The following is a 227,260-nucleotide window of genomic DNA, read 5'->3' as shown; positions in this document are numbered from 1 at the left end:
GATTTCAGTGGATGTGACCCACGCCCGCAGCGACGCCATGGGCCATGAAAAAACCAGCGCCAGCGGCCAGTCGTTCCGCTTTCGCTATTCAAAATCCCTGGCGGCCACCGACACCAATTTCAGCCTGATCGGCTACCGCTATTCCACTGGCAGCTACTACTCGTTCAACGAAGCGCTCAACAGCCGCAATGCCGGGCAAACCCTGGACACCTACCGCCGCGGCCATATGAAAAGCAACTTCACCGCCAACGTGTCCCAGCAACTGGGCGGCTACGGCGGGGTGTACGCCAACGTGTCGAAAACCGCGTATTGGGACAGGGGCCATGCCGACACCTCGATCCAATTGGGTTATAGCGTGAGCGCCGGGAGTGTTTCCTACTCCCTCGGGTTGGGCCTGAACAAAGGTGCTGACAGCAACGATCGCAGCCTGTCCCTGAGTGTCAGCATGCCCCTGGGCAGCCCGCGCAACCAACGTGTCACCGCGAGCATGAACCAGAGCGCGCGCGGCGCGGCGTCACGCACCGCGACCCTCAGTGGTAACGCTTTTGACGATGACACCCTGGCTTACAGCGCGGGCGTGGCGCAGCAAGTCAACGGCGCCCAACGCCAGACGGGCGGCACGTTCGCCGCCCAGTACGACGCGCCGAGTGCGATTGTGCGCGGCGCTTACAACGAGTCCACCGGCAACCGCCAATTGGACCTGGGCGTAGAAGGCTCAGTGGTGGCGTACGGCAGCAACCTGATGTTCAGCCAGCCGCTGGGCGAAACCAACGTGATCGTGGCCACGCCAGGAGCCGCCGATGTGGCGATCACCAACAAGCGTGGGGTGCGCACCAACGCCAATGGCTACACGGTGGTGCCGTCCGCCCTGCCCTATCGTAAGAACCGCGTGTCCCTGGACACCCAGTCGATGTCCGCTGACATCGACATCGCCGAGCCGGTGCAGGAAGTCACGCCCAATCGCGGCGCCTTTGTGCTGGCGGACTTCGACACTCGGCGCGGCAAACGCATTCTGTTCCGCATCAGCGACACCCAGGGCGAAGCCGCGCCCTTTGCCGCCCGCGCCGAGCTCTTTGCGATAGACGGGCGTTCGCTGGGCAACACCCTGGTGGCGGACAAAGGTCGCCTGTTCCTGACCGGCGTGCCGCCAGAGGCGCGACTGATGATCAGCGTGGACGGGCAACCGTGGTGCAGCCGCGACTTGAAACTGAACGACGACGGGCCCGCCGAGGGCGGGATTACGCAGATCAACCTTCAATGTGAGCGCGCGGCCGGTGGGTCGGGCGCCAAGGATTCGTGACCATGATCGTGAATATACGCAACCGCGTGACACTGGCGCTGTGGGCCGGCGTGCTTTGCTGCCTGTCATTTCAGGCGCAGGCACTGATCGGCGGCAACGTCGAATGCGGAACGCCGGGCTACCCGACCTATGGCTACCGTTTCCAGCCGGGTGAAGCGATCAATGTCGAGTACAGCGCCACGTGCACGATTCGCCGTGCCTTTCCCTACGCGGCAGGCGTGAACACCAGCATTACCTACGGGACGGGCTACAACCATGCCGCACTGCAGTTTGTAGACCCCTCCAGCTGGACCGTTCTGCCGCAACTTGATATTGGTAAATTCAGTGGAATCTGCCTGGGTGGTACGTGCCAGCGATTGCCCCTCAACACAGTGGTGCGCTATCGCTACAACCTGGTGGGCACCGCGCCCAGAACCACCGGCACGCGCAACGTGCAAGTACGTATTGGCGTGACCTCACTTAACTACCTGGCATGGGCCGAATGGTTCCTGGATATGCCTTTTGTGTACACCGTCTACACACCGGCATGCACGCTGAGCTCGCCCAGTGCCGTCAACCTGCGCTTCGGCAACATCAGCAACGCCGACCTCAGCAGCCAGGTGCAATCCACCACGGTGTCGGTCAAGTGTGCGACCGCCGTGCAAGCCACGGCCACCCTGAGGCCGAGCCAGGCCGTGGTCAACGCCACAACCGGGGTATCACGCACCACGCTGGCCGGCTTGAACATGCAGGCGATCTGGACCGACTCCTACAACCCGGTGGACTTCAGCGGCGTGCGCAACCTGCAACTGAAGACTGGCAGCAACAACGTCAATCTCAGTTTCAAACCGCAACTGGTCGCCGGCCAGTCGCCCACCGGTGCATTCCAAAGCCAATACACCCTGACCATCGATTACCGCTGAGGCCCTCGTCATGAAAACTTCGCTGTTCGCCCTGGCGTTGTTCAGCGCCACCGCCCAGGCCGCCGACACGGTGAATATCACCGTCAGCGGCACCCTCACCCGCCCACCCTGTGCGCTGAACACCGGCACCACCCTCACGGCTGCGTTCGGCAATGTGCGCACCGACCAGGTGGCAACCACCGAAACCGTAGCGTTGCCGGTACGCATGACGTGCCCGGCGGGCTCATCGCTGAACGTCAGCTTCACCGCCAACAACGGCACCTACACCGCCACCGTGGCCAAGACCACCGCCGACAATCTCGGTGTGTCGTTACTCTGGGCGGACGACACTGCAGCGAACCTCACCGGCACCACCAAGACGTACAGCAACCTCAGCGGCACCGTGGACATCAGCCTCAAGGCAAAGCTGGTCGAGCGTGGCACGCTGGCGCCTGGCGCATTTACGTCGTCCATGGTCATGACCCTCAATTACCTATGAAGGCGCTCACCTGGATTCTGCTGATCGTGGCCGGCACCGCCCTCGCGCAACCGGCGGAGCAAGCGCAGATCGACGTCACCGGCAAGCTGATCACCCCACCCTGTACGGCGCGCTTTCCAAGCACGCAACAGGTGGAGCTGGGCAAGGTCAACCTCAACCAGTTAGCCGACGACAGCGCCGGCGCCACCGACGTGCCGCTGGTGTTCGATTGCCAAGCCAACAGCCACGTCAGCCTTACGCTCTCTGCCGGGCTGGGAAGCGTCGACAGCCACACCCTGCTCACCAGCCGCCCGGCGCTGGGGTTGCAGCTTGGTTTGCTGAATAAAGGCGCGAAGGCTGATTTCAGCCTGGGTAAAACCGGCACCTGGCCGATAATCGACGAACCCTTGGAACTGACCCTGCGGGTCAAGCCCGTGTCCCTGGGTGAACTGCCCGACGCGGGCAGCTACAGCGCGCTGTTGTTGATGCAGGTCACCTACCGCTGACTACTGGAACTGCCGGGCCTCGATGCAATAGGTCAGCAATGCCTGGTCGCTGTCGACTTCCAGCTTGCGCATGGCCGAGATTTTCTGCGCGCTGACGGTCTTGTTGCTACGGCTCAACTGCCGCGCGATGTCACTGACGCTCATGCCCGTCACGAATAAACGCAACACTTCCATTTCCCGCGGCGACAGGCTCTGGAAACGCTCCTGCACCTGGTACGCGCTGCCCAACACCGACGTTGCCGCAGGCGCAGGCGCCTGGTAATTGCGCTGGGCACTGATGGCGCCCAGGGCTTTTTCGATTTCGCCGTGCAGGTGGTTTTTCTGGATCACGCCTGCCACCCCCAGTTCCTGTAGACGGGTGAGGATCAGGCTGTTGGAGATCATGGTCAGCACCAGCACCTGGGTGTCGGCGAAGTGCCGCAGGATGTACTCGATCAGTTTCAAGCCATCGCCGTAGGTGTCGTCGCCCGGCATGTTGAAATCAGTGATCAGCACTTGCGGCCGGTGCGCGCGTAACAGTTCGATCAACTGGCTGGAACTGACGGCCTCGCCCACCAGGCGATAACGTGAATCACGTTGCACAATCTCGCGCACGCCCACCAGTACGATCGGGTGGTCGTCGGCAATGACGACATTCATTTCTCGCATTATTTATCTTCCTTGTAGTGAGCTTTCGACTCTGCCAGCAAGCAGTGCGCCACCGCCGTCAGCCGCGCACACAACGCCCTGATCTGCGTGGTCGCGTAGTGATCCAGGGGGCCTTCGTACAGCGTGTTTTCCCAGGTCTGACACGCATTGGAGAGCAACCCGGCACGTACACTGGCCAGCGCACCGTTGAGGCTATGCAGGCGCTGGCGCACCCGGTCGGCATCGCCGGCGGCCAGGCCCTGTTCGATGTGCTGCACATCCTCCAGCAAGGTATCGCCCATCAATTGGCGCATGGACGGGGACAACTCGATCCAGCCGTCGCGGTCACGCTCCGCCGGAGGCACCGCCAGGGCGCTGGCGCGGCGACAGTGCGCCATCAAGGCCTGACGCAGCGTGCTCATGCTCAGCGGCTTGACCACCCAGGCGTTCATGCCGACCGCCAGGCAACGCTCGCCTTCCTCGCGCAGGGCGTTGGCGGTCACGCCAATAATCGGCACCTGCACCCCCTGCTCACGCAGTGCGCGGGCCAGGTCATAGCCGTTGAGGCGCGGCATGTTGATATCGGTGATCACCAGGTCGAACGGCTGCGAGCCCCAGATTTGCAAGGCGTGCTCGCCGTCCCGCGCTACGGTGGCCTGGGCGCCGAGGGCTTCAAGCTGCTCTTGCAGCACGGCCTGGCTGACCGGGTTGTCTTCGGCCACCAGCACCCGCACGTTCAGGCAAGGCGCATCCAGGCACGGCGGCACCAGTTCGGGGCTGGCCACCAAGGGGGCACCGTCAACGATTGGCAAGGTGATGAACAGCGAAAAGCTGCTGCCCAACCCTGGCTCACTGACCACGCGCATGCTGCCGCCCATCAACTCACTCAAGCGCGAGCAGATCGACAGTCCCAGCCCTGCCCCGTTGCCATCCTGGCCGCCCGCCACTTGGTAGAACGGCTTGAACAATTGATCCAGGGCCTTTTCCGGAATGCCCACGCCGGTATCGGTGACTTGCCATTGCAGGGCGACTTCATTGGCGAGCAGTGCCTGCACGGTCAGCCGCAAACGCACGCGCCCCGACTCGGTGAACTTGATCGCATTGCCCAGCAGGTTATGCAGGATCTGGCGGATACGCCCCGCATCGCCCAGCAGTTGGTGGGGCACTTGCGGGTCGATTTCCGCATCGATCTGCAAACCCTTGTTGCGTGCCGTGGCGGTAAAGCCCAGCACGGCCTCCTCCACCAGTTGCCGCGGATTGAACGGCGCCGCTTCCACGGCCATTTGCCCGGACTCGATCTTCGACACGTCGAGTATGTTGCTGATCAGTTGAAACAGCACGGTGGACGAGCCTTGGATAATTTCCAGGTACTGGCGCTGGCGCTCGCTCATGGCGGTCAGGGCCATCAGTTCCAGGTTGCCCAGCACGCCGTACAGGGGCGTGCGGATCTCATGGCTCATGGTGGCCAGGAACACGGTCTTGGCTTCATTGGCGGCCGTGGCTTCCTGGCGGGCCTGGTTCAACTGCAAGGTTTCGTCCACATGGCGGGTGATGTCGTTGCAGCCGCACAGAAACACGTCTTCGCCTTCGTAGCGCGCGGCCACCACCACAATTTGCAGGTAGCGGCCCTGCACGGCCAGGCACATCTCGCCGGGGGTTTCCGGGCCGTCGTTGGCCTTGAGCACGGCCACCAGCGGTGCGGTGCCCCCCAGGAGCAAGGCACGCTGGTTTTCCAGCAACAACTGGCAGTCGCTGCGCCGCACCACACACAGGCCCGCCGGGGCGTTGTGCAGCATGATGCGGTTGAACGCCTCGCTATCGAACAGACGCTCCTGGGCACGTTGGGCCGGGCTGACAATGCGGGTCTTGTACCAATGGTTGATCCACCAGCCCAGCAGCACGGCCGCCAGAAACGTCAGGCCCAGGCCCAACAGCGGCCACTTGGCGTAGCGCAGGAAATCCTGATAGCTGATGGCGTACAGGCCAGTCCAGTGCTCGCCGCCCTCGCTGAGCATCTTGAAGCGCAACCCCTGGCTGTTGAAGCTCAGGCCCAGGGGCGCCATGTGTTCATCACCCAGGCTGCCGAGCAAGACATCGCCTTGGGGTGAGATCAGGGTGAACTGGTTGTAGACCGAGCGCTGGAGCACCCGCTCGAACTCATCGACCTGGGAGGTATCCACCACGGCCGCCAAAGTCAGCAGGCCCTGGGGTTGATTGGCCGGGAGCACGGCGGCGGGCGCATCGAGGCCGATCATCGCGACCACGCTGCGGCTGCGTGGATACAGCTGCAAGGGCGCACGCATCCAGCGTACGCGGCTGTCGGTGAGCAACAGGCTTTGGCTTTGTTGTAACTGGTGCAGGCGGCTCACCACCTCGCGGTAGTGTTCGCGCAACAACGGCTGATGCTGGCGCAGGCCGCCAATGCCCGGTACGGCCAGGCTGGCGACGTCATTGGGCGTAAACACGAACACCTGCGGCGAGGCATAAAAGGAACTGGCCCAGTAGCCGCCGTAGTAGTCGGTCAATTGCACGCCAAACGCCAGCGCGCGGCGCGTGTCATCCGCCGAGAACCCCACCGCGTGGGACAAGGTAAATGGCAACGACAAGGCAAAGCCCTTGGCTTGCACCACCACGTGCCCGGCGTCGCGCTGCAGCTCCACCACCTGGGTGGATTGCACCGACGGCAGCGGCGGCGCATTGCTGCGGCTGTAGCCAACCGCGACGTTGCGCAGGAACGCCTCGTGCTCGTGAATGATCTCCACCACGCGGGCGAAGTGAAACTCGACCTTTTCCTGCTCGGCATCGAGCAACCGCGAGACCGCCCAGTAGCAACTGCTGGACAGCAACAGGACGAGCCCGGTGAGCAGCAACAGGGCGGTGTTCAAGCGCTGGGAACTCTGTGCCAGCTTATCCAGGCGCAGGCTTGCATGTTTCATCGTCAGTACCGCAGAAGCCTGAATCAGGACGTGGAGCCTATGCATGATCCCGGCATTGGCCAATAACGCCCGGCTGACCGGGCGACCCTTCCTTCGGGCTTCTTGAGTGTGTGACCCTGGCCGCTCAGATAAGTGCTGGCGCAGGGCCATCTTCTATCAGCAACGCACTGAATTTATCCGCGGCAACCCCTTGAGAAATCAGGAAGCCTTGCACCTGGTCGCAGCGAATTCGCCGCAATACCGCCAGTTCCGCCTGGGTTTCGGCGCCTTCGGCAATGGTGGTCAGCCCCAGCTTGCGGCCCAGTTCGACGATGCTTTGCAAGGCGGAGGCCAGGCTTTCATTTTCTGCACAGCCATGCACCAGCGAGCGGTCGATCTTCACTTCATTGAACGGCGTGGAGACCAGGTTGAAGTAGGAACTGAAACCCTTGCCAAAATCGTCCTGCGCCAAGCCGAAACCCATCATGCGCAAGCGGCATGCTCCAGCGTAGTAGTTACTGGACAACTGTGTGGTGGAGCTTTCCATCAATTCGAAGGTGATTTGCCGGGGCTCGGCATCCCGGTGCTGAACCTGGGCCAGCAGACGGTCGACCAGGTCGCACTGGTCGAGCAGATGGGTAGGCAGGTTGATCGATACCGGCAGCCGGTAGCCGAGTTGCGCCCACTGGGCCTGGGCCGTCAGGGTCTGGGCGAGGATGCAGGTCAGCAGTTGGGTTTCCAGGCCCAGGCGTTCGATTTCGCCCAGGAACTCACCCGGCATCAACAGCCCCTCCACCGGGTGGACCCAACGCGCCAGGGCTTCGGCGCCGACGATGCGCCCGTCCTGCAACGACTTTTTTGGCTGGAACCAGGCCTGGATCTCTCCGTTGGCCAAGGCGCGCACCAGGTTCTCCCGTGGCAGGTTGACGCCGCGATGACAGCACGGCGCGCGCGCCTGTTCGGCGAGTTTGTCGAGGCAATCGCGCAGGGTGCGCACCTGGGGCTCGCGCACCGGTTTGGAGATCAACCCGGCGACGGTCAGGCCCAGGTTCCCCGCGACCTGGCCGGCACCAACGAGCATGCGTCGCGAGGCCACGCTCATCAGCGCCAGGGCCGGTGGGGCTTTAAGGTGCGCCAGTTGCTGGATCAATTGCACGCCGTCCATCCCCGGCATCATCAAGTCGCTGAGCAGCAGGTCGTAGCGCTGGCGGGCCAGGCGCTGCAACGCGCTCGCGCCGTCCCACACCACGTCGACGTCAAAGCCGCCGATGGCCTGGAACACGTTGATCAGGTACTCATGTTGAAAGGGATGGTCCTCCACGATGAGCACGCGATAGGCACTCAAACCACGCTCCTCTGGTAAGGCTGCAGGCACTGGTAGAGCGCGCGCAGGGTGAAGGGCTTGACCAGGCAGTGGTCCATGCCCGCATTGAGACAGCGCTCGGCTTCATCGAGCATGGCATTGGCGGTAGCGCCGATGATCGGCAGCGAGCATCCCAGGCGGCGCAGTTGCTCGGTGAGTTCGTAGCCATTCATGCGCGGCATGTTGACGTCGGTGAGGATCATGTCGAACGCGGTTTCGCCCCACAGCGAGAGGGCTTCAATGCCGTCGCCGGCGAGCACCACCGTGCAGCCGAGTTCTTCGAGTTGATCACGCAGGATCAACTGGTTGATCAGGTTGTCTTCGGCCACCAGCAGGCGCAGGTTGAGGTTGATCTCGGCCGGTGCCTCGCAGGGGATGGGCGAACGGTTTTCCTCGATGCCCTGCGCCCGGCTGACCGCGCGATTGAGGGCCTGCAGGTTGTTCAAGCCGATCTGCCAGCAGGCCACGAGCCCTGGGTAGACGCCATGCTCATCGGTGCCCACTATCACCCGCGGGCCACCCCAATGCAGCCGTTGGCCCGAATCGACCGGGCCGGGATAGAGCTCAACCAGCACCGCGCCGGGATCGGCCTCGGCCGAGTGTGGTACACCCAATTGCGCCCGTGCGCCCCAGCGTCGCAACCAGCCGCCCATGCTCTCGGCCAACTCGCGCACCGGCGACACCACGTAGACCCGCTCGCCCAGCAACGGCAACGCCCACGGCTCATCGGCGTACTCGTCAACCTGTTCCAACGGCAGGGTGAAGGTAAAACTGCTGCCCAGCCCTGGCTCGCTGACCACGCGCAGCGTGCCGTTCATCAAGTGCACCAGGCGCTTGCAGATCGACAGCCCAAGGCCGGTGCCCGCGACCACATTGGCATTGCCACTGGCCTGGAAAAAAGGCTCGAACAGGTACTGCTGGTCGTGCGCGGCAATCCCCTTGCCGGTGTCGACCACTTGCCACTGCAACAGGGCGCGCTCGCCTTCGCGGCTTTCCAGGCGCAAGCGCAATACGATGCGCCCGCTCTCGGTGAACTTCAGCGCGTTGTTGAGCAGGTTATTGAGAATCTGGCGGATACGCGTGACGTCGCCTCGCACATGGTCCGGCAGTTGCGGGTCGAGGCAGGCAAACAACTGCAAGCCCTTGCTCTGGGCCGCTCCCGCATACCCTTGAATCACCTCTTGCACCAACTCCAGCGGGGAAAACACGCTGAGTTCGAGGGACAGTTGCCCCGCCTCGATTTTCGACACATCCAACACATCGCAGATCAATTGCAGCAGATTCGCCGACGAGCCCTCGATGGCATTCAGGTAGCCACGCTGCTGGCTGTTTAGGTCGGTGCGGGCGAGCAATTCCAGGGTGCCCAATACACCGTACAAGGGCGTGCGGATTTCATGGCTCATGGTGGCCAGGAACAAGGTCTTGGCCTCATTGGCCGCATCCGCCAGGGTGCGTGCCTGCTGCAAGGCCAGCTCCACCTGCTTGCGCTCGCTGATATCGCTGAACGCGCAAATCAACACTTCTTCACGCTGGTAGCGGGTGGGTGCGAAACTCAGGAACAAGTGGCGGCCGTCGGCCATTTGCAGTTCTTCGGTGTTGCTTTGTTCGGCGGCGTGAAAGGCCCGGCGAATCCAGTCGTGACACAGTTGCTCGCGTTCCCGAGCATTGCCCAGCCATTGGCGCGACAGGGGGTTTTCCAGCACCACCTCGCCGTCACTGCGGCGCAGTACGCACAGGGCAACAGGCGCGATACGAATCACTGCGCTGCTGAATGCCTCGCTTTCCACCAGGGCTTCAATGCGATTGGCCGCCGGGATGATCAATCGCTGATCGATACGTCGTACCAGGCGCACCATCAACACGCTCACCAGCACGCACAGCAGCAGGCACACCAGCATCGGCACGGCCAGGCTGGGCAACAACGAACCCAGCTCGAGGCTGTAGACGATCTGCCATTGGGAAAAACCCAAGTGTTTGCGGATGGCCAGGCGGTCCGGCAACCAGCGACTGCCCTCCCAGCCGAAACAGGCCGTGGCGTGATACTGGTGCAGCGCCGTCGCCGCCGATGGTCGCTGGGGCGTACTGCTGAAAATCAGTTGGCCCGTGCCGTCGAGCAACATGAAGTCCCCGGCTTTTTCATGCTGCAGGGCGTTGATCAGGTCGGGGGCGTCCACTTCCAGGCCGAGCCAACCCGAGGCAGGGCTGCGCTCGTCCAGACGCGTAAAGATATACAGCGGCGAATCCTGCCGGCTTTGCTCGGTGAGCCACAGCTCATCGCTGAGCGACTCGTTGCCGGTATCCACCGCCATCAGCCGCTGCAACACCGTCTGTGGCACAGCCTGCGGTGCAGGGCCGACGGCATACAAGCGTTCCACCCCAGGCTCGGCACGCTGGGCCACATAAATCAGATTGACCTGGTTGGCCTCCAGATAGTCGAGCATGCGCCGGGTCAGCCACAGGCTCCAGATATTGCCCGCCTCGCCCAGCGTAATATGCACCTCTTCGGCGGGCACGTTATTGAGGTTGCCCACGGGCGCCGTCACATGCCGCACCGTCGACAGGCCCAGGCTTTTCAGCAGCGTCTGGCGGCTGACAAAGAAACTCTGGGCATCGGAAACCGCCTCATTCATATAGCTGCGCCGCAACGAAATCTCCTCGCTGAGCGCGGCGCGCAAATAGCTGTAGGCGCCCGCGTACACACCCAGCACCAACGCCAGGGCGAACAGGCGCAACAGCTTGCGGGCCGCTTTGGGCGTGGAGAAGGACGAGTCGAGAGGTTGCAGGAAATGTTTGAGTTTCATCATCGCAAGCGTACGGCGCGCATGCGAGCCGGAGAATAAGACGGATCTCAAAGCGCCGTTGAACTCTGCCGTAAATCGCTGTTCTAGACAGGTTCGCCGCTGCGTGCGTAGCATCGGCGGCTCTCCTTCGTGTTATCCATCTCAACAGAGCGATCCATGTCTATCCACCAAACTCCCGGGCACGTGCTGCCCGCGCGCAGTGCCGCCAAAATGGAAGCGGCCATGGCCGTGGGTGCTTTCGCTATCGGCACTGGCGAATTCGCCATCATGGGCTTGATGCCCGACATTGCCCAAAACCTCGGCTTAAGCGAACCCCAGGTCGGCCACGCTATCAGCGCCTACGCCCTGGGCGTGATGGTCGGCGCGCCACTGCTGGCGATCCTCGGCGCCAAGCTGCTGCGCAAACACATGCTGTTGTTACTGATGGGGCTGTATGCCCTGGGTAACCTGGCCACTGCGTTCACGCCGACCTTCGGCTCGCTGGTGGCGTTCCGCTTTATCAGCGGCCTGCCCCACGGTGCCTACTTCGGTATTGCTGCGGTGGTCGCCTCCAGCATGGTGCCCAACGATAAACGCGCCGGCGCCGTAGCACGGGTGATGATGGGACTGACGTTAGCCATGCTACTCGGCAACCCTATCGCCACTTTCCTGGGCCAGCACCTGGGCTGGCGCTCGGCGTTCGCGTTGGTGAGCTTGATTGCCCTGTGCACCATCGCCTTGGTCTGGCAGTTCGTGCCCCACCGCCAAGACGAACAGCGCAGCGACCCGCGCAAGGAACTGCAGGCTTTTACCAAGCCGCAGGTGTGGATGGCCCTGGCCATTGGTGCCATCGGCTTTGCGGGCATGTTCTGCGTATTCAGCTACCTGGCGCCGACCATGCTCGAAGTGACCAAAGTGTCGCCCCAGTGGATTCCGTTTGGCCTGGCCGCGTTTGGCGTCGGTGGGATTATCGGCAATATCGCCGGGGGCAAGCTGTTTGACCGTATGCAATTCCGCGCAGTCGGCTTGATCCTGGTGTGGTCGATGGCGGTGCTGGTGTTCTTCCCGTTTGCCGCAGGGTCGCTGTGGAGCGTGCTACTTGGCATCGGGCTGGTCGGCACCATGGTGTCGTTGGCAGCGCCGTTGCAGATCCGCTTGATGGATATCGCCCACGAAGCCCCTAGCCTGGCGGCGGCTTCCAACCATGCCGCGTTCAACTTGGCGAACGCGCTGGGCCCGTGGTTTGGCGGGATGGCGATCACGGCTGGGTTGGGATGGACGAGTACCGGATACATCGGTGCGGTGACGGCGTTGGTGGGGCTCGGCATTTATCTCATCGCACGGAGAATGCACGGCGGGCATTGAGCGGCGGTATCTGAATGAATGCATCGCAGGAATGATCCTACGGCAGGTGGAGTGGGTCGGCGCAACTCTATAAGAGAGGCCCGCCGAACCCACCAGGCAAAAACTATTTGCATCTAATACAAAGCGTACTTTTACATGGGCGCATTGTGTTTTTTCTCTACAATTTGAGAATGCAAATAAAGGAATTTTTTGTGAGCAGTCCAACGAATTCAAACGTCCGTTCCAATGATGATGATGAAATCGATCTGATACCACTTGTTCAAGCTCTGTGGCATAGCAAGATTACAGTTATTGTAACCACCGCAGTGGGCACTGTTGCTTCTCTGGCCCTTTCTGCAACTTCGCCTGAACAGTGGACTGCCAGCACTTACATCACCAAACCGTCGCTCTACAGCTTATATAAAGAAATCAATGAAAAGGATGCGCCAGCCAAAGCCAGTCCACTGTCATTGGAAACCAAGCTGTACAGCACCATACAGAATGATATTTTCTACTCTGCCATGGGTGTGATGGCAGCCAAATCCGTTACCTTGAAAGACGCTCCACCTAAATCGGGTGGGAATTAGCCAGTCCTGTATGTTGCATCAACCACCGCAACGACGGCAGCGGCGGCGTCTGCCCAGCTGAAATCCGCCATGGATATTGCCAACACCGAAGCGATAGCGCTTAACCTGCCAGCATTGGCCGCAGGCAATACGCTAAAAGCATTCAACACGCTTGATGATGGAAATACCTCCACGAATAAAAGCACCAAAAAGTTTGCCTTTATGGGTGCCTTTTTAGGACTGGTTTTAGGCAGTGTCTTCGTACTCGACAGGTTCTTCATTCGACAATACAAACAGTCACACTGAGCATGAACAACGCTACGGAAACTCATAGATAAGAAAATAAACAACGCAGACCAGCAGGGAAGCAATAAAAACAATAAACAATTTCGCGAAAAAGGTTGTTTTCATCAAGAGTACTTACGAAAGTAACATAATAGCCCTAAGCCATTAGGGCACCATGCCTGATATCTTTCACGGTAATTTTTTGCTGAAAATGACCCACACGCCATTCGCCCACAATCGAAATGGCTCAGGACGCTCAAGCCGAATCAAGAAAAAAAAGGCGATTGACGCCCTTATTTAATTTCCGTTCAGGAAAGGTTCAGGTTGGATCCAATGCCGCCAACCTGTAACATATTTGTCATATTTATGAATGACAAGGATGTGTTTTGAGCTTTCCCGACAGCTGCGTGCTAAAGAGCTTCCCATCGACACTCACCCATCGCAACGCTACGGTCTTCACTACGCAAGGCGCTGACGACAGCACCCAGCAAGCGATTCAGAACCTGATCGACACGCGCTACCAACTGACAGACCGCGTCAGCGCCCCGCTGAAAGGGATGGAGAACGACCTGTTCGCCAAATCCCAACCACTCGATAGCCTCCGGCCCAAACTGCGCGTCACGTTCGGCCGCTCCAAGCGCGACGGCACGTTCGACTGGCCGGTCGAAGAAGTTCTCAACACCTACACCGCACACAAACGCGGCGCTCCTGTCGCCAGCCTGTATGGTTTCGGCTACAGAAAGTCGGTGTTTGGCCTGATCCAGGAATTCTTCATCTTCACCGAGCTGCTCGACGGCTACCTCAACGGACTGGAATGGCTCAAGCAAAAGCGCGACATCCGCAGCCTGATCACCGTGTCATTCAAATTACTGCATGCCCTGCACGGCAAGGGTGTCGTGCACATGGATTTCTGGGCCAACAATGTGATGGTCAACCTGGCGCACCCCGAGCACACCAAAGCCATCGACCTGGAAAACTGCTTCCTCAGCCCGACCGAACACTTGAGCGAGGTGCTGGCCTTTCAGTTTGGTTTTTTCTATCGGCGGGAGATTTTCCGGTTCGTGATCGAGCAGGATTACGATCAGATGGTCATGGACGCATTGGGCAACTATGAAGGGATTGATCGCAGTCGTTTTGATGAACTCTATGCGCTGAGCAAACACGAAAACATCAGCCGCCGCGCTCGACGCGAGATCTTCCATAGAGGCACGGTCACTGCCCGCTAACCCCCCACTGGCGAGATCCATCATGGCGTGAGCTTGGGCATCTACCTGTGCTTGCCCAGGCCAAAGCCTAAACCCCCCTCCCCTTTGTGGTGAGCGGGCTGCCCCGCGTTGGGCTGCGCAGTAGCCCCATGCTTAATCAGTCATCATGCAACAACCCCGACCCATACTCCCCATAACTGCTGCCCAACCCACTGCCACCAAAACTCATCTTGGCCGCCTTGCCAGGGCTATGGTCGCCGAACGCCTGGCATCCCCCAGTGAAACAAGGGTCGCTGCTCACACCCGACGACCCCGACGAACACGCACTCAACAGCAACGCGCCGGCGATCATCACGACTTTGACGAGATTCGAGATCATTGTTCAATTCCCTGTGGGCTGGAGGCGCGAGGGGCCCCTATTAAGAGTGATCGTAGGCCTCAGGGCCGTTGGGAATCATGAAATTTTGCTGAGTGACAGGATTGGTTCAGGTTGACGCTTGGGGAAGGCGTCTGGGCGGAATGCTCGGCAACGACGGGCGAAGAGGTGAGAAACGCAGCGCACCCCCCCGGCACCCAACACCCATCCCTGATAAACTGCGCCCCATTCGCCTCGCTAACTCAGATCCCCCATGCCCCTACACACCGCCCCACTCTCCCGCCGCTTCTCCGTTGCTCCGATGATGGATTGGAATTACTAATCCTGTAGGCCACGTATTCCTTGCTCTACAGAGCCGACCTGAAAGCCGCGTACCACTTTCGTACCAACACTACTTTTCAAGCAGTCACGCCCTGCGCCTCAAGACAGGCGGCAATCGGCCAAAAGCGACCATTCGCGAGAACTTCTCCAATGCGTGGATACGCACGCCAGTCTGTTTCTGACCACTGGCATTGCTTCAATTGATTGGATCGCCGAACAAATGGGGCATACCAACACATGATCCGTCAGCACTATGGCACGTGGATCAACCAGGACGGGCCAGACATGGTGGGGATGCTGCAACTGGCGTTGAAGCTATCACCGGTCACAGCTCAACACTGATCCTATTGAGACCCACCGCTTCGGCGAACCGGCCTACGGCCGTGAGACTCGCCCAGGTGCGTAACGGCTCACGTCGCGAACGCACTGGTATCAGGCGCGCCGTAGGACCACCCAAGCGGATGGATAAAGTCCACTGGCTGTTATCGCCGGCAACGCGGCCCACCACGGCCTCACGCACCGCGTTTTGGCTGACCAATGCTATCAGGGTGTCTGACTGTATCGCTTCGCCGATCATGGCGTCAGCTCCAGGCGGCGCGCCAACGCCGCTTCCTCAACCGCAATAAGCAGCGCCTCGATGGTGGCCGGAGTCAACGCACGCGCCGCCTCCACGCCTTCTATAAAGCCTTCCGCGCGATCCCGGGCTAGCTCCAGGGCGCGCAAATCCTCAACTCGGGCAAAGCGCTCCAGGTGGTTGGCCAACTTGGTGCGTATCAGGTCAGGCAGGCTGATTCCGTTCAGCGTAAAAATCAAACTCATGGCGTCACCGGACGGAGCGCGTCCAAGGCGGCGCGCAACTCCAACAATGGAAATTGTTCCCTACGATTCAAAGCTGGGCATTGGGCTAGATGCGCACGGAAAGGCAACTGCGAACTACCGCCACGGTAACTCTGCAGGCCTTTGCAGTGCCGGCATACCAACCAACTCTTGCCCAGTTCCCAGTCACGGGCCCATTCCTCCAAGGGAGCCGTCACGCTTCCCTCGTTATCGTCAAGCACGCTCATGGTCGACCTCTTTAGGCCCATCCAGAAACGCTACGTTTGCGGAACACGCGCCGAGGGACCTCAGGCGCTCCGCAAAGTACGGCGTAACGGGTAACGGCATGGCGCGATTCCTTATCGAGTAGGTGTCAGGTGTTGCGTGACAGCACTTTAGGGGGAGTCGGTCTACCAGTCTAGGGGGTTCTGGTTTGCGTGAGCACACAAAAAGGCCCCCGTACTTGGCTAAAGTGTGGGGGCCTTTTGAACATAAGCGGCGTTATGTCGATTCAGGCAATGCGCAAATCTTAAAAATTCGCAATTTCAAAGAGACGCTTTTCAAGCGCCACTTTGCTCAGGATTCGTAGGTTTTCAGCGTCGAGTCCGGAAATTGTCTCTTCCTCATGAAGATTCAATATCAACTCACGCGTGAGAATCTCACAATCCCGTGCTTCAAATCCGGTGACTGCGTGCGCAATCCTGGCGAGTGAATGAGCAGAACGGCTCTCTGCGGGATGACTCTTGTTACTGGCGCCAAACATGACTTCCTACCCAAGCTTTCAAACAGTTGAAGACGGGGCACACGAATTGGCCCCCTTCTGTAACGAGTGGTGGGTTTAACATTAAGTTCACAGAGAGAGCAATTGCCCCCTATCTGGCGACCCAAAAGCGCACCAAAAAGAAGTGCCAGTCTCATGGTGGTCCCATGGGGCTATATTTTTGACGTAAAAAACCACAAATTCCCGACTTTCTCTAGGAAAATCAGTTGTTTGTTTTTTTTGAGTTTGGCGGTGAAGGGGAGGTTCGAACCCACATCACACCAGACGCTCACCGCTTCCCATTCAGCATCCGCGCAGTGACTGCTTTTGGCCGACTGCTGCCGGTCATGAGCGAAAAACATCAGCCTTTTCGGTGATGGATTGGAACAGCTAATTCTGCAGGCCACATCAAACGTGATGTTCCAAGCATCTCAGAAAATTCCGTACCACTTTCGTACCAACACCACCCCCATGCACTGACGCTCCGCCCTTTTTTTCGACCTTCGCAACTATGAGATTTGCCACTGCTATGCTTGAGCTCTTTGAGAACGAGTCGCATACCATGACAAGCGAATACTCATTGGCAGATGTGCTGGAAAGACTTTATCAAAATCAACTGGCGCTCGAAGCGGCTGTGATGGAGCTGACTATTTGGGCTGAGCAGCAAAACAATTTTGAAATAGGAGAGAACGTGCGGGGGGCACTTCACACACTCGATGATAACGCCGGCCACATAAAGCAGGGCCTAGCGAGGTTGAAAAGGTTGGGCCGCCCCTGAGCTGGTCGTGCCCAAAGCAGAAAGGACCTGACTAGTAAAAAGGCAGTACGCTCTTCATTGATCGTCAAAATATTAGATCGCAACTTATTGATTCAAAAGACAAATGAATAGATTTTGGTTTCTGGCGCATGCAGATCTTCTATCAAACCACCATGATATTGCCTGCCTATGCAGGCGAGAAAACTTAAGCAAAATCGAGGTCCCCCACGGACGCTTCTCTTTGCTGGAAGCCCCGCCTGTATCATCGAACGAAATCTCGCCTTTGAGGTGATGGCATTTTGATTGATCTGACTGCTATCCTCTAAGAGCATACGAATGGAGTCGATGACGTGCCCACCGAATATCCCCAATCCGACGTACTCTCCAGAATCCAGGAAAAACATCCGTATATCGAAGAAGCTTCGATGGGCCTTGTCTCGACTGTAGAAGATAGAGGTACAACTAATTTTGGAGTGGCACCTCTGAAACGCTGGCGACTTTTCGCAGAGACGCGAGATATTTCAAGAAAAAATTGTGCTCAGAACTGAAAATAATTCTATAACACCCTCTACAAAGAAGGTCGCAAAATGGATTTCGAAGAATTTGAATTGCAAAAACTGTTCGGCCATGAAGCTGCCGAAGATGAAGATCCAGAACGCCTAAGGGAATATTACTTCAAAGGCAAAACTTACGCTCAAGTTGTTAACGACCTGCCACTAAGAATAGTCGTCGGACATAAGGGTGTAGGAAAATCAGCACTGTTTCAAGTCGCTATAAACGAAGAATCATTAAAAAACCGCCTTACCCTTTTAATTAGGCCCAATGATATTGTCGACATCGGAGAAGATAGCGACGACTTTTTGAAAATGATTAGAGATTGGAAGACTGGAATAAACGAGATTATAGCTAAGAAAGCCTTAACATCATTCGGGATGTTATACGATGGTTGGAGAGGAAAACTAAACCAATACGGTGGTGCGGCCTTAGACTTCCTCTCATCAACTATCAAACAGGACAAAGCAGATCTTACTCCGGCAAAACAAGCAATCTTGAAAGACTTTCTTCAACATCAAAAAATTTCGGTCTACATTGATGATCTTGACCGTGGATGGCAAGGACGCAAACACGACATCCAACGAATTTCTGCACTTTTGAATGCCATCCGAGATATTTCTACTGAGAATCGCGGCATTTATTTCCGAATCAGCCTGCGTTCAGATGTTTATTACCTAGCACGGACATCTGATGAATCTACCGATAAAACCGAAGGCTCGGTAATCTGGTTCTCTTGGAGTAATCATGAGATCCTAGCGTTACTATCAAAAAGAATTGATAGCTATTTTGGTGGAAAAGTTACCGAAGCCGAATTCTTAGAAAAACATCAGTCACAGATGATGCACTACTTAAGCCCGATCATCGAAGAAAAATTCTCCGGCAAAGGTCATTGGCAAGATGCACCCATGTATCGAGTGCTAATGTCCCTTATTCGAAAAAGACCCCGGGACTTGGTAAAGCTTTTGACTCTAGCTGGCCGCGAAGCAAAGTCAAAGAACTCCACAGTAATTACAACGCGCAATCTAGAAGCTGTTTTCGAAGAGTACTCTCAGGGCAGACTTCAAGACACCATAAATGAATACAGATCTGAGCTTCCGACTATCGAGAGATTGATTTTGGGAATGCGTCCTACTAAGGCCCAAAGAAAACTGGGACAGGGTTATATCTATACAACCGACCTATTACTGAAAAAACTTAAGGGCATCGAAGAACAAGGCAAATTCCGCTGGGCTAACAGCGGATTAATACAAACCCAAGAACTCGCCGCCTTTTTATTCAAAATAAATTTCATCACCGCTCGCAAGGCAACTGCTGCCGGTATTGATCGTAAGTATTTCGAAGAAAATAGGTATCTCTCTAATAAATTTGTAGACTTCGGTTACGACTGGGAGGTTCATCCCGCTTATAGGTGGGCTCTCCAACCAGAAGACCCTATGCAGATCTTCAACGAGTTGGAATTGAGTGCACCATAAGTATAAAGTCGCTGCCTCTACTTAATGTAGACGGCAGCGATCCTGCTTATGCATGATGTACGTGCTTTACCACAAGTCTCTCTCACTCCAATCCCAATGCCCTCTGCAAACACCCACATCCTAAGCTTGTAGGTGATAACGCGTGTGCGTGAACGTAAGGGATGTGAGCACTCCGCAATGCAATACGCAGCTTCAAAAGCCACCGCCCTAGGCGCATCTCGCGTTTTCATGTTGACCCACGGCAAAGAGGTTAGGAGGGTTAGTTTTTTACTGGATGCTATGAAAGCCTTGTCTGGTACGGGTTTGCGAAGGACTGGCAAAGTTAGCTTCTGGTTAGCACTGGTAATTACCTAACCGTTATTGATGTTAAATACTCAACACATTATTTCCTTTAAAAACATATAGTTACAGACTCCTAACTTTTAATCTAACCCAACCTAACCCATCAAAGTTAGGTCTCAAGCCCAATAAATACGGGGCTTCCAGCCGAACACGCCCCACTCAAAAAAAACCTAACCCTTTTCCCGAGGCAGCAACTGGATCCGGCTGCTCTCACACGGTTGTGAGCTTTGCGCCCCCCCCACCTTCGCAGGGTTCCGCAGGCTTCCCCCCCCCCACAACGACGATCAGAGCCCCAAGCTGGGCCGCTGCGAATGGTCCGAAGGTGCGCAGAAAAAACGACCCATTTAGCCCGCAGGCGAGGTGGGGGGACGACGGCGCGCGCCGGGTGGTGAAGCACGCCAATGCCCCCGGTGTAGCACGCCTGTGGCCCTAAATGTGGCACGCCAACTCCCCACGCAGCCGGCAGCTCGCTGGGTTCCTCCAGCGCAGCCCCCGAAGCCCCGTGTTTATTGGTCCTCGCGGCCGCTTTGGCTTGCCGTGACACCCTGCAAATGCTATATTGAGCTGGGTTTTTTCATGCTACTGAAAGGCAAACCTTCATCTATCCCAGCTGATTTTTTCTGACCCCAAGCCCCCCTCACTCCTACAGTTCGTCGCCTCAAATCGCGTCATGAGCTAACCTCGACTACTGTATGCGCATACAGTATTGGATTCGCACCCATGAATAACGATGAAGACACCCTCGGCTGGCTTGGCCTCCCTACCCCATTGCAAATGTACCGGCAGCACTGCCGCCTCCTGGAGAACGAGATCCAGGACCTGAACGTGCAACTGCGCAAAGCACGGGAGGATGTCTTTGGAATCAGCCAGATGCTGCTGGCTACCCAGGCCAAGAACGCCGAGTTCGCTGGATACCTCCGTCAGAGAGGCGGTGAAGCGGCTGAGATGCGCAAGCAGATCGACACCCTAACGACGTCACTGACCGTAAGTCAGCGTGAAGCCGAAGGCCTGAAGCGAATCGTCAACGAGATGAGACCTCGACCGACCACGATTGTCTAAGATCAAACGGAAGGAGGGCTTGGCTATGTGCGGAAGGCTGTCGCAGTACAGGGGAATCCATGACTTCGTTGCGGCGCTGAGCATGCCCAACGCCCTGGCAAACTCGGTGGGCGACCAACCTATCGAGCGGTACAACATTGCTCCGACGACCCAGGTGGCATTGCTGCACCTGCAAGGTGAAATGCTGCACGCTGATCCAGTTCGCTGGGGGTGGCGACCGCATTGGGCGAAAGACCGCGCCGCACCGATCAACGCACGCGTCGAAAAGGTCGCCCACGGCCCTTTCTTCCGGGCGATCTGGCCGCACCGGGCAATCACGCCTATCGACAATTGGTTTGAGTGGGTGGATGAAGGTGGGCCGAAAAAACAGCCCTACCTGATCCGCAGGAGGGACGGCGCGCCGATCTTCTGCGCGGCCATCGGCCAACTACCAGACCCCTATGAAGGCCCAGGCGAGCATGACGGCTTTGTGATCATCACCGCCGACAGCGCTGGCGGAATGGTGGACATTCACGACAGAAGGCCCGTGGTTCTGACGCCGGACCTTGCCCGCGAATGGCTGGACCCGGCAACGCCAAAAGAACGTGCCGAGCAGATGGTGTTGCACCAGGGCGAGCCGGCCGAGGCCTTTGAATGGTTCAAGGTCAGCACCGCCGTGGGCAACGTGAGAAACAAGGGCGCCAGTTTGATCGAGCCAGTGCTCTAGAACAGCCCACCCAGTGCTGCTGGCTCCCAATTCATGATCACCAACTCGCCGCTCACCTCGGTTTTACCCTGCCGTTGGTTCGCCGTGCTGTAACGGATGTCCACCGTTTCAAAGTGAAACCCATCAAACACACGGCGAATATCGGGGTGGTCGTTGATGCTGACCATTACCTTCCCCTTGCAGCGCCGCATGAACTCGGCCATCCGCTCGTAGTTTTCAAAGGCAAAGTCCACTCCGTAACCGGCGGTCTGCCAGTAAGGCGGGTCCATGTAGTGGAAGGTGTGTGGCCGGTCGTAGCGCTCAGCACATTCCAACCAGCCCAGGTTTTCAACATAGGTCCCGGAGAGCCGCTGCCAGGCAGCGGATAGGTTCTCCTCAATCCGCAGCAGGTTTATCGCCGGCCCGGTGGTGGCCGTGCCAAAGGTCTGCCCGCTGACTTTCCCCGCGAACGCATGGTGCTGCAGGTAGAAAAATCGCGCAGCCCGTTGGATGTCGGTGAGCGTTTCCGGCCTGGTCATCTTCTGCCATTCGAACACCTGGCGGGAGCTGAGTGCCCACTTAAACTGGCGCACGAACTCTTCCAGGTGGTTCTGCACCACGCGGTACAACGTCACCAAGTCGCCATTGATGTCGTTAAGGACTTCAACCGGCGCAGCCTGGGGCCGCATGAAGTAAAGCGCTGCGCCGCCGGCAAAGACCTCGACGTAACATTCATGTGGTGGGAACAGCGGAATAAGGCGATCTGCCAGGCGACGCTTGCCGCCCATCCACGGGATTATCGGTGTGCTCATAAGTGATCCTTGTTTCGACAATTGGATTCGCTTAGGCTTCGCACCCCCTGCGCAGTGGGGCGAGGCCTTGGTTGGAGCACTCGGCGTGTTCGAGTGTTTCAGCGTCGAACCGGCGTTGACGCACCGGTTCGTCGCCTCGTTTGCTGCGCAGGGGGTTTTAGCCCCCCACGGGAATTTCATAGGGCTTGAAGCGCACGACCTCTTCCCCGAGCCAGTCATTCACCTGCGCCATACGCGCCTGAATCGGCTCCAGTTCATTGGCCGCATAGATCTGCGCCGCCTCCCTGATCGACCCAAAACCACCCGCGTTTTGCGGCACGATGCCCATCAACTGCGGCGGAATGCGCAAGCTGGCCAGCACGTCGTCGCGGGTCTGGTTTTTGATCGAGTTGAATTCGTCCTTGGCCGTCACTTCACTGACCGGGATGATCTGCAACCCGTCCTTTTTACCGTTCGGCGAATACACGAACAGGTTGCGGAAGTTACCTGGCCCCTTGGAATCCTTGAGCGCCTTACGCAGTGAATCGACATCCGCTTCGTTCTGCGCGGCATCGGTCATGTAGAGGATGAAGCCAGCATGACTGCCGTTCTCGTAATACTTGCGGCGAAACAACGTGGCCGACTCATTCAGCAACGCCGACTGCAACGCGCTGATCCACTCAGGCAGCCCGTACACCTCCTGGTGTAGATCCGCCTCTCGCAGATGAAAGACCGTACCCGGTTGAAATTCATGCTCCTCCTTCCAGCCCTGGACCATGAACTGCCGCCCGTCCTTGCCCGTACGCATGTACTTCGCCAGCGGCGGTACCAGCTCGCGCACCAGGCCGAGCATCGAGCGCCGTCCTTCCAGATAGCCGTTACCCAGGCATAGGAAGTCCAGGGCGAACTGTTCGAATGCAGCGCGCGACAACAGCCGGTGCGGGATAAACGTCTTGCTCAACAGGTTGCGCTTGAACATCAGCCCCGAATGCAGATGCACGCTAGAACCCACCGAGCGCGCCAGCCCATCCAGCGACAGCGGCGGCTCATACCACCGCCCGTTAAACCAGCACTCCAGGTAATCAAACACCTCCCGGCTGCTCAGCACCGGTGATGGATCACCAAAGCTGAACGCCTCCATCTTGCTGTCACTGCGCGGAATAAACTCCTGCGTTGAAACCGTAGCGGGCTGGGCCAACTGCTTGGTATTTCTGCGGCGGTTCGACATCAAAAAATCTCCATCCGCCCGGTGTTGGCAGTGGTCTGCCCCTCCAGCGGTTCGTTGTGCAATGCATGAAAGAGCGCCCACGCCAGGTCAGCGTGGCCGGTGTTGTCGTTGCGGCCGGCGGTGTAGGTGAATTGGCGACCGCCTGCGGTGATGGTCTTGCGGATCGCCATCAGAGACTGCGCCATGTCGGTCCAGCCAGCATCGAACTCCAGCCGGCCACGGTGGATCACGTCGTAAGCCTTCAGCACCAGACGGGTCTTGACCTCGGGCGAGTAGCTGAAGGTGGTCACGTTGGGGAAGAATTGGCGCACCAGCTGCGCCACGCCGCTACCCAGGCCGGTGACGTCGATCCCGATGTACGTCACCCAGTAGCGATCGCATACGGCTTTGATCACGCTGGCCTGGGCCGCGAAGTCCATGCCTCGGAACTGGTGACGCTCCAACACCCGGAACTTGCCCCCTGGCACCATCGGGGGTGCGACCACCACCAGGCCCGAGCAGTCGCCGGTTTCCGCCGGGTCATAACCCACCCACACTTGGCGGTCGCCGAACGGCCGCATGGCAAACGGCTTGTAGTCCTCGGCCCATTCAACCCAGCTATCAACCATGCATGGCTGCAACACCGTGAGCGGGAAGATGCTCGCCCCGTCGTCGACGAACTCGCACATGAGCAGGTTAGCGAACGCCTCGGGGCTGTACTCCCGCCGCAATTCCTCAATGTCGAAGAGGTCGCAACCGCCCTCCTCCGCGTCGAGGATGGTGACGATCTGGCGCCACAACCGGTCCTCGCAGAAACGGCCCTGCTGAAGCGCACCGTGGGAAACATCGACCTTGGTGTGTTGCGCTGCCGGCTTGCCCTTATTGAAGCGCTCGCCCGTCCAGAAGGTGTAGGCCTCGTGGGCCATGGTCGAAGGCGTCGAGAAGTAGGTTTTGCGCCACTTCTTGTGCATTGCCATACCCGACGCAACCTTGTTCAGCTCCTCAAACTTGAACGTCCAAAAGAATTCGTCGAAGTAGAAATTGCCGTGGTAGCCCTGGGCGGTACGCGCATTGGTGCCGAGGAAGAACAGTTCGGCGCCGTTCGGCAGCACGATGGGATCACCTGTCAACTCGACACCGACAACCTCGCGGGCAAACGCCTGGATGTACCCCCGGAACAGGTAGGCCTGGTTCTTCGAAGCCGACAGAAAGATTTGATTGCGCCCAGTCTCCAGCGCATCAATAAACGCCTCGCGGGCAAAGTAGTAGGTAGCGCCGATCTGCCGACTCTTGAGAATGACGCGGGTGCGCTGATTGCCGGCCCGGTGCCAGTCTTTCTGGTAGTCGAAGCAGCCATCGATAAACGCTTCGCGCAGCAGCTCGATCTGCTCTTCGCTGATGTCGTTTTTCGGGGTCTTTTTCTTCGGGCCTTCGTTGCGTTTGGCAAGGTTGGGATTAAGTTCGGTTTCCGTGCCACCGCCCTGAAAACGCTCAATACGCGCCTGCCGCTCCAACTGGCGGTGCAGCAGGTCAATCTCTTTGAAGTCGCCGCCGCTCTTGCCTTCCTTGAGGATCAACTGCACCAACCGTGCTTCCAACGCCCCGCCAATGCGCTCGACGTTATCCGCCCGGTCCCACTCGTCGCGGGCCTTCCAGCTGTGTAGCGTTTTTTCCTTTTCGCCCGTAGCCTCGGCAATCTCGCAGATACGCCAACCCATCCAATACAGAAACTTGGATTGGCGTCGGGGATCGATCGGGAGCAGTTCAGTCGTAGTCATGGCCGCGATGCTGCCGCCCGCGCCGGCGAGTCAGTAGCGCTGCCCCTTGTAGTCCCGCTCCCTACAATCCCGCCCCGTTGCCGCAACTCGCGCGCGTCACGACCATGCCCCTCATTGCAACGCATCAAGCGCCCTATGCATTGAGGATTCCCGACATGAAGAAATTTCGCAGCAACTGGTTCCGCGTCGCCGTCGAGGGCGCTACTTCCGACAAGCGCACCATCAAACGCAGCTGGCTGGAACAGTCCGCGAAGAACTTCAACCCATCCACTTACGGCGCCCGTATTTGGCTGGAGCACTTCCGTAGTGTGATGCCGGACAGTCCGTTCAAAGCCTACGGTGATGTGCTCGCGGTCAAGACCGAAGAAGTAGAAATCCACGGCCTGAAAAAGCTAGCCCTGTTCGCCCAGGTCGAACCGACGCCTGAGCTGATCGCCATGAACAAGGCCAAACAGAAGATCTACACCTCGATCGAGATCGACGACAGCTTCGCCGATACCGGCGAAGCCTACATCGTCGGCCTGGCCGTGACCGATTCACCGGCCAGCCTGGGCACCGACGTGCTGGCGTTCTCCGCGCAAAAGCCTGAATCCAGCCCGTTCAAGGATCGCCACTACTCCAGCACTTCGATGTTCACCGAAGCCGTGGAAACCGAGCTGCAATTTGAAGAAATCGAAGACAAGCCCGGTCTCGGCGCCCAGCTCTTCAGCAAAGTACAGGCGCTACTGGGCGGCAAGCAGGCAAAGGACGATGCCGAGTTCGCCCAGATCGGCCAGGCCGTCGAAGCGATCGCCGACCACGTCAAGGATCTGCCCGAGCAACTGGCTGCCGAGAAGAAGTTTTCCGGCGATTTGAACACCAAGGTTGAGCAGCTCAGCAAAGACCTGACCGACCTGAAAACCACCCTCGGTAAAACCCAAGACCACTCCCAAACCCAGCGCCCACCGGTAACCGGCGGCGGCAACCAAGCCCTGGCTGAGTTCTGACCTGCGGCCTACACCGCCCAGCCCACTATCGGAGACACCCATGCGTAACGACACTCGAAAACTCTTTGCCGGCTACCTCAGCCAGGTCGCGCAGCTCAACGGCGTCGAATCGGCCACCGCCACGTTCAGCGTTGATCCAACTATCCAGCAGCGCCTGGAAACCAAGATTCAGGAATCCAGCGAGTTCCTGACCAAGGTCAACGTCATCGGCGTCGATGAACAGGAAGGCGAAAAGGTCGGCCTGGGCGTGGGCGGCACCGTTGCCAGCCGAACCAACACCAACCTCAAGAAGCGTGAGCCGCGCAGCATTGGCACTCTGTCGAGCGACAAGTACAAGGCCGAACAGACCGACTTCGACACCTTCGTCAGCTACAAGCAGCTCGATGCCTGGGCAAAGTTCCCGGACTTCCAGACCCGCCTGTCCAGCGCCATTGCTCAACGCCAGGCGCTCGACCGCATCCAGATCGGTTTCTATGGCGTTTCGGCCGCAGAGCAAACCGACCGCACCGCGCACCCGTTGCTGGAAGACGTCAACATCGGCTGGCTCCAGCAGTACCGCACCCACGCCCCAGACCGCGTGCTGAAGGAAGGTGCTGTCGCCGGAAAAATCACCATCGGCAAAACCGGGGACTTCAAGAACATCGACGCCCTAGTCTACGACGCTATCCAGTTGCTCGACCCTTGGTTTCGCCGCAACCCTGGCCTGGTCGTGCTGACCGGCCGCGAACTGGTCCACGACAAGTTCCTGGCCCTGGTCAACAAGGACCAGGACGCGACCAACACCCTGGCGAGCGACCTGATCATCTCGCAACGCCGCGTCGGTGGCCTGCCGCTGTACGAGGTGCCGTACATCCCCGAAGGCACGATCCTCATCACCACCTTCGCCAACCTGTCCGTGTACTGGCAGATCGGCGGGCGCCGCCGCTACCTCAAGGAAGAGCCGGAGTGGAACCGAGTCAGCAACTTCGAATCGTCGAACGAGGCGTACGTGGTCGAGGAATACGGCCTGGGTTGCCTGCTGGAAAACATCACCCCAGTCGAAGACGCCGGCGGCGAGGGTTAATCCCATGGCACTCAGCATTGCCCAAGCCCACCAACGCCGCGCTCGCGCGGCCATGGAAGCAGCGAAAACCGCACCGCAGCAATCCATGGCCGGTGCGACCGCTTACGAGCACCAGTTGAATCAGCTGCTACAGGATCGGCTACGCCTGAAGGCGATCCAGTCCACTGCTGCCAAGGAAGCGCTCAAGCCGCAGCTATTGCCTCAGTACGTGCCTTATGTCGAGGGCGTACTTGCGGGCGGCAACGGCGCTCAGGATGACGTCCTCACCACCATCATGGTTTGGCGGATCGACGCCGGTGAATACGCCGGTGCGTTGGACATCGCCGACTACGTGCTCAAGCACAAGCTGATCATGCCCGACCGTTTCGAGCGCACCACCGGCTGCCTGGTCGCGGAAGAAATCGCCACCGCAGCACTGAAGGCGCAAAAAACCAACGGCACGTTCGACCTGAGCATCTTGCATCGCACCATTGAGCTGACCGACGACGAAGACATGCCCGACCAAGCCCGCGCCAAGCTCTACCTGGCAACGGGCCGTGCCACGGTGCATGGTATCACGGCAGAGGAACCCGGCCAGCCGGGGCAAATTCAGGCCGGTATCGACCTGCTCAAGCGCGCCATCGAGCTGCACGACAGCTGCGGCGGCAAGAAGGACTTGGACGGCGCCGAACGCCTCCTGAAAAAATACGCTGCACCTTCTACCTAGAAGCATGCAGCTAACAGAGCGTCCCCACGCACCCCGCCGGCTCGGGGCGGATCGGCCAGGCCGCTCCTCCTGAACGTGAAGCCCCGACCACCGGCGACCTATTTTCGAGTGCAGTCATGAGCGCATTTGTAGCCAGCGGCACAGTCGACAGCGGCCACATCAACACCGACCCATTCTGGCCGTCGATTGATCTGGACGGCTTGCGCGCCACTCTGCGCATTGACCCCAGCGTCACCCCTGCGCGACTTGAAACCGCAGTGATCGCCGCCGCGATCAACCTCAACAACGAGCTGAGCGAGTGGCGCACCGCGCAACAGGCCGCAGGCTACGTCACCCTCGCCGACGTGCCGGGCGACCGCATCAAGGACGTGTCGGTCAAGGTCCACCTCTACCGCCGCGCGATCGAGGCCGGCACCGGCGCCGAAGTCTGCGAGCGGTACCGCGACTACAGCGTGACCAACACCGGCAGCGACAAAGCCGACGCACTCACCCCCAACATTGACGACTACCGCCGCGACTTGCGCTGGGCCGTGCGTGACTTCCTCGGCCGCACCCGCACCACCGTGGAGTTGATCTGATGCCCGTCGCCGTCCGCACCAACCAAAACGACACCGTTGACGCCCTCTGCTGGCGGTTCTACGGCCGCACCGCCGGTGTTACCGAGGCCGTGCTTGAGGCCAACCCCGGTCTGGCCGACCACGGCCCGATCCTCCCGCAAGGCCTTGTCGTCAACATGCCCGAAGCTCAAACCACCGCGCACCAGCGGCAGATGGTGCAGCTATGGAATTGACCCTGCGGCACCCAGCCCTTGAACCCACCAACCCTGGACAACGGAATGAAGCGCATGCCTGACCGTCCCGACACCTGGGCCTGGCTCGCCGCCTGGCTCGAACAGAACTGGCCGACTCTTTACGCCGGAATCCTGGCCTTGATCATCGCCGCCCTGCGGATCATGTACGGCGGTGGCACCTTCCGCCGGATGGTGGTCGAAGCCCCGCTATGCGGCACGTTGGCCCTGGCCGCGAGCCACGGCTTGGCGCTGCTCGGCATCCCGACGTCCACCGCGCCGTTCTTCGGCGGGGTTATCGGGCTGCTCGGCGTGGAAGGCACCCGCGCGGCGGCGAAGAAGTTTTTCAACCGGAAGGTAGAGCAGCTATGACGACCCTTCGCCACGGCGACCGCTCGCAAGCGGTACTGATCCTGCAAAAAAACCTCAACAAGCACGGCGCCAAATTGGTGCCGGACGGTGACTACGGCGACGCCACTGAAATCGCCGTGCGCGCCTACCAGCTCAAAGTCGGCCTGGTCGCCGATGGTGTCGCCGGTACCAAGACGCAAGCCAGCCTTGCCGGTGGCGACTGCGCCCAGCTGCTGCGCAATGTCGATCTGGTGACCGCTGCCGATCGCCTTGGCGTGCCACTGGCGAGCATCTACGCGGTCAACGAGGTGGAATCCAAGGGCAGGGGCTTTCTCGACAACGGCAAGCCGGTGATTCTGTTCGAACGCCACATCATGTACCGCCAACTCGCCAAGGTCCGCCACCCAGGCGACGACCCGGCCGAACTCAAGCGTCACACCGACCAACTCGCGGTCGCCAACCCTGCCCTGGTCAACCCGAAATCCGGCGGGTACAGCGGCGGTACCGCCGAACACCAACGCCTGGCCATGGCCCGCCTGATCGACGAAACCGCTGCGCTGGAGTCCGCGTCCTGGGGCGCCTTCCAGATCATGGGCTTTCACTGGCAGCGCCTTGGCTACGCCAGCGTGCAGGACTTTGTGGCGGCGATGAGTGCCGGCGAATCGCAGCAGTTCGACGCGTTCACACGCTTCATTGAAACCGACCCGGCGCTGCACAAGGCACTCAAAGCCCGCAAATGGGCCGAGTTCGCCAAGCTCTACAACGGGCCGGATTACCTGCGCAATCTGTACGACACCAAGCTCCAGCGCGCCTACGAACGGCACGCGGGTTGCGAGTGCGGGCGAGGGGTGGCGGCATGATCGACTTCGACGCTTTGGAAAAGCTGCGGGTACAGGACGGCGATGTGCTGGTGGTGCCGCAATCGACAGAGCATGACGATATGCAGCTGTTGGCCGAATCCATCCAGATCATGAACGGCGCCCGGGCGGTGGTCGTGCGCGGACCGATCAAGCAATTCGACACCGTCGCCATGAACAAACTTGGCTGGTATCGCGCATGAGCCCCCTGCGCCAGGCCCTGTACGGCATTGCCCTGCTCGGCGCCCTGGCGCTGTTGATCTGGGGCCAGGAGGCACGCATCAACGTCGCCGAAGGCAAAACCGACCTAGCAAAGGCTGCGGCCAAGACCGCCCGCGACGACGCCGACCGCAATCTTGAAACCGCCAAAACCCTCACCGCCACCCTGAAACAGGAGCGCGATGCACAGAGCCTCCTGCGCAGCCAGCAGGACCAACTGCGCTTGGGCCTGGCGAAACGCGAGCGAACCATAAAGGAGCTGAAACTTGAGAACGACGAACTACGCAAATGGGCTGATCAGCCTTTGCCTGACGCTGCTCGCCGGCTGCGCGAGCGCCCCGCCCTCACCGGCGCCGACGCTTATCGCGACTGGCTGTCCGGCCGTGACGCCGTGCGTGCTGCCGGCGACCAGCCCACTCAATAACGGCGACCAGCTCACCGACCAGGACCGCGCCGAAGCCGCCTGGGCCGAGTGCGCCGCCCAGGTCGATATGGTCTACAAACACCAACAGGCGAACCCATGAACAAGCACGAAAGCCTGCGCGCTCACCTCTTGGCCACCGTCGCCGAGTTGAAGCACGACCCCGACCGCCTGTTGATATTCATCGACAACGGCAAGGTCCGTTGCACCGCCGCACATACGCTGTCGTTTGAATACAGCTTCGATCTGCAGATCATCCTCACCGCATTCGCCGGCCACCCTGACAGCGTGTTCCTGCCCATCCTGGCTTGGCTCAGCGTCAACCAGTCCGAGCTGCTGGAGAACCTGGACAAGGTCAAAAATGGCATCCAGTTCGAAGCCGACATCCTCGACAAGGACAAAGTGGACCTCAGCATTACTTTGTCGCTGACAGAAAAAGTCGTCGTCGGCAAAGATGCCCAGGGCAATACCACCGTCAAGCACCCGAACGAACCGCAGTACGTGGTTGGCTACCTCAATCCAAACTGGAGGCCTGGGGCCCAGGGCAACACCAGTGAATGGCGAGTGCCTGATGGCGAATAACCTGGAAGCGCTGGAGACCTGGGCGGCGGTGCTGCTGGAACGGCTGGAGCCAGGGGAGCGCAGCAAGCTTGCCAGAAGCATTGGGCAGGAACTGCGCCGCAGTCAGCAGAAGCGGGTGATGGCCCAGGAGAATCCGGACGGGAGCAAGTTTGCGCCGCGTAAGCAGCGGAACCTGCGGGGGAAGCAGGGGCGGGTTAAGCGGAAGCTGGCGATGTTCAAGAAGCTGCGGACCGCGTCGTATCTGAAGGTTCGTGGGGATAGCAATACTGTGACGGTAGGCTTCACCGGGCGGATTGCCCGTATTGCCAGGGTTCACCAATATGGTTTGAAGGATCGTGCGGAACGTGGCGCCCCTTATACTCGTTATGAACAGCGGGAGACTCTAGGATTTACTGACGCGGATCTAGATATGATCCGCGACAGTCTTTTATCGCATCTCACTGCGACCTAGTTATTGACAACAGATCCCGGGGGCAGAACGCGCAATCGAGGGAACATCCCAGTCTCCAGCCCGTGATTGAAAACTTTCATAAATGCTTCAAAAAACGCTGCGTCCCCATGAATATACTGACAGTACTGATGCAACTCGCTGTAGGACAAAGGAATGCAAGCAATTCCAGTTTGATGATAAAGCTCAAGCATTGGCGGCGTGTATTCATCGTAATCATCGTCAAAAAGCTCCTTTACCACTATAACTGAATAAACCCTTTTCCCTTGCAGAACTATCTCAACCTCTTTTCCATCCATAAGCACAACAAAATCATCCGACCGCTTTAGATAACCTATTGCTCCCTTGACCTGAGCAATAGCTTTTTTCAAAGCTTTATTTGTAGCCGTTCTTTTTTTCTCAATTGTTTTATTCAGAATCCCCTCAAGATTTTGATTGTCTTTCGCCTGAATCAAGATAACGCTCTCATCGCTAACCACAAGAATATCTACCACCTCTTCTTTATCATAAGTTTTTTTGGGGGCAAGATAGATACTATTCGAGTCAAACGTTCTTTCAAGTAAAGCAATAATTTCTTTTTCCTGCGGAGGGCCTGGCATTTCTCTTTCGAGAGTAAATGAACTGAATCCCTCACTACCATGATAGCGGTGGTTCTCTGGACGCATATCAAAATATACAATATCTTCGGGCATCAGCGGTTCTAGAAATTTTACGCTGATCGCGGCTTCATCATCTGCCGGGCCACTTATCATATGCCAATCTGACATCTCACTCAGTATTGCGCTCTGATTCAAACCATGAACGCTCGGGATAACTGCACCACGCAGCATATCTCTATGTTTTTTTGTGGATTTAAACTCAGCTCTATAAGCAAGCATTTCCCTACCAAGCTCATCAAAAAAATGAACATCAACTTGAGGGGACAAAAACAGCTTAGACAACTCCCTCCCCGCCAACTCCTTAATTAGTGCCCCACCTGTAGTGTACGGGTGTCGCTCATCATCAAAAAATGCCGCTAAGAAGCCTACAGACTTAACGCCGGGAATTTCATAAGGAATAAGATGAATCTTGAAGGACTGCCGCATTTTCGCGGTCAAAATAGCTTCCTTTGATATTTTAACAATCAACTTAGGAATTGAATCACCCCTGACTAATACGGGTAATAGACCAACCGAAAGTTCGTATACCTTTCGCATAACGCTCGGATGAAGTATTGATAGCATTAAGCTCACTCCTTTGAAGGTTTTTATTCGAGCACTCATTTTGGCAAGGCTGACACTAGCCTAGAAACCGCCTCTTGTAACGTGCGCCCTTACAACGCGAAGCTGCTGCGCTCTCGCACGCGCAACGCCACCATCGGCGCCATGAACGACTTCGCCGCCCTCTCCCGCATGCTCGAAAACCTCATCCGCTTCGGCGTCATCGCCGCCGTGCAGATGGAGCCCCCGCGCGTTCAGGTAAAAACTGGTTCACTGACCACCGCCTGGCTGCCATGGCTCGCCCTGCGCGCCGGTGCCGATCGGGAGTGGGATCCGCCCACCGTTGACGAACAGGTCATCCTGTTCAGCCCATCCGGCCAGCTCGCCAATGGCGTCGTCATCACCGGCCTGCCCAGCGACCACATACCCGCCAACGGCAACCGCGCCGGCCTGCACCGTCGCACCTACGCCGATGGCGCGGTAATCGAGTACGACAGCGTCCAACATCACCTGAGCGCCACCCTACCCGACAGTGGCACCACCAGCTTGGTGAGTAAGGGCGGGATCAACATCATCGGGCCGATTAATCATCTGGGCGATTACAACCAAACGGGCAATCAGAACGTGGTCGGCCGTGTAGACGTTTCGGAAGACGTAGTCGCAGCGGGCATCAGCCTGGTCAATCACCTGACCAAGGGCGTCAAGCAAGGCGACGATCTATCAGGTAAGCCAACATGAACCGAGAAACCGGCGGCGCCATCGGCGACCTGGCTCACATCGGCCAGAGCATTACGGACATCCTCACCACCCGCATCGGCACCCGAGTGATGCGCCGCGAATACGGCAGCCTGCTGCCCGAGCTGGTAGACCATCCCTTCAACGACGCTACACGTCTGCGTGTCTACGCGGGCACCGTCATGGCGTTGATGCGCTGGGAAACCCGCATCAGCCTCAGCCGTGTGCAGTTTCTCGGCGCGAACCTTCAAGGTCAGTCCGTGCTGGAGCTGGAAGGCACCATCGTCGACACCAACGAGCCGTTGAGCATGAGCCTGCCGCTGCAACTGGGGGGCAGTGTATGAACTCCTTTGCCGCGATTGACCTCAGCCAACTCCCGGCGCCGCAGATCGTCGAGCAGATCGACTTCGAAGTGATCCTGGCCGAGCGCAAGGCCTACATGATCAGCCTGTGGCCGATTGAGGAACAGCCGCAGATTGCCGCTCGCCTCGAAATGGAAGCCGAGCCCCTGACCAAGCTGCTGCAAGAGAACGCCTACCGCGAAACCATCTGGCGTCAGCGGGTCAATGAAGCGTCGATGGCAAACCTGCTGGCCCTGGCCAAAGGCCCCGACCTGGACCAACTGGCGGGCAACTTCAATGTCCAGCGTCTGGTGGTTCAGGAAGCCAAGCTCCTGGCGGTCCCACCTGTCGCAAGAATCATGGAGAGCGACGACAGCTTGCGCGAGCGTGCGCAAATGTCCTGGGAAGGGCTGAGCACCGCCGGCCCGCGTAACAGCTACATCTTCCATGCCCGAGGCGCTGACGGTCGGGTGGCCGATGCCACGGCTGAAAGCCCATCACCTGCGGTGGCAGTAGTCACCGTGCAATCGCTGCTTGGCGATGGGACGGCACCGCCGGACCTGATCACTGCCGTCAAAAACTACCTGAGCGACGATGACCGCCGGCCGGTGGGTGATCGCCTGACGGTGCAAGGCGCGCAGATCATCCGCTACCAGGTCAAAGCCAAGCTTTATCTGCTGACCAGCGGCCCCGAGTCGGAACCGATTATTGCCGCCGCCGAACAGCGCTTGCTGGCATACGTCAACCGACGTCGGCGCCTGGCGATGGAGGTGTCGGAATCGGCCTTGCACGCCGCGCTGTTTGTCGAAGGTGTCCGCAAGGTCGTACTGGAAAACTGGGTCGATATCGTCGCCACCAAAGCCCAGGCGCCCTACTGCACCGGTGTGACTGTCACGCGGGGTGCCGAGTAATGGGCGCCCAGCAGCTGCTGCCGGGAAACTCCACACCGCTTGAGCGACAAGCAGCGCAAGCACTGGCGCAGATTCAGCGAGTGCCGATCCCGCTGCGTCAACTGTGCAACCCGAACGACTGCCCAGTGAATGTGCTGCCTTACCTGGCCTGGGCCTTCTCCGTCGACCGGTGGGACAGCAACTGGACCGAAGCCACGAAGCGCGCGGCCATTCGTTCATCCCGCTACATCCACGCCCACAAAGGCACCATCGGCGCTCTGCGCCGCGTGGTCGAACCATTGGGCTACCTGATCGAGGTGATGGAATGGTGGGAGACTGTGCCGGAAGGCGTGCCCGCCACCTTTGCCTTGAAGGTTGGCGTGCTGGACACCGGTATTACCGAAGAAATGTACCAGGAGCTGACCTGGCTGATCGATGACGCCAAGCCCCTCACCCGCCACCTGACCGGCTTGGCGATCAGCCTGGAAAGCACCGGCACCGTATTCATCGGGGGCTGCGTGTACGAAGGCGACGAACTCAGCGTTTACCCACCGACCCAGCGCGATATCGACATCAGCGGCGTGTACCGCATCGGTGGCCGCGAACATCATATCGACACGATGGACATCTACTCATGACCGACCAAAACAGCCAGTTCTTCGCGATTCTCACCGCCGTGGGTGAAGCCAAGCAGGCCAACGCCGCCGCCCTTGGTACGCCCTGGACCTTTGCCCAGATGGGCGTGGGGGATGCCAACGGTACGGACCCAATCCCCAGCCGCACGCAGACCAAGCTGATCAACGAGCGCCGCCGCGCGCCGCTTAACCAGGTAAAAGTGGACCCAACCAACGCCAGCGTGATCATCGCCGAGCAGATCATCCCGGAAAGCATCGGCGGTTGGTGGGTTCGTGAACTTGCGTTGTACGACGCGGATGGGGACATGGTTGCGGTCGCCAACTGCGCACCGACGTTCAAACCACTGCTCGCCCAAGGTTCCGGCCGAACCCAGGTGATTCGGATCAACCTGATCGTCAGCAGCACAGCCAATATCGAGTTGAAGATTGACCCCAGCGTTGTGCTCGCAACCCGCGAGTATGTCGACACCGTAGTCGTCGATGCGCTCTCCAAGCTGGACTTCAAGCACTCGGTGTTGGTGGCCACCACGGCGAACATCGCGCTGAACGGCCTGCAAACAATCGACGGTGTGCCGTTACCCGCAGACGTAAGGGTTCTGGTGAAAAATCAGGCAGCACCCAAGGAAAACGGTTTGTACACCGTGTCATCTGCAGGGGTCTGGAGGCGGACGCAAGACGCGGATACCAGCGTCGAGGTAACGCCTGGCCTGTTCGTCAGTGTTGAAATGGGTACGGCGAATGGCGACAGCGTCTGGCAGTTGGTCACAGATGCCCCGATTGTGCTCGGGACCACTGCACTGGTCTTCGAAATGGTCGCGGGGCGAACGGGCATCAATGCCGGCACCTATTCAGTTTTGACCGTAGACAAGTACGGGCGTGTTATTGCTGGTACCAACCCGACTACGCTCGCCGGGCACGGCATTACCAATGCGCTGCGCGTCGATGTAGTGAGCCAGCAGTTGCCAGCATTGGCGGCGCCATTGCCGGGAGGGATCGATGGCACCGGAAGCGGCGGAGCCTTGCAGATCCGCGAGGCACAGGAAGTCGGCGCAGCTCAAACGACTCTGGATTACGCCCCCCGTATTTTGTTCCACTGGCAAGGTTTGAAAGCTCGCGATTTGGCGATGTCGAACCTGGGGGACCTGCTTTGGGGCAGTAACTTGGTGTACCACGGCGGAAACTTCAGTCCTGCGTCCAAGGCCAACTTGGCAAGCCCCGCACTCACGGGCACCCCCACGGCTCCAACGGCTACCGCCGGCACCAACACCACACAGTTGGCCACCACCGCCTTTGTTTGGTCGGCGGTAAACACCTATGCAACGACCGTCACAGCATCACTCAATCTGAAAGCCGATGTGGCAACCTCTCTTCGGATTGGAACGGTCAGTCGTCAGCGACCGATCCTGGCGGGTCCTATCCCGGCCGGTGCAGACAATGGCGGAGATGGTGCAGGTGGCGCGGCCGAAATCAGGGAAGTTCAAGAAGTTGGCGGCACACAGACTGATATGAAGTACGCGCCAGCGTTGCTATTCAATTGGTCGAGCAAGTTTGCGCGCTACCTGAAGATGTCGTCTGTGGGCGATCTGGTCTGGGGTGACAAGAAGATCTTCACCGAAGGCAATATCACGGACGTGCTAGCGACCGTCGCGTTGCAGCCGAATGGTCGCGCGCTGATTCCAACCAAGGACGGCACACCACTTTACCTTCAGTGGTACGAGGGGCCAATCAGCGGTGCTGAAACTGTCGCCTATCCGGCAATCAACCACCCCGTTCCTTTTCCTAACCTATGCCTTTTTGCCGGCGTTTTTACGCGTTCAACCACAGGCAGCACGCTGTCGGACCAGATGTTTCAGGTTGAATACTGGGACCGCCTGGGCATAAAGGTTTTCCCGCAATGGTTTGGCACGGGCAACCAATCGCTCGTTAAACCGCTGATCTTCGCCATCGGATATTGAACATGGATAACCAAGCTGACACGCCAGTGCCCGAATCATTTGAGGTGTTCTACGAAACACCGGAACCGCCGCAGCCCGAGGTCATTTACTACAGCGCCCGTGATTGTGGCTTTCTCTTCCTGTCCGAGCGCCCAGCCTATGACGCGGCGGGTACCTGGCCGGAAGATGCTGTCGAAGTAACCGCTGAAGACTGGCAGGCATTCGGCCAGACAGCGCCGCCGCCCGGTATGCGCCGTGGCAGCGATGACCAGGGGCGTCCCGCATGGATCACGCCCGAGGTGACGCCTGAGGACGCGCGACAGCAGGAACGCTCCTGGCGTGACCGTCAGTTATCGGCCACTGATAGCCTGGTCACGCGTCACCGCGACGAACTGGAAGCAGATCGGCCTACAACGCTGACTGTCGAGCAGTATCAGGAATTGCAGCGCTATCGCCTCGACCTGCGCGACTGGCCCGCGTCCGATTCATTCCCTAACACTGAGCAGCGACCCACCGCCCCCGCCTGGTTGGTAGACGCCAACCTGTAAACCCCACGACAACAACCCGCCGCGCTCGCCCAACCGGCGCGCGCGCGGCAGCCTGTGCACTGTCATTCCATCACAGCGCAGGCAACCACCCATGGCCGGTTCAGACTATCTCCACGGCGTGCGGGTTCTCGAACTCAACGACGGCACCCGCCCCATTCGCACCATCGCAACCGCAGTCATCGGCCTGGTATGTACGGCTGAAGATGCAGACCCGCTCGCTTTCCCGCTGGACACCCCTGTTCTGCTGACCAATGTGCAAACCGCCATCGCCAAAGCCGGCGTGAAAGGCACCCTGGCGAAGAGCCTGCAGGCCATCGCGGACCAGACCAAGCCCTACACCATCGTGGTGCGGGTCAAGGAAGGCGCAGACGAAGCCGCCACCACCAGCGCCCTGATCGGCACCACCACCGCCGACGGCAAGTACACCGGCATGAAAGCCCTGCTCGCCGCCAAGGCCCGTGTGGGCATGACGCCGCGCATCCTCGGTGTGCCAGGCCTCGACAGCCAGCCGGTGGCCACCGCTCTGGTATCGATCGCCAAGGACCTGCGCGCCTTCGCCTACGTGAGTGCGTGGGACTGCAAAACCAAGGAAGAGGTAGTCGCCTACCGCGAAAACTTCGGCGCCCGTGAAGTCATGGTGGTCTGGCCGGAGTTCCAGAACTGGGACACGGTCACCAGCGCGACCGTCACCGCGTCGGCAGTGGCCCGTGCGCTGGGCCTGCGGGCGCTGATCGACAAAGACATCGGCTGGCACAAAACCATCTCCAACTTCGCCGTCAACGGCGTGACCGGCATCAGCGCCGACGTGTTCTGGGACCTGCAAAACCCGGCCACCGACGCCAACTACCTCAACAGCAACGAGGTCACCACCCTGATCAACGAGGGTGGCTTCCGCTTCTGGGGCAGCCGCACGTGCAGCGACGATCCGCTGTTTGCCTTCGAAAACTACACCCGCACTGCGCAGATCATCGCCGACACCATGGCCGAGGCCCACATGTGGGCCATGGACAAGCCCATGCACGCCTCCCTGGTGAAAGACATCATCAACGGGATCAACGCCAAATTCCGCGAGCTGATCGCCCAGGGCTACCTGATCGGCGGGCAGTGCTGGTACCCGGAGGAGATCAATGACAAGGACACCCTCAAGGCCGGCAAATTGACCCTGGACTACGACTACACCCCAGTGCCGCCCCTGGAAGACCTCACCCTGCGTCAGCGCATCACTGACCGCTACCTGATGCAGTTCGCAGCCGCCATCAACGCTTAAACCGGGCCTCCCCGCGACGGGAGCTAACCCTGTGCCATAACCCCGGAGAACCCCGCCATGGCCCTGCCTCATAAACTGAAACACCTGAACCTGTTCAACGACGGTGGCAGCTACACCGGCAAAGTGAAGACCGTCACCCTCCCCGCCCTGGGCCGCAAAATGGAAGCGTATCGCGGCGGCGGCATGAGCGGCCCGGTCAAGGCTGACCTGGGCTTCTCCGACGACGGCATCCAGCTGGAGTGGAAGCTCGGTGGGCTCGACCTGGTCGTACTCAAGCAGTTCGGCGCGGTCAATGCGTCGGGCGTGGCATTGCGTTTCGCCGGCTCATTTGAGCAGGACGACACCGGTGAAGTCAGTGCGGTGGAGATCACCGTGCGTGGCCGTCACGAAACCATCGAAATGGGCGACGCCCAGCCCGGTGAAGACACTGAACACTCCATCACCACCACCTGCACCTACTACAAGCTGACCGTCGACAACGAAGACATCATCGAGATCGACCTGCTCAACTTCATCGAGAAAGTCGGCGGTGTCGACATGCTGGAAAAACATCGCAACGCCATCGGCCTTTGATTGCCGGCATCGATCGCTACTCCCCCTTCATCACCAGGAGCTTTACCCATGAAAACCGAAACCACCGAACAGCCCGACGTCAAACCACTGGCCGACGACAACACGGTCATCCTCGACACGCCGATCCGCCGTGGCACCACCAGTATCGACAGCATCACCTTGCGCAAACCCAACTCGGGCGAGTTGCGCGGTGTGAGCCTGGCAGAGCTACTGCAAATCGATGTCAACAGCTTGGTTAAAGTCTTGCCGCGCATCAGTAGCCCGACCCTCACCGCCATCGAGGTCACGTCGATGGACCCAGCGGATCTGTTCGCGCTGGGTACCAAGGTGTGCGGTTTTTTGCTACAGAAATCGATGAAGATGGACTCATCCCTCGTTGCGTAGACGACGCCATGGCCGACCTGGCCGTGGTTTTTCACTGGGCACCGGCTGACATGGACCAGTTGGGCCTGCAAGAGCTGATGGAGTGGCGCGAACGCGCCAGAGTGCGGAGTTCTACTGATGGGAAATGATCTGCGACTACAGGTGCTGCTCAGTACCATCGACAAGGCTACCCGCCCGCTAAAACACATCAGCGAAGGGGGTATCGAGACAGCACGTGCCCTCAAAGCAGCCCGCGACAGCCTGAAAGAACTCAACAGCCAACAGAAAGACATCAGCGCCTGGCGGACGCAACGCGCCGCCGCTGAGCAGACCGGTGCCGCCCTGACCGCTGCCCGTGATCGCGTTAAAACCCTCAGTCAGGAATTTGCCGCGACGGGTGCGCCGACCAGGGCGATGACCCGCAGCTTTCAGTCAGCCGTACGTGAGGCCCAGCGGCTCAAGCAGCAGCACCAACAGCAGAGCGAGCAGCTGCAAGGCTTGCGTTCGAAACTCTACGACGCCGGCATCAGCACCAAAAACCTGGGCACCCACGAACGCCAGCTGTGCGAGCAAATCAACGCTACCAACACCAGTATCAGCTTGCAGGGCAAGCGCATGGCCGAGCTGAGCGCCCAGCATAAGCGAGCTGCAGTGGCTCGCAGTCAGATGGAGAAATCCCAGCGAGCGGCCGGCAATCTTGCTGTGAACGGTGCCGCCGGTTTGGGCGTTGGCTACGCAGCAAGTCGCCCCATTGCCGCTGCAGTGAAAGCCTTTGCGCCCAACGAAGATTCCGCCACACAGCTCAAGGTGTCGATGATGGACGACGCCGGTAAGGTCTCAGAAGACTTCCAGAAAATCACAGACCTGGCGACCAAACTGGGCGACCGATTGCCAGGAACCACGGCTGATTTCCAGAACATGATGACGATGCTGCGGCGCCAGGGTATCAGCGCTCAAAGCATCCTCGGGGGAACTGGTGAAGCCGCTGCGTACCTGGGCGTCCAATTGAACATGGGCGCAACAGAGGCGGCGGAGTTTGCTGCCAAGATGCAGGACGCGACTCGCACCAGCGAGAAAGACATGATGGGCCTTATGGACACCATCCAGCGAGGGTTCTACGCCGGCGTGGATCCTACCAATATGCTTCAGGGCTTTAGCAAGATCGCCCCCGTAATGGACGTGATCAAAAAATCAGGGATCGATGCAGCCAAGGAACTGGCGCCGCTGCTGATCATGATGGACCAGGCGGCGATGGAGGGTGGTTCGGCAGGTAACGCTTTCCGCAAGATTTTTCAGGCAGGTCTGAATCAAGAAAAAGTCGAAAAAGCCAACAAATTGCTGGAGGAATCAAACAAGGGCGTCTCGTTCAAATTTACAGATGAGAAAGGCAACTTTGCTGGTCTAGAGAACCTCTACGCGCAGATTGAGAAGCTGAAAGCACTGAATGATGTTGATCGTACAGCCGTGAAGCAGGCGCTGTTCGGGGATGATGCAGAGACAATGTCTACCCTCGACGCCATGATGAACAAGGGGCTAGCGGGATATAAGGAAGTCCAACAAAAGCTACAAGTTCAGGCTGATCTACGTACTCGTGTCAATGAACAACTCGGCACACTCACCAACGTTATGGAAGCCGCCGAGGGTAGTTTTACCAACGCAATGGCAGAGTTCGGAGCAGCTGTAGCCCCCGATCTGAAGGACTTGATCAACACTCTGGGAGATATCGCAAACAGCATCGGCACCTGGGCCAGGGAGAATCCGAAGTTGGCCGGTGGCCTGGTCAAAGTTGTGGCTGCGGTCGCCGGACTGGCATTCGTATTCGGCGGCTTGGCGTTGACCATGGCAAGCATGCTGGGTCCGTTCGCAGTGTTGCGCTATGGCATGACAATGTTTGGCCTTCAAGGCGGCGGCATCACCAAGATGCTCGGCCGGTTGCTCCCCACGTTGACGGGACTGGCCCGCAATGCGTTCCCCATGTTCGCCCAGGGCGTTCGAATGCTCGCAATGGCAATGGGCGGCGCACTGCTTACCGCGCTACGCACCGTCGGCGCGGCAATGTGGGGCCTGGCAGCCAATCCAATCGTCCTGATCATCGCTGCTGTCGTCGCCGCATTGGTTGGGGGTGCCTACCTGATCTACAAGAACTGGGACGCGGTGAAGAACTACTTCGCCAATGCCTGGACAGAAATCAAAGCGGGTTTCGACGGCGGAATTGGCGGCATCATCACCACGTTGGTCAACTTCAGCCCGCTCGGCCTGCTGTACCAGGCCTTTGCCGGAGTGCTGAGCTACCTGGGCATTGAGCTGCCCAGCCGGTTCACTGAGTTCGGCGGCATGATCGTCAACGGCCTGGTCAACGGCCTGACGGCTGGGCTCGGCGCGGTGAAAAACGCCATCGGCTCGATCGGCGACTCCAGCATCGGATGGTTCAAGGAAAAGCTCGGCATCCACAGCCCGTCACGTGTTTTCGCCGAGCTTGGCGGGTTCACCATGGCCGGCCTGACACAGGGGCTGGAGGTTGGACAAAAAGGCCCGCTGGACGCCCTGACCAGTATGACCAAGCAAATGACCGCCGCCGGCACGCTTGCCCTGGGCGCCACTGCCATGCCGGCGTTTGCCGTCGACACCAAGCCGCCGATCAGTAGCGCAGCGCCGACAGTCGTTTACGACAGCCACGACGTGTACCAAATCGACGTCACGGCTGGGCCTGGCACAGACATGCAAAGCCTGGAAAAGAGCCTGCGCGCCATCCTTGCCCGCATCGAAAACGAAAAGAAAGCGCGCCAGCGCAGCAAACTCTCTGACCTGGAATAACCACCATGATGATGGCCCTCGGCATGTTCGTGTTCAGCCTCAGAACCGCCGCCTACCAGGAACTACAGCGCCAGACCGATTGGCGCCACGCCAGCAACAACCGGATCGGCGCGGCGCCCGCGCGGCAGTTCGTGGGCCGTGGCGACGACGCCATCACCCTCCCCGGCATCATCCTCCCCGAACTGGCCGGCAGCGCGCTCAGCCTGGACGCCATTCGCCTGATGGCAAACACCGGCAAGGCCTGGCCCATGGTCGAGGGCACCGGGCGGATCTACGGGCTGTGGGTAATCGAAAGCCTGAGCGAGACCAAGACCCTTTTTTTCAGCGACGGCACCCCACGGCGCATCGAATTCACCCTGAGCCTGAAACGCACCGACGACGACCGAATCGACCTGCTCGGCGCCGGTACCAGCATCGGCGTCAACATCCTGCGAGGCCTGTTGTGATCGAGTCCATCATCTCCAAGGCCACCGGCTACCTGGGCAACACCGCCAAACGCTACGTCCGCGACGCAGCCTACCCGGTGCCGGCGTTCCGGCTCACCGTCGACGGCCTGGACATCGCCCAGTTGATCAGCCCGCGGCTGATGAGCCTGGAGCTGACCGACAACCGCGGCGTGGAGGCCGACCAGCTCAGCATCACCCTCAGCGACCACGACGGCCTGCTGACCATACCGCCCAAGGGCGCGGTGTTGCGGTTGTGGTTGGGCTGGAGCGACACCGGCCTGGTGGACAAAGGTACCTACACCGTCGACGAAACCGAACACAGCGGCGCGCCGGACATGCTCAGCATCCGCGCGCGATCGGCAGACCTGCGCAAGGGCCTCAAAACCAAACGCGAACGCAGCTGGAGCAACACCACCCTCGGCGACGTGCTGGGCGATATCGCCATCGGCAACGGCCTCACCGCCACCATCGCCGGTGCGCTCGACGGTTTGCCCATCCTGCAGCTCGACCAGGCCAACGAGTCCGACGCCAACTTGATCAGCCGACTGGGCGAAGAATTCGATGCGGTGGCCAGCGTCAAGGCCGGGTGCCTGCTGTGCCTGCCGGCGGGCGGCGGCAAGACGGCCAGCGGCATGGACCTACCCCACATCGTCCTCACCCGCGCGGACGGCGACCAGCACCGCTACTTGCAAGCCGACCGCGACAGCTACGACGGCGTGCGCGCCTATTACTACGACGTGAATAGCGCCAAGAAACAGGAGGCCATTGCCGGCGGCGGTGACAACCTCAAAGATCTGCGCCACACGTACAGCGACCAACAGTCGGCTCTGCGTGCGGCCCGTGCGGAGTTTCGGCGTCTGCAACGCGGTAGTGCAACGCTCAGCTATACCCTGGCAATGGGGCGACCGGATCTGATCCCCGAGCTGACGTACACGCTCCAGGGCGTGAAGGCGGAAATCGACGAGATCATTTGGTATGGCGGGAATGTGCAGCACAGCCTTAGTGCGGATGGCGGCTACACCGTCAGCCTGGAGCTGGAGAGCAAGCTGCCGGAGGACAACGTTGAGGATCTGGCGGAAGAGAACAAGGGCGATTACACGGGGATCATCGCGTACTACCGCGACCAGAAAACTGGGAAAGAAAAGACGATTACGGCGGGGGATCAGGCGAAGCCGAGGCGGTTGCGGTGGTTGTACGCCAGTGAGAAAACGGCCAAGCGGGCGGTAGTTCGTGAACAAAGCAAGCTGGGAAATTAACTAATAATCACCAGCTTACTTATCGCCACCCTCTCTTAAGGAAGGATCACAGAACAGTGAGACAGCTCTGAACACGACATAAGATAGAATGCCGATGGATGTCCAAGTAATCGCACACCATGGCACAGCACCCTTTTCAGAATAATAAAAGAACATAACGAGTGCCACACCAAAGGAGATAAGCACTACCAGACCAACGACCTCCAACAATATCGACTGATATCTATACCGAACACGCAGCAACTTATAAGGCGCGTCAAATTTTAATTTTACCGCATTATGCTTACCCTTAATTAAATCCCACTCTGCGGTCATTTCAAAAAAAATAGTGGATAAGGTATTTTTTTGATTCAATATTAAAAACAACATAAAAACTGCAAAAACAAGTGACCCTACCAGAATAAAAAAATTCTTCAAAGAGAATCCGTCAACCACTTCCATCTGACCGCAAACAACTATCAGTGCAACTGGGACTGCTAAAAGCTGGTTCTGTATATCAGAAAAAACCTTGTTGATTTTAGTCAGCGCCTCAAACTTACTCTTTTCAACCTCTGCCTTTATTTTCTGAAAAGAAAATTCCGAAACATACAACTGATAACTGGACGATACACGCCTCGCAAACTCTTCAAATCGAGACATAATCAACCCAACATGAAACCTTCCCTCACCAACCTCCTTCTTCATCTCCAAAAGTATAGACTTAACAATAGTACGCTTCTGCTCCACGTGCGTTTCTGTCTTTATATAATCTTGAGCAAAAGCCGAGACACCACTCAAGCAAGACATTTCCTCGCGACTATATTCAAGGAACAACTCGATTTTTTCTCCATGAAAAAAAATCAACTTAGCAGCGCCTTTAGGAACAATGTGATCAGCTAACGGGGGAGAAAACAACCCTACCAAGGTAACAGCATCTACATACGAACATACTTCTGGAGGGGCAGCCTCATAGTCCCCCTCAAATAAATAATTGATATCGGCCAGATAAAATTTGGCAGGCACAGACTGACGCCGCTGGCTGGTAGCCAGCAAATCATCTAATGAAAAAGCAAAAAAAGCGTTCTGCTCCAAAGGTGGCATAAAGAGCACCTCTCTGGTCTCAGCAGACGAACTTTGGAGCATCTCCAACCTATTCAACTTCGTAACGGCTTCTTCGAATACTTCGCCGGGAAGAGTTCCCCTCAAGCGACCTTGCTCGAGGGTGCGGTTCTCCAGCAGCTTGTAAACTTCGACAGCTAACTCAATCTTCGTCGTTGGCAGCATTTTGAGCACCGAGAGCCTTATCCATCTCAGCAAGTAAGTCTGCTGGAGGATTCATTATAACCAAACCTTGCAACTCCGGATCATAATAAACAGTTTCATTCCGAAGATCATTAACATCAAAGCTTACACTAACACTACCAAACCTCCTACTAACCCTCATCAATTTTTTGTAAGTGGCAGGATTTGGCGAAAAAACCTCACTCACCTCATACTCATTATCCCTTATGAAATTAATGAATGACTCAGGAGCTTGATCATTAATAATTGCAGATAGCGCGACCAAATTTACCGGCTCATCATTCGCTTTCTTTTCAACACAATGAGCATATAAACGATCCGTAGCAACTTGCCTTTTGAGTGGTTCCCAGCCTTCGCTCTCGAAGTAATCATTAAGAGCTGTAACCGTTACTTCTGTATTATGTCGAGCATCAGTGTATTCAGTACACGCCAAGGCCACCCTAAAATACTTGGTAACATCAGCATCGGTAGCTCGCCTTTTTATAAATGAAAGGTACGGCTGCTCATCATTCTGCCATTTTTGAATATCAATTCGCGCAGCCTCATACAAGTGGCTAACGTCAAATGACAGGGAGTCATTCAGATCAAGAGTCGCCTCATCAATACCTACGCCTTCCTTAAGCTTCAACATTGCTATAAGAAGCCAATCTCTGCCCTGATTATGATACCGAACAAAAAGTGGCCAAGTCGTAGTAGCCATCCACTGTTCTTGCATAGGAACAGAGATCAACGAACACACCCCTCGACTAAACTCAACGAGATCTATCTCTTGTTCGATATATCTTTTCATTAGAACAGGAAACTGATGAATTAAAGCATCATCACCAAATGTCCCATAGCCGTTACTGAGTCGAGTGTAAAGGGTTAGCACCTCCCCCCCCAAAGTATCAAGACGCGCATCAATAGGCAGCACCACTTCACGGGGTCTTATCGTTACCGCACCTTCACCATTAGTTTCACGAGCCTTGATAACTCCATGAATAATCGACTCAGTAATTTCCATAACTTTTCTGCGCCCTAGCTAATTAATTTAATTATGGATAAAGCACCGATCGTTTTTTCGGGTTTACCATAGAAGGCATGAATGAGATGAGAACACACCGAGAGAGGGGTGGTGCTATGCATAGATCACATCCCTATGACGATTTGGCAGACCCGCAATCCCTGTAAACCGGGCTTGGCGAGTGGATCAGTGCTATCCCTTCACGCTGATCCGTTCTTAATGGGTACAGACTATGCTGGCCGTTTGGTATCGGCAAGGGCTTCAGTCAAATCCTTGAGGCGCTGCTCGATGTCCCTTATGCGTTTCTTTTCTTCAGCAGCGCTTTGTATCTCCCGCCTATCGGTCTCCTCCAAGGACCGGAATAGAGCCAAAATCGCGTCTTCCTGAGGAGTGGTGGCTGGCAAATCAGTGGCAGCGACCGACACACCTCGCAACATTGTTCCTTCCCCGGTGAGCAGCCAATCCAGAGAAACGCCTTCAGCCTCACTTACGTTTACGCATAACGCATAAGGTATGGATTGTCGACTACGCCAACTCCCCAACGTCTGTCGATTCACGTCCAGCTTACGTGCCAGCTCACTATCGCTATCTACGGCAAAGACCGTCATCAAGCGTTCAAGCACGGCGTCGAGAGACTTTTTATGCATATTGAGTAAATACCGCTTGATTTATTTAAATAGAATAAATAGGCTTATGCGCAATGAGTACATCTTAACCAACTAGGAACACATCAACCATGAGCCAAGCCATGGAAAAGCGCCAGATCCAAGCACGGCTGATCGAGCGCGGCAGCAACTTCCGTCAGTTCGCCCTCAGCCACGGCTATGAAGTGCGAACTGTGACGCAAGTGGTTCAGCGTTGGGCCGGGCACAACAAACTGCCTCGTGGCCGGTTGACGTTCCAGATACTTCGGGACCTTTCGCGGGTAATCGGTAAGGAAGTGCTGCCGGGAATCCTCGCGGAGAGCACCGAACAAACATCAGCACAGGCTGTATGAAACGACTGTAGGGGCGATGACTCCAGGGAGAAACCAGAAGATGAAACGCCCAGTTCTAGACAGCAGAAAGAGCGTCGTCATGGCCGTCATCGGCGCCTACCCAGGCGGTCGGGAATACGCCTCGGCAGACCTCGGCATGCCGCTGAAGAAGTTCGACAACCAAGCATACGAAAACGCCGGCAGCCGCCCGCTGACCGACGAACACATCCACCGCCTGGAGCAAGTCGCCGGCACCACGTTCCTGGCTGACTACATCGCTTCAATGTACGGCGGCATGTTCGTACCGCTGAGCCTGCCGGAGAACCTGGACAACGTGGAGTTGTACAGCCGCTCGCTCAAGGCCTCGGCCAAGCGAGGCAAGGTGGATCAGATCATGTCTGCCGCCCTTGACGATGGTGTTATCGAAAGACGCGAAGCCGACGCGATCATCGCCGCCCTGCTCACCTACATGTCCGCCCGCTACGCCGAGGTGTTCGCGACCATCCAGCTGTACAGCCAGGGAGCTGTCTAGTGAGTACTTACAAACTGGTCTGCCCCCACTGTCACAGCCGCATGCGTATTCGCACCAGCGAGGGCCAACACATTTTCCTGCGTATCACCTACATGCAATGCACCAACGAAGCGTGCGGCTGGGCGGTGCGTGCTGAGTTTCAGATGACCCACGAACTGAGCCCCAGCGGCATGCCCAACCCGGCTGTAAAGCTGCCCGTTGCAGATGTGGTCATTCGTCGCCAGGCAATGAAAACAGCCAACAATCAGCCCGATCTGTTGGACCAACTGGAATTGGAGGCCACAACCGCATGAACGCCATCAGTCTGACTACCAACCCCGCCAGTGACTACCGCGCCGCGATGCAACAAGCGGCGGTGGCCTACCTCTACCGCCATCGTTGCCAGCATTTGGCCGGAGACACGCAGTTGGTGGAGAACTGCACGCGCTACCTGACGCTGTCGCTTGAAGTCCCTCAGCACCTTGTGCAACGCATCGCTGAACTGGCCGTCGCCGAGTTCGAAAGCATGACCTGCAAGCGCGTTGCCTGGCTTGGCGTCCACCCGAATAGCGGCCCGTTTCGACCGGTCATCTGGCTGCTCGACAACTGCACCCAACAGCGACACCCCGTTTCTGCACGCTTGCTTCCTACACGCCTGTTGCTGACTCGCAACCTCCCGCACTAACCCGAAACCTTCCCTGATAGATGCCCGCACCGCGTGGGTAGGGGAAATTTGCAACTTACTGGTGGCCGAAATGAGCAAAATCACCATAAAACTGGAGCTGGACGAACAGCAGGCGCAGCACTACCTGCTGTGGTTGACCAGTCAGTACGAAGTCACCATGGCCGATATTTGGTACTCCGACCGCTACCGGAACGTGCCGAGCGGCCAACGGGCGCCAAGGGTGCTTGAGGACTTGCCCTACCTGGCTGGCATCTGCAAGACGCGCAGCGAGCTGAAAAAACAGCTCGTTGTACCTACTGCGGAGCGTCCGCAGTGATACGTAAGCCAATGGAAGATCAGATCCGGGCTGACGTACTTCAGCGTCTGGAGTCCGATTACGGCCTGCAGCACATGAACGGCACGCATTACATGCGCAAGGGCACCTGCCCCCAGTGCAATCAGAAACGCCTGTTCTCGCGTCACGATGAACCATGGTTCATACGCTGCGGCCGCGAGGAAAAATGCCGGTATATGGCACCGACCAAAGAGCTGTACCCGGACCTGTTCGACGACTGGAGCAAGCGCGCGCCGGCTACCCGCGACGAGCCGGCCGCAAGCGCAAGAGCGTATCTGTCGTTCGCGCGGGGCTTTCAAGTCGAGTTGCTTGAGGGGTGGTACACCCAAGAGAGCTACTTCGATCGTGACCTGAATATCGGCTCCGCAACAGTCCGCTTTCCCCTGGAGCACGGCGGGTACTGGGAGCGCTTGATTGATCAGCCTTCCCGCTTCGGCAAGAAGAAAGCCCGCTTCCAGCCCCTCAAGAGTTACAGGGGGCATTGGTGGTGCCCACCGTGCCTGGACCTGCTGGAGGTGAACGAACTATGGATCGTTGAAGGCATTTTCGACGCCATTGCGCTCATTCAAAACGGTATCTCCGCCGTCGCCGCCCTGTCATCAAACGCCTTTCCAGAAGAATCGCTGAAGACCCTCATCACCGCTCGCGGCGGCAAAACTCCCAAGTTGGTTTGGGCCTTGGACAACGAACCAGGCGCTCACAAATACACCCGCACCTGGGTGAAGCGTGCCCGCGAGCTCGGCTATACCTGCGACGCCGCCCAGGTCACACAGCCGGATGCACGCAAGGTTGACTGGAACGATCTGCACCAGCGCTGGGCCTTTATCGACGACGAGAAAGCACGCGCGGAACGCATCGAAAAAGACTTGAAGGAAGCCCGCCACCAGGGCGCCCTGCTGATCGCAGACAGTGCCAGCGACAAGGCGTTGCTCATGTACCAGTGGCGCGAGCGCGAGGAGTTTCACTTCTGCTTCGACTCCCGCCTGTACTGGTGGAAGTTGGACCTTGCGAAATACAACAGCGCCAAGCAGGCATTGGAGAAAAGCGACGACCAGGAAGCCCAGGTACTGAACGAAAAGCAGCTGCGGGAGAAGGCGCTGAACGTGGCCGGCTGCGTCGTAGAAATCGCCAACTGCTACCCCAAAGCCCTCTATTTCCAGCGCAACGAGATTACCGACGAGTCTTGGTACTTCTTCCGCGTCGACTTTCCTCACGACGGTGGCTCAGTGAAAAACACCTTCACAGGCGGTCAGGTCGCTGCCGCCAGCGAATTCAAAAAGAGACTTCTGGGCATGGGCGCGGGGGCCGTATTCACCGGCAGTGGCCAACAGTTGGACAAACTCATGAAAGACCAGCTTTTCGGCATCAAGACCGTACAGACCATCGACTACGTGGGCTACAGCAAGGAATACCACTGTTACGTGTTCAACGACGTCGCCGTCCGCGAAGGCCAGGTGATCCACATTAACGAGGAGGAGTTTTTTGAGATGGGCAAACTCAAGCTCAAGACCCTGCAAAAGGGCGTGAAGATTGATCTGGAGAAAGACGGTAAAACCTATGATCAACAGTGGCTCGGCCTGCTATGGCAATGCTTCGGCGCCCAGGGCATCGTCGCGCTGACCTTTTGGTTTGGTTCACTTTTCGCCGAACAGATCCGCAGCCGCTACCAGTCGTTTCCGTTCCTTGAAGCCACAGGCGAGGCCGGGGCCGGTAAAACCACGTTGCTTACCCTGCTCTGGAAACTGGCAGGCCGGGACGGCTACGAAGGGTTCGACCCGTCCAAGTCCACCAAAGCCGGCCGTAGCCGCCTGATGGGCCAGGTATCGGGCATGCCCATCGTGCTGCTGGAGTCGGACCGCAGCGGCGACGACAAGGCCCACGCCAAGACCTTTGAATGGGACGAACTCAAGGACTACTACGGCGGCGGCACACTCGCGACCAAGGGCGTCAAAACCGCCGGCAACGAAACCTACGAACCGCCGTTTCGCGGCACGATCGCCATCAGCCAGAACGCCCCTGTGGTCGCATCTGAAGCGATCATGACCCGGATTGTGAAACTGCACTTTGTGCGCCCGAACGTGACGCCAGAGAGCCGAGCGGCGGCAGACCGGCTCAATGCTCTGGAAGGCTCGACGCTCAGCAACTTTGTATTACAGGCCGTTCGAAAAGAGCTGGAAGTGCTGGAGCTGTTCGCCCAGCGCATCCCTGGCTACGAGGCGAAGTTACGCAACCTGCATTCGCATTGCTTTGCCTGTGAGACACCGTTTCAGGACGAGCAAGCCGATTGTCAGCACTGCGGCAACAAGCTGCGTGGGTACATCCGGGTCGAGCGGATCAACAAAAACCACGCCCAACTGCTCGCCCTGCTCGACTGCCTGCGCATGGTGGTGCCGCTCACCGAACCGCAGATCAGCCACACCCGCACGCAGATCATCCGCATGGCGATCGAGCGCCAGTCCTCGATCAGCTCCGACCATCCGGTGGTGGCTGAATTCTGGGAAGTCTACGAATACCTGGAAGGCCTCGACGCCGACGGTCCTGTGGTCAACCACAGCAAGAAAGACAACATCATCGCGATCAACCTCAACGACTTTGTAAAGTGCGCGGCCGAGCATCGCCAAAAGATTGCCGACGTCAGCGAGCTGCGCGAGCGCCTGAAAGACTCCCGCTCGCGGAAGTTGATCGACACCAATAAAGCAACGGATAGCGCGGTTCGTGCCCACCAAGCCAAGACCAGCAACGCAGTCATAACTAAACAACCCATCGTGAAGTGCTGGCACTTCCAAGCCTGACCAAACATCCGCAGACGCTGCAACGCCTGCCACCCAAAGGAGAAGCACCATGCACGTACAAGTCATCACCGGTGACGGCCAACAAGGCGAAACCAACCGCCTTCGGCACCTGAAAGAGCTGAAGGAATGGTTTAACGAGTCAGGGAAGATCGTTCACGCCGAAGCATACGACCCAGCCGGCCTGGTCGCGATCCTGGAGGTTCGTGCGGTAAGCGACAAAGAAATTCTGGTGCTGGAGTGCAGCCGGGAACAGATCCAGGCAGTCCTGGAATGGCAGTCAGCAACAGATGAGGTTGTTGAGTTTGAAAACCTGCTTCTGCACCTGGTGCGGAAGCAGAACCCAACCGGCGAAAGCCAGTAAGAAGGTGGTGCCGAGGGGCTGCAACCCCTCGACACCGACCACCCAAAGGAGAAGCACCATGCAAGTGAATCAACCCAAAGGCGGCACCGCAGAGGCTACCACAACCCCGCTGGCTGTCGGCGACAAGGTCAGCTACGTCGAATTGAGCGGCGGTGGTCGTGAATACCGTCTCAGTGCTCGTACCGGCGTTATTGAAGCGATCGGTGGCGGCGTTGCCACCTTGCGCACCGCGAGAGGTCGCACCATCACCCAACCACTCGAAAAGCTGACACCGGACGGCCAGCCCAATGCACTGACGCGCATGCTCATGGGAGTTTAGCGTATGACGGTATTCCTTCTGCTTTACCTATGCGCAGATGCAACCCGAACGGATTGCCAAGTGGTGAAGGCTGATAGCTGGAGTGGCCCTCTCGCCTATGAGCAATGCACCGCCGTCGTGCCTCGCCTTACCGAGGCCCTGACTGCGCCCAACCGAAAGCGGCATCGGTTCGTTTGCGAGCCCCAGGGTAATGACGCAAAACCCGCAGAACACAAAGCGCCGCCGGCGTTCATCCATCAATCGTTTAGGATGTAAGGGGCCATCATGAATACAGCCTTCATTCTCATGGCCCAATACGACGGTCAGGCGATTATCCCGCTGGAGCTGGTGTGCAGGGACTACTTCACGCACCTGACGCCGGAGATGTTCCAGCGCAAGGTGATGAGCGGTCAGATCAAACTGCCGATCACCCGCCTGGAAGGTAGCCAGAAGTCGGCCAAGGGCATCCACCTCACCGACTTTGCGGCCTACCTTGACCTGCAGCGCGCAGCCGCGGTGAAAGAACACAACCAGCTCAACGGGATAAAACACGCCTTTTGAGCCACTTTTCTGATGCGGCGCCCAGTTGGACGGGCGCCCTCAGTATCTTTTCGTGCCATTCCCAGCCCACATAACGGTCACCCTTGCCACGCAGGTGGGTATAGCGCCGCATCGAATTCCAATCCCGGTGGCCGGAGACACTTGCCACGCGTGGGATATCCCAATCCATTTCAAACAGGCGGCTGACGCCTTCATGGCGAAGATCGTGGAAGTGCAGATCCGCAATTTCCAAGAACTTGCAGGCTTTGGCCCAGGAAGTGGATATAGATTCAGGGCTGTAGGGGAAGATGTCTTCGCCGGCCTTCGGCATGGTCTGGAGGATCTGCCACGCCTCGTCCGGCAGGTAGCACCACACGTCGTTGCCGATCTTCTGGCCGGGGTTCTTCATGTCGCGCACCAGCACTCGCTGACCGGGTTCGTCGACGTCGGCCCAGCGGATACGGGTTATTTCATCCAGCCGGCGTGTGGAGAACAAGGCAAAGCCCACGACCTTGAGCATATTGATGACGGTTGGGCGCCGAGCCTGCATGGCTTGGTAGTGCGTCAGCACCTTTGCCAGCTCGTCCAAAGTCGGCCGGCGGTCACGCTCTCGGCTTTTCAGGTTGTAGCCCAGTTTGCGCAGCACGCGGCGGGCGCCGCCCATGGCGAGCGGATCAACCTGATAGCCCCAGGCGTCTTTGGCGATGGCCAGGACGGCGCCGAGGTGCGCTAGATCGTTGCCGGCGGTTTGCGGCTGGACGCCGCCGCCCTCGCGGCTCATCCGAAACAGGGCAAAGTCGACCAGGCATTGGGTGGTGACGTCAGTATCGTTCAGTTGGCCGAAGTCCATCTTGCCGATGGCTTCAAGTGTGGCCTTCTTGGTTTTGCCCAATGGCCGGGCCTTTCCAACTTCCAACAGGTACTGGTCGATCATGTCTTTGACGGTGACGCCCTTCCGACTCGCCCGCTCGATCGCGCCAGGTTGGTCCAGCTCCGATTCGCGCTTGCGCGTCCACGCCTGGGCAGCCTGTTTCCGGGCGAAGGTCTGGCTCTCTTGGTAGACTTGCACTCCGTCGCGTTTGATGCGGATTTGAGCCGTGTAGCTCATAGTCCCATCCGCCAGTTTTCTTGCCCTGATGGTCGCCATATCGAAAAGTGGTACGCGTCAGTTTTGAGGTGGTACATCGTACCACCGAGCCTCCAAAAACGCCTGAAAACGCCCTAAAACTCGCCTAGAACACGTTGAGTAAAATGCTAGATAAACAGAGCTTTAGCCCAGCAGAATCAAGCCCCGCACTGTCTCGGCGCTTTAGCGTTGCACCCATGATGGATTGGACCGACCGCCACTGCCGGTACTTCCTGCGTCTGCTCTCCAAGCACGCCCTGCTCTACACCGAGATGGTCACCACCGGCGCGATCCTGCACGGCGACCACGACCGCTTCTTGCGCCACAACGAAGCCGAGCACCCGCTTGCACTGCAATTGGGCGGTAGTGTCCCCGCCGACCTGGCCGCGTGCGCGCGTATGGCCGAAGCGGCTGGTTACGACGAAGTGAACCTGAACGTCGGCTGCCCCAGCGACCGCGTGCAGAACAATATGATCGGCGCGATCCTGATGGCGCACCCGGCGTTGGTGGCGGAGTGTGTGAAGGCGATGCGCGATGCGGTGTCGATTCCGGTGACGGTGAAGCATCGCATCGGGATCAATGGGCGGGACAGTTATGCCGAGCTGTGTGATTTTGTCGGGACAGTCAAGGACGCGGGTTGCACCAGTTTTACCGTGCATGCGCGGATCGCGATTCTGGAGGGGTTGTCGCCGAAGGAGAATCGCGACATTCCGCCGCTGCGCTATGACGTGGCAGCGCAGTTGAAGCGGGACTTTCCGGAGTTGGAGATAGTGCTTAACGGCGGGATCAAGACGCTGGAGCAGTGCCATGTGCATTTGCAGACGTTTGATGGCGTGATGCTGGGCCGGGAGGCTTATCACAATCCGTATCTGCTGGCGGAGGTGGATCAGCAGCTGTTTGGCAGTGACGCGCCGGTGATCAGTCGGGCGGAGGCGTTGGTGCAATTGCGGCCTTATATTGCCCAGCATTTGGCGACCGGTGGCTCGATGCACCATATCACTCGGCACATCCTGGGGCTGGGCACCGGTTTCCCAGGGGCGCGCAAGTTCAGGCAGTTGTTGTCGGTGGATATTCACAAGGCGAGTGATCCGTTGGCGTTGCTGGACCAAGCTGGGGCGTTGTTGGAAGGGCGGTGAGTTGCGGTTGATGATTGGGTGGGCTTCCTGCGCTCATCGCTGCGTAGATATCTACACGATTCTGAAGCAACCACATTTGGATTGCAGGGCAACAGATAGATAGCGGTCGGCTGTCAGGCCGCCTTCGTAGGCAAGCCAGCTCCCACATTTGGATTGCGGGGCAACAGATAGATAGCGGTCGTGTGTGTCAGGCCGACGGCAGGAAAAAGCTTACTCTCCACAGATCCGGCGCCGTACCCAGAGCTATGTAGGTACCTATGCTCATCGCTGACAAGCCAGCGCCTACAGCAGCTCGAATTGGGTTGAACCTGCTGCCCGTTTTGGCCTCCTATCTAGCACCAAGGCCGGTGATTCAAACGGCTGTTTTCACGTTATTGCCCTCGCAAACGATCGAACGCATTTGCGCCCTTGAGCGCCTGTCGGCGCTCGGGTAATGTCATCAGACCCACAGGACAGAGCACGCCCATGACTTCCAAGCTGGAACAACTCAAGCAATTCACCACTGTCGTAGCCGATACCGGCGATTTTTCTACCCTCGCCAAGCTCAAGCCGCAAGACGCCACCACCAACCCTTCCCTGCTGCTCAAGGCCGCTTCGATCCCAGGCTATGCCAACCTGCTGGACGAAGCCGTAAAGGACTGCAACGGTGACGTAGGCCTGGCCAGCGACCGTTTTGCGGTGGCGGTGGGTCAAGAGATCCTCAAAGTAGTGCCGGGCCGCATTTCCACCGAGGTGGATGCCCGCCTGTCATTCGACGAAGCTGCCATTCTCAAGCGTGCGCACCGTCTGATCGACCTGTACGACAAAGCCGGCGTTGGCCGCGACCGCGTGCTGATCAAGATCGCCTCCACCTGGGAAGGCATCCGCGCGGCGGAGAAGCTGGAAAAAGAAGGCATCCAGACCAACCTGACCCTGCTGTTCTCGTTCGCCCAGGCTGTGGCGTGTGCAGAGGCTGGCGTGTTCCTGATCTCGCCGTTCGTGGGCCGTATCTACGATTGGTACAAAAAGGCCAATGGCAACGACTACACCGGTGCTGAAGACCCGGGCGTGCAGTCGGTGACCCGCATCTACAACTACTACAAGGCCAACGGCTACAAGACCGTGGTGATGGGTGCGAGCTTCCGCAACCTGAGCCAGATCGAAGAGCTGGCTGGCTGCGATCGCCTGACCATCAGCCCCGACTTGCTGGAGAAGCTGGCGGCCGATGAAGGCAAGCTGGAGCGCAAGTTGTCGCCAGGCCATGCCGGTGAAGCGCGTGTGCATTTGACTGAAGCGCAGTTCCGTTGGGAGTCCAACGAGGATGCGATGGCGACTGAGAAGTTGGCGGAGGGGATTCGTCAGTTTGCTCGCGACCAAGAGAAGCTTGAAGCGTTGTTGACTGCCAAGCTGTAAAGCAGGCGGCGACAAAAAGGGCGGTACCCTTGCGGGTGCCGCCCTTTTTTATGCTTGTGTCCCGTACCTCAGGCCGACCTCGGATCAACTGTGGGAGCTGGCTTGCCTGCGATAGCGGTGGGTCAGCAATACATAGGTGGCTGACGTACAGCTATCGCAGGCAAGCCAGCTCCCACATTGGACGGTTTTCCAGCAGCCGAGCAGATCAGTGGCGCTCTAACGCGTTGACGAGGTCGTGGAAGGCTTCGCGGTTGGACTCGTTCAAGCCCATCAGGATCTTGTGCGCTTCCAGCACCTTGACCCGCACGACTTCCTCGGACTGGTCCTGGGACGGCAGGTCGGTCAAGCATTCCGGGCAGGGGATCGGGCGGTCAACGATGTTGAACACCTGATCAAAGCCCATGGACTGCAGCAGCCGAGTGATGTCTTCGTGGGTGGTGACGACAGTCGGCAACAGGCCGACCTTCTGCCGAGACAAAATGGACAGCTTGGCCAACAGGCCCAGCGTGGTGCTATCGATGCTGCGGGTTTCGGTCAGATCGATCACGATCGCCGAGAAATTCAAGGCTGTGAAGATCCGCTCAATCGTCGCATCCAGCGCCGAACACAAGGTCAGGCGCACTTCACCGACAAACTTCAGGACGAAGGTCCCGTCTTGCTCGGCGAACTGGATTCTTCCGGTACTCATCAAAGATTCCTGCTCAACACCAATAGGGCGATATCATCCGGCATCTCCCCTAGCGTGGCCAATCCAAAAACCTGCCGCAGGCCATCCAGGCTGCCGCCCGCCGACTTGACCTTTTGGGGCAAGGCAGCTTCTTTCTCTTTGAGTGTAGGCTCTGGAAGAAGGTCCAGGATGCCATCGGACATCAGCGTAAGGCTGAAAGTCGGCGGCAGTTCCAGGATGTGGTCTTCGTAGGTGGCTTCATTGAACAAGCCCACCGGCAGACCACGCCCTTCCAGATAACGCACACTGTCTGGAGTGTATAAAACCGGCATCGGCAGGTGACCGCCGATGCTGTAGGTCAAAAGACCGGTTTCTTCATCAATAACGCCGCCGACCATCGTCACGTGCTTGCCCAGCTTGCAGCTGATCAGACCTCGGTTGATGTGGCCCAGCACCTCGGAGGGGGTGAACTCCGGCAAGGTGCCATTGCGTTTGGATTCGAACAGCAACCGTGTGGTCATGAACTTCAACAACACGGTGACAAACGCTGAAGAAGCGCCGTGGCCGGACACGTCGGCCAGGTAGAACGCCACCCGGCGCTCATCAACGCGGAAATAGTCGACAAAATCACCCGACAGGTACAGCGACGGGATGATCTGGTGCGCAAACTTGAATTCGTCGATGGTCCACGGGCTGACCGGCAACATGTTCATCTGCACCTGGCGACCGGCATTCTGGTCTTCCTGGAGCAGGTTCAGGCTGGCTTCGAGTTCGCGGTTGGCGGTTTCGAGCTTTTCGCGGTAGCGCTGGTTCTCGACCAGCAGGCGGGCCCGGTCCAGCGCGCGGCGCACCGAGTGCTCCAGCACGGCCAGGTCTTCCAGGGGCTTGATCAGGTAGTCGGCAGCGCCCAGGCGCAGGGCCTCGACGGCATCGTTCATCACGCCGGCACCGGACACGACAATCACCGGCGTCTGTGGCGCACGCTCGGTCACCTGGCGAATCAGCTCCAGGCCGCCCATCTGGGGCATGCGCAGGTCGCAGATCACTAGGTCGGGCTGGTCGCGCTCGAACACCTGGAGACCCTGTTGGCCATTACTGGCCTGCAGGACGCTGAAGCCACTGTCTTCCAAATAGGCCGCGAGGCTCGCGCGCACTACTTCGTCGTCATCGATTATCAGCAGCGTGGCACTGGTTTTTTGCATGTGGGCAAACGGCGCCAGAATTAGGTTGGCGTAGGCGGCTCGGCAATGGCCGGGCTCACGTACTGGATTCGCTTTCTAGCCTCTCTGTCCTACAAAGCATTGGGATTTGGCCCATGCACAAAGGTAAAGCAGAGGTGCCCTTCTAAGGCGCAGACGGTACTCCCATCCGTGAGGGGTTTCAAGCTCATGCCGATGGTCGCCGGGCGTCTTTACACCGCAAATCACCGGGAGTTATAAGAACAGGCACGACCACAACACAAAGTAAGGATGAAGCCCATGAGCGAACACGAGCGCGACTACGCCGAAAAACGCGATTTCATCCGCATGCGTGTGGATGCCGATGTGTCTTTGATCCACGCAGGCCAGGAGATCGCTGGGGTTTGCGTAGACCTGTCCAGCTCCGGCATGCAGGTGCAGGCGCCTCGCCAGTTCAACGTAGGCGACCTGTTGACCGTGCGCATCGATTCGGAGCACGCCGCCCTCAAGGGCCTGGAGGCGGACACCGAGGTGGTCTGGACCAAAGCCAGCGGTGACGACCAGCACCTGGGCCTCAGAATCCTGAAAATGCGCTGAACACCGCGCACAAAAAAGGCGACCGCTGAGGGTCGCCTTTTTTCATTTCAAAAAGTCACGGCTTAAAAGTCGTCGACGACCTTGCCGTCCTTGACCTTGAACTCGCGGTTCTGCAGGTAAGCGTTACGGATAAAGGTGTACTTGTCACCGGTGATCAGCTTCTCGCTGTCGAGCAGGCTGGCACGGGTGTCAACGATGTTCAGGCCGAAGGTGCTGTTGCGCCAGCCGATATCGTTCATGTAGCGATACGGTTGGGTGTAGCTGTCCACGTACTTGGACGGCGCGTCACGCAAGGTGCTCGGGCCCAGCAGTGGCAGCATCACGTAAGGGCCGCTACCGACACCCCAGTAGCCGAGAGTCTGGCCAAAGTCTTCGTCGCTGCGTTGCAGCCCCATTTTGGTGCCTACGTCGATGAAGCCCAGCACGCCGAAGGTGGTGTTGACCAGCAGGCGGGCGGTGTCGACACCGGCATTATGGGGTTTGAGCTGCAGCACGTTGTTGGCCAGGTTGCCGACATCGCCGATGTTGCGGAAGAAGTTGTGCACGCCATCCTGGACGAATTGCGGTGTTACAAACTGATAGCCCTGGGCCAATGGCTTGAGGGCGTAGGTGTCCACGGTATCGTTGAAGGTGAAAATCGGGCGGTTGATGCTTTCCCACGGGTCGTCTTCCGACGCTGCGTGCGCGGCAAACGGGGCCAGCAGGACAGTGGCACACACTGACAACTGAGCGAAGTAGTGGCTCCAGCGCATAGCTTTTGCTCCTTGAATGGTCTGTCATGGGCGCTATGCCCTGAATAAGGCGGTCAGTATATGACGGAAGTCGCCAATTAAGCAGCAACTAGGAAACGTCAGACCTAAAATGGACAAAATTCCTACAATTAACAATCCTGTCATCGGCTTGTCATCCCGACTCGATAGCGTTAACGCTATTTCAGGGATGTCGACATGCCTCACGCCGAGATAGCCATCGCCAGCGCTCCCGCCTTGACCGCCGTTCTGTTTGGCCTGAGTGGCTGCCTGGTGGACTTCGGTTCCCAGGCACGCTCCGATTCCCCTTCTCCCGACTCCCAAGCCACACCGGGGGCGCTGAAGATCCTGCGCAGCCTCAAGGAACAAGGCGTGCCCTGCGCCTGGCTGGATGAACTCCCCCCCGCCGTCACCGCCCCCCTGGCCGCCACGCTGCCCGACTGGATCAAGGCCACGCCGCCCTCCTCCATTCGCTGGCCCGCGCCCCATGCTTGCTGGCAAGCCTTGATGGCACTGAATATCGAACGCTTGGAGGGCTGCGTGTTGGTCAGCGGCGAACCACGCCTGCTGCAATCAGGCCTCAATGCCGGGTTGTGGACCATCGGGCTGGCCTCCTGCGGCTCGCTGTGCGGCATGGCACCCGAGCAATGGCAGGCACTGACCGAACAGGAACGCGAATTCAAGCGCGGCAAGGCCACCCTCGCGCTGTACGGGCTGGGGGTGCACTCGGTGATCGATCACCTGGGCGAACTCGGCACGTGCCTGGCCGACATCAGCCTGCGCCAGCTTAAAGGCGAGAAGCCCTGACACGGATCATGCACGGTCGGCGCCAGTGGATTAATCTACAGGTCAGCCCGTAGACCTTTCTCGGCGTGCCGCGGTCTATGCCAGTGCCTATCGATAAAAGGAAACACGTCATGCCTGATCGCAAAAAACTGGAAGAACAGGTCGAGATCCTGCGCGGGCAGTTGGAACAGGAACCGCCGCTGTCGGAAGAAAAGCGTGAAGCACTGGAAGCCTTGATTGCCAAGTTTGAATTACAACTCGAACTTGAGCCGGCCACTCAAACACCCAGTATTTCCGACGATGTCAATCAAGCGGCCATCGAGTTCGATGCTGAGCACCCGGTTATTTCCGGGACATTGCGCAATATCATGAACACGCTGGGCAGCATGGGGATCTAATACAGTCCCCCGCCCAGCACAGAAGCAAAATGTGGGAGCTGGCTTGCCTGCGATAGCGATCATTAAGTCATCCATCAGGTGACTGATACACCGTCATCGCAGGCAAGCCAGCTCCCACATTAGATTTACGTGATAGCTACTGGCGAGCCAGGCGCACGTTCTGGAACGCCACATCCTCAGTACTGCGGTACGGGTTGATATCCAACCCACCCCGCCGCACATACCGCGCATACACGGTCAATTTTTCCGGCTTCAGCAAGCGCTGCAAGTCCAGGAAGATGCGCTCCACACACTGCTCATGGAAGTCCGAGTGCTGGCGAAAGCTCACGATGTATTCCAGCAGGCTCGCGTGATCCAGCGCCGAACCCCGATATTCCACCACCACACTGCCCCAGTCCGGCTGGCTGGTCACCGGACAGTTGGATTTGAGCAGGTGACTGTGCACGCTTTCCTCGACCACGCGCGAGGCATCGCAGCGCAGCAGTTCCGGGCGCGGATGCTCGTAGTTGCTGACGCTGATATCCAGATCATCAATGCACACACCCGGCAAAGCCATCACCCCTTCTGCCTCGATCTCGGCCAGGCTGCGGATACGCACGCTCACAGGCGCACCGGCAGCGGCGCTGAGGTCGGTGCGCAAGGTCGCTTCAAGGCTTGCCGTATCGGCAAACGCGGTCTGGTTCAACGAGTTGAGGTACAGCTTGAACGACTTCGACTCGATGATATTCGGCGAGTCGGCCGGGATGCTGAATTCGCCGATGGCCACCACCGGCTTGCCCGACGGCAACAGCCAGGACAGTTCGAAGCAGTTCCAGAAATCCACGCCCTTGTAAGGCAGGGTCTCGGCGCTCAGGCCCAGTTCGGCCCATTTGGCGGCACGCGGGATCGGGAACAGCAAAGACGGCGTGTAGGTGGAGATGTATTCACTGGACTTGCCCAGCGGCGAATGTTCGGCTGCGGGATGCATGGCGGAAACCTGGCTAAATAAACCGCGCCAGTCTACCAGCCTTTGCCCTCGCGCCTAAGCGCCAGCGGATCAATCGACGTTAAGCGTGCCGACCATGCCCGCCTGGTAATGCCCTGGAAGGTTGCAGGCAAACTCCAGGCCCGTGGCCTTGGTGAACGTCCAGGTCAGCTCGGCGGTTTTGCCGGGTTCGACCAACACGCTGTTGGGATCGTCGTGTTTCATCGCACCATGGCCCATGGCGCTGTGGTCCATCTTGCCCATGCCAGTGGCGGTAAGCATGCCGCTGGCCTGCATCTGCAGCATTTCCTTCTGGTGCTCGGCATGCATCGCCGCGTCGCCCAGGTTGAATTCGTGCAATAACTGGCCTTTGTTGACGAGCACAAAGCGCACTGTCTCACCGGCTTTCACGTCAATGGACTTGGGCGAAAAGGCAATGTCCTGCAGGGTCACTTCTACGGTCCGCGTGGCCTGGCTGGCGGGCGCAGCTTCGCCGAACGCGTAGGTGTGTGCAGCATCGGCCACGGCATCAAAACTCAACGCCAGCAGGCAACCCGCGAGCAACAGGGGTGTACGCAATGCCATCTCTTCTCTCCAAAAATATCTGACTGACCTGGGGCACACTCTAAGAGTGCGCTGCTGCCAGCCAACTGACTGCTAGATTACAACTTTGTCAGGTTGTCCCCCTGCCCTGGCACCCAAGGTATAAAGCCGTCGTCACCCGTTGCCAAGAGCTGCCCATGAAACTGCTGATCGTCGAAGACCAACTCAAAACCGGCCAATACCTGCGCCAGGGCCTGACGGAGGCGGGTTTTACCGCCGAACTGGTGGCCGACGGCACCAGCGGCCAGCACCTGGCACTGACCGGCGACTACGACCTGTTGATACTCGATGTGATGCTGCCTGGCCGTGATGGCTGGCAGATCCTCCAGGCCGTGCGCACTGCCGGCCTGGACGTCCCGGTGCTGTTCCTGACCGCCCGCGACGCCGTGGAAGACCGTGTACACGGCCTGGAGCTGGGCGCCGACGACTACCTGGTCAAACCCTTCGCCTTCTCCGAGCTCTTGGCGCGTGTGCGCAGCCTGCTGCGCCGTGGCAGCAGCACGCCGCAGGAAACCGCGCTGCAACTGGCCGACCTGCGCCTGGACCTGATCCGTCGCCGTGTCGAGCGGGACGGCCAACGCATCGACCTGACGGCCAAGGAGTTCTCCCTGCTCGAACTGCTGCTGCGCCGCCAGGGTGAAGTGCTGCCCAAATCGCTGATCGCCTCCCAGGTGTGGGACATGAATTTCGACAGCGACACCAACATTATCGAAGTGGCGATCCGCCGCCTGCGCCTGAAAGTCGACGACAACTTCCCGAATAAACTGATCCACACCGTACGCGGCATGGGTTATGTGCTGGAGGAGCGCGTCAATTGATCAAGCGCCTGTCCCTGGCCAGCCGCCTGGCGTTGCTGTTTGCGGCCTGCACGGCGGTGGTCTCGCTGATCGCGGGCGTGCTGTTCAACCGGGCCAGCGAGGCCCACTTCATTGAGTTGGACCAGCAACAACTCGACAGCAAGCTGGTGAACCTGCGCAGCACCTTACAGGGTGTCGACTCGCCACAGGTGTTCGCGCAACGTGAAGCCCAACTGCGCGCCGAGCTCAATCGCCAACCTGACCTGGCGCTGCGCATTACCGCCCAAGGCCAGCGTTGGTTCGACGGTGCGCCCGGCGTCAATCTGCCCACCGCACCCGGCCTGCACAGCCTGCAAAACGCCGGCACCGACTACCGGGTCTACAACGCGCCGTTGCGGGCAAGCCAAGCGGACTCGCCACAGCTGACCCTGGTGCTGGATATCACCCACCACCAGCACTTCCTGCAGCGTATGCAGCATTTGATCTGGCTCACCGTCGGCCTGTCAGCCCTGGCCACCGCCCTGCTCGGCGCCTGGGCCGCCCGCAGTGGCTTGCGACCGTTACGGCGCATGGGGGAAGTGGCCGCGAGTGTGTCGGCCCATTCCTTGACCCAGCGCCTGCCCCAGCAACACATGCCAGTGGAACTGGCCGAACTGGCCCAAACCTTCAACGCCATGCTTGGCCGCCTGGATGATGCCTTCCAACGCCTTTCGGCCTTCTCCGCCGACATCGCCCACGAACTGCGCACGCCGTTGTCGAACCTGCTGACCCAGACCCAGGTGATCCTCACCCAGCCACGCCCGCTGGAGGATTATCGCGAAGCGCTGCACAGCAATCTGGAAGAGTTGCAATGGATGGCGCAGTTGGTCAATGACATGCTCTATCTGGCCAAGGCGGATCATGGGTTGCTGATGCCCAAGCGCGAGCCTTTGGCGCTGGCCGATGAAGTCGATGCGTTGCTGGAGTTTTTTGCGTTATTGGCCGACGACGCCCAAGTCAGCCTGGTGCGCGAAGGCACAGCCCACACGATGGGTGATCGCGGCATGTTGCGCCGCGCATTGTCGAACCTGCTTGATAACGCCCTGCGGTTTACCCCGCCGGGCGGTGAAGTGCGGGTACGCATGCAAGACGGCGTGACCCTCACGATCGAGAACACCGGCGAAGGTATCCCCACGCAGTTGTTACCGAGGTTGTTCGATCGGTTCTACCGGGCGGACCCGGCTCGGCATGAAGGCAGCAGCGAGCATGCGGGGCTGGGGTTGGCAATTACCCAGTCGATTGTGCGGGCGCATGGGGGGAGGATTTATGGTGAATCTGAGGCGGGGTGGACAAGATTTGTAATTGAGTTGCCTACCGGAGATTGATGCAAGGCGGGCCGGCCTCTTCGCGAGCAAGCCCGCTCCCACATTTTGATTTGTGAATACATTCAAATGTGGGAGCGGGCTTGCTCGCGAAAGCGGTGTTGAAGTCTACGAATATCTCAGGGCATGCGCCGGCTCAATCTTCGCCGCCCGATACGCCGGGTAAATCGTCGCCAGAAAGCTCAACACAAACCCGGCCGTGCAGATCAGCAGCACATCCCCACCCTGCAGTTCCGAAGGCAGGTTGCTGACAAAATACACATCCGAACTGAAGATATGCTGCCCGGTGACGCGCTCGACCCAGCCCACCAGCTCACTCACGTTCAGCGCCGCAATCACGCCCAGGATGCCGCCGATCAAGGTGCCAACGACACCAATCACCGTGCCCTGCACCATGAAAATCGCCATGATCTGCCGTGGTGTGGCGCCGATGGTGCGCAGGATCGCGATGTCCGCACCCTTGTCGTTCACCACCATGATCAAGGTCGCGATGATGTTGAACGCGGCCACGGCGACAATCATCAGCAACAGCAGGCCGATCATGGTCTTTTCCATCTTCATCGCGCTGAACAGGCTGCCCTGGGTGTGGGTCCAGTCATCAGGCTTGTAGCCCGTGCCCAGGCTGGCGGCAATGTCCGCCGAGACCTTGGGCGCCGCGTACAGGTCTTTCACCGCCAGGCGCACGCTTTGCACCTGGTTCGGCTGCCAATGCTGGATCTCTGCGGCGTCGGCCATGTGGATCATGGCCATGGAGCCATCCAGCTCGGCACCGACCTTGAAGATGCCGACCACGTTCAAGCGCTGCATGCGCGGGGTGATGCCACCCGGCGCCGTGCTGATTTCCGGCACGATCAGGGTCAGCTTGTCGCCCACATTCAGGCGGAAGCGCCGGGCCGTGATTTCGCCGACCACCACGCCGAACTCGCCGGGCTTCAAGTCATCCAGTTTGCCGCGCACGATGTGCTGGGCCACGATCGACACCTTGCCTTCCTGCGCCGGGTCGATACCGCTGATCTCAATCGGCTGCATGGCGCCCTTGTAGGAGAACATGCCGTCCATCTGCGTGAAAGGTACGGCGGCAGTCACTTCCGGATTCTTCATCGCGGCAGCAGCCACCGGCTGCCAATCGTCAATCGGGTTCACGCCGACGATGGTCGCGTGCGGCACCATGCCAAGAATGCGCGAGCTCATTTCGCGCTGGAAGCCATTCATCACCGACAACACCACGATCATCGCCAACACGCCCAGGGCGAGGCCGATCATCGAAGTCATCGAGATAAACGAGACAAAACGGTTGCGGCGCTTGGCGCGGGTATAGCGCGTGCCGATAAAAATCGATAACGGTCTGAACATTCGCGTGCACCGCCTGAAAAAATGAAAAAACCCGGCGCTTGAAGCACCGGGCTTGAAACGGGTCAGATGGCGACCAGATGACCTTCCTGCAGGTGCAACACGCGGTCCATCTGGCGGGCCATGCTCATGTCATGGGTCACCACCAGGAACGCGGTGCGCATCTGGGTGCTCAGCTCCAGCATCAAATCCTTGATGCCCTGGGCGGTGTGGGAGTCGAGGTTGCCGGTGGGCTCGTCGAGCATCACCAGCCCTGGGTTGTTCACCAGGGCACGGGCAATCGCCACACGCTGGCGCTCGCCGCCGGACAGTTCCGCCGGCTTGTGCTGCAGGCGATGGCCGAGGCCAACGCGCTCCAACAGGGCCTGGGCACGCTGGCGGGCTTCCGGGATCGCGGTCTTGCCGATCAACAGCGGCATGCACACGTTCTCCAGGGCGGTGAACTCTGGCAACAGATGGTGAAACTGGTACACAAAGCCCAGCGAACGGTTGCGCAGTTGGCCACGGGCCTTTTCACCCAAGGCCGACAGTTCTTCACCGGCCAGCCACACGCTGCCCTGGGACGGCGTATCGAGGCCGCCCAACAGGTTCAGCAAGGTACTTTTGCCGGAGCCGGAACTGCCGACGATCGCCACGCGCTCGCCCGGATGCAGTTCAAGCTGCAGGTTGGACAACACCACCACCGATTCCGGGCCTTCCTCGTAGGATTTGCCCAGGTCGCGGCAGCTCAGGATTGCTTTTTCACTCATGCCCGATTCACTCATAACGTAAGGCCTGTGCTGGCTGGGTACGTGCCGCGCGCCAGGCTGGATACAGGGTGGCAAGGAAACTCAGGACCAACGCAGCGCCGCCCACCATCAACACGTCCTGGGCCTGAACCTGGGACGGCAAGTAGTCGATGAAGTAGACGTCGGCGTTGAGAAACTTGTGGCCGATCAGGGTTTCGAGGCCGGCGATGGCGGCACTGACGTTCAGCGCGGCCAGAATGCCCACGGCCGTGCCGATCAAGGTGCCGACTACGCCGATCACGGTACCCTGCACCATGAAGATCGCCATGATCTGCCCCGGCGTGGCGCCGAGGGTACGCAGGATGGCGATATCGCCCTTCTTGTCGTTCACCACCATCACCAGCGTGGAGATGATGTTGAAGGCGGCCACGGCGACGATCAGCAGCAACAGCAGGCCAATCATGGCTTTTTCCATGCGGATGGCCTGGTAGAGGTTGCCGTGGGTACGGGTCCAGTCGCGGGCGTAGTACTGGGACTCGCCCAAGTGCTGGGCGATTTCCCAGGCGCCGCGCGGCGCGTCGAACAGGTCGTTGAACTTCAGGCGCAGCCCCTGCACCTGGTCCGGCTGCCAGCGATGCAGGCGGGCCAGGTCGGTGAGGTTGGTCAGGCCGAGGTAGCCGTCGATCTCGCCGGCGCCCACGTGGAAGGTGCCCACCACGGTGAAGCGCTTCATGCGCGGGAACATGCCGGCCGGGGTCACGGTGACTTCCGGCGCGACGAAGGTCAGCTTGTCGCCGAGGCCCACGCCGAGCTTGGCCGCGGCCTTGTCGCCGATGATGATGCCGAAACTGCCGGGCGCCAGGTCGTCAAGTTTGCCTTGCAGCATGAACTTGTCGATGATCGAGACGTTGCGCTCCTGGGCCGGGTCGATGGCATTGAGCAGGATCTTCTGCACCTTGCCGTCATTGGTCAGCAACCCCTGCATCTGGGTAAAAGGCGCAACGGCCAGCACCTTGGGGTTCTGCTTGACCTTGTCGGCCAGGCTTTGCCAGTCACTGATGGGCGCATCGCCCTCGATGGTCGCGTGGGGCACCATGCCCAGCACGCGGGTGCGCATCTCATGATCGAAGCCATTCATCACCGACAGCACCACGATCATCACGACCACGCCCAAGGCGAGCCCGATCATCGAGGTGAGAGAAATGAACGACACAAAATGATTGCGGCGCTTTGCACGGGTATAACGCGTGCCGATAAATACGAAGAGAGGTCTGAACATGTCGGGGCTTGTTCGGAGGAAAAGAAGACGTCCCGGTGGCGGGGTCTGGTAAGCAGCTTTACACTCAGACCATTACCGTTACCTGGGGTTCGCCATGTCGACATTAGATGAAGAAGAGCGCCGCGAATACTACCGTATCGACGACATGATCGCACTCCAAATCAAAAGCCTGTCTGCCCCCGAAGCAGCGAGCAAGGAAGTGTTGCTGGATGATTCACCGCTGTTCAATCTGCTCAGCGAACTGCACCTGAGCGAATTCGAAGCCCAGCACCTGCTGCGCCAGCTCAGTGAGAAGGACCGCACCCTCGCCGCCTTCCTGCGGGTGCAGAACAAACGCCTGGACCTGCTCAGCCAGATCATGGCGCGCGGCCTGTTGGATGAGGTCGGCGCACCGCAGCCGGTGATCATTTCCGAAGGCGGCATCGATTTCCAACACCCAACACCCCTGCCGGCCGGTGCCCACCTGGCAGTCAAGCTGGTGCTGATGCCCCAGGCACTCGGCCTGCTGCTGCGCGCGCGGGTCACCCATTGCGACCCCAAGGGCGGCGGCTTTGACGTCGGCACCGAATTCGAATCCATGACCGACGCCCAACGCCAACTGCTGGCGCGCTACATCCTGCAGAAACAGGCCCAGGAACGGCGCCTGGCGCGGGAACAGAGCGACGCCCAAGACACTTGAACTCTCGAATTCACCCTGCCGGACGACCTGGCATAAAGGAGCAACTGTGACCCTGATCTACGGCCACCGCGGTGCCAAAGGCGAAGCACCGGAAAACACCCTGACCAGCTTCCAGGAGTGCCTCAAGCACGGCGTACGCCGCTGCGAACTGGATTTGCACCTGTCCATGGACGGCGAGCTGATGGTCATCCACGACCCGACCCTCAAGCGCACCGCCGACCGACGCGGCAAAGTCGTCGAGTACTCGGCGGCCGACCTGGTGAAGATGGACGCGCGCAAAGGCGGCCCGGGCTGGGTCAAGCCGTGCCCGATCCCGCGCCTGGAGGAGCTGTTCGAAACGTGCGATTTCGATCACTGGCAGTTGGAAGTCAAAAGCGCTTCGCGCACCCGGGCCGCCACCACCGTGCTGGCGATCCGCGAAATGGCCGTGCGCTTTGGCCTGATGGACAAAGTCACCGTCACCTCAAGTTCGCGGGAAGTATTGAAAGCAGCGGTTGAGCTCACACCCGACTTGTCACGCGGGCTGGTCGCCGAATACGCCTGGCTCGACCCGCTGAAAGTCGCGCAAAACTATGGCTGTGAGATTCTGGCGTTGAACTGGACGTTGTGCACCCCTGAGCGACTGGAAAAAGCCCAGCGCCAGGGCTTGCACGTGTCCGTGTGGACAGTCAACGAACCCGCGCTGATGCGCAGGCTCGCCGACTTCGGCGTAGATAGCCTGATTACAGACTTTCCCGGTTTGGCCACTGCCACTCTCGGGAATTACTGAAATCGGTCTCCCCGGCCGGCTCAGGCCACCGGCCGGAGCCGCTCAAAAAAGCCGGTTGAGGCCGTCGTAGGCCGCTACCCGATAGGCTTCTGCCATGGTCGGGTAGTTGAACGTGGTGTTGACGAAGTACTTGAGGGTATTGAGCTCACCCGGCTGGTTCATGATCGCCTGGCCGATGTGCACGATCTCCGACGCCTGGTAGCCGAAGCAATGCACGCCAAGGACTTCCAGGGTTTCACGGTGGAACAGGATCTTCAGCATGCCTTGCGGCTCACCGGCGATCTGCGCACGCGCCATGCTCTTGAAGAATGCCTTGCCCACTTCGTAAGGCACCTTGGCCTTGGTCAGTTCGTGCTCGTTCTTGCCGATCGAGCTGATCTCGGGAATGGTGTAGATCCCGGTCGGCACGTCGTTCACGTAGCGCCAGCTGCCATTGTCGACGATGCTGCCAGCGGCTGAACGGCCCTGGTCATGAGCGGCACTGGCCAGGCTCGGCCAGCCGATCACATCACCGGCACCGTAGATGTTGGTCACGCAGGTGCGGTAGTTCTCGTCCACCTCGATCTGGCCACGGCTGTTGACCTTGACCCCGATGTTTTCCATGCCCAGCTTGTCGGTGTTGCCGGTACGGCCGTTGCACCACAGCAAGGCGTCGGCCTTGATCTTCTTGCCGGACTTGAGGTGCAGGATCACTCCGTTGTCCAGGCCTTCGACCCGCTCGTACTCTTCGTTGTGGCGCACGGTGATGTTGTTGTTGCTGAAGTGGTAGCTCAACGCCTGGGAGATTTCCGAGTCGAGGAAGCTCAGCAGCTGGTCGCGGTTGTCCACCAGTTCCACCAGTACACCCAGGCCACTGAAGATCGAGGCGTATTCACAGCCGATCACACCGGCGCCGTAGATGATCAGTTTGCGCGGGGTGTGGCCCAGGCTCAGGATGGTGTCGCTATCGTAGATACGCGGGTGGTGGAAATCGATATCCGCCGGGCGATACGGGCGCGAACCGGTGGCGATGATGATGTGCTTGGCCACCAGCTTCTCGACCACGCCATTGGCGCAGACCACTTCGACGGTTTGCTCGTCGGCGAAGCTGCCAGTGCCGAAGAACAGGTCGACGCGGTTACGGGCGTAGTAGCCGGTGCGCGAGGCGACTTGCTTGGAGATGACTTTCTCGGCGCTTTTGAGCACGTCAGGGAACGAGAACCAGCGCGGCTCACCAATGGCCCGGAACATCGGGTTGGTGTTGAACTGCATGATCTGGCGCACCGAGTGACGCAAGGCCTTGGACGGGATGGTACCCAGGTGGGTGCAGTTACCGCCGACCTGGCGACGGCTATCGACCATCGCCACCTTGCGCCCTGCTTTCGCGGCATTCATCGCCGCACCTTCTCCAGCCGGGCCGGAACCCAGTACCACCACGTCGTAGTTGTAGACAGCCATGCGTACTCCTCAGAACAGGCCAGGCGTACGGTTGGACGCCGGGCTAAATCATGCCGCGGCCAGCGGTCATGAAGGACAATTTGGCTCAAGTGTGTGAACCGGGGCACAGTCTATATAAGGCTCAACGCCGCGAACATTAACCCTTGGTCGCGTCGTAGGCCAGTCTTGCCTTTACTACACCATCAGGAAATTGCAATTACACTGCCAGCAAGCCCCTTTGCAGGACTGGCCATTATGCGACATGTCGCTTTCTGTTTATTGCTGATGCTGTCGATCACGGTGCACGCCAATGAGGCGGATCGTCTGAAACAAGCCGATTTCCCGGCGCAGTCACAGCAACTGACCCTGAAAAACCAGGCGGTGCTCACCTACCTCTGGGCGGATGTCTACGCGGCGGCGCTGTACGCCTCGTCCGACCTGAGCGCCAAGCAGGCTTGGGCGCGACAAAAAGCGTTGCGCCTGACGCTGTACTACTTCCGTGACATCGACCGCAATGATGTGATCAAAGCCGCCACTGCCACGCTGCAGCGCCAGCAGGCCAGCGCCCGGTTGAAGCCCGAGATAGACAAACTGCACGCCAGTTTTCGCGATATCCGCAGCGGCGATCGGTATGCCCTGGATTTTCATCCGGGACGTGGTTTGAACCTGGAGATCAATGGGCAGGTGGTGTTCAGCAGTCGTGACGATGAGCTTGCCAGGACCTACCTGAGCCTCTGGCTGGCGCCTAATGGGCTGTCCGAACGCTTGCGTACCCAGTTGCTCAATTGAAGATTTGCGCTGGCTGAACGACCGCCTTCGCGAGCAAGCCCGCTCCCACATTTAACCGCGCGCGCCCTGAAGACACCCGGTCGAATGTGGAAGCGGGCTTGCTCGCGAAGAGACCCTCACAACCATAAAAAAGCCCCGAACCAGTCGGGGCCTTCTCATTCAACGCTAATGCTTAGCGCGGAAACGCAGGCGGGTTGACCCCGGCCATGTCTTCCATCACGCGAACCACCTGGCAGCTGTAGCCGAACTCGTTGTCGTACCAGACGTACAGCACAACGCGGTTGTCCTGGGTAATGGTCGCTTCGGCGTCCACCACACCGGCGTGGCGCGAGCCAACGAAGTCGGTGGAAACCACTTCCTGGGAATTGACGAAGTCGATTTGCTTGTGCAGATCGGAGTGCAGCGCCATGTAGCGCAGGTACTCGTTCATCTCTTCGCGGGTGGCAGCTTTCTCAAGGTTCAGGTTGAGGATGGCCATCGACACGTTTGGCGTCGGAACACGGATCGCGTTACCGGTCAGCTTGCCGGCCAGCTCAGGCAGGGCCTTGGCAGCGGCAGTGGCAGCACCGGTCTCGGTGATCACCATGTTCAACGCGGCGCTACGACCACGGCGATCACCCTTGTGGAAGTTGTCGATCAGGTTCTGGTCGTTGGTGTACGAGTGAACGGTCTCGACGTGGCCGTTGACGATACCGAACTTGTCATTTACTGCCTTCAGCACCGGCACGATGGCGTTGGTGGTGCAGGAAGCGGCGGACACGATCTTGTCGTCGGCGGTGATTTCAGTGTGGTTGATGCCGTGAACGATGTTCTTCAGCTTGCCCTTGCCAGGCGCGGTGAGGACAACGCGATCAACACCTGGGCAGGCCAAGTGCTGGCCCAGGCCTTCGGCGTCACGCCATACGCCGGTGTTGTCCACCAGCAGGGCGTCCTTGATGCCGTATTGGGTGTAATCCACCTCGGACGGGTTCTTCGCGTAGATCACCTGGATCAGGTTACCGTTGGCGGTGATGGTGTTGTTTTCTTCGTCGATGACGATGGTGCCGTTGAACGGACCGTGTACCGAATCGCGGCGCAGCAGGCTGGCACGCTTGGTCAGGTCGTTCTCGGCGCCTTTGCGCACCACGATGGCACGCAGGCGCAGGCCGTCGCCGCCACCGGTTTTTTCGATCAGGATGCGTGCCAGCAGGCGGCCGATACGACCGAAGCCGTACAGCACCACGTCGGTGCCTTTGCGGGCGGCGGCGTTTTGCTGGCCAACCACATCGGCCATTTCTTCACGCACGAACTGCTCGGCGGTACGGCCGGCGCCTTCCTTGCGGAATTTGTAGGCCAGTTTGCCCAGGTCTACCGACGCCGCGCCGAGCTTGAGCTCGCTCATGGCCTTGAGCAGTGGGAATGTTTCGTGGACGGAGAGTTCGCTGTCGTCGGCAGAGCGATGGCGTGCAAAGCGGTGGGCTTTGAGAATCGCGATGACGGACTGGTTGATCAGGCTGCGGCCATAGATCGAGCTCACCACATTGTTATTGCGGTACAGCTGACCGATAAGCGGGATCATCGCTTCTGCGAGTGCTTCACGGTCGATCCATTCACCAAGACACTGGTCGGGCTTCTGAGTCACGGGAACCTTCCACATGTAGGGGCTGAAAAAAGGGGCTACATTATGCCGCCCGACCGCCCTCGGAGCAATGCGCGTCCTACAACAAAAACCCCTTGCCAAAAAATACCGCCCCGCTACAGCCCAGTAAATACGCGGGTTCCAGAAGGCCACTCGTTGGGGAAGGCTGTCGACTTGTCCGTAACCCTCCTAAACAATCGCGCATTTGGGCACTACATATTGAGTCAAAACACGCCATTGTTTGTCTTAGCCACTACATTTCATACAAACCGTAATAGGCTCAGTCAGAAACTGACAGGCGGCACCTTGGGCCGTTACAATTACCGACTTTGTCGCAACGCTTGGAGCTCAACCTTCCGTGCCCGTTCTGCGTCTACCGCTTCTCCCTGCCGCGGCAGGTAAACAGCACTGGGGCAACCTGCCCGGTGCCGCCCTGAGCCTGGCCATCGCCGAGGCTGCCAGCGCAGCCAAGCGCTTTACCCTGCTGCTCACCGCCGACAGCCAAAGCGCCGAACGGTTGGAGCAGGAGCTGAGCTTCTTCGCCCCCGATTTGCCGGTGCTGCATTTCCCCGATTGGGAAACCCTGCCCTACGACCTGTTCTCGCCACACCAGGACATCATCTCCCAGCGCATCTCCAGTCTGTACCGCTTGCCGGAACTGGCCCACGGCGTGCTGGTGGTGCCGATCACCACGGCCCTGCATCGCCTGGCGCCGACCAAGTTCCTGCTGGGCAGCAGCCTGGTGCTGGATATCGGCCAGAAGCTCGATGTGGAGCAGATGCGCACGCGCCTGGAAGCCAGTGGCTACCGTTGCGTCGACACCGTGTACGAGCACGGCGAGTTTGCCGTGCGCGGTGCGCTGATCGACCTGTTCCCAATGGGCAGCAAATTGCCGTATCGCATCGACCTGTTCGATGACGAAATCGAGACGCTGCGCACCTTCGATCCGGAAAACCAGCGCTCCATCGACAAGGTGGACTCGGTCAAGCTGCTGCCTGCGCGGGAATTCCCGCTGCAAAAAGACGCGGTCACCCGCTTCAAGGCGCGCTTCCGTGAACGCTTCGACGTGGACTTCCGCCGCTGCCCGATCTTCCAGGACCTGAGCAGCGGGATTACACCGGCCGGTATCGAGTACTACCTGCCGCTGTTCTTCGACGAAACCTCCACTCTGTTTGACTACCTGCCCCAGGACACCCAAGTGTTCTCGCTACCGGGTATCGAGCAAGCGGCGGAGAACTTCTGGAACGACGTGCGTAACCGTTATGAAGAACGCCGCGTCGACCCATCCCGTCCTCTATTGCCGCCCGCCGAACTGTTCCTGCCGGTGGAAGACTGCTTCGCACGCCTGAAAAACTGGCCGCGCGTGGTCGCCAGCCAGCAGGATGTCGACACCGGTGTCGGCCGCGAACGCTTCCCCGCGGGCACACTGCCCGACCTGGCGATCCAGGCCAAAGCCACGCAACCGCTGGAAGCGCTATCCAACTTCCTCGGCGACTTCCCAGGCCGCGTGCTGTTTACCGCCGAGTCGGCCGGCCGCCGCGAGGTGCTGCTGGAGCTGCTGGAGCGCCTGAAGCTGCGACCGAAAACCGTCGACAGTTGGCCGGATTTCGTCAAGAGCAAAGAGCGCCTGGCAATCACCATCGCGCCGCTCGATGAAGGCCTGTTGCTGGATGATCCCGCCCTGGCGCTGATCGCCGAGAGCCCGCTGTTCGGCCAGCGCGTGATGCAACGTCGCCGCCGCGAAAAACGCGCCGACGCCAACAACGACGCCGTGATCAAGAACCTCACCGAGCTGCGTGAAGGCGCGCCGGTGGTGCACATCGATCACGGCGTCGGCCGCTACCTGGGCCTGCAGACCCTGGAGATCGACAACCAGGCCGCCGAATTCCTCACCATGGAATACGCCGAGGGCGCCAAGCTCTACGTGCCGGTGGCCAGCCTGCACCTGATCGCGCGCTACACCGGCAGCGACGACGCCCTGGCGCCGTTGCACCGCCTGGGTTCCGAGACCTGGCAGAAAGCCAAGCGCAAAGCCGCCGAGCAGGTGCGCGACGTCGCCGCCGAATTGCTCGACATCTATGCACGTCGCGCCGCCCGTGAGGGTTACGCCTTCGCCGACCCGAAAGCCGACTACGCCACCTTCAGCGCCGGCTTCGCCTTCGAAGAAACCCCGGACCAGCAAAGCACTATCGAAGCGGTGCGTGCCGACATGCTCGCGCCCAAGCCGATGGATCGCCTGGTGTGCGGCGACGTGGGCTTCGGCAAGACCGAAGTGGCGATGCGCGCCGCCTTTATTGCGGTGCACGGCGGCAAGCAAGTCGCGATCCTGGTGCCTACTACCCTGCTCGCCCAGCAGCACTACAACAGCTTCCGCGACCGCTTTGCCGACTGGCCAGTGACCGTGGAAGTCATGAGCCGCTTCAAGTCCGCCAAGGAAGTGAATGCCGCCATCGCCGATTTGGCCGAAGGCAAGATCGATATCGTCATCGGCACGCACAAGCTGCTGTCGGACGATGTGAAGATCAAGAACCTGGGCCTGGTGATCATCGACGAAGAACACCGCTTTGGTGTGCGCCAGAAAGAACAGCTCAAGGCCCTGCGCAGCGAAGTCGACATCCTCACCCTCACCGCCACGCCGATTCCGCGCACGCTGAACATGGCGGTGTCGGGCATGCGCGACCTGTCGATCATCGCCACGCCGCCGGCACGCCGTTTGTCGGTGCGCACGTTTGTGATGGAGCAGAACAAAAGCACGGTCAAGGAAGCACTGCTGCGCGAATTGCTGCGCGGCGGCCAGGTGTATTACCTGCACAACGACGTGAAGACCATCGAGAAATGCGCCGCCGACCTCGCCGAACTGGTGCCGGAAGCGCGTATCGCCATCGGCCATGGGCAGATGCGCGAGCGCGAACTCGAACAGGTGATGAGCGACTTCTACCACAAGCGCTTCAACGTGCTGATTGCCTCGACCATCATCGAGACCGGCATCGACGTGCCGAGCGCCAACACCATCATCATCGAGCGCGCCGACAAGTTCGGCCTGGCGCAGCTGCACCAGTTGCGCGGCCGGGTCGGGCGCAGTCACCACCAAGCGTACGCCTACCTGCTGACGCCGCCGCGCCAGCAGATCACCTCCGACGCGGAAAAGCGCCTGGAAGCCATCGCCAACACCCAGGACCTGGGCGCGGGCTTTGTGCTCGCCACCAATGACCTGGAAATCCGTGGTGCCGGCGAGCTGCTGGGCGACGGCCAGAGCGGGCAGATCCAGGCGGTGGGTTTCACGCTGTATATGGAGATGCTTGAGCGCGCGGTGAAAGCCATCCGCAAAGGCGAGCAGCCGAACCTCGATCAACCGCTGGGCGGCGGGCCAGAAATCAATCTGCGCTTGCCCGCGTTGATTCCCGAGGATTACCTGCCCGACGTGCATGCGCGACTGATCCTGTACAAACGCATCGCCTCGGCCACCGATGAGGAAGGCCTCAAGGACCTGCAGGTGGAGATGATCGACCGCTTCGGCCTGCTGCCGGAACCGACCAAGAACCTGGTGCGTCTGACCCTGCTCAAATTGCAGGCCGAGCAGTTGGGCATCAAGAAGGTCGACGCCGGGCCGCAAGGTGGGCGCATCGAGTTCGAAGCGCAGACACCGGTGGACCCATTGGTGCTGATCAAGCTGATCCAGGGCCAGCCCAACCGCTACAAGTTCGAAGGGGCTACGCTGTTCAAGTTCATGGTGCCGATGGAACGTGCCGAAGAACGCTTTAATACATTGGAGGCGTTGTTCGAGCGCCTCATCCCGAAATCTGCTTGAAGGACGCCCCAATGCGCCTGTTCCGTATTTTGAGCCTGTTGTTGGTGGTAGCGGCACCTGCGGCGTTCGCCGACAGCCCGTACCAGGTTGAAATGATCCTGGTGCGCCAGAATGCGGAGCCGGTGATCAACAGCCGACCCGCCCCGGAAAACTGGGATGCCGGCGCCATGCGCCTGGGCGACAAGTTGAGCCCGCCGCGCCTGAGCAATATCGTCGACAAGCTGCGAGCCGACTCCAGCTACACCGTGCTGGCGCACAAGGCCTGGGAGCAAAACCTCGGCGAGCAACCGGTCAAAGTCGCCATCACCGACGGCCAGGAGCAGTTCGGTCAGTTTCCCATCGAGGGCGTGTTGAGCCTGCAATTGGGGCGCTTTACCGACATTGATGCAAACTTCTGGATCAACCAGTTCGACGCCAATGGCAGCGTGATCGCCAGCGAGCACTTGAGCCAGACCGACGTGCGCACCAAGAACAACCAGCTCAACTACCTGGACGGCGGCCACCTGGCGCTGCTGATCAAGATCACCTCGCTGACCGCCAAGCCCCCCAGCGCACCGCCGCCCGACATTCAGGACTGATCCAGCGCCATGCCCCTGACGTCGTCGCTGACCAAACCCCTGGCCCCTTCATGGGCCAATCGCTTCAAAGAGCAAAGCCTGGAGCGCGGGCGACGTTATGCCCTGGAGAACCGCGTGCGCATCGTCGAGTCCGGCGACAGCACCATCGTCGCCAGTTGCGAAGGCTCGGGCGGCAACGTCTACCGGCAGACCATCTCGCTGCGCGAGTCGGCCAAGGGCACGCTGATCCTGGTGGACAGCCGCTGTACCTGCCCGGTGCACACCAACTGCAAACACATCGCGGCGGTGCTGCTCAAGGTCCAGGAAACCCTGGCTTACCCAGCCGCCGCACAGGATGCCGAGCTGCTGGAAAAACTCCAGGCCGTACTGGAAAACCGCGTGGCGTTGCCGCAGGTGGTCATGGAGGACGTGGTGCCCGTGCCACGCCTGTGGCTCGCCAGTGTCGAGTTCAGTGCATTTGAGCCACGCAACGGCAAGATGCAGCGCTACATCCAGCACCGCGCGGCGTTATCGTTCAACTACTTGGGCAACTATGTCAGCGGGCAGAAAAACGCCGACATCATCGTGCGCCAGGACACCCAAAGCTTGCGCATCAAGCGCCATCCGGAGCTTGAGCAGCCGTACCGAGAACAACTGCGCCTGTTGGGTTTCAAGATCGCCACGCGCCAGAGCAAGGCGCTGCCGGAAAGTGCTGGCGAGTTGTTCGAGATGGTCAATGACAGTGCCTGGCTGAACTTCACCCTCAATGCCTCGCCGACGTTGAGGGCCGAGGGCTGGGAGCTGCAGATCGATGAGGATTTCGGCTTCGACCTGAGCGCCGTCGATGACTGGTACGCCACCGTCGATGAAGGCCCGGAGCGCGACTGGTTCGACCTGGAGCTGGGCATTATCGTCAACGGTGAGCGGCTGAGCCTGTTGCCGATCCTGCTGAACCTGATGCGCTCCCACACTGAGATCCTCAACCCGGAAAAACTCGCACGTCGGCGCGATGATGAACTGATCCTGGTGAACATCCCCGGCCTGCCGAACGGCGGCCATGGTCCGCTGCAAGTCGCCCTGCCCTACGGCCGCCTCAAACCGGTGCTGGCTACCCTTGGCGAGTTCTACCTGCAGGACGCCGGCACCACCACGCTGCGCCTGGCCAAGGCCGATGCAATTCGGTTGAACCCACTCGAAGACCTGCCGCTGCAATGGGAAGGTGGCGAGAAGATTCGCAACTTTGCCCAGCGCCTGCGGGATATCAAGGACTTCACCTGCGTGGCGCCCGAGGGGCTGAACGCAACTTTGCGCCCGTACCAGCTGGAAGGCTTGAGCTGGATGCAGTCACTGCGCCAGCTTGATGTCGGCGGGATTCTCGCGGATGACATGGGCTTGGGTAAAACCCTGCAAACCCTGGCGCATATTCTTACGGAGAAAGCCGCCGGACGCCTGGACCGCCCGTGCATGGTGGTGATGCCCACCAGCCTGATTCCCAACTGGCTCGATGAGGCGGCGCACTTCACCCCGCAACTCAAGGTGTTGGCCCTGTATGGCGCGGCGCGTAAGAAACACTTTGCCAACCTGAACGACTACGACCTGCTGCTGACCACCTACGCGCTGCTGCCCAAGGACATCGAACACCTCGCGGCCGTGCCCCTGCATGTGCTGATCCTCGATGAGGCCCAGTACATCAAGAACCCGTCCAGCAAAGCGGCCCAGGCGGCGCGCGAGCTGAATGCACGGCAGCGCCTGTGCCTGAGTGGCACGCCACTGGAAAACCACTTGGGTGAGCTGTGGTCGTTGTTTCATTTCCTGCTGCCGGGCTGGCTGGGCGACGTGAAAAGCTTCAACCGCGATTACCGCGTGCCCATCGAAAAACGCGCCAGTGACGTGCGTTTGCAGCACCTCAACGGTCGGATCAAACCTTTCCTACTGCGCCGCACCAAGGAACAGGTCGCCACGGAATTGCCGCCCAAGACCGAGATTATTCACTGGGTCGACCTCAATGAAGCCCAGCGCGACGTGTACGAAACCATGCGCCTGGCCATGGACAAGAAAGTGCGCGACGAGATCACCCGCAAGGGTGTCGCACGCAGCCAGATCATCATTCTTGAGGCGCTGCTGAAACTGCGTCAGGTGTGCTGCGACTTACGCCTGGTCAACGAAGCCACCCTGCCCGCCCGTGGCAGCAGCTCGGGCAAACTCGACAGCCTGATGGAAATGCTTGAAGAGCTGTTTGAAGAAGGACGGCGGATCCTGTTGTTTTCGCAGTTCACCTCGATGTTGAGCCTGATCGAAGTCGAGCTTAAAAAACGCGGAATTGCCTACGCGCTGCTGACCGGCCAGACCCGCGATCGGCGCACGCCGGTAAAGGACTTCCAGAGCGGCAAGCTGCAAATTTTTCTGATCAGCCTGAAGGCCGGCGGTGTGGGCTTGAACCTGACCGAAGCCGACACGGTGATCCACTACGACCCATGGTGGAACCCGGCCACGGAAAACCAGGCCACCGACCGTGCGTATCGCATCGGGCAAGAGAAGCCGGTGTTCGTCTACAAGATGATTGCCCGAGGCACGGTGGAGGAGAAAATCCAGCACCTGCAGAAGGAAAAATCCGACTTGGCGGCGGGTGTGCTGGATGGGCGGACGACGGGAGATTGGCAGTTGGGCAATGAGGACATCGAGGCATTGTTTGCGCCGCTGCCGAATAAGCAAGAAAAGCGCTGACTTCCAGACCGCCTTCGCGAGCAAGCCCGCACCCACACTTGACTGCATTCCAAAGTTGGAACTCGGTCGAATGTGGGAGCGGGCTTGCTCGCGAAGGCCGCGCCGCGGTGTTCAGCCAATCAGTTGAGCATCCCGCAACGCCGTCAGCGCCGCCAGCCAACGCGGATCCTGCTTGTAGTCCGTCGAAGCCATTGCCTGCCCACGCATCCGCGCAATGCGCGCCGACGGTGTGACCTTCATCCGCTGTGCCGCACTCAACGCCAACTCAGCCGCCGCACGATCGTTGCACACCAGCCCCATATCGCAACCGGCCGTCAGCGCCGCTTCAATGCGGCTGGCTGCATCACCGACCACATGTGCACCCGCCATGGACAGGTCATCACTGAAAATCACCCCATCGAACTGCAACTCACCGCGCAGGATGTCCTGCAACCAGCGGCGCGAGAAGCCGGCAGGCTGGGCGTCGACTTGCGGGTAGATGACATGGGCAGGCATGACGGCGGCCAGTTGCCGGCTCAAGCGTGCGAAAGGCACCAGGTCGTTGGCACGAATCTCTTCCAGGCTGCGTTCGTCATTGGGAATCGCGACGTGGGAATCGGCCTCGGCCCAACCATGGCCCGGGAAGTGTTTACCGGTGGCGGCCATGCCGGCGCTGTTCATGCCACGGATGAACGCGCCCGCCAGCACGGCAGCACGCTCAGGGTCGCCTTCGAAGGCGCGGGTGCCGACTACGGCGCTGCGTTGATAGTCCAGATCGAGTACCGGGGCGAAGCTCAGGTCCAGGCCCACGGCCAGCACTTCAGTGGCCATGATCCAGCCGCACTGCTCGGCCAGGAATTGCGCGTTGGGGTTATCCGCCAGCGCACGCATGGCCGGCAGACGTACAAAGCCCTGGCGCAGGCGCTGCACGCGACCGCCTTCCTGGTCGACGGCCAACAGCAGGTCCGGGCGCACGGCACGAATCGCCGCGCTCAACTCCCGCACTTGGCGCGGATGCTCGATATTGCGCGCGAAAATGATCAGGCCACCCACTTCAGGCTGGCGCAGCAGGTGGCGATCCTCGGCCGTCAGCCAGGTACCGGCAACGTCGACCATCAAAGAGCCTTGCAGGGCAGCAGTCATAAAACTTCCTTATAGAACGCACACAACCCGTTGCCCTCACCAGGCACAGTGAGCACAACGGGTTGTGAGTAAATAGCTGAATTCGGCATGGGCCGCTAGCTTAGCGGATGCAAGCGGCTGCGCACACCCGGGTCGGTCAAACCTTGGCGGGGACTGGCACGGATTTGCTGCGCGGGCGCAATTGGGCTGCGGCCATGGCCGGGTCGGTCACGCCGGTCTCGGCACGCATGCCAGCCGCCAGGAACGGCACCATCAGGCGCATGACCTGCTCAATGGAGGTGTTCACGCCGAAATCGGTTTCGGCAATGGCCCGCAACGCCTTGATCCCGGACATGCTGAACGCGGCGGCACCGAGCATGAAGTGCACACGCCAGAACAGTTCGATAGGCGGAATACGCGGGGCGGCCTCGTTGACCAGCAACATGTAGCGACGAAATACCTTGCCGTACATGTCTTCCAGGTAACGCCGCAAGTGACCCTGGCTCTGGCTGAACGCCAGGCCTAGCAGGCGCATGAAGATCGACAGGTCGTTGCCGCTGCGGGGCTGAACCACCAACGCTTGTTCGACGAGTATTTCCAGCAGGTCTTCCAGTGTCGGCTTGTGGTCGGCCTTGGCTTGGCGACGCTCGAGCTCACGGTCAAGGCTGGCGCAGAAGGGCCCCAGGAAGCGCGAGAACACCGCCTGGATCAGGGCTTTCTTCGAGCCGAAATGGTAGTTCACGGCAGCCAGGTTGACCCCAGCCTTGCTGGTGATCAGCCGCAATGAAGTTTCAGCAAATCCTTTTTCCGCGAACAACTGCTCGGCAGCATCGAGAATGCGTTCAACGGTTTCCGACTGGGCCATGGCTACTCCGCCTGACAAACACTTGTTTGAAACATACGTTTCAGGTTGTGTCTTGTCAAGCCTGCGGGTCCGCTTTCCGGCTGGGCAGTCATGTATTTCATCGCTATTTAATCACATCACCAGCGGTCTGTAGGCAGCGCTATCTCTACGTTGTAGGAAGCGCGTCCGATGACCGTCCAGCGGAGTCATGGAAAAGGATGATTGCCAAGCGCAGTTCACTGTATATAATCCCAGTCACTGTATAAAAAGACAGAGCGATCAACATGCTAAAACTGACGCCACGCCAAGCTGAGATTCTGGCTTTTATCAAGCGCTGCCTCGATGACAACGGCTACCCGCCGACGCGAGCGGAAATTGCGCTGGAACTGGGGTTCAAGTCCCCCAACGCCGCCGAGGAACACCTCAAGGCCCTCGCTCGCAAAGGCGCGATCGAGATGACCCCCGGTGCTTCTCGCGGTATTCGCATCCCTGGCTTCGAAGCCAAGGCCGACGAATCGACCCTGCCGATCATCGGCCGTGTCGCTGCCGGTGCGCCGATACTGGCGCAGCAGCATGTCGAGGAGTCCTGCAACATCAACCCCACCTTCTTCCACCCTCGCGCCGACTACCTGTTGCGGGTCCATGGCATGAGCATGAAGGACGTGGGCATCTTCGATGGCGACCTGCTGGCCGTCCACACCACCCGCGAAGCCCGTAATGGCCAGATCGTCGTTGCCCGTATCGGCGACGAAGTCACCGTCAAACGCTTCAAGCGCGAAGGCAGCAAGGTCTGGCTCCTGGCCGAGAACCCTGAGTTCGCCCCGATTGAAGTGAACCTGAAAGATCAGGACCTGGTGATCGAAGGCTTGAGCGTCGGCGTCATTCGCCGCTAAAGGAGGCATCATGCAGCTCGTGCACACCCCACAACACACACAACTGTCGCTGTTCGAGGCCTTCATGGCCCAACCTCTTGCGCCCATTCTCAAGGAAACGATCGAAGCGCCCTGGAGCGCCGAGCCTGAGGCGTTCAGTGAATTGTCGTTGCGCGGTGCAGCTGGGAGCTGCCTGAGCCTGCTGGCGCCGATCCTTCGCGAATTGAGCGAAGAGCAGGACGCCCGCTGGCTGACGCTGATCGCCCCACCCGCCAGCCTGACCCAGGCCTGGCTGCGGGACGCCGGCCTCAACCGTGAGCGTATCCTGCTGCTGCAACCACGCGGTGCGCAAAGTGCCCAGCAGTTGACCTGCGAAGCCCTGCGCCTGGGCCGTAGCCATACCGTGGTGAGCTGGTTGAATCCGCTGAACGCTGCGGCCAAGCAACAGCTGATCAGCGCCGCGCGTACGGGCGATGCTCAGAGCTTGAATATTCGATTGGGCTGAGTGCCTGATCGGCCGAAGTCCTGTGACATGCAGGCTTCTGTGGTGAGCGGGCTTGCCCCGCGCTGGGCTGCGAAGCGGCCCCAAAACCAAGCACCGTGGAATACCTGATGTACTGCGTCAATCTATTTAAGGCTGCTGCGCAGCCCAGCGCGGGGCAAGCCCGCTCACTACAAGCAAGCTAGCTCACCAGAGAAGCCTGTCTAAACACCCCAGACTCCTTCACCACAGGGCTCAGTGAAGAACCCGCGGCCCTTCGTCTTTCTCCGGCTCGCCTTCAGCCAGGCGACCTGCCATCTGCACACCTACGCTCAACATGGCTTTGGCCACTTCCACGTGCTGGCCCTGCAGGAACACTTTGGCGTCCTCGGAAAAATCCAGAATGACCAGAGAACCCTCGTCCTCAGCCCGGCGCAGCTCGATTCGGCCGTCAGGCAACTCAACAATTTCCAGAAAGGACGTCGGCATAAAAGTCTGTTCTCCACGAAAGGCCGGGATTATATCAGTCATCCACCCAGCCCCGCAGAGGATCTGAACAGGTTTGTTGACAGCTTGATGAATGGTCGCCGGCTTCGATGGCTACAACGCGTTGCGCCTCACACTCCGAGATACCTGCATCGCCGGCAAGCCGGCTCCTACAAGGAGATCAGCATTCGTTCAGGCCTTCGCGAAAGCGCAGCGCCATCTTTTTCAGTTCCTGACGCCAGCCCTCCAGCTCTTCACGGCTCAACGGCTTGGGTTCTTCCTCTTCCACCGCAACCGCCACGATCAGCGGCTGCGTCACATCGCCCTTGGGCACATGCGGAATACGCGGTGGCTGGAACATATCCGCATGCGCCTTGAGCAAACGCGCCACCCAACTGTCAGGGCTTTGCGCCATTTCGACCAGCTCGGCCAGCTCAGGAATCGCCATCGAATCCAGCACTTCGCGATTCATGATCATTTCCGCACGCGGCGAACCGGCCTGGGGCAGGCGGTAGAACCCGGCGATTTCATGGCACAAGCCCAGCAAGGCGCCGTAAAGGTGGAACAGCGCCGCTTCACGCCCTGCCTGGACCAGCGCGATGGCGTTCATCTCCTTCCCTTCCTCGGCACGGCCAAGGGCTTCCAGGGACAAACCCGCGAAGTAAATTTTCTGATTGGTACGGGTATAGAGTTCGTTGGCCATGACGGCAATCTCCACAACGAATAAGCGTGATGCTGGCTTAACAGTGTCAAGGATCAGCCGAGCGCACTGCAAGCGCAAAAAAAGGCCGCCTATGCAGGCGGCCTTTGTATTTCGCAGATTAGTCGATCAAGCGCCCTGGCGCTTGTCCTCGACCTTCCACTTGCCACCGTCGTAGAACGCTTTCCAGCCAGTCGGCTTGCCGTCTACTTCGGACTGCACGTACTGCTCCTTGGTCTTGCGGCTGTAGCGGATCACGGCCGGGCGACCGTCCGGGTCCTTCTTCGGCGCTTCACACAGGAAGTGGTACTTCGGATCGATCTCGTCCTTGTGCGGCACGATTTCCAGCACCAGCGGTGCGCGGGTCTCGCGGTTTTTCGGGAACTGGCTGGCAGCCAGGAACAGCCCCGAAGCGCCATCACGCAGGATGTAGGTGTCGTTGACCTTCTCGCACTTGAGCTCGGGCATCTTCACCGGGTCCATCTTCGGCGGCGCCGCGTCACCGCTCTTCAGCAGTTTGCGGGTGTTCTTGCACGTCGGGTTGGTGCAGCCGAAGAACTTGCCGAACCGGCCAGTCTTGAGCTGCATCTCGCTGCCGCACTTGTCGCATTCCAGGCTTGGGCCTTCGTAGCCCTTGATGCGGTAGCTGCCTTCTTCGATCTCGTAGCCGTCGCAATCCGGGTTGTTACCGCAGATGTGCAGCTTGTGCTTCTCATCGAGCAGGTAAGCATCCATCGCAGTGCTGCAGATCGGGCAGCGGTGCTTGCCACGCAGTACCAGCGACTCGGATTCACCCTCGTCGTCCGCAGCGATTTCATCGCCCGGCACCAGGTTGACCGTGGCCTTGCAGCGCTCTTTCGGCGGCAGGCTGTAGCCCGAGCAACCGAGGAACACGCCGGTGGACGCGGTACGAATCTGCATCGGACGGCCGCAGGTCAGGCACGGGATGTCAGTCATCACCGGCTGGTTGGCGCGCATGCCGCTCTCTGGGCTTTCGGCCACTTCGAGTTTCTTCTTGAAGTCGCCGTAGAACTCGTCCAGCACATTTTTCCAGTCGCGCTCGCCCTGAGCCACGTCATCGAGGTTCTCTTCCATGCCGGCGGTGAAGCCGTAGTCCATCAGGTTGGAGAAGCTCTCGGACAGTCGCTCTGTGACGATATCGCCCATCTTTTCCGAATAGAAACGACGGTTGTGCAGCGCCACGTAGCCGCGGTCCTGAATGGTCGAGATGATCGCCGCGTAGGTCGAAGGACGACCGATACCGCGCTTTTCCATCTCTTTGACCAGGCTGGCTTCCGAATAACGCGCCGGCGGCTTGGTGAAGTGCTGGGACGGGTCAAGCTTGATCAGCTTCAACGTATCGCCCTGGGCCATGTCCGGCAGCACGTCATCATCGCCTGGCTTGGCAATTTGCGGCATCACGCGGGTGTAGCCGTCGAACTTGAGGATGCGGCCCTTGGCACGCAGCTCGAAGTCGCCAGCGCCCACGCTCACCGTAGTGGACAGGTATTGCGCCGGCAGCATCTGGCAGGCCAGGAACTGGCGCCAGATCAGCTCGTAGAGGCGCTCAGCATCGCGCTCCATGCCGCTCAGCTTGCTTGGCTCGGTGTTGGCGTCGGACGGACGAATCGCTTCGTGAGCCTCCTGTGCGCCTTCCTTGCTGCTGTAGACGTTTGGCTTCTCCGGCAGGTACTTCTTGCCGAACTCGCTTTCAATATAAGTACGCGCCATCGCGACTGCGTCCACCGACAGGTTGGTGGAGTCGGTACGCATATAAGTGATGTAGCCGGCCTCGTACAAGCGCTGGGCCATCATCATGGTTTTCTTCACACCAAAGCCCAGGCGGTTACTCGCGGCCTGTTGCAGGGTGGACGTGATGAACGGCGCCGATGGCTTGCTGCTGGTCGGTTTGTCTTCACGCTTGACGATGCTGTAGCTGGAAGACTTGAGCTTCTCCAGCGCGGCCATGGCCTGGGCTTCGTTCAGCGGCTTGAAGGCCTCGCCTTTCTCGCGGGCCACTTCAAAGCGCACGTTGGCACCCTTGGCGGTGCCGAGGTCGGCGTGGACTTCCCAGTACTCTTCGGGGATGAACGCACGAATCTCGCGCTCACGCTCCACCACCAGCTTCACCGCAACCGATTGCACACGGCCGGCGGACAGGCCACGGGCGATCTTGGCCCACAGCAGTGGCGAAACCATGTAGCCCACGACGCGGTCGAGGAAGCGCCGGGCCTGCTGGGCGTTGACGCGGTCGATGTCCAGTTCGCCCGGTTTGGAGAAGGCTTCCTGGATGGCTTTCTTGGTGATCTCGTTGAACACCACACGCTTGTAGCGGCTGTCATCACCGCCGATGGCTTCCCGCAGGTGCCAGGCAATGGCTTCCCCTTCGCGGTCCAAGTCCGTTGCGAGATAGATGGTGTCGGCATCTTTGGCGAGCCGGCGCAGCTCTTCGATGACCTTTTCCTTGCCTGGAAGGATTTCGTACTTGGCCTTCCAGCCATGATCCGGGTCCACCCCCATGCGCGAGACCAGCTGCTTGCGCGCTTTCTCTTTAGGGGTAAGTACCGGACCTTCGCCCGCAGCCGCCTTGCCGCGCTTGGCGGCTGGCTCCTTGCTGGCGCTAGCCGAACCGCTGGTGGGCAGGTCTCGGATATGGCCGATACTCGACTTCACCACGTACTCGTTGCCCAAGTACTTGTTGATGGTCTTGGCCTTAGCCGGGGATTCCACAATGACCAGCGATTTGCCCATGGATCGGAAAATTCCTGAATTCGAGAAGTGAAAGGCAGTTGGCGCCTGTCGCGGCAACGCTATATATAGTGGCAACAAGGTGAGGTCAAGCGCAGCATTCTGCGCGACCTGCCGTTATTGCCCTGAAAAAAGACTGGGTTCGGCCTGGACCAAAGCAAAGCGCGGGACCTGCTCGCCGTCAACTTCGACGGTCTCCACAAACATGCTCAATGGGCGCACCCAAAAGCCGTAATCGCCATACAGTGCTTGGTAAAACACCACTTCTTCTTCGGTCTCGGAGTGCCGCGCCACATTGAAAACACGGTACTGCGGACCTTTATAATGCTGGTAGAGCCCTGGTTCGACTTTCATGCTCTGGCCCTCTTACAAAATTTATTAAAAAAAAATTCAAATCTGCCCAAAAACAAAAACCGGGGCACTGGGCCCCGGCTTCCGTCAACCCAACGCTTAGACGCGTTCGAAGACGGTGGAAATGCCTTGGCCGAGACCAATGCACATGGTGGCTACCCCGAGGTTGCCGCCATTCTGCTTCATCACGTTAAGCAAAGTGCCAGAAATCCGTGCACCGGAGCAACCGAATGGGTGACCCAGGGCAATCGCACCGCCGTGCAGGTTAACCTTCTCATTCATCTTGTCGAGCACTTTCAAATCTTTCAGCACGGGCAGGGCCTGCGCAGCGAAAGCTTCGTTGAGCTCGAAGAAGTCGATGTCGTTGATGGTCAGGCCTGCGCGCTTCAAAGCTTTTTGTGTGGCCGGTACTGGACCATAGCCCATGATTGCCGGGTCCACACCCGCCACGGCCATCGAACGGATCACGGCCAGCGGCTGGATACCCAGGTCTTGGGCACGCTGCGCCGACATCACGATCATGCACGAGGCACCGTCGGTGATTTGCGACGAAGTACCGGCTGTCACGGTGCCGCCCTTTGGATTGAAGGCCGGCTTGAGCGCCGCCAGGCTTTCCAGGGTGGTGTCCGGACGAATGGTTTCGTCGTAGTCGAACAGTTTCAGGAAACCGTTCTCGTCATAACCGTTCATCGGGATGATTTCATCCTTGAACTTGCCTTCCACGGTCGCCTTGTGGGCGAGCTGGTGGGAACGCAGGCCGAACGCGTCCTGGGCTTCGCGGGTAATGCCGTGCATTTTGCCGAGCATTTCCGCAGTCAGGCCCATCATGCCCGAGGCTTTAGCCGCATACAGCGACATGTGCGGGTTAGGGTCGACGCCGTGCATCATGCTGACGTGGCCCATGTGCTCCACGCCACCGACCACGAACACATCACCGTTGCCGGTCATGATCGCCTGGGCGGCCGTGTGCAGTGCGCTCATCGACGAACCGCACAGACGGCTCACGGTCTGGCCAGCGGCGGTGTGCGGGATCTGGGTCATCAACGACGCCATGCGCGCGATGTTCCAGCCCTGCTCCAGGGTCTGGTTGACGCAGCCCCAGATCACGTCCTCGACTTCGGTCGGGTCGACCTTGACGTTGCGCTCCAGCAACTTGCTGATCAGGTGTGCCGACATGTCTTCGGCACGGGTGTTGCGGTGCATGCCGCCCTTGGAGCGGCCCATCGGTGTGCGACCGAAGTCGACAATCACCACGTCTCTTGGATTCAAGCTCATAAATATTCTCGCTCTAGTCGTCTGGGCGCTTAACCGAAGAAGCTCTGGCCGTTCTTGGCCATTTCACGCAGCTTCGCGGTCGGGTGGTACAGCGGGCCCAAATCAGCGTATTTGTCAGCCAGGGCAACGAACTCAGCCACACCGATCGAGTCGATGTAACGCAGCGCACCACCACGGAATGGAGGGAAACCAATACCGTACACCAGGCCCATATCGGCTTCGGCAGCGGTCTCGACGATGCCGTCTTCCAGGCAGCGTACGGTTTCCAGGCACAGGGCGATCATCATCCAGTTGATGATGTCCTCGTCCGACACCTCACGCTGTTCGTAGATGACCGGCGCCAGTACTTCGTGCACCGAAGGGTCGGCCACTTTCTTCTGCTTGCCCTTCTTGTCCGCCTCGTAGGCGTAGAAGCCCTTGCCGTTCTTCTGGCCCAGGCGCTTGGCCTCGTACAGCGCGTCGATCGCCGAACGGCGGTCGTCTTTCATGCGGTCCGGAAAGCCTTCAGCCATCACGTCACGACCGTGGTGACCGGTGTCGATGCCAACCACGTCCATCAGGTACGCCGGGCCCATCGGCCAGCCGAATTTTTCCATGACCTTGTCGATGCGCACGAAGTCCACACCGGCACTGACCAGCTTGGCGAAACCGCCGAAGTACGGGAACAGCACGCGGTTGACCAGGAAGCCCGGGCAGTCATTGACCACGATCGGGTTCTTGCCCATTTTCTTGGCGTAGGCAACGGTGGTGGCAATGGCCAGCTCGCTGGACTTCTCACCACGGATCACTTCCACCAGCGGCATCATGTGCACCGGGTTGAAGAAGTGCATGCCGACGAAGTTTTCCGGACGCTTGAGGGCCTTGGCCAGCAGCGAGATGGAAATGGTCGAGGTGTTGGAGGCCAGGATGGTGTCGTCTTTGACCTGGGCTTCCACTTCGGCCAGAACGGCTTGCTTGACCTTCGGGTTCTCGACAACCGCTTCGACCACCAGGTCGACGTGGCCGAAATCACCGTAGGACAGCGTAGGACGAATGCCGTTAAGCACTTCAGCCATTTTCGCGGCAGTCATGCGACCTTTGTCCACACGACCGACCAGCAGCTTGGCGGCTTCTGCCAGGCCTTGCTCGATACCGTGCTCGTTGATGTCCTTCATCAGGATCGGCGTGCCTTTGGACGCCGACTGATAGGCGATACCGCCGCCCATGATACCGGCGCCGAGTACGGCAGCCTGTTTCACGTCGCGGGCAATCTCGTCGTAGGCCTTGGCCTTTTTCTTCAGCTCCTGATCGTTCAGGAACAGGCCGATCAGGCTTTGGGCCGCCGAGGTTTTCGCCAGTTTGACGAAGCCAGCAGCTTCTACTTCCAGGGCTTTGTCGCGACCGAAGTTCGCGGCTTTCTGGATGGTCTTGATCGCTTCAACCGGCGCCGGGTAGTTCGGGCCGGCCTGGCCAGCCACGAAACCCTTGGCGGTTTCGAACGACATCATTTGTTCGATGGCGTTGAGCTTGAGTTTTTCCAGCTTCGGCTGACGCTTGGCCTTGTAGTCAAATTCGCCGCTGATGGCGCCCTTGATCAGGTTCAGTGCGGCTTCGGCCAGTTTGTCCGGGGCAACCACAGCGTCGACGGCTCCGACTTTGAGGGCGTCTTCAGCTTTGTTTTCCTTGCCAGCGGCAATCCACTCGATGGCGTTGTCGGCACCGATCAGGCGCGGCAAGCGCACGGTGCCGCCGAAGCCTGGGTAGATGCCCAGCTTGACTTCGGGCAGGCCGATCTTGGCTGTGGCCGACATGACGCGGAAGTCTGCAGCCAGGCACATTTCCAGGCCGCCGCCCAGCGCGATGCCATTGATGGCAGCCACGGTGGGAACATTGAGGTCTTCGAAATCGCTGAAAATCTTGTTGGCTTCGAGGTTGCCAGCCACCAGCTCGGCATCGGGCAGCTTGAAGTTGTCGACGAATTCGGTGATGTCAGCGCCGACGATAAACACGTCCTTGCCGCTGGAAACGATCACGCCCTTGACCGAAGCATCTGCTTTGATGGTGTCTACGGCCTGACGCAATTCATTCAGGGTTAGACGGTTGAACTTGTTGACGGACTCACCCTTGAGGTCGAACTTCAGTTCGACGATGCCACTTTCAAGAGCCTTAACCGTGATGGCTTTACCTTCGTAAATCATCAACTGATCTCCACGATATGGAAGCTGAACAGTACACATTGGACGCTGGCCTCTGGTTGGACACTGACCGTTGCGTCAATGCTCATGCCAATCCGCCAGGCACACCCGCCAATGCGATAGTCGGGGTTCTGTATGAGCAGTCTGACAGACAAACGCTCAATTCATACGCCCGTTTGATTTGGGTACGCCACCTTCATCCAATTCCGGACAATTGTCAATGGCTCGAAAGGCTAGGAAAAACGCGACTTTCCAGTCATTTCAGAACCCCGGCCCTAAGCCCGTGATTCATCAATATTCAAATATTCACGAAATCAATAATAGAAAAGATGCGGGAAAAAGCTGTACAGAAGCGGATATGCCGCTAGGCTAGCGACAACCGTAACGCGCCTGGATGAACATCCGACGCGGGTACCACAGGTTTACCGGCCTGCCTGGCCAACTCCAGCCCGATGATGATGTCGGGCTTTTTATTGCCTGCCGTTTTCCATGATTTGCACGCCCTTTGTAGGAGCCCGGCTTGCCGACGATGGGGCCCGCAAACATTGCGCCAATCTTGAGAACGCCATCGCCGGCAAGCCGGGCTCCTACAGGGGGTTGTCGCAGGCCGCCAGGGTCGGTGTCAGGCCAAGGCCTTGAGCAGCGTATCGATAGCCTTCAACACGCTCGCCTCACCCTTCTCGCCCCAATACAAGGCGATCATCTGCTTGTCGGCCTCGACCTTGTAGACGTTGGCCGGCAGCGTTGCAAAATGCGGCAACAACTTCTCATCCACGCACACTTCGCGCCACTGATTGACCCACACCCCCGGCTCCAACTGCCAGTAACTCCAGATCGCCGGGGTGCTGCCCCGCCGTGGCCGGCAGTACTGAGCGCAGGGGCTCGGCGGCTCTGGCTTGAGCCAGTGCGGCCACTCCTGAGGTGCCAATTGCATAGCCAGGCCGATGCGGCGTGCCTCCATGCGCAGGGCCATGCGCCCGCTCTGGTGGCGCGACGGGCGCAGCCATGCCAGGGGGCTCAGAACCACCACAAGGATTGACACCACTATCCAGACCGTCATATGTGTACTCCCGAATTTCTAGATGAGCGGATTTGACCTGACGCAACCCCATCCGCTTGAAAGCAGCCATACTGAACATATTGCAGTCCCTTGGAGGAACGCCTCATGCCCTACCAACATATTCTGGTCGCTGTCGATCTGACCGAAGAGTGCGATCCGGTGATCAAGCGCGCGCAGGAATCTGCATTGGCCAATGGCGCCACACTGTCGCTGGTGCATATCGTCGAGCCCATGGCCATGGCCTTTGGTGGCGACGTGCCCATGGACCTTTCCCAGTTGCAGCAACAACAATTTGACCAGGCCAAGGAGCGCCTGGACCGTTTGATTCTCAAATACCCGCACCTGAAAAAGGAAGACTGCCACCTGACGTACGGCCAACCGCGCCAGGAAATCCACCATCTGGCCAAGGAAAAGGCTTGCGACTTGATCGTGGTGGGTAGCCATGGTCGTCACGGTTTGGCGTTGTTGCTGGGTTCTACAGCCAATGATGTGCTGCATGGTGCGCCGTGCGATGTGCTGGCCGTCAAACTGATCAAAAACGCATAACCCTTGTAGGAGCTGGCTTGCCAGCGATAGCGGACTGTCAGCCATCAGATGTATGGCCTGACAGAATGCAATCGCGGGCAAGCCGGCTCCTATAGGTTCCTATAAAAAACCCGGTGTTCATCAGATGAACACCGGGTTTTTTAATGCACTGGAATCACTCAGGCATCCAGCTCGGCCCAACGCTCAACCAACGCTTCCAGCTCCTGGTTCAATGTTTCCAGGGAGGCGATGACCTTGGCGGTTTCCGCCGCGGGACGCAGGTAGAAGCCCGCGTCAGCCATTTGCGCCTCTACCGCGGCAATCTGCTGTTCCTTGGCGTCGATATCACCCGGCAAGGCTTCCAGTTCCCGTTGCAGCTTGTAGCTGAGCTTTTTCTTGGCCGCCGGCGCAGCGTCCTGGACCGGTGCAGCCTCGGCAACCACAGGCGCCACGACTGCCGAGGTCAAGTCAGCCTTGCCGGACTTGCTTTCGGTCACACCCAGCAAACGCGGCGAACCACCCTGGCGCAGCCAGTCCTGGTAACCACCGACGTATTCACGCACCTTGCCTTCACCTTCGAAGACCAGGGTGCTGGTGACCACGTTGTCGAGGAATGCCCGGTCGTGGCTGACCATGAGCACAGTGCCGTTGAAGGTCAGCAGCACTTCTTCAAGCAGTTCGAGGGTTTCCACGTCGAGGTCGTTGGTCGGTTCGTCGAGTACCAGCAGGTTGGCCGGCTTGCTGAACAGCTTGGCCAGCAGCAGGCGCGCACGCTCGCCACCGGACAAGGCTTTCACCGGTGTACGCGCACGTTGCGGGCTGAACAGGAAGTCGCCCAGGTAGCTCAGCACGTGGCGGCTCTGGCCGTCGATGTCGATAAAGTCGCGGCCTTCGGCGACGTTGTCGATCACGGTTTTTTCCAGGTCCAGCTGGTGGCGCAGCTGGTCGAAGTAGGCCACGTCGATGCGCGTGCCTTCTTCCACGGTGCCGCTGGTCGGTTGCAGACCGCTGAGCATCAGCTTGAGCAAGGTGGTCTTGCCGGTACCGTTGGCGCCCAGCAGGCCGATACGGTCGCCGCGCTGCAGGACCATGGAGAAGTCCTTGATCAGGAACGGGCCATCCGGGTGGTGGAAGCTGACGTTCTCCAGCACCATCACCTGCTTGCCCGACTTGTCGGCGGTGTCCAGCTGGATATTGGCCTTGCCGGTGCGCTCACGACGCTCGCTGCGCTCTACACGCAGGGCCTTCAGGGCACGCACGCGGCCTTCGTTACGGGTGCGACGGGCCTTGATGCCCTGGCGGATCCAGACTTCTTCCTGGGCCAGCTTCTTGTCGAACAGCGCGTTGGCGGTTTCTTCGGCAGCCAGGGCGGCTTCCTTGTGCACCAGGAAGCTGGCGTAGTCGCCGTTCCAGTCGATCAGGCCGCCACGATCAAGTTCAAGGATGCGGGTCGCCAGGTTCTGCAGGAAGGAACGGTCGTGCGTGATGAACAGCACGGCGCCCTGGAAGTCCTTGAGGGCTTCTTCCAGCCAGGCAATCGCGCCGATATCCAAGTGGTTGGTCGGTTCGTCGAGCAGCAGCAGGTCGGGCTCGGACACCAGGGCCTGGGCCAGCAGCACGCGACGACGCCAACCGCCGGACAACTCGGCGAGGGTCTTGTCGGCCGGCAGTTGCAGGCGGCTCAGGGTGCTGTCGACCAGTTGCTGCAGGCGCCAGCCATCACGGGCTTCGAGGTCCTGCTGGACGTGCATCAGCTTGTCCAGGTCTTCTTCGGTGACGCAGTTCTGCGCCAGGTGATGGTATTGCGCAAGCAGCTCACCCACACCGTCCAGGCCTTCGGCAACCACGTCGAACACTGTCCGTCCGTCGGCCACCGGCAATTCTTGCGGCAATTCGCCAATCTTGAGGCCCGGGGCGCGCCATACAGAGCCGTCGTCGGGCTTCTGGTCGCCTTTTACCAGCTTCATCATGCTGGATTTGCCGGTGCCGTTGCGGCCGATGATGCACACCCGCTCACCACGGGCGATCTGCCAGGACACCTTGTCCAACAACGGCATAGCGCCGAAAGCAAGGGACACATCGCTGAATTTGAGCAGGGTCATACGCTTCTCCAAAAACTGGGCGCGCATTCTACCTGAGTTAGGGGTGGGATGCGGCTGGCATTTTCGCTGTCGACACGTTCTGTAGGACATTTCCAGCGAACTTGAACGAACCGGCCAGCAAAGCTTTCGTAGGCTGCGGGCAAAAGGCTAAGCTAGGGGCAATCAGTGTCGGCGGTGCCGGTGCTAGTCGTGATTTCTCTGCACGGACGTCTCATGCGCAGTCGCCTTTTTAATCTTTTATCTTGTCTGCTTCTCTCTGCCACCGCCGTTCAATCCGCCCAGGCCGTGGACCTCACCACCCAACGTCAATATTACGATGAAGCCAAACGCGCGCTGGCCAAGGGCGATACCGGCCCGTACATGCAATACAGCCAGGCCCTGGCCGATTACCCGCTGACACCGTACCTGGCCTATGACGAACTGACGGCGCGCCTGAAAACCGCGAGCAACCAGGAAATCGAACAGTTCCTCGCCAAAAACGGCGACCTGCCCCAGGCCAACTGGATGAAACTGCGCTGGTTACGCTGGCTGGCCGAGCGTGGCGACTGGCAGACTTTTGAAAAGTACTACGACGCCAAGCTCAATTTCGTCGAGCTGGACTGCCTGCATGGCCAGTACCAACTCACCCACAACTTGAAGGCGGAAGGCTATAAGACCGCCGAAAAACTCTGGATGACTGGCAAGTCCCAACCGGCGGCCTGCGATGTCACCTTCGGCCAGTGGGCGGCAGACGGCCAACTCACCGAACAGAAGATCTGGGACCGCGCCAAGCTCGCCGCCGAAGCGCGCAACTACGCCCTGGCCAACAGCCTGGTGAAAACCCTGCCCACCCTCGGCGCCCAAGGTCGCTTGATGGTGGACGTGGCGCAGAAGCCCGACATGCTCAGCGACCCGTCACGCTTCCTGCCGGCCACTGAGGCCATGTCTGACGCCGTGGGCCTCGGCTTGCGTCGCCTGGCGCGCCAGGATCCGGACAAGGCCATGGCCCTGCTCGACGGCTACGCCAGCAGCATGCACTTCTCGCGTGACGAAAAAGTGTCGATCGCCCGCGAAATCGGCCTCACCCTGGCCAAGCGCTATGACCCGCGCGCCCTCGAGGTGATGACCAAGTACGACCCTGAACTGCGTGACAACACCGTCTCCGAGTGGCGCCTGCGCCTGCTGTTGCGCCTGGCCCGCTGGGAAGATGCCTATCAGTTGACGCGCAAACTCCCACAAGACCTGGCCACCACCAACCGCTGGCGCTACTGGCAGGCCCGCAGCCTGGAACTGGCCGAGCCGAAAAACCCGCAAGCGCTGGTCCTGTACAAGCACCTGTCGCAAGAGCGCGACTTCTACGGCTTCCTCGCGGCGGATCGCTCCAAGGCCCCGTACCAGTTGAAGAACAAACCGCTGCCGATGAGCCAGGCGCTGCTCAACAAGGTGCGCAACACCCCCGGCGTGCGCCGTGCCCTGGAGTTCTACGCCCGAGGCCAGATCGTGGATGGCCGCCGCGAGTGGTACCACGTCAGCCGTCACTTCAACCGCGACGAGATGGTCGCCCAGGCCAAGCTGGCCTACGACATGAAGTGGTACTTCCCGGCGATCCGCACCATCAGCCAGGCGCAGTATTGGGACGACTTGGACATCCGCTTCCCGATGGCCCACCGCGACACGCTGGTGCGTGAAGCCAAGGTACGCGGCCTGCATTCCAGCTGGGTGTTTGCAATCACCCGCCAGGAAAGCGCCTTCATGGACGACGCCCGCTCCGGCGTCGGCGCCAGCGGCCTGATGCAACTCATGCCCGGCACTGCCAAGGAAACCGCGCGCAAGTTCAGCATCCCCCTGGCCTCCCCCGCCCAGGTGCTGGACCCGGACAAAAACATCCAGCTCGGCGCCGCTTACCTTAGCCAGGTGCACAGCCAGTTCAACGGCAACCGCGTGCTCGCCTCCGCCGCCTACAACGCCGGCCCAGGCCGTGTGCGCCAGTGGCTGCGCGGCGCAGACCACCTGAGTTTCGATGTGTGGGTGGAAAGCATCCCGTTCGACGAAACCCGCCAGTATGTGCAGAACGTGCTGTCTTATTCGGTGATCTACGGGCAGAAGCTCAATTCACCCCAGCCGCTGGTGGATTGGCATGAGCGGTATTTTGATGATCAGTAGTAAAGGCATCCTTGAGCGTCAAGCTTGAAGCTTCAAGCTCAATAAAAATGCCCGCATTTCTCAATGCGGGCATTTTTTTATGGGCAGTGAGCGTTAGTGTGTGGCGCTTTCCTCTACCCCATCACTGAACTGCAACGCTGCCAACCGCGCATACAACGGATTGCTCGCAATAAGTTGTTGATGCGTGCCTACCGCCACCAACTTGCCCTGGTCCATCACGGCGATGCGGTCAGCGTTCTTCACCGTGGCCAATCGATGGGCGATGACCAGCGTGGTGCGCCCTTGCATCAGTTGCGGCAGCGCTTGCTGGATCAGGTGTTCGCTCTGGGCATCGAGGGCGCTGGTGGCCTCGTCCAGCAGCAGGATCGGCGCGTCTACCAGCAAGGCGCGGGCGATGGCCAGGCGTTGGCGTTGGCCGCCGGAGAGGCCCATGCCGCCGTCGCCGAGGTGTGTCCGGTAGCCGTCAGGCATTTGCAGGATGAAGTCATGGGCGTGGGCAATGCGCGCGGCGGCTTCGACCTGTTCGAGGGTGGCCGTCGGATTGCCGTAGCGGATGTTCTCTTCGACGCTGCCGAAAAACAGCGCCGGGCTCTGGGACACCAGGGCGAAGTGGCGGCGCAGGTCCATGGGGTCGAGTTCGGTCAGCGGGTGGCCTTCGAGCAGGATGCGGCCATGCTGGGGGTCGTAGAAGCGCAGCAGCAGGTCAAAAATCGTCGACTTGCCCGCGCCGGACGGGCCCACCAGCGCCAGGGTTTCACCGGGGTTGATGGTCAGGTTCAGGCCGTCGATGGCGTAGCTGTCGGGCCGTGAAGGGTAGGAAAAGCGCAGGTCTTGCAGCGCCATGCGGCCACTGACCCGTTCCGGCAGTTGCACGGTACCGGCGGCGGGCGCCTGGATTTCGTTGCTCGACTGCAACAATTCGCCAATCCGCTCGGCGGCACCGGCAGCGCGCTGCAGCTCGCCGAGCACTTCGCTCAGGGTACCGACCGCGCTGCCGACGATCAGGCTATAGAACACAAACGCCGCCAGCTCACCGCCGGAGATGCGCCCGTTGATCACATCCATGCCACCGACCCACAGCATCACACCCACGGCGCCGAGCACCAGCATGATAACCAGGGTAATCAGCCAGGCGCGTTGGGTGATGCGTTTGCGCGCAGTGGTGAAGGCGTCTTCCACGGTCACGGCGAAGCGCTGTTCGTCCTGCACTTGATGGTTGTAGGCCTGCACGGTCTTGATCTGCCCGAGGGTCTCGGACACATAGCTGCCCACATCGGCGATGCGGTCCTGGCTTTGCCGCGACAGGCTGCGTACGCGCCGGCCAAAGATGAGGATCGGCGCCAATACCAGCGGCAGCGCCACTACCACGATACTGGTGAGCTTGGGGTTAGTGACAAACAGCAGCACGATGCCACCGATGACCATCAAGGCATTGCGCAGGAACAGTGACAGCGACGAGCCGATCACCGACTGCAGCAAGGTGGTGTCGGTGGTCAGTCGCGATTGGATTTCCGAACTGCGATTGTTCTCGTAGAAGCCCGGATGCAGGTAGATCAGGTGGTTGAACACTTGCCGGCGGATATCCGCCACCACCCGTTCGCCGATCCAAGACACCAGGTAAAACCGTGCAAAGGTGCCCACTGCCAGGCCCAGCACCAGCACCATGAACAGGCCGATGGACTGATTGAGCAGGTGCGGTGATTGGGTCATAAAGCCCTGGTCCACCAGCAGGCGAATACCCTGCCCCATGGACAAGGTAATGCCTGCGGTGACGATGAGCGCCAACAGGGCGCCGAGGGCGTGCCAGCGGTAGGGCGCAATGAAGCGGCTGGCCAGGCGGATCGCACGGCGTTGACGGACGGAGAACATGGAGGGCATTACCTGCGCAAGGGAGATAAGTATCTACACCACAACATTGGGGGAACTTGGGTAAATAACAATGAGTCAGGTTAATTATGCCCGCCGATGCTGATCCCTAGAGGCTATCGGTCTAACCCCAGGCTGGAAATGTGTAGCGGTTTCTGATGGACTGGGTGTTCGAACCGGTGACCTTGCAGGGAGTTGTAACAGCCTCGTCACGCGGGCGGCTTAGAGTTATAAGCAGAATAGGGACACAACCTGATGAGGAGACAGGCCATGACCTTGCAAAATAGCAGCGATGCCAAGATTGAAGTGATCCGCCAGCCGCAGCAGTTGCCTTGCTCGTACATCGACGCCAAGGGCCGCGAAGTGCAGATTACCGAAGAGATGATCCAGCAAGCGTGCAGCGAACTGGAACAGCGACTGGTCAAGCCTGCCCAGCAAGGCTGAAACGCCTACGCTCTTTCTAACCCGGCCCTGGTGGCCGGGTTTTTTATGCCCGAAACACACCCCGCGCGGGAGACGGCTTGCCGGCGATAGCGGCCCTGAGCCGCGCGGTGATCCTGCGGGCGCCATCGCCGGCACGCCGGCTCCTACAAGGAGTCATACAGTTAGTGCACGTCGGCACCGAGGGCTTTGGCTATAGAGGCTAGCGCGGCGGATTCCCCGTGGATACGCACCTTCAAGCCATCAATTTCACGGCGCTCCGGGTAATGCTTGCGCAGCAGGTCAAACGCCTTGCGCTGCTCTTGCACGGTGCCCACCAGGCTGCGACGGAAATCCGCGTCGTCACGACGCGGGTCATACACGCTGCGGCACAGGGTCGCCAAGGCCCAGGCCGGATCGGTGGAGGCATTCAGGTGCACCTCGGCCAACCAGGGTGGCGGCAGCAAATCACTCAATTGAAGGCTTGGCTCCTGACCCAGGTGCGCGCAGAACGCCTGATAGATCTGCGCCGTGCCGCGCTGCTTGCCGTCCAGGCTGTAGCCGGCGATATGCGGCGTGGCCAGTACGCACAGGTCAGCCAGGTCGACGTCCACTTCCGGCTCGCCTTCCCACACATCCAGCACCGCTTGCAGGTCTTCACGGTCCAGCAGCACCTCGCGCAGGGCGGCGTTGTCGACCACCGGGCCACGGCTGGCGTTGATCAGCCAGGTGCCGTGCTTGAGTTGCTCAAGGCGCTGGCGGTCGAACAGGTGCCAGGTGGAGCCGTTGCCGGACTTGGTCAGCGGCGTGTGCAAGCTGATCACGTCGCACTGCTCGATGATCTGCGCCAGACTGACGTAATCCCCGTCCTCGGCGATCTGGCGTGGCGGGTCGCAGACCAGCACATTCCAGCCCAGGCCCTTGAGCACCTTGACCAGCCGCCCGCCCACTTCACCGGCGCCGATCACGCCGTAGGTGCGCTGATTGAGGTCGGCACCTTCGATCTCGGCCAGGGTCTGCAGGCTGCCCAGCACGTAGTCCACCACGCCACGGGCGTTACAGCCTGGGGCGCTGGACCACTGGATGCCAGCCTGCTGGAAGTAGTCGAGGTCCAGGTGATCGGTGCCGATAGTGCAAGTGCCGACGAAGCGCACCTTCGTGCCCTCCAGCAGCGCACGGTTGACGTTGGTCACCGAGCGCACCAGCAACACATCAGCCTGCTCGACCGTGGCGCGGTCAATGGAACGGCCGGGCACGCGGCGAATCTCGCCAAATCCCTGGAAAAATGCATCGAGCAGCGGAATATTTTCGTCGGCAACAATCAGCATGGCAGGCTCCTTTGGCGGACCCGCAGTGTACAGGGATCGCAGCCCTCGCTTACAAATCGCTAACACTGGTTTTTTCCTGACCGATGCGTCAAAGCGTAGAATCCGCCGTCCTTGCGCCTCCTTCTACGGGACACCTGTACGTGAACACTGCCACCGCCACCCTCACCCGCCCCGCCCGCATCAGCCGGGAAGTGCGCGGCCTGCTGACGCTCGCCCTGCCGATCATGATCGGCCAACTGGCGACCACCGCGATGAGTTTTGTCGATGCGGTGATGGCCGGGCGCGTCAGCCCCCAGGACCTGGCGGCCGTGGGCCTGGGCAACTCGATCTGGATACCGGTGTACCTGCTGATGACCGGCACGCTGCTGGCCACCACGCCCAAAGTCGCGCAGCGTTACGGGGCCGGGCAGTTCAGCGAGATCGGCCCGCTGGTGCGTCAATCCTTGTGGCTGGCCGTGGTGGTCGGTATCACCGCCTCGCTGTTGCTGCTCTGCGCCGAACCGATCCTGCAGGCGATGAAGGTGGAACCGGACCTGATCGAACCTTCCATGGGCTACCTGCACGGCATCGCCGCCGGTATGCCGGCCATCGCGCTGTATTACGTGCTGCGCTGTTTCAGTGACGGCCTGGGCCGCACGCGGCCGAGCATGGTGATGGGCCTGTGTGGCCTGGCGCTGAACATCCCGCTGAACTACATCTTCATCTACGGCCACCTGGGCGTGCCGGCCATGGGCGGCGTGGGTTGCGGCTGGGCCACGGCCATTGCGATGTGGGTGATGATGCTCGGCCTGGCGGTCTGGACCCGCTGGGGCCCGGCTTACCAGAGCAGCGAACTGTTCAAGCGTTTCGACTGGCCGCAATGGGCCGTGATCAAGCGTGTGTTGGGGATTGGCCTGCCCATCGGCATCGCGATCTTTGCCGAATCGAGCATCTTCGCGGTCATCGCCCTGCTGATCGGCAGCCTCGGCGCCACCGTGGTCTCGGGCCATCAGATCGCGCTGAACGTCAGCTCGCTGGTGTTCATGATCCCCTACTCCCTGAGCATGGCCGTGACCGTGCGCGTCGGCCAGGCCCTCGGCCGTGGCGAGCCGCGCGAAGCACGCTTCGCGGCGGGTGTCGGCATGGGCACTGCGCTGGCGTATGCCTGCCTGTCCTGCAGCCTGATGCTGGTGTTTCGCGAGCAGATTGCGGCGATCTACACCCCCGACCCAGTGGTCATTCACCTAGCGTCGATGTTGATCGTGTTCTCGGCGCTGTTCCAGTTCAGCGACTCGATCCAGGTCACGGCGGCGGGCGCATTGCGTGGCTACCAGGACACCCGCGTGACCATGGTGCTAACCCTGTTCGCATACTGGGGCGTGGGCCTGCCGGTGGGGTATGCCTTGGGGCTGACCGACTGGCTCGGCGAACCCAGCGGCCCAAGCGGCTTGTGGCAAGGGCTGATCGTGGGCCTCAGCTGTGCGGCGGGGATGTTGCTGGTGCGCCTGGCGCGCAGTGCACGCCGGCGCATTCGCGCCGACAAGGCGCGGGTTTAAGCGGACTTCTTGCGGATCCAGTACAGGTACGTACCGGCCTGCTCCTGCTGATCCACCAGTTCGTGGTCGAGAAACACGCAGAACTTGGGAATATCGCGGCGCGTGGACGGGTCGGTCGCGATCACCTTGAGCAAGCCGCCTGGTGGCAAGTCGCGGATGTGCTGGTGCAGCATCATCACGGGCTCTGGGCAATTCAAGCCTGTTGCATCTAGGGTGCCGTCGACGGCGGTGTCGAAAATATCGCTCATGATCTACTCCTGGAACTGGCCGCCAGTCTACCGGGCCTTGGTTTTCTTCACATCCACCAACCGACGCAGGTGGCAGGTCACTTCCTCACGGTCGTGGTACAGCTGCTTGCAGCCGATCTCCACCCGAATGCCACGGGCCTTGAAGCCGTCTTCGATGCGCTCCAGCAAACGCTTCACTTCGGCATACCGCTGCTTCATCGGCAACTTCAGGTTCACCACCGCCTCGCGGCAATGCCCCTCGCCGATCCAGGTTTCCAGCAGCGCGGCGTTACGCGCCGGCTTTTCGACGATGTCGCAGACCATCCAGTCCACCGGCTGCTTGGGCACAAAGGTGAAACCGTCGGCCATCAAGTGTTGCACCAGGCCGGTGTCCATCAGGCTTTCGGCCATCGGGCCGTTGTCGATGGCGGTCACCAGCATGCCACGGTTGACCAACTGCCAGGTCCAGCCGCCCGGCGCTGCGCCGAGGTCGACGCCGGTCATGTCGCCATGCAGGCGCTCGTCCCACTGGTCGCGGGGGATGAAGTGGTGCCAGGCCTCTTCCAGCTTCAGGGTCGAGCGGCTGGGGGCTTCGCGGGGGAACTTGAGACGTGGAATACCCATCGGCCACATCGCCGAGTTGTTCGACTCGGCCAGGCCCATGAACACTTCGCGGCCACTCTTGAAGGTCAGCAGCAGGCGCGGCTTGCTGGGGTCGTCCACCAGCTTGCCGGCGTTCAGCAGGGCTTTGCGCAGGTGCACTTCGAATTTCTTGCAGAAGTTCGACAGTTCCTTGCCGTCGTTGGTGTCGACCATCTCCAGCCACAGGCTGCCGCACACCGGGAATTCGCGCAGGTGGGCGAGGATCACGCTGATGCGGTCGGTTTCCGGCAGGTCGATGAATACCCCGCGCGCCCACTGCCGCGGGAAGATCAGCTCGGCAAAGCGCTGGCCGTGCATCAGGCGCTGGGCGCCGTCTTCTTCGGTGCAGACAAATTCGGCGCAGGCGCTACCGGTCTTGGCCTTGGCGTAGCCGGAAACGTTCAGGCGCGCGGCGTGTTCCGCGATCTCGGAACAGACTTCGCCTTCAAAACCCGGGCGGCAGTGCATAAAAAGGGTGTTCATTGAATCTCCTGGCAACTGGGCTTGCTGCAGCGCAAGTCCTGTCATGAAAACGCGCGCATGATAGCCGAGTTCGGAACCTTGGACTTAACGATAGAGTCCAGTTATTAGCCTGCTAATGAAAACAGGGCTAAGTTGAAAGCTCTGTTCGTCCCGTCAGGTCCGTAGCCGTGCGGACCATAAGGAGTCATGTAATGTCATCCCTTGATAGCCTGAGAACCCTTAAAACCCTGCAGATCGACGACAAGACCTATCACTACTTCAGCTTGCCCGAAGCCGCCAAGAGCCTGGGCGACCTGGATAGACTGCCGATGTCCCTCAAGGTGCTGCTGGAAAACCTGCTGCGCTGGGAAGACGACAAGACCGTCACCGGCGCCGACCTCAAGGCCATCGCCGCCTGGCTCAAAGAGCGCCAGTCCGACCGCGAGATCCAGTACCGCCCGGCCCGGGTATTGATGCAAGACTTTACCGGCGTGCCTGCCGTGGTCGACCTGGCCGCCATGCGCGCCGCCGTGGCCAAGGCCGGGGGCGACCCGCAGCGCATCAACCCGCTATCGCCCGTGGACCTGGTGATCGACCACTCGGTGATGGTCGACAAGTTCGGGACCACCAGCGCCTTCGAGCAGAACGTCGACATCGAGATGCAGCGCAACGGCGAACGCTACGCCTTCCTGCGCTGGGGCCAGAGCGCATTCGACAACTTCAGCGTGGTGCCGCCGGGCACCGGTATCTGCCACCAGGTCAACCTCGAATACCTCGGCCGCACAGTCTGGACCAAAGACGAAGACGGCCGCACCTACGCCTTCCCGGACACCTTGGTCGGCACCGACTCCCACACCACCATGATCAACGGCCTCGGCGTACTCGGCTGGGGCGTGGGCGGGATCGAAGCGGAAGCGGCGATGCTCGGCCAGCCGGTGTCGATGCTGATCCCGGAAGTGATCGGCTTCAAGCTCACCGGCAAACTCAAAGAAGGCATTACCGCCACCGACTTGGTGCTGACCGTGACCCAGATGCTGCGCAAAAAAGGCGTCGTGGGTAAATTCGTCGAGTTCTATGGCGACGGCCTCGCCGACCTACCGCTGGCCGACCGCGCCACCATCGCCAACATGGCCCCGGAATACGGCGCCACCTGCGGCTTTTTCCCGGTGGATGAGGTAACGCTGGACTACCTGCGCCTGTCCGGCCGTCCGGCAGAAACCGTGAAGCTGGTCGAGGCGTACACCAAAGCCCAGGGCCTGTGGCGCATCGCCGGCCAAGAGCCGGTGTTCACCGATAGCCTGGCCCTGGACATGGGCAGCGTCGAAGCCAGCCTGGCCGGGCCGAAACGCCCACAGGACCGTGTGGCCCTGCCAAATGTCGGCCAGGCGTTCAGCGACTTCCTCGACCTGCAATTCAAACCCACCAACAAGGAAGAAGGCCGCCTCGAAAGCGAAGGCGGCGGCGGGGTTGCCGTGGGCAACGCCGACCTGGTGGGCGAAACCGACTACGAATACGACGGCAAGACCTATCGCCTGAAGAACGGCGCGGTGGTGATCGCCGCAATCACCTCTTGCACCAACACCTCCAACCCCAGCGTGATGATGGCGGCCGGGCTGGTGGCGAAAAATGCCGTGGAAAAGGGCCTGACCCGCAAACCCTGGGTAAAAACCTCGCTGGCCCCTGGCTCCAAAGTGGTCACCGACTATTACAAGGCTGCGGGCCTGACCCAGTACTTGGACAAACTGGGCTTCGACCTGGTGGGCTATGGCTGCACCACCTGCATCGGCAACTCCGGGCCGTTGCCCGAGCCGATCGAGAAAGCCATCCAAAAGGCTGACCTCGCGGTGGCGTCGGTGCTGTCCGGTAACCGCAACTTCGAAGGCCGCGTGCATCCCCTGGTGAAAACCAACTGGCTGGCCTCGCCACCGCTGGTGGTGGCCTATGCCCTGGCGGGAACCGTGCGCATCGATATCAGCAGCGAGCCGCTGGGTAACGACCAGGCCGGCAACCCGGTGTACCTCAAGGACATCTGGCCGAGCAGCAAGGAAATCGCCGACGCAGTGGCCCAAGTCAGCACCGGCATGTTCCACAAGGAATACGCCGAGGTGTTTGCCGGTGACGAGCAATGGCAAGCCATTGAAGTGCCACAGGCCGCCACCTACGTGTGGCAGAAAGACTCCACCTACATCCAGCACCCGCCATTCTTCGACGACATTGCAGGCCCACTGCCGGTCATCAAGGACGTCAAAGGCGCCAACGTGCTGGCGCTGCTGGGCGACTCGGTCACCACCGACCACATCTCCCCTGCCGGCAATATCAAGACCGACAGCCCCGCCGGTCGCTACCTGCGTGAACAAGGCGTGGAACCGCGCGACTTCAACTCCTACGGCTCACGCCGCGGCAACCATGAAGTGATGATGCGCGGCACCTTTGCCAACATCCGTATCCGCAATGAAATGCTCGGCGGCGAAGAAGGCGGCAATACGCTGTACATCCCCACTGGCGAGAAAATGCCGATCTACGATGCGTCGATGAAATACCAGGCGTCGGGCACGCCGCTGGTGGTGGTGGCCGGCCAGGAATATGGCACCGGCTCCAGCCGCGACTGGGCAGCCAAGGGCACCAACCTGCTGGGCGTCAAGGCGGTGATCGCCGAGAGTTTCGAGCGGATTCACCGCTCCAACCTGGTGGGCATGGGCGTGTTGCCATTGCAGTTCAAGCTGGATCAGAACCGCAAGTCGCTCAAGCTCACCGGCAAGGAGAAGATCGACATTCTCGGTCTGACCGACGTGGAGATCGTGCCACGCATGAACCTGACGCTGGTGATTACCCGGGAGGATGGCAGCAGCGAGAAGGTCGAGGTGCTGTGCCGGATCGATACGCTCAATGAGGTGGAATACTTCAAGTCGGGCGGCATCTTGCACTACGTGCTGCGCCAGTTGATCGCCTCTTAAGCAACACTGCAAAACCAATGTGGGAGCGGGCTTGCTCGCGAATGCGGTGGATCAGTCAAGAATGCATCGACTGACACTCCGCATTCGCGAGCAAGCCCGCTCCCACAGTTTTGACTGCATTTCAAATCAGCCGAACAACCACTTCCACAGCAGCACCAGCACCACCACCGCCAGCACCGGCCGCGCAATGCGGTACGCCTTCGGATGCTTGCGCTTCCACTGCTTGACCACACCGCTGAACTTGTCGCTGAAGGTCTTGCTCCAGGCATAGGCCTGGTTGATCCCGCCAACACGCTCGTCGTCGAGGTTCTGCGGCGCGGTCGCGCGGCCCAGTTGCTTGCTGACCCAGCGGTTGACGCGGGTCATCACGCGGTTGCTCAGGGGGCGTTCGATGTCGCAGAACAGGATCACGCGGGTCTGCTCGGTTTCGTTCTTGACCCAGTGCACGTAGGTCTCGTCGAACATCACGTCTTCACCGTCGCGCCAGGCGTACACCTGGCCGTCGACAAAGATGCGACAGTCGTCGGAGTTCGGTGTGGACAGGCCCAAGTGATAACGCAGGGAACCGGCGAACGGGTCGCGGTGCGGGTTGAGGTGGCTGCCACCCGGCAACAGCGCGAACATTGCGCCCTTGACGTTGGGGATGCTGCTCACCAGCGCCACGGTTTTCGGGCACAGGGCCTCGGCCGATGGCAGCGGTTTGTCGTACCACTTGAGGTAGAAACGCTTCCAGCCCTTCTTGAAGAACGAACCGAAGCCGGCATCGTTGTTCTTTTCCGCCGCGCGGATGTAACCCTCGTCGAACAGGTGCATGGCCTCTTCGCGGATCACTTCCCAGTTGTCCTTGAGTACATCCAGTTCCGGGAACTTGCTGCGGTCCAGGTACGGCTTGGACGGCACGGCCGAGAACAGGTACATCAGGGCGTTATAGGGGGCGAACAGTGCCGAATGGTTGACGAACTGGCGCAACATCGGCAAACGCGCCTTGCCGCGCAGGTGCACATACAACGTGCTGCCGATAAACAGCGCCAGTACCGACAGTTTGGCGGCCAAAGAAAAGGTCATGCAGCAACTCCTGGAAATAAGCGCCTGGCCAACAGCAGACGTAGCAGCCGGCCATGATAAACAGTTGGGCCATTATGCAGAAGGCCTAGCTTAGTAACGCTGACTCACATCAACCCCCTGTGGTGAACAGGATTGTTGGGGTGAGCGGGCTTGCCCCGCTCCCCCCAAGACATACATCAAGCCTGGTTTTCTTGCTCGGTGAACAGATCGCTGAACAACATGCTCGACAGGTAACGCTCACCCGAGTCCGGCAGGATCACCACGATGGTCTTGCCCTGCATCTCCGGTTTCTCGGCCAAGCGTACCGCCACGGCCATCGCGGCGCCGCAGGAGATACCGCACAGAATCCCCTCTTCCTGCATCAGGCGCAGGGCCATGGCCTTGGATTCGTCATCGGTCACCAGTTCCACGCGGTCGACCATCGACAAGTCCAGGTTCTTGGGGACGAAACCCGCGCCAATGCCCTGGATCTTGTGCGGGCTGGGCTTGATCTCTTCACCCGCCAGCGCCTGGGTAATCACCGGCGAGACCATTGGCTCGACGGCCACCGACAGGATCGGCTTGCCCGCGATGTTCTTGATGTAGCGCGACACGCCAGTGATGGTACCGCCGGTGCCCACGCCCGCGACCAGTACGTCCACGGCGCCATCGGTGTCGTTCCAGATTTCCGGACCGGTGGTTTTCTCGTGGATGGCCGGGTTGGCCGGGTTTTCGAATTGGGCCGGCATAAAGTAAGTGGCCGGATCGCTGGCGACGATTTCGCCGGCTTTTTCGATTGCGCCCTTCATGCCTTTGGCCGGCTCGGTCAGCACCAATTCGGCGCCGAGGGCCTTGAGTACCTTGCGCCGCTCGATGCTCATGGACGCCGGCATGGTCAACAGCAGCTTGTAGCCACGGGCGGCAGCGACAAACGCCAGGCCGATGCCGGTGTTGCCGGAGGTCGGTTCGACAATGGTCATGCCCGGCTTGAGCTTGCCGGTGCTTTCGGCGTCCCAGATCATGTTTGCGCCAATGCGGCACTTCACCGAGTAGCCCGGGTTACGCCCTTCGATCTTGGCCAGGATAGTCACGCCACGCGGTGCGATCCGGTTGATCTGAACCAGGGGCGTATTACCGATGGAGTGCGCGTTGTCTGCAAAGATACGGCTCATGACGGGTCCTATTGCTCGATTTCTGGAAGGCCCCAAGGGTATGCCTCGTGCCGCAAGGCGTCCAGTCAGAGGAACGTTGCGCACTTGATCGTAGTCAATCTCCTACGAGCAAAGAGGACTGCCCCATGAAACGTCGCTACAGCTGGCCACTATGGACTGTCGCCGGGCTGGTGGTGGTGCTGGTCGCCATGGCCATCGCCCTGCCCTATCTGGTGCGTAACTACCTGAATGACAAACTCGCCGACATGGGCGACTACCGCGGCCACGTCACGGATGTCGACCTGGCCCTGTGGCGCGGCGCCTACAAGATCAACGGCCTGGAGATCATCAAGGTAGATGGCAAGGTGCCGGTACCGTTCGTCAAGGCGCCAATGATCGACCTGGCGGTGAGCTGGCACGCGTTGTGGTACGACCATGCCGTGGTCGCCAAGGTGCTGTTTATCAACCCAGAAGTGAACTTTGTCGACGGTGGCGCCAACAAGCAGGCGTCCCAGACCGGTAAGGGCACCGACTGGCGCGAGCAATTGAGCAAGCTGGCGCCCATCACCCTCGATGAAGTACGGATCCAAGACGGCAAGATCAGCTTCCGTAACTTCAACTCCAAACCCCCGGTGAACATCAATGCCACTTCGGTCAACGCCAGCTTTTACAACCTGACCAATGTGGTGGACGTCGAAGGCAAGCGTGATGCGCGCTTCGACGGCAAGGCCTTGCTCCAGGGCCAGGCGCCGCTGGAAGCCACCGCTACCTTCGACCCGTTGAGCGATTTCGAAAACTTTGAATTCCGTTTCCGCGCCAGGGACTTGCAGCTCAAGCGCATGAATGACTTCGCCTCGGCCTATGGCAAGTTCGACTTCAAGGCCGGCACCGGCGACGTGGTGATCGAAGCCCAGGCCGAGAAAGGCCAATTGACCGGCTACATCAAGCCGCTGCTGCGCGATGTTGAGGTGTTTGATTGGCAGCAGGACGTGGAAAACAAAGACAAGAACATCTTCCGTTCGATCTGGGAAGCCGTGGTGGGCGCCAGTGAGACCGTGCTGAAAAACCAGAGCAAGAACCAGTTCGCCACGCGCGTGGAACTCAGTGGCAGCGTGCACCAGCAAAATGTCAGCGCGTTTTCGGCGTTTTTGTCGATTTTGCGTAACGGGTTCATCCAGGCGTTCAACGCACGGTATGAACAGCCCAAGCCCTCGGCGGATTGAACGTGACCGGTCATTCAGAGACTGAATAACCCGCCTGCGTTCACAGTCGCCGGGGCTGCGCGGTATAGTCCCGGCATTGATGAATGCGAGGAAACACCGATGAAGTTCGAAGGCACCCAGGCCTATGTTGCCACCGATGACCTGAAACTGGCCGTCAACGCTGCCATCACCCTGGAGCGTCCGCTGCTGGTCAAGGGCGAACCGGGCACCGGCAAGACGATGCTCGCCGAGCAACTGGCCGAATCCTTCGGCGCCCGGCTGATCACCTGGCACATCAAGTCCACCACCAAGGCCCACCAGGGCCTGTACGAGTACGACGCGGTCAGCCGCCTGCGCGACTCGCAACTGGGCGTGGACAAGGTGCACGACGTGCGCAATTACTTGAAGAAGGGCAAGCTTTGGGAAGCCTTCGAGTCCGAAGAGCGGGTGATCCTGCTGATCGACGAAATCGACAAAGCCGACATCGAGTTCCCCAACGACCTGCTGCAAGAACTCGACAAGATGGAGTTCTACGTCTACGAAATCGACGAGACCATCAAGGCGAAGAAACGCCCGATCATCATCATTACCTCCAACAACGAAAAAGAACTGCCGGACGCGTTCCTGCGCCGCTGCTTCTTCCATTACATCGCCTTCCCCGACCGCACCACCCTGCAAAAGATCGTGGATGTGCACTACCCGGACATCAAGAAAGACCTGGTCAGCGAAGCGCTGGACGTGTTCTTCGATGTACGCAAAGTACCGGGCCTCAAGAAAAAACCCTCCACCTCCGAGCTGGTCGATTGGCTCAAGTTGCTGATGGCCGACAACATCGGCGAAGCCGTGCTGCGCGAGCGCGACCCGACCAAGGCCATCCCGCCGCTGGCCGGCGCCCTGGTCAAGAACGAGCAAGACGTGCAATTGCTGGAGCGTCTGGCGTTCATGAGCCGTCGCGGTAATCGCTGATGTTGCTCAACCTGTTCAATGAAATGCGTGCAGCCAAGGTGCCGGTGTCGGTGCGTGAGCTGCTCGACCTGATCAACGCGTTGAAACAGCGCGTGACCTTCGCCGACATGGACGAGTTCTACTACTTGTCCCGGGCGATCTTGGTGAAGGACGAGCGGCATTACGACAAGTTCGACCGAGCTTTCGGCGCCTATTTCAACGGCCTGGAAAAACTCGACGACCACCTGCAGGCGCTGATCCCCGAAGAGTGGCTGCGCAAGGAGTTCGAGCGCTCGCTGACCGATGAGGAGCGCGCGCAGATCCAGTCCCTCGGCGGACTCGACAAGCTGATCGAGGAATTCAAGAAGCGCCTGGAGGAACAAAAGGAACGCCACGCCGGCGGCAACAAGTGGATCGGCACCGGCGGCACCAGCCCATTTGGCTCCGGCGGCTACAACCCCGAAGGCATTCGCGTCGGCGACGCCGGCAAGCGTCAGGGCAAGGCCGTGAAGGTATGGGACCAGCGCGAGTACAAGAACCTCGACGACCAGGTGGAACTGGGCACGCGCAATATCAAGGTGGCCCTGCGGCGCCTGCGCAAGTTTGCGCGCCAGGGCGCGGCGGAAGAGTTGGATATCGACGGCACCATCGACCACACCGCCCGCGATGCCGGCTTATTGAATATTCAGATGCGACCGGAGCGGCGCAACACCATCAAGCTGCTGTTGCTGTTCGATATCGGCGGCTCGATGGACGCCCACGTGAAGATCTGTGAAGAGCTGTTCTCCGCGTGCAAGACCGAGTTCAAGCACTTGGAGTACTTTTACTTCCACAACTTCGTGTACGAGTCGGTGTGGAAGAACAACCAGCGCCGCACCTCGGAGCGCACCTCTACCCAGGACCTGCTGCACAAGTACGGCGCGGATTACAAAGTGATCTTTATCGGCGATGCATCGATGGCGCCCTATGAGATCACCCAGGCCGGCGGCAGCGTCGAGCACTGGAATGAAGAGCCGGGCTATGTGTGGATGCAGCGCTTCATGGCCAAGTACAAGAAGCTGATCTGGATTAATCCGTATCCGAAGGACACTTGGGGTTATACGGCGTCGACGGGGATCGTGCGGGAACTGGTGGAGGATCAGATGTATCCGCTGACCTTGCGCGGGCTTGAAGAAGGGATGCGCTTCCTCTCCAAATAAACGCCCCCCTAATACTGTAGGAGATCCAATGTGGGAGGGGGCAAGCCCCCTCCCACATTTTGACCTCAGTGTTTTTCAGGTCGTGGTGAACCGCTTTAGAAAGTCGATGTGCTGCTGGTGGGCTGTCTGTTGTACGACCGGCGCCAAGCGCACCGTCTCCCCCGGCAAGCACTGCGCCAGCCGCGCCAGCGACAACGGCGTCAACGCGCCCAGGCGCGGATAGCCACCGATGGTCTGCCGGTCATTGAGCAACACGATCGGCTGCCCGTCCGGCGGCACCTGGATCGCCCCCAGCGGAATGCCCTCGGAAATCAGCGACGGCCCTTGATACTGCAACGGCGTGCCCAGCAGGCGCATGCCCATGCGGTCGGCGCGGCTGTCGAGGGCCCAGTCGGTGTTGAAGGCATCGAACAGGCTTTGCCCGCTGAACTGGCCGATCTGCGCGCCGACGATCACGTCCAATGCTGCCTTGGCCGGCAGGCCTGGATCGTTCAGCCCTTTCAGTGCACCGCCCACACCGGAATACGCCAGGCGCCCGCCCTCGGCCAACGCCTTGCCGAAACCGTCCACCCCGCCCAGTTCTTCCCGCACCACCGTGGCGCAACTGCCGAGTACATCCGGCGCATCAAACCCGCCCGGTGCTGCCAGGTAGGCACGCGCACCGCTGAAGGGCTGGGTGAAACGCAAGCGCTGGCCCTTTTGCAGGATGAAACTGCGGCCGGGGCTGATGGCGCGCTCGTCGATGTAGGCACCCAGGTCCGCACCGGCCAGGGCCAGCAGGCAATACGCCTCGGCTTGCACGGTGAAACCGCCCAGGGTGATTTCCACCACCGGCGCGTCCAGTGCATTGCCCAGCAGCCAGTTGGCCCAGGACATCGACACCCAATCCAGCGCCCCGCCCTGGGTCACGCCCAGGTGGCGCACGCCAAAGCGACCGGCGTCCTGCAACAGGCACAGCGGCGTGCTGGCCTCGATGATCAAGCGGCTCATGCCTGCGCCTCCAACGGCGTGTCATCGCCACCCAGTTTGATGAATTCAGCGTGACCGACCGGCGCGAAGCGCACGGTGTCGCCCGGTTGCATCAGGCTGTAGCCGTCGCGCTCGCGGTCGAAGAGTTTGGCCGGTGTGCGACCGATCAGGTTCCAGCCGCCGGGCGACACCACCGGGTAGGCGGCGGTCTGGCGTTCGGCGATGCCGACGCTACCAGCCGCCACGCGTTTGCGTGGGGTGTTGAGGCGCGGGGTGGCGAGGCTTTCATCCACCAGGCCCATAAAGGCAAAACCGGGGGCGAAGCCGAGGGCGAATACCTGGTATTCGTGGGCGCTGTGGCGCCGGATCACGTCATCGACAGACAGGCCACTGCGCTGGCTGAGCAAGCTCAACTCGGGGCCGACACTCAGGTCATACCACACCGGCAGCACATGGCACTGGCCGCTGCCCTGGGCTTGGGGCTGCAGGTCGATGAGGGCCTGGTCGATCCATTCCCGTGCCTGGGCCGGGCTCACTGCGGTGAGGTCGTAATGCACCATCAAGGTGGTGTAGGACGGCACCAGGTCCACCAATGCGCCACCAAAACCACTGCGCAGGCGCTGGGTAGCGGCCAGCATCCACGGCATATTGGTTTCGGCGATTGCATCAAACAGACGCACCATCAGGCAGTCGATGGCGACCACTTCAATCCGTGCCTTCATACTGGCTTCAATGCCTCGCGGATGCGCTGCACGGCGGCGACCGAACTGGCGTTGTCGCCGTGCACGCATAGCGTGTTGGCCTGCAGCACCAGCGGGCTGCCGTCGCTGGCGATCAGCGCTTCGCGGCGCGAAATGGTCAGGGCTTGCTGCACGATGGTGTCGCAATCGTGGTGCACGGCGCCGGGTAACTGGCGGGAGACCAGGTGCCCCTTGTGGTCGTAGGCACGGTCGGCGAAGGCTTCGAACCACAGCGTTACACCGTATTCGTCGCCCAGGGCCTGGGCCGCGCTGTTGTCGCGGGTGGCGAGCAGCATCAACGGCAGTTCGCCGTAGGCCGCCACGGCCTGGATCACCGCACGCAACTGCGCGGGGTTGGCCATCATGTCGTTGTACATCGCACCGTGGGGCTTCACGTAGCTGACACGCCCGCCCTGGGCGCGGCAGATGCCGTCGAGGGCACCAATCTGGTAGTGCAGCAGGTCTTGGATTTCTTGAGGGGTGTAGGCCATGGAGCGACGGCCAAAGCCTTGCAGGTCCTGGTACGCCGGGTGCGCGCCGACTTGCACGCCGTGCTTGAGCGCCAGGCTGACGGTCTTGCGCATGATGCTGGGGTCGCCGGCATGAAAGCCACAGGCCACGTTGGCGCAATCAATGAACGGCATGACCTCGGCGTCCAGACCCATGGTCCAGTTGCCAAAGCTTTCGCCAATGTCGCAATTGAGTAAAAGACGGCTCACGGGCTGTTGCTCCTGTAGGCTTTATTTTTTTGTAGTGTGGGATTTTTTACACAGAACTCGCAACTTGTCCTGGCACCCCAACGGCGCTTATCGTGGAATGGCTCGATTTTTGGCGCGGGCCCGGTGCGGCGTCCAACTAATAAAAACCGATCCATGCATAAGAAAAAGTTGATCCCATGAATTTGAAGTTCCTCGAAACCTTCGTCTGGGTGGCCAAGCTCAAGAGTTTCCGCCTGACCGCCGAAAAGTTGTTCACCACCCAGGCGTCGATCTCCAGCCGCATCGCGGTACTGGAAAGCGAGCTGGGGGTGAAGCTGTTTCTGCGCGACTCCCGTGGTGTGAGCCTGACCCCGGAAGGCTTGAAGGTGCTCGACTATGCCGAGCAGATGATGGTGACCATGCAGGGCTTGAAGCAGTCCCTGGAGACCACCAGCAGCAAGGTCGGGCGCATTCGGATCGGCGCCATGGACACGGTGATCCACACCTGGCTCAGCCCCTTGGTCGCCGAACTGATGGACCACTTCCCCCTGGTGGAAATCGAGTTGGTCGCCGATACCGCGTTGAACCTCAGCGATCAGCTGCAAAAAGGCTTTCTCGACCTGATTCTGCAAACCGACCCGCTGCGCCTCGAAACCGTGCGCAGCCTGGAGCTGGCCAGCCACCCCATGGCCTGGATCGTTGCCAGCCAATCGATCTACAACCGTGACTACGCCTCCCTGGCCGAACTGGCCCAGGAGCGCATCATCACCTACTCGAAAAACTCCCACCCGCACCAGGACGTTATCCGCCTGATGCAGGCCAACGGCGTGGCCGCGCCCCGCATGAACTGTGTGAACTCGGTGTCGGCGATTACCCGCCTGCTGCGCGATGGCTTTGGCATTGGCGCGCTGCCGCCGGTGCTGGTCAGCGAAGAACTGGCGCGCGGCGAACTGGTGATGCTGCCGATGGCGCAGAAACTGCCGAACTTGCAGGTGGTGGTGTCGTGGCGCGTGGGGGTGGAGTTGGTGGAGGAGATTGTGGGGTTGTGTCAGAAAGTCGTTGCCCGCTATGCCGGGGAGGTCGGTGAAGACAGAATGTTACTGACGAAACCCGGTTAAAACTGTGGGAGCTGGCTTGCCTGCGATAGCGGTGTATCAGTCACTGATGCATTAACTGATAAATAGCTATCGCAGGCAAGCCAGCTCCCACAGTTGACCGCGTCGGTCTTTAGAGGCCTTTGAGGTCGCGCTCTTCAATCGGCCGGCTCTGGCGCAGGCGCTTGCCGCCCAACACCACCCAGTCGATCAGGCGGAACAGGCACTCCAGGCCAAATGACAGCAGCATCGCCCCGCCCAGGCCCCAGCCCATGGCCTCGGGCGTCAGCAGGATCTGGTAGCTGTAGCCATTCCAGGTTTCCTGGCGGATATCCGGGTCGGCGGCCACCGCTACTTGCAGGGCGCGGATGTACCACGGGCCTTGCATGGCCTGGAATTGCTTGTCCAACGCCACCTGGCGATCAAGCATGGCGCCCAGGCTGTTGGCGTCGCTCTGGAACACCGGGTCGTCACTGGCACGGTAATGCGCCACCAACGCCTTCAAATCGCCGTTGAAGAACTGCCGTGCGGTGGTTTCAAACCCGCTGAGGCCGGTCTGGGCCTCGATCAGGTGGGCTTCGACACGCTTGGCGTAATCATTGATGAAGCCCGGCACTTGCACACCGACCAACAGGCCAATGGCAAACAGCACCAACCGCAGATAACTGAGCAACATGGGCGATATCCTTACTCGGTGATGCCCTGGCTGACGCATTCACCGCGTCGCCACAGGCTCCATTGGCCCGGTTCGTAGCGGGTCCAGTTTTCGTTGTCGGTCAAAGGTTCGGTGGCAATCACCGTTACCACATCATTGGGCGTGGTTTCGGCCTGAAAATCGACGATTACGTCGACATCTTTCAAGCGTGCAGGGCCGAAGGGTGCGCGACGGGTGATCTGCGCCAATTTGGTCGAGCAGTAGCAAAACAGCCAGTCGCCGTCGCTGAGCAGGCAGTTGAACACGCCTTTGCTGCGGTATTCGGAACAGGCGGCGATCAGGTCGGGCAGCACCTTTTCGATGTCCACCGGCTCAGGGAACGCTTCGCGCACGCGGTTGAGCAGGTCGCAGAAAGCCGCTTCGCTGTCGGTGTCACCCACCGGGCGGTAAAAGGTGGCGCGGGGGTTGAAGTCCGCCAACTGGCCGTTGTGCGCAAAGCACCAGTTGCGGCCCCACAGTTCGCGCACGAACGGGTGGGTGTTGGCCAGGCTGACCTTGCCGACATTGGCCTGGCGGATATGGCCAATCACCACTTCACTTTTGATCGGGTAACGTTGCACCAGCAGCGCGACTTCCGATTCGCTGCTGGCGGCCGGGTCCTGGAACAGGCGCAGGCCACGGCCTTCATAGAAGGCGATGCCCCAACCGTCACGGTGGGGGCCGGTGCGCCCACCGCGCTGCATCAGCCCGGTAAAGCTGAACACGATGTCGGTGGGGACGTTGGCACTCATGCCCAATAATTCACACATGCCAGGGCTCTCGCTGCAGGGCGGACGACGTTAAAGGCGCGGTTCTACGCGCATACCGCTCACAGGTGCAGGACGGCGAAAAGGCACGTCGTCTTCATCTTGATCCGGCTCGGCAGCCAGGGCTGCATCGGCAGCCGCCTTGCGCTCACGCCGGGCGTTGGCGGCGCGCTCGATGGGCCAGCGAATCAGCACAAACACGAGGTACACGCCAAAGGCGATCATGGTGTACATGAACAGATCGGAAATGGCCCGCCAGGCGTTGTTGCCGACCTTGAGCACCAGGTCCAGGGCGGTGATAGCCACGGCCGGTGCGAACTGGGTCTTGACCGGGTCGACGATGGTCGGGCTGAACAGCAGCACCGCCATCAGCAGTTGCAGCGGCTCGCGCAGCCAGCGCCAGATCCAGCGGGTCATGCGCCACCACACCAACAGGCAGCCCAAAGCGGCGAAGGCGTAAAGGCCCCAAGCGGTCAGATAGTCGTTCTCGGTCATGGTGTCCATGGCAAGGTTGGCAAACAGGCGGCTATGATAACGGCTTTTGCGTGTCGCGGCTGCAATGGCTGCCACCGTCCGCCAGATAGAGATTAATCCATGCCTACATCGACCACCCCGATTGCCCGCAAGGCCCCAGGCCCAGACCCGTACGCCTGGCTGCAGGAGCGTGACAGCGCTGAGGTGCTCGACTACCTCAAGGCCGAAAACGCCTGGCAGGACGTCCAACTCGCCGACCAGGCGGCGCTGCGCGAAAGCCTGTTCGAGGAGATCAAGGGTCGCATTCTCGAAACCGATTTGTCCCTGCCCTCGCCGTGGGGCCCGTACCTGTACTACACCCGCACCACCGCCGGTGACGAGTACGCCCGCCACTACCGCTGCCGCCGTCCGGCCGACGACAGCAACCAAGTGGATGACAGCAGCGAAGAATTGTTGCTGGACCCGAACGTGCTGGCCAATGGCGGTTTCTTTTCCCTCGGTGCATTCAGCATCAGCCCCGATCACCAGCGCCTGGCCTACAGCCTCGACACCAGCGGTGAAGAGATCTACACCCTGTACGTGAAGGAAATCGCGACCGGCAAAGTCAGCGAACTGGAGTTCCAGGACTGCGACGGCAGCATGACCTGGGCCAATGACAGCCTGACCCTGTTCTTCGGCGAACTGGACGACACCCACCGCCCGCACAAACTCTATCGCTATCGCCTGGACGGCACAGCCGCGCAGGAAGTGTTCCACGAGCCAGACGGCCGATTCTTCCTGCATTGCTACCGTTCCAGTTCCGAGCGCCAGCTGCTGCTGTCACTGGGCAGCAAGACCACCAGCGAAATCTGGGCGCTGGATGCCAACCAGCCACACCTGGAGTTCACCTGCCTGGCGCCACGGGTCGAGGACCATGAATACGATGTCGACCATGGCCAGTTGAATGGCGCGTGGACCTGGTTTATCCGCAGCAACCGCGACGGCATCAACTACGCGTTGTTCGTGGCCACCGATATTGGCGACATCCCAACCGAGGATGAATGGCAGAACCTTATCCCCCACAGCGACGACGTGATGCTCGACGGCGTGAGCCTGAATGCCAGCGCCATGACCCTGAGCCTGCGCATCGGCGGCCTGCCGGTGATCGAGGTGCACCCGGAAGGCCTGTCGGCGTATCGCGTGGAATTGCCGGACGCCGCCTACAGCCTCTACGTCCAGAACAGCCTGGAATTTACCAGCGACAAAATTCGTCTGCGCTATGAAGCCCTGAACCGCCCGGCCCAGGTCCGCCAGCTGGAGCTGGCCAACGGTGCGCAACAGGTGCTCAAGGAAACCCCGGTGCTCGGTGTATTCAATGCCGATGACTATGTGAGCCAGCGCCTGTGGGCCACCTCGGCGGACGGCACCCAGGTGCCGATCAGCCTGGTGGTCAGGCGCGATCAGTTGGGCAAGCCAACGCCGCTGTACCTGTACGGCTACGGGGCCTACGGTTCGAGCCTGGACCCCTGGTTTTCCCACGCACGCCTGAGCCTGCTGGACCGAGGCGTGGCCTTCGCCATTGCGCATGTGCGCGGCGGTGGCGAACTGGGCGAAGCCTGGTACCGCGCGGGCAAGCAGGAACACAAGCAGAACACCTTCAGCGACTTTATCGCCTGCGCCGAACACCTGATCGCCCAAGGCCTGACCACTTCCAAGCAACTGGCCATCAGCGGCGGCAGTGCCGGCGGCCTGTTGATCGGCGCGGTACTCAACCAGCGCCCCGAGCTGTTCCAGGCGGCGATTGCCGAAGTGCCGTTCGTCGATGTGCTCAACACCATGCTCGACCCGGAACTGCCGTTGACCATCACCGAGTACGACGAGTGGGGCAACCCGCAGGAGCCCGAGGTGTACGAGCGCATCAAGGCCTACGCACCGTACGAGAACGTCAGTGCCCAGGCCTACCCGCACATGCTGGTGATCGCCGGCTACAACGACAGCCGCGTGCAGTACTGGGAAGCCGCCAAGTGGGTGGCCAAGTTGCGTGACACCAAGACCGACGACAACCTGCTGCTGCTCAAGACCGAACTGGGCGCCGGCCACGGCGGCATGAGCGGTCGTTACCAGGGATTACGTGACGTAGCGCTCGAATATGCATTTGTGTTCAAGGCGCTGGGGTTGGTTTAAGGAACTTAGCCGGGCGCTCCTGTCTGAACACAGGACCGCCCAACCTGATTGATGGACCAAGATTGCAGCCATGTCACAACCGACGCTTCTCAATAACGAAATCCGCGACATGCTCATGGACTGCGGCCTGTTCGACCCGCTGTTGCCGGAAGATTTTTACGTGGCCGCCGGCTACTTCAATATCAGCAGCATTGCCCGTGACGAAGTGATTTTCCTGGAGGGCGATGCCGGCACCTTCATGTGCATCATCCACAGCGGCCAGGTGGCAGTGCAGAAAACCAACCATGAAGGCCAGCGCCTGACCATCGCCACCCTGCGCAGTGGCCGGGCTTTTGGCGAAATGGCCGTACTGGACGGCGAGCGGCGCTCGGCCAGCTGCGTGGCGGCCAGCGACTGCGTGCTGCTGAACCTGGGCAAGGATGCCCTGGAAAAGATGCTCAACGAGGCTCCCAGGGTGGCCGCCAAGATCATCCGCGCAATCGCGATTGCCCTGTCCAAGCGCCTGCGCATGGCCGACGGGCAACTGCTGTCCCACCAGTTCTAACCGCCCGGCGTCTTCGGCTTGCTGTCGTTTTGCAGCAGGCCAGGCACGGTCTGGTCCTTTGGCGGCGTGGGCAACACGATGGGCACCAGGGGTGGCGAGCCATTGGTCTTGGGCACCGCGGGCGGGGTGATTTGCGGGTACAAGGTCGGCGTCGGGGTGCCCGGCGCGCCTGGCGTTGGAGCGGGCGCGACCGGTACGGTTTGCAACTCCTGAGCCTGCGCCGCACCCAATGCGAGCGCGCTCAACACAATGACCGTTAGAATGCTGCACTTCATCGATGGCTCCATGGCCTGACCGGAATGTCACAAGGCTACTCCCAACCGCGCAAGAATGCCCTTCCCAATGAGATTTCCATGAAACGTTTCGTTCTGCTCGACACCACCCCGATCCCCGATAACGGCGGTGCCTTGTGCCTGTTCGAGTACGGTGAAGATTTTGTCATCAAGATCCAGGGCGGTGACGGCGGCCAGTTGATGAACACGCGCATGCACGGCTCCGAAGACGCCCTGGCGGAAATCCCCTGCCGCAAAGTCGCCGGCCGCCCCGGTTCGCGGGTGTTGATTGGCGGCTTGGGCATGGGCTTTACCCTGGCCTCGGCGCTCAAGCATCTGGGCAAGACCGCCGAAGTAGTCGTCGCCGAGCTGGTGCCCGGCGTCGTGGAATGGAACCGTGGCCCGCTAGGCGAAAAATCCGGCCGCCCCTTACTGGACCCGCGTACGGTGATCCGCCAGGAAGACGTGGCCAAGGTGCTACAGGCCGAGCCCCAAGGCTTTGACGCAATCATGCTGGACGTGGACAACGGCCCCGAAGGCCTGACGCAACGGGCCAACAGCTGGCTCTACTCCGCCGGTGGCCTGGCCGCCTGCGCCAAGGCCCTGCGCCCCAAAGGCGTGCTGGCCGTGTGGTCGGCCAGCGCGGACAAGCTGTTCAGCGATAGACTGCGCAAGGCCGGTTTCAAGGCCGAGGAAGTGCAGGTGTTTGCCCATGGCAACAAGGGCACCCGACACACCATCTGGATTGCGCAGAAGGTGTGATCGGTTAGCGCAGGGAATTGCGGTAATCGATCACATACGGGACTTTTTTGTCGAAGGTCTTTTCCAGCTCATTGCGGTCGAGCTCGGTCATGCCGCCCAGTTGATGGGCGGTAAAACCGCTATCGCCGACCTGTGAGCCCGGCGCCAGGCTGACCATGCGCTTGGCCACGGCCTCAATGGCGTCCTTGTAGCCACCTTTCTTGTTCAGGTTGTACTTGCCCAGATCAATTTGAGTGCGCAGCCAGTTGCCCCAGTAGAACTCCAGGAACTCCGGCGCGATCTCCCCGGCCTCAGGCTTGCCATACGCAGCCTTGCGGGTGAAATACACCAGGCTGCGGAAAGTGTCGTCCTGCAGGTTCTTGAAGCCCAGGTGCGCCGGCAGTTGCTCGGGCGGCAGGGTCTGGCCTTGATTGTCCTTGAGCCAGACCTTGCGCGCGGCCTCCATGCGCTGCCAGAAGTTGGCCATGGTCGGGCTGTTGCTGAAGTCATCGGTGACCTTGACCCACATGTTCAGGCGAGGCCCACCGCCGGGCACTTCCCACAAGGTGGTGAAGCTATGGTGACCGTCGGTCAGGTACAACTGGCCGCCGGAGCCGACGACCACGGTTTTCATGTCGTCGGGATGGGTGCCCACCGGGTCCTTGCAGGTGAAGCTCGCCGGCATGTGCAGGTCCGCGCTCTTGGGCACTTTGTCGGCCTCGCCCTGGCCGTTGGTTTCGCAGTATTCATCGAAGACCTTGGCCGGTTTGTCAGCGAACAGGCCGAGGCTGTAGTAAATCTGGTCAAAACCCACCACCGCCTGGGTCGGGTGCAATTGGTCGAGGGCCACCTCGATCACCTGGCCGGGTTGTGGTGTAGAGAATGCCTGGGCTTGGGCCGTGAGCCCACACACCAACAGTGCAACAGTCCATGAATGCAGACGCATGCTTTTCAAATCCTTATCGATAAAGTGAAGCGGTTATTTACATCGCGAGCGGCTAGAATCAATCCTATCCGTGAACCACCAAACAGCCAGGAGCCATGATGAGCTCGACCAACCCGCCCTCCCACACCGCCAAGCTGGATCGCATCCTTGCCGATGCCCAGCGCGATCGGGAAATGGGCTACCGCGACAAAGCCTTGAAGATGTACCCCCACGTGTGCGGCCGCTGCGCCCGTGAGTTCTCTGGCAAACGCCTGAGTGAACTGACCGTACACCACCGAAACCACAATCATGATGACAATCCCCAGGACGGTTCCAACTGGGAGTTGCTCTGCATGTACTGCCACGACAACGAACACTCGCGCTACACCGACCAGCAGTACTTCGGCGAAGGTTCCACCAGCAGCCCGACGATTGCCAAGGCCACGCATAACCCGTTTGCGGCGTTGGCGGGGTTGATGAAGAAGGACGACTGAAATCGTCGCTGACTGTGCCGGCCTCTTCGCAGGCAAGCCAGCTCCCACAATTGGAATGCATTCCCCTGTGGGAGCCGGGCTTGCCCGCGATAGCGATATCCCAGACAACACCGCACCCTGCCTAATCCCCGTATAATCGCCGCTTTTCTCCAAGGCACCCTTCCCCGTGGGCAATAAACGCTACAGCTGCATCGGCCTGTACAACCCCAAATCCCCCGAAAACGTCGGCTCGGTCATGCGCGCTGCAGGCTGCTACGGCGTGGCCTCGGTGTTCTACACCGGCGTGCGTTACGAGCGCGCCCGGGACTTCATCACCGACACCAAGAAGGTCCACCACGACATTCCGCTGATCGGCATTGATGACCTGAAAAAGATCCTGCCCCTGGGCTGCATCCCCGTCGCCGTGGAACTGGTGGAGGGTGCCCGCCCCCTGCCGGAATACACCCACCCCGACCGCGCGCTGTACATTTTCGGCCCGGAAGACGGCTCCCTCGACAAGGAGATACGCGACTGGTGTGAGGATGTGGTGTACATCCCGACCACCGGCTGCATGAACCTCGCCGCCACCGTCAACGTGGTGCTCTATGACCGCCTGGCCAAGGGCAACAACACCCGCTCGGGTCCCAAGTACTGAGATTTAGGGAACATCCGGCGCCTGCGGGCAGTCAGCTATTTATCAATAGCCCTCGTTGGAGACAGATCATGAGCGACAGCAAAACCTTGCGACCTATCATCGAACACACGCCGTTCCAGACCCAGCCCACGCAAAACGTGCACGGTTGGGAGCGCATCGGCTCGGTGGCCGGTGGCGTGATGATGGTCGGCAAAGGCCTGCGCCGAGGTGGGATTTTCGGCTTGATCCAAGTGGCGATCGGCGGCGTGGCACTGGCCCGTGGTTTTACCGGGCACAGCACGCTCAAGGACAAGCTCGAACAGGGCCGCCAGGAAATGAACACGGTGCGCGCAAAGATCGAGCGGGCCGGGGAAGAATTGAAGAACTTGAAGACCAAGGCCGAAGTGGCCGCTGAGAAAGCCGTAAAAACCACCGGCTGACATTACCCCGACCTGTAGGAGCCCGGCTTACCGGCGATGGCGTCCTTGATGGCCCTATCGCCGGCAAGCCGGGCTCCTACAAGGAATTGCGGAGGTTCAGCAAGGGTTCAACGCAGCAGCTTACTATCCAGCACCACCGACGACTCGCCAATGATGCTCTCTGCCAACTGCACGAACTCCGCCGTCGTGATGCTGTTGGCGCGCATTACCGCTTGCGCGAGGTCATCCAGGGAGCGCTTGTTGTGAGTCTTCACGCGAATCTCGCGATCCAGTTCCTGCAGCATCACCACCGCCCGTGACACCGTCGCACCACTGACGTGCTCACCGCGCAGGCTGGTCACCTCCTTGCCTTCCTTCGTCAACCGCGCCTGTATCGCCTGATACCGCTCATCGGTGATGCCACCGGCGCGGCGCACCAGTTCGATGCCGTAGTACTCGGCCAGGCCTTCGCTGATCCAATCACTGGTGTCGTGGTCATTGAAGCGCCCGATTGCCTGCACCACTTCCCGCACCAACGGGCTGCTGCCGTTTTCGCTGACCAGTGGGGTGCGGCTGTTGAGGTAGATCGAGTCGCGCGCCGAGAACGCGCCACGGCGCATCGGATCACTGGCGCCCACCACCAGCAGTTTCGCCGGATGCCGCGGGAAAGCGGCCTCCACCTGCGGCCAGACAAAGGTTAGCAACGTCAGCACATCCATGCGGCGCATGGCCTGGCCTTTGGGCGAGGCCACGGTGACTTCTGTCTCGCCCAGGCGCACGCGGCGGCTGCCGAGGTTGCCGGCGAGCATCCAGCCGGTGGGGCGGTCGAACAGGCGGGAAACGTTATCGATGCGGAATGTGCGCTTGCCGATGCGCGGCCAGGCGGTTTCGACGCTTTTCCAGCCGGCCGGCAGCTCGAACACCAGGCGCGAGACCAACTCGATGCCGTCCTGCTGGTCGAGCCGCGCCGGCGGCACCAGGTCTTCGCCGCGAAACAGCGCCCAGCTCGGCGTCATCCGCGCCTCAAAAGTACCGGGTTTGCGCGCATGGGTAAGGCGCACACGGTAGGTGAGGCTGGCTTTGCTGGCGCTGGGTTGCCACACGCCTCGGTGCTCATTGACGCTCCACTGGCCGTCGGCCTTGAAGTCGCTGTAGTCACCGTCGTGGCCGAGGTCGAAGTTGAGGCTGCGCACCACCGAGCCCTGGGACAGGCTCACACGCACCTCGGCCTGATCGCTCTGGGGCAGGAGCTTGACGTGGTAGTCCAGGTCGACTTTCTTCGCGCACCAGCCCGACGTGCTCAGTGCCAGCAGCACGACCGATGCCGCCAGCTTGAATCCCACCCTCATACCCACTCCTTGTTCAGCCCGCGCGGAAAATCAGGTAATCCTCCCAGTCATCCTCGGGCACGCTGCCTTCGCTGAGCATGCGCCCGGACTGGGAAATGCGTTCATGGTGCACGGCATCACGGTCGCCACAAACCAGGTGGTGCCACAGCGGCAGGTCCTTGCGCTCGCTGACCAGGCGGTAGCCACAGGTCGGTGGCAGCCATTTGAACTGGTCGGCCTGGCCTGGGGTGAGCTGGATGCAATCCGGCACCGACGCACGGCGGTTGGGGTAGTCAGTGCACTGGCAGGTTTTCAGGTCGAGCAGTTTGCAGGCGATACGCGTGTAATAGACGCTGTTGTCGTCTTCGTCCTCAAGCTTTTGCAGGCAGCACAGGCCACAGCCGTCGCACAACGACTCCCACTCCTCCTGATCGAGGTGTTCAAGGGTTTTGCGTATCCAGAAGGGTTCGACTTTGGCGGCCATGGCTCTACATCAGTATCGGTAGGTGAAAAGGCCGCCAGTCTAGTGCCCACGGCGCCTGGAACCAAGCGCTAGCGACTGGCGGTGTAACAACACTTGTCAGTCTAGTGGCCGCGCAGTAGTTTTGAGCGCCGAATTGACGATCAGGAACTGCTCATGACCCGTGTTGCCGATTATCCGATCCACACCCAGTTCACCGACCGCTGGTCACCTCGCGCCTTCACCGGCGAGAGCATCTCCAAGGACACCCTGCTGAGCTTCTTCGAAGCCGCACGCTGGGCACCCTCCGCCTACAACTCGCAGCCGTGGCGTTTTCTCTACGCGCGCCGCGACACGCCAGACTGGGAGCGTTTCCTGGGTTTGCTGAATGAATTCAACCGTAACTGGGCGCAGCATGCATCGGCCCTGGTGATCATCGCCTCGAAAACCGACTTCACCGCCCCCGGCGCCACCGAAGAAACCCCGGCCCTGTGGCACACCTTCGACACCGGTTCCGCCTGGGGCCACCTGGCGCTGCAGGCCAGCCTCAGCGGCTGGCACACCCACGGCATGGCCGGATTCGATCAGGAGCTGACCCGCAAAGAGCTGAAAATCCCGGAAGGTTATGCACTGCATGCCGCCGTGGCGATCGGCAAATTGGGGGACAAGTCGAGCTTGCCGGAATACCTGCAAGGTCGCGAAGCCCCCAGCCCGCGCAAGCCGCTGAGCGAGCTGGTGTCAGAAGGCGATTTCAGCCTGTAGCACCACGTTAAGGCTGCCCCCGAGGGGGCAGTTGCAACGTCTACGCGATCAACCCACGGAACTGCGTCCTGAGCTTGTCAGCGTCACGCAGGAAATCGTCCCGGTGTATCGCAAACGTAGCGTCATCAAAGTGCAGGATATCCTGGGGCGGGAAGTCGAAATCCACCGGATAGACCTTGTTCTCTTTAGCCGAGTACATAAAGTTGGACAGTTGAACATCGTTGGGAAACATCTCTTTCTTCAGCAGGTCTGCCAACATCTCATCGAGTGCCGCTTTAGCCTGCGGCGGCAGACTGCGCGGTGCAATGGCATCCAGCGAGACCCCGTCTATTTTTTTCATTTTCAGGTAGCCGCGGCCGTTTTCGAACAGGGCCACGGCAAACCCTTCGCCGTAATACTCGTTCAGGCACTGCGCTTGCCGCTCGAAGTAGTCAGGCACTTTTTGATGGCCCGACGTTCGCGTCTCCTTGTAGACATGGACGCCGTCGAGGCTTTCGTAAAGACGGCTCTCGGAGCCACCGCCGATCATCCGCCCAAGGTCCGAGCCAACGCTGGGCGGGTTCCCCCCCATCGCCCCCAAGCGTATCCACTGGTCACCCTGCACATGCTGAACCAGCAGCGGAGTCTGCCGATTGGCACTGTAGATGCGCGCCTGCACCACGCCCTCGGGGGTGCGCGTGACTTCCCGGACTTCATAGACTGCCGCCCGGCCACTGTCGTCGATATGCCGGATATGGGACGTGTGACCATCCGCCGCCACATACACGCCCTGGCTGTTGCGCGAGCGCCCGGCAAGAGTGGATTTGGGTACTTTGTACTCGCGGAACAGCTTGTTGCTCAGCTCCCGACCCGGTGCCACTTCCACTGTCGCCAGCACACCGTCTACCGCGCGCGCCTTGGCGGTAAAATCTTCCAGCGGGCTGCCATAAGCCTGCATCCTGTCCACGTCAAAGCTATACCACTTACCGTCCTTGAGCACCGCGCCGCCTTCAACCGTCTGGCCGGCCAGCTTGAAGGTGCCGGTGGCCGCCACACCGTGCTGTGCGCTCGCAGCCTTCAGCACGTCATAGCTTGCGGTGCCTCCGCGGAGTTTATTGACAGCCCGCACTCCCAGGCGGCTGCCTTTGCTCAATAGCCAGGCGCTCCCCGCCGCCAAGTCCCCAAGGCCCGCCAGCGGGTTGAAGGCTTCAATGGCTGCCAGGCCGACAAAGCGCAGTGCATTGGCCAACCCGCGAATGCTGGTAAACCCCTTGGAAAAGGCTTTGCCGGCCTGGGCGGCTTTGCCCGCACCGAAGCTCAACAACCCCACCACATCCAGCGCCAGGTCCACCGCCCCCTCGCCATAATTGCCCTTGATGAAGTTGACGATGGCGGACCTGAACGGGATCAGGTTCAAGAAGAACTCACCGATGGCGTGGACGACATCCCGCGCTTCATCGTAGGAGGTGATGCCCCTGGCGTACGTCAACAAGTCTTTATTTTTCAAGTCCAGGGAACGGGCGAACACATCGCCAATGGCGTCGAAGCGGTCGCCACCCGCCCCCTGCCCCTCATTGATCGTGCCCAAGAGCACGGTCTTACTGACCAGGTTCGCGTTCCGGGTCTCCATGTTCTCGGCGGTGTATGGCTGCGCATAGTGATCCCTCAGGTAGTTCTGTTTCTCGATCTTGCCGCTGCGGGTATCCAGCTCATAGACGTTGACCTCCCCATCACGCGTGGTCTTGACCAGCAGGGTATGCCCACGCGTCTTGAGGGTAAGCGGGGTCAGGAAATCCGTGGCCATGGTGTATTGATTGGTGTGGAAGAACTCCAGCTTGCCGTGCTTGAAGTTGTTCCTGTCCTTCAGTGGCAATGTGGAAATAAGGTAGCTGGCCAGGCCTTTGTGCCCCTGCTCCAGCGATTGAATGGCGTGGTCGTACTGACGCTTGAAGGCCTCGGCCACCTTGAAGGCGCCGCCTTCATACAGCTCACAGAAACGCGTGACGGGGATTCGGGCGTCGTTGGACAACCAATGTTCCTGCGACCCCAGTACGGCCCCCTCCATCACAATATCGAGCATTGAACGCATCCCCGGAAAAAGCCCGGGGCGTCCTGGCCTGAGCCAGGCTTTCTGGATAGCGCGGATCTCGAACACACTCGGATCCACGCCTGGAAAACACTCCTTGAGTCTGGCCAAGGCCATTTCCCGACGACTGGGAACCTCGACCTGCACGGCGGCGCTGGCGTTCATCAACGCGCTCAATTGACTGTTATAGGCCGTGCGTGCGCGCTCCAGGTCACTGTCAGTCAAGGGCGATACGGCATCGAGCACATCGTTGGCCACGGCCCAGTCGATCAAGGCCTTACGCTGCATGGGCTGGATATCCAGACCGTCAGCACTTATTTGCCCCGACTTCGCCAGCACTTCGGCGTAGCTCATTGAGCGCGCAGCCCCTGGCGAATCCGCTTCGACCTTGGCGACCGCCATTGCCAGTTGGGCCCAGGTAAGGCTTCCATACGTGACAATGGCAGGAATGTCCTTGACCAGAAACTCGGGCGCCGTCGACGCCAGCAGCAGGTGCGCCGCCAGCGTAGCGGTTTGAGACGTCGCCCGCCCCTGCTCGACCAGATGGCGCTCCAAGCCCTTAACCACCACGGACGCCGGCATGCCCCAGTGCGCGCTCTGCCCAAGGTCAAAGCCGCCGATCGGGCTGGCTTGCCCAAGCTGCGGAGCCAGCCCGAGCTGGAGGGCGGCCATCACGTAATCATGCAGGCTTGTGTCAGTCGGCAAACCACCGAGTTCGTCCTGGATGACCCGTCCCAGTGCCTGGGCCTTGGGGGAAGCCAGCAGCTTTTGCAAGGCGAGTGCCGGGTCTTGCAGGTCGGCGTTGGTCACCGCACTGCCGCTGAGCAAATACCCCAACACGCCCTTGCGACTGTCCGGCATCACCTCGAGGATGGCTTGCCGTTGCGGCGCCGTCAGCGGAATCGGCCAAGAGAGCGCGCCGCCGAAATTGCCCAGTGCCGGCGCGGCTGCGGGACTGGCCCGCACGCTTTCAGTGGGTCTGGAGACTGTTGGGGCAGGGCTTTGCGCCTTCCCCGTTTGAATGAATGGGACAGAAGCGCGGGAAGCATTGAGGACGATCATGGATTTCACCAGTCCGTGGCCAAGAGGTCACTCTTGGTGCCGGAACCTGGCAAAACGGTTCCAGCAGGACGGTGAAACGTGATCAGTAACCGCGTTCGAAATCCACTTCGCCGCGCAGCGCTTGCTTGGCCTGATACGCCCGCAGGTTTTGCACAAACAGCGCCACCATCAATTCAGGCGAAGTCGGCGCCGAACTGTGGCCGGTGAGCAGCAGCCCCCAGGCTGTCCAGAACGGATGACGCTGTGGCAGCGGTTCCTGGCGGCACACATCAATCACCGCGCCGGCCAGATGCCCTTCTTTCAGGGCCTCGACCAAGTCCGCATCCACCACCGCCACTCCGCGCCCGACGTTGATGAACAACCCGGTCGGCTTGAATTGCTTGAACAGCGCCGCGTCGTACAGGTCATGGGTGTTCGGCGTGTTGGGCAGCAGGTTGATCACATAGTCCACCTCCCCCACCAGCCGGCCCAATTGGTCGAGCCCGGCCACTTCAATAAACGGCGCCTGCTCGCGCGCAGCGCTGGCAATACCGTAGAGCTTCACGCCGAACGGCAGCAGGAACTCGGCGACGCTCTGGCCGATATCGCCAGTACCGACGATCAGCGCCTTGCGCCCCGCCAGGCTCTGGCCCATGCGGTTGTCCCATTTGCGCTCGACCTGACTGACCAGGCGCGCCAGCACTTCACGTTCGTGGCCGAGCATGTAGGTGAGCACGAATTCGGCCATGACCTGGCCAAAGATGCCAACAGCCCGGGTCAGGCGATAATCGCGGGGTAGGCCTTCGGCCAGCAATGGCGTGATGCCAGCCCACGTCGATTGCAGCCATTGCGGCTGATGGCCTTGACGCAACAAAGTGGCCAACAGGTCCGGCTGACCCAGCCATACCGGGCAATCGGCGGCCAGGCGCGACAGTTCGGCCGAGTCGCCGCTGGTGAGCACTTCAAGGTCAGGTGCCGCTTCGCCCAGCAGTTGGGCGTAGAGCGGGTGATCCTGTTCAGCAATCAGAACACGCATGCTTAAAACCTTTCAAAAACAGTACGGGCGGCCGCCCGCATCCTTACGGCCACCGCCCACTTATACGATTCCATTGAAGCACGCGCCCCGGACGGGGCACGGATCGATCACATCGGGTCGTTACGGCGCAGCAGCTCTTCGGGCAAGTGTTCGATGTACTCGTCCTCGGCCGGTGGCATTTGCAGGTGATAGCCCTGCTTGTCGAGGTTTTCCAGGACCACGGCGATGTCCTCGCGGGACAGCTTGCGCTCCGGCGTCAGCACCATGTCAAACGCGTGATGGGCCTTGCCGAAGGCTTCCATCAAGGGTTCCGGCACGCGCTCCAGGGCGTCGCTTTTCAGCACGTAAAGGTACATCCCGTCTTTTTTCTTGCTGCGATAGATGGAGCAGATACGTTTCAAGGCTGTTCTCCGGCAGTGGCCAGGCTGTCGAGCAGCGCCTGGCCCATCAACTCGCGGCGCCAGCCACGCAGCGAGTCTGGCAATTTATAAGGCCCATCGGGATAGCCGCTTTTGACCAGGGCTTCGAGGGTTTTCTTGCGCAGCATCAGTTCCGGCGCCATGTCCAGGCGTTCGGCCTCTGCTTGGCCAAGGGCGCGCAGTTGCTTGATCAGTGCGGCGGCATCCACCGGCAACGGTTCGGCAACGGCAGGCGGCCATTGGTCCATGGGCACGCTGCCGGCACGCTTGATCAGGTCCAGCAGGAACTGACCGTCCTGACGCACGGTACGCGGGTGCATGTCTTCGATCTTGCCCAGCGCGGCGAGGTTATCCGGCTGGGATTTGGCCAGGGGCCACAATGAGTGTTCGCGAATGATGCGGTTGCGCGGCAGGTCCCGGGCACGGGCTTGTTGCTCGCGCCAGGCGCACAGTTCACGCAGCACGGCGAGCTGGGCGCGGGATAGCTTCCACGCCAGCTTGGCGTCGCGATACACCTCGTAAGGGTCGACTTCGCGGCGCAGGTTGGCGACCAATTCGGCGCCGTCCTCCAGCACCCAGGCGTATTTGTCATCCGACAGCTGCGGGCGCAGGCGGATGTACACCTCGGCCAGGTGCACCGCGTCTTCGGCGGCGTAGCTGACCTGCGTCTCGGACAATGGCCGCTGCAGCCAGTCCGAACGGGTCTCGCCCTTGGGCAGTTCGATATCCAGCACGGCTTGCACCAGGCGCGAATAGCCCATGGAGAAACCGAGGTTCAGGTAAGCCGCCGCCAATTGGGTGTCGAACAACGGCACCGGCAGGCTGCCGGTCAGGCGCAGCAACACTTCGAGGTCTTCGCTGCAGGCGTGCACCACCTTGATCACCGCCGGGTTTTCCAGCAAGGCGGCCAGGGGTTGCCAGTTGTCGATGGTCAGGGGGTCGATCAGGTAAGCGCGAACGCCATCACCGATCTGGATCAGCCCGGCAATGGGATAAAAGGTGTCGACCCGCATGAATTCGGTGTCGAGGGCGACGAATGGCAACTGCTGCCATTCGGCGCAATGCTGGCCGAGGCTATCGTTGTCGCAGATCCAGTGAATATCGATGGCCACACGGCTCTCCCTTGAAGAATGGCGCGCAGTATATATCGCGAAAGGGGCTAGCGAGCATCCGCAGTGCACAGGCGACCATGAAAACTCAGACAGGAGATGAAGAATAGTCCGACAGGCGGGAGTTATCCTCTCTTACGCAGCACGTAGACCCGCCACAGGCTTGAGCCTGGCATGAACTCCTGATGGTGCAGGACCTTGAAGCCGGCCCCGCGGAACTCGTCTTCTACGGCCGTGCGCGCATTGACGGAGACAATCACCGTGTCGCGGCTGACCCGGTGGAACTCGCGCAACAGGGCCAATCGCCCTTCGCTGCTGGGGACATGGCGAAACAATTCCAGGCAGAAAATGCAGTCCACCGCATTCGCCGACAAGCCAATGGAAAACGCCGAACCCTGAAACGTCTTGACGCGCTTGAGCAACGACGCCGGGTGGTGGGTGCGGGCGTGGTCGAGCATGTCCTGGGAATTGTCCGAGGCCAGGATCACACGGTTGACGTGCTCGGCCAGCACCGGCCAGAAACGTCCCGAGCCGCACGCCAGGTCCAATACCAGCCCAGGTTCGCCGGCCACTTTCAGGGCCTGGCGCACCAACCATTCGTCGCGCCACGACGCCAGGCGCCGGCGCAACCCCGGCGGGCGCGTATCACCGCACACCCTGGCGTGCTCGCGGTCACAGCGCTCGGCGTATTCGATCTCGATAGAAGAAGGTGGTTGTGGCGACATCGCGGGCTCAGGTGAGTTGAACGGTAGTGAATGACCTTGATTCGCAGCTTAACCACTGCAATGTCAAAAAAAGGTCGAAGCCGTCACTGCCGTAGCCCCGATCACGCCTGGTGCAGATACCAGCGCCAATCCTGCTCGCCCACTTCGCCCATGAACTGGCGGAATTCGGCGCGCTTGACGGCCAGGTACACGCCCAGGAATTCACTGCCGAACGCGTCCCGCGCCCAACTCGACCCTTCCAGGGCGCGCAGGGTGGTCAACCAGTCGGTAGGCAGCAACTCCTTGGCCTGGGCATAGCCATTGCCTTCAACCGGAGCGCCGGGGTCGCGTTGTTCACGGATGCCGCGATGGATACCGGCCAGGATCGCGGCGGCGGCCAGGTAAGGATTGGCGTCGGCGCCGCAGATGCGATGTTCGATATGCCGGGAGTTGGCCGGACCGCCCGGCACGCGCAAGCTGACGGTGCGGTTGTCCACACCCCAGGTGGCGGCCAGGGGTGCGTAGCTGTTGGTCTGGAACCGACGGTAGGAGTTGGCGTTGGGGCAGAACAGCAGCAGCGAGTCGAGCAAGGTGCTGAGCATGCCGCCCACCGCCTGGCGCAGCAGCGGCGTGCCGTCGGTGGCCTCGCTGGCGAACAGGTTATTGCCCTCGGCATCCGCCAGGCTCACGTGCATGTGCATGCCGGTGCCCGCCAAGTCGTCGAACGGCTTGGCCATGAAGCAGGCGGTCATCCCGTGTTTATGCGCCACGCCCTTGACCAGCCGCTTGTAGCGCACGGCTTCGTCCATGGCTTGCAGAGCGTCGGTGCGATGCTCCAGGGTGATTTCCACTTGGCCCGGCGCGTATTCGGAAATCGCCGTGCGCGCAGGAATGCCCTGCAGTTTGCAGGCGCTGTAGAGGTCGGCAAGGAAGGGTTCGATCTGCTCCAGCTCACGCAGACCGTAGACCTGGGTCGAGCGTGGGCGCCCGCCATCCACATCGCGCGCCGGTTGCGGGCGGCCATTGCCGTCGGGCTTCTGGTCGAGCAGGTAGAACTCCAGCTCTGCCGCCATCACCGGGTAATAACCGTCGGCCTTGAGGCCATCGATCACCTTGGCGAGCAAATGCCGGGGGTCGGCCACGGTGGCGGGCAAGCCTTCGGTGGGGTGCATGCTGACTTGCACCGCAGCGGTGGGGATCAACCGCCACGGCATGCGTTGCAAACTGCCGCTGATCGGGTAAGCGCGGCAGTCGATGTCACCCACCTCCCAGACCAGACCCGAGTTTTCCACGTCGTCGCCGTTGATGGTCAGCCCCAGGATAGTACTGGGCAAGGGGCGGCCGCTTGCATACACCGCCAGCAGTTCATCGCGGTGCAGCAACTTGCCGCGTGGTACGCCGTTGTTGTCGAGGATAAACAGCTCGAACATCTCGATGTCCGGATGCTGTTCGAGAAAAGACTGGGCTTCGTGCAGGCAGGCAAAAACACTCATGGGCATTCTCATACGTATGTGTCGGGCAGGCGCACAGGTGCGCGCCATCCTGGGGATGGATCAACGTAGGAATGAGGTGTCTGGTGGGCGTGCGTGTCGGCAGTGGAACAGGGCCCAGAACGCGAGATCGGACGGCAGTGTCGCGGGGTGGGTGTCGGAGGAGCCGTCCATGCGGTAATCACAGTGCTAGAGATAAACGCCAGCGTCACACGCCTGCATAGGTGGTTAAATTCAGGGTTGACGGAGTTTGGTTGCAACCTGGCTAAACATTTACCGCGCCTTGCCACCTGGCCCAGTGCTGGAAATAATGAGCGCCCAGCCCATGCCCCAAGGACTCGACCGCATGAAAGTTCCTTTCGCCCTGTGTGTACTCGGCCTGGCAACCAGCGCCCTGGCCGACACCGCCCCTTCGCGCCTGGACGAGGTGCTCAAGCGCGGCACGCTCACGGTCTGCACCACCGGCGACTACAAGCCCTACACCGCCTTGCGCGCCGACGGCCGCTATGAAGGCATCGACATTGCCATGGCCGAGTCCCTGGCCAAGAGCCTCAGCGCCACCATCCAATGGGTGCCCACCACCTGGAAAACCCTGATGCCGGACTTCCTGGCCCAGCGCTGCGACATCGCCGTGGGCGGGATTTCGGTGTCCCTGGAACGCCAGAAGAAGGCGTTCTTCAGCCAGTCCCTGGGCGTCGACGGCAAGATCCCACTGGTGCGGTGCGACGATGTGAAGCGTTACCAGACCGTCGAGCAGATCAACCAGCCCCAGGTGCGGGTGATCGAACCGGCAGGCGGCACCAACGAAGTGTTCGCCCGCGCCCACCTGGGCCAGGCGCAAATCCGTTTGCACGACAACGTGACCATCTTCGACGAACTGCTGTCGGGCAAGGCCGACGTGATGATCACCGACGCCAGCGAAGCGCGTTACCAGCAGAAGCTCAAGCCCGGGCTGTGTGCGGTCAACCCGGAGCGGCAGATGCAGTACAGCGAAAAAGCCTTTTTGCTGCCGCGTGATGACGTGGCCTGGAAGAGCTATGTCGATCAATGGTTGCACCTGAGCGTCGCCACCGGGGTGTATGACGGCATCGTCAACCAATGGCTGGCGGCGCCTTGAGCCAAGGCCGTCTACGCTGTGGTCACACCAACAATAACGAGGGATGGGCCATGAAGGGACTGCTCCGACTCAGCTGGCTGCTGCTGTTGTGTTTCAGCCAGGTGCACGCCGCGACGACTCAGGATGAGGACGCGCAGGCGGCCAAGGCGCTGCTGGAAAAAGCCTTGGCTTACTACCAGAGCAACGGCGACAAGGCCTTTGCCGCTTTTAGCCGGCAGGGCGAATTCGTCGACCACGACCGCTATGTGTTTGTGGTCGACACCCAGGGCGTGCTGCTGGCCAGTGGCGGGCCCTCCTCCGCCTTGATCGGCCGCGATGTGTCTGAAGTGCTGGGCCCGGATTTGCGCCAGTCGTTCAAGGACGCACTCAAGCGCCCGGAAGGCCAGGGCATCCAGCAGGCCGATTACCGCTGGCAGAACTGGAACGACGGCAAGGTCGAGCATAAACATGTGTTTTATCAGCGCGTGGGCGAACGCATCCTGGCGGTGGGTTATTACTTGCCACGGGCTACGCCGGAACAGGCCAGGGCCTTGCGCAACAAGGCGGTGAACGCGTTGCTCAAGGATGAAACCGGTACGCTCAAGGCCATCAACTCATTGCAGGGGGGATTCTTGCAGGATGATCTCTATGTGTTTGTGGTCGACCTGGATACCCAGCGCTATGTGGCCCACGGCACTAATCTGCGGCTGGTCAACACTGACTTCAGCAAGATCAAGGACCCGGACGGGAGGCCGGTTGGGGAGCCGATTCTCAAGCTGATGGCGGAGCAGGATCAGGGGGAATACAAGTACCGTTGGAAGAACCCGGTGACCGATAAGGTTGAGAATAAGCATGCGTATGTGCGCAAGGCGGGGCATTTCATGGTTGCGGTGGGGTATTACAGCCCTTGATGGGGTATTGAAATGCGATGGTTTGTGGGGGGGTGCTCCCCCAATTTCGCTGTAACCCCCCCCGATCCAAATGTGGGAGCTGGCTTGCCTGCAAAGACGGCCTGACAGCCAACCACTATCTAACTGCCACCCCTGCGATTCAAAAATGTGGGAGCTGGCCTGCCTGCGAAAACGGCCTGACAGCCAACCACAATCTAACTGTCACCCCCGCGATTCAAAAATGTGGGAGCTGGCTTGCCTGCGAAGGCGGCCTGACAGCCGACCAGGATGTTGGATCAGACCGAGTACATATCCGTTATTCAGGTAACGGCTGATATGGGTTCCGCCCTTACGGCGGCTCACTTTGGAAAAGCCCCAAAGTAAGCAAAGGGCTCTTGCCCCAACACTCGGCACCTCGCCTAGGCTCGGTGTGCCCGTAATCCGACAGGTATTTGGGGGGCCGCCGCCACGCGCCATCCATGGCGCGGGGCGGCTAAACCGGCATCCCTGCCGGTTTACCCCCCAAATCCCTGTCGAATTCCGGCCAGCGTGTTTGACGGGGTGCCTGAGATCAAGAGCGAGATCAAGATCAAGATCAATATCAAGATCAAGATCAAGATCAATATCAAGATCAAGATCAAGGGCGGCTCGCTTCGCATCGTGGGTACGGTTGCGTTGGTGGCTGTTTAGTGTTCCTGCAGTTATTTAGCCTTGTCCTCACGGCCGCGCAGCACTCGGTTCGGCATTGCGATTGCCGCTGCGAGGCCCAGCAGGGACACTGCTGCGCTCACCATCAGCAAATGCCTGAACGTCACTGCCAGTTCTGCGCGCAGGGCGTCTTGCGCCGGGCCGGGGGCGGCGTTGAGGCCGTCGAGCAGTACGTTGCCGGAGGTGCCTTCCGCCAAAGGTGCACCGCTGGCCAGGTGGGCGAAGCTGGAGTCCTGCAGCAGCGCCAGCAGCAGCGCCGACATGCACGCTACCCCTACTGCTCCACCAAGGGAGCGGAACAGGTTGGTGGTGCTGGTGGCGACGCCGATGTCGCGCTGGTCCACCGAGTTTTGTGTGCCCACCAACGAAGTGGGGAATTGCATGCCGGCGGCGATCCCGCACAGCAGCATGAACATCGCCGTCAGCCCCACTGCCTGGGGCGCGCTCAGGGCCATGCCGAGGATCGCGAAGGGGCTCAGCAGCGCACCGCTGAGGATCATCGGTTTATAGCGCCCGGTCACCGACGTCATGCGTCCGGCAAAATAGGCGCCCATCGGCAAGCCCATGGCCAGCGGCAGCAGGTGCAGGGCCGCGCTGTCGGCCCCGGAGCCGGTCACGGTCTGATAACGCAAGGGCATCAGTACCGTCAGGGAAATCGCCTGGAAACTGGTGAAAAAGATCGTGCACCAGCACAACACCGCACTGCGGTTGGCGAACAGGTGCATCGGCAGCAGCGGCTCGCGTGCGCGGCGCTCGTGCCACACGAATAACGTCAACGCCACCAGAGCAGCCAGCAACAGCCCCAGCACTTCGTCGTCACGCCAAGGGTGGCCCTGGCCGATTTCGGTGATGCCCAACAGCAAGGCGGTCAGGCCGATGATCATGAGCACGGTGCCGAGGTAATCGATGATCGGCTTGCGCTGCGGTACCGGCAGCCCGACCAGGGTGCGATGGGCCACGTACCAGGCGCCGGCGCCCAAGGGCAGGTTGATCAGGAACACCCAGCGCCACGACAGGTACTCGGTCATGTAGCCGCCGAGCACCGGCCCGGCGACGCTGGCCACCGCGTACATGCTGCTGAAATAGCCCTGGTAGCGCCCGCGTTCGCGGGGCGGGATGATGTCGCCGATGATCGCCTGGCTCACCGAGATCATGCCGCCGGCGCCGATGCCCTGGAGGATCCGCGCCAGCACCAGTTGCTCCATGCTTTGCGCCATGCCGCAGAACAGCGAGGCCAGGGTGAACAGGCCCATGCCGATCAGCATCATCGGCCGCCGCCCGTAGAGGTCGCCGAGCTTGCCGTAGATCGGCACCGCCACGGTCATCGCCACCATGTAGCCGGAGATGACCCAGGCCAGCAGGTTGACGTCATGGAACTGGGCGGAGATAGCGGGCATGGACACGGCGACAATGGTCTGGTCCAGGGCCCCCAGGAAGATCGCCATCATCAGTGAGGCGAGGATGCTGCGCACAGCAGGCAGCGGCGGAACGGGCGGGTTAAGGTGCGTCACGGCAGAACCTTCGAGCAGGGCCCGCGGGAAAAGGCGGCCCACGGGAATGCTCGATACGATAGCAGGCTATTCGATAGCTTCGTAAGGAAGTCCGACGTAATTTTCCGCGATGGTCGTGCGCCCTGCCTCGGAGTGAATGAAGTACTCAAGTTCACTCTCGGCGATGCGCTGGCTGAAGCCGTCCGCCTCGGGAAACTGATGCAGCATCGAGGTCATCCACCAGGAAAACCGCTCGGCTTTCCACACCCGCCGCAGGCAGATGGCGGAGTAGCGTTCCAGCAAGTCCACGCGCCCTTCGCCGTAGACCTTGAGCAAGATCCGATACAGCGTGCTCACATCACTGGCCGCCAGGTTCAAGCCCTTGGCGCCGGTGGGCGGCACGATGTGCGCCGCATCCCCTAGCAGGAACAGGCGCCCATACTGCATCGGCTCCACCACGAAACTGCGCAGCGGCGCGATGCTTTTTTCGATCGAGGGGCCGGTGACCAAGCCTTCGGCGAGGTGGCTGGGCAGACGCGTTTTCAGTTCGTCCCAGAAGCGCGCATCGGGCCATTCATCAATCGGTTCGTCCACCGGCACCTGCAGGTAATAACGGCTGCGGGTCGGTGAACGCATGCTGCACAAGGCAAAGCCACGCGGGTGTTTGGCATACACCAACTCCGCGTGCACCGGCGGTGTGTCGGCGAGGATGCCCAACCAACCAAAAGGATAGACCCGTTCGAAGACGCTGAGCGATTCGGCTGGGATTGATTGACGCGCGACACCGTGGAAACCATCGCACCCCGCGATGTAGTCGCACTCCAAGCGATAGGCTTCGCCCTGATGTTCAAAGGTCAGCCAGGGCTGATCACTTTTGAGCCCGTGGGGCTGCACATGGCTGGCTTCATACAGGGTAGTGGCGCCTGCGGCGGCGCGGGCGGCCATGAGGTCGCGGGTGACTTCGGTCTGGCCGTAGATCATCACCGACTGGCCACCGGTCAGCGCCTTGAGGTCGATGTGGGTAAGCTGTCCGTTCAGTGCCAATTCGAACCCGTCATGCACCAGGCCTTCGCTATCCATACGGTGGTTGACGCCCGCCTGCCTCAGCAGGTCGACCATGCCTTGTTCCAGCACCCCGGCACGGATACGGCCTTGCACGTAATCGGCGCTCTGGCGCTCTAGGATAAGGGTCTCGATACCGGCGTTGTGCAGCAGTTGGCCGAGCAACAGTCCCGAGGGACCGGCGCCGATAATGGCGACTTGGGTTTTCAGCGTTTTCATTATTTTTATCGCCCGCAAGCTCCACCCGAACGGATAGGGTGAAAGAATTGTCATTGGTCTTGTAGCTGACATTTTTCACTTGAGTGGTCGGTATAAGAAGGTGAAAACTGAGCCAAAGCCTGCGCTTTTTGCCAATCGGGGCGATTACCGCACCACTCTCCTGGGTATCGGATTGAAACCATGACCAAAACCGCGATTCCGGTCTTCAAGCTTTACGGGGAAAACCAGCAATGGCCGACCCCCGATTTGTTGCACTGTGAAACCATTTCCCGGCGCAGTCGGGAATACCAGTGGGAAATCCAGCCCCACCGGCACGCGGACCTGTGCCAATTGCTGTATGTGCACAAAGGCCAGGCAGAGTTGGAAATCGAAGGCCAGCGCTCCACCCTGAACGAAGCGACATTGCAGGTATTGCCGCCGCTGTGTGTGCACGGGTTTCGTTTTTCCGAGGACGTCGAAGGCTACGTGGTGACGCTCGCCGCGCCACTGGTCAGCCACTTGCAAACCCAGCTGGGCACCACGGTGGACGGCTTGCAGGCGCTGGGCAACTACCCGGCGGGCAAGGACAGTGACTACCTGAACAGCCAGTTCGCGCGCCTGCAGGATGAATACGCCGACGAACAGCCGGCACGGGACATGATGATGCATGCACTGGTCAGCGTGCTGCTGGTGTGGATCAGCCGCCAGGCCATCCAGCGTCGCCACCCACGGGCGCCGAGGGGGCGCGAGTACTTTCGACGCTTTACCCAGTTGGTCGAGCAGCATTACCGCGAACACCCGAAGATCGAAGACCTGGCCCACAAACTGGGCATCTCGGTCTCTCACCTGAACGGCACGTGTCGGGAATTGGGTGGGCAGCCTGCGCTGCAGATCATGCACGATCGCCAACTGCTGGAGGCCAAGCGCTTGCTGACCTACACCAGCATGACCATCAATGAAATGTCGGAGGTGTTAGGTTTTTCCGACCCGACCAACTTCTCTCGACTGTTCCGTCGCCGGGTCGGGTTCTCACCGAAGGCGTTTCGCGAGCAACTGAAAACCGAAACACCACCCAATTGAGTGTGGAAGCCCGCTCCCACATTCAGATGCCCGGCTGTCCGCTTTTAACGCAAAGCGCTGAAGCTGCCGGTATGGGGAACGCATTGATCCTGATGGCAGCTGATCGCAAAGGTTGGCTGCATACGGGTCTGCTCCACGCGGTAGGCGGCGGTCCCGTAAAGCGCGCTGGCGATGGCGCACAGGCTGACAATCATCAGGTACTTTCTGGTTTTAATGCTCATGGCACAGACCTCTGAGCGGATCTACACGGTGCTATTCAAAGCATAGGTCAACAGCGCCAAGTTGCCATTATCGGGCGACATTCAACCTCTTTATATCGGCCTAGAGACCGACGTCCCACGCGGGCTCTTCCGGGAACCTCAGCACCAGGAAATCCAACAGGCTGCGCAGCGCCGAAGGCATGTGCTTGCGCGAGGCGTACACGGCGTAGATGTTCATCTGCCGGGGCTCGGCCTCGGGCAGCAGGCGGACCAGTTCGCCGCGTCGGATGTAATCGCCGGCCTGGTAGCTGGGCAGCATCGACACCCCGGCCCCGGCCAGCGTCACGCGCAGCAAGGTGCTGGCTTCGTTGGAGGTGATGTTGCCGTTGATGGGCACCGAGACGTGCTCGCCGCCTTCTTCGAAATGCCACAGGCTTTTGCCGAAGTAGGAATGGGTGAGGCAGTTATGCCCTGCGAGGTCTTCGACTTTCTGCGGCGCCGGATGGGCCTGTAAATAGGCCTGCGAGGCGCACACCACGGAGCGACAAACGGTGAGGCGTCGGGCAATGAGGTTGGGGTCCAGGTCGTTGCTGGTACGGATGGCCAGGTCGATGCGCTCATCCACCAGGTTCACGGTGCGGTCGAGCATTTGCAGGTCAACGGTCACCAACGGGTAGCGCCTGACGTACTCAGCGATGGCCTCGGCCAATTGCGCCTGGCCGAACGAGGTGCTGACACTCAGGCGCAGCAGACCCCGTGGCGCGTCATCGGGCTCGCTGACGGCGGCCTGCATATCGCAGCTCAGTTCCAGCATTTGCCGACAGCGTGGCAGCGTTTCAATCCCCGCCGCCGTGAGGCTCAGCTTGCGCGTGGTGCGGTGCAGCAAGCGCGCGCCGACCCAGTCTTCCAGCTCGGCCAAGTAGCGTGACACCACTGGGCGCGAGAGGTCCAGATGATCGGCCGCGGCGGACTGGCTGCCCAGGTCCACCACCGTGACAAACACGCGCATTGCTTGAAGACGATCCATGATTTGCCCGATTTTAGAAACAAACTATGTCCCAGCATCGCATTTTTAGTCTGGTTTTGTGCAACTAAGCTCTGTGCATCCCTTACCGATGCTGGAGCTGCCCGATGTTCTCAACCTTCAAGCGCTTGACCCTGGCGACCGCCGCCCTGGCCTTTGCCGCCCATGCGACCGCCGCCGACCTGAGCCTGGAGGTGTACAACCCCGGCGAAGCGGCAATCTTCCCGGTCAGCTCAGTGCTGGTCAGCGGGGCCAAGGACGCGATCCTGGTAGACGCCCAATTCGGCAAAGGCCAGGCCGAGCAACTGGTGCAGAAAATCCGCGCCAGCGGCAAACACCTCACCACCATCTACATCAGCCACGGCGACCCGGACTACTACTTCGGCCTCGACACCCTCACGGCGGCCTTCCCCGACGCAAACGTGCTGGCCCCGCAACCCGTGGTCGACCACATCAAGGCGACCGTGGCCGGCAAACTTGAGTTCTGGGGCCCGAAAATGGGGGCCGACAAACCCGCCAATACCATCGTGCCGCAGGTACTCCAAGGCCACAGCCTGAGCCTCGAAGGCCAGCAGTTGGACGTGATCGGCCTGGACGGCGCGCAGCCGGATCGCACCTTTGTGTGGATCCCGTCGATCAAGGCCGTGGTCGGCGGCGTGGTTGTCGCCGAAAACATTCACGTGTGGATGGCTGACACCCAGAGCGAGCAATCCCATAAAGATTGGCTGGCTACCCTGCAGCGCATCGAAGAGCTGAAACCGCGCACCGTGATCCCGGGCCACTACCTGGGTACACCGTCACTGAAATCCGTGGCTTTTACCGCCGACTACATCAAGGCCTTCGACGCCGAGACCGCCAGGGCCAAGGACTCCGCCGCCCTGATCACGGCCATGAAAAAGCGTTATCCCACCCTTGCCGACGAAAGCTCGCTGGAACTCGGCGCCAAAGTCGCCAAGGGCGAGATGAAGTGGTGATGGGTTTTAACCCCTGACGAACTGGAGAACGACATGAGCAAGATCGCAATCATTGGGGCCACCGGCCGTGCGGGTAGCCAACTGTTGGAAGAAGCCTTGCGCCGTGGGCATAGCGTTGTGGCCATTGCGCGTAATACCGACACGCTGGCGGCGCGCCCTGGCGTCACCGTCAAGCAAGTGGATGCACTGGATGCCGCCGCCCTGCAACAGGCCGTGAGCGGCAGCGACGTGGTGATCAGCGCGGCGCATTTCGCCACCCTGCCCGCCCCAGCCGTGATCGGGCCGGTGAAGAAGGCCGGGGTGAAACGCTTGCTGGTGGTGGGCGGTGCCGGTTCACTGCTGCTGCCGGGTGGCGGTCGGGTGATCGACAGCGAAGGTTTCCCGGCGGAGTACAAAGCCGAAGCCAGCGCAGGGGCAGCGTTTCTCGACACGCTGCGTCAGGAAAAAGAGCTGGATTGGACCTTCCTGTCGCCCTCGGCGGAGTTCGTCGAAACCGAGCGCACCGGCACATTCCGTGTGGGCCAGGACGATCTGCTGGTGAGCAGTGAAGGCCGCAGCTGGATCAGCTTTGCCGACTACGCCATCGCCCTGATCGACGAAGTGGAAACACCCAAGCACTCGCGCCAACGCTTCACCGTCGGCTACTGACACCCCCTCCCTTGTAGGAGCCCGGCTTGCCGGCGATGGCGATTTCAAGGTCGCCATCGCCGGCAAGCCGGGCTCCTACAACGGGGATTTGGCGTTCATGACCAGCCAGTTCATCAGGGCCTCCAGCCCTGCCGAAGGCTCGGTACCCGGTGGATACACCAGGTAATACCCCATCCCCGTCGGCACCCTCAGTTCAAACGGCGTCGCCAACCGCCCTGCCTTCAAATCCTCGCCAATCAACGCACTGTCGCCAATTGCCACGCCGGAACCTTGGGACGCCACCGTCATCGCCAAGTCCAGCGTTTCAAAATGATGCCCCTGGCTCAAATTGCTCAGTCGCGTATTCGCCGCCTTCAGCCACAGCGCCCAATCCCGCTCATCCCGCGTGGGGTGCAGCAGCACTTGTTGCTGCAGGTCTGCTGGTGTGTGCAAGGCACCGAGCAAAGCCGGCGCGCACACCGGGGTGAGTTGTTCATCGAACAAATGCCGCGCCTGCGCCGACTGCTCGGCGATGGGTGCGTAGATCACCGCTGCGTCGAATTGCTCGCGGCGAAAGTCCACGGTGTAGGCCACGGTGGTGGTGAGTTCCACGGGGACGTCCGGGCGCTCCTTCTGCCATTGCATCAGGCGTGGCAGCAGCCAGCGCATCACACAGGTGGAGGCCTTGAGTTGCAGGGTCTGGCGGCGACTGCCGATCTGATCGACCGCCTCGCCGATCAGGCCAAACACCTGGTGTGCGCGCAGGGACCATTCGCGGCCTTCTTCGGTCAGGCTCAAGCCCCGCGCCTGGCGTTGGAACAGCGCGTAGCCCAAATGGCTTTCCAGCCCGGCAATCTGCCGGCTCACCGCGCCCTGGGTGATGTGCAGTTGCTCGGCGGCGCGGGTGAAGTTGCAGCACTGGGCCGTGACCCAGAAGGTGTGCAACGCGGGCAGCGGCGGAAGGCGTTTCATAAGGGCTGAGCCATGACGTGAGGACATGGCTAGTATGACTTTTTATCGATTGTTGCCGCTACGGGCCAGCCGGTCCAATAACGCCTTACCTCAACAATAAGAGCGACATGTATGGCGACCTGCGGCGAAGTATTGGTCAACCTCCTGGAAGGCTATGGCGTGGACCAGGTGTTTGGCATCCCCGGCGTGCACACCGTGGAGCTGTACCGCGGCCTGGCCCGCTCCAGCATCCGTCACGTCACCCCGCGCCACGAACAGGGCGCCGGCTTCATGGCCGACGGTTATGCGCGTACCAGTGGCAAGCCCGGCGTGTGCTTCATCATTACCGGCCCCGGCATGACCAATATCACCACCGCCATGGGCCAGGCCTATGCCGACTCGATCCCGATGCTGGTGATCTCCAGCGTGCAGTCACGTAGCCAATTGGGCGGCGGGCGCGGCAAGTTGCATGAGCTGCCGAACCAGGGCGCGATGATTGCCGGCGTGGCGGCGTTCTCCCATACCTTGATGTCGGCGGCGGAATTGCCCGGTGTGCTGGCGCGGGCGTTTGCGTTGTTCCAGGCCGGACGCCCCCGCCCGGTGCACATCGAAATCCCGCTGGATGTACTGGTGGAAAATGCCGATGCACTGCTGGGCAGTGAGCCGGTCAGCGTGGCCCGTGCCGGTGCGGCGCCGTCGGCGGTCAAGCAGATGAGCCAGTTGCTCGCCGCCGCCAAGCGGCCCTTGATTCTCGCCGGTGGCGGCGCCATCGACGCCGCACCCGCACTGACGCAATTGGCCGAAGCGCTCGGCGCGCCCGTGGCCCTCACCATCAACGCCAAAGGCCTGCTGCCGGCCCGCCACCCGCTGTTGATCGGCTCGACCCAGACCCTGGTCGCCACCCGCGCGCTGGTGGCCGAAGCCGACGTGGTGCTGGCCATCGGCACCGAGCTGGCGGAAACCGACTACGACGTCACCTTCGCCGGCGGCTTCGAGATTCCCGGGGCCTTGCTGCGTATCGACATCGACCCGGACCAGACCGTGCGCAACTACCCGCCGCACGTCGCCTTGGTAGCCGATGCGCACATTGCCGCCGAAGCCTTGCTCGCCGAGCTGAGCAGCCAGCCATTGCCGCCACGCAACAGTGCTTGGGGCGCTGACCGTGTGGCACGCCTGTGGGCCGAGCTGAACCCTGCCTGGGACGCCGCCACCCGCGCGCAAACGCTGTTCCTCACTACCGTCCTGGAGACATTGCCCAACGCCGTGCTGGTCGGCGACTCGACCCAACCGGTGTACAGCGGCAACCTCACCCTGAACCTCGACCACCCACGCCGCTGGTTCAATTCGTCCACCGGCTACGGCACCCTCGGCTATGCCCTGCCCGCTGCCATTGGCGCCTGGCTGGGACGCGGCGACGGGCAACCGGTGGTGTGCCTGATCGGCGACGGCGGCCTGCAATTCACCTTGCCGGAACTGGCCAGCGCCGTGGAAGCGCGCACGCCCGTCATCGTGTTGCTGTGGAATAACCACGGCTATGAAGAGATCAAGAAATACATGCTCAACCGCGCCATCGAGCCGGTCGGCGTGGACATCTACACCCCGGACTTCATCGGCGTGGCCAAGGCGCTGGGCTGTACAGCCGAAAGCATCCAGGGCATCGAGCAACTGCGCACATCATTGCGCAGCGCCGCCGATCGACAGGGGCCGACGCTGATCGAAATCGACCAAGGGCTGTGGATGAAGGAGGTGGCGGTATGAGCGCGGTATTGAACGGGATCTACATCGACGGCGCGTGGCATGCCGGTCATGACGTCATTGAGGTGATCAACCCGGCCACCGAGGCGCTGCTGGCCCAGGTCAGCGTGGGCGATGCGCTGGCAGTGAAGCGGGCGGTCGGCGCCGCCAGCGCAGCCTTTGGCGACTGGTCGAAAAGCACCGGCCGCGATCGTGCCGCCCTGCTGCGCAAGATCGCCCAGGGCGTCAGCGAGCAGCGTGAACAACTGATGCACCTGCAGTCGAGCAATAACGGCAAGCCGCTGTTTGAAGCCGCGATCGATGTGGACGACGTGATCGCCACCTTCGAGTATTACGCCACGGTAGCCGACGACATGGACGCCGGCCAGGACCGTGCGGTGACGCTGCCCAGTGACAACTTCCGCGCACGCCTGCGCCGTGAACCGTGCGGCGTGGTGGGGCTGATCGTGCCGTGGAATTTCCCGATGGTGACCACCGCCTGGAAACTCGCCCCGGCCCTGGCTGCCGGTTGCTGCGTGGTGCTCAAACCGTCGGAAGTCACGCCCTTGGCCGAGTTGCAATTGGCGCGGATTATCGCCGAGGCCGGCGTGCCGGCTGGGGTATTCAACCTGGTCTGCGGCACAGGCCTGGACGTCGGCGCGCCGTTGGCGGCAGACCCTCGCGTCGCGAAGATCTCCTTCACCGGCAGTAACGCCGTCGGCGTGCAGGTGATGCAACGCGCGGCCGAAACCATCAAGGGCGTGAGCCTGGAATTGGGCGGCAAATCTTCATTGTTGGTGCTGGCGGATGCCGACCTGGACCTCGCGGTGGAACTGGCCTGTGGCGGCGGATTTTTCAACGCCGGCCAGATGTGCTCCGCCACCAGCCGCGTATTGGTGGCTGACAGCCTGGCGGATGAATTCCTGCGGCGTGTGCAGGCACGCGCTGAAAGCATTCGCGTGGCCGACCCCTTTGCCGATGGAGTAGAAATGGGCGCGCTGATCAACCGCGTGCAGTATCAGCGGGTGCTGGGGCATATCCAGCGCGGCATCGAAGACGGCGCCCGTTTGCTCTGCGGCGGTAAACGCCCGGCAGATTTGCCCAAGGGCTTCTTCATTCGCCCCACCGTGTTCACCGATGTGCCACTGGACAGCGCACTGTGGAACGAAGAAATCTTCGGCCCAGTCCTGTGTGTCCGCCGTTTTGCCTCTGAGGAAGACGCCATCGCCCTGGCCAATGCCAGTGAGTTCGGCCTCGTCGCCAGCGTCGTCAGCACCCATACCGAGACCGCCGAACGCGTCGCCAATGCCTTGCAAGCCGGCCTGGTGTGGATCAACGCACCGCAAGTCATCTTCCCGCAGACCGCGTGGGGCGGTTACAAACAAAGCAGCATCGGCCGCGAACTAGGCCCGTGGGGACTCGCCACGTTTCAAGAGATCAAACACGTAATCAGCTCCAACTAACCTAACCACAATGCGAAGCGAGCCGCTGTTGCTCGTGATCTTGATCTTGATCTTGATCTTGATCTTGATCCTGCTTTTGATCTCAGGCGCCCCGTCAAACACGCTGGCCGGAATTCGACAGGGATTTGGGGGGTAAACCGGCAGGGATGCCGGTTTAGCCGCCCCGCGCCATGGATGGCGCGTGGCGGCGGCCCCCCAAATACCTGTCGGATTACGGGCACACCGAGCCTAGGCGAGGTGCCGAGTGTTGGGGCAAGAGCGTTTTGCTTACTTTTGCGCTTTTCAAAAGTGAGCCGCCGTAAGGGCGGAACCCATAGCAGCCCTTACCTAAATAACGGATATGTACCCGGTAAGATCCAACATCTAGGTCGGCTGTCAGGCCGCCTTCGCAGGCAAGCCAGCTCCCACATTTTTGAATCGCGGGGGGACAGTTAGATTGTGGTCGGCTGTCAGGCCGTCTTCGCAGGCAAGCCAGCTCCCACATTTTTGGATCGCGGGGGGGACAGTTAGATTGTGGTCGGCTGTCAGGCCGCCTTCGCAGGCAAGCCAGCTCCCACATTTTTGGATCGCGGGGGGACAGTTAGATTTTGGTCGGCTGTCAGGCCGCTTTCGCAGGCAAGCCAGCTCCCACATTTTTGGATCGCGGGGTGACAGTTAGAGTGTGGTCGGCTGTTAGGCCGTCTTCGCAGGCAAGCCAGCTCCCACATTTTTGGATCGTGGGGTGGCAGTTAGATTGTGGTCGGCTGTCAGGCCGCTTTCGCAGGCAAGCCAGCTCCCACATTTTTGGATCGCGGGGTGACAGTTAGATTGTAGTCGGCTGTCAGGCCGCTTTCGCAGGCAAGCCAGCTCCCACATTTTTGGATCGCGGGGGGGGGGACAGTTAGATTGTGGTCGGCTGTCAGGCCGCTTTCGCAGGCAAGCCAGCTCCCACATTTTTGGATCGCGGGGGGACAGTTAGATTGTGGTCGGCTGTTAGGCCGTCTTCGCAGGCAAGCCAGCTCCCACATTTTTGAATCGCGAGGGGACAGTCAGAGCGTGGTCGGCTGTCGGGCCGCCATCGCTGGCAAGCAAGTTCCCACATTGGATCGACGTCGTATCAGACCGCCCGCCTGCAATTTTTAGATAGCCCCTGCGACTTTCTCATTTGCCCCACTCCCCCACCCATGGCCTGATGCCCCCTTGTTCACTCAAGGCCGTCCCATGGAAACCGTCCACACCAAACCCACCACCGCCCTCTGGCTGATGATCAGCGTCGTACTGGTCGCCCTCAACCTACGCCCGTCAATGGCGGCGATAGGCCCACTGCTGTCATCGATCCGCGCCGATGTGCCATTGAGTTTCAGCAGCGCAGCCTTGCTCACCCTGTTGCCGGTAATGGCCATGGGCGTGGCGATGTTCTTTGGCATGGGCCTGGCCAAGCGCTTTGGCGAGCACCGCAGCATTGTGGTGTCGTTGCTGGTGATTGGCGTCGCCACGCTGTCACGGTTGTTCCTCGATTCGGCGCTGGAATTGATCGTCAGCGCCATCGCCGCCGGGGTGGGGATTGCGATGATCCAGGCGTTGATGCCGGCGCTGATCAAGTCGCGGTTCAGCGACAACGTCTCGCTGTTCATGGGCCTCTATGTCACCGCGATCATGGGCGGCGCGGCACTGGCGGCGTCGTTCGCGCCATTTGTGCAAACGCAGACCGGCAGTTGGCGCATCGGCCTGGCGATCTGGGCCGTGCTCGCCTTGCTGGCCCTGGTGTTCTGGTATGCGCAGCGCTCGGCGCTGCCGCCCCTGCCCCAAGCCGGCGCCGGCCCTCAAGAATCGTTTTTCGGCAATGGCCGCGCCTGGTTGCTGGCGATCTTCTTCGGCCTGGGTACCGCGTCCTACACCTGCGTACTCGCCTGGCTGGCGCCGTACTACGTGGAGCAAGGCTGGAGCGAACAGAATGCCGGGTTGCTGCTGGGTTTCTTGACAGCCATGGAAGTGGTGTCCGGATTGATCACGCCGGCCATCGCCAACCGTCGCCAGGATAAACGCGGTGTAGTGGCCGTGTTGCTGGTGCTGATCATCCTCGGTTTCTGCGGCCTGATTCTCAGCCCGCACCACCTGAGCCTGTTGTGGCCGTGCCTGCTGGGCCTGGGCATCGGCGGCCTGTTCCCGATGAGCCTGATCCTGTCCCTCGACCACCTGGACAGCCCCCGCCGCGCCGGAGGCCTCACCGCATTTGTGCAAGGTATCGGCTATCTGATTGCCGGGCTGTCGCCGCTGATCGCCGGGATGATCCGCGACCAACTGGGGAGCTTCGAATGGGCCTGGTGGTTGCTGACGGCGGTGATCGTGGTGATGCTGCTGATCGTCACGCGCTTCGACCCTCGGCATTACGCAAGGCATATCCGCTGACGTCGTGTTGCAAAAAGTATTTGTCTCACGCCAAACATAGAAACGCCCTACAGAGCTTTCTAATGGCACGCTCGTTCCGTTAAGCTTTTGCGTTGTCTTGTACTGAAGTTCGGTACAACAGGTTTACGGACGAAACCGATGTTAAACAGTAACTTGCTCAGAAAGCTCGATATGCAGGACTTGATGGTGTTTATCGCCGTCTACGACCAGAGCAGCGTTACCGAGGTGTCCGAAACGTTGTTTGTCAGCCAGTCCACCGTGAGCTACAGCCTGAAGAAGCTGCGCATCAGCTTTGAAGACGAGCTGTTTATCAATACCCGGGCGGGCATGCGGCCGACCTACAAGGCCACCACCATGTATGGCCATGTGCAGAAAATCCTCGAAAGCATCAACCTGTGCCACGCCGGTGGCCAGGCCTTCGACCCGACCCAGAAAGCCGTGACCTTCAATGTCTGCGCGCCGGAATACTTCGAACAGTTGATCCTGCCGCGGCTGTTGAAGAACTTCGACCGCGCCGACCTGCCGGTGATCGTCAATGTGCAGAAACTGGAAACCGACATCCCCGCCGATGACCTGCGTGACGGTCGCCTCGACCTGGTGATCTGCTTTGGCCCCAACTTCCACCGCGCCCACAAGGACTTCCGCACCCAGATGCTGCTGGAGGACGACCTGGTGTGCGTCTTCGACAAGCGCTCGGCCCCACGGGAGCCGGCTTTCAGCCTGCAATCCTTCGTCGAGCGGCGCCATGTGTTCCCCACGCCGTGGACCTCCGACACCAACATGATCGACGGCTGGCTGGCGCGTCAGGCCCACAAGCGCCAAGTGGTCGCCCGCGCCAATAGCTACAGCGCGGCGCTGAAAATGATCACCGGCACCGACTTCATCGTCACCCTGCCACGCCGCGTGCAAAAGCTGCTGGCGCCGCCGACGGTGTTCGGCCATTGCGAAGCACCCAACGGCTTGCCGGGGTTCACCCTAGAGATGCAGTGGAATGAAACCAGTGAACAGGACAGTGCCAATACCTGGTTTCGTGAGCAGGTGGTCAAGGTGTGTGCGGATCAGGGGCTGTTGTAAGCCTCAGCCAATGGCGATTTTGGTGTAGGACTCGCGGTCCATGTCTACCAACTGGACACTCAGCTGAACCTGTATATCCGCCGGCCAATCCCCAAGGTCCTGCAACGCCGCCAGCAGGCTTTCCGACAGCTGCTGCTTGACCTGCACCGACCGCCCGCTGAGCAGTGACAGCCTCAACGCAATAAAACCACGCGGGGCGAGGGAGGTTCCCACCTGGAAGCTCTCGACCTTGACGGCACGGCTTTTAATATCGGATTCGAATGCGAACTGCCCGGACACCATCAGCACGTTATTGAGCCGCAACAGGGTCTTCTCGACAGCAAGGCCTGTGAGGTTGGCGGTGTATTCCAGGTACATGTGCGGCATGGCAGTTTCCATGTTTGATGTAGGAAGGTTCGTAGGTATATCACAGCGCCCCTTGCTCCAGGCATGAAAGCGCTGTCAGTCAGGGCTTGGCCGCCAGCCCTCGGTCGCTCATGAACGCTTCCAGGCGCGAACGCACCCAGCGCTCGGCCGGGTCGGTGTCGACATGGCTGAGCCAGACCATGGACAAATCCAGGGTCGGTGTCTCGAACGGAAACGGCTCGCAGAACAGTTGGCCCGACACCGCCATGGCCTCGGCGGTGTAGTCCGGCAGGCTGGCGATCAGGTCAGTGCCGGCCAACAACGCCGGCAGCGCGCTGTATTGCGGCACCGACAGCACCACGTGACGCTTGCGGCCGATTTCCGCCAGCCACTCATCGGCGAACCCGGACACGTTGGCGGTGTGTGACACCAGCACATGGGGCCGCGCGCAATATTCATCAAGGGTCAGCGGTGTGTCCGAGGCATCGGCGCGCAGCAAGCGCGGGCGGATATGGCGCAGCAGCTTGCGCTTGGCATTGGCCGGCAGGCCACGGGTCTGGGTGATACCGACGGTGATATCGCCAGAGGCCAGCAGGTCGGGAATGCGCCAGTAGTCCACATGCTGCACCACGAACACCACTTGCGGCGCTTCCTGGCGCAAGGCGCGCAGCAACGGCGGCAACAGGCCGAACTCGACATCGTCGGACAGGCCGATGCGAAAGGTCATGGTGCTGATGGACGGGTCGAAATCGTGGGTCAGGCTCAAGGCCGACGACAATGAATCCAGGGCCGGCGACAGGTGCTGGATGATTTCCTCGGCCCGCGCCGTCGGCTCCATGCGGTGGCCGACGCGAATGAACAGCGGGTCGTTGAATAGCGTGCGCAAGCGGTTGAGGGCCGAACTGATGGTCGGCTGGCCGAGAAACAGCTTCTCCGCCACCCGCGTCACGTTGCGCTCGAGCATCAACGCTTCGAACACGACCATCAGGTTGATGTCGGCCTTGCGTAATTCATTGCGATTCATCGGCGCCTGCCCCTTTCCCCAAGACAAGCCGCAGTTTAGAAAGCGCGGGGGCCTGCGTCTATGTGCGCACTGTTCATCCAGCGGCTTTGCGACTATAAATCAGCTCTCTAAGGTCGCAGGAACACCAACGTGCTGGTCATTCTTGCCCTGAGCCTCCTGCTCGGCGGGTGTTTGCTCTGGGCCATCAAGTTCATCGCCCATCCCACCGCCAGGACATTACTGCGCGTATTCGTCGGCTTATGCCTGGCGGCGGTCGTGGCCTACCTGGTGCTGGCTTCCGGGTTTCCCACCTCGTTACTGGTCTGAGCCTCCTCCTGGCCCTGGCGCAGACGCAAGGCCGCCAGCGCCGCTACCACCAACACCAGCGCGATGACTTTCAAGCCGTTCATCGCATTGCCGGTGCTCATCTCGATCGCGCCCATCACCGACGGCCCGACAAACCCGCCCAACAACCCGCAGGCGTTGACGAAGCCCAAGCCGCCCGCCAGTGCCACGCCCTTGAGGCGTGAAGCCGGGTACAGAAAGATGATCGACTGCACCACAAAGAACATCACCGCCGACAGGCAAAAGCCCAGCAGGCTGAACACCGGCCCCGACATCGATGCGATGGCCAACCCCAGCGCCATGGTCAGCAGCCCGCTGACCAACAACCGCCGACAGCGACCCGGCGTCGTGGCAAAACGCGGGATCAGTACTGCGCCGAGGGCCGCCGCGATCCAAGGCAAGGAGGTCAGCAGGCCAACACTCATGGTGCTCAATTCGCCGTACTTGCTGATGATGCTCGGCAGGAAAAAGATCACGGTGTAGATGGTGATCTGATGGCAAAAGTACACAAAGATCGCCAGCAGGATTTGCGGGGTCAGCCAGTTTTTCAACGAGTGGCCCCCCTCGCCTGCGCCCTCTTCGGTTTCCAGCGCAATGCGCTGTTCGATCCCGCGCGCTTCCTCGGCCGACAACCACGGCGCCTTGCTCGGACGGTCCGGCAATTTGCGCCAGACCACCCAGGCAAACGCCACGGCTGGCAGGCCTTCGAGCAGGAACATCCACTGCCAGCCGTGCCAGCCGAGCATGCCGTCCATGCGCATCAAGGCCGCACCCACCGGGCCGCCGATGATGTTGGCAAAGCACACGCCGAGCAGGAAATAGCCGGTGGCGCGCGCCCGTTGTTCACGGTTGAACCAGTAGGTCAGGTACAGCATCACGCCCGGAAACAGACCGGCCTCGGCAATGCCCAGCAACAGGCGCAGCACGTAGAACGACGTCTCGCCTTGCACAAAGGCCATGGCCGCCGAGATCAGGCCCCAGGTCACCATGATCCGCGCGATCCAGAAGCGGGCGCCGACCTTGTGCATGATCAGGTTGCTGGGGATTTCCGACAGCGCATAAGTGAGGAAAAACAGCCCAGCGCCCAGCCCGTATGCCGCGGCGGAAATGCCCAGGTCGACGTCCAGGTGATGCTTGGCCAGGGCGATGTTGGTGCGGTCCAGGAAGCTCAGGATGTAGGCGATGATCAGCAAGGGCATCAGCTTGACGAACATCAGTTTGTTCAACGCCTGCGGCTCGCGGGCGTGGGGGACGGTAGTCATCGGCAATTCCTCTTGGCGCCCCGCCAGCCAGGCTGGGGGGCGCATCGGTGTTGTTCTAGGAGTCGAGTTGCACAACCAGCGCCTGGGGGCGATGGGAAAACAGTTGCAGCAGTGCGCCGCCCAGGGCGCAGCCGGCCATCACGAAGAAGCACAGGGTGTAGCCGTGCAGCGTGGTCCAGCCGCCGCCCATGGCGATGATGCTGCCCATCAGCACCGGCGCCAGGCCGCCGCCGATGAACATTGCCGTCGTGATGATGCCGTTGGCGGTGGAGGTCGCCGACGACTCTGCCGAGTCGCAGGCCACCGCGTAGTAGATCGGCCACACCGCATTCGCCACCAGGCCGAACAGCAGTTGCACGACGATGATCAACGTCAGGGTGTTGGCGAAGTAGAACGCGCCAACACTCGCCGCCATCCACAGCCCGCAGATGATCAGGGTGGTGCGCCGCCCGATGATGTCCGACAGCGACGGCCACACCAGTTGCCCGAGGATGCCGGTGAGGGTGAACACCACGCTCATCCCCGCCGACTCGGCCAGCGATAACCCGGCGATGTTGTAGAGGTAGGCCGGCAGCACGATGTTCACGCCCATGTACACCACTTGGGTGAGCATCGTATTGCCCGCTGTCAGGGCGATATTGCGGTTGCGCAACGTGGCGACAAAGGTGCGCCAGGCTTCGCCTTTCACCGAACTGGCCGGGGCGTTGTCCGGCGGGGTCATGCCTTTGGCGGCGATGTCGACGTACAGCGCGGTGATGCGCTCGGCGGTGGAATAACGCGCCCAGAAGATCATCAGCGGCAACGCCACCACGAAGGCGAAGAAGAACACGTAGCGCCAGTTCTCCTCACCAAACACGGTGATGACGAAACTCGCGACGATACCGCTGAGCATCGCCCCAATCGGGTAGCCGGTGTGGTGCGCGCCCAAGGCAAAGCCGCGACGCTCCACCGGCCACCATTCGGCGGTATTGCTCACGCCCACCGGTTCACCCCAGCCGGCGCCGAGGTTGACGCCGACGCGCAGGGAAATAAAAGTGGCGAGGTTGCCGCTCAACGCCTTGAAGCCGGACAGGAACGAAATCGCGGTGTAGCCCAGCACCAGCGGCACCTGGAAGCGCGCACGTTTCCAGCCGCCACCGTAGCGGTCGCTCCACATCGACCCGGGAATATCCAGCAGCGCCAGGGCCAGCATGACCACCGTGGCCACGGTGCCCCATTGGTCGGCGGATAAATCGAAATGCTTGGAGATGGTCGGCCCCAGGCGCAGCACGATCTCACGGTCGTAGGCGTTGAGGATCCAAATCATCCAGCAGACCAGCAGCGACACCCAGGAATGCCGGTGAATGCTGCGCAGCGACGCTTTTTTTATAGTTGCCATGGGCCTCTCCAGGCGCGCGAGGGCGCGCACTGACACAAGGTTGCGAAGGAATATGCCTTGTCACACACACGCGCTAGCTGGCGAACCGTCGCTCGGCTATTCCTTGCACGCCCAACCCGGTAATGGCGAACAGCGCTCCGCGCTGCTGGCCGTCTGCCGGAAAACGCGGCAGCGGCGGCTTGGCCATGGAGGTCACAAACAGGGTGTCGAGATTCGGCCCGCCAAAGGTCAGGCTGGTGACCTTTTTCACCGGCATCTGGATGATGCGGTCGACGTGCCCATCGGGGGTGTAGCGCACCAGTTTTCCGGCGTAGACCAGCGCCTGCCACAGGCAGCCTTCGGCATCCACGGTGCAACCATCGGCGGCGCCCCCGCCGGAGGTGTCGACCTTGGCGAAGGTGCGACGATTGCTGACACTGCCGGTGGCCAGGTCGTAGTCGTAGGCCCAGATCTCGCCGGACCAGGTGTCGCAGAAGTAGAAGGTTTCACCCGATGGGCTCCAGCACGGGCCGTTGGACACGATGATGCCTTCGTCCAGGGTGTGCAGGCTCAGGTCGGCATCAAGCCGGTAGAGTTTGGCACTGGCGTTGTCTTCCTGGGTGTCCATGGAGCCGAAGATAAAGCGGCCTTGGCGGTCGACCTTGCCGTCGTTCAGGCGGTTGTCGGGCAGGTGCGGTTCCGGGTCGATGACCAGGTTGAGCTCACCGCTGTTGAGGTCGAGGGTGTGCACGCCGTTCTGCAGGGCGACGATAGCCGACTCACCGTGGCGGCGCAGGGCCATGGAGCCGATCTTCTGGCCCACGTCCCAGGCTCGCAGCTCGCGACCGTCGTCGGTGCATCGCAAGATGCGGCCGTCGGCGCTGTCGATCCAATACAAGCGTTGTTGCTCGACGTCCCACACCGGGCCTTCGCCCAGGGTGGTCTTGACGTCGACGAGCACTTCGATACGCATGGTGTGATCCCCTTATTGTTGTTGTGCGGGATGCAGGCCGCGCCTTGACGCGGCGGTTTGTCGGGTTAGAAGTTGACCTGGTCGCGCCCCTTGAGCCCGAGGATTTCCCGCGCCTCATCCGGCGTGGCGACCCGGTGGCCGAGGGCTTCGATCACTGTACGAATGCGCCGTACCTGGTCGGCATTCGAAGCCGCCAGCTTGCCCGGGCCGTCCCACAGCGAATCTTCCAGGCCGACACGGGCGTTGCTGCCCATGGACAGGCCCATGGTCGCCAGCGGAATTTGCCCACGCCCGGCGCCGAGGATCGACCACACATAGTCGTCGCCAAACAGGCGGTCGGCGGTGCGGCGCATGTGCGCCAGGTCTTCCGGGTGGCCGCCGATGCCGCCGCGCAGGCCGAACACCGACTGGATAAACAAGGGCGGCTTGAGCAGGCCGCGCTCCAGGAAATGCGCGGCGGTGTACAGGTGACCGATGTCGTAACACTCGATCTCAAAACGCGTGCGGTTTTCGGCGCAGGAATTGAGGATGTGAGTGATGTCGCGGAAGGTGTTACGGAATATCCGGTCGTCACTGTCCTCCAAATACGGCCGCTCCCAGTCGTGCTTGAACTCGGTAAAGCGGTTGAGCATTTCGTACAGGCCGAAATTCATCGAGCCCATGTTCAGCGAGGCCAATTCTGGCTTGAACTGCATCACCGGCTGCAGGCGTTCTTCCACACCCATGGTCGGCGCGCCGCCAGTGGTGATGTTGATCACCACGTCGCTGGCGGCCTTGATGTGCGGCAGGAATTCGGCGAACAGCGCCGGGTCCTGGCTGGGACGGCCATCAATCGGATCGCGGGCATGCAGGTGGACAATCGCGGCGCCAGCCTCGGCGGCACCGATGGCGGCGTCGGCAATTTCCTGTGCAGTGATGGGCAAATGCGGCGACATCGACGGCGTATGAATCGCACCGGTGACGGCGCAGGTGATGATGACAGGACGATTTTTGGACATGACGAATCTCCGACTTTTATTCTTATGAAAAAAATCCTGGGTGCAGCGCGATGTGTTCTTCCGTGGCTTACAGGTACTCGACGTTACCGTCGACGCTGATCGCCTGGCCGGTCACGTTGCGTGCGGCGGGTGAACAGAGGAACAGCGCCATGGCTGCCACGTCTTCGGCGGTGACCATGCGTTTGAGGGAAATCTTGTTGAGGTATTCCTGGCGCATCTCGGCTTCGGGCACGCCGACCTGCTCCGCACGCGCGCGGATCACGCCGTCCATGCGCGGGCCTTCGACGATGCCGGGCAGCAAGGCATTGACGCGGATGTCGCTCTCGCCCAGCTCCGAGGCCAGGGATTTCATCAGGCCGACAATCGCCCATTTGGTCGCCGCGTAGGGCGTGCGCCACGCGTAGCCCAAGCGCCCCGCCACCGAGGCGATATGCAGCAGATGGCCGTGGGACGATTCCTTGAGCATCGGCACCGCGTGGTGGGCAAACCGGTACTGCGCGGTGAGATTGATGTTGATGGTGGCTTGCCACTCGGCGTCGCTGATCGCATCGATGCCACCAGTGGGCCCGGCGATCCCGGCGTTGTTGACCAACACATCGAGGCCGCCGAAATGCGCGCGCTGCACCTGGAACACCGCTTCGATCTGTGCGGCATCGCTGACATCGGCACGGGTGGCGACGGTGCCTGGGTATTTGTCGCGAAACGCGGCCAGGGCCGGCTCGCTTACATCACACACATGCACCTGGGCACCGGCTTCCAGATACGCCGCCGCCAACACTTCACCGATGCCGGCAGCCCCGCCGGAAATCAACACACGTAACCCAGGATAGGGCTGCAGCCGTTGTAGGACACTCATGCACGTTTACCTCCTGAAGCAGACGACCGCGCACGGTCGTTCTTGACGAGCAGGCGCGCCAGGGAATCGGCGGCCTGCATGATGTCATCGGTCACCGCCGCGCGTGCGCCAGCGCCATCACGGGCAGCCAGGGCTTCGACAATGCGCGTGTGCGCCTCCATCGAGCGTTGCAGGTGAGCTTTATCCGGGGCGACCAGCGCGAAGCACGGGCCCATGTGCAGCCAGAAGTTTTCCACGGCGGCCATGGTCAACTCGGCCTGGGCCACGGCGTAGATGCGCCGGTGAAAGGCAAAGTTGGTCCACAGGTAGCGGGACACGTCGACTTCGTCGGCGGCGTGCTGCATTTGCTGGCACAGGTCGGTGATTTCATCGAGGTCGGCCTTCTGCAAAAGCAGCACGGCTTTTTCCGCCAGGAGCCCTTCGAGGGCGACCCGTGCATCGCGAATTTCCCGCAGGCGTTCGACCGTCATCAAGCGGACGCGCAGACGCGAGGTTTCGGTGACTTCAAAGGCGTTTTCGGCGCTGAGGCGCTGCAGGGCTTCACGCACCGGCATGGGGCTGGAACCGAGGGCTTCGGCGAGGCCGCGGATGGTGAGTTTCTGGCCGGGCTGGAAACGGCCACTCATCAGGGCTTCGCGGATCTGGCGATAGACCTGGTCTTGCAAGGTATCGCGGGACACCTGGCGCAGGGTGGGCAAGAGGAGCGGACCATCTGTCATGAGGCAAAACCTGTGTTGTCGTTCTTATGGCCTCAATATGTGATCACAAATCAAATATGTCAAATAGTTTCCCAGACTGATGCGCGCGCACAACAATTGTGGGAGCGGGCTTGCCCGCGAAAGCGGTGGATCAGCCGACACATTAGTTGACTGACACACCGCATTCGCGGGCAAGCCCGCTCCCACAGTTGGGTGGTGTTGAGCTTGAGGTCAGGGCTTGAGCGGACGTTCCTGGTCGCGCTCGGACAGCTCCGTCCCGTCATCGGGATGCTTCCAGGTCTGCGGTTTTTCTTCCTCCTGCCGCCGGGGTCGCTCGCGCTCCGGTGCGTCCTGCGGTGTGTGTTGGTCAGCCATTGCCACCTCCCATCCGTAAGAATTGGTCACGTCTTCAGCATAGAACAGCCGATGCGGTTTTGGCTTAGAGCCGATTGATAGCCAATAAACATCAATCCATCCAAATTTGTCACTTATCATTTCTAAATGTGTCAGCCACTATTCCAAGTCTTAAGCGAAACAAGCACTTTAAAAAGAACGCTGGAGACACAAAACCATGACTAGCCCTACCCGGCCCGACTCTGCCCGTTCGAAAGTTGGTGCGGTATTCCGCGTGACTTCGGGCAACTTCCTCGAACAGTTCGACTTCTTCCTGTTCGGTTTTTATGCCACCTACATCGCTGCCGCGTTCTTCCCTGCCGCTAATGAGTTTGCATCATTAATGATGACCTTCGCCGTGTTCGGCGCGGGCTTCCTGATGCGTCCATTGGGCGCGATCATCCTGGGTGCCTATATCGATGACGTCGGTCGCCGCAAAGGGCTGATCGTGACCCTGTCGATCATGGCCAGCGGCACGCTGCTGATCGTGCTGGTGCCCGGTTATCACACCATTGGCCTCTGGGCACCTTTGCTGGTGCTGTTGGGCCGCCTGTTGCAGGGCTTCTCGGCCGGCGCGGAACTGGGCGGTGTGTCGGTGTACCTGTCCGAAATGGCCACCCCCGGCCGCAAAGGCTTCTACACCAGTTGGCAATCGGGCAGCCAACAGATCTCCATCGTGGTCGCCGCCGCGCTGGGTTATGGCCTGAACGTGTGGATGGAACCGGCCGTGGTAGCCGATTGGGGCTGGCGCATTCCGTTTGCCATCGGCTGCGTGATCATCCCGTTCATCTTTATCCTGCGGCGCAACCTGCAGGAAACCGAAGAGTTCGCCAACCGCAAGCATCGCCCGACCATGCGCGAAGTGATGGCGACCCTGGTGAAGAACTGGACCGTGGTCATCGGCGGCATGCTGATGGTGGCCATGACCACCACCGCGTTCTACCTGATCACCGTGTACGCGCCGACCTTCGGCAAGACCGTGCTGCAACTGAGCACCTCGGATGCCTTGCTGGTGACCTTGCTGGTGGCGGTGTCGAACTTTGTCTGGCTGCCGATCGGCGGTACGTTGAGTGACCGTTTCGGTCGCAAGCCGGTACTGATCGCCATGACCGTGCTGACCGTTCTCACAGCTTACCCAGCGCTGTCCTACGTGGTAAACGCGCCAAGCTTCGCCCATATGCTGGAAACCCTGCTGTGGTTCTCCTTCCTTTACGGCATGTATAACGGCGCGATGATCCCGGCCCTGACCGAAATCATGCCGGTGGAAGTACGCGTGGCGGGCTTCTCCCTGGCCTACAGCCTGGCGACCGCGATCTTCGGCGGCTTCACCCCGGCGATCTCGACCTGGTTTATTCACATCACCGAAGACAAGGCGTCGCCAGCCTACTGGATGATGTTCGCCGCACTGTGCGCGCTGTGCTCGACCCTCGCCTTGTATCGCCGCGCCAACGCTCGCGGGCAGGTGATGCAGGGAGCAGCGCAATGAAGGCACTGTTCAAGACCCTGACGGCCCTGGCCCTCGGCGCCCTGGCGCTGACGGCCCAGGCCGAACAGCTCAAGGTGATGACCTCTGGCGGCTTCACTGCCGCGTATAAATTGCTCGGCCCGCAGTACGCCAAGCAAAGCGGTGACAGCCTCGACACCATCCTCGGCCCGTCCATGGGCAAGGCGCCGGAAGCGATTCCCAACCGCCTGGCCCGTGGCGAACACGCCGACGTGGTGATCATGGTCGGCTACGCCCTGGATGAGCTGATCAAGCAGGGCAAGGTCGACCCAGCCTCCCGCGTGGAATTGGCAGACTCGCGCATCGGCCTGGTGGTGAAGGCCGGCGCGGCCAAGCCGGCTATCGGCACCGATGCCGAATTGAAGGCCGTCCTGAGCAATGCCAAGTCGGTGGCCTATTCGGACAGCGCCAGCGGTGTGTACGTCGAGAAAGAGCTGTTCAAGAAGCTCGGCATGCCCGCCAAGGGCACCATGATCGAACGCCTTCCGGTGGCCGAGCAGGTTGCCAAGGGTGACTACGAAGTGGGCTTGCAACAGGTGGCGGAATTGTTGCCAGTGCCAGGTGTGACTTACGTCGGCAAGATCCCGGAAGATGTGCAATCGGTAACGCGCTTTGCCGCCGGCATCCCGGTCAACGCCGAACACCCGGCGCAGGCCAAGGCGCTGCTGCGCTACCTGGCCTCGCCCGAGGCACAACCGGTGGTGCAATCCACCGGCCTGGACTCGGTGTCACGCTGAGCGGAACGGCATCTCCCGCACTAACCGCTCCAACTCCAGCGCCGCCGGCGGCAATGTCCGCCCGCGGCGTTTGATCAAGCCCACATTGCGCATCACCTGCGGCTCCACCAGGGGTACGCTCACCAGGATCGGGTGCTCCGTGGACGGCATCGCAATCGACGGCACCATCGCCACGCCCAACCCCGCCTCCACCAGCCCGATCATCGTGGTCACGTGGTGCGTCTCACAGATACTCGGCTTTTTAACCCGCACGCCGCGCAACGCCTGGTCCAACAGGAAGCGGTTGCCGGAGGTTTTGTCCACGGTGATGTAGTCGTGCTCATAGGCCTCGACCCAGGTCACGCTGTCGCGCTGGGCCAGCGGGTGGTCGCGGCGACAGGCCAGCACGTAGCGCTCTTGCAGCAGCAGTTCGAACTCCACTTCATCGGCCAGGCTGCCGCTGAAACTTACGCCAAAATCCGCCTCGCCACTCTCCACCGCATTGCACACCTCGCCGGCACTGGCATCCAGCACCCGCAGGCGAATCTTCGGGTACAGCTTGTGGAATTCGGAGATCACATGGGGCATGAAGTAATACGCGGTCGACGGCACGCAGGCGATGGTGACATTGCCCATGCGCGTGGACGCCACATTGCTGATGCCCATCAGCGCCACGTCGAGGTCATCGAGCATGCGCTCGACCTGGGGCAGGAACGCGCGGCCGACCATGGTCAGGCTGACACGCCGGGTGGTGCGTTCGAACAGCTTCACATCGAGGGCGGTCTCGAGCTTTTCGATCCGCCGGCTCAGGGCCGGTTGTGAGATACGGATGGCCTCGGCGGCGCCGCGAAAGCTGCCCTTGTCTACCACGGCGCGGAAAGCCTGGAGGTCGTTGAGGTCGAAGTTGATGATCACGGGAAAGAAGCCAGAGTCGTCGGGATGGTGGGCATTATGGTATGGGTGTCGAGGAGAGTCACTGGCCGATCAGGGGTATCAATCTATAGTTCCAGAGCGCAATCGTCGTTTCCCTGCGCCGGCTGCGAACGAGTACGTCTGAAACAATTCTAAACAGATCAAATTAGTATAAATTGCGCGATTCGCATCGATGGCATTCATGGAGGTTACCCGTGGCAACTCTGCAAACGAACACTATTCAGGCACTGCAAGACAATCAAAGCGCCCTCCTTGCCGAATGGAATGCCAGCCTCGAGACTTCGGGGGCGACGCGCAACATCAAGGGCGACGACGTCAAACAGCAAACCCAGGAGTTCCTGAACCTGCTGGCGACTGCCCTGCAACAAGGCGGCTCGCAGAACACCGACCATGAAAACTGGGCAGAAACGCGAGTATTCCTGGAAAAACTGTCCCACAGTCGCGCCCTCGCCGGCCAGGACTCGCAGCAAACCGCCAGCTTCATCTTTGCCCTCAAAGGCCCGCTGTTCGCCCTGCTGCAGCGCGTGTACACCGAGCAACCGGCGCAGCTTGCCGAACAACTGCTGAAGATTTCCGAACTGCTCGACGCGCTGGGCATGCACACCATCCGCACCTTCCAGAAGTCCCGCGAGTCGGTGATCAAGCGCCAGCAGGAAGAACTGCTGGAGCTGTCCACGCCGGTGGTCAAGCTGTGGGATGGCGTACTGGCCCTGCCGATGATCGGCACCCTGGACTCGCAACGCACCCAAGTGGTGATGGAATCGCTGCTGCAGCGCATCGTCGACACCGGTGCTGAAATCGCGATTATCGACATCACCGGCGTGCCGACCGTCGACACTCTGGTCGCCCAGCACCTGCTCAAAACCGTCACGGCCATCCGCCTGATGGGTGCCGACTGCATTATCAGCGGCGTGCGCCCGCAGATCGCCCAGACCATCGTGCACCTGGGCCTCGACCTGCAAGGTGTGGTCACCAAGGCCAACCTTGCCGATGCCCTGGCCCTCTCCCTCAAACGCCTAGGCGTCACTGTCACCAAGGCCGTCTGAGTATGGAACGCATCCCTATTTTGCAGATGGGCGAATTCCTGCTCGTGACCATCCAGGTGGACATGCACGACCAACTCGCGCTGACCTTGCAGGACGACCTGTCCGAGCGGATCAGCCGTACCTCGGCGCGGGGCGTACTCATCGATATTTCGGCGCTGGACATGGTCGACTCGTTCATCGGGCGCATGATCGGCACCATTTCGGGCCTGTCCCGCATCATGGACGCCCAGACCGTCCTGGTGGGCATGCAGCCAGCCGTGGCAATTACCCTGGTGGAACTGGGCATGACCCTGCCCGGCGTCGCCACCGCACTGAATGTGGAGCGCGGCATGAAACTGCTGCGTGACCGGGTAGAACACTCATGACCCAAGCCAGCAGTGGCACCCACCCGGTGCTGATCGAACAGGACGTCGTGCTGGCTCGACAATTGGTCCGCAAACTGGCCCAGGACTGCGGCATGCGCCTGATCGACCTGACCAAACTGGTCACGGCGGTCAGTGAGTTGGCGCGAAACACCGTGGTGTATGGCGGTGGTGGCTACATGGACTGGGCAGTGATCGAAAAAGACCACCGCCCCGGTGTACGCCTGACATTTCGCGATGAAGGGCCGGGCATTCCCGACCTGAAGCTGGCGATGACCGACGGCTGGACATCCGGCAGCGGGCTCGGCCTGGGGCTTACCGGGGCGAAGCGCCTGGTGGATGAATTTGAACTGGACACCGAGCCAGGCAAGGGTACCTGCGTGACGATCACCCGATGGGCCTGAACATTCCCAGCGCCCTCACCCACGTGTTGTTGATCGAGGATTCCAGCCAGATCGGCCATGCCCGGCGCGTGGCGCAGCGGTTCGCCGAGCAATTGGGTTTCGACGAGACCGATGCCGGCCGCGTGGCCTTGGTGGCGACTGAACTGGCCAGCAATGTCCTCAAGCACGCCGACCATGGCGCATTGCACCTGCGCGCCACGGGGAACGGAGGCGTCGAACTGATTGCCATGGACCGTGGGCAAGGCTTTGATCTGGACAGTTGCCTGGTGGACGGGTTTTCTACCGGCGGCACCCAGGGTATCGGCCTGGGCGCTATCTCACGCCTGGCCCAGGTGTTCGATGCGCATGCCGATCAGCGTGGCACAGCGATCATGGCCAGGCTGTACCCACGCGGCTCGACGACGAAAGACATTCGCTACGGGGTCAGCCAGCATTCGCTGCACGATGATCCACACTGCGGCGATGCCTGGCACTTGGCAATCGAACCCGGCCGCTTCAGCGTGATGATGGCCGACGGCCTTGGCCATGGCGAGCATGCAGAGCGCGCGGCCAGGGCCGGGGAAGACGTGTTCGCACGGTATGCCTTTGCGGATTCGACGGTGTTGATGAACGACATGCACATCTGCATGAACGGCACCCGAGGTGGCGCCATGGCCGTGGCCCAATACGATGCCCATGCCGACAACCTGCGGTTCACCGGCGTCGGCAATATCGGCGGCAGCCTGATCGGGCCGGGCAAGTCGCGCGGCCTGGCGTCCCATCCGGGGATCGTCGGGGTGCAGTTTCGCAAGGCACAACCCTTCGACTACGCTCAAGTGGCCGGCCAGTTGTTGATCCTGTACAGCGACGGCCTGCAATCACGCTGGAACCTGTCGGACTATCCGGGGCTTGTTCATCGCCATCCGGCCCTCATTGCCGCCATCCTGCACCGCGATTTTTGTCGCGGCCGGGATGACGTCACCGTCTTCGTGATTGCCCTGGAGGCCATTGATGGCTGACACCACCGCCTCGCTCACCGCTGAAATCCAACACCTTCGCCAGGAAGCGGATAACCTGCGCGCCGAATTGGACGAAACCAACCAGGGCGTGTTGGCGCTGTACGCCGAGTTGGATATGCAGGCCGATCAGCTGCGCCAGGCGTCGGACCTGAAAAGCCGCTTCCTGTCCTATATGAGCCATGAGTTCCGCACGCCGCTGGGCTCGATCCTGAGCATCACCAGCCTGCTGGCCGATGAGCTGGATGGCCCGCTGAGCCCGGAACAGCACACCCAGGTCGGTTTCATCCGCAGCTCGGCCCGCGAACTGCGCGAGATGGTCGACGACCTGCTGGACTTGGCGAAGATCGAAGCCGGGCGTATCACTATCTCCCCGGCCTGGTTCGATATGTTCGACCTGTTCTCGGCACTGCGCGGGATGTTCCGGCCGATTGTGGATGCGTCGTCCGTCGACCTGATCTTCGAAGAGCCTTCCGGCCTGCCCAAACTCTATACCGATGACAAGAAGCTGGCGCAGATCCTGCGCAACTTTATCTCCAATGCCTTGAAGTTCACGGTGCAGGGCGAAGTGCGCGTGTCGGCGCGCATGGAGAGTGACCACGAAATCCGCTTTGCCGTACAGGACACCGGCCTGGGCATACCGGGCGAGCTGCATAACAACCTGTTCGAAGACTTTTCCCAGATCGATTCCCCGTTGCAAAAACGCCTGCGCGGCACCGGCCTAGGCCTGTCCCTGTGCAAGCGTTTCGCCGAGCTGCTGGGCGGTCGCGTGGGCGTAGAAAGCACACCCGGCGTGGGCTCGCTGTTCTTTGTGATCATTCCTCTGTCCATCGCCAGCGAGAACGTCGATGAAACGTGACATTCAACTCTTGATCGTGGACGACAACGCCGCCACGCGCTACGCCCTGCGTCGGCGCCTGGAGCGCCATGATTACGCGGTGCTCGAAGCCGGCACGGGCCAGGACGGACTGGACCTGATCGCGAAGGAAAAGATTGATGCACTGATCCTCGACGTCAACCTGCCGGACATGAGCGGCTTCGATATCGTGCGGCGTTTGCGCAGCGATCCGGCCACGGCGTTGCTGCCGGTGGTGCACGTGTCGGCCGCGTCGATCGAGACCGGTGACATCATCACCGGCCTCAACGCCGGTGCCGACGCTTACCTGATCCATCCGGTCGACCCTGACGTCTTGCTGGCGACCCTGCGCACCTTGCTGCGTGTGCGCGACACCGAATACGCCCTGCGTGAAAGCGAGGCGCGCTTTCGAGAGATCTTCTTCAATATCAGTGCGCCGATCGCGGTGATGGATGCACAGCTCAAAGTGCACGAATGCAACCACGCGTTCGCCCAACTGATCCACGACAACCTCAACCCGGATGCCCTGCTCGAATGCTTCGCAGACGGCCAGCACGCGGTCATCCACGAACTGTGCCTGCGCCTGACAGCCGGTGAACGCTGGAAGGGCACGCTGCAGATGAAAGTCGACGGCGAACTGCGTGAGACCGAGTGGCAGATTTCACCCTATCGCCGTGCCGAACTGAGCCTGGTGTTTGTCGAAGATGTCACCGAACATCGCCACCGCGAGCGCCACCAGCAGGCCGAGCTGGCCAATGCCGCCAGCCAGTTGGCACGTACCGAAGCGCAACTGCTCCAGGCCCAGAAAATGGATGCCCTGGGCAAACTGACCGGCGGTATCGCCCATGACTTCAACAACCTGCTGACCGGGATCATCACCAGCCTGGAACTGATCAAGAAGCGCATCGTAAGCAACCGTACCGACAAGGTCCTGGGTTACGCCGATGCAGCACTCAGTTCAGCCCTGAGTGCCGCCGGCCTCACCAACCGTTTGCTCGCTTTCGCCCGCCAGCAGCCGCTGGACACCCGGCCGATCGATATCAATGCGCATATTCGCTCCCTGGAAGAGTTGCTGGTGCGCACCATCGGCGAACACATCGCCTTGAAACTGGAGCTGACCAACAACCCCGCCGTGGCGATGGTGGACCCGATCCAACTGGAAAGCGCGGTGCTGAACCTGGTGATCAACGCGCGGGACGCTCTGCCCCAGGGTGGCATTGTGTGGGTCACGACCTACCAGGCGTTTTCCAATGGCAACCTCAAGCTGGAAAACGGCCCCTACATCGCCCTGTCGGTCAGGGATAACGGCGTGGGCATCGAGCACAGCGTGATCGACAAGGTGTTCGACCCGTTCTTCACCACCAAGCCGGTGGGCCAGGGCACCGGCCTGGGCCTGTCGACCATCTACGGGTTTGCCCGCCAGTCCGGTGGTGATGCGCAGATCCGCAGCGTCACCCGCCAGGGCACCGAGGTGACCATCATGCTCCCCGCCGCCGATGGCCCCGCCGCCTCGACCACCAAGACATTGGCAGTGCCGGGTAACAGCAAGGGTGAACACATTCTGATCGTCGAAGACATGCCCTCCGTGCGCAGCTTCGTGGCCGAGGTGCTGGTCGACGCAGGTTACCGCTGCAGCCTGGCAGCGGACGGTGACGAAGCACAGGCCGTGCTGCAGGCCGACCCGAGCATCAACCTGCTGCTCACCGATGTCGGCCTGCCATACATGACCGGCCGCGAGCTGGCCGACCACGCACGCGCCCTGCGCCCCAACCTGCCCATTTTGTTCATGACCGGCTACGCCGAGAACGCAGCGAACCGACAGAACTTCCTGGGTGAGAGCATGGACTTGATCACCAAGCCGTTTCACATCGATGAGTTGCTGGAAAAACTCAGGCAAGGTCTGGAGCCCCAGGACTAGGCACTGATAAAGGGGACAGCGGGTTTCCCACACGTGAAGTTCTTCGACAAGCTTGGTAGGGTGGTCGGCGTTTTTTCCCGGCTACTGGCAATCATCGATGACCCTCTCTTCCAAAAAATACCCGGCACTGCGATTTGCCCTGCGCGCAGCAGGCCTGCTATGCATCGCGACCCTGGGCTTTTTTACCTGGCAAAGTTACTACCCCGTCAGTGCCGCCGACGGTTGGACGGTGCAGGTGGTGCACCGCGACGTCCAGAAAGCCGCCGCGCTGCTGCCCATGGCGGACGGCTCGCTGGTGGTCAGCCAGGAACTCGACAAGGCCAAGGGCAGCATCGTGCGCATCCACCCGGACGGCACCCGCGACGTGGTGGTGGCCAACCTGTCCAAGCCCGACGGTCTGTTTGCCACCCGTGGCGGCTGGGTCTTCAGCCAAGAGTCCGCCGCCCTGCCCGTGAGCTTCGTCAAGGACGGCGTCGTCACCGAACTCTTCCAAGGTGAGAGTGTGCAGGGCCTGTGGGATGACGGCGACTACTTGTATGCCATAGAAGACCGCAAGCCCTTCGGGCGATTGCTGCGCTATCGCTGGAGCGACCAGACCTTGAGCGTGCTGCGCGACCAGGTGGAGGAAGGCGAATCCATCGTTCGCTGTACTGACGGGCGGACGCTCTACAACGAGAAGAAGAAAGGTGTCGTGCGTGAACTCAGCGCAGACGGCAGCGACCCGGTGGTGCTGAGCCACCTCAACCAGCCGAGCTTTTTGATGTGCGATGAGCGCGGGCTGTGGGTCAATGAAGACGCCACCCATCGGGCGCGGTTGTTGCTGATTGATAAGCAAGGGCGCCAGCGGACGATTCTGTCATTCCTGAAAGCACCACAGTCGATCGTGCCGACGGGCCAGGGGACTTACTTGCTGGCCGAAGGCGGGAGAAACCGAGTGTTGGAACTGGTACCCGATAAACACACGGCATCACCGTGAAGCACGCGCCAACTTGAACCGCGCCAGTGCCTTGTACGGAGCGGGAAACGAGAAGTCATAAAAATCAGTCAGTTAGTTAGGCCATCGGCGGGCATAACTTTTCCTGACGACAATACTGAGAGCCTCGAAGCATTGCTTTCAAAGAGGTCATACATGGAAAAAGCCATACTAGCTGCGCTATCAATTTCTTGCCTGACCGGTTGCCTCGGCGCGCAGTTATCAGTTCCAGGCAACAACCATTACGTCGCAAACCATCAAAACCCACCCGCAAGAACCTGGTGCGGCATGACCCTTTGGATCGGAATACCTATCCCCCTGAAGCTCCCTGTCTGTCGCGCACGCCCCTCCCCCTCCCCACTTTACGCCTGTGGTCCTCTCATGTTCCTGGGCCCCCTCGTACATGGCTACGAAGGGAATTTCCTATGCGGAAAATTTCGTTCATAGCACCGCCGCAGTTGGAAATTATCGATATCGATACCACCCGCTTGCATAAGTCCCACCACGGGACTAGGATCGACCCATGAGAATTATTGCGATCAGCCAACTCAAAGCGTTCTGGCAAAAATACCCGGACGCGGAACAGCCACTGCTGGCTTGGATTGACGAGGCAAAGAACGCCAACTGGTCAACACCAGCAGCCATCAAAGAACAATTTCGCCATGCCAGCGTTCTCAAGAGTCGAAGAGTCGTCTTCAATATCAAGGGTCATGACTACCGGCTCGTCGCCGCCGTGGCCTACCGCTACGGCGCGCTGTATATCAAATTCATCGGCACGCATAAGCAATACGACATGATTGACGCTGATACCGTTGAAACGGAGTCACCCATGAACATTCGACCTATTCACACCGAACAGGACTACAAGGACGCGCTTAAATCTGTCTCAGCGCTATTCGACAATGAACCTGAGCCCGGCACGCCGGAAGGTGATTATTTTGATGTAATGATCACGTTGATCGAGGCGTACGAGGCGAAGCATTTTCCGGTTGACCTGCCCAACCCAGTCGACGCTATCCGTTTCCGGATGGAACAGTCAGGCCTTTCAGCCTCCGACCTGGTCCCCGCCATAGGCCGTCAGAATCGGGTTTATGAAGTGCTGAATGGAAAACGAGCACTGACCCTGCCCATGATCTGGAAACTGCATGAGATGTTTGGAATCCCGGCCCAGAGTCTGATCAGACCGGTGAAGCCTGCCTGAACAGCAAGCCAGCAGATTCTGTCACCTCACCCACCAAAGCCTGCAGAACGCTGAGTTCGGCAGGCTTTTGCGTTTCTGGCTACACCCAGGCCTGCGGCCCACTGAAAAACGCCCGCGCATTACTGTCCAGCGTCTCCAGGTGATACCCGCCCTCCTGCACGACCACACAGGGCAGTCCCAGCCCGCGAATGCTTTCGCCCAACCGCGCAAACCCTTCGCGGGTGACCGCGACTTTGCTCTGTGGGTCCAGTTCGTAGATATCAAACCCCAGCGACAGCACCAGTACGTCCGCCGAGAAGTCCTTCACCGCCGCCAGGGCCAGTTGCAGTTTTTCGAAGAACACCGCCTCGCTGGCACCGTGGGGCATGGGCAGGTTGAGGTTGAAGCCTTCACCCGTCGCGCTGCCGCGTTCTTCGGCAAAGCCGGCGACACCCGGGTAGAAGTTGGTGGGGTCACCGTGGATCGACACATACAGCACATCATCGCGGTCATAGAAAATTTCCTGGATGCCCTGGCCGTGGTGCATGTCGGTGTCGAGCACGGCGACGCGCTGAAAGCCTTCGCGCAAGGCCTGGGCAGCCACCGCTGCGTTGTTGATGTAGCAGAAACCTCCCGCTGCATCGAAGCGGGCGTGATGGCCGGGTGGACGACACAGCGCATAAGCGGCCGGGGCACCCTCGAGGACGTCCTTGGCAGCCGCAACGGCGCTCTGGGCTGACCAGTAGGCCGAGCGCCAGGTGAGTTCTCCAATGGGGCAACTGCCGTCCGCCAGGTACCGCGCGGCCTGGGCGAGGATGCCGCGCAGGGCGTTGGGCTCGCGCACGAAGATGTTGGACATGACTTCGTCGCCCCAGTCTTCGGGGACTTCCTTCCAGCGTTGGTTGGCCTCCTGGAGGAAAGCCAGGTAAGGCGCGCCATGCACGGCCAGCAGTGGATCGAGACCATGGTCCTGGGGTTGCTGGATATCGAAGCCCAGGGTTTGCGCGGCCAGCAGCAGGTTGCGGGCGCGCTCGGGGACTTCCTGTGGCGTGCGCATCTGGCCACGGGAGTAGTAGCTGCGCGGATGGTGCAGGAGTTGTTCGGGGTGGAAAAACGTTCGCATCAAAAAGTCTCCTTACTGAGCCTGGCCGGCGCGTTTCAATACGGCGTTGAGCAATACGTCGGTGCCCTGGCGCACATCCTCGGGCAGTACATCTTCGGCTTCATTGTGACTAAGGCCGCCGACGCACGGGATGAAGATCATCGCGGTCGGGCAGTAACGCGCCAGGTGGATGGCATCATGGCCGGCGCCACTGACGATGCGCTGCTGGCTATAACCCAGGGCGTCCACCGAGGTTTGCACGCAGGCGACGCACTCGGCGTCGAAGGGCGTCGCCGGGCTGATCCAGTGCGGGGTCACCGTCACGGTCAGGCCGCGTTGCTCGGCGATGGCCTGCACCTGTTGGCGCACCTGGCGCTCCATGGCGTCGATCTCACTGTCGCAATGATGACGCAGGTCGACGGTGAAACTCAGCAACCCTGGAATAGTGTTGCGCGACGATTTGGCGATGCTCAATTCGCCGACGGTGGTCAGGCCTTCCGGGGCAAAGTCCGCTGCCAGCGTTTCCAGCGCCTGGATCATTTGCGCGGCGCCATACAACGCATCTTTACGCAGCGGCATCGGCGTCGTGCCGGCGTGGGCCGCCATGCCTTCGACGCGTACATCCAGCCAGCGAATCGCCTGGCCGCCGGTGACCACGCCGATGCTCTTGGCATTGTCTTCAAGGATCGGACCTTGCTCGATGTGCGCTTCAAAATACGCATCCACCGCACTCCCCAATGGGCGTGAACCGTTGTAGCCCGTCACGCGCAATGCCTCGGCCACACTGACACCATCGGCATCGACAGTGGCCAGGGCCTTGTCCAGCGCCAGGGTGCCGGTGAACACCGCGGAGCCCAGCATGGCCGGGGTGAAACGGGCGCCCTCTTCGTTGGTCCACACGGCAAGTTCCAGGGGTTTGCGGGTCTGGATCCCTTGGTCGTCGAGGCTGCGGATCACCTCCAGGCCAGCCAGCACACCGTAGACACCATCGAAGCGCCCCCCCTCGGGCTGCGTGTCGAGGTGGCTGCCGATCATCACCGGCGCCGCGTCTTTATCCGTTCCGGCACGCCGGGCAAACAGATTGCCGATGGCGTCGACGCTCAGGGTCAACCCGGCGGTTGTGCACCAGTGGCTGAACAGTTCACGACCGGCTTTGTCTTCGGCGCTCAAGGCCAGGCGGCAACTGCCACCGCGTGCCGTAGCGCCGATCTCGGCCATGGCCATCAGGCTGGCCCACAGGCGCTCGCCGTTGATCTTCAACATTGCAGACTCTCCATCAAACGCTATGGGCCATCTCAAGACGGTGAGCGGTGGCGTGACGGCGCGACAACGCCAGTACGCACACCAGCGAGACCGCCGCGATCAAGCTGTAAAACACTGCCATCGGCCACCATTGGCCTTGGTATTCATGGGCCAGCCAGGTGCCGATCAACGGCGTGAGGCCACCGGCCAACGCGCCGCATACCTGGTACGCCAGGGAGATCGCGGTATAACGCACACGGGTTTCAAACAGGCCGCTGACAAAGCCGGCAATCACCGCGTAAAACGACGCCATGCACACCACCGCGAGGGCAATGCCGAGGATGATCAAGGGCGCCTGGCCACTGCTGACCAACACGAACATCGGGTAAGGCGACGCCATGGCCATTACCGTCATCGCGCACAGGAAGCGCGTGGCACCGACCTTCTCCGCCACCCAGGCGGCCAGGGGCTGGACGCAGAACTGAATGATGGCAACGAAGAACAGGCATTCCAGAATCAACGAGCGCGGCAAGCCCAGTTGCTGAGTGCTGTAGGCAATCATGAAGGTGTTGGTGAAATACACACCGGCAATGCCCAGGGTGTTGGCACCGATGCACAGCAGCAACGGACGCCAGGCGGTTTTCAGCACTTCGATCACTGGGGCCTGGTCTTGCTTGATCGCCCGCGCTTTTTCCGCCAGGGCTTTGTCTTCGAGAAACTCAGGCGACTCATTCACGCCCAGGCGAATCGCCAGGCCGACCACCAACAGCAAGGCACTGGCGAGGAACGGCACGCGCCAGCCCCAACTAAGCAAATCTTCTTCCGGCAGGCGGGTGACCGCACTGAAGGCAAGCAGCGACAGGATCAACCCCGCCGGGCTGCCCAACTGCGCGAAGGAGGCAAAGAAGTTACGCCGACCTTTCGGTGCATGCTCACCGGCCATCAACACCGCCCCGCCCCACTCGCCGCCGACGGCAATGCCCTGCACCACGCGCAACAGGATCAGCAGCACCGGCGCGGCGGCACCGATCTGGGCGTAGGTCGGTAGCAGACCAATGCAGACAGTGACCACCCCCATCATCACCAGGGTAATCACCAAGGACTTCTTGCGCCCGATCCGGTCACCGATGTGCCCGAACACAATGCCGCCCAACGGCCGGGCGAAGAAACCCACGGCAAAGGTGCCGAACGCGGCCATGGTGCTGAACAGTTTGTCTTCGGAGGGGAAAAACAGTTGGCCGAACACCAGCGCTGCGGCGGTGGCATAGATGTAAAAGTCGTACCACTCGATCATGGTGCCGATAAAAGCGGCGGCCGCAGCACGGCGAGGCTGGGGCGAAGCGGAAGGCTTCATGGGGCTGGCTCCTTTGTTTATTTTTTTGGCAGGAGAAAGGTCGAACGCATGCGCTCTGATGGCGCTTGTTGAGGGTGATTTTTCGTCCCGGGGCTATGATTAGTCAATTTTCTATTTATTATTCAAATTATAAATCCTGCTTATTATTGAACTGCGCCATGTCCGAAACCCGTCGCGATATTCACCCGTTGCTCAACGACCGCCTGGACTGGAACCTGCTGCGCACCTTTCGCGTGATCGGCCAGGAACTGAGCATCAGCCGTGCGGCCGCCCGCCTGCATCTGACCCAGCCAGCGATCAGCCAAGCCCTCAAGCGCCTGGAAGAACAACTCGACTGCCAGCTCATCGTCCGCCGTGGTCCACGCTTTGTACTCACTGAAGCCGGCGAGCAGATCTTTGCGATTGCCGGCGAGATGTACGGCCAGGTGTCGCAGATGAGCAATGCCCTGCAAAAACCCGGTGACGAAGTGATCGGCAAGGTGCGTTTGCTGATGATCAGCCGGATCAACTCGGACACCTTCGATGACTTCCTGGCAGGCTTTCACCGCGAGCATCCACGGGTAGACCTGGAGGTTGAGGTGATGCGCAGCTCGGACATCGTCGCCGCCCTCCTGGAGAAAACCGCGACCCTGGGTTTAAGCCTCAACCGCCGACCACAGCCACGCCTGGAGCAGCACCTGTTTTTGCGGCAGCGCTACGCGTTTTTTTGCGGGCGGCACCATCCATTGTTCGGACGCACCGGCTTGGCGGAGGGGGATTTGCAATCGGAGAACTTCGTGAGTTTCACCAGCGACCAGATTGGCGGGATGCTGTCGCCCTTGACGATTTTCCGCGATCAACAAGGGTTCAGTGGGCGGATCGTTGCATCATCTTCAAGCCTGGAGGAAGTGCGGCGCCTGGTGATTGCCGGATTTGGCCTGGGCTGTTTGCCGATCCATGTGGTGGCCGAAGACGTGAAGAACGGCCTGCTGTGGCGCCTGCCGCCAGATGAGGGGATTGCGGACGTGGATATTCATCTGCTGTGGAATCGGGAACAGAAGATGAGTCGGGCGGAAAGCATGTTTATCGACAGCCTCAGAGGACGGTTAGCCGAGTAAGGTTTTCTCTACCCTGAAAAGCCCTGTAGCTTGATTCGCCACAAGGCTTTTCTATTGATTGGCAGCGCTTTAACTCAGTGTCCTCGCTCTTTATTGGCTTGGGAAAGGACCGACGCGGCCAGCGCTTTGGTGTCTTCGCTGTATTTATCACTGCCCAGCACCTTGCCTGCTTTTTCCTCCATCTCGGCGCTTGTCTGCTTGTCAGTGCCTTTCTGCGCCAACGCTGAAGCAGCGAGGCTTTTAGCGATGGCAGAAGACGCTGAGCTGTTGAGGGTTTCCGCCGCCAACGTCGCGACCTTGCCGGAGGTTTTCTTCGTATTCTTGCTCATGACGCAATTCCTTTGCGGTGGGAGGCGCCCGATCTTGAGCGCTACCACACAGTAATAAGTTGCCGGCGGACCAGCAATGCACGGCCTGTAGGCAATGCTTGCGCAGTTCGTGTGAAAGATCACGGGGTCACGTAGTGCGGTCTAGAGCGTTGCATCGATTGCACTGATGATTACTATCGAACCGAGCGCCTGCCCGATTTTCAGTACCGGTTCCTATAATCGGCTCCAAATTCCCTTCCCTTCGCCTGGCTTCAGGCGACGTTCATCCTGGAACCCGACACCATGCCAAGTGCCAGCCAGGCCCCTAGCGGCCTTCCCGAACATAATCAACAGAGTGTCAAACAGCAGTGGTTGGCGATCCTCTCGGTTGCCGTGGGTGCTTTCGCCCTGGTGACCAGTGAGTTTCTCCCTGTGGGCGTACTCAATGACGTCGCCAGCGACCTGGGCATCAGCGCTGGCCACGCCGGCCTGATGGTGACCCTGCCTGGCATCATGGCCGCCCTCGCCGCCCCCCTGCTGTCCGTCAGCATTGGCGCCATGGACCGTCGCTACCTGCTGATCGGCCTGACGCTGATCATGATCATCGCCAACTCGGTCGTGGCCTTCGCCAGCGACTTCAGCCTGCTGCTGTTTGGCCGCGTACTGCTGGGCATCAGCATCGGTGGTTTCTGGGCGACGGCCATCGCCCTCAGCGGCCGCCTGGCCCCCAAGGGCGTCGACGTAGCCAAGGCCACCTCGATCATCATGATGGGAGTGACCCTGGCCACCGTACTGGGCGTGCCCGTCGGCACCTGGCTCAGTGGCCTGATGGGCTGGCGCATGACGTTCCTGGTCACCGCGCTGGTGGGCGTACCGGTGCTGCTGGCGCAGATCTTCCTGCTCCCCCGCCTTGATCCGGAAAAGGCGATCCGCGTCAGCGACCTGCCCGCTTTGTTTATTAATCCGCAAGCGCGGGTCGGGTTGATTGCCGTGCTGCTGATCGGCCTGGCGCACTTTGCCGCGTACACCTATGTCGCGCCGTTCTTCAAATACAGCTCCGGCTTTGATGGCCCGACGATTGGCTCACTGTTGCTGCTCTTTGGCGTGGCCGGGGTGTTCGGTAATATCTTTGCCGGTTTCGCCGCCAACCGCAGCGTACGCCACACCCTGTTGCTGGTCGCGCTGATGATCGGCACCAGCACCGCGCTGTTCCCCTACTTCGCCACCGGCATGACCGGCGCAGCGATGCTGATCGGCCTATGGGGCTTCGCCTTCGGCGCCTTCCCGGCCTGCGCCAGTATCTGGATGTTCGTGGTAGCGCCCAAGGATGTGGAGCGCGGCATGCCGCTGTTCGTTGCCCTGTTCCAGGTGATCATTGCCTTGGGTTCGTTCTTTGGCGGACGCATCGTCGATCAGATGGGTAGCGCGGTGCTGCTGAGCTTGGCCACGGCGTTGGTGGGCGCCGGGTTTGTGACAGTGCTGGTGCTGGGGCGTAAGGTGAGTAACAGCTTGGTGGCTCAGCCTGCCTGATCCAATTGCACTTACTAAAAAGCCTGCTGAGCATTGCGCCCAGCAGGCTTTTTCAGTTTCAGGGCAGCGCATCATTTGCCTGGGTTATCAACCGGGGAATTGCACCCGAGCACAGAATCAGGTTTAACCCCAACTTGGCCGTGCGGGACTGGACCTGGCTCAGGCACTGGACTACAGCACCGAAATCGGCGTGAACTATGCCGCCGAAAAAGGAGCCGAAGCTCCTTTTTTCAAACATTGCCAGACGTCGTGTGCGCTGGCGAAATCAGTAACCCGCCGCTTCCGCAGGCTTGCCACTGACAATGCTCACCCCCGAGCTGGTGCCCAGGCGGGTGGCACCGGCTTCGATCATGGCCACCGCGGTCGCGTAATCGCGCACCCCGCCCGACGCCTTGACCCCCATCTGCGGGCCGACGATACGGCGCATCAGGGCGATATCTCCAGCAGTGGCGCCATGATGGCTAAAGCCGGTCGATGTCTTGACGAAGGCCACCCCCAGTTCACGGCAGATTTCGCAGGCGCGGATCTTTTGTTCCTCGTCCAACAGGCAGGTTTCGAGGATCACTTTCAGCGGCACCGAACCGCAGGCTTGATGCACCCTGGCGATGTCGTCACGCACCGCGTCCAACAGGCCCTCGCGCAACGCGCCAATATTGAGCACCATGTCGATCTCGCCCGCACCCACGGCAATTGCCTGTTGGGCTTCGAAGGCTTTACTCTCGCTCAGCCCGGCGCCCAGCGGGAACCCGACCACCGCGCAGACCTTGACCTTTTGCCCACTGAGCAATTGGGCGGCATAAGGCACCTGGCCCGAGTTCACACAGACGGAATAGAACCCGTATTCCTGCGCTTCTTTGCATAACGCTGCGATCTGTTGCCGCGTTGCGTCGGGCGCCAGCAACGTGTGGTCGATAAACTGTGCAAGTGCTGCGGGTGTGATTGAGATCATGAAATCCGTTCCTGGTGAAGGAGCACGATGGGCGCAACTGTGAGAAAGCACGCCCAAAAGATGTGACTATAATACCAACAAATGATGTAATTACAACATAACCAGCCGACCGGAACGCCTGTGGAAAGCAAACAATCAGAACGCATCAAACTGATCCAACAAGCCCTGCAGGACCAAAAGGCGATCCACCTGCGGGAAATGGCCGCATTGCTGGAAGTCTCGGAAATGACCCTGCGCCGGGACTTGAACCGTCACCCGGACAAGTTCCACCTGCTCGGCGGGCATATCACCCTTGCCTTCGACCCGTCCGAGGCGCCTGACTACAAGGTTACGGAGCAAGGCACTCGGCATGTGGAAGAGAAACGCCGTATAGGCAAGCTCGCGGCCGCGTTTGTCAAAAGTGGCGACACGGTGTTCTTCGACTGCGGCACCACGGTGCCTTTTGTGATTGATTTCATTCCCGATGAGCTGGAGTTCACGGCGGTCTGCAATTCGCTGAACGTGCTGCTCAAGCTGCAACAGAAGCCCAACTGCACTATCGTTCTGTGTGGCGGCACCTTTCATCGCAAGAACCAAGTGTTCGACCATGCCGACGAGAGCAGCATCCTCGACAGCGTGCGTTTGACCTGGGCCTTCATTTCGGCCGCAGGTATCAGCGAGACCTTCGGTGTCACCTGCTTCAACTTCAATGAAGTGGCGGTCAAACAGAAGGTTTTGCGCCAGGCCCAGCACAGCCTGTTGCTGGCCGATCACAGCAAGTTCGACGTTGTGCGCACCGCGCATTTCGCCAGCCTTGAACAGTTCAATGTGGTGGTCTCCGACAAGAAGCTGCCCAAAGCGTACCGTGAACTGATCACCCAATATGGCGCGCAATGGGTGGTGTGACCACCCTTGCCGCACCTCATCAGCCGCCTAGCTCATCCCGCAGGCGGCGCCTTTCTTCAGCCGACAGATAGCCGGTGCTCACGCTGAACAATGCCTGTTGTCCGCCGGCCAATGAACGCACATTGCCTTTGGTTTTTTCTGCCAGGTAGCCCTCGGGTTCGCAGGTAGAAGGCAAGACAAAGGCGGCGACGCCCTGGTCAGCGTTATGCAGGACCCAGCGGGTGGCATGGGAGAACTGATCGGGCCGGTAGTGGGTGTAGAACGCCGACCCTTCGGGATGGTCCAGCAGAAAATGCGCATTGCCTGCGGTATCGGCTGGAACCTCTTCGAAGAAGCAGACGATTTCCGGATCATGCAGCGCGGGGCTGTCCAGGCTGCTCAGCCGTGAAGGGTCGCGGCTCAGCTCAGCCATGTAGGCCGCCCACTCGGGGGTTGGCTTGACGTGGGCCGGCACGCTGCTGCGTACGCGCACCCGGGCGCCGGCCAGGGGCTCGACAAAGCGCGCGCCAGGAATGTAGGCGTAGTTCATGTGGGCCATGTACATCAGTTCCATGGCCTTACCCGCGAGATTAGTGACCGCCATGCCGATATCAAATACCCCCGAGCCGGCCCGCAGGGTCAGCGTGGGTGTGGCCCGATAGTGGTCACCGAACCCCTGCACATATTCGTAATCACCACCCAGGCGCAGGTACAGGCCCGCAGCGTCTTCGCCCACTTCCAGCCAGGCTGCGTCCATTGGTGCGCAGGGCATTTCGCCGTGCAGCGGGTGGTCGTCGCTTGAGGTCGGGCAGCCATTGCGCAACAGCCCGGCGTGAAACATAAAGCATCCGTAGGTGCCAATTACCGTTGCGCTGGGCTTTGGCTGGCGGAACATATTGCGCATGGTCAACTCGCAGCCGTCGAAGGTCGCGGACCAAATCATCTGCCCCTGATAAGGCAAGGCCACCACGCGACCACGGGCATTTTCCAACGCCAGGGCCTTGACCCCACTGGGGTAGGTCCAGGCCAGCACGCGAAAATCAGCCGATTGCAGCAGGTTTTTTTCTGCCCCGCTGAATTGCTCGGGAGACAAGGCCAGGGTGAAGGTTTTCATGAGGCCACCACCGCGCCAGCCCTAGGCTGTGCGGCGCGACTGTGGCGCATGCAGGAATAGGCGTAGGCCACAATCACCACGAAACACAGCAGGGGCACGCTGTAGGCCAGTTGCATATTGCCGTGGGTGGCATCTGACAGCAGGCCTTGGAACACCGGGATCACCCCGCCGCCGACGATGCTCATCACCAGCAGCGAACCACCGACGCTGGTGTCTTCACCCAGCCCTTCAATCGTCAGGCCATAAATGGTCGGCCAGCACGGCCCGAGGAAAATGCTCACCGCGACCGCCGCGTACACTGCGCTGATATTCGGCACCAGGATGGTATAGGCAAGCAAGGCAATGGTCAGCACGCCGTAGATCGCCAGGACCTTGGCCGGGTGCAGCTTGCGCATCAATAGGTTGGCGATCATCTTGCCGACGAAATAGGCGGCAAAGGTCGTCAGCAGGAACCATGACGCGCTGCGCTCGTTCATCCCGCCCATCTGCATCGCCAGGCGAATGGTGAAGCTCCATACCCCGACCTGAGCCCCCACATACAGAAACTGCGCCAGCACACCGAAGGTAAAGCGCGGGTTGCGCGACAAGCGCGCCAGGCTCTGGCCGAGGCTGGGCTTTTTCACGTCGGCCTTGGCGTTGCCCCGGCATGCGGGGAAGCGGGTAATGGCGATCAGGATAAACATCAGCACCAGCACCGCGATCATCCATTTGTAGGGCAGCAGGGTCGACTGAATCATTTCCAACTGCTGGATGGCCGCCTCGGAGGCGCTCATTTGGGTCAACTGTTCGTGGGTGGCGTCGGTCTCCTTGAACATCACAAAGCTACCGACATACACCCCCGCCATGGCGCCGAACGGGTGGAAGGTCTGCGAGATGTTCAGACGGCGGGTGCCGGTTTCCCGTGGTCCCATCAACGTCGAATAGGTGTTGCAGGCGGTTTCGAGAAACGACAGCCCACACGCGATCACAAACAGCGCCATCAGGAACATGCCGTAGGTGGCAGTGGAGGCCGCAGGAAAGAACAGCGCGCAGCCCGCCATGTAAAGCATCAAGCCCACCAGGATCGTGCTTTTGTAGCCGAAGCGACGCACCACCATGGCCGCCGGAATCGCCACGAAAAAGTAGCCCAGGTAAAACGCCGACTGCACAAAGGCGGTCTGAAAATCGCTGAGCAAAAAGGCTTTCTTGAAGTGCGCGATCAGCACGTCATTCATGCTGGCTGCCGCCGCCCACAGGGCAAAAATACTGCACAGCAGCAAAAACGCGAACCAAGGCGTGCGGTTGAGGTAGAAACCATCGGTGGTCTGTTGGAGCGGGACTTTTGTCATTGTTATTCTCCGTGGGATATAGGGCGCACAGCCATGCTGGGATCGCCAACATCGGTGATAAACGAATCAGCGCGGGTCGAAAAACTCCGCGAACCGGGCAGCATCCGGGTAGGAACTCTGGGTACCGAGGCCGGTGACCGAACAGGCGGAATACGCCACAGCCCGAGTCATGGCCGCACGCATATCGCCCTGCTGGGTCCAGTAGTGGGCAAAGCAACCGATAAAGGCGTCACCCGCGCCGGTGGTATCCCGGGCCTCGACTTTGCGGCCAGGCACATGAAACTCACCCTCCTCGCCGACATACAGCGCGCCCTGTTCACCAAGGGTGACGATGACATGGCGAATGCCCTGGACGACCAATTCCCGCGCGGCCAGCAACGCACTCTCAGGGCCCTCGACCGGCTTGCCGGTGATCAGCGAGAGTTCGCTTTCGTTGGGGATGAAAAAGTCCAGCTGCGCCAGATGCTCGCGGCTCAAACCTGCGACCGCAGGGGCCGGGTTGAGCAACACAGGAATAACGTGGCGCTTGGCAAATTCAATGGCGTAGTAGACGGTCGCCAAGTCGATTTCCAGCTGCAAGACGATGAGTACGCATTCGCGCAAAGCCGCTTGTGCGGCGTCGATATCGGCCGGCTTCAAATGCGCGTTGGCGCCCTTGACGATCAGAATGCTGTTGTGGGAATCGCTCTGCACAAAGATCGGCGCCACGCCGCTGGACACCCCTGGCACCCGCGTGACGTAACGCGAGTCGATGGCATGGCGCTGAAAATTGGCCAACGTGTTATCGGCAAACATGTCATCGCCCAACTTGGTCAGCATCAACACCTCGCTGCCAAGCTTGGCCGCCGCCACCGCCTGGTTCGCCCCCTTGCCGCCACACCCCATGGCAAAGCCCGGGGCTTCTAGGGTCTCGCCCTGGCGGGGCATTCGGTCGATATAGGTAACCAAATCCACCATATTGCTACCGATGACCGCGATCTTATTCATGGATATCTTTACCTTGTGCACGGGGTGGCAGGCACCACAGCGTAATTATTTTTGTTATTTAAATAACATTTTATGTGACTATTCAACCTATTTTTTTGAATGCGCGCACATTGAACGGATGCGCGGGCGAGGGAAAGCGCGAGTACCGCACGCGGCGAGACCGTGGGAAGGTCACTCGGTTGGTTAGCAGGGTTGGCAGAACGTGTAAAAAACCCAGTGCGTTCGCCTGGCTTAAAGATAAAAAACCAGCAACCAAGCGAAAGGCGCTTAGGGGACTAGATCACGGGGGAATTCAGGAGGGGATCAATGAAGGAACAGAAACCGCAGAATGCAAAAAGGCCCCGTAAAAACGGGGCCTTTTTGTACTGATATGGCGGAGAGATAGGGATTCGAACCCTAGGTACCGGTGAAGGTACAACGGATTTCGAATCCGTCCCATTCGGCCACTCTGGCATCTCTCCAACGGCGCGCATCATAACAGCATGATTCGTGGATGCAAAGCGCCGAAGCGATTTTTTTCCGTGCTATCAGATGCTTGCGTCGATTAAAGCGGTACGCCGAGACGGTTGGCGACTTCTTCGTAGGCTTCGATGACGTCACCGAGGCCCTGGCGGAAGCGGTCCTTGTCCATCTTCTTCTTGGTGTCCTTGTCCCACAGGCGGCAGCCGTCCGGGCTGAATTCGTCGCCCAGGACGATGGAACCGTCGTGGAACACACCGAATTCGAGTTTGAAGTCCACCAGCAGCAGGCCTGCGTCGTCGAACAGTTTGCTGAGCACGTCGTTGACCTTGAGGGACAACTCCTTCATGCGCGCCAGTTGCTCAGCGGTGCCCCAACCGAATGCCACGACGTGGGATTCGTTGATGAACGGGTCGCCCTTGGCGTCGTCCTTCAGGAACAGTTCGAAGGTGTAGGGATTGAGCTTGAGGCCCTCTTCCACGCCCAGGCGCTTGACCAGGCTGCCGGCGGCGTAGTTACGCACGACGCATTCAACCGGGATCATGTCGAGCTTCTTGACCAGGCACTCGTTGTCGCCCAGCAGCTTGTCGAATTGGGTCGGAATGCCGGCCGCTTCGAGCTTTTGCATGATGAAGGCGTTGAACTTGTTGTTCACCATGCCTTTGCGATCAAGCTGTTCGATGCGCTTGCCGTCGAACGCCGAGGTGTCGTTGCGAAACAGCAGGATCAGGCGGTTGGCGTCATCGGTCTTGTACACCGACTTGGCTTTGCCGCGGTAGAGTTCTTCACGTTTTTCCATGATGGGCTCCGCTTGCTAAATGGTGGGCTAGGCGATGTGTCGCCAGTCGAGCCCTGAATCTTGATCGGCCAGTTGCAGCCAGTCCGGGTCGCACCCGAGGGTGTCGACAAAACATTGCCGGGCCAGCTGCGGCAGGTTGTTCTTGCTGCTCAGGTGGGCCAGGACCAGGTGTTGCAAGTCTTGCCAGCCCAACTCATACACCAGGTACGCCGCCTGGTGGTTGTTCAAATGTCCCAGTTCGCCGCCCACCCGCTGCTTGAGGAAGTAGGGGTAGTGACCGCGAGCCAACAGGTCTCGGCAGTGGTTGGACTCGATCATCAAGGCATCGAGGTTCCGGTAGCCGTCCAGCACCCTGGCGCAGTAGGAGCCCAGGTCGGTCAGCACGCCGAAACGCCGCTCACCGTCACTGAATACATACTGCGTCGGTTCCTGGGCGTCGTGCGCCACGGCAACCACATCGATGCTCAAGGCGCCGATTTGAAGCTGCTCGCCACCGGCCAGGAAACCTGCGGGTTCAATGGGTTTGCGCATCCCGCGCAAGGTACCGCGACTGAGGTACACCGGAAGATTGTAGCGCCGAGACAGCAAACCCACGCCATGCACGTGGTCGGCATGTTCGTGGGTCACCAGAATCGCGCTCAGCTGCGCGGGATGAACCCCCAGGCGCAGCAGGCGCCGCTCGGTTTCCCTTAGCGAGAAACCACAATCAACCAGCACGTACGTGTCGTCGTGGGCGACCAGCGTACCGTTCCCTTGGCTACCGCTGCCGAGAACGGCAAAACGCACCGGATCAGCCCAGGTTGTCTTGAATCACGCCCAACACTTTGCGCGCTGTTTCAGCGGGCGCAACGGTATTGATGTTCTTCTCGACGGTGACTTGCACGCTTTCGCCCACCTTGCTCAAACGAACCTGGTAACGCTCGGCGCGGGTCTCGATCTCTTCCTTGGTCGGCTTGCTGCCGAACAGTTTGCCGAAGAAGCCAGGCTCGTCATCTTTACGCTCGGCTTTTTCAGCCACGTTGATGTAGTACAAGCCCAGGCTGCGGTTGATGTCTTCAACACGCCAAGGGCCCTGCTCCAATGCGCGGCCGACACTGGCCCAGGCACGGTCGAGGTCTTCACCCAGGTTCAGCACCACGTTGCCGCTGCCGTCTTCGGTGAGGCTGACGCGGCTCGGGGTGTCGTAATCACGTGCGGCGAGCAGGGAAACGGAACCGCCCTTCTCGGAGATACGGCTCATGCTGGCCAGCATCTCGTCGACCAGCGCCGAGTCGACACCGGTGTTGACCGAGCGATTGGTGAACTCAACGTTGGCGGTGCTGCCGGCCGGACGCTCGGCGCTGACCACGTAGACTTCACTGGTATTACGCTGCACGCCTGGCTCGATGCGTACACGCACACGGGCTTCGCTGTCGGAGGCGACACCACCGGCCTGCAGGCGCTTGGCCATGGTGGCGGACAGCTCGCTGCCCTGCTGCCACGCCGTGGTGAATTCACCGGTCTGAGGACGCTGTTCGTCGATGCGGAAACCGTTGTCCTGGAAGAACTGCACGGCCACTGGCCAGACTTCGGCAGGTGGGCGCTGAGCCACGATCCAGCGGGAGTCGCCGCTCTTCTGCAGGCTGTAGTCGCTGGCATCCGCCACGGCCGAGATCGGCTGCGGACGTGGCACCACGTACTCACCCTTGGTGGTGTCGTCGGCAACGTTGCGCGGGATCGGCAGCAACGGGTCAAGACGCTTGGCGACGTTGACGCCTGGCGGCAATTCCATCGGTTTGGTGGGTTTTGCTTCCAGGTAATCGCTGCCGCGGTCACGGAAGTAGCCTTCCGGGCCCCAGATCCAACCGCAGCCACTGGTGCTGGAGATAATCAAGGCAAGTGCGGAAAGTCCGGCCAATCGCTTCATGCGTAGTGCTTCCTCAATTAAACCAGGACGCCGGACTGGCGCAGGGCCTGTCGCAGCGGTTCGTGACAGGCGTCGCTGAGACGGGTGAGCGGCAGACGGATACCGTCCGGCATCATGCCCATTTCAGTCAGCGCCCATTTCACGGGAATAGGGTTGGATTCGATAAACAGTGTCTTGTTGAGCGGCATCAGCTTTTCGTGGATCGCGCGGGCGGTCACGGCGTCGCCGGCAATGGCGGCGGCGCACATTTCGCTCATGGCACGCGGGGCCACGTTGGCGGTCACGGAGATATTGCCTTTACCACCCAGCAGGATCAGCTCGACAGCCGTGGCGTCGTCACCGGAATACACCAGGAAATCGCTGCTCACGCCGGCCAGGATGTCCTTGGCGCGCTGCAGGTCGCCAGTGGCTTCCTTGATACCGATGATGTTCGGCACGGTGGACAGGCGAATCACCGTCTCGGCCTTCATGTCGCACGCGGTACGACCCGGCACGTTATAGAGGATCTGCGGAATGTCGACGGCTTCGGCAATGGCGCGGAAGTGCTGGTACAGGCCTTCCTGGGTCGGCTTGTTGTAGTACGGGGTCACCAGCAGGCAGGCATCGGCGCCGGCCTTCTTGGCATTTTTGGTCAGCTCGATCGCTTCACGCGTCGAGTTGGCGCCCGTACCGGCGATCACGGCGATACGGCCCGCGACACGCTTGACCACGAATTCGATCACCTGGATGTGCTCTTCCACATCGAGGGTGGCCGATTCACCGGTGGTGCCGACCGCCACGATGGCATTGGTGCCTTCTTGCAGGTGGAAGTCCACCAGTTTGCCCAGGCTGTCCCAGTCGAGATGACCTTGTGCATCCATGGGTGTGACCAGTGCCACCATACTGCCCGCAATCATGCAACCGCTCCTGCCGGAAAAAGAGAGCCGTAATGGTACTGGCGCCAAGATGCTTGCACAAGCGAAGTACCGCCTGAGGATGCGTTCTGGCGCAACTAAACGACGGGCAATGCCATCATTGGGCAAAAGCACGCCTAGAAGCACGCTGAAATCAGACCGTTCACGTAATGAAAACGCCACCTCCTATCCCTTGGCGACGGTTTTCGCTACCCTTCATCCTTTGATCGATACGGCCCTCACGGTATCGACCGCTCATCGTTTTAGGAAGGCTGCATGTCCACCCCCACAGTTCGCGAACAATTCCTTGTTATCAGTGCCCTCGGCGCCAACCCCATGGAGCTGACCAACGTCCTGTGCCGCGCCAGCCATGAAAACCGCTGCGCCGTCGTGACCTCGCGCCTGACCCGCCATGGCGAGTGCAGTGCGCTGGTCCTGCAGATCTCCGGCACCTGGGATGCCCTGGCGCGCCTGGAGACCGGCCTGCCAGGCCTGGCCAAGAAGCACGACTTCACGGTCAATGTAGTGCGCAGTGCTGCCCTGGAGAATCGTCCCCAGGCCCTGCCTTATGTCGCGTATGTCAGCTCCGCCTACCGCTCGGACATCGTCAACGAACTGTGCCAGTTCTTCATCGACCACAACGTCGAGCTGGAGAACCTGACCTGCGACACCTACCAGGCCCCGCAGACCGGCGGCACCATGCTCAACGCTACGTTTACCGTAACCTTGCCGGCTGGCGTGCAGATCAGCTGGTTGCGCGACCAGTTCCTGGATTTCGCCGATGCCCTGAACCTCGACGCCTTGATCGAGCCATGGCGCCCACAGAACCCAATGTAAGGAAGTTTTCATGGCGGTAGTCATCGACAAACCCGTAGCCGATTTCGAAGCCCAGGCCACCAGCGGCCAGACCTTCAGCCTTGCAGCCCTCAAAGGCAAGCAAGTGGTGATCTACTTCTACCCGAAGGACAGCACGCCGGGCTGCACCACCGAAGGCCAGGGCTTTCGTGACCAATACGCGGCGTTCAAGGCCGCCAACACCGAGGTGTTCGGCGTGTCGCGCGACAGCGTGAAGTCCCACGAGAACTTCAAGGGCAAGCAGGAATTCCCCTTCGAGCTGATCAGTGACAAGGATGAAGCAGTTTGCCAGTTGTTTGATGTGATCAAGCTGAAGAAGCTGTACGGCAAGGAATACCTGGGCGTGGATCGCAGCACCTTCCTGATCGACAGCGAAGGTGTGCTGCGCCAGGAATGGCGTGGTGTGAAAGTGCCGGGCCACGTGGATGCCGTTTTGGCGGCGGCGCAGGCGCTGAACAAGGCCTGATCGCTACGGCGTCCTTTGGATTGTCATCGCCGGCCAGCCGGCTCCTACATTTGTTACACAACCCCTTGTAGGAGCCGGCTTGCCGGCGATAGCGTCTTCGATCGCCCCGCAACCTTCAAAGCAACGGCGCCACCACCGGCTCCTGCCGCGGCCACGCATCCAGCACCGCCTTGAACAGCGTCGCCAGTGGGATCGCAAAGAACACGCCCCAGAATCCCCACAGCCCACCAAACAACAGCACCGCACAGATGATCGCCACCGGGTGCAGGTTGACCGCCTCCGAGAACAGCAGCGGCACCAGCACGTTGCCATCCAGGGTCTGGATGATCCCGTATACCGCCATCAGGTAGATGAACTGGTCGCTCCAGCCCCACTGGAACAAGGCGATCAAGGTCACGGGTACGGTCACCACCACGGCGCCGACATAGGGCACCACCACTGAAATACCGACAAGCAAAGCCAGCAAGGCCGCGTAGTTCAGGTCCAGTGCAATAAAGGCGATGTAGGTCACGCCTCCGCAGATAATGATCTCGATGACCTTGCCACGGATGTAGTTGGCGATCTGCCGGTTCATTTCCTCGGCCACCCGAGTGATGAGCGCACGCTCACGCGGCAGATAGCCACGCACCCAGCGGCCGATCATGGCGCGATCCTTGAGGAAGAAAAACACCAGGATCGGCACCAGCACCAGGTAGATCATGATGTTGACCAGCAGCGGCAGGCTGGACAGCGAAAAGGTCAGCGCCCATTGGCCAAACTTGCCGATCTCGCCGCGCGCCACTTCGATGGCTTGCAACACCTGCTCGTCTGACACCAGGTGCGGGTAGCGTTCCGGCAACAGCAGCAACAGCGACTGCCACTTGGCGAGCATGCCTGGCAACTCGTTGAACAGCGTAATCAGTTGGTGCCACAGCAGCGGCAACACCACCACGATAAACAACACCAACAGGCCCATGAACAAGGCGAAAACCAGCCCTACCGCGGCTCCGCCTGGCAAGCGCAAGCGTTCCAGCGTGGTGACCAGGCCTTGCATCAAGTAAGCCAGCACCATCCCCGCCAATACAGGCGCCAGCATGCCGCCCAAGGTGAGCACGGCCGTAAAGGCCAGAAACAGCAGGACCGCCAGCACCACCGCTTCCTCATCGGAGAAGTAGCGCTGAATCCAGTCTCGTAACACTTTGAACATCAATCAACCTCGGGTGATGGGGCAAACGGTTCAGGCCTTGCGCAACCAGTAACGGTACACACCAGCAGCGTCTTCTTCATGCAACAGGGTGTGGCCGGCCAGCTTGGCAAAGGTACGAAAATCACGCTGGGAGCCCGCATCCGTGGCGATCACCTTGAGCACTGCGCCGCTGGCCAAACGGTTGAGTTCCAGCTTGGCCTTGAGCAAGGGCAACGGGCAGTTGAGGCCGCTGGCGTCGAGTTCGGCATCAAAGGCTACAGCGTCGGTCATGGTTTTACTCCGGACACGCGTTTGGGTTGCTTAGAATATCTGGTCCGAAGCTCAGTGTCCGGCTACAGTAAGCTCTTTGTCGAAAGGCTTTGTGCATGACTTTTTTGCGCCCTACCCTGCTGACGCTGGCTTGCCTGCTGGCCTCCCCGGGCTTCGCTGACGACCTGCCGTCACTTGGCGACGCCAGTTCTGCCATTGTCTCGCCACAACAGGAATACCAACTGGGCCGCGCCTGGCTGGCCTACCTGCGGGGCCAGGTCTCGCAACTCAACGACCCGCAGCTCAAGGACTACGTCGAAACCAGCGTGTACAAACTGGTGGAGACCAGCCAGGTCAACGACCGGCGCCTGGAGTTCATCCTGATCAACAGCCCGCAGTTGAACGCCTTTGCCGCACCTGGCGGGATTGTCGGCGTCAACGGTGGCCTGTTCCTCAACGCCCAGACCGAAGGGGAATATGCCTCGGTACTGGCTCACGAATTGGCGCATTTGTCCCAACGTCACTTCGCCCGTGGCGTTGAAGCGCAACAGCGCATGCAACTCCCGATGATGGCTGCCCTGCTCGGCGGCATTATTGCGGCAGCCGCCGGCGCCGGTGATGCCGGTATTGCCGCCATCGCCGGTACCCAGGCCGCCGCCATCCAGGAGCAACGCCGGTTCTCACGCCAGAACGAACAGGAAGCAGACCGTATCGGCATTCTCAACCTGGAAAAAGCCGGCTACGACCCGCGCTCCATGCCGACCATGTTCGAGCGCCTGATGCGCCAATACCGCTTCGATGCCAAGCCACCGGAATTCCTGCTGACGCACCCGGTTACCGAATCGCGGATCGCCGACACGCGCAACCGCGCCGAGCAGGCCAAGCCTGGCGGCAAGGAAGACAGCCTGCGCTATCAACTGATTCGGGCGCGGGTGCAGCTGCAATACGAAGACACCTCAGGCCTCGCCGCCAAGCGCTTCCAGGCGCAGTTGGATGAGAACCCAAAGAACGATGTGGCGCGCTACGGCCTGGCTATCGCCCAGATCAAAGGCTCCCAGTTCAAACAGGCACGGGACAATCTGGCGCCGCTGCTGGCCAAGTCCCCGAACGACATCACCTACAACCTGGCGCAGATCCAGTTGGACATCGACAACAGCCGCCTGCCGGATGCCCAGCAACGTACAGATCGGATGCTGACCCAGTATCCCGGCAATTACCCATTGAATCAGGTGCGCGTGGACCTACTGCTGAAGCAGAACCGCACGGCGGATGCGGAGAAGGCGCTGGACAGCCTGCTCAAGTCGCGCCCGGATGACCCGGACGTCTGGTACCAGGTTGCCGAGACACGCGGGTTGTCGGGCAATATCATCGGCCTGCATCAGGCCCGCGCGGAGTACTTTGCATTGGTGGGTGATTTCCAGCAGGCCATTCAACAGTTGGATTTCGCCAAGCGCCGCGCGGGTAACAATTTCCCGCTGTCTTCACGTATCGACGCACGCCAGCGTGAGCTGATCGAACAGGAACGCCTGGTCAAAGGGATGATGAGCTAAACCCATCAGGCACAAAAAAGCCCCGCCCTCGTTAAACGAAGGCGGGGCTTTTTGCTTTTACCGACTTACTCAGCCAGTTTGAAGGTGATGAAGCTCGCACGTCCCTGACGCAGCACCCGCATCGACACCGAACGGTTCTTCGGCAACGCCTTGGCGATGTCGGTGAATTGCTTGGTGGTATCGATTGCCTGGTTGTTCAGATGGGTGATGACATCACCTGGCTGCAGGCCGATCAGGGAGGCGGGGCCGTCCTGCACTTCCTTGATCACGACGCCGCTCTTGAGGTCGAAGCTCTTCTTCTGCTCATCGGTCAATTCGGCTACAGCAATGCCCAGGCGATTGCTGCTGCGCTCGGCACCCGGCTTGGCGTTGCCCAGGGCATCCAGTGTTGCGCCTTCTTCTGGGATAGCGCCCACGGTCAGCTCTACGGTCTGGCGCTTGCCTTCACGGATCACTTCCAGCTTGGCCTTGCTGCCAGCCTTGAGAGCACCGACCAAGTGCGGCAGGTCAGCCGACATGACAATCGGTTGGCCGTTCATGCTCAGGATCACGTCGCCGACTTGCAGGCCACCCTTGGCAGCCGGGCCATCGTCCTGGATCTGTGCGACCAGGGCACCGGCCGGCTTGTCGAGGCCAAAGGATTCAGCCAGGTCTTTGTTCACTTCTTGGATGACCACGCCCAACCAGCCACGGCTGACCTTGCCGCCGCTTTTCAGTTGGTTGGAAACATCCATGGCCACGTCGATCGGGATGGCGAACGACACGCCCATGAAGCCACCGGAACGGGTGTAGATCTGCGAGTTGATGCCAACCACTTCGCCCGCCAGGTTGAACAGCGGACCACCGGAGTTACCCGGGTTGATCGGCACGTCGGTCTGGATGAACGGCACGTAGTTTTCGTTCGGCAGGCTGCGGCCAATGGCGCTGACGATACCTTGGGTGACGGTATGGTCAAAGCCAAACGGCGAGCCGATGGCGACGACCCATTGCCCGGCTTTCAGATCCTGGGATTTACCCAGCTTAAGCACAGGCAAGTCCTTGCCTTCGATCTTCAGCAACGCCACATCGGAACGAGGGTCGGTGCCGACCAGCTTGGCTTTCAGCTCACTGCGATCAGCCAGGCGCACGAGGATCTCATCGGCGTCGGCAATCACGTGGTTGTTGGTGAGGATATAGCCGTCCGGCGAAATGATGAAGCCCGAGCCCAGGGACTGGGCCTCACGCTGGCCGCCACCGCCGCCGCGGGGTGCGCGCTGTTGCGGCATGCCACGCTCAAAGAATTCACGCAGCATTGGCGGCAGGCCTTCCAGGTCTGGCATCTGCTGGTTGGAGACTTTGCGGTCCGGCAGTTTTTGCGTGGTACTGATGTTCACCACCGCAGGCGAGGCTTGCTCAACCAATTGGGTGAAGTCAGGCAACTCGGCTGCTTGCGCAGGCAAGGCCTGACCCAGCACCAATACCGTGGCGACTATGGTTAGGTAAGACTTTAAACGTGGTATCGACATACAGCTCCCGTTACGACGAGCAGGGTTGAGCGACAGGGTTCAAGAAACGCCGAAAACTGCGACCGACATCTTTGTTCCGCGAACAAAACAAGGCCAGAGCCGACAAGCCCTGACCTATAAAAAACATGAGAGATTTTTGCAAGTGAAAATGCTGATCCAGACATTTCATGCTCTCGGCAGCCAACCTGGCATGGAAATACATTGAAAGGTCAGGATGAACATAGGATTAACGACTCACGGCTGGGCGACTGGCTTTTTTTCACCGCGCACCGACAACGCGATCCGTTCAGCGGTGCCGATCGGAATTTCACCCACTACCGTCACCATCATCTCGCCATCGACTGTGTTGAGACGACGGGATACAGCGACCGTAGGGCCCAGTTGCGTGCGGGTTTCGGTGACACTCGCTTCACTGATCGGCTCAAGGAACACCGAGAAACGCGCCAGCCCGTCTTCGTACATCAGGCTGTCGACTGTGGCTTTGGTCTGGGTGTCTTTGCGGGCGCTGGTATTGGTCAACTGAAAGCCCGGCGGCAGCCATTCCAGGTGCCAAATCTGCGTAGGCTGCACTTCTGGCGCCTTGCTAGTGGCCACGGCAATAGGTGTGCACTCGCTGCTGGGCTGCAGATCGCGGTCGTCAGGTATTACCGACGTATTCAGTCGCGTGAACTGGAAGCGCTCAAGCAATTGCCCCTGGTCATTCAACAACAGCGATTTGAGCGGCAGTGCGGTTTCTCGATCCAGGTGCAACTCAAAACCGTAACGGTACTGGTCACGCGGCGTGATCGATACGATGACCGCATTTCTACCGGCCACACGGGATTTGCCAATGACAGCCAGTTCATAGAATTGATTGAGTTTTTGTGGATCAAGCGCACGTGAAGGGGCATCACGTGAATTGCCCAGGCCTGCGACGAGGGTGCCGCTGACACATTGTGTCCGGCCATCCAACCGCACGACTTCCTGGGCAGAACCATCGAGCTGCAAGAGCCGCTCACGGACCTGACCATCCTGGACACGATGCCAGATGTCATGGGTAGAGAAACTGCCGTTACGTTCGTAGACGAACGTACCTTGAAAGCTTTGCTGCTGCTCTGCACGCCCAAGTCGAGTCAGCCAGTCTTGGGCTTCATCGGCATGGGCGGGGAGTGCAAACCAACCACTGAGCAAAAGCGTAAGGAGCGGTATGGCTCGCATAGAGCTCCTTACGGATTAGCGGTTTTCCAGGCTTGCTGCACGAGCATAGGGCAGAGCGCTTTCAGTGCCTTTCAGGGCCGATTCCTGAGCGTGTTGGCGCAGGTACCCCGGAAGACGCTGGTCTTGCCAGCCAGATTGCCCTTGCAACACACCGTTGGCCATTGGGCCGGTGGTGTCAGAGCTTTCCTTGTAACCGGCCAGGACTGCTGGGCCTTTGACTTGCGGACCGGCCATGACCGGTTGCTGAGTCTGTTGGGCCAGTTCGGCACCGGCGATTTCGTCCTGGTTGTACAGGCGAACACCAGCAAGCACGGCAACAGTTACCGAGGCAGCAACTGCCAGGCGACCCAGGCTACGCCAAGGACCACGAGCGGCTTTTGCCGGAACGGCTTCATCAGCCAGCGCAGCAGAAACGGCCGCAGCAATATCCAGACGAGGGATTAGAAGATCCTTGTGCATCACCGCCCGAGCGACTTGGTAACGAGACCAGGTATCACGGGTTTCGGCATCATCAAATGCATTGAGCACTCGACGAAGTTCCAGTTCATCCGCTTCGTTATCCATCACTGCGGACAGCGATTCCTGCAGGGCATCACGACTCATGGCGGTTCCTCTCTTGGCTGTCGCCGCTGTCTTTAGTTCTCTTGCAACAACGGTTGCAAGGCTTTATCGATGGCTTCCCGGGCCCGGAAAATCCGTGACCTTACAGTCCCCACCGGACACTGCATGACGCTCGCAATGTCTTCGTAACTCAGACCATCGAATTCACGTAAAGTTAACGCCGTACGTAAATCTTCTGGAAGTTGCTGAATTGTGCGATGAACGGTGCCCTCGATCTCGTCGCGCAGCAATGCACGCTCCGGCGACTCGAGATCTTTGAGGCCGTGGTCACCATCATAAAATTCTGCATCTTCTGAACTTACATCACTATCCGGTGGGCGGCGCCCGCGAGACACCAGATAGTTCTTCGCCGTGTTGATGGCGATGCGGTACAGCCACGTGTAAAACGCACTGTCACCGCGAAAGTTACCAAGTGCACGGTAAGCCTTGATAAAGGCTTCCTGTGCAACGTCCTGCGCTTCATGGGTGTCGTGCACAAACCGCACGATCAACCCGAGAATTTTGTGCTGGTATTTCAGCACTAGCAGATCAAAAGCTCGCTTGTCGCCGCGTTGAACGCGCTCGACCAGCTGCTGATCCTCTTCCTGGGTTAGCATGAACACTCCTCGTTGTACTTGAAGGAGGCTTGCATAACTAAACGATCAGGCTTGCAAACATAGACTCGGTCTTTTCGCAAAAGTTCTCCCCCTTCAAGCAAGTTTCCGGCACGCACTGATTTGGCACACACGAAAAACGCAGTGCGGGCAACGCCGACTGCGCGAATAATCTTGTCGCCGGTTTTCTGACGCGTCCAATGCTCCCGACGGGCCAATAAACTCAACGTTTTCCCAGCTTTCGGGCAACCTGCTATTGAGTCGGGGCTTATGCAAAAAGTTCCCGTTCCAATAACCAGCCGATTTTACCCTAGCCGTGCACCGTAATCTCACATTGCCACGAATGCCCGGCTATTGTGCCGCTCCACCCCTCTATATACTAGTAGCCCGTGTGACCCTTTGATTCGCCGATCCAGGCGTCCTGTTTGCGCCACCTCTTCGGATCGCTTTTTGCGGAATCCCTCTAATGAGCCAACAGTTTCAACACGATGTCCTGGTGATCGGCAGCGGCGCGGCCGGTTTGAGCCTTGCACTCACCCTCCCCAGCCACCTGCGCATCGCGGTACTGAGCAAAGGCGACCTGGCCAATGGCTCGACGTTCTGGGCCCAAGGTGGTGTTGCAGCCGTGCTGGATGACACCGACACGGTGCAATCCCACGTCGAAGACACCCTTAATGCCGGTGGCGGCCTGTGCAATGAAGAAGCGGTGCGTTTCACCGTCGAGCACAGCCGCGAGGCGATCCAGTGGCTGATCGATCAAGGTGTTCCGTTTACCCGTGATGAACATGCGGGCAGCGACGACGGCGGTTTCGAGTTCCACCTGACCCGTGAAGGCGGCCACAGCCATCGCCGCATTATCCATGCCGCCGACGCCACTGGCGCTGCGATCTTCAAGACGCTGCTCGAACAAGCCCGGCAACGCCCCAACATCGAACTGCTCGAACAACGGGTCGCCGTTGACCTGATCACCGAAAAACGCCTGGGCCTCGATGGCGAACGCTGCCTTGGCGCCTACGTGCTCAACCGTGGCAGCGGCGAAGTCGACACCTACGGTGCGCGCTTCACCATCCTCGCCTCCGGTGGCGCAGCCAAGGTCTACCTCTACACCAGCAACCCCGACGGCGCCTGTGGAGATGGCATCGCCATGGCCTGGCGTTCGGGCTGCAGGGTGGCGAACCTGGAATTCAACCAGTTCCACCCCACCTGCCTGTATCACCCGCAGGCCAAGAGTTTCCTGATCACTGAAGCCCTGCGTGGCGAAGGCGCGCACCTGAAGCTGCCCAACGGCGAACGCTTCATGCAGCGCTTCGACCCACGCGCCGAACTGGCCCCGCGTGATATCGTCGCCCGCGCCATCGACCATGAAATGAAGCGCCTGGGCGTTGACTGCGTCTACCTGGACATCAGCCATAAGCCCGAAGCCTTCATCAAGACCCACTTCCCCACCGTCTACGAGCGCTGCCTGGCGTTCAACATCGACATCACCAAAGGCCCGATCCCGGTGGTGCCGGCCGCGCACTACACCTGCGGCGGCGTGATGGTTGACCAGCACGGCCGTACCGACGTGCCTGGCCTGTACGCGATTGGCGAAACCAGCTTCACCGGCTTGCACGGCGCCAACCGCATGGCCAGCAACTCGTTGCTCGAGTGCTTCGTCTACGCGCGCTCCGCGGCGGCGGACATTCTCGACCAACTGCCACGCATTCCTGTGCCGGCCGCCCTGCCCCGCTGGGACGCCAGCCAGGTTACCGACTCGGACGAAGACGTGATCATCGCGCACAACTGGGACGAACTGCGCCGCTTCATGTGGGACTACGTAGGAATCGTGCGCACCAACAAGCGCCTGCAACGCGCGCAACATCGCGTACGGCTGCTGCTGGATGAAATCGACGAGTTCTACAGCAACTATAAAGTCAGCCGCGACCTGATCGAGCTGCGCAACCTGGCCCAGGTGGCCGAACTGATGATCCGCTCAGCGATGGAGCGTAAGGAAAGCCGCGGCCTGCACTACACCCTCGACTACCCGCAGATGCTACCCGAGGCCCGCGACACTATCCTGGTGCCAACCACCTACGGCGGCTGAACTTGAGCCGCACGCGCAGGCGCCGATGCACATCGGCGACCAGCGCATCCCTGGGCACGCAGACCGTGCGCACCCACCATTCACCGGGTACTCGGTAACGCAGCACGACAATCAATGGCAGGGCGAGGCTGTCGGGACGCAGCTGCACGCTGCGCCAACCGTGCTCGGCGCTCAATAGCTGCCAGCCATCCGCGTCGCGGCGCAGGCCACGAATCGACGAACGGTGTGTCAGCAGGACGGCGCGCGGCAAAACCCAGGCGGCGTGCGCCAGGCACAACAGCAGGCCAAGGCTTGAATAAGACAGATCGAGAAACAAAAGCGCACCCAGCGCAAACAGCTGGGCAAGGAGATACGCCGCCAGCAACAGCCGTGAGGCCTGCCAGCGGCATTCAAAGCGATTACTTGGGCTGGACACGGTCCAGGATCATCCGGACCATGCGCTGCAGCTCCGGATCTTCAGATTCGGCACGCTCCATGAACCAGCCAAACATATCCTGATCCTCGCAAGTCAGCAGCCTGACGTAGAGGTCGCGATCCACCTGGTTGAGCGTTGCGTACACTTCTTTGGTGAAAGGCACCAACAACACATCCAACTCCAGCATGCCACGACGGCTGTGCCAGTAGAGGCGATTGATTTCTACTTCTTCGACCATGGAGCGCTCCTCAAATAGGCGGCAAGTATACAGGCCAGACGGCACCGGAACAGTCGGCTTTGGTCGCCCCATACGGAAACTATCCATTTGCCGGGCGCCCCTCTATGATGCACCCATGACTTTTTGACCTGCGATGACCCATGGCTGACTCTGCTTTCTTCTGCCCCCTGTCCCACGAAGGCGTTCTCGCCGTCCGCGGCGCCGACGCTGCCAAATTCCTTCAGGGCCAACTGACCTGCAACCTCAATTACCTGAGCGACACCCAGGCGAGCCTCGGCGCGCGCTGCACGCAAAAAGGGCGCATGCAGTCGAGCTTTCGCATCCTGCTGCAAGGTGACGGCGTGTTGCTGGCCATGGCCACCGAGCTGCTGGAACCGCAACTGGCAGACTTGAAGAAGTACGCCGTGTTCTCCAAATCCAAACTCACCGACGAAAGCACTGCCTGGGTGCGTTTCGGCCTGGCGAATGCTGACCAGGCCTTGTCCGGCCTTGGCCTGGCGCTGCCCGCCGAGACCGACAGCGTCGCCCGCGTCGATACCTTGATCGCCGTGCGCGTGTCCCCTGGCCGTGCCGAACTCTGGGTGCCCGCCGAGCAGGCCGACACTGTGCGCAGCCAACTGGCTGAACAGCTGCAACAAGCCGACTTGAATAAATGGCTGCTGGGCCAGGTCCGCGCCGGCATTGGCCAGGTCATGCCACAGACCCGCGAGCTGTTCATTCCGCAGATGCTCAACCTGCAGGCCATTGGCGGCGTGAGCTTCAAGAAAGGCTGCTACACCGGCCAGGAAATCGTCGCGCGCATGCAGTACCTGGGCAAACTCAAACGTCGCCTGTACCGCTTGAGCCTTAATGCGGCTGAAATGCCCGAGCCAGGCACTCCACTGTTTTCCCCCAGTCATAACAGCGCGATCGGCGAAGTGGTCATTGCCGCAAAAGCTGACCAGAGCGTTGAACTTCTGGCCGTGTTGCAAGCCGAAGCTGCCGATAGTGGCGATGTGCACTTAGGCACCCTCGAAGGCCCCGGCCTGCAACTGCTCGACTTGCCTTACACACTCGACCGTGATCGAGAGATCCAGCGTTAATCGCCGTACTTTTTTGCAACACCCTAGAGATCATGAATGAACAAGCTGGCGGAAAAAGTCCAACAGGCTTTAGTGACGGCCATCGATAACGATGACCTGGTTCTGCCGACATTGCCGGAAGTGGCCCTGAAGATACGTCAGGCTGCCGAAGACCCGGAAATCAGCATCAGCCACTTGAGCAAAGTGATCGGTCGTGACACCGCGCTGTCGGCACGCCTGATCAAAGTGGTCAACAGCCCGTTGTTGCGCGCCACCCAGGAAGTCACCGACCTGCATACCGCCATCACCCGGCTGGGCACCAACTACAGCAGCAACCTGGCGATCGGCCTGGTGATGGAGCAGATCTTCCACGCCCGCTCCGACGTGGTCGAACAAAAGATGCGTGATGTGTGGCGCCGCAGCCTGGAGGTCGCGGGCGTGAGTTACGCCCTGTGCCGCAGCCACAGTCAACTCAAGCCGGACCAGGCCGCCCTCGGCGGCCTGGTGCACCAGATCGGCGTGCTGCCGATCCTGACGTACGCCGAAGACCACTACGAGCTGCTGTCCGACCCGGTCAGCCTCAACCATGTCATCGAGAGCATTCACCCGTTGCTGGGCGACAAACTGCTGGGGGGCTGGGACTTCCCGGAAATGCTGGCTAAGCTGCCGGGCCAATACCTGGACTTGGAGCGCGACTCGCCCAGCCTCGACTACATCGACCTGGTGCAAGTGGCCGTGATGTATTGCCATCGCGGCACCGATCATCCGTTGGCAAACATCCCGGTTTCCACGCTGCCTGCGATCAAGAAACTGCGCGTCGACCCCTACAGCGACGCCTTGCGCGCCGAGCTGGATGAAGCCCGCTCGATGTTCTACTGATCAACCGGCGATAAAGCTCACCCGCACCTTCAGGCCGGCCTGCTCGCCATCGTGCAGGCTGATCTGCGCCAGGTGCGCCCGACAGATTTCGCCGACGATCGCCAAGCCCAGCCCCGACCCCATGCCCTGCTGACTGCGCCGGTAAAAGCGCTCGAACACCCGGTCGCGCTCGTCCAGCGGGATGCCTGGGCCATCATCTTCCACTTCCAGTACCGCCGGCGCCGTCACCCGCAGGATCACGTTGCCGCCCGGCGGCGTATGGGCCAGGGCGTTATCCACCAGGTTGCTCAACAGCTCGTTCAACAGGGTGGGCTCGCCGCGCAGCCACACCGGCTCGTCGGCTTCCAGCGCCAGCGCCACACCGCGTGCGTGAGCCAACGGCGCCATGGCCATGCCCAGCTCACGGGCCAACTGGCTAAGGTCAAGTAACTGCGCGCCGCCCTCGGCAATCGCGCGGGCACCATTTTCGATGCGTGCCAGAGACAACAATTGATTGGCCAGGTGAGTCAGGCGGTCAGTGCCCTGGGCTGCGGTCTCCAGAGTGCTGTGCCACGTGGCGGGGTCTTCGGCGCGCAAGCCCAGTTCCAGTCGCGCCTTGAGCGCGGCCAGTGGCGTACGCAATTCATGGGCTGCATCAGCAATAAACTGCGCCTGGCGCTCGAACTGGCCACGCAAGCGTTCGGTGAAGTGGTTGAGGGAACGCACCAATGGGCCAAACTCATGCTGCACTTCCACCAAAGGCAACGGCCGCAGGTCGTCAGGCTGGCGCTCTTCCACCGCCGAGCGCAGGCGCTCCAGTGGCCGCAATGCGGCACTCACGGCAAACCACACCAACAGCAACGCGCCGACGCCAAGCATGCCCAGGCGCAGCAAAGTATCAGCCATAAGGCTTCGGGCCATGCTCACGCGGGCCTCGTCGGTTTCGGCTACGCGGATTTCCGCCATGCCGTTCATGTTCGGTTCGGAGACGGCTTTGAGCAGGCTCACCACACGCACCGGCTGGCCCTGGTAGATGGCGTCATAGAAGCGTGCCAGCGCCGGATAGTCATCGGTGCGCGGCGTGCCGGGTGGTGGGCCAGGGAGGTTTTCGTAGCCGGATATCAGCTTCTGGTCGATGTCGTTGACCTGGTAATAAATACGCCCGGCACTGTCGTAGGCAAAGGTGTCCAGCGCCACGTAGGGCACATTGGCGCTCAGGGTGCCGTCCACTTGAGTCAAGCCAGCGGCAATGGTGCGCGCCGAGGCCAGCAGCGTGCGGTCGTAGGCGGTGTCCGCAGCTTCGCGGCCATTCCAGTAGGCGCTCATGCCGCTGGCAAACATCAGCAGCACCAGCAACAGCGCCAGGTTCCACAACAGGCGCCAGCGCAGGCTGCTGGGCTTATGCATCGCGGGCTTCCAACAGGTAGCCGAGGCCACGGAAGGTCACGATGGCGATGGGCTGGCCGTCGAGTTTCTTGCGCAGGCGGTGCACGTAGATTTCGATGGCATCGGGGCTGGCTTCTTCGTCCAGGCCAAATACCTGTGAGGCCAATTGCTCCTTGCTCATCACCCGGCCAGGGCGGGCGATCAGTGCTTCAAGCACCGCTTGCTCGCGGGAAGTGAGCGTCATCAATTCGCCGCCTACGGTAAAGCGCCGGGTGTCGAGGTCGTAGACCAACACGCCGCAGGTCTGCTGGCGCTCGCCGCCCAACACACTGCGGCGCAGCAACGCTTTGACGCGCGCCTCCAACTCCGTCAACTCGAACGGTTTGGCGAGGTAGTCGTCCGCGCCCAGGTTCAGGCCATGCACGCGGTCTTTCACATCACTGCGCGCCGTCAGCATCAGCACGGGCAAATTCTTCCCACGGGCGCGCAAACGGGCGAGCACCTCGAAACCATCCATGCGTGGCAGCCCCACATCGAGGATCGCTGCGGCGTATTCCTCACTGCTCAGGGCCAGGTCCGCAGCCACGCCATCGTGCAGCACGTCAACGGTCAAACCCGTGCTCTTGAGCGCTTGCGCGACACTTTCAGCGAGTTGCAAATGGTCTTCAACCAGCAAGACACGCATGGATTTCTACCTCAGTCAGGGGTGGTTGGCACCACGCTTTGCCGGGCAGTTTACAGGCGCCGCCTGCCCTGTGAAGCCCGAAAACATTGAAAGGCAACTGAAAGGTTAGTGAAAGCTTCGCCCTTTAGCATCCAGCCAAGGTGGTCTGTGCCCACCGAGCTGCCTGAAGCGCAGCGCCCGAAAAACGCCTCGAAGCGTTTTCGCCAAAATAAGAACAATAACGGAGTACACAACGATGCTGTCGACACAGCCCCAGGCCCCCTCGCCTGTTCGTTTTTCTCGCCTGACCCAGACCGCCCTTGCCAGTGCTGCTACCCTTGCCGGCTTTTCGCCGCTTAGCCAGGCTGCCTTCTTCGAAGACAGTAGCGCGACCCTGGAAACCCGCAACATGTACTTCAACCGCGACTTTCGCGATGGCACCAGCGCACAGCAATCCAAGCGCGACGAATGGGCCCAGGGCTTCATGCTCAACCTGCAGTCGGGCTACACCGACGGCACCGTCGGCTTCGGTGTGGATGCGCTGGGCATGCTTGGGGTCAAGCTCGATTCCAGCCCCGACCGCACCGGCACCGGCCTGCTGCCCACCCATGACGATGGCCGCGCCGCCGACGAGTACTCCAAGCTGGGCCTGACCGGCAAAGTGAAGATCTCGGCCACCGAGCTGAAGATCGGCGCGCTGATCCCCGAACTGCCGATCCTCAAGCCCAACGACGGCCGCATCCTGCCGCAGACTTTCAATGGCGGCCTGATCACGTCCAAGGAATTCAAGAACCTGGTGTTCACCGGTGGTCGCCTCGATAAGGCCAAAGACCGCGACGACACCAACTACGAAGACATCGCCCTCAACAACAAGAACAGCCGCTTCGTCAGCGGCGCCACCGGCAAGCACTTCAACTTTGGCGGCGCCGACTACAAATTCGCCGACAAGATCACCGGCAGCTACCACTTCGCCCAACTCGACGACGTGTACCGCCAGCACTTCCTCGGCCTGGTGGCTGCGCGCCCGATGGGCCCTGGCACCTTCGGCACCGACCTGCGCCTGGCCATCAGCGATGACACCGGCAGCGCCCGCGGCGGCAAGATCGACAATAAATCCCTCAACGGCCTGTTCAGCTATGCCCTCAATGGCCACAAGCTCAGCGCCGGCTACCAGCACATGTCCGGCGACAGCGCCTTCCCGTATGTGGATGGCAGCGACCCGTACCTGGTCAACTTCGTGCAGATCAACGACTTTGCCGGCGCCGAAGAGCGTTCCTGGCAGGCGCGCTACGACTTCGACTTCGCCAAGCTGGGGATTCCCGGCCTGAGCTTCATGAGCCGTTACCTGTCAGGTGACAACATCAAGCTCAAGAACGGCGAGACCGGCAAGGAGTGGGAACGCAACAGCGAGATCAAGTACGTAGTGCAGACCGGCACGTTCAAGGACGTGGCCGTGCGCTTGCGCAACGCCACGTACCGCTCCAACTACTCAGCCCGTGATGCGGATGAAATGCGCGTGCTGGTGAGCTATAGCGTTGCGCTCTGGTAGAAACAACTCATAACAACAAAGACGGAGATAACCATGATCCTTTCACTGCGTAAATTGGCCCTCGCCGCCGGCTGCATGCTGTTCGCCGGCCAACTGCTGGCTGCCGACGAGCCCAAGCGTCCGGAATGCATCGCCCCAGCCTCGCCGGGCGGTGGTTTTGACCTGACCTGCAAACTGGCGCAAAGCGCGCTGGTCAACGAGAAGTTGCTGAGCAAGCCGATGCGCGTGACCTACATGCCTGGCGGCGTCGGCGCGGTGGCCTACAACGCTGTGGTCGCTCAGCGTCCAGCCGATGCCGGCACCCTGGTAGCCTGGTCCAGCGGTTCGCTGTTGAACCTGGCCCAAGGCAAGTTTGGTCGCTTCGATGAAAGCGCCGTGCGTTGGTTGGCAGCGGTCGGCACCAGCTACGGGGCCATCGCAGTGAAAGCCGACTCGCCCTACAAGACCTTGGACGATTTGGTCAAAGCCCTGAAAAAAGATCCGGGCAGCGTGGTGATCGGTTCCGGCGGCACCGTTGGCAGCCAGGACTGGATGCAAACCGCGCTGATCGCCAAGGCGGCCGGGATCAACCCGCGTGAACTGCGTTATGTAGCCCTCGAAGGCGGCGGCGAAATTGCCACCGCCCTGCTCGGTGGCCATATCCAGGTGGGCAGTACCGACATCTCCGACTCCATGCCGCACATCTTGAGCGGCGACATGCGCCTGCTGGCCGTGTTCTCCGAACAGCGCCTGGACGAGCCGGAAATGAAGAATATTCCGACCGCCAAAGAGCAAGGCTATGACATCGTCTGGCCGGTGGTGCGTGGTTTCTACCTCGGGCCAAAAGTCAGCGATGCCGACTACGCCTGGTGGAAAGAAGCGTTCGACAAACTGCTGGCCTCGGAAGAGTTCGCCAAGCTGCGTGACCAGCGCGAGCTGTTCCCGTTCGCCATGACCGGCCCGGAGCTGGACACCTACGTGAAGAAACAGGTGGCTGACTACAAAGTGCTGGCCAAAGAGTTCGGCCTGATCCAGTAATCGCCCCTCTTTTGTGCGGCCACGCCCCTTGATCCAGTGGCGTGGCCCAGGAGTTTCACATGCTCTTACAACGCATTTTCGCCGCCGTGCTGCTGCTGGCCTGCGCCGGCCTGGCGCTGATGGCCTGGCCGTATCAGGCGTCGTTTTCCTACGAGCCGGTTGGGCCTCGGGCCTACCCGCTGCTGATGCTCGGGCTGATGAGCCTGGCACTGATCTACATGCTGTTTCGCCCACAGCCGACCAAGCACACGGAAGAAGAACCCGCGCTGGACCGCGAGACCCTGGTCAAGATCGGCGTATGCGTCGCGCTGTTGATCGTGTTTGCCGGCACTTTCGAACCCCTGGGTTTCATCCTCAGCAGCATGCTGATCGGCATCCCGATGGCGCGCCTGTATGGCGGCCGCTGGTTGCCCAGTGTGGTGATCGTCAGCCTGATGGCGATTGGTCTTTACCTGCTGTTCGATAAAGCCATGGATGTGCCGCTGCCCCTCGGCCTGCTCGACGTTCTGGAGAACTGATATGGATACTTTCGGCTACTTGGGCCAGGGCTTCGGCGTTGCACTGTCCCCCTACAACCTGGTGACCGCACTGTGCGGCACCCTGATCGGCACCGTGGTCGGCCTGTTGCCGGGCCTGGGCCCGATCAACGGCGTGGCGCTGTTGATCCCCATCGCGTTCGCCCTGGGCCTGCCGCCGGAATCGGCGCTGATCCTGCTGGCAGCCGTGTACCTGGGCTGCGAATACGGCGGGCGGATCAGCTCGATCCTGCTGAACATCCCGGGCGAAGCCTCCACCGTGATGACCACCCTCGACGGCTACCCGATGGCCCGCAAAGGCCTGGCCGGTGTGGCGCTGTCGTTGTCGGCGTGGAGTTCGTTCATCGGCGCGTTTATCGCCACCTGCGGCATGGTGCTGTTTGCGCCGCTGCTAGCCAAATGGGCGATTGCCTTCGGGCCGGCGGAATATTTCGTACTGATGGTGTTTGCAATTGTCTGTCTCGGCGGCATGGCCGGTGACAAACCCTTGAAGACCTTTGTTGCAGCGCTGATAGGCCTGTTCCTGTCGGCGGTCGGCATCGACGCGAACAGCGGCGTGTACCGCTTTACCGGCGACAACATCCACCTCACCGACGGCATCCAGTTTGTGGTGTTGGTGCTGGGCCTGTTCTCCATCAGCGAGATCCTGTTGCTGCTGGAAAAAACCCACCGTGGCCAGGAAGCCGTGAAAGCCACGGGCCGCATGATGTTCAACCTCAAGGAAGCGGGCGCGGTCTTTGTCGTCAACATCCGCTGCGGTTTACTGGGTTTCATCATGGGCGTGTTGCCAGGTGCCGGTGCGACCTTGGCCTCGGCCGTTGCCTACATGACCGAAAAACGCCTGGCCGGTGCCAGCGGCAAGTTCGGCCAGGGCGACATGCGCGGCCTAGCTGCTCCAGAAACCGCCATCGGCGCGTCCGCCTGCGGCGCCCTGGTGCCCATGCTGACTCTCGGCGTACCCGGTTCGGGCACCACGGCGGTGATGATCGGCGCGCTGTCGCTGTACAACATCACCCCGGGTCCGCTGCTGTTCCAACAGCAACCCGACATCGTCTGGGGCCTGATCGCCTCGTTGTTTATCGCCAACATCATGCTGGTGATCCTCAACATCCCGATGATCCGCATCTTCACGCGCATCCTCGCCGTGCCGAACTGGGCGCTGGTGCCGGTGATCGCGATCATCACTGCCATCGGGGTGTACGCGGTGCACGCTACCACCTTCGACCTGTTCCTGATGGTCGGTATCGGCATCTTCGGCTACATCCTGCGCAAGCTCGACTTCCCGCTGTCGCCGGTACTGCTCGGCTTTATCCTCGGCGGTTTGATGGAGCAGAACCTGCGCCGTGCGCTGTCGATCTCCAACGGTGACCTGCAGATTCTGTGGTCGAGCCCGATCACCTTTGGCGTGTGGGTACTGACGGCGCTGATGCTGGCCTTCCCGCTGATCCGCATCTACCGCAAACGTGCCCTGCAGCGTCGTGCCGTGGCCGATGTCTGAGGTCACCTTTAAACATTGGTGGGGAACACCGCTGGTCGGCCTGGCCGGCGGTTACCTGGCCAGCCTCGTCGGCTGGCCTTTGCCGTACATGGTCGGCTCGTTGCTGGCGATTATCCTGGTGCGCTGCCTCACGCCGTGGCAGTTGGCGGAGATTCCCGGCGGGCGCAAATGCGGCCAATGGGTGGTGGGGATCGGGATCGGACTGCACTTCACCCCGGTGGTGATTGAGCAGGTAATGAGCCACTTCGGGCTGATCTTCGTCGGCGCGCTGGTCACCAGCCTGTCGAGCGTGGTCGGCGTGTGGCTGATGCGCCGCAGCGGTGAAGACCGCGCCACCGCGTTTTTCTCCAGCATGCCTGGCGGTTCCGGTGAGATGGTCAACCTCGGCGCCCGCAATGGCGCGGTGCTCAGCCGGGTCGCGGCGGGGCAGAGTCTGCGGGTATTGGTGGTGGTGCTGTGTGTGCCGGCGATCTTCAAGTACTTGCTGGGTGGCGGCGCGCCGCAGTTTCATCCGGCGCCGGTGAGTTGGCCGTGGCTTCTGGCGCTGTTTCCGCTGGGCGCCTTGGTCGCCTGGGGTTGGCAGCGCTTGCGCCAGCCGAACCCTTGGTTGTTCGGGCCGTTGCTGGTGAGTGCGACGGCCAGCGTGGTCTGGGACCTGCATATCGGCCTGCCCGATGGCGGCAGCCAGATCGGTCAGTGGTTGATCGGCAGTGGCTTGGGTTGCCACTTCAACCGGCAGTTCTTTCGTCGGGCGCCGTCGTTCATGGGCCGTACTTTGATCGGCACGGCGTTGACCATGGCGCTGGCGACATTGGCGGCCGTGGGGCTGAGTGCGCTGACTCACCTGGACCTGCGCTCGTTGACCCTGGGCATGATGCCCGGCGGTATTGCAGAGATGAGCCTTACGGCCGAGATCCTACAACTGTCGGTACCGTTGGTGACGGCGATGCAAGTGATGCGGTTGTTGTTCGTGTTGTTTTTGGCGGAGCCGTTGTTCAGGCATTGGAACCGCCCGTCTTAACTCTTCTGCGATGGCAAGCTCCGCCCCTCTCATTACCGTTTGTCGGCACTGTCAACTTTCACAGCTAGTCGGCAAACGTCAACGAGCGTTGAATCGAGCCTGCGACTGTCGGCGCCCCGTCGGGCGTCAGGTCGCGTCGATTCTATCCAACTAACATGATGCCTATCATGACTGACGATCAAAACGCTAAACCTAGTAGTGCTCAGGAATTGTCAGAATTGACCATTCCAGGCGATACAAGGGTAATTGAACTTGACGGTTGGCTGCTGGCGAAAGGATTTCCCAACAACTAGCGTGCTTATCTCCCGTCAACACGCGTCGCCAGTGGCGGTAACCCGGGTTATGGATACTCCAGTAACTCCAGCGCCGTATCGGTGAATGCCTCGACAGGACAAGTCAATATCAACTCCGAGGGCACCGCCATCATCACGGTGAAAGACCAGTCGCAGCCGCCGCAGACAGCCAGCTATGAAATTCAGGTAACGGGGGAGCACCAGACTCTCGAGTACCTTGGTTCCATGAACTGGAAGGACGCGAATAAAAGCGGGCAATTGCTCACAATCGGTCAATTCATCTCGCTGGTTTCAAGATTCGGCCCTGGATTCCCTGTAAATGGTCTGGCCTGGACTGTCCACCCACAAAAAGATCAGCCCGATGTTTACCACAGTGTTTTTATGCCAGGCGGTCAGGGCACAGGCTGGGACACGTGGTCTGCCGGCTCTGCGTCTCTGCTTGTGTTGACTGTCTTGTAGTGTACGCATTCGTACGGAAATAATTTCGAACAGTCGGCCCATTCAGTTTTGAGGTCGACTCAAAATCAAGCATTAGAGCGTGGAGAAGTCCATGCCCATGATAAGCGTGCAGTTTTGGGCCACGTCCAACGAGCATGTGGCAAACATGTGCTCTGAAACAGTGGCCCTCGTGCTGCTATAGCTAGTTAGTGCCACTCGTCGGCACTGTCATTTTTCACAGCTAGTCGGCCAGCGACCGCAGGCGTTGAATCGAGCCTGCGACTGTCGACGCCCCATCAGGCTTCAGATCGCTTCGATTCTATCTAACAGGATGCCGATCATGACCTACGACCAAAACCCTGAACCCAGTAATGATGAGGAATCCAGTGTTCCAGCCTTGTCTGCAAGCTCTCGCAACGTAGCGAGAAACCAACTAGTCAAAGTCCGTAGCCAAGTGTCGGGTGGGCTGCCACCTAACCTTTATCGACGCGAAGGCTTCACGTCTCCACCGCCCGCCGGGGCGATCTTGAATGACAAGGCTTTTATCAACACGCCCTTCTCCGTTTTGCCCTTGTACTTCCCCACACTTTGGAACCCTGTTCCGGGCCACGACGGTGGGCTCAATGCTGCAGCCTTGATAGTCAACCAATTTGGTGTGATCTGCATCGTAAATGCATACCTGGACCAAAAAGAGCACGATTTCATCAGCCTCATGGTCAACGGGACACAAGTTGCATTCCACACTGTCACCGACGATGAAGCCTCCAAGGGCAAAGCGATCGTCCTGTTCATCAACAGCAGTCGCTTTTTCGACCAGGCAAACAATACGATAGAGGCCTTTGTAACGCCGGAGGGTGGCAACCCCGTGCCGTCCGAGCTCTTTAATATTTTCGTTGATCGCCAACTACCGGTCAGCCCATTTCCTACCTTCGGCAAGCCCTACAACGAAAACATGGCAGTGTTGAAGTTTACCGACCCGTTGATCGAAAATTTTGGTCTCGTTACTCAGGCTCAGATGCAGCTCGGTACCGAGGTAGAAATCGCCAACTACCCGCTGGACAGGTCATTGCCGCAAGTTCACTGGCGCAAGGAACATGATGTCATCACCGTGAGTATCGGCGGTGCAACAGAAAGTCATACGGTCACCGCTTTTGAAGCCGCTAGCAATGCCCCCATCAAATTTACCCTGTATTTCGGTTTTTGGAGCCAAGTGCCCGACGGCTTTCGGTTAGCCGAATGGAATGTGCTGGACAAGGTCGGCAACCCATCCCCCGGGGCCTCACCGCCTCGGCTGATACAAGTGGACTCCGGTGCTTCGACCGAGCCGCTGCTGAAAGCGTTATTTGCATCCGAATCCTATTACGACCCAGTACGCGATCTGGACTTTATCGACACGCGATATCTTGTAGTCGATACGCCGCTGGAACTGCTGATCCGCAACCAAGGCTACCTCCCCGACGATACGGTGATCATTACGGTTAGAGGGCTTGCCGCAGATGGCACCACCTCCGAAAATATCATCGAGTATCCAGTCACCGCGATCACACCGATCCGTGTGTACATTCCCTTGGCGCTGGATTTTCTCTTACTGCTATCGGGCGGCCTGATTCTGATCACCTACAAACGGGTTCGACCAGGCGTCGCTGATCGCCCGTCAGAAGGTGTGTTGTACGCTATCGATGGTGAACCCGTTGAGGACGGTCTCAAAGCTCCGGTCGTGTTGGACCTCGACGAGGGCGCCTTACCAGCCAATACCAACCCGGTGAGAATTGTGGTTCCGCGTTATTTCGGCCAGTTACCGAATGACCGCGTTGACCTCATCGTGACGGGCCTGACGGCTGATGGAAGACCGGTGTACGCAACGTATACAGACATGGCCGGCACTGGCGATCTGACGTTCCTCTTGGAAAACCCCTTCTTCGCCGCACTGAACGGTGGCTACTTCGTTGCGTACTACGAGATCAATGGCGCTGCCCAGCGACCCGCATCGAAGTCGGTCACTGTACCGGTCGGCGATGCACAAGCGGTACTACCACCACCGTGGACATTGCAGGCAATACATCCCGACTACACGTTCGACCCCGCCTTCAGCCTGGCAAACCTCAACGTACGCGTTGACCCCCATCCGGTAATTGTCGAAGGGGCCCAGATACGGCTGTTCGCCATTGGCACTCAGCCAGGAGGTAGCTTTACAAGCAACTGGTTCAAAGTGGACGACAACTGGGAGGGTTCAGTCGTGCCGTTTACCGTTCCACGACGGATCGTAACAGCCAACCTGAACAGCACGATGAGGTTGTACTACGAGGTCATTCCCGCACCAGGTGCCGCTAATCTGTTTTCACGAGACCTGGTTATCAATGTCGGCATGGCGTTGAAGCTCCCTACGCCACCCAAGGTGCTGGAGGCGACGGTCATTTCGCCTACCGAAGCCGAGATGAACCCACTGCATGTACGGCCGCCGTCGCCCACCATCGTCACCATCCAGGTGCCTGCTACCGACTTGTTACCCACCGATGATGTAACTGTTCATATTGTGGGTATGCCTGGCCTGGGCGAACCCGTCATCCCGTCCAAACCTGGTGTGCCTGACGCAGGTGTGGATTACATTTCTTTCCCCATCCTGAGTGATTTCGTGGCCGCTTACTTGGGGAGTTTCTGCCAGGTGTTTTTCACGGTTATGCGCAATGGCCCCCCTGTTACGTCAGCCATCCTGACGCTCAGGGTCACGGCATTACCATCTAGTACGCTGGACATCGTTTCAGTACCTGAGGCGAATGGCACTTCAATTAACGTGAACACCGCCAACAACGTGAAAATCGACCCATGGCCATTCTTCAAGGCGGGACAACCGGTATTCATTGAACTGGAAAACTCAGCCGGCGACCTGACGTTGCGTGACGGCCTGGTTGTCACCCCATCCGAGTTCACAGCGGGCCGTACTCTGGACCTGATCCCAGGTGATTACCTCAAGACAAAACCCAATGGCAGCTCCCTGACTGTTAGGGCCAAGGTTGTCTTGAATGGGACTGGCCTTGAAAGCGGAGCGATAGCTTTGACTCCCAGGACCTAGACCCTAAGCTCGGTGCCACCGCTGACTATCCCAAGTACAGCAATAAACGTGAACCTCGGCGGGTGGCTGCTTAAAAACTTTGGCATCAACGAAAGAGCCTATGGCCTCACCACTCGCACGGCTTCAGGCGGCAAACCGCCCTATAGGTACTACAGCACCAATAGCAATGCAGTCATTATTGCGCTCACGACGGGGCAAGTCACAATCAATGGCGCTGGTACTGCTACCATCAGAGTGGAGGACAGTTCGCAACCACCTCAGACGGCAACCTACCAGATTCAGGTTTCGGGGTCTTACTCAACCCTTACGTACATTGGTATATTGCCATGGGCGAATGCCAATGCCAGCGGACGGTTGCCCACAATCAGTGAATTCTCCTCGCTGTATTCTAGATTCGGTAGCGCATTTCCACTAAGCGGTTATTACTGGACTGTACACCCAACAGCCGGCCAACCTAACGTTTACCACATAGTCGAAGTGGTGAGTGGCTCAGGCTTGAGTTGGGATGCGTGGGGTGCGGGCAATAATCAGTCTGTCGTTATCTCGTAGCGCAGGCTTGCATACAACAACGATGGACCAAACCAGATGATAGGCCGGCTTAAGCTTCAACTTTAAATTGAAGCCTGTAAAAAAGCCCCGTATCAAGGATACGGGGCTTTTTAATAGGTGCTGATTTTATGCAAACTTAGAAATCATACCGCACCCCCACATTCACCCCCCACGGCTGATCAACACTCTTGCCCATGCTGCGCTCTACATCGGCGTGAACCTTCCAGTTCTTCGACACAGCCATGGCCAGACCAGCTGCCATTTCAACCCGGGTACCCGACAAATCGTTGTTGAAGCTGTTGCCGTTCACCGACACCTTGTTGCTCTGGTTGAACTCATGGGCAACGGCAGTGCGCAAGTACGGCTGCAACACACTGCCTCCGTCCAGTTGGATGTCACGCCCGGCGGTCACACCGGCCTTGCCCACCACCGAAGCGGTACGCGCGCCCTTGGCTTGCAGGCCGTTATCCAGCTCGTAGCTCTGGCGCTGGATGATCGCCGTGGCCAATTGGCCGTAAGGTTCCACGAAGAAGCCGTCGTCCAGCTTGATGTGGCGGCCCACTTCGGCCGAGGCGGTTACCGCATTCTGCGTATAGTTGCCCTTGGCTTTCTTGCCGTCACTCATTGCCACGTTGGACTCGTTGTGCAAGCGGTTGAACTTGAGCACGCCATCGAAGTAGAAGCCGCTCTCAGCGTCCAGCCACGTGGCGTAACCACCGGCGTAGTAGCTGTTGACGGTGGCTTTGCTGCCACGGTTCAGGTCCAGGTCGGAGGTGCTGTGACCGGCCAGGAAGCCTGCCAGCCATTGACCGTCGCCGCCGGACAACGGTACGTCGGCACCCAGGGTGAAGCCACGCTGGACCTGGTTGTACTGCACACCTTTATCGCGGTTGTTCACTTCAAACTTGTTGCCGTACGTACGGCTCCACAAGCCGCTGGACTTGCCATCGCTGTGACGCAACTCCCCCATGCGGGTACGCAGGTTGGTCATTTCACCGTAGAGCACGCTCGGCGCTGCGTTGGCCAGAGCCAGAACGGAGTGGGTACTCGGGCTGATGACCTTGCTGTCCGGGTCCAGCAGCCAGTCTTTGCCTTCGTTGTCGTTGACCAGGCTGTAGGAGTAGGTCCCCACGTCCACGCGGTCACCCAGCAGGCTGAACTTGGCGCCGCCATCTGCGGTGTGTACCACGTGCAGGCGATCATCGCTCAAGGGGTCGGCACCGCTGCTGGCGATCAGCAGTTTGTGGTCACCCGACGACGTCCCGGTAACGTTAAGGAAGTCACCGGTCAAGGTGGCGAAATCCGCCGTCATGATGAAGGTGCCGTTGCCCGACAGGTTTTCCACGTCCAGTTGATAGAACACGCCCGGGTCGCCGAACTTGACGTTGCCGCCGCTCAGGGACAGGTCGCCCACTTGCTGGTTGTCGACCATCACCCAGGTGGCGTCGCTATTGATCGCCAGCTTGTCGACGTTCTCCAGACGGCCAGTTAGGATCGAGCCGTTGCTCAGGCCGACGCTGGCGCTGCCGCCGTTGTTGATCACGTCGCCGTTCATAATGGCGTGGTCGAGGCTCAGGTCCAGGGCGCTGCCGGTGCCCACTTGGATGTTGCCGGTCAGGGCGCTGTTGTTGACGCGCATGTTGGCGTTGCCGCCCCCCGTCAGCTCGAGCATGTTGCCGTTGCCGCCGACCAGGGTGGAGCCATTGCGCACGTCGATTTCAGCAGTGAACGGTCGCTCTACGCTGATTGCCGGACCATTGAGCCCAACCACCCGCGAACCATCCAGGGTCAATTGAGGCGTTGCAGGCACGCTCAGGCTCTCACCCGTCATTACCACACCACTGGTAGCCCCTATAATTTCACTGCCGGTTGCAATCGCCGCGCCCCCCTGCAGCGCCAAGCCCTGCCGGCTTTGCCCTGTCAACGTAGAGTTATTCAGCTCCAGCAGGCTATGGGAGGTGACGTTGGCTCCCCAGGTTGCACCGATGACTTCGCTGCCATTGACCTGTGCGTAGGAACCAGTCGTCGTGCCCGGCTGGCGAGCCACGCTCAAGCCGCCGCTGAAATGGCTGGTAATCTTTGTGCCGGTGATGACTGCGTTCGAGTTGGCCAGGGTAATCGCCGCCTGGGAGGCGTGTGCCGAGGTCACGGTGGCACCGGTCATGGTCAGATTGGAGCCGGTCGTAGCCCGGATTTCCTTGACCGTCGCGCCGTCGTGGACAGTGAGCGTCGCACCGTTCTGGGCAATGTAATCGGTAGCGCCTGTACCGGGATAGACGTCATGTTTGCCGCTACCGACATTACCGTCTACGACGACCGCGGAGAGTGCTTGCTCGCTCAGTAAGTAGAGCGGGGCAACCGCCATGAGTTTGATGATTGACGATAAACGCGACAAGCGAAAACGATGGGAAGTAATAGAAGTCATACCATGTAGCCTCAGAAGTAAATACCAGTTCGAATCCGGACCCCGTATCGAATAGGTTTCCGTTTTCTTCGGCGCAGAGACTAAAGACCTGACCTCCCAAGCCCTGTAGGACTTTCCTTAAGGTCGCGCGGGTAGCGACTAAAGGTCATTACACAAAAAAGCCTCACCCTTTCAATCAGAAAGGATGAAGCTTCAACGTTGCTTCAAAGCGTACCGTTACGACGTGACGCCCCCGGAACGCAACTACCCGGCACACCACCGCCAGTACCGACGAGGTCCCAGGCCGCCCTGACCTCATCGGAGACGCCCCTATCGCCTGTCGAGGGGCGATAAAGTTTCCAGCGCACGCCAACATAGCCTCGACCTGTAGTACCCGTGTGGTCTTCGAACCAGGCTCTCAAATCCATTGGCACAACCAGACCAAGATTGACATCTGAACTGTTGAGTGTGAACCACGCACTCTCTATGGGCGTACCGACAGGCATACCGATCGGTGCAGTAGGTGGGACATACGCATACCTGACGGCCTCAATCATCACTTCATCGTCGGTCTCGAGCAATCCAGAATCCAGGACCTGGATGGGCACACCCAGCCAAGGACTTCTTGTGCAATTGATGTAGTAGCTGAAGTTCGTCTGGCCGGTAACAGGCTGGGCGTTACTAAAGATCGCATCGGCCAGGCTGTCTAGATTGAAGACTTCTACGATGACGTCTTGATGTGGCGAATGTTTGTAATTGACCGCATCACGGATGAGGCAGAAAAGGGGAATAGTACCGTTCCCCGTCCCATCGATGTCATCCCAGTCCACGGTAACCGTCACGATAAAGCCTGGGGCTTCGGCCCCCGTCACAGGATAGGTGGCGACAACATTGCCCGCATAGACAAAGTCAATGAAATCACCTGACTCCAGGCCGGGTGGCAACAAGAAGGTTGCGGTGGCATCAAATCCACGGTCTTTTTCCGAGAGACGATTGAGTGGCCTTGGCAGCGGTCCTCCGCCAATCAGATCAGGCTTGGCCAGGTTGGAGTCTACCGGGCCTGGGTCCGGGTTGGTGACGCCCGGCTCACGCAGGTCGACGTCTACCTGCGTGTCTGGCCCTGGGTATGTGCTGCCGTCCAGGCGTTCAACAGTGAGTTTAATGTCCGCAGTGTAAAAGTCCCCGCCCGCCGCAATAGCCGCAAACGGCGCGGGAATGTCCATCGGGAAGATGCCCATGCCGAGGGCTTGCCGGTAGATCTCAACCGTTCCCCAGCGAACCACCAAGATATCGGAGGGCAGATGGCCGGTAAGGTTTTCCAGGCGCACCGTCGCACTGTTGCGGGCTTCCTCTTTATCGACCACGGGCTCTTCCAACACCGACACAGTACCGAATTGCGGTGGATCGTTGAGACTGACCCGCACATAAGCCGGAAGGGAGAGGACGGTGCTGTTACCAGAACGATCCTCCAGGCTATACCGCACAGGGATTTCGCCTGACCTTGCCAGGATCATCGCGGTGGGAATGGTCCCCTCAATGTCTCCGGTCAGCGGAACGCTATCCGCCACCGGAAGCTCGCTCGTCCCGACATAAACCTTATAAATATCTCCCCCGCGACGATCGGCAGGATTAGGAATAATGAAATCAAGACCGGCTTTTCCCTCCAAGTCAGCAGGAGTCAGATCCGAACCGTAATCTTCCAGTCTGATCAAACCAGGTTGGTTGTTGTAGTTAGGGTCCTGCACATCCACATAGACCCGGATGATGTTGTAGTTAACGTCATTGGCGCCGAAATTGACTACATGCACCTGGATGTCCTTGATGCCATGAGTCTGCAACGCGGATTTAGGCCCTAGATTCACCATCACAGGGTCTGTCAGAGCGTCGGTGTGGTCATAGGTCCTGATCTCTATAGGCCTGCCGTTAACGAATATGGTGAGTGTTTCAAAGTCATTGATAAAGCCACTCCGATCCCACAGCTGGATGGACAGCACCACGCCCCGCAGTTGCATGTCCCTGTCCACAATATTCCTATGTGAGTCCCCAGGAATAGCGGGTAACAACCCGTTGATCAAAGGGGCAGGCTCAAGTGTGGGATCAAAGACGGGGTCTTCCCAATCTTCCATGGGAAACTGCGGTTGCGCAGACGTTTTTTTATTGATGATGTTTTGGGGCTTGTTGGACATGGTGCACACTCCTGGTAGGAACAAGTTTTCACCCCGGTCACCCCGGGCCGTCTATCGGGAAGAGCGAACTACGACCGACAACTACCTGGTCTTGCGAACCTGCTGATCTCGTGTCCATTAAATGTGAGTTTTCGATCACCCGTAACTGTCAAACTTGACAGGTGCCGAGCGTTTGAATCGCGCACGGGTGTAACGCCCGTGCGCGCGGCTTCATTCATCCGAAAGGCAAGGCGGCCCGCCAGCAGGACGGATCAACGTAATGGCCACCAACCTGCGAGGAGACCACCCCATTCCGCCCCCTGCGGGTTTCATCACCCGGTACCGCGCTATGGCTGAACCATGTCGAGGATTTGTTTGCCCGGTAGGTGGTTTCACCAACCCTGGATGCAGGATGTAGGGGTCGAAGGGAACCCTGAACTCATAACCATCCCGAGCCTCTGCGGGACTCAACGTATGGGAAAATGTGTTAATCGTTTCGGGCATGACGCCACTCGGATGACCGTTGGGGTTTGCGTAACTGGCCCACTCGAGAACCAATTCGTCACCGCCTTCCAGCAAACTAGCGTCCCCCGGAATGAGGACGCCTACACCGTTAACCCAAGGCCTCAATGGGCAACTGATAAACCCTGCATCAGGCCCCGGTCCATAGGTGACGCCAACGTACTCCAGGTCCTGCAACCCGACGATGGGCACAATGTTGACAATCACCGGGGTGTCCTCGGCACGCTGGCGGTTCACGCCGTTAAAGGTCCAATAGAAGAACGCGAAGATGCCGCCGTTACCAACAATGGGTGCCAAATCAGCCCAGTCGACAAAAAACTCGACCTCCTGCCCGGCGACGTCGTTGAACTGCACGGTATAGGTGGCCAACGGTACCGGATGGTTACCTACCATCAGCTCCAAGGTTTCGTTGGCATTAGGCTCGTCGAACAACAAGGTCACGACCCGAACAGGGAAACCCACATCATTGAGGGTCAGCAGGTTATCAGCGTCTCGCCCCTTGACGGTGACTGTCTCCAGCAAGCGGTTGATCGGGTCCGGATTGTCTGGGCTGACTTGGCCGGCAACCGTCAAGTCGACAGGGACAAACCGAGGTTGGGAGGGCCTGGGCGTCGCCGATCCTCGCTCCCATGTATAACCCGCCCGAATCGTCCCCGGTGTCACCTCAAAACCACCTGTAGCGAGGTCCGAATACGGGATTGGCACGCGGATGGGCCAAGCCTGAATAGCCGCAATCTCAATTTCAGGCAGAGGAATAAAGTTCCAGAGAGGACGCAGAATGTCCCCCGGCGCAGAGCCGAATATTTCAAGAATATTCATGAACACACCACCGGGCTCGCGGGCATCGCTTAGTGTGATACGTCCGTCGTTCAACTGAGGCAGATCGACCGGGCGCAGCTCAATAGGTGTTACTGCCAAATTGATATACAACACACTGGTAAATGACGGACCCGATTCGCGACCTGCCCGGTCTCGCAGCCAGTAGTGTGCGTTGTACTCTCGATTGGACGCCAGACCACGCAGGACGTCCCCGGGGAAAATCACCTCAACGGGCGCTCCATCTTTGTGTGCTTGGGTGATGGTGGTTTTGGCAACAATATCCTGTTGCCGTGGATGCCTGCGCAAGGGCCGACGCAAAGGCAAAAGAGCCAGGTAGGCTTCAACAACATCGCCTAATCGCATGTCCAGCCAGGCAGGCGTAGTAGTGGAAACGACGGTGCCCACCACCTGGTCGTTATTGGCGGGGTCATTCAGGTAATCATCAGTGACGCCGTCTTGTTCAATTTCAGGTGGAAATCGCAGCCGTGGGCCACGCTGCCCCTGATTGGGCCCGACCTTGTCGCTGTCCAGCACGGTTACAAAAGACGGCTCGCCGGGGTTCCCACTGCTTTCCCTAAGCAACACTTCATAGTGCAAGTTATGCAAGCCAGCGGCATCCATCAGATGGGGCGGTACCACCGCGTCAACGAGAGGTAAGTCGGTGGCATCGTAAGGTGCCTCCACCCGCTTGGTGTCAAACGGTACGCCATCCCAGTACCAGACAACGGCAGTCATGTCGCCAGGGAACAGAGCGCCAGTCCCCCCCCACAGGGTGGGTACCTGGACTGGCAACCCCGTACTTTGAAAGGTCACCGGGATCTTAAAACCAACATCGTCAGCCAACAGGGGCAACGCATCCGGCGCCACCGGAGCATCTGCTTCAAGAACCCCAGGAGCCCTGGCTCGAGCGACCATTGGAGTCGTTACAGTGGGTCTAGTCATATCTAATCTCCTTGGTAATCAGCAGTAAGCCGCCGTCGACCAAGAGCTGGTATGCACCAGCCCCAACGGCCGAGAAGAGTAGTTAATGCGCTTGAACTGACCATGAATACTGTCAGAACTAACAGGTACCCCTGCGTTCTGAAGCGTGCAAAAAAGTGAAGCCCGTGTCGAAACAACGAGTAGACGCGGTACAGGCGGCATTGCACCGCCCTTTTCAATCAGACCGGCGGTAACCGCCACTCGATCGGCATCTCGCCATTCTGCTCAAGAAACTTGTTGGTCCGGCTGAAATGCCCGCAACCCAAAAACCCGCGATACGCCGACAACGGCGACGGGTGCACCGAGGTAAGCACCAGGTGCTTGGTCGCGTCGATCAACTTCTGCTTACCCTGGGCATGCGCGCCCCATAGCAAAAACACCAGATGCGGCTGGTGCTCGCTGACCACCTCGATAATGCGGTCGGTAAAGAACTGCCAGCCCTTGCCCGCATGGGCGTTGGCATTGGCGCGCTCGACGGTCATGGTGGTGTTGAGCATCAGCACGCCCTGGTCGGCCCAGCTTTGCAGGTAGCCGTGGTTGGGGATGTCGATGTTCAGGTCGCGCTTGAGCTCTTTGTAGATGTTGACCAGCGACGGCGGCGCCGGCACGCCCGGTTGCACCGAGAAGCACAACCCATGGGCCTGGCCGGGGCCGTGGTACGGGTCTTGGCCGAGGATCACCACCTTGACCTTGTCCAGCGGTGTGGAGTTGAGTGCGTTGAAAATCAGCGGGCCGGGCGGGTAGATCTCTTTGCCGGCGGCGTGTTCCTGGCGCAGGAATTCGCGCAGCTGAGCCATGTAGGGCTTCTCGAACTCGTCACGCAGCGCGTGTTTCCAGCTGGGTTCGAGTTTGATACGGTCATCGTCGGTCATGATTGAAGGGTCTTGTAAATAGAATGGGCGAACCCTAGGAAAGCCGACCCCGCTTGTCAATTGATCTGACACACCACCGACACTTTCCTACGAAGCGATCATACTCATCCTTCAACGTATCGAATGAGGTCACGATGAACCTGCACTTCGAAGAGCTGACCGGCAGCGACGGTGCCCGCATCGGCATCGCCAGCCTCGACGCTGAAAAATCCCTCAATGCCCTTTCCTTGCCGATGATCCTCGCCCTGGGCGACCGCCTGGACACCTGGGCCAAGGACCCGAACATCGTTTGTGTACTGCTGCGCGGCAACGGCTCCAAGGCGTTTTGCGCCGGGGGTGAAGTGCGCAGCCTTGCGCAGGCCTGTCGGGAACAGCCTGGCGTGGTGCCAACCCTGGCGGCGCAATTTTTTGCGGCGGAATACCGTTTGGATTATCGCCTGCACACCTACCCTAAACCGCTGATCTGCTGGGGTCACGGCTACGTGCTGGGCGGCGGCATGGGCCTGTTGCAAAGTGCCGCCGTGCGCATCGTTACACCGAGCAGCCGGTTGGCCATGCCAGAGATCAGCATCGGCCTGTACCCGGACGTCGGTGCCAGCTGGTTCCTGTCACGCCTGCCGGGCAAGCTCGGGTTGTTCCTGGGCCTCACAGGCGCCCATATCAATGGCCGCGACGCTTTGGACCTGGGCCTGGCCGACCGCTTCCTGCGCGACGACCAGCAAGACGAACTGCTCGACGGCCTGCTGCAACTGAACTGGCAGGAACAGACCTCGATGCAGCTCAACAGTCTTCTCAAGGCGTTGGCCCAGGAAGCCGTCGAGCAACAACCGGAGGCACAATGGCTGCCACGCCGGGCGCAGATCGACGAATGGCTGGACGTGGGCGATGTGCGGTGTGCCTGGCGGGCCTTGAGCCAACTGCGCGAACACACTGACCCGCTGTTCAGCCGGGCCGGCAAGACGCTCAGCGAAGGCTGCCCATTGACCGCACACCTGGTGTGGGAGCAGATCCAGCGTGGCCGGCATCTGTCACTGGCGCAGGTGTTCCAGATGGAATACACCCTGAGCCTCAATTGCTGCCGTCACCCCGAATTCAGCGAAGGCGTGCGTGCGCGGCTGATCGACAAGGACCAGACGCCGCATTGGCATTGGCCGGATATCACTGCGATTCCGGAGGCGGTGGTGCAGGCGCATTTCAATAAGGCGTGGGAAGGTCGCCACCCCTTGGCCGACCTGTCCGATTACTAAATAGTTGCCCATAAAAAAGCGGCGCTTCATGCGCCGCTTGCACTGCAGACCTGTCAACGGTGACCGCCCCGGCCACCCCCATGGTCGGAACCGCGACCGTGCCCACCATTTCCCCAACGGTCGCCGCCACCCCACCCCTGGTTCGGGTAAGGCCGGTAACCTGCGCGCGGTCCGTAGTAACGCGGTGCCGGCTGGTAATAACGCGGCGCCGAGTAGTAGCGCGGTTGTGGCGCGTAGTAGCGCGGTGCGGGGTAGTAGTCACGTCGATAGGGATACGCCGTGCCACCGCCGTAGTAGTACACCGGCGCCGGTGAGGTGTAGACCTCGGATCGATAGTAGCTCTGGCCTCCATCGTAATAAGGCACACAAGCAGAAAGGGTCAGACCGAGTAAAGCGCTGAGCAGCAGTCGTCGATACATGGCGGCCTCCTGGACCGCGGAAGAGCACCTCCAGCGACGCGGGAGGGCGGCACTCAGCTTTCACTGAATGACGAAACATCTGACATCAAAAACGGAATCTGGTGCGTTTTCGCAACAGCTTGATACATCTGCACCCGCTTTATCGATTCAGTAAATTTGTCTGGCTCGCAACTTTATCAATTGCGATGATGTCACTATGACATCGCACCGTGCCAGGGAGGCTCTAGCGTGCGCCCTTCGCTACCCTGTCCGGACCTGACCCATGAAGATTTCAACCAAACTGCTGCTCTCGTTTCTACTGTGTGCGCTGGTCACCCTGGCGGTGGGCCTGCTGGGAATCAAAGGGGTGGTTCGCCTCTCCACGGCGTTGGAACTGACGTTTTCCAACAACCTGGTTTCGGTGAGCAACACGGCCGCCACGCTCAACGGCCTGGTGGCCCACAACCGCGGCCTGTACCGCTTGATGGATGCCAGCAGAGGCGACGTTTCCCCACAGGACCGCGACCGCGTGCGCCAGGACATCGCCCAGGAACTCAAGCGTAGCCAAGCGTCCTACGCCTCTTACCGCGCAACGCCGCTGGAAGATGACGAACGGGCAGCGGGAGACAAACTTGACCAGATCTGGCCCAGCTACATCAGCAACTCTGAACGCATCATGGCACTGCTCGACGGCGGCCAAGTCGACCAGGCCCGGGCCCAGCTCAATACCAGCAACAATGAACTGTTCCGCCAGGCGCGTGAGCTGATCCGCATAATGATCGAGTCCAATAACCGCCAGATCAAGGAAGGCGCGGTCGCAGCCGATGAGCTGCGCAACAGTGCATTGACGTGGATGATCGGCGGCATTGTGCTTGCCTTCCTCATTGCGATCATCATCGGTATGTTGATCACCCGCCTGATCACCCGCCCTATCGCTCAAGCCGTGCAGAGCGCACAGCGCATTGCCCAGGGCGACCTGACCCAGGCCATCATCACCGAGCGCACCGACGAAGCCGGGCAACTGCTGATGGCGCTGTCGGACATGCAAGGCGGCCTGAAAAGTACCCTCGTGGAAATCGCCAACGCGTCCGACCAGCTTGCATCGGCGGCCGAGGAACTGAGTGCGGTCACCGATGAAAGCAGCCGCAGCCTGACCCGCCAGAATGATGAGATCCAACAAGCAGCCACCGCCGTCAACCAGATGACCGCCGCCGTGGACGAAGTGGCCAGCAACGCTGTCTCGACCTCTGAAGCCTCGCGCCAGGCCACCACCGAGGCCGAAGATGGCCGCCAGCAAGTGGAACAGGCGGTGTCCGGCATGAGTTCGATGGTGGTCGAGATTAACGACTCCACACAATCGGTTGCAGACCTTGCCGGCCAGGTGCGAGAGATCGGCAAGGTGATCGATGTGATCCGAGGCATTGCCGACCAGACCAACTTGCTGGCCCTCAACGCCGCCATTGAAGCCGCCCGCGCGGGTGAGCAAGGGCGTGGGTTTGCGGTGGTCGCCGATGAAGTGCGGGCGTTGGCTCATCGCACCCAGACGTCCACGGTGGATATTGAAAAGATGATTGGTGAAGTACAGACCGGCGCCGACGATGCGGTCGCGGCAATGAACAAGAGCCTGACCTGGGCCAACAATACCCAGACCCTGGCGCAGAACGCCGGCGAAGCGTTGCAACGCATCACCGCCAGTGTGGCGAAGATCAATGAGCGCAACCTGGTGATTGCCTCTGCCTCGGAGGAACAGGCCCAGGTGGCCCGCGAGGTGGACCGCAACCTGTTGAACATTCAGGACCTGTCTACCCAGACGGCCGCCGGAGCCCATCAGACCAACGCCTCCAGCCAGGACCTGTCGCGCCTGGCCACCTCGTTCAACGTACTGGTCAGCAAGTTCCAGCTCTAAGTAGCCTGGGCAGGGTCGGCCCTGTATCGTACGAGGCACACCGGGATTCTCCGGACTATTTGCCAGACCCAGCCCGAACCTGCCCATGACCACGCCAACCCTTTGCCCCGCCTGCGGCGCCCGCAACGACTGCTCCCTGGCAGACCCGCGCACGGTCGACCAGGCGTGCTGGTGCTACAGCGTCACCATCGACCCGGCCGTGCTCCAAGCCTTGCCCGAGGAATTGCGCAACAAGGCCTGCCTATGCCCGCGCTGTGCCCAGGTCGATGTGCAGTTGCGTGGGGCTGAGCCAACGTAATGCGGGTTGATCGGTTCCTCAGTAACCTGCCCCGGTTCAATCGCAAGCAAGTGCGGCTGTTGCTGGTTGAGCGGCGGGTGTCGGTGGATGGCGTGGCGGTCAATGATCCCCATCACGAAGTGCGGGAATTCAGCCGCGTGTGTGTTGACGATGAAGTACTGCAGGCGGGCAAACCGGCGCGCTACTTCATGCTGCACAAGCCCCAGGGTTGCGTGAGCGCCACGGCGGACCCGCAGCACCCGACCGTGCTGGATCTACTCGATGAGCCGGGCAAAGACGAATTGCACATTGCCGGTCGCCTGGACTTCAACACCACCGGCCTGATGCTGATCACCAACGACGGCCAATGGTCGCGTCGCCTGACACAACCGCAGACCAAACTGCCCAAGGTTTACCGGGTAGAGACCGAGCAGGACATTGGCGCGGAGTACGCCGCCACGTTTGCACAGGGCCTGTATTTCGCGTTCGAAGACCTGACCACTCAACCCGCCGAACTGGTGTTGCTGGGGCCGAGAACCGCGCGGCTGAGCATCATCGAAGGACGCTATCACCAGGTGAAGCGCATGTTCGGGCACTTTGATAACAAGGTCATCGGCCTGCATCGCGAGCGCATGGGGCCCTTGGTGCTGGACGCCGCCCTCGCGCCCGGCCAATACCGGGCGCTGACTGACGAAGAAATCCGCCAGGTCTGATGACCGTTCAGCCGGTGATGGCAAAAAACCGCTTCACCGCCTTGCGAGCTGCCCGCTCTGCTGCTTGAATCAGGATCACCAGTTCAAATATGACTGGCGAGTCGCCTATAACCTCCAAGAACCACCTTGCCCCGCCCGCGCTTGATCCACGGGCCTTCCCGGCAAACAGCCCGCCATAACAACAGCCGTCGGCCAGCCGTCATTGGATCGACATGGGCCTCCTTTTCCAGGCGTATGCCTACCTGTCATAAAGCTCGTGCAGAGTGATCTGCGCGCCCTACCCGCTTGCCAGGAGTCTTACGACATGAGGCCAGAAATCGCTGTGTTGGATATACAGGGTCAGTATCGGGTTTACACGGAGTTCTATCGCGCGGACGCTGCTGCAAAGACCATCATCCTGGTCAACGGCTCCATGGCCACCACGGCATCCTTCGCCCAAACCGTGAAAAGCCTGTACCCGCAATTCAATGTGGTTTTGTACGACCAGCCCTACGCTGGCCGCTCCAAAATTCACAACCGCCACGAGCAAATGCTGACGAAGGAAGTCGAAGGCCAGCTCCTGCTGGAACTCATCGATCACTTCGCCGCCGAACACGTACTGTCCTTTTCCTGGGGCGGCGCCGCCACCCTGGTTGCCCTCGCCCATCGCCCGCGCCGCGTGGAGAAGGCCGTGATCAGTTCGTTCTCCCCGGTGATCAACGCCCCGATGCGCGACTACCTGGAACGCGGCGTCGACTACCTCGGCAACCTCGACCGCGACCGCGTCGGCCACCTGGTCAACAGCACCATCGGCAAACACTTGCCGTCGCTGTTCAAGCGCTTCAACTATAAACACGTGAGCAGCCTGGCCGAACATGAGTATGGGCAGATGCACTTTCACATCAGCCATGTGCTCAACAGTGATCGCCTGTGCTACCTCAAGGCCGCCAAGCAGATCGACATTCCGGTGTTGTTTCTCAACGGTGAATGGGACGAATACACCAGCGCCCAGGACGCCAAGCTGTTTGGCCAGCATGTGGCCAACAGCAGCTTCAGTACGATTCAGGCGACGGGGCATTTCCTGGACATGGAGCACAAGGCCGCATGCCGGGACAGTCGTGACGCGGTGGTGGGTTTCTTGAAACCGGAGCGCCAGGTCAGCCGATTGCGTTATCACCATGGCCAGACGCAGCATGCGTTTGCAATCTGAGGGGTGGGCGCTGGCTTGCCTGCGATAGCATCACTGAAGTGTGACGGGCACACCGAGGTGTCGATATCGCAGGCTAGCCAGCGTCAACCCCCACATTTTTGAAGAAAAACTTCAAATCCCGACGAACATCTGGTACAAAGTCAGCCGCTCTGAGCGGGTATAGTTTAATGGTAGAACAGTAGCTTCCCAAGCTTCCGACGAGGGTTCGATTCCCTCTACCCGCTCCACTCAAATTCGCGTTCTGTGTCAGGTTGTTTTTGACGGCGGATGCAAAAAAAACCGGTCCTTTGAGGCCGGTTTTTTTATGGCTGCGATTTAAGACGCCGATCATTCGCGTCGCCCACACCTATACAAATCAATATTTTTGTACAAGTATTACTCCAACGCGCTGAGGCACGATCAAGGAGCCGAGCAATGACACGTCTACTGGTTTCATTGTTGCTGGTATTGAGCTTGAGCAATTGCGCCAACGTAGGCGTCGAGCACTACGCCGACCAGCAGCCGCAGTTGGACCTGGAGCGGTTCTTCAGCAAGCCCGTCAAGGCCTGGGGGATTTTCCAGAAGCGCTCGGGCGAAGTGGCCAAGCGCTTTGAAGTGAACATCGCCAGCCGACGCGAGGGTAATGCCTTGATTCTCGACGAACGCTTCCTGTACAGCGACGGCACGCGACAACAGCGGGTGTGGACACTGACACCGGATGGCCCGGGGCGCTGGCGCGGTCGGGCGGGTGATGTGGTTGGCGAGGCCATTGGCGAAGTGGCGGGTAACGCACTGCGTTGGCGCTACCGGCTCAACCTACCCGTGGACGGTTCCGTCTATGAGGTGAGCTTTGATGACTGGATGTACCTGATGGACGAAGACACCCTGATCAACCGCTCCAGCATGACCAAGTTCGGCGTCGAATGGGGCCAGGTCACGTTGTTCTTTCGTCGCCAGTGAATGACCCACAGCAGGAGTGAATCATGAATTTGCACAGGCTGACTGAACTGGCAGTAAATGGAGAAATTCGCGAGCTGCAGCTGCTGTCGCTGGAGGGTGGATTCTATATCGCGCGTATCAGGCTGGATCATGTCGAGATGACGTTGCTGGACGATGACAACCAGCCATTGCGCATCCGTTCCACCACGCATTTACGCAACCTGTTGCAACGGGTTCCGCCGTTTCCCTGTGTGCTGGTGCAGCACTGTGTGCACGATGAAATGTGCGGTGTTCGGGAAGGCCCGGTTGGCGCATTGCGGATTCCGTTTACGCTGGAGTCATGCGTTTAAGGCTGTGCATGTCTCGGCTCCCCCTATGGTATGGGCAGCCTGGGAAGACACGCCTTAAACAGGCCACCCATAGCGAACAGCTCAGACTAGTCTGATCCTCGTGTAGGCAATGCCGCAAGACCTGCACCCGCCCTTTGCACAGCCAGAAACCACCTGCAATTCCAAGTAATACACCCCTTTAAAGACCATTTGAAATCATCCCACCGTTCGCATCATCCTGCTGAACCTCATCGAAGCAAGAACCCAAGAAAATACCTTCGGCATCGGCCCACAGTGACACGCCGATCATCCAGGTACGCGATTTCGCACCAATAGTATGATAGCGCTCGCTGTCACTCTTTGGACTGGAGGCGCTCCCATGGGAACCGTATGAAAAACCATCACTGTTACTGACCAGCAAGACGGCTGGATCAAAGCGCAGATAGAAACGGGTCATTACACCAATGACAGTGAATACATCCGCGATTTGATAAGGTGTGAACAAGAGCGCAGCGCTGAAATTGAATCAATCCGCGCAGCGTTGAAGGAGGGTGAGTCCAGCGGCGAACCTCGTTTATTCAACCCCGATGAGTTCAAGAGAAGAATGTTAAAGACATATGACTGAATACCGTCTTACACCTGCGGCAGAGTGTGATCTTGAAAACATTTGGATTTACAGCGCTCAGACGTAAAGCGTAGAACAGGCTAACCGCTATATAGACATTCTGACGAAAGCGTTCGAGCAGTTGGCGCAGCAGCCAAGGATTGCCCCAGCCTGCAACGAGATACGCACGGGATACCGCCACTATTGCCTTGAAAGAAATACGCTCTATTTTCGGATCGTCCCGTATGGGATTGAGATCGCTCGTATCCTGCATGATCGAATGGATAGATTACTCATTTTGTAATTGCGCG

At 60.2% G+C, this 227,260-nt stretch carries 223 protein-coding genes, 2 tRNA genes and 5 pseudogenes (1 of these 230 only partly in view); 128 read left to right on the top strand and 102 right to left on the bottom strand.

Annotated elements, in window-relative coordinates; translation table 11 throughout:
* The 4 genes in view from KUA23_RS08365 to KUA23_RS08350 are tightly spaced (at most 10 nt apart) and all read left to right on the top strand, a layout consistent with a single transcriptional unit that may run on beyond the window.
* Positions 1-1,300: the 3' portion of a fimbria/pilus outer membrane usher protein gene (locus KUA23_RS08365; protein WP_252993745.1), read on the top strand. Its footprint begins 1,277 nt before the window's first position; only the last 1,300 of its 2,577 coding nucleotides appear in the window; its start codon lies off the left edge, out of view; the stop codon is at positions 1,298-1,300.
* 2 nt (positions 1,301-1,302) lie between these two features.
* Positions 1,303-2,202, top strand: a complete 900-nt coding sequence (locus KUA23_RS08360) for a fimbrial protein (RefSeq protein ID WP_078047461.1) — start codon at positions 1,303-1,305, stop codon at positions 2,200-2,202.
* 10 nt (positions 2,203-2,212) lie between these two features.
* Positions 2,213-2,680, top strand: a complete 468-nt coding sequence (locus KUA23_RS08355; RefSeq protein WP_078047460.1) for a fimbrial protein — start codon at positions 2,213-2,215, stop codon at positions 2,678-2,680.
* Entirely contained in the window at positions 2,677-3,165 is a 489-nt protein-coding gene (locus KUA23_RS08350) for a fimbrial protein (RefSeq protein WP_252993744.1), read from the top strand. Before KUA23_RS08355 ends, KUA23_RS08350 begins: the two co-directional genes overlap by 4 nt.
* Here KUA23_RS08350 and KUA23_RS08345 read toward each other — a convergent pair whose 3' ends face one another.
* The 4 genes from KUA23_RS08345 to KUA23_RS08330 form a co-directional block, all read right to left on the bottom strand.
* Positions 3,166-3,813, bottom strand: a complete 648-nt coding sequence (locus KUA23_RS08345) for a response regulator (RefSeq protein ID WP_078047458.1) — start codon at positions 3,811-3,813, stop codon at positions 3,166-3,168.
* Entirely contained in the window at positions 3,813-6,728 is a 2,916-nt protein-coding gene (locus tag KUA23_RS08340) for an ATP-binding protein (protein WP_252993742.1), read from the bottom strand. The genes KUA23_RS08345 and KUA23_RS08340 overlap by 1 nt, the downstream gene beginning before the upstream one ends.
* A gap of 124 nt (positions 6,729-6,852) precedes the next feature.
* Positions 6,853-8,052 (bottom strand): response regulator cyclic di-GMP phosphodiesterase PvrR, encoded by a 1,200-nt coding sequence (gene pvrR, locus KUA23_RS08335; RefSeq protein WP_214496411.1) that lies wholly within the window; start codon positions 8,050-8,052, stop codon positions 6,853-6,855.
* The gene (locus KUA23_RS08330) at positions 8,049-10,871 is read right to left on the bottom strand and encodes an ATP-binding protein (protein ID WP_252993741.1); all 2,823 of its coding nucleotides are present in this window, start codon (positions 10,869-10,871) and stop codon (positions 8,049-8,051) included. Before KUA23_RS08330 ends, pvrR begins: the two co-directional genes overlap by 4 nt.
* Positions 10,872-11,027: 156 nt before the next feature.
* On the opposite strand from KUA23_RS08330, the gene KUA23_RS08325 reads away from it, so the two are divergent.
* The 4 genes from KUA23_RS08325 (at position 11,028) to KUA23_RS08310 (ending at position 14,271) form a co-directional block, all read left to right on the top strand.
* On the top strand, positions 11,028-12,215 hold the full coding sequence (locus KUA23_RS08325; protein ID WP_252993740.1) for an MFS transporter: 1,188 nt from the start codon (positions 11,028-11,030) through the stop codon (positions 12,213-12,215).
* Between the two features lie 191 nt (positions 12,216-12,406).
* Positions 12,407-12,781: a Wzz/FepE/Etk N-terminal domain-containing protein gene (locus KUA23_RS08320; protein ID WP_252993739.1), complete on the top strand. Its 375-nt coding sequence runs from the start codon at positions 12,407-12,409 to the stop codon at positions 12,779-12,781.
* Positions 12,782-12,850: 69 nt separating this feature from the next.
* Positions 12,851-13,066, top strand: coding sequence for a hypothetical protein (locus KUA23_RS08315; protein ID WP_252993738.1), 216 nt, complete (start codon positions 12,851-12,853; stop codon positions 13,064-13,066).
* A gap of 365 nt (positions 13,067-13,431) precedes the next feature.
* Positions 13,432-14,271, top strand: coding sequence for a protein kinase family protein (locus tag KUA23_RS08310; protein WP_252993737.1), 840 nt, complete (start codon positions 13,432-13,434; stop codon positions 14,269-14,271).
* Between the two features lie 136 nt (positions 14,272-14,407).
* On the opposite strand, the gene KUA23_RS08305 is transcribed toward KUA23_RS08310, so the two are convergent.
* Positions 14,408-14,629, bottom strand: a complete 222-nt coding sequence (locus KUA23_RS08305; RefSeq protein WP_078047452.1) for a hypothetical protein — start codon at positions 14,627-14,629, stop codon at positions 14,408-14,410.
* Positions 14,630-15,095: 466 nt separating this feature from the next.
* Between KUA23_RS08305 and KUA23_RS08300 the strand changes: the two are divergent.
* A pseudogene (locus KUA23_RS08300) lies at positions 15,096-15,289 on the top strand (site-specific integrase); the annotation flags it as partial.
* Here KUA23_RS08300 and KUA23_RS08295 read toward each other — a convergent pair.
* From KUA23_RS08295 to KUA23_RS08285, 3 genes are all read right to left on the bottom strand, one after another.
* Positions 15,273-15,524, bottom strand: a complete 252-nt coding sequence (locus tag KUA23_RS08295; protein WP_252993736.1) for a hypothetical protein — start codon at positions 15,522-15,524, stop codon at positions 15,273-15,275. The pseudogene KUA23_RS08300 and the gene KUA23_RS08295 overlap by 17 nt on opposite strands.
* On the bottom strand, positions 15,521-15,766 hold the full coding sequence (locus KUA23_RS08290) for a hypothetical protein (protein ID WP_252993735.1): 246 nt from the start codon (positions 15,764-15,766) through the stop codon (positions 15,521-15,523). Before KUA23_RS08290 ends, KUA23_RS08295 begins: the two co-directional genes overlap by 4 nt.
* Positions 15,767-16,292: 526 nt before the next feature.
* Positions 16,293-16,526, bottom strand: coding sequence for a hypothetical protein (locus KUA23_RS08285; protein ID WP_346356386.1), 234 nt, complete (start codon positions 16,524-16,526; stop codon positions 16,293-16,295).
* A gap of 559 nt (positions 16,527-17,085) precedes the next feature.
* Here KUA23_RS08285 and KUA23_RS08280 point away from each other — a divergent pair.
* From KUA23_RS08280 to KUA23_RS08265, 4 genes are all read left to right on the top strand, one after another.
* Positions 17,086-17,301: a hypothetical protein gene (locus KUA23_RS08280; RefSeq protein WP_252993734.1), complete on the top strand. Its 216-nt coding sequence runs from the start codon at positions 17,086-17,088 to the stop codon at positions 17,299-17,301.
* A gap of 566 nt (positions 17,302-17,867) precedes the next feature.
* The gene (locus KUA23_RS08275) at positions 17,868-19,307 is read left to right on the top strand and encodes a P-loop ATPase, Sll1717 family (RefSeq protein ID WP_252993733.1); all 1,440 of its coding nucleotides are present in this window, start codon (positions 17,868-17,870) and stop codon (positions 19,305-19,307) included.
* A 1,062-nt stretch (positions 19,308-20,369) separates the two neighbouring features.
* A complete protein-coding gene (locus KUA23_RS08270) occupies positions 20,370-20,708 on the top strand; it encodes a hypothetical protein (protein WP_252993732.1) in 339 nt (112 codons plus the stop codon).
* A gap of 25 nt (positions 20,709-20,733) precedes the next feature.
* Positions 20,734-21,414 carry an SOS response-associated peptidase family protein gene (locus KUA23_RS08265; protein WP_252993731.1) on the top strand — a complete coding sequence of 227 codons (681 nt, stop codon included), beginning with the start codon at positions 20,734-20,736 and terminating at the stop codon, positions 21,412-21,414.
* On the opposite strand, the gene KUA23_RS08260 is transcribed toward KUA23_RS08265, so the two are convergent.
* The 3 genes from KUA23_RS08260 to KUA23_RS08250 all read right to left on the bottom strand — a co-directional run bounded on the left by KUA23_RS08260 (position 21,411) and on the right by KUA23_RS08250 (position 25,169).
* Positions 21,411-22,205, bottom strand: a complete 795-nt coding sequence (locus tag KUA23_RS08260; RefSeq protein WP_252993730.1) for a DNA adenine methylase — start codon at positions 22,203-22,205, stop codon at positions 21,411-21,413. The two genes, KUA23_RS08265 and KUA23_RS08260, sit on opposite strands and share 4 nt — an antisense overlap.
* 157 nt (positions 22,206-22,362) lie before the next feature.
* On the bottom strand, positions 22,363-23,412 hold the full coding sequence (locus KUA23_RS08255; RefSeq protein WP_252993729.1) for a phage portal protein: 1,050 nt from the start codon (positions 23,410-23,412) through the stop codon (positions 22,363-22,365).
* Positions 23,412-25,169 (bottom strand): terminase ATPase subunit family protein, encoded by a 1,758-nt coding sequence (locus KUA23_RS08250; RefSeq protein ID WP_252993728.1) that lies wholly within the window; start codon positions 25,167-25,169, stop codon positions 23,412-23,414. The genes KUA23_RS08255 and KUA23_RS08250 overlap by 1 nt, the downstream gene beginning before the upstream one ends.
* 155 nt (positions 25,170-25,324) lie before the next feature.
* Here KUA23_RS08250 and KUA23_RS08245 point away from each other — a divergent pair, with 155 nt between their 5' ends.
* From KUA23_RS08245 to KUA23_RS08190, 12 genes and pseudogenes are all read left to right on the top strand, one after another.
* Positions 25,325-26,155 carry a GPO family capsid scaffolding protein gene (locus tag KUA23_RS08245; RefSeq protein ID WP_252993727.1) on the top strand — a complete coding sequence of 277 codons (831 nt, stop codon included), beginning with the start codon at positions 25,325-25,327 and terminating at the stop codon, positions 26,153-26,155.
* 40 nt (positions 26,156-26,195) lie between these two features.
* A complete protein-coding gene (locus KUA23_RS08240; protein ID WP_252993726.1) occupies positions 26,196-27,218 on the top strand; it encodes a phage major capsid protein, P2 family in 1,023 nt (340 codons plus the stop codon).
* Positions 27,219-27,222: 4 nt separating this feature from the next.
* Complete coding sequence (locus KUA23_RS08235) at positions 27,223-27,924, top strand: phage terminase small subunit (RefSeq protein WP_252993725.1); 702 nt, start codon at positions 27,223-27,225, stop codon at positions 27,922-27,924.
* A 116-nt stretch (positions 27,925-28,040) separates the two neighbouring features.
* On the top strand, positions 28,041-28,502 hold the full coding sequence (locus KUA23_RS08230; protein ID WP_252993724.1) for a head completion/stabilization protein: 462 nt from the start codon (positions 28,041-28,043) through the stop codon (positions 28,500-28,502).
* On the top strand, positions 28,502-28,714 hold the full coding sequence (locus KUA23_RS08225) for a tail protein X (RefSeq protein WP_252993723.1): 213 nt from the start codon (positions 28,502-28,504) through the stop codon (positions 28,712-28,714). The genes KUA23_RS08230 and KUA23_RS08225 overlap by 1 nt, the downstream gene beginning before the upstream one ends.
* 45 nt (positions 28,715-28,759) lie before the next feature.
* Complete coding sequence (locus KUA23_RS08220) at positions 28,760-29,083, top strand: phage holin, lambda family (protein ID WP_178953318.1); 324 nt, start codon at positions 28,760-28,762, stop codon at positions 29,081-29,083.
* A complete protein-coding gene (locus KUA23_RS08215; RefSeq protein WP_252993722.1) occupies positions 29,080-29,922 on the top strand; it encodes an N-acetylmuramidase domain-containing protein in 843 nt (280 codons plus the stop codon). Before KUA23_RS08220 ends, KUA23_RS08215 begins: the two co-directional genes overlap by 4 nt.
* A complete protein-coding gene (locus KUA23_RS08210) occupies positions 29,919-30,122 on the top strand; it encodes a hypothetical protein (RefSeq protein ID WP_252993721.1) in 204 nt (67 codons plus the stop codon). Before KUA23_RS08215 ends, KUA23_RS08210 begins: the two co-directional genes overlap by 4 nt.
* A complete protein-coding gene (lysB, locus tag KUA23_RS08205; protein ID WP_252993720.1) occupies positions 30,119-30,562 on the top strand; it encodes an Rz-like lysis system protein LysB in 444 nt (147 codons plus the stop codon). Before KUA23_RS08210 ends, lysB begins: the two co-directional genes overlap by 4 nt.
* Positions 30,477-30,662, top strand: a pseudogene (lysC, locus tag KUA23_RS08200) (Rz1-like lysis system protein LysC); the annotation flags it as partial. The gene lysB and the pseudogene lysC, both read left to right, overlap by 86 nt.
* Positions 30,659-31,141 carry a phage tail protein gene (locus KUA23_RS08195; RefSeq protein ID WP_252993719.1) on the top strand — a complete coding sequence of 161 codons (483 nt, stop codon included), beginning with the start codon at positions 30,659-30,661 and terminating at the stop codon, positions 31,139-31,141. The pseudogene lysC and the gene KUA23_RS08195, both read left to right, overlap by 4 nt.
* Entirely contained in the window at positions 31,131-31,592 is a 462-nt protein-coding gene (locus KUA23_RS08190) for a phage virion morphogenesis protein (protein WP_252993718.1), read from the top strand. Before KUA23_RS08195 ends, KUA23_RS08190 begins: the two co-directional genes overlap by 11 nt.
* On the opposite strand, the gene KUA23_RS08185 is transcribed toward KUA23_RS08190, so the two are convergent.
* Entirely contained in the window at positions 31,589-32,812 is a 1,224-nt protein-coding gene (locus KUA23_RS08185; RefSeq protein WP_252993717.1) for a hypothetical protein, read from the bottom strand. The genes KUA23_RS08190 and KUA23_RS08185 overlap by 4 nt on opposite strands.
* Positions 32,813-32,953: 141 nt before the next feature.
* On the opposite strand from KUA23_RS08185, the gene KUA23_RS08180 reads away from it, so the two are divergent.
* From KUA23_RS08180 to KUA23_RS08120, 13 genes are all read left to right on the top strand, one after another.
* Complete coding sequence (locus KUA23_RS08180) at positions 32,954-33,526, top strand: phage baseplate assembly protein V (RefSeq protein ID WP_252994262.1); 573 nt, start codon at positions 32,954-32,956, stop codon at positions 33,524-33,526.
* Positions 33,523-33,867, top strand: a complete 345-nt coding sequence (locus KUA23_RS08175) for a GPW/gp25 family protein (protein WP_252993716.1) — start codon at positions 33,523-33,525, stop codon at positions 33,865-33,867. Before KUA23_RS08180 ends, KUA23_RS08175 begins: the two co-directional genes overlap by 4 nt.
* A complete protein-coding gene (locus KUA23_RS08170; RefSeq protein WP_252993715.1) occupies positions 33,864-34,775 on the top strand; it encodes a baseplate J/gp47 family protein in 912 nt (303 codons plus the stop codon). Before KUA23_RS08175 ends, KUA23_RS08170 begins: the two co-directional genes overlap by 4 nt.
* Entirely contained in the window at positions 34,775-35,392 is a 618-nt protein-coding gene (locus KUA23_RS08165; RefSeq protein ID WP_252993714.1) for a phage tail protein I, read from the top strand. Before KUA23_RS08170 ends, KUA23_RS08165 begins: the two co-directional genes overlap by 1 nt.
* Positions 35,389-37,344: a phage tail protein gene (locus KUA23_RS08160; protein ID WP_252993713.1), complete on the top strand. Its 1,956-nt coding sequence runs from the start codon at positions 35,389-35,391 to the stop codon at positions 37,342-37,344. Before KUA23_RS08165 ends, KUA23_RS08160 begins: the two co-directional genes overlap by 4 nt.
* A gap of 2 nt (positions 37,345-37,346) precedes the next feature.
* On the top strand, positions 37,347-37,871 hold the full coding sequence (locus tag KUA23_RS08155; RefSeq protein ID WP_252993712.1) for a tail fiber assembly protein: 525 nt from the start codon (positions 37,347-37,349) through the stop codon (positions 37,869-37,871).
* A gap of 91 nt (positions 37,872-37,962) precedes the next feature.
* Entirely contained in the window at positions 37,963-39,138 is a 1,176-nt protein-coding gene (locus KUA23_RS08150) for a phage tail sheath protein (RefSeq protein WP_252993711.1), read from the top strand.
* Positions 39,139-39,195: 57 nt separating this feature from the next.
* On the top strand, positions 39,196-39,711 hold the full coding sequence (locus KUA23_RS08145; protein ID WP_252993710.1) for a phage major tail tube protein: 516 nt from the start codon (positions 39,196-39,198) through the stop codon (positions 39,709-39,711).
* 48 nt (positions 39,712-39,759) lie between these two features.
* Entirely contained in the window at positions 39,760-40,095 is a 336-nt protein-coding gene (locus KUA23_RS08140) for a phage tail assembly protein (protein ID WP_252993709.1), read from the top strand.
* A gap of 8 nt (positions 40,096-40,103) precedes the next feature.
* The gene (locus KUA23_RS08135) at positions 40,104-40,223 is read left to right on the top strand and encodes a GpE family phage tail protein (protein ID WP_078049802.1); all 120 of its coding nucleotides are present in this window, start codon (positions 40,104-40,106) and stop codon (positions 40,221-40,223) included.
* Positions 40,213-42,888 carry a phage tail tape measure protein gene (locus KUA23_RS08130; RefSeq protein WP_252993708.1) on the top strand — a complete coding sequence of 892 codons (2,676 nt, stop codon included), beginning with the start codon at positions 40,213-40,215 and terminating at the stop codon, positions 42,886-42,888. The genes KUA23_RS08135 and KUA23_RS08130 overlap by 11 nt, the downstream gene beginning before the upstream one ends.
* A gap of 5 nt (positions 42,889-42,893) precedes the next feature.
* Positions 42,894-43,334: a phage tail protein gene (locus tag KUA23_RS08125; RefSeq protein WP_252993707.1), complete on the top strand. Its 441-nt coding sequence runs from the start codon at positions 42,894-42,896 to the stop codon at positions 43,332-43,334.
* Positions 43,331-44,590, top strand: a complete 1,260-nt coding sequence (locus tag KUA23_RS08120; RefSeq protein ID WP_252993706.1) for a phage late control D family protein — start codon at positions 43,331-43,333, stop codon at positions 44,588-44,590. The genes KUA23_RS08125 and KUA23_RS08120 overlap by 4 nt, the downstream gene beginning before the upstream one ends.
* Positions 44,591-44,605: 15 nt before the next feature.
* On the opposite strand, the gene KUA23_RS08115 is transcribed toward KUA23_RS08120, so the two are convergent.
* The 3 genes from KUA23_RS08115 to KUA23_RS08105 form a co-directional block, all read right to left on the bottom strand.
* Positions 44,606-45,862, bottom strand: a complete 1,257-nt coding sequence (locus KUA23_RS08115) for a hypothetical protein (protein WP_252993705.1) — start codon at positions 45,860-45,862, stop codon at positions 44,606-44,608.
* Positions 45,831-46,874, bottom strand: a complete 1,044-nt coding sequence (locus tag KUA23_RS08110) for a nucleoid-associated protein (RefSeq protein ID WP_252993704.1) — start codon at positions 46,872-46,874, stop codon at positions 45,831-45,833. The genes KUA23_RS08115 and KUA23_RS08110 overlap by 32 nt, the downstream gene beginning before the upstream one ends.
* Before the next feature lie 230 nt (positions 46,875-47,104).
* On the bottom strand, positions 47,105-47,521 hold the full coding sequence (locus KUA23_RS08105) for a helix-turn-helix domain-containing protein (protein WP_252993703.1): 417 nt from the start codon (positions 47,519-47,521) through the stop codon (positions 47,105-47,107).
* Positions 47,522-47,622: 101 nt separating this feature from the next.
* Here KUA23_RS08105 and KUA23_RS08100 point away from each other — a divergent pair, with 101 nt between their 5' ends.
* The 9 genes from KUA23_RS08100 to KUA23_RS08060 all read left to right on the top strand — a co-directional run bounded on the left by KUA23_RS08100 (position 47,623) and on the right by KUA23_RS08060 (position 53,392).
* Entirely contained in the window at positions 47,623-47,871 is a 249-nt protein-coding gene (locus tag KUA23_RS08100; RefSeq protein ID WP_252994261.1) for a helix-turn-helix domain-containing protein, read from the top strand.
* Positions 47,872-47,911: 40 nt separating this feature from the next.
* A complete protein-coding gene (locus tag KUA23_RS08095) occupies positions 47,912-48,382 on the top strand; it encodes a YmfL family putative regulatory protein (RefSeq protein ID WP_046035132.1) in 471 nt (156 codons plus the stop codon).
* Positions 48,382-48,675, top strand: a complete 294-nt coding sequence (locus KUA23_RS08090) for an Ogr/Delta-like zinc finger protein (RefSeq protein WP_252993702.1) — start codon at positions 48,382-48,384, stop codon at positions 48,673-48,675. Before KUA23_RS08095 ends, KUA23_RS08090 begins: the two co-directional genes overlap by 1 nt.
* Positions 48,672-49,046, top strand: a complete 375-nt coding sequence (locus tag KUA23_RS08085) for a hypothetical protein (RefSeq protein ID WP_252993701.1) — start codon at positions 48,672-48,674, stop codon at positions 49,044-49,046. Before KUA23_RS08090 ends, KUA23_RS08085 begins: the two co-directional genes overlap by 4 nt.
* Before the next feature lie 70 nt (positions 49,047-49,116).
* Positions 49,117-49,362: a hypothetical protein gene (locus tag KUA23_RS08080; RefSeq protein WP_252993700.1), complete on the top strand. Its 246-nt coding sequence runs from the start codon at positions 49,117-49,119 to the stop codon at positions 49,360-49,362.
* Positions 49,363-49,373: 11 nt separating this feature from the next.
* Positions 49,374-52,172 carry a toprim domain-containing protein gene (locus tag KUA23_RS08075; RefSeq protein ID WP_252993699.1) on the top strand — a complete coding sequence of 933 codons (2,799 nt, stop codon included), beginning with the start codon at positions 49,374-49,376 and terminating at the stop codon, positions 52,170-52,172.
* A 49-nt stretch (positions 52,173-52,221) separates the two neighbouring features.
* On the top strand, positions 52,222-52,533 hold the full coding sequence (locus KUA23_RS08070; protein WP_252993698.1) for a hypothetical protein: 312 nt from the start codon (positions 52,222-52,224) through the stop codon (positions 52,531-52,533).
* A gap of 58 nt (positions 52,534-52,591) precedes the next feature.
* On the top strand, positions 52,592-52,852 hold the full coding sequence (locus tag KUA23_RS08065) for a hypothetical protein (protein WP_252993697.1): 261 nt from the start codon (positions 52,592-52,594) through the stop codon (positions 52,850-52,852).
* Positions 52,853-53,116: 264 nt separating this feature from the next.
* Positions 53,117-53,392 carry a pyocin activator PrtN family protein gene (locus KUA23_RS08060; RefSeq protein WP_093511976.1) on the top strand — a complete coding sequence of 92 codons (276 nt, stop codon included), beginning with the start codon at positions 53,117-53,119 and terminating at the stop codon, positions 53,390-53,392.
* Here the strand turns inward: KUA23_RS08060 and KUA23_RS08055 are convergent.
* Positions 53,367-54,518 carry a site-specific integrase gene (locus tag KUA23_RS08055; RefSeq protein ID WP_252993696.1) on the bottom strand — a complete coding sequence of 384 codons (1,152 nt, stop codon included), beginning with the start codon at positions 54,516-54,518 and terminating at the stop codon, positions 53,367-53,369. The two genes, KUA23_RS08060 and KUA23_RS08055, sit on opposite strands and share 26 nt — an antisense overlap.
* Before the next feature lie 104 nt (positions 54,519-54,622).
* Here KUA23_RS08055 and dusA point away from each other — a divergent pair, with 104 nt between their 5' ends.
* Positions 54,623-55,633 (top strand): tRNA dihydrouridine(20/20a) synthase DusA, encoded by a 1,011-nt coding sequence (gene dusA, locus KUA23_RS08050; protein WP_252993695.1) that lies wholly within the window; start codon positions 54,623-54,625, stop codon positions 55,631-55,633.
* Between the two features lie 465 nt (positions 55,634-56,098).
* Positions 56,099-57,025, top strand: coding sequence for a transaldolase (gene tal / locus KUA23_RS08045; RefSeq protein WP_099494413.1), 927 nt, complete (start codon positions 56,099-56,101; stop codon positions 57,023-57,025).
* Between the two features lie 205 nt (positions 57,026-57,230).
* On the opposite strand, the gene rssC is transcribed toward tal, so the two are convergent.
* Entirely contained in the window at positions 57,231-57,713 is a 483-nt protein-coding gene (gene rssC / locus KUA23_RS08040) for an anti-sigma factor antagonist RssC (RefSeq protein WP_003172602.1), read from the bottom strand.
* Positions 57,713-58,894 (bottom strand): two-component system response regulator RssB, encoded by a 1,182-nt coding sequence (gene rssB, locus KUA23_RS08035; protein ID WP_025856971.1) that lies wholly within the window; start codon positions 58,892-58,894, stop codon positions 57,713-57,715. The genes rssC and rssB overlap by 1 nt, the downstream gene beginning before the upstream one ends.
* Positions 58,895-59,170: 276 nt before the next feature.
* Here rssB and KUA23_RS08030 point away from each other — a divergent pair, with 276 nt between their 5' ends.
* Positions 59,171-59,467, top strand: a complete 297-nt coding sequence (locus tag KUA23_RS08030) for a PilZ domain-containing protein (RefSeq protein ID WP_099494412.1) — start codon at positions 59,171-59,173, stop codon at positions 59,465-59,467.
* A 62-nt stretch (positions 59,468-59,529) separates the two neighbouring features.
* Here the strand turns inward: KUA23_RS08030 and KUA23_RS08025 are convergent, their stop codons facing one another.
* Positions 59,530-60,219, bottom strand: a complete 690-nt coding sequence (locus tag KUA23_RS08025) for an MlaA family lipoprotein (protein WP_078047447.1) — start codon at positions 60,217-60,219, stop codon at positions 59,530-59,532.
* Positions 60,220-60,414: 195 nt separating this feature from the next.
* Between KUA23_RS08025 and pcrP the strand changes: the two genes are divergently transcribed.
* Entirely contained in the window at positions 60,415-61,023 is a 609-nt protein-coding gene (pcrP, locus tag KUA23_RS08020; protein WP_252993694.1) for an HAD superfamily inactivated hydrolase PcrP, read from the top strand.
* Positions 61,024-61,133: 110 nt separating this feature from the next.
* Positions 61,134-61,400, top strand: a complete 267-nt coding sequence (locus tag KUA23_RS08015; RefSeq protein ID WP_034102566.1) for a DUF4404 family protein — start codon at positions 61,134-61,136, stop codon at positions 61,398-61,400.
* Positions 61,401-61,536: 136 nt separating this feature from the next.
* Here KUA23_RS08015 and queF read toward each other — a convergent pair whose 3' ends face one another.
* Both queF and copI read right to left on the bottom strand, forming a co-directional pair.
* Positions 61,537-62,367 (bottom strand): NADPH-dependent 7-cyano-7-deazaguanine reductase QueF, encoded by an 831-nt coding sequence (gene queF / locus KUA23_RS08010; RefSeq protein ID WP_078047444.1) that lies wholly within the window; start codon positions 62,365-62,367, stop codon positions 61,537-61,539.
* 69 nt (positions 62,368-62,436) lie between these two features.
* Positions 62,437-62,949 (bottom strand): copper-resistant cuproprotein CopI, encoded by a 513-nt coding sequence (gene copI, locus KUA23_RS08005; protein WP_078047443.1) that lies wholly within the window; start codon positions 62,947-62,949, stop codon positions 62,437-62,439.
* 155 nt (positions 62,950-63,104) lie between these two features.
* On the opposite strand from copI, the gene KUA23_RS08000 reads away from it, so the two are divergent.
* Both KUA23_RS08000 and KUA23_RS07995 read left to right on the top strand, forming a co-directional pair.
* Positions 63,105-63,785: a heavy metal response regulator transcription factor gene (locus KUA23_RS08000; protein ID WP_078047442.1), complete on the top strand. Its 681-nt coding sequence runs from the start codon at positions 63,105-63,107 to the stop codon at positions 63,783-63,785.
* Positions 63,782-65,128 carry a heavy metal sensor histidine kinase gene (locus KUA23_RS07995; RefSeq protein ID WP_252993693.1) on the top strand — a complete coding sequence of 449 codons (1,347 nt, stop codon included), beginning with the start codon at positions 63,782-63,784 and terminating at the stop codon, positions 65,126-65,128. The genes KUA23_RS08000 and KUA23_RS07995 overlap by 4 nt, the downstream gene beginning before the upstream one ends.
* A gap of 105 nt (positions 65,129-65,233) precedes the next feature.
* Here KUA23_RS07995 and KUA23_RS07990 read toward each other — a convergent pair whose 3' ends face one another.
* The 3 genes from KUA23_RS07990 to KUA23_RS07980 all read right to left on the bottom strand — a co-directional run bounded on the left by KUA23_RS07990 (position 65,234) and on the right by KUA23_RS07980 (position 68,482).
* Positions 65,234-66,478 (bottom strand): lipoprotein-releasing ABC transporter permease subunit, encoded by a 1,245-nt coding sequence (locus KUA23_RS07990; protein WP_078047440.1) that lies wholly within the window; start codon positions 66,476-66,478, stop codon positions 65,234-65,236.
* Positions 66,479-66,540: 62 nt separating this feature from the next.
* Entirely contained in the window at positions 66,541-67,224 is a 684-nt protein-coding gene (lolD, locus tag KUA23_RS07985; protein ID WP_252993692.1) for a lipoprotein-releasing ABC transporter ATP-binding protein LolD, read from the bottom strand.
* A gap of 7 nt (positions 67,225-67,231) precedes the next feature.
* Positions 67,232-68,482, bottom strand: a complete 1,251-nt coding sequence (locus KUA23_RS07980; RefSeq protein ID WP_078047438.1) for a lipoprotein-releasing ABC transporter permease subunit — start codon at positions 68,480-68,482, stop codon at positions 67,232-67,234.
* A 94-nt stretch (positions 68,483-68,576) separates the two neighbouring features.
* Here KUA23_RS07980 and KUA23_RS07975 point away from each other — a divergent pair, with 94 nt between their 5' ends.
* Together KUA23_RS07975 and KUA23_RS07970 are read left to right on the top strand one after the other, a co-directional pair.
* Complete coding sequence (locus KUA23_RS07975; protein WP_078047437.1) at positions 68,577-69,161, top strand: PilZ domain-containing protein; 585 nt, start codon at positions 68,577-68,579, stop codon at positions 69,159-69,161.
* 46 nt (positions 69,162-69,207) lie between these two features.
* Positions 69,208-69,930, top strand: coding sequence for a glycerophosphodiester phosphodiesterase (locus KUA23_RS07970; protein ID WP_025856983.1), 723 nt, complete (start codon positions 69,208-69,210; stop codon positions 69,928-69,930).
* Positions 69,931-69,972: 42 nt separating this feature from the next.
* Here KUA23_RS07970 and sthA read toward each other — a convergent pair whose 3' ends face one another.
* Positions 69,973-71,367, bottom strand: coding sequence for a Si-specific NAD(P)(+) transhydrogenase (gene sthA / locus KUA23_RS07965; RefSeq protein WP_233894594.1), 1,395 nt, complete (start codon positions 71,365-71,367; stop codon positions 69,973-69,975).
* A gap of 234 nt (positions 71,368-71,601) precedes the next feature.
* Here sthA and KUA23_RS07960 point away from each other — a divergent pair, with 234 nt between their 5' ends.
* Complete coding sequence (locus tag KUA23_RS07960; protein WP_252993691.1) at positions 71,602-72,135, top strand: chalcone isomerase family protein; 534 nt, start codon at positions 71,602-71,604, stop codon at positions 72,133-72,135.
* A gap of 172 nt (positions 72,136-72,307) precedes the next feature.
* Here the strand turns inward: KUA23_RS07960 and KUA23_RS07955 are convergent, their stop codons facing one another.
* On the bottom strand, positions 72,308-73,771 hold the full coding sequence (locus KUA23_RS07955; RefSeq protein WP_078047434.1) for a glyceraldehyde-3-phosphate dehydrogenase: 1,464 nt from the start codon (positions 73,769-73,771) through the stop codon (positions 72,308-72,310).
* A 340-nt stretch (positions 73,772-74,111) separates the two neighbouring features.
* Here KUA23_RS07955 and mfd point away from each other — a divergent pair, with 340 nt between their 5' ends.
* The 3 genes from mfd to KUA23_RS07940 are packed head-to-tail and all read left to right on the top strand — an operon-like array spanning position 74,112 to position 80,842.
* A complete protein-coding gene (gene mfd / locus KUA23_RS07950; RefSeq protein ID WP_252993690.1) occupies positions 74,112-77,561 on the top strand; it encodes a transcription-repair coupling factor in 3,450 nt (1,149 codons plus the stop codon).
* Between the two features lie 11 nt (positions 77,562-77,572).
* Positions 77,573-78,139 carry a CsiV family protein gene (locus KUA23_RS07945; protein WP_252993689.1) on the top strand — a complete coding sequence of 189 codons (567 nt, stop codon included), beginning with the start codon at positions 77,573-77,575 and terminating at the stop codon, positions 78,137-78,139.
* Positions 78,140-78,148: 9 nt separating this feature from the next.
* Positions 78,149-80,842: a DEAD/DEAH box helicase gene (locus KUA23_RS07940; RefSeq protein WP_100491280.1), complete on the top strand. Its 2,694-nt coding sequence runs from the start codon at positions 78,149-78,151 to the stop codon at positions 80,840-80,842.
* 111 nt (positions 80,843-80,953) lie between these two features.
* On the opposite strand, the gene nagZ is transcribed toward KUA23_RS07940, so the two are convergent.
* Positions 80,954-81,952: a beta-N-acetylhexosaminidase gene (gene nagZ, locus KUA23_RS07935; RefSeq protein WP_177409521.1), complete on the bottom strand. Its 999-nt coding sequence runs from the start codon at positions 81,950-81,952 to the stop codon at positions 80,954-80,956.
* A 148-nt stretch (positions 81,953-82,100) separates the two neighbouring features.
* Positions 82,101-82,808: a transcriptional regulator PsrA gene (psrA, locus tag KUA23_RS07930; protein WP_100491282.1), complete on the bottom strand. Its 708-nt coding sequence runs from the start codon at positions 82,806-82,808 to the stop codon at positions 82,101-82,103.
* A 263-nt stretch (positions 82,809-83,071) separates the two neighbouring features.
* Between psrA and lexA the strand changes: the two genes are divergently transcribed.
* Positions 83,072-83,680: a transcriptional repressor LexA gene (gene lexA, locus KUA23_RS07925; RefSeq protein ID WP_003172575.1), complete on the top strand. Its 609-nt coding sequence runs from the start codon at positions 83,072-83,074 to the stop codon at positions 83,678-83,680.
* Positions 83,681-83,690: 10 nt separating this feature from the next.
* Positions 83,691-84,164 carry an SOS-induced cell division inhibitor SulA gene (gene sulA / locus KUA23_RS07920; protein ID WP_012722849.1) on the top strand — a complete coding sequence of 158 codons (474 nt, stop codon included), beginning with the start codon at positions 83,691-83,693 and terminating at the stop codon, positions 84,162-84,164.
* 231 nt (positions 84,165-84,395) lie between these two features.
* On the opposite strand, the gene KUA23_RS07915 is transcribed toward sulA, so the two are convergent.
* The 7 genes from KUA23_RS07915 to KUA23_RS07885 form a co-directional block, all read right to left on the bottom strand.
* A complete protein-coding gene (locus KUA23_RS07915) occupies positions 84,396-84,629 on the bottom strand; it encodes a hypothetical protein (protein WP_014717511.1) in 234 nt (77 codons plus the stop codon).
* 178 nt (positions 84,630-84,807) lie between these two features.
* Positions 84,808-85,329, bottom strand: coding sequence for a DUF6586 family protein (locus KUA23_RS07910; protein WP_058425064.1), 522 nt, complete (start codon positions 85,327-85,329; stop codon positions 84,808-84,810).
* 126 nt (positions 85,330-85,455) lie between these two features.
* Positions 85,456-88,077, bottom strand: a complete 2,622-nt coding sequence (gene topA, locus KUA23_RS07905; protein ID WP_099494401.1) for a type I DNA topoisomerase — start codon at positions 88,075-88,077, stop codon at positions 85,456-85,458.
* Positions 88,078-88,191: 114 nt separating this feature from the next.
* Entirely contained in the window at positions 88,192-88,428 is a 237-nt protein-coding gene (locus KUA23_RS07900) for a DUF1653 domain-containing protein (protein WP_078047427.1), read from the bottom strand.
* 96 nt (positions 88,429-88,524) lie between these two features.
* A complete protein-coding gene (gene fadA, locus KUA23_RS07895; RefSeq protein ID WP_099494400.1) occupies positions 88,525-89,700 on the bottom strand; it encodes an acetyl-CoA C-acyltransferase FadA in 1,176 nt (391 codons plus the stop codon).
* Between the two features lie 29 nt (positions 89,701-89,729).
* Positions 89,730-91,877, bottom strand: a complete 2,148-nt coding sequence (fadB, locus tag KUA23_RS07890) for a fatty acid oxidation complex subunit alpha FadB (RefSeq protein WP_099494399.1) — start codon at positions 91,875-91,877, stop codon at positions 89,730-89,732.
* Between the two features lie 619 nt (positions 91,878-92,496).
* Positions 92,497-92,934 (bottom strand): hypothetical protein, encoded by a 438-nt coding sequence (locus KUA23_RS07885; RefSeq protein WP_100491284.1) that lies wholly within the window; start codon positions 92,932-92,934, stop codon positions 92,497-92,499.
* Positions 92,935-93,039: 105 nt separating this feature from the next.
* Between KUA23_RS07885 and KUA23_RS07880 the strand changes: the two genes are divergently transcribed.
* On the top strand, positions 93,040-93,480 hold the full coding sequence (locus KUA23_RS07880; protein WP_252993688.1) for a universal stress protein: 441 nt from the start codon (positions 93,040-93,042) through the stop codon (positions 93,478-93,480).
* A gap of 158 nt (positions 93,481-93,638) precedes the next feature.
* On the opposite strand, the gene KUA23_RS07875 is transcribed toward KUA23_RS07880, so the two are convergent.
* Complete coding sequence (locus KUA23_RS07875; RefSeq protein WP_078047423.1) at positions 93,639-95,561, bottom strand: ATP-binding cassette domain-containing protein; 1,923 nt, start codon at positions 95,559-95,561, stop codon at positions 93,639-93,641.
* Between the two features lie 213 nt (positions 95,562-95,774).
* On the opposite strand from KUA23_RS07875, the gene KUA23_RS07870 reads away from it, so the two are divergent.
* A complete protein-coding gene (locus KUA23_RS07870; RefSeq protein ID WP_099494397.1) occupies positions 95,775-97,703 on the top strand; it encodes a transglycosylase SLT domain-containing protein in 1,929 nt (642 codons plus the stop codon).
* Positions 97,704-97,796: 93 nt separating this feature from the next.
* On the opposite strand, the gene KUA23_RS07865 is transcribed toward KUA23_RS07870, so the two are convergent.
* The gene (locus tag KUA23_RS07865; RefSeq protein WP_177409468.1) at positions 97,797-99,581 is read right to left on the bottom strand and encodes an ABC transporter transmembrane domain-containing protein; all 1,785 of its coding nucleotides are present in this window, start codon (positions 99,579-99,581) and stop codon (positions 97,797-97,799) included.
* 258 nt (positions 99,582-99,839) lie between these two features.
* Between KUA23_RS07865 and KUA23_RS07860 the strand changes: the two genes are divergently transcribed.
* The gene (locus KUA23_RS07860; RefSeq protein WP_014717504.1) at positions 99,840-100,013 is read left to right on the top strand and encodes a PA1571 family protein; all 174 of its coding nucleotides are present in this window, start codon (positions 99,840-99,842) and stop codon (positions 100,011-100,013) included.
* 161 nt (positions 100,014-100,174) lie between these two features.
* On the opposite strand, the gene pdxB is transcribed toward KUA23_RS07860, so the two are convergent.
* On the bottom strand, positions 100,175-101,317 hold the full coding sequence (pdxB, locus tag KUA23_RS07855; RefSeq protein ID WP_252993687.1) for a 4-phosphoerythronate dehydrogenase PdxB: 1,143 nt from the start codon (positions 101,315-101,317) through the stop codon (positions 100,175-100,177).
* Positions 101,318-101,457: 140 nt separating this feature from the next.
* Between pdxB and KUA23_RS07850 the strand changes: the two genes are divergently transcribed.
* Positions 101,458-102,852: an MATE family efflux transporter gene (locus KUA23_RS07850; protein WP_099494395.1), complete on the top strand. Its 1,395-nt coding sequence runs from the start codon at positions 101,458-101,460 to the stop codon at positions 102,850-102,852.
* Here KUA23_RS07850 and tusA read toward each other — a convergent pair.
* Both tusA and rlmM read right to left on the bottom strand, forming a co-directional pair.
* The gene (gene tusA / locus KUA23_RS07845; protein WP_071483636.1) at positions 102,849-103,100 is read right to left on the bottom strand and encodes a sulfurtransferase TusA; all 252 of its coding nucleotides are present in this window, start codon (positions 103,098-103,100) and stop codon (positions 102,849-102,851) included. The genes KUA23_RS07850 and tusA overlap by 4 nt on opposite strands.
* Before the next feature lie 27 nt (positions 103,101-103,127).
* Entirely contained in the window at positions 103,128-104,204 is a 1,077-nt protein-coding gene (gene rlmM, locus KUA23_RS07840) for a 23S rRNA (cytidine(2498)-2'-O)-methyltransferase RlmM (RefSeq protein WP_078047417.1), read from the bottom strand.
* 191 nt (positions 104,205-104,395) lie between these two features.
* Between rlmM and acnA the strand changes: the two genes are divergently transcribed.
* A complete protein-coding gene (gene acnA / locus KUA23_RS07835; protein WP_252993686.1) occupies positions 104,396-107,137 on the top strand; it encodes an aconitate hydratase AcnA in 2,742 nt (913 codons plus the stop codon).
* A 126-nt stretch (positions 107,138-107,263) separates the two neighbouring features.
* On the opposite strand, the gene KUA23_RS07830 is transcribed toward acnA, so the two are convergent.
* Together KUA23_RS07830 and cysK are read right to left on the bottom strand one after the other, a co-directional pair.
* Positions 107,264-108,202: an aspartyl/asparaginyl beta-hydroxylase domain-containing protein gene (locus tag KUA23_RS07830; protein WP_033902591.1), complete on the bottom strand. Its 939-nt coding sequence runs from the start codon at positions 108,200-108,202 to the stop codon at positions 107,264-107,266.
* Between the two features lie 176 nt (positions 108,203-108,378).
* Positions 108,379-109,353: a cysteine synthase A gene (cysK, locus tag KUA23_RS07825; protein ID WP_071488996.1), complete on the bottom strand. Its 975-nt coding sequence runs from the start codon at positions 109,351-109,353 to the stop codon at positions 108,379-108,381.
* 125 nt (positions 109,354-109,478) lie between these two features.
* Between cysK and KUA23_RS07820 the strand changes: the two genes are divergently transcribed.
* The 3 genes from KUA23_RS07820 (at position 109,479) to KUA23_RS07810 (ending at position 112,678) form a co-directional block, all read left to right on the top strand.
* Positions 109,479-110,555, top strand: a complete 1,077-nt coding sequence (locus tag KUA23_RS07820; RefSeq protein WP_078047414.1) for a DUF748 domain-containing protein — start codon at positions 109,479-109,481, stop codon at positions 110,553-110,555.
* A gap of 99 nt (positions 110,556-110,654) precedes the next feature.
* A complete protein-coding gene (locus KUA23_RS07815; protein WP_003189627.1) occupies positions 110,655-111,500 on the top strand; it encodes an AAA family ATPase in 846 nt (281 codons plus the stop codon).
* Positions 111,500-112,678, top strand: coding sequence for a vWA domain-containing protein (locus KUA23_RS07810; protein ID WP_078047413.1), 1,179 nt, complete (start codon positions 111,500-111,502; stop codon positions 112,676-112,678). The genes KUA23_RS07815 and KUA23_RS07810 overlap by 1 nt, the downstream gene beginning before the upstream one ends.
* 75 nt (positions 112,679-112,753) lie before the next feature.
* Here KUA23_RS07810 and KUA23_RS07805 read toward each other — a convergent pair whose 3' ends face one another.
* The 3 genes from KUA23_RS07805 to KUA23_RS07795 are packed head-to-tail and all read right to left on the bottom strand — an operon-like array spanning position 112,754 to position 115,106.
* Complete coding sequence (locus tag KUA23_RS07805; protein ID WP_100491288.1) at positions 112,754-113,668, bottom strand: 5-oxoprolinase subunit C family protein; 915 nt, start codon at positions 113,666-113,668, stop codon at positions 112,754-112,756.
* Entirely contained in the window at positions 113,665-114,369 is a 705-nt protein-coding gene (gene pxpB, locus KUA23_RS07800) for a 5-oxoprolinase subunit PxpB (RefSeq protein ID WP_252993685.1), read from the bottom strand. Before pxpB ends, KUA23_RS07805 begins: the two co-directional genes overlap by 4 nt.
* Positions 114,366-115,106, bottom strand: a complete 741-nt coding sequence (locus tag KUA23_RS07795) for a 5-oxoprolinase subunit PxpA (protein ID WP_099494390.1) — start codon at positions 115,104-115,106, stop codon at positions 114,366-114,368. Before KUA23_RS07795 ends, pxpB begins: the two co-directional genes overlap by 4 nt.
* A gap of 176 nt (positions 115,107-115,282) precedes the next feature.
* Here KUA23_RS07795 and KUA23_RS07790 point away from each other — a divergent pair, with 176 nt between their 5' ends.
* Positions 115,283-116,203, top strand: coding sequence for a LysR family transcriptional regulator (locus tag KUA23_RS07790; RefSeq protein WP_252993684.1), 921 nt, complete (start codon positions 115,283-115,285; stop codon positions 116,201-116,203).
* A gap of 109 nt (positions 116,204-116,312) precedes the next feature.
* Here KUA23_RS07790 and KUA23_RS07785 read toward each other — a convergent pair whose 3' ends face one another.
* The 3 genes from KUA23_RS07785 to KUA23_RS07775 are packed head-to-tail and all read right to left on the bottom strand — an operon-like array spanning position 116,313 to position 118,210.
* On the bottom strand, positions 116,313-116,855 hold the full coding sequence (locus KUA23_RS07785) for a DUF2937 family protein (protein ID WP_032888750.1): 543 nt from the start codon (positions 116,853-116,855) through the stop codon (positions 116,313-116,315).
* An 11-nt stretch (positions 116,856-116,866) separates the two neighbouring features.
* Positions 116,867-117,643 carry a class II glutamine amidotransferase gene (locus tag KUA23_RS07780; protein WP_016975237.1) on the bottom strand — a complete coding sequence of 259 codons (777 nt, stop codon included), beginning with the start codon at positions 117,641-117,643 and terminating at the stop codon, positions 116,867-116,869.
* Positions 117,644-117,673: 30 nt separating this feature from the next.
* A complete protein-coding gene (locus tag KUA23_RS07775) occupies positions 117,674-118,210 on the bottom strand; it encodes an MFS transporter (protein ID WP_078047407.1) in 537 nt (178 codons plus the stop codon).
* Positions 118,211-118,234: 24 nt separating this feature from the next.
* Between KUA23_RS07775 and KUA23_RS07770 the strand changes: the two genes are divergently transcribed.
* The gene (locus tag KUA23_RS07770; protein ID WP_214496426.1) at positions 118,235-120,277 is read left to right on the top strand and encodes a S9 family peptidase; all 2,043 of its coding nucleotides are present in this window, start codon (positions 118,235-118,237) and stop codon (positions 120,275-120,277) included.
* Positions 120,278-120,347: 70 nt separating this feature from the next.
* The gene (locus KUA23_RS07765; RefSeq protein WP_252993683.1) at positions 120,348-120,821 is read left to right on the top strand and encodes a cyclic nucleotide-binding domain-containing protein; all 474 of its coding nucleotides are present in this window, start codon (positions 120,348-120,350) and stop codon (positions 120,819-120,821) included.
* Here the strand turns inward: KUA23_RS07765 and KUA23_RS07760 are convergent.
* The gene (locus KUA23_RS07760) at positions 120,818-121,096 is read right to left on the bottom strand and encodes a hypothetical protein (RefSeq protein ID WP_034102519.1); all 279 of its coding nucleotides are present in this window, start codon (positions 121,094-121,096) and stop codon (positions 120,818-120,820) included. The two genes, KUA23_RS07765 and KUA23_RS07760, sit on opposite strands and share 4 nt — an antisense overlap.
* 78 nt (positions 121,097-121,174) lie before the next feature.
* Here KUA23_RS07760 and KUA23_RS07755 point away from each other — a divergent pair, with 78 nt between their 5' ends.
* Positions 121,175-121,855 (top strand): spermidine synthase, encoded by a 681-nt coding sequence (locus KUA23_RS07755; RefSeq protein ID WP_252993682.1) that lies wholly within the window; start codon positions 121,175-121,177, stop codon positions 121,853-121,855.
* 4 nt (positions 121,856-121,859) lie between these two features.
* Here the strand turns inward: KUA23_RS07755 and KUA23_RS07750 are convergent, their stop codons facing one another.
* On the bottom strand, positions 121,860-122,780 hold the full coding sequence (locus KUA23_RS07750; RefSeq protein ID WP_252993681.1) for a ParB/Srx family N-terminal domain-containing protein: 921 nt from the start codon (positions 122,778-122,780) through the stop codon (positions 121,860-121,862).
* Between the two features lie 98 nt (positions 122,781-122,878).
* Between KUA23_RS07750 and KUA23_RS07745 the strand changes: the two genes are divergently transcribed.
* The 3 genes from KUA23_RS07745 to KUA23_RS07735 all read left to right on the top strand — a co-directional run bounded on the left by KUA23_RS07745 (position 122,879) and on the right by KUA23_RS07735 (position 124,306).
* The gene (locus KUA23_RS07745; RefSeq protein WP_252993680.1) at positions 122,879-123,253 is read left to right on the top strand and encodes a YajD family HNH nuclease; all 375 of its coding nucleotides are present in this window, start codon (positions 122,879-122,881) and stop codon (positions 123,251-123,253) included.
* A gap of 166 nt (positions 123,254-123,419) precedes the next feature.
* Positions 123,420-123,887, top strand: coding sequence for an RNA methyltransferase (locus KUA23_RS07740; protein ID WP_003189607.1), 468 nt, complete (start codon positions 123,420-123,422; stop codon positions 123,885-123,887).
* Positions 123,888-123,955: 68 nt separating this feature from the next.
* Positions 123,956-124,306, top strand: coding sequence for a YgaP family membrane protein (locus KUA23_RS07735; RefSeq protein ID WP_078047401.1), 351 nt, complete (start codon positions 123,956-123,958; stop codon positions 124,304-124,306).
* A gap of 107 nt (positions 124,307-124,413) precedes the next feature.
* Here KUA23_RS07735 and KUA23_RS07730 read toward each other — a convergent pair whose 3' ends face one another.
* On the bottom strand, positions 124,414-125,634 hold the full coding sequence (locus tag KUA23_RS07730) for a hypothetical protein (protein ID WP_252993679.1): 1,221 nt from the start codon (positions 125,632-125,634) through the stop codon (positions 124,414-124,416).
* 13 nt (positions 125,635-125,647) lie between these two features.
* Positions 125,648-126,097: a YcgN family cysteine cluster protein gene (locus tag KUA23_RS07725; RefSeq protein WP_003172524.1), complete on the bottom strand. Its 450-nt coding sequence runs from the start codon at positions 126,095-126,097 to the stop codon at positions 125,648-125,650.
* Positions 126,098-126,250: 153 nt separating this feature from the next.
* On the opposite strand from KUA23_RS07725, the gene KUA23_RS07720 reads away from it, so the two are divergent.
* On the top strand, positions 126,251-126,835 hold the full coding sequence (locus tag KUA23_RS07720) for a nitroreductase family protein (RefSeq protein WP_078047400.1): 585 nt from the start codon (positions 126,251-126,253) through the stop codon (positions 126,833-126,835).
* A 40-nt stretch (positions 126,836-126,875) separates the two neighbouring features.
* Here the strand turns inward: KUA23_RS07720 and KUA23_RS07715 are convergent, their stop codons facing one another.
* From KUA23_RS07715 to KUA23_RS07690, 6 genes are all read right to left on the bottom strand, one after another.
* Positions 126,876-129,866: an OspG family effector kinase gene (locus KUA23_RS07715; RefSeq protein WP_346356385.1), complete on the bottom strand. Its 2,991-nt coding sequence runs from the start codon at positions 129,864-129,866 to the stop codon at positions 126,876-126,878.
* Between the two features lie 178 nt (positions 129,867-130,044).
* Positions 130,045-130,977, bottom strand: a complete 933-nt coding sequence (locus KUA23_RS07710; protein ID WP_078047397.1) for a D-2-hydroxyacid dehydrogenase — start codon at positions 130,975-130,977, stop codon at positions 130,045-130,047.
* A 107-nt stretch (positions 130,978-131,084) separates the two neighbouring features.
* Positions 131,085-131,378 (bottom strand): YcgL domain-containing protein, encoded by a 294-nt coding sequence (locus tag KUA23_RS07705; RefSeq protein ID WP_003189597.1) that lies wholly within the window; start codon positions 131,376-131,378, stop codon positions 131,085-131,087.
* Positions 131,375-132,508 carry a ribonuclease D gene (rnd, locus tag KUA23_RS07700; protein WP_078047396.1) on the bottom strand — a complete coding sequence of 378 codons (1,134 nt, stop codon included), beginning with the start codon at positions 132,506-132,508 and terminating at the stop codon, positions 131,375-131,377. Before rnd ends, KUA23_RS07705 begins: the two co-directional genes overlap by 4 nt.
* Positions 132,509-132,630: 122 nt before the next feature.
* Positions 132,631-133,230, bottom strand: coding sequence for a class I SAM-dependent methyltransferase (locus KUA23_RS07695; protein WP_100491295.1), 600 nt, complete (start codon positions 133,228-133,230; stop codon positions 132,631-132,633).
* Between the two features lie 101 nt (positions 133,231-133,331).
* A complete protein-coding gene (locus KUA23_RS07690; protein ID WP_252993676.1) occupies positions 133,332-134,702 on the bottom strand; it encodes a glutamine synthetase family protein in 1,371 nt (456 codons plus the stop codon).
* A 343-nt stretch (positions 134,703-135,045) separates the two neighbouring features.
* On the opposite strand from KUA23_RS07690, the gene KUA23_RS07685 reads away from it, so the two are divergent.
* The 3 genes from KUA23_RS07685 to KUA23_RS07675 all read left to right on the top strand — a co-directional run bounded on the left by KUA23_RS07685 (position 135,046) and on the right by KUA23_RS07675 (position 137,375).
* Positions 135,046-135,816, top strand: coding sequence for a transporter substrate-binding domain-containing protein (locus KUA23_RS07685; RefSeq protein WP_078047392.1), 771 nt, complete (start codon positions 135,046-135,048; stop codon positions 135,814-135,816).
* A 50-nt stretch (positions 135,817-135,866) separates the two neighbouring features.
* The gene (locus KUA23_RS07680; protein WP_078047391.1) at positions 135,867-136,706 is read left to right on the top strand and encodes a cache domain-containing protein; all 840 of its coding nucleotides are present in this window, start codon (positions 135,867-135,869) and stop codon (positions 136,704-136,706) included.
* Between the two features lie 540 nt (positions 136,707-137,246).
* Positions 137,247-137,375: a hypothetical protein gene (locus KUA23_RS07675; RefSeq protein ID WP_256997321.1), complete on the top strand. Its 129-nt coding sequence runs from the start codon at positions 137,247-137,249 to the stop codon at positions 137,373-137,375.
* Between the two features lie 11 nt (positions 137,376-137,386).
* Here the strand turns inward: KUA23_RS07675 and KUA23_RS07670 are convergent, their stop codons facing one another.
* Together KUA23_RS07670 and pobA are read right to left on the bottom strand one after the other, a co-directional pair.
* Positions 137,387-138,904, bottom strand: a complete 1,518-nt coding sequence (locus KUA23_RS07670; RefSeq protein WP_078050882.1) for an MDR family MFS transporter — start codon at positions 138,902-138,904, stop codon at positions 137,387-137,389.
* Between the two features lie 66 nt (positions 138,905-138,970).
* The gene (pobA, locus tag KUA23_RS07665; RefSeq protein ID WP_177409522.1) at positions 138,971-140,155 is read right to left on the bottom strand and encodes a 4-hydroxybenzoate 3-monooxygenase; all 1,185 of its coding nucleotides are present in this window, start codon (positions 140,153-140,155) and stop codon (positions 138,971-138,973) included.
* A gap of 189 nt (positions 140,156-140,344) precedes the next feature.
* Here pobA and KUA23_RS07660 point away from each other — a divergent pair, with 189 nt between their 5' ends.
* Positions 140,345-141,223 carry a helix-turn-helix domain-containing protein gene (locus KUA23_RS07660; RefSeq protein WP_252993675.1) on the top strand — a complete coding sequence of 293 codons (879 nt, stop codon included), beginning with the start codon at positions 140,345-140,347 and terminating at the stop codon, positions 141,221-141,223.
* Between the two features lie 44 nt (positions 141,224-141,267).
* Here KUA23_RS07660 and KUA23_RS07655 read toward each other — a convergent pair whose 3' ends face one another.
* Together KUA23_RS07655 and KUA23_RS07650 are read right to left on the bottom strand one after the other, a co-directional pair.
* Positions 141,268-141,444, bottom strand: coding sequence for a hypothetical protein (locus KUA23_RS07655; protein WP_177409469.1), 177 nt, complete (start codon positions 141,442-141,444; stop codon positions 141,268-141,270).
* Positions 141,445-141,544: 100 nt separating this feature from the next.
* The gene (locus KUA23_RS07650) at positions 141,545-142,450 is read right to left on the bottom strand and encodes a LysR family transcriptional regulator (RefSeq protein ID WP_078047388.1); all 906 of its coding nucleotides are present in this window, start codon (positions 142,448-142,450) and stop codon (positions 141,545-141,547) included.
* Between the two features lie 104 nt (positions 142,451-142,554).
* On the opposite strand from KUA23_RS07650, the gene KUA23_RS07645 reads away from it, so the two are divergent.
* Complete coding sequence (locus KUA23_RS07645) at positions 142,555-143,421, top strand: MBL fold metallo-hydrolase (protein WP_252993674.1); 867 nt, start codon at positions 142,555-142,557, stop codon at positions 143,419-143,421.
* 33 nt (positions 143,422-143,454) lie between these two features.
* The gene (locus tag KUA23_RS07640; RefSeq protein WP_099494377.1) at positions 143,455-144,069 is read left to right on the top strand and encodes an NAD(P)-dependent oxidoreductase; all 615 of its coding nucleotides are present in this window, start codon (positions 143,455-143,457) and stop codon (positions 144,067-144,069) included.
* A gap of 75 nt (positions 144,070-144,144) precedes the next feature.
* Here the strand turns inward: KUA23_RS07640 and KUA23_RS07635 are convergent, their stop codons facing one another.
* A complete protein-coding gene (locus KUA23_RS07635) occupies positions 144,145-145,020 on the bottom strand; it encodes a LysR substrate-binding domain-containing protein (RefSeq protein ID WP_252993673.1) in 876 nt (291 codons plus the stop codon).
* Positions 145,021-145,131: 111 nt separating this feature from the next.
* On the opposite strand from KUA23_RS07635, the gene KUA23_RS07630 reads away from it, so the two are divergent.
* From KUA23_RS07630 to KUA23_RS07615, 4 genes are all read left to right on the top strand, one after another.
* The gene (locus KUA23_RS07630; RefSeq protein WP_252993672.1) at positions 145,132-146,757 is read left to right on the top strand and encodes a 5-guanidino-2-oxopentanoate decarboxylase; all 1,626 of its coding nucleotides are present in this window, start codon (positions 145,132-145,134) and stop codon (positions 146,755-146,757) included.
* Entirely contained in the window at positions 146,754-148,196 is a 1,443-nt protein-coding gene (locus tag KUA23_RS07625; RefSeq protein ID WP_252993671.1) for an aldehyde dehydrogenase family protein, read from the top strand. The genes KUA23_RS07630 and KUA23_RS07625 overlap by 4 nt, the downstream gene beginning before the upstream one ends.
* A gap of 1,200 nt (positions 148,197-149,396) precedes the next feature.
* Positions 149,397-150,584 (top strand): cyanate transporter, encoded by a 1,188-nt coding sequence (locus KUA23_RS07620; RefSeq protein ID WP_252993670.1) that lies wholly within the window; start codon positions 149,397-149,399, stop codon positions 150,582-150,584.
* Positions 150,585-150,722: 138 nt separating this feature from the next.
* Positions 150,723-151,658, top strand: coding sequence for a LysR family transcriptional regulator (locus KUA23_RS07615; RefSeq protein ID WP_078047381.1), 936 nt, complete (start codon positions 150,723-150,725; stop codon positions 151,656-151,658).
* 3 nt (positions 151,659-151,661) lie between these two features.
* On the opposite strand, the gene KUA23_RS07610 is transcribed toward KUA23_RS07615, so the two are convergent.
* Positions 151,662-152,024, bottom strand: a complete 363-nt coding sequence (locus KUA23_RS07610) for a 5-carboxymethyl-2-hydroxymuconate Delta-isomerase (protein ID WP_252993669.1) — start codon at positions 152,022-152,024, stop codon at positions 151,662-151,664.
* A 79-nt stretch (positions 152,025-152,103) separates the two neighbouring features.
* Positions 152,104-153,027, bottom strand: a complete 924-nt coding sequence (locus tag KUA23_RS07605; protein WP_078047379.1) for a LysR substrate-binding domain-containing protein — start codon at positions 153,025-153,027, stop codon at positions 152,104-152,106.
* Positions 153,028-153,156: 129 nt separating this feature from the next.
* Here KUA23_RS07605 and KUA23_RS07600 point away from each other — a divergent pair, with 129 nt between their 5' ends.
* Positions 153,157-153,333 (top strand): hypothetical protein, encoded by a 177-nt coding sequence (locus tag KUA23_RS07600; protein WP_177326536.1) that lies wholly within the window; start codon positions 153,157-153,159, stop codon positions 153,331-153,333.
* On the opposite strand, the gene KUA23_RS07595 is transcribed toward KUA23_RS07600, so the two are convergent.
* The 7 genes from KUA23_RS07595 to KUA23_RS07565 form a co-directional block, all read right to left on the bottom strand.
* Entirely contained in the window at positions 153,288-154,613 is a 1,326-nt protein-coding gene (locus KUA23_RS07595; RefSeq protein WP_078050881.1) for an MFS transporter, read from the bottom strand. The genes KUA23_RS07600 and KUA23_RS07595 overlap by 46 nt on opposite strands.
* Before the next feature lie 55 nt (positions 154,614-154,668).
* Positions 154,669-155,991 (bottom strand): MFS transporter, encoded by a 1,323-nt coding sequence (locus KUA23_RS07590; protein WP_252993668.1) that lies wholly within the window; start codon positions 155,989-155,991, stop codon positions 154,669-154,671.
* A gap of 73 nt (positions 155,992-156,064) precedes the next feature.
* On the bottom strand, positions 156,065-156,943 hold the full coding sequence (locus KUA23_RS07585; protein WP_078047377.1) for an SMP-30/gluconolactonase/LRE family protein: 879 nt from the start codon (positions 156,941-156,943) through the stop codon (positions 156,065-156,067).
* Positions 156,944-157,008: 65 nt separating this feature from the next.
* Entirely contained in the window at positions 157,009-157,941 is a 933-nt protein-coding gene (kce, locus tag KUA23_RS07580) for a 3,5-dioxohexanoate:acetyl-CoA acetone transferase (protein WP_099492551.1), read from the bottom strand.
* Positions 157,942-158,008: 67 nt separating this feature from the next.
* Positions 158,009-158,797 carry an SDR family oxidoreductase gene (locus tag KUA23_RS07575; RefSeq protein WP_078047375.1) on the bottom strand — a complete coding sequence of 263 codons (789 nt, stop codon included), beginning with the start codon at positions 158,795-158,797 and terminating at the stop codon, positions 158,009-158,011.
* Entirely contained in the window at positions 158,794-159,516 is a 723-nt protein-coding gene (locus tag KUA23_RS07570; RefSeq protein ID WP_078047374.1) for a GntR family transcriptional regulator, read from the bottom strand. The genes KUA23_RS07575 and KUA23_RS07570 overlap by 4 nt, the downstream gene beginning before the upstream one ends.
* A gap of 210 nt (positions 159,517-159,726) precedes the next feature.
* The gene (locus tag KUA23_RS07565) at positions 159,727-159,870 is read right to left on the bottom strand and encodes a hypothetical protein (RefSeq protein WP_164403684.1); all 144 of its coding nucleotides are present in this window, start codon (positions 159,868-159,870) and stop codon (positions 159,727-159,729) included.
* Between the two features lie 196 nt (positions 159,871-160,066).
* Between KUA23_RS07565 and tcuC the strand changes: the two genes are divergently transcribed.
* Together tcuC and KUA23_RS07555 are read left to right on the top strand one after the other, a co-directional pair.
* On the top strand, positions 160,067-161,374 hold the full coding sequence (tcuC, locus tag KUA23_RS07560) for an MFS transporter (RefSeq protein ID WP_252993667.1): 1,308 nt from the start codon (positions 160,067-160,069) through the stop codon (positions 161,372-161,374).
* Positions 161,371-162,129, top strand: a complete 759-nt coding sequence (locus KUA23_RS07555) for a substrate-binding domain-containing protein (RefSeq protein ID WP_100491305.1) — start codon at positions 161,371-161,373, stop codon at positions 162,127-162,129. Before tcuC ends, KUA23_RS07555 begins: the two co-directional genes overlap by 4 nt.
* On the opposite strand, the gene KUA23_RS07550 is transcribed toward KUA23_RS07555, so the two are convergent.
* Positions 162,121-163,023: a LysR family transcriptional regulator gene (locus tag KUA23_RS07550; RefSeq protein WP_078047370.1), complete on the bottom strand. Its 903-nt coding sequence runs from the start codon at positions 163,021-163,023 to the stop codon at positions 162,121-162,123. The two genes, KUA23_RS07555 and KUA23_RS07550, sit on opposite strands and share 9 nt — an antisense overlap.
* Before the next feature lie 212 nt (positions 163,024-163,235).
* Between KUA23_RS07550 and KUA23_RS07545 the strand changes: the two genes are divergently transcribed.
* The 9 genes and pseudogenes from KUA23_RS07545 to KUA23_RS07505 all read left to right on the top strand — a co-directional run bounded on the left by KUA23_RS07545 (position 163,236) and on the right by KUA23_RS07505 (position 170,796).
* Positions 163,236-164,087, top strand: a complete 852-nt coding sequence (locus KUA23_RS07545; protein WP_078047369.1) for an STAS domain-containing protein — start codon at positions 163,236-163,238, stop codon at positions 164,085-164,087.
* Positions 164,088-164,089: 2 nt separating this feature from the next.
* Positions 164,090-164,452: an STAS domain-containing protein gene (locus KUA23_RS07540; protein WP_017254285.1), complete on the top strand. Its 363-nt coding sequence runs from the start codon at positions 164,090-164,092 to the stop codon at positions 164,450-164,452.
* Entirely contained in the window at positions 164,449-164,853 is a 405-nt protein-coding gene (locus tag KUA23_RS07535; protein WP_078047368.1) for an ATP-binding protein, read from the top strand. The genes KUA23_RS07540 and KUA23_RS07535 overlap by 4 nt, the downstream gene beginning before the upstream one ends.
* Positions 164,844-165,851, top strand: a complete 1,008-nt coding sequence (locus KUA23_RS07530; RefSeq protein ID WP_252993666.1) for an ATP-binding protein — start codon at positions 164,844-164,846, stop codon at positions 165,849-165,851. The genes KUA23_RS07535 and KUA23_RS07530 overlap by 10 nt, the downstream gene beginning before the upstream one ends.
* A complete protein-coding gene (locus tag KUA23_RS07525; RefSeq protein WP_078047367.1) occupies positions 165,844-166,707 on the top strand; it encodes a sensor histidine kinase in 864 nt (287 codons plus the stop codon). Before KUA23_RS07530 ends, KUA23_RS07525 begins: the two co-directional genes overlap by 8 nt.
* Positions 166,697-168,622, top strand: a complete 1,926-nt coding sequence (locus KUA23_RS07520) for a response regulator (RefSeq protein ID WP_100491306.1) — start codon at positions 166,697-166,699, stop codon at positions 168,620-168,622. Before KUA23_RS07525 ends, KUA23_RS07520 begins: the two co-directional genes overlap by 11 nt.
* A gap of 97 nt (positions 168,623-168,719) precedes the next feature.
* On the top strand, positions 168,720-169,598 hold the full coding sequence (locus KUA23_RS07515) for a hypothetical protein (protein WP_252993665.1): 879 nt from the start codon (positions 168,720-168,722) through the stop codon (positions 169,596-169,598).
* A 520-nt stretch (positions 169,599-170,118) separates the two neighbouring features.
* Positions 170,119-170,418: pseudogene (locus KUA23_RS07510) on the top strand (type II toxin-antitoxin system HigB family toxin); the annotation flags it as partial.
* Between the two features lie 6 nt (positions 170,419-170,424).
* Entirely contained in the window at positions 170,425-170,796 is a 372-nt protein-coding gene (locus KUA23_RS07505) for a helix-turn-helix domain-containing protein (RefSeq protein WP_078050878.1), read from the top strand.
* A 79-nt stretch (positions 170,797-170,875) separates the two neighbouring features.
* Here KUA23_RS07505 and KUA23_RS07500 read toward each other — a convergent pair whose 3' ends face one another.
* From KUA23_RS07500 to KUA23_RS07490, 3 genes are read right to left on the bottom strand one after another with little or no spacing between them, the layout of a single operon-like run.
* Positions 170,876-171,898 carry a histone deacetylase family protein gene (locus KUA23_RS07500; RefSeq protein WP_252993664.1) on the bottom strand — a complete coding sequence of 341 codons (1,023 nt, stop codon included), beginning with the start codon at positions 171,896-171,898 and terminating at the stop codon, positions 170,876-170,878.
* A 12-nt stretch (positions 171,899-171,910) separates the two neighbouring features.
* A complete protein-coding gene (locus KUA23_RS07495) occupies positions 171,911-173,140 on the bottom strand; it encodes a Zn-dependent hydrolase (RefSeq protein WP_346356384.1) in 1,230 nt (409 codons plus the stop codon).
* Positions 173,141-173,153: 13 nt separating this feature from the next.
* Entirely contained in the window at positions 173,154-174,473 is a 1,320-nt protein-coding gene (locus KUA23_RS07490) for an MFS transporter (protein ID WP_252993663.1), read from the bottom strand.
* 158 nt (positions 174,474-174,631) lie between these two features.
* Here KUA23_RS07490 and KUA23_RS07485 point away from each other — a divergent pair, with 158 nt between their 5' ends.
* Complete coding sequence (locus tag KUA23_RS07485; protein ID WP_078047361.1) at positions 174,632-175,570, top strand: LysR family transcriptional regulator; 939 nt, start codon at positions 174,632-174,634, stop codon at positions 175,568-175,570.
* Positions 175,571-175,644: 74 nt separating this feature from the next.
* Here the strand turns inward: KUA23_RS07485 and KUA23_RS07480 are convergent, their stop codons facing one another.
* Complete coding sequence (locus KUA23_RS07480) at positions 175,645-175,899, bottom strand: hypothetical protein (protein WP_078047360.1); 255 nt, start codon at positions 175,897-175,899, stop codon at positions 175,645-175,647.
* 282 nt (positions 175,900-176,181) lie between these two features.
* Between KUA23_RS07480 and KUA23_RS07475 the strand changes: the two genes are divergently transcribed.
* Entirely contained in the window at positions 176,182-177,408 is a 1,227-nt protein-coding gene (locus tag KUA23_RS07475; protein ID WP_078047359.1) for an MFS transporter, read from the top strand.
* 265 nt (positions 177,409-177,673) lie between these two features.
* On the opposite strand, the gene deoC is transcribed toward KUA23_RS07475, so the two are convergent.
* On the bottom strand, positions 177,674-178,357 hold the full coding sequence (gene deoC, locus KUA23_RS07470; RefSeq protein ID WP_252993662.1) for a deoxyribose-phosphate aldolase: 684 nt from the start codon (positions 178,355-178,357) through the stop codon (positions 177,674-177,676).
* Positions 178,358-178,477: 120 nt separating this feature from the next.
* On the opposite strand from deoC, the gene deoR reads away from it, so the two are divergent.
* Positions 178,478-179,242, top strand: coding sequence for a DNA-binding transcriptional repressor DeoR (gene deoR / locus KUA23_RS07465; RefSeq protein WP_078047356.1), 765 nt, complete (start codon positions 178,478-178,480; stop codon positions 179,240-179,242).
* Between the two features lie 19 nt (positions 179,243-179,261).
* Here the strand turns inward: deoR and KUA23_RS07460 are convergent, their stop codons facing one another.
* From KUA23_RS07460 to dapA, 8 genes are all read right to left on the bottom strand, one after another.
* A complete protein-coding gene (locus tag KUA23_RS07460) occupies positions 179,262-180,335 on the bottom strand; it encodes an aldose 1-epimerase family protein (RefSeq protein WP_252993661.1) in 1,074 nt (357 codons plus the stop codon).
* Positions 180,332-181,663 (bottom strand): L-fucose:H+ symporter permease, encoded by a 1,332-nt coding sequence (gene fucP, locus KUA23_RS07455; protein ID WP_252993660.1) that lies wholly within the window; start codon positions 181,661-181,663, stop codon positions 180,332-180,334. Before fucP ends, KUA23_RS07460 begins: the two co-directional genes overlap by 4 nt.
* A 66-nt stretch (positions 181,664-181,729) precedes the next feature.
* Positions 181,730-182,650 (bottom strand): ribokinase, encoded by a 921-nt coding sequence (gene rbsK, locus KUA23_RS07450; RefSeq protein ID WP_252993659.1) that lies wholly within the window; start codon positions 182,648-182,650, stop codon positions 181,730-181,732.
* A 371-nt stretch (positions 182,651-183,021) separates the two neighbouring features.
* Positions 183,022-183,111: transfer RNA gene (locus KUA23_RS07445), tRNA-Ser, on the bottom strand.
* Positions 183,112-183,194: 83 nt separating this feature from the next.
* Positions 183,195-183,908 carry a phosphoribosylaminoimidazolesuccinocarboxamide synthase gene (gene purC, locus KUA23_RS07440; protein WP_010212191.1) on the bottom strand — a complete coding sequence of 238 codons (714 nt, stop codon included), beginning with the start codon at positions 183,906-183,908 and terminating at the stop codon, positions 183,195-183,197.
* Between the two features lie 27 nt (positions 183,909-183,935).
* Complete coding sequence (locus tag KUA23_RS07435) at positions 183,936-184,694, bottom strand: MBL fold metallo-hydrolase (RefSeq protein WP_078047352.1); 759 nt, start codon at positions 184,692-184,694, stop codon at positions 183,936-183,938.
* A gap of 4 nt (positions 184,695-184,698) precedes the next feature.
* Positions 184,699-185,814 carry an NlpB/DapX family lipoprotein gene (bamC, locus tag KUA23_RS07430; RefSeq protein WP_252993658.1) on the bottom strand — a complete coding sequence of 372 codons (1,116 nt, stop codon included), beginning with the start codon at positions 185,812-185,814 and terminating at the stop codon, positions 184,699-184,701.
* 17 nt (positions 185,815-185,831) lie between these two features.
* Positions 185,832-186,710, bottom strand: a complete 879-nt coding sequence (gene dapA / locus KUA23_RS07425) for a 4-hydroxy-tetrahydrodipicolinate synthase (RefSeq protein ID WP_078047350.1) — start codon at positions 186,708-186,710, stop codon at positions 185,832-185,834.
* A gap of 273 nt (positions 186,711-186,983) precedes the next feature.
* Between dapA and KUA23_RS07420 the strand changes: the two genes are divergently transcribed.
* Together KUA23_RS07420 and KUA23_RS07415 are read left to right on the top strand one after the other, a co-directional pair.
* A complete protein-coding gene (locus KUA23_RS07420; RefSeq protein ID WP_003172487.1) occupies positions 186,984-187,544 on the top strand; it encodes a glycine cleavage system transcriptional repressor in 561 nt (186 codons plus the stop codon).
* 10 nt (positions 187,545-187,554) lie between these two features.
* Complete coding sequence (locus tag KUA23_RS07415; RefSeq protein ID WP_025855402.1) at positions 187,555-188,028, top strand: peroxiredoxin; 474 nt, start codon at positions 187,555-187,557, stop codon at positions 188,026-188,028.
* Between the two features lie 115 nt (positions 188,029-188,143).
* Here KUA23_RS07415 and KUA23_RS07410 read toward each other — a convergent pair whose 3' ends face one another.
* Positions 188,144-189,214: an AI-2E family transporter gene (locus tag KUA23_RS07410; RefSeq protein WP_012722771.1), complete on the bottom strand. Its 1,071-nt coding sequence runs from the start codon at positions 189,212-189,214 to the stop codon at positions 188,144-188,146.
* Between the two features lie 30 nt (positions 189,215-189,244).
* A complete protein-coding gene (locus KUA23_RS07405) occupies positions 189,245-189,484 on the bottom strand; it encodes a sulfurtransferase TusA family protein (protein WP_010212198.1) in 240 nt (79 codons plus the stop codon).
* Positions 189,485-189,579: 95 nt separating this feature from the next.
* On the opposite strand from KUA23_RS07405, the gene KUA23_RS07400 reads away from it, so the two are divergent.
* Positions 189,580-191,013, top strand: coding sequence for a M48 family metalloprotease (locus KUA23_RS07400; protein ID WP_078047349.1), 1,434 nt, complete (start codon positions 189,580-189,582; stop codon positions 191,011-191,013).
* Between the two features lie 65 nt (positions 191,014-191,078).
* Here the strand turns inward: KUA23_RS07400 and KUA23_RS07395 are convergent, their stop codons facing one another.
* The 4 genes from KUA23_RS07395 to rpoE form a co-directional block, all read right to left on the bottom strand.
* Entirely contained in the window at positions 191,079-192,518 is a 1,440-nt protein-coding gene (locus tag KUA23_RS07395; RefSeq protein ID WP_078047348.1) for a DegQ family serine endoprotease, read from the bottom strand.
* A gap of 234 nt (positions 192,519-192,752) precedes the next feature.
* Entirely contained in the window at positions 192,753-193,715 is a 963-nt protein-coding gene (locus KUA23_RS07390) for a MucB/RseB C-terminal domain-containing protein (RefSeq protein ID WP_078047347.1), read from the bottom strand.
* Positions 193,716-193,730: 15 nt separating this feature from the next.
* A complete protein-coding gene (locus tag KUA23_RS07385) occupies positions 193,731-194,318 on the bottom strand; it encodes a sigma-E factor negative regulatory protein (protein WP_003172479.1) in 588 nt (195 codons plus the stop codon).
* A 32-nt stretch (positions 194,319-194,350) separates the two neighbouring features.
* Entirely contained in the window at positions 194,351-194,932 is a 582-nt protein-coding gene (gene rpoE, locus KUA23_RS07380; RefSeq protein ID WP_003172477.1) for an RNA polymerase sigma factor RpoE/AlgU, read from the bottom strand.
* A gap of 463 nt (positions 194,933-195,395) precedes the next feature.
* Here rpoE and nadB point away from each other — a divergent pair, with 463 nt between their 5' ends.
* Complete coding sequence (nadB, locus tag KUA23_RS07375; protein ID WP_100491314.1) at positions 195,396-197,012, top strand: L-aspartate oxidase; 1,617 nt, start codon at positions 195,396-195,398, stop codon at positions 197,010-197,012.
* Here the strand turns inward: nadB and KUA23_RS07370 are convergent.
* Positions 196,981-197,427 (bottom strand): protein YgfX, encoded by a 447-nt coding sequence (locus KUA23_RS07370; RefSeq protein ID WP_214496461.1) that lies wholly within the window; start codon positions 197,425-197,427, stop codon positions 196,981-196,983. The genes nadB and KUA23_RS07370 overlap by 32 nt on opposite strands.
* Entirely contained in the window at positions 197,411-197,665 is a 255-nt protein-coding gene (locus KUA23_RS07365; protein WP_012722757.1) for an FAD assembly factor SdhE, read from the bottom strand. Before KUA23_RS07365 ends, KUA23_RS07370 begins: the two co-directional genes overlap by 17 nt.
* A gap of 140 nt (positions 197,666-197,805) precedes the next feature.
* Here KUA23_RS07365 and ygfZ point away from each other — a divergent pair, with 140 nt between their 5' ends.
* Together ygfZ and KUA23_RS07355 are read left to right on the top strand one after the other, a co-directional pair.
* Positions 197,806-198,747: a CAF17-like 4Fe-4S cluster assembly/insertion protein YgfZ gene (ygfZ, locus tag KUA23_RS07360; protein ID WP_100491316.1), complete on the top strand. Its 942-nt coding sequence runs from the start codon at positions 197,806-197,808 to the stop codon at positions 198,745-198,747.
* A gap of 36 nt (positions 198,748-198,783) precedes the next feature.
* The gene (locus tag KUA23_RS07355; protein ID WP_078047343.1) at positions 198,784-199,605 is read left to right on the top strand and encodes an HDOD domain-containing protein; all 822 of its coding nucleotides are present in this window, start codon (positions 198,784-198,786) and stop codon (positions 199,603-199,605) included.
* Here KUA23_RS07355 and KUA23_RS07350 read toward each other — a convergent pair whose 3' ends face one another.
* The gene (locus KUA23_RS07350; protein WP_078047342.1) at positions 199,606-200,991 is read right to left on the bottom strand and encodes a sensor histidine kinase; all 1,386 of its coding nucleotides are present in this window, start codon (positions 200,989-200,991) and stop codon (positions 199,606-199,608) included.
* Positions 200,984-201,655 carry a response regulator gene (locus KUA23_RS07345; protein WP_017736361.1) on the bottom strand — a complete coding sequence of 224 codons (672 nt, stop codon included), beginning with the start codon at positions 201,653-201,655 and terminating at the stop codon, positions 200,984-200,986. Before KUA23_RS07345 ends, KUA23_RS07350 begins: the two co-directional genes overlap by 8 nt.
* Positions 201,656-201,890: 235 nt before the next feature.
* On the opposite strand from KUA23_RS07345, the gene KUA23_RS07340 reads away from it, so the two are divergent.
* From KUA23_RS07340 to KUA23_RS30480, 9 genes and pseudogenes are all read left to right on the top strand, one after another.
* Positions 201,891-203,183, top strand: a complete 1,293-nt coding sequence (locus KUA23_RS07340) for an OprD family porin (protein ID WP_078047341.1) — start codon at positions 201,891-201,893, stop codon at positions 203,181-203,183.
* Between the two features lie 27 nt (positions 203,184-203,210).
* Positions 203,211-204,200 carry a Bug family tripartite tricarboxylate transporter substrate binding protein gene (locus KUA23_RS07335; RefSeq protein ID WP_178076797.1) on the top strand — a complete coding sequence of 330 codons (990 nt, stop codon included), beginning with the start codon at positions 203,211-203,213 and terminating at the stop codon, positions 204,198-204,200.
* A 59-nt stretch (positions 204,201-204,259) separates the two neighbouring features.
* Positions 204,260-204,718, top strand: coding sequence for a tripartite tricarboxylate transporter TctB family protein (locus KUA23_RS07330; protein ID WP_078047339.1), 459 nt, complete (start codon positions 204,260-204,262; stop codon positions 204,716-204,718).
* Position 204,719: 1 nt separating this feature from the next.
* Positions 204,720-206,234: a tripartite tricarboxylate transporter permease gene (locus KUA23_RS07325; RefSeq protein ID WP_012722750.1), complete on the top strand. Its 1,515-nt coding sequence runs from the start codon at positions 204,720-204,722 to the stop codon at positions 206,232-206,234.
* Positions 206,227-207,255 (top strand): AbrB family transcriptional regulator, encoded by a 1,029-nt coding sequence (locus KUA23_RS07320; RefSeq protein WP_252993657.1) that lies wholly within the window; start codon positions 206,227-206,229, stop codon positions 207,253-207,255. Before KUA23_RS07325 ends, KUA23_RS07320 begins: the two co-directional genes overlap by 8 nt.
* A 167-nt stretch (positions 207,256-207,422) precedes the next feature.
* Positions 207,423-207,548 (top strand): hypothetical protein, encoded by a 126-nt coding sequence (locus tag KUA23_RS07315; RefSeq protein ID WP_256997320.1) that lies wholly within the window; start codon positions 207,423-207,425, stop codon positions 207,546-207,548.
* A 33-nt stretch (positions 207,549-207,581) separates the two neighbouring features.
* Positions 207,582-208,007 (top strand): annotated as a pseudogene (locus KUA23_RS07310) (hypothetical protein); the annotation flags it as partial.
* A gap of 319 nt (positions 208,008-208,326) precedes the next feature.
* Entirely contained in the window at positions 208,327-211,056 is a 2,730-nt protein-coding gene (locus KUA23_RS07305) for a hypothetical protein (protein ID WP_252993655.1), read from the top strand.
* A gap of 12 nt (positions 211,057-211,068) precedes the next feature.
* Positions 211,069-211,605 (top strand): hypothetical protein, encoded by a 537-nt coding sequence (locus KUA23_RS30480; protein ID WP_487250805.1) that lies wholly within the window; start codon positions 211,069-211,071, stop codon positions 211,603-211,605.
* Between the two features lie 136 nt (positions 211,606-211,741).
* Here the strand turns inward: KUA23_RS30480 and KUA23_RS07300 are convergent, their stop codons facing one another.
* The 4 genes from KUA23_RS07300 to ung all read right to left on the bottom strand — a co-directional run bounded on the left by KUA23_RS07300 (position 211,742) and on the right by ung (position 219,368).
* Positions 211,742-214,030 carry an autotransporter outer membrane beta-barrel domain-containing protein gene (locus tag KUA23_RS07300; RefSeq protein ID WP_252993654.1) on the bottom strand — a complete coding sequence of 763 codons (2,289 nt, stop codon included), beginning with the start codon at positions 214,028-214,030 and terminating at the stop codon, positions 211,742-211,744.
* A 203-nt stretch (positions 214,031-214,233) separates the two neighbouring features.
* Positions 214,234-216,195, bottom strand: coding sequence for a hypothetical protein (locus tag KUA23_RS07295; RefSeq protein WP_252993653.1), 1,962 nt, complete (start codon positions 216,193-216,195; stop codon positions 214,234-214,236).
* 210 nt (positions 216,196-216,405) lie between these two features.
* Positions 216,406-218,250 carry a hypothetical protein gene (locus tag KUA23_RS07290; protein WP_252993652.1) on the bottom strand — a complete coding sequence of 615 codons (1,845 nt, stop codon included), beginning with the start codon at positions 218,248-218,250 and terminating at the stop codon, positions 216,406-216,408.
* Between the two features lie 425 nt (positions 218,251-218,675).
* Positions 218,676-219,368, bottom strand: a complete 693-nt coding sequence (gene ung / locus KUA23_RS07285; protein WP_252993651.1) for a uracil-DNA glycosylase — start codon at positions 219,366-219,368, stop codon at positions 218,676-218,678.
* 134 nt (positions 219,369-219,502) lie between these two features.
* Between ung and KUA23_RS07280 the strand changes: the two genes are divergently transcribed.
* Positions 219,503-220,615 (top strand): enoyl-CoA hydratase/isomerase family protein, encoded by a 1,113-nt coding sequence (locus KUA23_RS07280; protein ID WP_252993650.1) that lies wholly within the window; start codon positions 219,503-219,505, stop codon positions 220,613-220,615.
* A gap of 53 nt (positions 220,616-220,668) precedes the next feature.
* On the opposite strand, the gene KUA23_RS07275 is transcribed toward KUA23_RS07280, so the two are convergent.
* Positions 220,669-221,034 carry a hypothetical protein gene (locus tag KUA23_RS07275; RefSeq protein ID WP_078047330.1) on the bottom strand — a complete coding sequence of 122 codons (366 nt, stop codon included), beginning with the start codon at positions 221,032-221,034 and terminating at the stop codon, positions 220,669-220,671.
* A gap of 262 nt (positions 221,035-221,296) precedes the next feature.
* On the opposite strand from KUA23_RS07275, the gene KUA23_RS07270 reads away from it, so the two are divergent.
* The 7 genes from KUA23_RS07270 to KUA23_RS07240 all read left to right on the top strand — a co-directional run bounded on the left by KUA23_RS07270 (position 221,297) and on the right by KUA23_RS07240 (position 226,366).
* Complete coding sequence (locus KUA23_RS07270; protein ID WP_252993649.1) at positions 221,297-222,919, top strand: methyl-accepting chemotaxis protein; 1,623 nt, start codon at positions 221,297-221,299, stop codon at positions 222,917-222,919.
* Positions 222,920-223,004: 85 nt separating this feature from the next.
* Entirely contained in the window at positions 223,005-223,217 is a 213-nt protein-coding gene (locus KUA23_RS07265) for a cysteine-rich CWC family protein (protein WP_100491321.1), read from the top strand.
* On the top strand, positions 223,217-223,909 hold the full coding sequence (locus KUA23_RS07260; protein WP_252993648.1) for a pseudouridine synthase: 693 nt from the start codon (positions 223,217-223,219) through the stop codon (positions 223,907-223,909). The genes KUA23_RS07265 and KUA23_RS07260 overlap by 1 nt, the downstream gene beginning before the upstream one ends.
* A 304-nt stretch (positions 223,910-224,213) precedes the next feature.
* The gene (locus KUA23_RS07255) at positions 224,214-225,098 is read left to right on the top strand and encodes an alpha/beta fold hydrolase (RefSeq protein WP_099492525.1); all 885 of its coding nucleotides are present in this window, start codon (positions 224,214-224,216) and stop codon (positions 225,096-225,098) included.
* A 153-nt stretch (positions 225,099-225,251) separates the two neighbouring features.
* Positions 225,252-225,325: transfer RNA gene (locus tag KUA23_RS07250), tRNA-Gly, on the top strand.
* 187 nt (positions 225,326-225,512) lie between these two features.
* Positions 225,513-226,037, top strand: coding sequence for a DUF3833 domain-containing protein (locus KUA23_RS07245; protein ID WP_078047325.1), 525 nt, complete (start codon positions 225,513-225,515; stop codon positions 226,035-226,037).
* A 23-nt stretch (positions 226,038-226,060) separates the two neighbouring features.
* Entirely contained in the window at positions 226,061-226,366 is a 306-nt protein-coding gene (locus KUA23_RS07240) for a DUF6482 family protein (RefSeq protein WP_078047324.1), read from the top strand.
* A 178-nt stretch (positions 226,367-226,544) separates the two neighbouring features.
* On the opposite strand, the gene KUA23_RS07235 is transcribed toward KUA23_RS07240, so the two are convergent.
* Entirely contained in the window at positions 226,545-226,802 is a 258-nt protein-coding gene (locus KUA23_RS07235) for a hypothetical protein (RefSeq protein WP_252993647.1), read from the bottom strand.
* Between KUA23_RS07235 and KUA23_RS07230 the strand changes: the two genes are divergently transcribed.
* Positions 226,746-226,970 carry a type II toxin-antitoxin system ParD family antitoxin gene (locus KUA23_RS07230; RefSeq protein WP_252994260.1) on the top strand — a complete coding sequence of 75 codons (225 nt, stop codon included), beginning with the start codon at positions 226,746-226,748 and terminating at the stop codon, positions 226,968-226,970. The two genes, KUA23_RS07235 and KUA23_RS07230, sit on opposite strands and share 57 nt — an antisense overlap.
* An 88-nt stretch (positions 226,971-227,058) precedes the next feature.
* Positions 227,059-227,253, top strand: a pseudogene (locus KUA23_RS07225) (type II toxin-antitoxin system RelE/ParE family toxin); the annotation flags it as partial.
* Positions 227,254-227,260 lie beyond the last annotated feature (7 nt).

Source organism: Pseudomonas pergaminensis, assembly GCF_024112395.2.
Lineage (GTDB): Bacteria > Pseudomonadota > Gammaproteobacteria > Pseudomonadales > Pseudomonadaceae > Aquipseudomonas > Aquipseudomonas pergaminensis.
The sequence above is the reverse complement of the archived record's forward strand: the minus strand, read 5'-3'. Positions and strand labels throughout refer to the sequence as shown.

Bases quoted from the DNA above. Each gene is read 5' to 3' on its own strand.
- fucP (WP_252993660.1), bottom strand. From the start codon at position 181,663: ATGACAAAAGTCCCGCTCCAACAGACCACCGATGGTTTCTACCTCAAC.
- KUA23_RS07480 (WP_078047360.1), bottom strand. From the start codon at position 175,899: ATGAGCAAGAATACGAAGAAAACCTCCGGCAAGGTCGCGACGTTGGCG.
- rpoE (WP_003172477.1), bottom strand. From the start codon at position 194,932: ATGCTAACCCAGGAAGAGGATCAGCAGCTGGTCGAGCGCGTTCAACGC.
- KUA23_RS08235 (WP_252993725.1), top strand. From the start codon at position 27,223: ATGGCACTCAGCATTGCCCAAGCCCACCAACGCCGCGCTCGCGCGGCC.
- KUA23_RS08355 (WP_078047460.1), top strand. From the start codon at position 2,213: ATGAAAACTTCGCTGTTCGCCCTGGCGTTGTTCAGCGCCACCGCCCAG.
- tal (WP_099494413.1), top strand. From the start codon at position 56,099: ATGACTTCCAAGCTGGAACAACTCAAGCAATTCACCACTGTCGTAGCC.
- rssB (WP_025856971.1), bottom strand. From the start codon at position 58,894: ATGCAAAAAACCAGTGCCACGCTGCTGATAATCGATGACGACGAAGTA.
- KUA23_RS07410 (WP_012722771.1), bottom strand. From the start codon at position 189,214: ATGTTCAAAGTGTTACGAGACTGGATTCAGCGCTACTTCTCCGATGAG.
- KUA23_RS07300 (WP_252993654.1), bottom strand. From the start codon at position 214,030: ATGACTTCTATTACTTCCCATCGTTTTCGCTTGTCGCGTTTATCGTCA.
- KUA23_RS07625 (WP_252993671.1), top strand. From the start codon at position 146,754: ATGAGCGCGGTATTGAACGGGATCTACATCGACGGCGCGTGGCATGCC.
- dapA (WP_078047350.1), bottom strand. From the start codon at position 186,710: ATGATTGCGGGCAGTATGGTGGCACTGGTCACACCCATGGATGCACAA.
- KUA23_RS08135 (WP_078049802.1), top strand. From the start codon at position 40,104: ATGGCCGACCTGGCCGTGGTTTTTCACTGGGCACCGGCTGACATGGAC.
- KUA23_RS08190 (WP_252993718.1), top strand. From the start codon at position 31,131: ATGGCGAATAACCTGGAAGCGCTGGAGACCTGGGCGGCGGTGCTGCTG.
- KUA23_RS07395 (WP_078047348.1), bottom strand. From the start codon at position 192,518: ATGTCGATACCACGTTTAAAGTCTTACCTAACCATAGTCGCCACGGTA.
- KUA23_RS07400 (WP_078047349.1), top strand. From the start codon at position 189,580: ATGACTTTTTTGCGCCCTACCCTGCTGACGCTGGCTTGCCTGCTGGCC.
- KUA23_RS08220 (WP_178953318.1), top strand. From the start codon at position 28,760: ATGAAGCGCATGCCTGACCGTCCCGACACCTGGGCCTGGCTCGCCGCC.
- KUA23_RS07785 (WP_032888750.1), bottom strand. From the start codon at position 116,855: ATGTTGCTCAGTTATCTGCGGTTGGTGCTGTTTGCCATTGGCCTGTTG.
- KUA23_RS08270 (WP_252993732.1), top strand. From the start codon at position 20,370: ATGAATAACGATGAAGACACCCTCGGCTGGCTTGGCCTCCCTACCCCA.
- KUA23_RS07320 (WP_252993657.1), top strand. From the start codon at position 206,227: ATGTCTGAGGTCACCTTTAAACATTGGTGGGGAACACCGCTGGTCGGC.
- KUA23_RS07815 (WP_003189627.1), top strand. From the start codon at position 110,655: ATGAAGTTCGAAGGCACCCAGGCCTATGTTGCCACCGATGACCTGAAA.
- KUA23_RS08315 (WP_252993738.1), top strand. From the start codon at position 12,851: ATGGATATTGCCAACACCGAAGCGATAGCGCTTAACCTGCCAGCATTG.
- KUA23_RS07610 (WP_252993669.1), bottom strand. From the start codon at position 152,024: ATGCCGCACATGTACCTGGAATACACCGCCAACCTCACAGGCCTTGCT.
- KUA23_RS07355 (WP_078047343.1), top strand. From the start codon at position 198,784: ATGAACAAGCTGGCGGAAAAAGTCCAACAGGCTTTAGTGACGGCCATC.
- KUA23_RS08360 (WP_078047461.1), top strand. From the start codon at position 1,303: ATGATCGTGAATATACGCAACCGCGTGACACTGGCGCTGTGGGCCGGC.
- KUA23_RS07235 (WP_252993647.1), bottom strand. From the start codon at position 226,802: ATGACCCGTTTCTATCTGCGCTTTGATCCAGCCGTCTTGCTGGTCAGT.
- KUA23_RS08175 (WP_252993716.1), top strand. From the start codon at position 33,523: ATGAACCGAGAAACCGGCGGCGCCATCGGCGACCTGGCTCACATCGGC.
- KUA23_RS07565 (WP_164403684.1), bottom strand. From the start codon at position 159,870: ATGGCTGACCAACACACACCGCAGGACGCACCGGAGCGCGAGCGACCC.
- KUA23_RS07255 (WP_099492525.1), top strand. From the start codon at position 224,214: ATGAGGCCAGAAATCGCTGTGTTGGATATACAGGGTCAGTATCGGGTT.
- KUA23_RS07865 (WP_177409468.1), bottom strand. From the start codon at position 99,581: ATGCCCTCCATGTTCTCCGTCCGTCAACGCCGTGCGATCCGCCTGGCC.
- ygfZ (WP_100491316.1), top strand. From the start codon at position 197,806: ATGGCTGACTCTGCTTTCTTCTGCCCCCTGTCCCACGAAGGCGTTCTC.
- KUA23_RS07535 (WP_078047368.1), top strand. From the start codon at position 164,449: ATGACCCAAGCCAGCAGTGGCACCCACCCGGTGCTGATCGAACAGGAC.
- KUA23_RS07655 (WP_177409469.1), bottom strand. From the start codon at position 141,444: ATGAGCATTAAAACCAGAAAGTACCTGATGATTGTCAGCCTGTGCGCC.
- lexA (WP_003172575.1), top strand. From the start codon at position 83,072: ATGCTAAAACTGACGCCACGCCAAGCTGAGATTCTGGCTTTTATCAAG.
- KUA23_RS07635 (WP_252993673.1), bottom strand. From the start codon at position 145,020: ATGAAACGCCTTCCGCCGCTGCCCGCGTTGCACACCTTCTGGGTCACG.
- KUA23_RS08065 (WP_252993697.1), top strand. From the start codon at position 52,592: ATGCAAGTGAATCAACCCAAAGGCGGCACCGCAGAGGCTACCACAACC.
- KUA23_RS07275 (WP_078047330.1), bottom strand. From the start codon at position 221,034: ATGTATCGACGACTGCTGCTCAGCGCTTTACTCGGTCTGACCCTTTCT.
- KUA23_RS07350 (WP_078047342.1), bottom strand. From the start codon at position 200,991: ATGCATAAGCCCAGCAGCCTGCGCTGGCGCCTGTTGTGGAACCTGGCG.
- KUA23_RS07240 (WP_078047324.1), top strand. From the start codon at position 226,061: ATGAATTTGCACAGGCTGACTGAACTGGCAGTAAATGGAGAAATTCGC.
- KUA23_RS08225 (WP_252993723.1), top strand. From the start codon at position 28,502: ATGCCCGTCGCCGTCCGCACCAACCAAAACGACACCGTTGACGCCCTC.
- KUA23_RS07585 (WP_078047377.1), bottom strand. From the start codon at position 156,943: ATGCGTATCGAAGTGCTCGTCGACGTCAAGACCACCCTGGGCGAAGGC.
- KUA23_RS07640 (WP_099494377.1), top strand. From the start codon at position 143,455: ATGAGCAAGATCGCAATCATTGGGGCCACCGGCCGTGCGGGTAGCCAA.
- KUA23_RS07690 (WP_252993676.1), bottom strand. From the start codon at position 134,702: ATGAGTGTTTTTGCCTGCCTGCACGAAGCCCAGTCTTTTCTCGAACAG.
- acnA (WP_252993686.1), top strand. From the start codon at position 104,396: ATGTCATCCCTTGATAGCCTGAGAACCCTTAAAACCCTGCAGATCGAC.
- KUA23_RS07660 (WP_252993675.1), top strand. From the start codon at position 140,345: ATGACCAAAACCGCGATTCCGGTCTTCAAGCTTTACGGGGAAAACCAG.
- KUA23_RS08295 (WP_252993736.1), bottom strand. From the start codon at position 15,524: ATGATCGGCGAAGCGATACAGTCAGACACCCTGATAGCATTGGTCAGC.
- KUA23_RS08210 (WP_252993721.1), top strand. From the start codon at position 29,919: ATGATCGACTTCGACGCTTTGGAAAAGCTGCGGGTACAGGACGGCGAT.
- KUA23_RS08025 (WP_078047447.1), bottom strand. From the start codon at position 60,219: ATGCGCTGGAGCCACTACTTCGCTCAGTTGTCAGTGTGTGCCACTGTC.
- kce (WP_099492551.1), bottom strand. From the start codon at position 157,941: ATGTCCAAAAATCGTCCTGTCATCATCACCTGCGCCGTCACCGGTGCG.
- KUA23_RS08325 (WP_252993740.1), top strand. From the start codon at position 11,028: ATGTCTATCCACCAAACTCCCGGGCACGTGCTGCCCGCGCGCAGTGCC.
- lysB (WP_252993720.1), top strand. From the start codon at position 30,119: ATGAGCCCCCTGCGCCAGGCCCTGTACGGCATTGCCCTGCTCGGCGCC.
- KUA23_RS07490 (WP_252993663.1), bottom strand. From the start codon at position 174,473: ATGAAGCCTTCCGCTTCGCCCCAGCCTCGCCGTGCTGCGGCCGCCGCT.
- KUA23_RS08155 (WP_252993712.1), top strand. From the start codon at position 37,347: ATGGATAACCAAGCTGACACGCCAGTGCCCGAATCATTTGAGGTGTTC.
- tusA (WP_071483636.1), bottom strand. From the start codon at position 103,100: ATGAGCGATATTTTCGACACCGCCGTCGACGGCACCCTAGATGCAACA.
- KUA23_RS07605 (WP_078047379.1), bottom strand. From the start codon at position 153,027: ATGAATCGCAATGAATTACGCAAGGCCGACATCAACCTGATGGTCGTG.
- KUA23_RS07830 (WP_033902591.1), bottom strand. From the start codon at position 108,202: ATGACCTTTTCTTTGGCCGCCAAACTGTCGGTACTGGCGCTGTTTATC.
- KUA23_RS07910 (WP_058425064.1), bottom strand. From the start codon at position 85,329: ATGGCCAACGAACTCTATACCCGTACCAATCAGAAAATTTACTTCGCG.
- deoC (WP_252993662.1), bottom strand. From the start codon at position 178,357: ATGATCTCAATCACACCCGCAGCACTTGCACAGTTTATCGACCACACG.
- KUA23_RS07805 (WP_100491288.1), bottom strand. From the start codon at position 113,668: ATGAGCCGCTTGATCATCGAGGCCAGCACGCCGCTGTGCCTGTTGCAG.
- KUA23_RS07820 (WP_078047414.1), top strand. From the start codon at position 109,479: ATGAAACGTCGCTACAGCTGGCCACTATGGACTGTCGCCGGGCTGGTG.
- KUA23_RS08340 (WP_252993742.1), bottom strand. From the start codon at position 6,728: ATGAAACATGCAAGCCTGCGCCTGGATAAGCTGGCACAGAGTTCCCAG.
- KUA23_RS07745 (WP_252993680.1), top strand. From the start codon at position 122,879: ATGAGCTCGACCAACCCGCCCTCCCACACCGCCAAGCTGGATCGCATC.
- KUA23_RS07515 (WP_252993665.1), top strand. From the start codon at position 168,720: ATGACCCTCTCTTCCAAAAAATACCCGGCACTGCGATTTGCCCTGCGC.
- KUA23_RS07990 (WP_078047440.1), bottom strand. From the start codon at position 66,478: ATGTTCAGACCGTTATCGATTTTTATCGGCACGCGCTATACCCGCGCC.
- queF (WP_078047444.1), bottom strand. From the start codon at position 62,367: ATGCATCCCGCAGCCGAACATTCGCCGCTGGGCAAGTCCAGTGAATAC.
- KUA23_RS08290 (WP_252993735.1), bottom strand. From the start codon at position 15,766: ATGAGTTTGATTTTTACGCTGAACGGAATCAGCCTGCCTGACCTGATA.
- KUA23_RS07915 (WP_014717511.1), bottom strand. From the start codon at position 84,629: ATGCCGACGTCCTTTCTGGAAATTGTTGAGTTGCCTGACGGCCGAATC.
- KUA23_RS07720 (WP_078047400.1), top strand. From the start codon at position 126,251: ATGACCCGTGTTGCCGATTATCCGATCCACACCCAGTTCACCGACCGC.
- dusA (WP_252993695.1), top strand. From the start codon at position 54,623: ATGCTAGATAAACAGAGCTTTAGCCCAGCAGAATCAAGCCCCGCACTG.
- KUA23_RS08250 (WP_252993728.1), bottom strand. From the start codon at position 25,169: ATGACTACGACTGAACTGCTCCCGATCGATCCCCGACGCCAATCCAAG.
- ung (WP_252993651.1), bottom strand. From the start codon at position 219,368: ATGACCGACGATGACCGTATCAAACTCGAACCCAGCTGGAAACACGCG.
- KUA23_RS07325 (WP_012722750.1), top strand. From the start codon at position 204,720: ATGGATACTTTCGGCTACTTGGGCCAGGGCTTCGGCGTTGCACTGTCC.
- KUA23_RS07265 (WP_100491321.1), top strand. From the start codon at position 223,005: ATGACCACGCCAACCCTTTGCCCCGCCTGCGGCGCCCGCAACGACTGC.
- KUA23_RS07755 (WP_252993682.1), top strand. From the start codon at position 121,175: ATGAAACGTTTCGTTCTGCTCGACACCACCCCGATCCCCGATAACGGC.
- KUA23_RS07760 (WP_034102519.1), bottom strand. From the start codon at position 121,096: ATGAAGTGCAGCATTCTAACGGTCATTGTGTTGAGCGCGCTCGCATTG.
- KUA23_RS07730 (WP_252993679.1), bottom strand. From the start codon at position 125,634: ATGAGGGTGGGATTCAAGCTGGCGGCATCGGTCGTGCTGCTGGCACTG.
- KUA23_RS07945 (WP_252993689.1), top strand. From the start codon at position 77,573: ATGCGCCTGTTCCGTATTTTGAGCCTGTTGTTGGTGGTAGCGGCACCT.
- KUA23_RS07710 (WP_078047397.1), bottom strand. From the start codon at position 130,977: ATGCGTGTTCTGATTGCTGAACAGGATCACCCGCTCTACGCCCAACTG.
- KUA23_RS07270 (WP_252993649.1), top strand. From the start codon at position 221,297: ATGAAGATTTCAACCAAACTGCTGCTCTCGTTTCTACTGTGTGCGCTG.
- KUA23_RS07955 (WP_078047434.1), bottom strand. From the start codon at position 73,771: ATGTGGAAGGTTCCCGTGACTCAGAAGCCCGACCAGTGTCTTGGTGAA.
- KUA23_RS07770 (WP_214496426.1), top strand. From the start codon at position 118,235: ATGCCTACATCGACCACCCCGATTGCCCGCAAGGCCCCAGGCCCAGAC.
- KUA23_RS07645 (WP_252993674.1), top strand. From the start codon at position 142,555: ATGTTCTCAACCTTCAAGCGCTTGACCCTGGCGACCGCCGCCCTGGCC.
- KUA23_RS07540 (WP_017254285.1), top strand. From the start codon at position 164,090: ATGGAACGCATCCCTATTTTGCAGATGGGCGAATTCCTGCTCGTGACC.
- KUA23_RS08285 (WP_346356386.1), bottom strand. From the start codon at position 16,526: ATGTTTGGCGCCAGTAACAAGAGTCATCCCGCAGAGAGCCGTTCTGCT.
- KUA23_RS07415 (WP_025855402.1), top strand. From the start codon at position 187,555: ATGGCGGTAGTCATCGACAAACCCGTAGCCGATTTCGAAGCCCAGGCC.
- KUA23_RS08260 (WP_252993730.1), bottom strand. From the start codon at position 22,205: ATGAGCACACCGATAATCCCGTGGATGGGCGGCAAGCGTCGCCTGGCA.
- KUA23_RS07765 (WP_252993683.1), top strand. From the start codon at position 120,348: ATGTCACAACCGACGCTTCTCAATAACGAAATCCGCGACATGCTCATG.
- KUA23_RS08105 (WP_252993703.1), bottom strand. From the start codon at position 47,521: ATGCATAAAAAGTCTCTCGACGCCGTGCTTGAACGCTTGATGACGGTC.
- rbsK (WP_252993659.1), bottom strand. From the start codon at position 182,650: ATGAATAAGATCGCGGTCATCGGTAGCAATATGGTGGATTTGGTTACC.
- KUA23_RS07305 (WP_252993655.1), top strand. From the start codon at position 208,327: ATGACCTACGACCAAAACCCTGAACCCAGTAATGATGAGGAATCCAGT.
- KUA23_RS07495 (WP_346356384.1), bottom strand. From the start codon at position 173,140: ATGTTGAAGATCAACGGCGAGCGCCTGTGGGCCAGCCTGATGGCCATG.
- KUA23_RS08330 (WP_252993741.1), bottom strand. From the start codon at position 10,871: ATGAAACTCAAACATTTCCTGCAACCTCTCGACTCGTCCTTCTCCACG.
- rlmM (WP_078047417.1), bottom strand. From the start codon at position 104,204: ATGAACACCCTTTTTATGCACTGCCGCCCGGGTTTTGAAGGCGAAGTC.
- KUA23_RS07525 (WP_078047367.1), top strand. From the start codon at position 165,844: ATGGCTGACACCACCGCCTCGCTCACCGCTGAAATCCAACACCTTCGC.
- KUA23_RS07780 (WP_016975237.1), bottom strand. From the start codon at position 117,643: ATGTGTGAATTATTGGGCATGAGTGCCAACGTCCCCACCGACATCGTG.
- KUA23_RS08165 (WP_252993714.1), top strand. From the start codon at position 34,775: ATGGGCGCCCAGCAGCTGCTGCCGGGAAACTCCACACCGCTTGAGCGA.
- KUA23_RS07860 (WP_014717504.1), top strand. From the start codon at position 99,840: ATGACCTTGCAAAATAGCAGCGATGCCAAGATTGAAGTGATCCGCCAG.
- KUA23_RS07725 (WP_003172524.1), bottom strand. From the start codon at position 126,097: ATGGCCGCCAAAGTCGAACCCTTCTGGATACGCAAAACCCTTGAACAC.
- KUA23_RS08170 (WP_252993715.1), top strand. From the start codon at position 33,864: ATGAACTCCTTTGCCGCGATTGACCTCAGCCAACTCCCGGCGCCGCAG.
- KUA23_RS08140 (WP_252993709.1), top strand. From the start codon at position 39,760: ATGAAAACCGAAACCACCGAACAGCCCGACGTCAAACCACTGGCCGAC.
- KUA23_RS07790 (WP_252993684.1), top strand. From the start codon at position 115,283: ATGAATTTGAAGTTCCTCGAAACCTTCGTCTGGGTGGCCAAGCTCAAG.
- fadB (WP_099494399.1), bottom strand. From the start codon at position 91,877: ATGATTTACGAAGGTAAAGCCATCACGGTTAAGGCTCTTGAAAGTGGC.
- KUA23_RS07750 (WP_252993681.1), bottom strand. From the start codon at position 122,780: ATGCGTCTGCATTCATGGACTGTTGCACTGTTGGTGTGTGGGCTCACG.
- KUA23_RS07330 (WP_078047339.1), top strand. From the start codon at position 204,260: ATGCTCTTACAACGCATTTTCGCCGCCGTGCTGCTGCTGGCCTGCGCC.
- copI (WP_078047443.1), bottom strand. From the start codon at position 62,949: ATGGCATTGCGTACACCCCTGTTGCTCGCGGGTTGCCTGCTGGCGTTG.
- KUA23_RS07260 (WP_252993648.1), top strand. From the start codon at position 223,217: ATGCGGGTTGATCGGTTCCTCAGTAACCTGCCCCGGTTCAATCGCAAG.
- KUA23_RS07975 (WP_078047437.1), top strand. From the start codon at position 68,577: ATGTCGACATTAGATGAAGAAGAGCGCCGCGAATACTACCGTATCGAC.
- KUA23_RS07595 (WP_078050881.1), bottom strand. From the start codon at position 154,613: ATGACTACCGTCCCCCACGCCCGCGAGCCGCAGGCGTTGAACAAACTG.
- KUA23_RS07620 (WP_252993670.1), top strand. From the start codon at position 149,397: ATGGAAACCGTCCACACCAAACCCACCACCGCCCTCTGGCTGATGATC.
- KUA23_RS08125 (WP_252993707.1), top strand. From the start codon at position 42,894: ATGATGATGGCCCTCGGCATGTTCGTGTTCAGCCTCAGAACCGCCGCC.
- KUA23_RS07290 (WP_252993652.1), bottom strand. From the start codon at position 218,250: ATGACTGCCGTTGTCTGGTACTGGGATGGCGTACCGTTTGACACCAAG.
- KUA23_RS07500 (WP_252993664.1), bottom strand. From the start codon at position 171,898: ATGCGAACGTTTTTCCACCCCGAACAACTCCTGCACCATCCGCGCAGC.
- KUA23_RS07680 (WP_078047391.1), top strand. From the start codon at position 135,867: ATGAAGGGACTGCTCCGACTCAGCTGGCTGCTGCTGTTGTGTTTCAGC.
- pxpB (WP_252993685.1), bottom strand. From the start codon at position 114,369: ATGAAGGCACGGATTGAAGTGGTCGCCATCGACTGCCTGATGGTGCGT.
- topA (WP_099494401.1), bottom strand. From the start codon at position 88,077: ATGGGCAAATCGCTGGTCATTGTGGAATCCCCGGCTAAGGCCAAGACC.
- KUA23_RS07685 (WP_078047392.1), top strand. From the start codon at position 135,046: ATGAAAGTTCCTTTCGCCCTGTGTGTACTCGGCCTGGCAACCAGCGCC.
- KUA23_RS08185 (WP_252993717.1), bottom strand. From the start codon at position 32,812: ATGCTATCAATACTTCATCCGAGCGTTATGCGAAAGGTATACGAACTT.
- KUA23_RS08180 (WP_252994262.1), top strand. From the start codon at position 32,954: ATGAACGACTTCGCCGCCCTCTCCCGCATGCTCGAAAACCTCATCCGC.
- rssC (WP_003172602.1), bottom strand. From the start codon at position 57,713: ATGAGTACCGGAAGAATCCAGTTCGCCGAGCAAGACGGGACCTTCGTC.
- KUA23_RS07475 (WP_078047359.1), top strand. From the start codon at position 176,182: ATGCCAAGTGCCAGCCAGGCCCCTAGCGGCCTTCCCGAACATAATCAA.
- cysK (WP_071488996.1), bottom strand. From the start codon at position 109,353: ATGAGCCGTATCTTTGCAGACAACGCGCACTCCATCGGTAATACGCCC.
- KUA23_RS08030 (WP_099494412.1), top strand. From the start codon at position 59,171: ATGAGCGAACACGAGCGCGACTACGCCGAAAAACGCGATTTCATCCGC.
- KUA23_RS07405 (WP_010212198.1), bottom strand. From the start codon at position 189,484: ATGACCGACGCTGTAGCCTTTGATGCCGAACTCGACGCCAGCGGCCTC.
- KUA23_RS07555 (WP_100491305.1), top strand. From the start codon at position 161,371: ATGAAGGCACTGTTCAAGACCCTGACGGCCCTGGCCCTCGGCGCCCTG.
- KUA23_RS08245 (WP_252993727.1), top strand. From the start codon at position 25,325: ATGAAGAAATTTCGCAGCAACTGGTTCCGCGTCGCCGTCGAGGGCGCT.
- KUA23_RS07420 (WP_003172487.1), top strand. From the start codon at position 186,984: ATGTCCACCCCCACAGTTCGCGAACAATTCCTTGTTATCAGTGCCCTC.
- KUA23_RS08195 (WP_252993719.1), top strand. From the start codon at position 30,659: ATGAACAAGCACGAAAGCCTGCGCGCTCACCTCTTGGCCACCGTCGCC.
- KUA23_RS08265 (WP_252993731.1), top strand. From the start codon at position 20,734: ATGTGCGGAAGGCTGTCGCAGTACAGGGGAATCCATGACTTCGTTGCG.
- KUA23_RS07650 (WP_078047388.1), bottom strand. From the start codon at position 142,450: ATGGATCGTCTTCAAGCAATGCGCGTGTTTGTCACGGTGGTGGACCTG.
- KUA23_RS07520 (WP_100491306.1), top strand. From the start codon at position 166,697: ATGAAACGTGACATTCAACTCTTGATCGTGGACGACAACGCCGCCACG.
- KUA23_RS08060 (WP_093511976.1), top strand. From the start codon at position 53,117: ATGAATACAGCCTTCATTCTCATGGCCCAATACGACGGTCAGGCGATT.
- KUA23_RS07900 (WP_078047427.1), bottom strand. From the start codon at position 88,428: ATGAAAGTCGAACCAGGGCTCTACCAGCATTATAAAGGTCCGCAGTAC.
- KUA23_RS07870 (WP_099494397.1), top strand. From the start codon at position 95,775: ATGCGCAGTCGCCTTTTTAATCTTTTATCTTGTCTGCTTCTCTCTGCC.
- KUA23_RS07590 (WP_252993668.1), bottom strand. From the start codon at position 155,991: ATGGCAACTATAAAAAAAGCGTCGCTGCGCAGCATTCACCGGCATTCC.
- KUA23_RS08000 (WP_078047442.1), top strand. From the start codon at position 63,105: ATGAAACTGCTGATCGTCGAAGACCAACTCAAAACCGGCCAATACCTG.
- KUA23_RS08095 (WP_046035132.1), top strand. From the start codon at position 47,912: ATGAAACGCCCAGTTCTAGACAGCAGAAAGAGCGTCGTCATGGCCGTC.
- KUA23_RS07365 (WP_012722757.1), bottom strand. From the start codon at position 197,665: ATGGTCGAAGAAGTAGAAATCAATCGCCTCTACTGGCACAGCCGTCGT.
- KUA23_RS08100 (WP_252994261.1), top strand. From the start codon at position 47,623: ATGGAAAAGCGCCAGATCCAAGCACGGCTGATCGAGCGCGGCAGCAAC.
- KUA23_RS07875 (WP_078047423.1), bottom strand. From the start codon at position 95,561: ATGACCCTGCTCAAATTCAGCGATGTGTCCCTTGCTTTCGGCGCTATG.
- sulA (WP_012722849.1), top strand. From the start codon at position 83,691: ATGCAGCTCGTGCACACCCCACAACACACACAACTGTCGCTGTTCGAG.
- KUA23_RS07340 (WP_078047341.1), top strand. From the start codon at position 201,891: ATGCTGTCGACACAGCCCCAGGCCCCCTCGCCTGTTCGTTTTTCTCGC.
- tcuC (WP_252993667.1), top strand. From the start codon at position 160,067: ATGACTAGCCCTACCCGGCCCGACTCTGCCCGTTCGAAAGTTGGTGCG.
- KUA23_RS08130 (WP_252993708.1), top strand. From the start codon at position 40,213: ATGGGAAATGATCTGCGACTACAGGTGCTGCTCAGTACCATCGACAAG.
- lolD (WP_252993692.1), bottom strand. From the start codon at position 67,224: ATGAGTGAAAAAGCAATCCTGAGCTGCCGCGACCTGGGCAAATCCTAC.
- nadB (WP_100491314.1), top strand. From the start codon at position 195,396: ATGAGCCAACAGTTTCAACACGATGTCCTGGTGATCGGCAGCGGCGCG.
- KUA23_RS07880 (WP_252993688.1), top strand. From the start codon at position 93,040: ATGCCCTACCAACATATTCTGGTCGCTGTCGATCTGACCGAAGAGTGC.
- KUA23_RS07280 (WP_252993650.1), top strand. From the start codon at position 219,503: ATGAACCTGCACTTCGAAGAGCTGACCGGCAGCGACGGTGCCCGCATC.
- KUA23_RS07345 (WP_017736361.1), bottom strand. From the start codon at position 201,655: ATGCGTGTCTTGCTGGTTGAAGACCATTTGCAACTCGCTGAAAGTGTC.
- KUA23_RS08230 (WP_252993724.1), top strand. From the start codon at position 28,041: ATGAGCGCATTTGTAGCCAGCGGCACAGTCGACAGCGGCCACATCAAC.
- KUA23_RS07885 (WP_100491284.1), bottom strand. From the start codon at position 92,934: ATGACGGTCTGGATAGTGGTGTCAATCCTTGTGGTGGTTCTGAGCCCC.
- KUA23_RS07315 (WP_256997320.1), top strand. From the start codon at position 207,423: ATGACTGACGATCAAAACGCTAAACCTAGTAGTGCTCAGGAATTGTCA.
- KUA23_RS07385 (WP_003172479.1), bottom strand. From the start codon at position 194,318: ATGAGTCGTGATGCCCTGCAGGAATCGCTGTCCGCAGTGATGGATAAC.
- KUA23_RS08055 (WP_252993696.1), bottom strand. From the start codon at position 54,518: ATGGCGACCATCAGGGCAAGAAAACTGGCGGATGGGACTATGAGCTAC.
- KUA23_RS07960 (WP_252993691.1), top strand. From the start codon at position 71,602: ATGCGACATGTCGCTTTCTGTTTATTGCTGATGCTGTCGATCACGGTG.
- KUA23_RS08160 (WP_252993713.1), top strand. From the start codon at position 35,389: ATGACCGACCAAAACAGCCAGTTCTTCGCGATTCTCACCGCCGTGGGT.
- KUA23_RS07390 (WP_078047347.1), bottom strand. From the start codon at position 193,715: ATGCGAGCCATACCGCTCCTTACGCTTTTGCTCAGTGGTTGGTTTGCA.
- KUA23_RS08085 (WP_252993701.1), top strand. From the start codon at position 48,672: ATGAACGCCATCAGTCTGACTACCAACCCCGCCAGTGACTACCGCGCC.
- KUA23_RS08145 (WP_252993710.1), top strand. From the start codon at position 39,196: ATGGCCCTGCCTCATAAACTGAAACACCTGAACCTGTTCAACGACGGT.
- KUA23_RS08215 (WP_252993722.1), top strand. From the start codon at position 29,080: ATGACGACCCTTCGCCACGGCGACCGCTCGCAAGCGGTACTGATCCTG.
- psrA (WP_100491282.1), bottom strand. From the start codon at position 82,808: ATGGCCCAGTCGGAAACCGTTGAACGCATTCTCGATGCTGCCGAGCAG.
- KUA23_RS07615 (WP_078047381.1), top strand. From the start codon at position 150,723: ATGTTAAACAGTAACTTGCTCAGAAAGCTCGATATGCAGGACTTGATG.
- KUA23_RS07940 (WP_100491280.1), top strand. From the start codon at position 78,149: ATGCCCCTGACGTCGTCGCTGACCAAACCCCTGGCCCCTTCATGGGCC.
- pcrP (WP_252993694.1), top strand. From the start codon at position 60,415: ATGCCTCACGCCGAGATAGCCATCGCCAGCGCTCCCGCCTTGACCGCC.
- KUA23_RS08275 (WP_252993733.1), top strand. From the start codon at position 17,868: ATGGATTTCGAAGAATTTGAATTGCAAAAACTGTTCGGCCATGAAGCT.
- KUA23_RS08350 (WP_252993744.1), top strand. From the start codon at position 2,677: ATGAAGGCGCTCACCTGGATTCTGCTGATCGTGGCCGGCACCGCCCTC.
- KUA23_RS07245 (WP_078047325.1), top strand. From the start codon at position 225,513: ATGACACGTCTACTGGTTTCATTGTTGCTGGTATTGAGCTTGAGCAAT.
- KUA23_RS07575 (WP_078047375.1), bottom strand. From the start codon at position 158,797: ATGAGTGTCCTACAACGGCTGCAGCCCTATCCTGGGTTACGTGTGTTG.
- fadA (WP_099494400.1), bottom strand. From the start codon at position 89,700: ATGAGCTTGAATCCAAGAGACGTGGTGATTGTCGACTTCGGTCGCACA.
- purC (WP_010212191.1), bottom strand. From the start codon at position 183,908: ATGGAAAAACGTGAAGAACTCTACCGCGGCAAAGCCAAGTCGGTGTAC.
- KUA23_RS08240 (WP_252993726.1), top strand. From the start codon at position 26,196: ATGCGTAACGACACTCGAAAACTCTTTGCCGGCTACCTCAGCCAGGTC.
- KUA23_RS07695 (WP_100491295.1), bottom strand. From the start codon at position 133,230: ATGTCGCCACAACCACCTTCTTCTATCGAGATCGAATACGCCGAGCGC.
- KUA23_RS07460 (WP_252993661.1), bottom strand. From the start codon at position 180,335: ATGAAAACCTTCACCCTGGCCTTGTCTCCCGAGCAATTCAGCGGGGCA.
- KUA23_RS07295 (WP_252993653.1), bottom strand. From the start codon at position 216,195: ATGTCCAACAAGCCCCAAAACATCATCAATAAAAAAACGTCTGCGCAA.
- KUA23_RS07630 (WP_252993672.1), top strand. From the start codon at position 145,132: ATGGCGACCTGCGGCGAAGTATTGGTCAACCTCCTGGAAGGCTATGGC.
- KUA23_RS08110 (WP_252993704.1), bottom strand. From the start codon at position 46,874: ATGGAAATTACTGAGTCGATTATTCATGGAGTTATCAAGGCTCGTGAA.
- KUA23_RS08015 (WP_034102566.1), top strand. From the start codon at position 61,134: ATGCCTGATCGCAAAAAACTGGAAGAACAGGTCGAGATCCTGCGCGGG.
- KUA23_RS07530 (WP_252993666.1), top strand. From the start codon at position 164,844: ATGGGCCTGAACATTCCCAGCGCCCTCACCCACGTGTTGTTGATCGAG.
- KUA23_RS08080 (WP_252993700.1), top strand. From the start codon at position 49,117: ATGAGCAAAATCACCATAAAACTGGAGCTGGACGAACAGCAGGCGCAG.
- KUA23_RS08255 (WP_252993729.1), bottom strand. From the start codon at position 23,412: ATGTCGAACCGCCGCAGAAATACCAAGCAGTTGGCCCAGCCCGCTACG.
- KUA23_RS08075 (WP_252993699.1), top strand. From the start codon at position 49,374: ATGGAAGATCAGATCCGGGCTGACGTACTTCAGCGTCTGGAGTCCGAT.
- KUA23_RS07810 (WP_078047413.1), top strand. From the start codon at position 111,500: ATGTTGCTCAACCTGTTCAATGAAATGCGTGCAGCCAAGGTGCCGGTG.
- sthA (WP_233894594.1), bottom strand. From the start codon at position 71,367: ATGGCTGTCTACAACTACGACGTGGTGGTACTGGGTTCCGGCCCGGCT.
- KUA23_RS07485 (WP_078047361.1), top strand. From the start codon at position 174,632: ATGTCCGAAACCCGTCGCGATATTCACCCGTTGCTCAACGACCGCCTG.
- KUA23_RS08345 (WP_078047458.1), bottom strand. From the start codon at position 3,813: ATGCGAGAAATGAATGTCGTCATTGCCGACGACCACCCGATCGTACTG.
- bamC (WP_252993658.1), bottom strand. From the start codon at position 185,814: ATGAAGCGATTGGCCGGACTTTCCGCACTTGCCTTGATTATCTCCAGC.
- KUA23_RS07735 (WP_078047401.1), top strand. From the start codon at position 123,956: ATGAGCGACAGCAAAACCTTGCGACCTATCATCGAACACACGCCGTTC.
- pdxB (WP_252993687.1), bottom strand. From the start codon at position 101,317: ATGCTGATTGTTGCCGACGAAAATATTCCGCTGCTCGATGCATTTTTC.
- KUA23_RS08305 (WP_078047452.1), bottom strand. From the start codon at position 14,629: ATGATCTCGAATCTCGTCAAAGTCGTGATGATCGCCGGCGCGTTGCTG.
- KUA23_RS07980 (WP_078047438.1), bottom strand. From the start codon at position 68,482: ATGTTCAGACCTCTCTTCGTATTTATCGGCACGCGTTATACCCGTGCA.
- KUA23_RS08070 (WP_252993698.1), top strand. From the start codon at position 52,222: ATGCACGTACAAGTCATCACCGGTGACGGCCAACAAGGCGAAACCAAC.
- KUA23_RS08280 (WP_252993734.1), top strand. From the start codon at position 17,086: ATGACAAGCGAATACTCATTGGCAGATGTGCTGGAAAGACTTTATCAA.
- KUA23_RS07505 (WP_078050878.1), top strand. From the start codon at position 170,425: ATGAACATTCGACCTATTCACACCGAACAGGACTACAAGGACGCGCTT.
- KUA23_RS07570 (WP_078047374.1), bottom strand. From the start codon at position 159,516: ATGACAGATGGTCCGCTCCTCTTGCCCACCCTGCGCCAGGTGTCCCGC.
- KUA23_RS08150 (WP_252993711.1), top strand. From the start codon at position 37,963: ATGGCCGGTTCAGACTATCTCCACGGCGTGCGGGTTCTCGAACTCAAC.